Origin of the sequence: Mesorhizobium atlanticum, from assembly GCF_003289965.1 — a bacterium.
GTDB classification, from domain to species: Bacteria; Pseudomonadota; Alphaproteobacteria; order Rhizobiales; family Rhizobiaceae; genus Mesorhizobium; species Mesorhizobium atlanticum.
This window is the reverse complement of sequence record NZ_QMBQ01000004.1, coordinates 164,461-388,938: the sequence shown is the minus strand read 5'-3', so window position 1 is coordinate 388,938 and position 224,478 is coordinate 164,461. Positions and strand designations below refer to the sequence as shown.

Annotated in this window: 213 protein-coding genes, 2 tRNA genes, 1 other RNA gene and 1 pseudogene (2 of these 217 cut by a window edge); 114 read left to right on the top strand and 103 right to left on the bottom strand. The window is 64.7% G+C overall.

All coding sequences use genetic code 11. The annotated features are described in order from the left end of the window. Window positions 1-1,209, top strand: partial view of a dihydroxy-acid dehydratase gene (ilvD, locus tag DPM35_RS15540; protein ID WP_112128495.1) — the 3' portion only. 636 nt of this gene lie to the left of the window's left edge; 1,209 of the gene's 1,845 nt are visible here — the last part of the coding sequence; its start codon lies off the left edge, out of view; its stop codon occupies window positions 1,207-1,209. A gap of 122 nt (window positions 1,210-1,331) precedes the next feature. On the opposite strand, the gene DPM35_RS15535 is transcribed toward ilvD, so the two are convergent. Further along, window positions 1,332-3,086, bottom strand: coding sequence for an ABC transporter ATP-binding protein (locus DPM35_RS15535; protein ID WP_112128145.1), 1,755 nt, complete (start codon window positions 3,084-3,086; stop codon window positions 1,332-1,334). A gap of 176 nt (window positions 3,087-3,262) precedes the next feature. On the opposite strand from DPM35_RS15535, the gene DPM35_RS15530 reads away from it, so the two are divergent. After that, the gene (locus tag DPM35_RS15530; protein WP_112128144.1) at window positions 3,263-4,543 is read left to right on the top strand and encodes an amidohydrolase family protein; all 1,281 of its coding nucleotides are present in this window, start codon (window positions 3,263-3,265) and stop codon (window positions 4,541-4,543) included. A gap of 391 nt (window positions 4,544-4,934) precedes the next feature. Then, complete coding sequence (locus DPM35_RS15525) at window positions 4,935-5,855, top strand: DMT family transporter (protein WP_112128143.1); 921 nt, start codon at window positions 4,935-4,937, stop codon at window positions 5,853-5,855. Here the strand turns inward: DPM35_RS15525 and DPM35_RS15520 are convergent. Further along, entirely contained in the window at window positions 5,852-6,751 is a 900-nt protein-coding gene (locus DPM35_RS15520) for a phosphotransferase family protein (RefSeq protein ID WP_112128142.1), read from the bottom strand. The two genes, DPM35_RS15525 and DPM35_RS15520, sit on opposite strands and share 4 nt — an antisense overlap. 101 nt (window positions 6,752-6,852) lie before the next feature. Between DPM35_RS15520 and DPM35_RS15515 the strand changes: the two genes are divergently transcribed. Continuing rightward, the gene (locus DPM35_RS15515) at window positions 6,853-7,485 is read left to right on the top strand and encodes a class I SAM-dependent DNA methyltransferase (protein ID WP_112128141.1); all 633 of its coding nucleotides are present in this window, start codon (window positions 6,853-6,855) and stop codon (window positions 7,483-7,485) included. Window positions 7,486-7,498: 13 nt separating this feature from the next. Here the strand turns inward: DPM35_RS15515 and DPM35_RS15510 are convergent, their stop codons facing one another. Together DPM35_RS15510 and DPM35_RS15505 are read right to left on the bottom strand one after the other, a co-directional pair. Next, window positions 7,499-9,952, bottom strand: coding sequence for a GcvT family protein (locus tag DPM35_RS15510; protein WP_112128140.1), 2,454 nt, complete (start codon window positions 9,950-9,952; stop codon window positions 7,499-7,501). Continuing rightward, window positions 9,949-10,833: a phosphotransferase family protein gene (locus tag DPM35_RS15505; protein ID WP_112128139.1), complete on the bottom strand. Its 885-nt coding sequence runs from the start codon at window positions 10,831-10,833 to the stop codon at window positions 9,949-9,951. Before DPM35_RS15505 ends, DPM35_RS15510 begins: the two co-directional genes overlap by 4 nt. Window positions 10,834-11,222: 389 nt before the next feature. Between DPM35_RS15505 and DPM35_RS15500 the strand changes: the two genes are divergently transcribed. Further along, window positions 11,223-11,987: a DeoR/GlpR family DNA-binding transcription regulator gene (locus tag DPM35_RS15500; RefSeq protein WP_112128138.1), complete on the top strand. Its 765-nt coding sequence runs from the start codon at window positions 11,223-11,225 to the stop codon at window positions 11,985-11,987. A 97-nt stretch (window positions 11,988-12,084) separates the two neighbouring features. On the opposite strand, the gene DPM35_RS15495 is transcribed toward DPM35_RS15500, so the two are convergent. After that, complete coding sequence (locus DPM35_RS15495) at window positions 12,085-13,437, bottom strand: sensor histidine kinase (protein WP_112128137.1); 1,353 nt, start codon at window positions 13,435-13,437, stop codon at window positions 12,085-12,087. Further along, window positions 13,434-14,108, bottom strand: a complete 675-nt coding sequence (locus DPM35_RS15490) for a response regulator transcription factor (RefSeq protein WP_112128136.1) — start codon at window positions 14,106-14,108, stop codon at window positions 13,434-13,436. Before DPM35_RS15490 ends, DPM35_RS15495 begins: the two co-directional genes overlap by 4 nt. A gap of 215 nt (window positions 14,109-14,323) precedes the next feature. Between DPM35_RS15490 and DPM35_RS15485 the strand changes: the two genes are divergently transcribed. The 9 genes from DPM35_RS15485 to DPM35_RS15445 all read left to right on the top strand — a co-directional run bounded on the left by DPM35_RS15485 (window position 14,324) and on the right by DPM35_RS15445 (window position 23,391). Then, entirely contained in the window at window positions 14,324-14,923 is a 600-nt protein-coding gene (locus tag DPM35_RS15485) for a class I SAM-dependent methyltransferase (RefSeq protein WP_112128494.1), read from the top strand. Beyond that, window positions 14,920-15,537 (top strand): DedA family protein, encoded by a 618-nt coding sequence (locus tag DPM35_RS15480; protein WP_112128135.1) that lies wholly within the window; start codon window positions 14,920-14,922, stop codon window positions 15,535-15,537. Before DPM35_RS15485 ends, DPM35_RS15480 begins: the two co-directional genes overlap by 4 nt. A gap of 64 nt (window positions 15,538-15,601) precedes the next feature. Further along, a complete protein-coding gene (locus tag DPM35_RS15475; RefSeq protein ID WP_112128134.1) occupies window positions 15,602-16,507 on the top strand; it encodes a LysR family transcriptional regulator in 906 nt (301 codons plus the stop codon). 91 nt (window positions 16,508-16,598) lie between these two features. After that, window positions 16,599-17,444: a class I SAM-dependent methyltransferase gene (locus tag DPM35_RS15470; RefSeq protein ID WP_112128493.1), complete on the top strand. Its 846-nt coding sequence runs from the start codon at window positions 16,599-16,601 to the stop codon at window positions 17,442-17,444. Between the two features lie 213 nt (window positions 17,445-17,657). Beyond that, window positions 17,658-18,812: an ABC transporter substrate-binding protein gene (locus DPM35_RS15465; protein WP_112128492.1), complete on the top strand. Its 1,155-nt coding sequence runs from the start codon at window positions 17,658-17,660 to the stop codon at window positions 18,810-18,812. Window positions 18,813-18,984: 172 nt separating this feature from the next. Continuing rightward, a complete protein-coding gene (locus DPM35_RS15460) occupies window positions 18,985-19,983 on the top strand; it encodes an ABC transporter ATP-binding protein (RefSeq protein WP_112128133.1) in 999 nt (332 codons plus the stop codon). 61 nt (window positions 19,984-20,044) lie between these two features. After that, window positions 20,045-21,010 carry an ABC transporter permease gene (locus DPM35_RS15455; RefSeq protein ID WP_112128491.1) on the top strand — a complete coding sequence of 322 codons (966 nt, stop codon included), beginning with the start codon at window positions 20,045-20,047 and terminating at the stop codon, window positions 21,008-21,010. Next, window positions 21,000-21,815, top strand: a complete 816-nt coding sequence (locus DPM35_RS15450; RefSeq protein WP_040986084.1) for an ABC transporter permease — start codon at window positions 21,000-21,002, stop codon at window positions 21,813-21,815. Before DPM35_RS15455 ends, DPM35_RS15450 begins: the two co-directional genes overlap by 11 nt. Before the next feature lie 148 nt (window positions 21,816-21,963). Next, complete coding sequence (locus tag DPM35_RS15445) at window positions 21,964-23,391, top strand: gamma-aminobutyraldehyde dehydrogenase (RefSeq protein WP_112128132.1); 1,428 nt, start codon at window positions 21,964-21,966, stop codon at window positions 23,389-23,391. 93 nt (window positions 23,392-23,484) lie between these two features. On the opposite strand, the gene DPM35_RS15440 is transcribed toward DPM35_RS15445, so the two are convergent. The 11 genes from DPM35_RS15440 to DPM35_RS15390 form a co-directional block, all read right to left on the bottom strand. Then, a complete protein-coding gene (locus DPM35_RS15440) occupies window positions 23,485-24,894 on the bottom strand; it encodes an FAD-binding oxidoreductase (protein WP_112128131.1) in 1,410 nt (469 codons plus the stop codon). Window positions 24,895-25,220: 326 nt separating this feature from the next. Next, window positions 25,221-25,535 (bottom strand): hypothetical protein, encoded by a 315-nt coding sequence (locus DPM35_RS15435; protein ID WP_112128130.1) that lies wholly within the window; start codon window positions 25,533-25,535, stop codon window positions 25,221-25,223. Window positions 25,536-25,577: 42 nt separating this feature from the next. After that, entirely contained in the window at window positions 25,578-25,940 is a 363-nt protein-coding gene (locus DPM35_RS15430) for a nuclear transport factor 2 family protein (RefSeq protein WP_112128490.1), read from the bottom strand. Between the two features lie 79 nt (window positions 25,941-26,019). After that, the gene (locus tag DPM35_RS15425) at window positions 26,020-26,493 is read right to left on the bottom strand and encodes a carboxymuconolactone decarboxylase family protein (protein WP_112128489.1); all 474 of its coding nucleotides are present in this window, start codon (window positions 26,491-26,493) and stop codon (window positions 26,020-26,022) included. 98 nt (window positions 26,494-26,591) lie between these two features. Continuing rightward, window positions 26,592-28,145, bottom strand: coding sequence for an alpha/beta fold hydrolase (locus DPM35_RS15420; RefSeq protein WP_112128129.1), 1,554 nt, complete (start codon window positions 28,143-28,145; stop codon window positions 26,592-26,594). A gap of 113 nt (window positions 28,146-28,258) precedes the next feature. After that, entirely contained in the window at window positions 28,259-28,570 is a 312-nt protein-coding gene (locus DPM35_RS15415) for a formate dehydrogenase subunit delta (RefSeq protein ID WP_112128128.1), read from the bottom strand. Then, on the bottom strand, window positions 28,560-29,390 hold the full coding sequence (fdhD, locus tag DPM35_RS15410) for a formate dehydrogenase accessory sulfurtransferase FdhD (RefSeq protein WP_112128127.1): 831 nt from the start codon (window positions 29,388-29,390) through the stop codon (window positions 28,560-28,562). The genes DPM35_RS15415 and fdhD overlap by 11 nt, the downstream gene beginning before the upstream one ends. A gap of 2 nt (window positions 29,391-29,392) precedes the next feature. Then, window positions 29,393-32,305: a formate dehydrogenase subunit alpha gene (gene fdhF, locus DPM35_RS15405; protein ID WP_112128126.1), complete on the bottom strand. Its 2,913-nt coding sequence runs from the start codon at window positions 32,303-32,305 to the stop codon at window positions 29,393-29,395. A 10-nt stretch (window positions 32,306-32,315) separates the two neighbouring features. After that, window positions 32,316-33,872 carry a formate dehydrogenase beta subunit gene (locus DPM35_RS15400; protein ID WP_112128125.1) on the bottom strand — a complete coding sequence of 519 codons (1,557 nt, stop codon included), beginning with the start codon at window positions 33,870-33,872 and terminating at the stop codon, window positions 32,316-32,318. Beyond that, the gene (locus DPM35_RS15395; RefSeq protein WP_112128124.1) at window positions 33,869-34,348 is read right to left on the bottom strand and encodes a formate dehydrogenase subunit gamma; all 480 of its coding nucleotides are present in this window, start codon (window positions 34,346-34,348) and stop codon (window positions 33,869-33,871) included. The genes DPM35_RS15400 and DPM35_RS15395 overlap by 4 nt, the downstream gene beginning before the upstream one ends. Window positions 34,349-34,541: 193 nt before the next feature. Then, the gene (locus tag DPM35_RS15390) at window positions 34,542-35,441 is read right to left on the bottom strand and encodes a LysR family transcriptional regulator (protein WP_112128123.1); all 900 of its coding nucleotides are present in this window, start codon (window positions 35,439-35,441) and stop codon (window positions 34,542-34,544) included. Between the two features lie 159 nt (window positions 35,442-35,600). On the opposite strand from DPM35_RS15390, the gene DPM35_RS15385 reads away from it, so the two are divergent. Both DPM35_RS15385 and DPM35_RS15380 read left to right on the top strand, forming a co-directional pair. After that, window positions 35,601-36,242 carry a DUF47 domain-containing protein gene (locus DPM35_RS15385; RefSeq protein WP_112128488.1) on the top strand — a complete coding sequence of 214 codons (642 nt, stop codon included), beginning with the start codon at window positions 35,601-35,603 and terminating at the stop codon, window positions 36,240-36,242. A 3-nt stretch (window positions 36,243-36,245) separates the two neighbouring features. Continuing rightward, complete coding sequence (locus tag DPM35_RS15380) at window positions 36,246-37,250, top strand: inorganic phosphate transporter (protein WP_112128122.1); 1,005 nt, start codon at window positions 36,246-36,248, stop codon at window positions 37,248-37,250. Between the two features lie 13 nt (window positions 37,251-37,263). On the opposite strand, the gene DPM35_RS15375 is transcribed toward DPM35_RS15380, so the two are convergent. Next, on the bottom strand, window positions 37,264-37,641 hold the full coding sequence (locus DPM35_RS15375; protein WP_112128121.1) for a VOC family protein: 378 nt from the start codon (window positions 37,639-37,641) through the stop codon (window positions 37,264-37,266). Window positions 37,642-37,842: 201 nt separating this feature from the next. Here DPM35_RS15375 and DPM35_RS15370 point away from each other — a divergent pair, with 201 nt between their 5' ends. Beyond that, a complete protein-coding gene (locus DPM35_RS15370; RefSeq protein ID WP_112128120.1) occupies window positions 37,843-39,012 on the top strand; it encodes an Mrp/NBP35 family ATP-binding protein in 1,170 nt (389 codons plus the stop codon). Between the two features lie 16 nt (window positions 39,013-39,028). On the opposite strand, the gene DPM35_RS15365 is transcribed toward DPM35_RS15370, so the two are convergent. Continuing rightward, the gene (locus tag DPM35_RS15365; RefSeq protein ID WP_112128119.1) at window positions 39,029-39,478 is read right to left on the bottom strand and encodes an SRPBCC family protein; all 450 of its coding nucleotides are present in this window, start codon (window positions 39,476-39,478) and stop codon (window positions 39,029-39,031) included. A gap of 150 nt (window positions 39,479-39,628) precedes the next feature. Between DPM35_RS15365 and DPM35_RS15360 the strand changes: the two genes are divergently transcribed. Continuing rightward, complete coding sequence (locus DPM35_RS15360; protein WP_112128118.1) at window positions 39,629-41,434, top strand: IlvD/Edd family dehydratase; 1,806 nt, start codon at window positions 39,629-39,631, stop codon at window positions 41,432-41,434. Window positions 41,435-41,563: 129 nt separating this feature from the next. Next, entirely contained in the window at window positions 41,564-41,962 is a 399-nt protein-coding gene (locus tag DPM35_RS15355; protein WP_112128117.1) for a hypothetical protein, read from the top strand. 150 nt (window positions 41,963-42,112) lie between these two features. On the opposite strand, the gene DPM35_RS15350 is transcribed toward DPM35_RS15355, so the two are convergent. Beyond that, window positions 42,113-43,702: a trimethylamine methyltransferase family protein gene (locus DPM35_RS15350; RefSeq protein WP_112128116.1), complete on the bottom strand. Its 1,590-nt coding sequence runs from the start codon at window positions 43,700-43,702 to the stop codon at window positions 42,113-42,115. 224 nt (window positions 43,703-43,926) lie between these two features. After that, window positions 43,927-45,420: a MocR-like pyridoxine biosynthesis transcription factor PdxR gene (gene pdxR, locus DPM35_RS15345; RefSeq protein WP_112128115.1), complete on the bottom strand. Its 1,494-nt coding sequence runs from the start codon at window positions 45,418-45,420 to the stop codon at window positions 43,927-43,929. Between the two features lie 319 nt (window positions 45,421-45,739). On the opposite strand from pdxR, the gene pgi reads away from it, so the two are divergent. Beyond that, window positions 45,740-47,383, top strand: a complete 1,644-nt coding sequence (gene pgi / locus DPM35_RS15340) for a glucose-6-phosphate isomerase (protein WP_112128114.1) — start codon at window positions 45,740-45,742, stop codon at window positions 47,381-47,383. Window positions 47,384-47,388: 5 nt separating this feature from the next. Continuing rightward, window positions 47,389-48,114, top strand: coding sequence for an HAD family hydrolase (locus tag DPM35_RS15335; protein ID WP_112128113.1), 726 nt, complete (start codon window positions 47,389-47,391; stop codon window positions 48,112-48,114). Here DPM35_RS15335 and DPM35_RS15330 read toward each other — a convergent pair. Both DPM35_RS15330 and DPM35_RS15325 read right to left on the bottom strand, forming a co-directional pair. Then, window positions 48,111-48,743: a class I SAM-dependent methyltransferase gene (locus tag DPM35_RS15330; protein ID WP_112128487.1), complete on the bottom strand. Its 633-nt coding sequence runs from the start codon at window positions 48,741-48,743 to the stop codon at window positions 48,111-48,113. The genes DPM35_RS15335 and DPM35_RS15330 overlap by 4 nt on opposite strands. Window positions 48,744-48,814: 71 nt before the next feature. Beyond that, on the bottom strand, window positions 48,815-50,776 hold the full coding sequence (locus DPM35_RS15325) for a long-chain fatty acid--CoA ligase (RefSeq protein WP_112128112.1): 1,962 nt from the start codon (window positions 50,774-50,776) through the stop codon (window positions 48,815-48,817). 460 nt (window positions 50,777-51,236) lie between these two features. On the opposite strand from DPM35_RS15325, the gene DPM35_RS15320 reads away from it, so the two are divergent. The 5 genes from DPM35_RS15320 to DPM35_RS15300 are packed head-to-tail and all read left to right on the top strand — an operon-like array spanning window position 51,237 to window position 56,478. Further along, window positions 51,237-52,835 carry an ABC transporter substrate-binding protein gene (locus tag DPM35_RS15320; RefSeq protein ID WP_112128111.1) on the top strand — a complete coding sequence of 533 codons (1,599 nt, stop codon included), beginning with the start codon at window positions 51,237-51,239 and terminating at the stop codon, window positions 52,833-52,835. 51 nt (window positions 52,836-52,886) lie between these two features. Further along, a complete protein-coding gene (locus DPM35_RS15315; RefSeq protein WP_112128110.1) occupies window positions 52,887-53,894 on the top strand; it encodes an ABC transporter permease subunit in 1,008 nt (335 codons plus the stop codon). Beyond that, window positions 53,895-54,803, top strand: coding sequence for an ABC transporter permease subunit (locus tag DPM35_RS15310; RefSeq protein ID WP_112128109.1), 909 nt, complete (start codon window positions 53,895-53,897; stop codon window positions 54,801-54,803). Continuing rightward, on the top strand, window positions 54,803-55,654 hold the full coding sequence (locus tag DPM35_RS15305) for an ABC transporter ATP-binding protein (protein WP_112128108.1): 852 nt from the start codon (window positions 54,803-54,805) through the stop codon (window positions 55,652-55,654). The genes DPM35_RS15310 and DPM35_RS15305 overlap by 1 nt, the downstream gene beginning before the upstream one ends. Then, a complete protein-coding gene (locus tag DPM35_RS15300; protein WP_112128107.1) occupies window positions 55,651-56,478 on the top strand; it encodes a dipeptide ABC transporter ATP-binding protein in 828 nt (275 codons plus the stop codon). The genes DPM35_RS15305 and DPM35_RS15300 overlap by 4 nt, the downstream gene beginning before the upstream one ends. Window positions 56,479-56,571: 93 nt before the next feature. Here the strand turns inward: DPM35_RS15300 and DPM35_RS15295 are convergent, their stop codons facing one another. From DPM35_RS15295 to DPM35_RS15275, 5 genes are all read right to left on the bottom strand, one after another. Continuing rightward, window positions 56,572-57,846, bottom strand: a complete 1,275-nt coding sequence (locus DPM35_RS15295) for a cysteine desulfurase-like protein (RefSeq protein WP_112128106.1) — start codon at window positions 57,844-57,846, stop codon at window positions 56,572-56,574. Window positions 57,847-57,895: 49 nt separating this feature from the next. Further along, window positions 57,896-58,570 carry an amino acid ABC transporter permease gene (locus DPM35_RS15290; protein WP_095817790.1) on the bottom strand — a complete coding sequence of 225 codons (675 nt, stop codon included), beginning with the start codon at window positions 58,568-58,570 and terminating at the stop codon, window positions 57,896-57,898. A 159-nt stretch (window positions 58,571-58,729) separates the two neighbouring features. Beyond that, window positions 58,730-59,527, bottom strand: coding sequence for an ABC transporter substrate-binding protein (locus DPM35_RS15285; RefSeq protein ID WP_112128105.1), 798 nt, complete (start codon window positions 59,525-59,527; stop codon window positions 58,730-58,732). 89 nt (window positions 59,528-59,616) lie between these two features. Beyond that, window positions 59,617-60,807: a pyridoxal phosphate-dependent aminotransferase gene (locus tag DPM35_RS15280; protein ID WP_245431566.1), complete on the bottom strand. Its 1,191-nt coding sequence runs from the start codon at window positions 60,805-60,807 to the stop codon at window positions 59,617-59,619. Window positions 60,808-60,993: 186 nt separating this feature from the next. Further along, a complete protein-coding gene (locus DPM35_RS15275; RefSeq protein WP_112128103.1) occupies window positions 60,994-61,755 on the bottom strand; it encodes an HpcH/HpaI aldolase family protein in 762 nt (253 codons plus the stop codon). A 122-nt stretch (window positions 61,756-61,877) separates the two neighbouring features. On the opposite strand from DPM35_RS15275, the gene DPM35_RS15270 reads away from it, so the two are divergent. Beyond that, window positions 61,878-62,969: an LLM class flavin-dependent oxidoreductase gene (locus DPM35_RS15270; RefSeq protein ID WP_112128102.1), complete on the top strand. Its 1,092-nt coding sequence runs from the start codon at window positions 61,878-61,880 to the stop codon at window positions 62,967-62,969. A 231-nt stretch (window positions 62,970-63,200) separates the two neighbouring features. On the opposite strand, the gene DPM35_RS15265 is transcribed toward DPM35_RS15270, so the two are convergent. The 13 genes from DPM35_RS15265 to DPM35_RS15205 all read right to left on the bottom strand — a co-directional run bounded on the left by DPM35_RS15265 (window position 63,201) and on the right by DPM35_RS15205 (window position 77,000). Next, window positions 63,201-63,596, bottom strand: coding sequence for a RidA family protein (locus tag DPM35_RS15265; RefSeq protein WP_112128101.1), 396 nt, complete (start codon window positions 63,594-63,596; stop codon window positions 63,201-63,203). Between the two features lie 71 nt (window positions 63,597-63,667). Then, entirely contained in the window at window positions 63,668-64,816 is a 1,149-nt protein-coding gene (locus DPM35_RS15260) for an acyl-CoA dehydrogenase family protein (protein ID WP_112128486.1), read from the bottom strand. 40 nt (window positions 64,817-64,856) lie between these two features. Further along, complete coding sequence (locus tag DPM35_RS15255) at window positions 64,857-65,669, bottom strand: enoyl-CoA hydratase family protein (protein ID WP_112128100.1); 813 nt, start codon at window positions 65,667-65,669, stop codon at window positions 64,857-64,859. Then, window positions 65,666-66,130, bottom strand: coding sequence for a MarR family winged helix-turn-helix transcriptional regulator (locus tag DPM35_RS15250; RefSeq protein ID WP_112128099.1), 465 nt, complete (start codon window positions 66,128-66,130; stop codon window positions 65,666-65,668). The genes DPM35_RS15255 and DPM35_RS15250 overlap by 4 nt, the downstream gene beginning before the upstream one ends. Then, window positions 66,124-66,897: an SDR family NAD(P)-dependent oxidoreductase gene (locus tag DPM35_RS15245; protein WP_112128098.1), complete on the bottom strand. Its 774-nt coding sequence runs from the start codon at window positions 66,895-66,897 to the stop codon at window positions 66,124-66,126. The genes DPM35_RS15250 and DPM35_RS15245 overlap by 7 nt, the downstream gene beginning before the upstream one ends. Next, window positions 66,894-69,188: a bifunctional salicylyl-CoA 5-hydroxylase/oxidoreductase gene (locus tag DPM35_RS15240; protein ID WP_112128097.1), complete on the bottom strand. Its 2,295-nt coding sequence runs from the start codon at window positions 69,186-69,188 to the stop codon at window positions 66,894-66,896. Before DPM35_RS15240 ends, DPM35_RS15245 begins: the two co-directional genes overlap by 4 nt. Window positions 69,189-69,324: 136 nt before the next feature. Next, window positions 69,325-69,924 (bottom strand): VOC family protein, encoded by a 600-nt coding sequence (locus tag DPM35_RS15235; protein WP_112128096.1) that lies wholly within the window; start codon window positions 69,922-69,924, stop codon window positions 69,325-69,327. Window positions 69,925-70,004: 80 nt separating this feature from the next. Further along, on the bottom strand, window positions 70,005-70,829 hold the full coding sequence (locus DPM35_RS15230; RefSeq protein WP_112128095.1) for an ATP-binding cassette domain-containing protein: 825 nt from the start codon (window positions 70,827-70,829) through the stop codon (window positions 70,005-70,007). After that, window positions 70,822-71,700: an ABC transporter ATP-binding protein gene (locus tag DPM35_RS15225; protein ID WP_181592035.1), complete on the bottom strand. Its 879-nt coding sequence runs from the start codon at window positions 71,698-71,700 to the stop codon at window positions 70,822-70,824. Before DPM35_RS15225 ends, DPM35_RS15230 begins: the two co-directional genes overlap by 8 nt. A gap of 8 nt (window positions 71,701-71,708) precedes the next feature. Then, on the bottom strand, window positions 71,709-72,557 hold the full coding sequence (locus DPM35_RS15220; RefSeq protein WP_112128093.1) for an ABC transporter permease: 849 nt from the start codon (window positions 72,555-72,557) through the stop codon (window positions 71,709-71,711). Further along, complete coding sequence (locus tag DPM35_RS15215; RefSeq protein WP_112128092.1) at window positions 72,550-73,557, bottom strand: ABC transporter permease; 1,008 nt, start codon at window positions 73,555-73,557, stop codon at window positions 72,550-72,552. Before DPM35_RS15215 ends, DPM35_RS15220 begins: the two co-directional genes overlap by 8 nt. A 183-nt stretch (window positions 73,558-73,740) precedes the next feature. Beyond that, the gene (locus DPM35_RS15210; RefSeq protein ID WP_112128091.1) at window positions 73,741-75,267 is read right to left on the bottom strand and encodes an ABC transporter substrate-binding protein; all 1,527 of its coding nucleotides are present in this window, start codon (window positions 75,265-75,267) and stop codon (window positions 73,741-73,743) included. A 158-nt stretch (window positions 75,268-75,425) separates the two neighbouring features. After that, complete coding sequence (locus DPM35_RS15205; protein ID WP_112128090.1) at window positions 75,426-77,000, bottom strand: phytoene desaturase family protein; 1,575 nt, start codon at window positions 76,998-77,000, stop codon at window positions 75,426-75,428. Window positions 77,001-77,119: 119 nt separating this feature from the next. Here DPM35_RS15205 and DPM35_RS15200 point away from each other — a divergent pair, with 119 nt between their 5' ends. Genes DPM35_RS15200 through DPM35_RS15180 form a run of 5 tightly spaced genes read left to right on the top strand, consistent with a single transcriptional unit; the run spans window position 77,120 to window position 83,755 of the window. Beyond that, window positions 77,120-77,911, top strand: coding sequence for a cyclase family protein (locus DPM35_RS15200; RefSeq protein ID WP_112128089.1), 792 nt, complete (start codon window positions 77,120-77,122; stop codon window positions 77,909-77,911). Window positions 77,912-77,926: 15 nt separating this feature from the next. Further along, complete coding sequence (locus DPM35_RS15195; RefSeq protein WP_112128088.1) at window positions 77,927-79,498, top strand: phytoene desaturase family protein; 1,572 nt, start codon at window positions 77,927-77,929, stop codon at window positions 79,496-79,498. Next, on the top strand, window positions 79,498-79,980 hold the full coding sequence (locus DPM35_RS15190) for a MarR family winged helix-turn-helix transcriptional regulator (protein ID WP_112128087.1): 483 nt from the start codon (window positions 79,498-79,500) through the stop codon (window positions 79,978-79,980). The genes DPM35_RS15195 and DPM35_RS15190 overlap by 1 nt, the downstream gene beginning before the upstream one ends. Window positions 79,981-80,025: 45 nt before the next feature. Further along, window positions 80,026-82,179 carry a thiamine pyrophosphate-dependent enzyme gene (locus tag DPM35_RS15185; RefSeq protein ID WP_112128485.1) on the top strand — a complete coding sequence of 718 codons (2,154 nt, stop codon included), beginning with the start codon at window positions 80,026-80,028 and terminating at the stop codon, window positions 82,177-82,179. Continuing rightward, window positions 82,172-83,755, top strand: coding sequence for an indolepyruvate oxidoreductase subunit beta family protein (locus DPM35_RS15180; RefSeq protein WP_112128086.1), 1,584 nt, complete (start codon window positions 82,172-82,174; stop codon window positions 83,753-83,755). The genes DPM35_RS15185 and DPM35_RS15180 overlap by 8 nt, the downstream gene beginning before the upstream one ends. 12 nt (window positions 83,756-83,767) lie before the next feature. On the opposite strand, the gene DPM35_RS15175 is transcribed toward DPM35_RS15180, so the two are convergent. Further along, the gene (locus DPM35_RS15175; protein WP_112128085.1) at window positions 83,768-84,214 is read right to left on the bottom strand and encodes a pyridoxamine 5'-phosphate oxidase family protein; all 447 of its coding nucleotides are present in this window, start codon (window positions 84,212-84,214) and stop codon (window positions 83,768-83,770) included. 254 nt (window positions 84,215-84,468) lie between these two features. Here DPM35_RS15175 and DPM35_RS15165 point away from each other — a divergent pair, with 254 nt between their 5' ends. After that, window positions 84,469-84,738, top strand: coding sequence for a GCG_CRPN prefix-to-repeats domain-containing protein (locus DPM35_RS15165; RefSeq protein ID WP_112128083.1), 270 nt, complete (start codon window positions 84,469-84,471; stop codon window positions 84,736-84,738). A 224-nt stretch (window positions 84,739-84,962) separates the two neighbouring features. Here the strand turns inward: DPM35_RS15165 and DPM35_RS15160 are convergent, their stop codons facing one another. From DPM35_RS15160 to DPM35_RS15125, 8 genes are all read right to left on the bottom strand, one after another. Then, window positions 84,963-86,201, bottom strand: a complete 1,239-nt coding sequence (locus DPM35_RS15160) for a DUF1501 domain-containing protein (RefSeq protein ID WP_112128082.1) — start codon at window positions 86,199-86,201, stop codon at window positions 84,963-84,965. A gap of 80 nt (window positions 86,202-86,281) precedes the next feature. Next, window positions 86,282-87,751, bottom strand: coding sequence for a DUF1800 domain-containing protein (locus DPM35_RS15155; protein ID WP_112128081.1), 1,470 nt, complete (start codon window positions 87,749-87,751; stop codon window positions 86,282-86,284). A gap of 94 nt (window positions 87,752-87,845) precedes the next feature. Beyond that, window positions 87,846-88,124 carry a GCG_CRPN prefix-to-repeats domain-containing protein gene (locus DPM35_RS15150; protein ID WP_112128080.1) on the bottom strand — a complete coding sequence of 93 codons (279 nt, stop codon included), beginning with the start codon at window positions 88,122-88,124 and terminating at the stop codon, window positions 87,846-87,848. Window positions 88,125-88,233: 109 nt separating this feature from the next. After that, entirely contained in the window at window positions 88,234-88,677 is a 444-nt protein-coding gene (locus DPM35_RS15145; RefSeq protein ID WP_112128079.1) for a periplasmic heavy metal sensor, read from the bottom strand. After that, window positions 88,674-89,117 carry a hypothetical protein gene (locus DPM35_RS15140; protein WP_112128078.1) on the bottom strand — a complete coding sequence of 148 codons (444 nt, stop codon included), beginning with the start codon at window positions 89,115-89,117 and terminating at the stop codon, window positions 88,674-88,676. Before DPM35_RS15140 ends, DPM35_RS15145 begins: the two co-directional genes overlap by 4 nt. A 74-nt stretch (window positions 89,118-89,191) precedes the next feature. Next, a complete protein-coding gene (locus DPM35_RS15135) occupies window positions 89,192-89,731 on the bottom strand; it encodes an RNA polymerase sigma factor (protein WP_112128077.1) in 540 nt (179 codons plus the stop codon). A 45-nt stretch (window positions 89,732-89,776) separates the two neighbouring features. Then, on the bottom strand, window positions 89,777-90,208 hold the full coding sequence (locus tag DPM35_RS15130; RefSeq protein ID WP_112128076.1) for an EF-hand domain-containing protein: 432 nt from the start codon (window positions 90,206-90,208) through the stop codon (window positions 89,777-89,779). Between the two features lie 133 nt (window positions 90,209-90,341). Continuing rightward, complete coding sequence (locus DPM35_RS15125) at window positions 90,342-90,530, bottom strand: YodC family protein (protein ID WP_112128075.1); 189 nt, start codon at window positions 90,528-90,530, stop codon at window positions 90,342-90,344. 968 nt (window positions 90,531-91,498) lie between these two features. On the opposite strand from DPM35_RS15125, the gene DPM35_RS15115 reads away from it, so the two are divergent. Continuing rightward, window positions 91,499-91,574: transfer RNA gene (locus DPM35_RS15115), tRNA-Ile, on the top strand. 315 nt (window positions 91,575-91,889) lie between these two features. On the opposite strand, the gene DPM35_RS15110 is transcribed toward DPM35_RS15115, so the two are convergent. The 7 genes from DPM35_RS15110 to DPM35_RS15080 all read right to left on the bottom strand — a co-directional run bounded on the left by DPM35_RS15110 (window position 91,890) and on the right by DPM35_RS15080 (window position 98,791). Then, entirely contained in the window at window positions 91,890-93,179 is a 1,290-nt protein-coding gene (locus DPM35_RS15110) for an NAD(P)/FAD-dependent oxidoreductase (protein WP_112128073.1), read from the bottom strand. Further along, window positions 93,172-93,921: an ABC transporter ATP-binding protein gene (locus DPM35_RS15105; RefSeq protein ID WP_112128072.1), complete on the bottom strand. Its 750-nt coding sequence runs from the start codon at window positions 93,919-93,921 to the stop codon at window positions 93,172-93,174. Before DPM35_RS15105 ends, DPM35_RS15110 begins: the two co-directional genes overlap by 8 nt. Then, window positions 93,845-94,675 (bottom strand): ABC transporter ATP-binding protein, encoded by an 831-nt coding sequence (locus tag DPM35_RS15100; protein ID WP_112128071.1) that lies wholly within the window; start codon window positions 94,673-94,675, stop codon window positions 93,845-93,847. The genes DPM35_RS15105 and DPM35_RS15100 overlap by 77 nt, the downstream gene beginning before the upstream one ends. Next, window positions 94,672-95,667, bottom strand: coding sequence for a branched-chain amino acid ABC transporter permease (locus DPM35_RS15095; protein ID WP_112128070.1), 996 nt, complete (start codon window positions 95,665-95,667; stop codon window positions 94,672-94,674). The genes DPM35_RS15100 and DPM35_RS15095 overlap by 4 nt, the downstream gene beginning before the upstream one ends. Continuing rightward, complete coding sequence (locus DPM35_RS15090; RefSeq protein ID WP_245431546.1) at window positions 95,667-96,617, bottom strand: branched-chain amino acid ABC transporter permease; 951 nt, start codon at window positions 96,615-96,617, stop codon at window positions 95,667-95,669. Before DPM35_RS15090 ends, DPM35_RS15095 begins: the two co-directional genes overlap by 1 nt. A gap of 150 nt (window positions 96,618-96,767) precedes the next feature. Then, window positions 96,768-97,880: a branched-chain amino acid ABC transporter substrate-binding protein gene (locus DPM35_RS15085; RefSeq protein ID WP_112128069.1), complete on the bottom strand. Its 1,113-nt coding sequence runs from the start codon at window positions 97,878-97,880 to the stop codon at window positions 96,768-96,770. Window positions 97,881-98,020: 140 nt separating this feature from the next. Further along, on the bottom strand, window positions 98,021-98,791 hold the full coding sequence (locus tag DPM35_RS15080) for a GntR family transcriptional regulator (RefSeq protein WP_181592034.1): 771 nt from the start codon (window positions 98,789-98,791) through the stop codon (window positions 98,021-98,023). 110 nt (window positions 98,792-98,901) lie between these two features. Between DPM35_RS15080 and DPM35_RS15075 the strand changes: the two genes are divergently transcribed. After that, window positions 98,902-99,660, top strand: coding sequence for a pyrroline-5-carboxylate reductase family protein (locus DPM35_RS15075; RefSeq protein WP_112128067.1), 759 nt, complete (start codon window positions 98,902-98,904; stop codon window positions 99,658-99,660). A gap of 26 nt (window positions 99,661-99,686) precedes the next feature. Here the strand turns inward: DPM35_RS15075 and DPM35_RS15070 are convergent, their stop codons facing one another. From DPM35_RS15070 to DPM35_RS15040, 7 genes are all read right to left on the bottom strand, one after another. Then, a complete protein-coding gene (locus DPM35_RS15070; protein WP_181592033.1) occupies window positions 99,687-100,436 on the bottom strand; it encodes an SDR family oxidoreductase in 750 nt (249 codons plus the stop codon). Between the two features lie 86 nt (window positions 100,437-100,522). Continuing rightward, window positions 100,523-101,503, bottom strand: coding sequence for a 3-hydroxyacyl-CoA dehydrogenase NAD-binding domain-containing protein (locus DPM35_RS15065; protein WP_112128065.1), 981 nt, complete (start codon window positions 101,501-101,503; stop codon window positions 100,523-100,525). After that, window positions 101,449-102,312: a hypothetical protein gene (locus tag DPM35_RS15060; protein ID WP_112128064.1), complete on the bottom strand. Its 864-nt coding sequence runs from the start codon at window positions 102,310-102,312 to the stop codon at window positions 101,449-101,451. Before DPM35_RS15060 ends, DPM35_RS15065 begins: the two co-directional genes overlap by 55 nt. 1 nt (window position 102,313) lies before the next feature. Continuing rightward, window positions 102,314-102,637 (bottom strand): NIPSNAP family protein, encoded by a 324-nt coding sequence (locus DPM35_RS15055; RefSeq protein ID WP_112128063.1) that lies wholly within the window; start codon window positions 102,635-102,637, stop codon window positions 102,314-102,316. Between the two features lie 71 nt (window positions 102,638-102,708). Beyond that, window positions 102,709-103,992 carry an acetoin dehydrogenase dihydrolipoyllysine-residue acetyltransferase subunit gene (locus DPM35_RS15050; RefSeq protein ID WP_146767958.1) on the bottom strand — a complete coding sequence of 428 codons (1,284 nt, stop codon included), beginning with the start codon at window positions 103,990-103,992 and terminating at the stop codon, window positions 102,709-102,711. A gap of 11 nt (window positions 103,993-104,003) precedes the next feature. Continuing rightward, a complete protein-coding gene (locus tag DPM35_RS15045) occupies window positions 104,004-104,978 on the bottom strand; it encodes an alpha-ketoacid dehydrogenase subunit beta (RefSeq protein ID WP_112128061.1) in 975 nt (324 codons plus the stop codon). Window position 104,979: 1 nt separating this feature from the next. Beyond that, complete coding sequence (locus DPM35_RS15040; protein ID WP_146767957.1) at window positions 104,980-105,951, bottom strand: thiamine pyrophosphate-dependent dehydrogenase E1 component subunit alpha; 972 nt, start codon at window positions 105,949-105,951, stop codon at window positions 104,980-104,982. Window positions 105,952-106,055: 104 nt separating this feature from the next. Here DPM35_RS15040 and DPM35_RS15035 point away from each other — a divergent pair, with 104 nt between their 5' ends. Next, complete coding sequence (locus tag DPM35_RS15035; protein ID WP_112128059.1) at window positions 106,056-106,802, top strand: SDR family oxidoreductase; 747 nt, start codon at window positions 106,056-106,058, stop codon at window positions 106,800-106,802. A 28-nt stretch (window positions 106,803-106,830) separates the two neighbouring features. Here DPM35_RS15035 and DPM35_RS15030 read toward each other — a convergent pair whose 3' ends face one another. The 4 genes from DPM35_RS15030 to DPM35_RS15015 are packed head-to-tail and all read right to left on the bottom strand — an operon-like array spanning window position 106,831 to window position 110,692. Continuing rightward, window positions 106,831-108,570, bottom strand: coding sequence for a cobalamin-dependent protein (locus DPM35_RS15030; RefSeq protein WP_112128058.1), 1,740 nt, complete (start codon window positions 108,568-108,570; stop codon window positions 106,831-106,833). Further along, the gene (locus DPM35_RS15025) at window positions 108,567-109,373 is read right to left on the bottom strand and encodes an alpha/beta fold hydrolase (protein ID WP_112128057.1); all 807 of its coding nucleotides are present in this window, start codon (window positions 109,371-109,373) and stop codon (window positions 108,567-108,569) included. Before DPM35_RS15025 ends, DPM35_RS15030 begins: the two co-directional genes overlap by 4 nt. Next, window positions 109,373-110,146: an aspartate dehydrogenase gene (locus tag DPM35_RS15020; RefSeq protein ID WP_112128056.1), complete on the bottom strand. Its 774-nt coding sequence runs from the start codon at window positions 110,144-110,146 to the stop codon at window positions 109,373-109,375. Before DPM35_RS15020 ends, DPM35_RS15025 begins: the two co-directional genes overlap by 1 nt. Window positions 110,147-110,155: 9 nt before the next feature. Further along, window positions 110,156-110,692 (bottom strand): cupin domain-containing protein, encoded by a 537-nt coding sequence (locus DPM35_RS15015; RefSeq protein ID WP_112128055.1) that lies wholly within the window; start codon window positions 110,690-110,692, stop codon window positions 110,156-110,158. A gap of 151 nt (window positions 110,693-110,843) precedes the next feature. On the opposite strand from DPM35_RS15015, the gene DPM35_RS15010 reads away from it, so the two are divergent. Then, the gene (locus DPM35_RS15010) at window positions 110,844-112,448 is read left to right on the top strand and encodes an FAD-dependent oxidoreductase (protein WP_112128054.1); all 1,605 of its coding nucleotides are present in this window, start codon (window positions 110,844-110,846) and stop codon (window positions 112,446-112,448) included. Window positions 112,449-112,614: 166 nt separating this feature from the next. Here the strand turns inward: DPM35_RS15010 and DPM35_RS33315 are convergent, their stop codons facing one another. Continuing rightward, window positions 112,615-112,761 carry a hypothetical protein gene (locus DPM35_RS33315; protein ID WP_181592031.1) on the bottom strand — a complete coding sequence of 49 codons (147 nt, stop codon included), beginning with the start codon at window positions 112,759-112,761 and terminating at the stop codon, window positions 112,615-112,617. Between the two features lie 149 nt (window positions 112,762-112,910). Between DPM35_RS33315 and DPM35_RS15005 the strand changes: the two genes are divergently transcribed. From DPM35_RS15005 to DPM35_RS14965, 9 genes are all read left to right on the top strand, one after another. Next, window positions 112,911-113,360 carry a MarR family winged helix-turn-helix transcriptional regulator gene (locus DPM35_RS15005; RefSeq protein ID WP_181592030.1) on the top strand — a complete coding sequence of 150 codons (450 nt, stop codon included), beginning with the start codon at window positions 112,911-112,913 and terminating at the stop codon, window positions 113,358-113,360. Beyond that, window positions 113,357-114,061, top strand: a complete 705-nt coding sequence (locus DPM35_RS15000; protein WP_112128052.1) for an SDR family NAD(P)-dependent oxidoreductase — start codon at window positions 113,357-113,359, stop codon at window positions 114,059-114,061. Before DPM35_RS15005 ends, DPM35_RS15000 begins: the two co-directional genes overlap by 4 nt. Further along, a complete protein-coding gene (locus tag DPM35_RS14995; RefSeq protein ID WP_112128051.1) occupies window positions 114,061-115,398 on the top strand; it encodes an NAD(P)/FAD-dependent oxidoreductase in 1,338 nt (445 codons plus the stop codon). Before DPM35_RS15000 ends, DPM35_RS14995 begins: the two co-directional genes overlap by 1 nt. A 64-nt stretch (window positions 115,399-115,462) precedes the next feature. Further along, window positions 115,463-117,109, top strand: coding sequence for a peptide ABC transporter substrate-binding protein (locus DPM35_RS14990; RefSeq protein ID WP_112128050.1), 1,647 nt, complete (start codon window positions 115,463-115,465; stop codon window positions 117,107-117,109). A 90-nt stretch (window positions 117,110-117,199) separates the two neighbouring features. Then, complete coding sequence (locus DPM35_RS14985) at window positions 117,200-118,150, top strand: ABC transporter permease (protein ID WP_112128049.1); 951 nt, start codon at window positions 117,200-117,202, stop codon at window positions 118,148-118,150. 12 nt (window positions 118,151-118,162) lie between these two features. Continuing rightward, entirely contained in the window at window positions 118,163-119,044 is an 882-nt protein-coding gene (locus tag DPM35_RS14980; protein ID WP_112128048.1) for an ABC transporter permease, read from the top strand. A 4-nt stretch (window positions 119,045-119,048) separates the two neighbouring features. Further along, window positions 119,049-120,371: an NAD(P)/FAD-dependent oxidoreductase gene (locus tag DPM35_RS14975; RefSeq protein WP_112128047.1), complete on the top strand. Its 1,323-nt coding sequence runs from the start codon at window positions 119,049-119,051 to the stop codon at window positions 120,369-120,371. A 17-nt stretch (window positions 120,372-120,388) separates the two neighbouring features. Continuing rightward, window positions 120,389-120,739 carry a cupin domain-containing protein gene (locus DPM35_RS14970; RefSeq protein WP_112128046.1) on the top strand — a complete coding sequence of 117 codons (351 nt, stop codon included), beginning with the start codon at window positions 120,389-120,391 and terminating at the stop codon, window positions 120,737-120,739. Window positions 120,740-120,782: 43 nt separating this feature from the next. After that, on the top strand, window positions 120,783-122,429 hold the full coding sequence (locus tag DPM35_RS14965) for an ABC transporter ATP-binding protein (protein WP_198419717.1): 1,647 nt from the start codon (window positions 120,783-120,785) through the stop codon (window positions 122,427-122,429). A 230-nt stretch (window positions 122,430-122,659) separates the two neighbouring features. Here the strand turns inward: DPM35_RS14965 and hpaH are convergent, their stop codons facing one another. Genes hpaH through DPM35_RS14940 form a run of 5 tightly spaced genes read right to left on the bottom strand, consistent with a single transcriptional unit; the run spans window position 122,660 to window position 127,270 of the window. Further along, window positions 122,660-123,463 carry a 2-oxo-hept-4-ene-1,7-dioate hydratase gene (gene hpaH, locus DPM35_RS14960; protein ID WP_181592029.1) on the bottom strand — a complete coding sequence of 268 codons (804 nt, stop codon included), beginning with the start codon at window positions 123,461-123,463 and terminating at the stop codon, window positions 122,660-122,662. Continuing rightward, window positions 123,460-124,335 carry a fumarylacetoacetate hydrolase family protein gene (locus DPM35_RS14955; protein ID WP_112128044.1) on the bottom strand — a complete coding sequence of 292 codons (876 nt, stop codon included), beginning with the start codon at window positions 124,333-124,335 and terminating at the stop codon, window positions 123,460-123,462. Before DPM35_RS14955 ends, hpaH begins: the two co-directional genes overlap by 4 nt. A 17-nt stretch (window positions 124,336-124,352) precedes the next feature. Beyond that, window positions 124,353-125,333, bottom strand: a complete 981-nt coding sequence (gene hpaD, locus DPM35_RS14950) for a 3,4-dihydroxyphenylacetate 2,3-dioxygenase (protein ID WP_112128043.1) — start codon at window positions 125,331-125,333, stop codon at window positions 124,353-124,355. Between the two features lie 12 nt (window positions 125,334-125,345). Continuing rightward, window positions 125,346-126,863, bottom strand: coding sequence for a 5-carboxymethyl-2-hydroxymuconate semialdehyde dehydrogenase (gene hpaE / locus DPM35_RS14945; RefSeq protein WP_112128042.1), 1,518 nt, complete (start codon window positions 126,861-126,863; stop codon window positions 125,346-125,348). A gap of 23 nt (window positions 126,864-126,886) precedes the next feature. Continuing rightward, on the bottom strand, window positions 126,887-127,270 hold the full coding sequence (locus tag DPM35_RS14940) for a 5-carboxymethyl-2-hydroxymuconate Delta-isomerase (protein WP_112128482.1): 384 nt from the start codon (window positions 127,268-127,270) through the stop codon (window positions 126,887-126,889). Window positions 127,271-127,503: 233 nt separating this feature from the next. On the opposite strand from DPM35_RS14940, the gene hpaR reads away from it, so the two are divergent. Further along, window positions 127,504-127,908 (top strand): homoprotocatechuate degradation operon regulator HpaR, encoded by a 405-nt coding sequence (hpaR, locus tag DPM35_RS14935; protein WP_112128041.1) that lies wholly within the window; start codon window positions 127,504-127,506, stop codon window positions 127,906-127,908. Between the two features lie 4 nt (window positions 127,909-127,912). On the opposite strand, the gene DPM35_RS14930 is transcribed toward hpaR, so the two are convergent. Both DPM35_RS14930 and DPM35_RS14925 read right to left on the bottom strand, forming a co-directional pair. Further along, a complete protein-coding gene (locus DPM35_RS14930) occupies window positions 127,913-128,422 on the bottom strand; it encodes a flavin reductase (protein ID WP_112128040.1) in 510 nt (169 codons plus the stop codon). A 24-nt stretch (window positions 128,423-128,446) separates the two neighbouring features. After that, window positions 128,447-129,991, bottom strand: a complete 1,545-nt coding sequence (locus DPM35_RS14925) for a 4-hydroxyphenylacetate 3-hydroxylase N-terminal domain-containing protein (RefSeq protein ID WP_112128481.1) — start codon at window positions 129,989-129,991, stop codon at window positions 128,447-128,449. A gap of 94 nt (window positions 129,992-130,085) precedes the next feature. Here DPM35_RS14925 and DPM35_RS14920 point away from each other — a divergent pair, with 94 nt between their 5' ends. After that, window positions 130,086-130,958, top strand: coding sequence for a helix-turn-helix domain-containing protein (locus tag DPM35_RS14920; protein ID WP_112128039.1), 873 nt, complete (start codon window positions 130,086-130,088; stop codon window positions 130,956-130,958). Between the two features lie 41 nt (window positions 130,959-130,999). On the opposite strand, the gene DPM35_RS14915 is transcribed toward DPM35_RS14920, so the two are convergent. From DPM35_RS14915 to DPM35_RS14900, 4 genes are read right to left on the bottom strand one after another with little or no spacing between them, the layout of a single operon-like run. Then, window positions 131,000-132,355 carry an aminotransferase class III-fold pyridoxal phosphate-dependent enzyme gene (locus tag DPM35_RS14915; RefSeq protein WP_112128038.1) on the bottom strand — a complete coding sequence of 452 codons (1,356 nt, stop codon included), beginning with the start codon at window positions 132,353-132,355 and terminating at the stop codon, window positions 131,000-131,002. Between the two features lie 21 nt (window positions 132,356-132,376). Beyond that, complete coding sequence (locus tag DPM35_RS14910) at window positions 132,377-133,042, bottom strand: HAD family hydrolase (RefSeq protein WP_112128037.1); 666 nt, start codon at window positions 133,040-133,042, stop codon at window positions 132,377-132,379. Next, window positions 133,039-134,298 carry a Tm-1-like ATP-binding domain-containing protein gene (locus DPM35_RS14905; protein WP_112128036.1) on the bottom strand — a complete coding sequence of 420 codons (1,260 nt, stop codon included), beginning with the start codon at window positions 134,296-134,298 and terminating at the stop codon, window positions 133,039-133,041. Before DPM35_RS14905 ends, DPM35_RS14910 begins: the two co-directional genes overlap by 4 nt. 27 nt (window positions 134,299-134,325) lie before the next feature. Further along, window positions 134,326-135,099: an IclR family transcriptional regulator gene (locus DPM35_RS14900; RefSeq protein WP_112128035.1), complete on the bottom strand. Its 774-nt coding sequence runs from the start codon at window positions 135,097-135,099 to the stop codon at window positions 134,326-134,328. 166 nt (window positions 135,100-135,265) lie between these two features. Between DPM35_RS14900 and DPM35_RS14895 the strand changes: the two genes are divergently transcribed. Genes DPM35_RS14895 through DPM35_RS14885 form a run of 3 tightly spaced genes read left to right on the top strand, consistent with a single transcriptional unit; the run spans window position 135,266 to window position 139,464 of the window. Next, a complete protein-coding gene (locus DPM35_RS14895; RefSeq protein ID WP_181592028.1) occupies window positions 135,266-136,723 on the top strand; it encodes an APC family permease in 1,458 nt (485 codons plus the stop codon). Window positions 136,724-136,777: 54 nt separating this feature from the next. Then, a complete protein-coding gene (locus tag DPM35_RS14890; protein WP_112128033.1) occupies window positions 136,778-137,971 on the top strand; it encodes a cytochrome P450 in 1,194 nt (397 codons plus the stop codon). Window positions 137,972-137,973: 2 nt separating this feature from the next. Beyond that, window positions 137,974-139,464 carry an aldehyde dehydrogenase gene (locus tag DPM35_RS14885; RefSeq protein WP_112128032.1) on the top strand — a complete coding sequence of 497 codons (1,491 nt, stop codon included), beginning with the start codon at window positions 137,974-137,976 and terminating at the stop codon, window positions 139,462-139,464. Between the two features lie 4 nt (window positions 139,465-139,468). Here DPM35_RS14885 and DPM35_RS14880 read toward each other — a convergent pair whose 3' ends face one another. Together DPM35_RS14880 and DPM35_RS14875 are read right to left on the bottom strand one after the other, a co-directional pair. Further along, a complete protein-coding gene (locus DPM35_RS14880) occupies window positions 139,469-141,058 on the bottom strand; it encodes a GMC family oxidoreductase (protein ID WP_112128031.1) in 1,590 nt (529 codons plus the stop codon). Between the two features lie 4 nt (window positions 141,059-141,062). Then, window positions 141,063-142,565, bottom strand: coding sequence for an aldehyde dehydrogenase family protein (locus tag DPM35_RS14875; RefSeq protein ID WP_112128030.1), 1,503 nt, complete (start codon window positions 142,563-142,565; stop codon window positions 141,063-141,065). 206 nt (window positions 142,566-142,771) lie between these two features. Between DPM35_RS14875 and DPM35_RS14870 the strand changes: the two genes are divergently transcribed. The 10 genes from DPM35_RS14870 (at window position 142,772) to DPM35_RS14825 (ending at window position 151,216) form a co-directional block, all read left to right on the top strand. Continuing rightward, the gene (locus tag DPM35_RS14870) at window positions 142,772-143,668 is read left to right on the top strand and encodes a hypothetical protein (RefSeq protein WP_146767956.1); all 897 of its coding nucleotides are present in this window, start codon (window positions 142,772-142,774) and stop codon (window positions 143,666-143,668) included. Window positions 143,669-143,706: 38 nt separating this feature from the next. Then, window positions 143,707-144,294, top strand: coding sequence for a YceI family protein (locus DPM35_RS14865; protein WP_112128028.1), 588 nt, complete (start codon window positions 143,707-143,709; stop codon window positions 144,292-144,294). A gap of 182 nt (window positions 144,295-144,476) precedes the next feature. Then, window positions 144,477-145,265: an SDR family NAD(P)-dependent oxidoreductase gene (locus tag DPM35_RS14860; protein ID WP_112128027.1), complete on the top strand. Its 789-nt coding sequence runs from the start codon at window positions 144,477-144,479 to the stop codon at window positions 145,263-145,265. Window positions 145,266-145,278: 13 nt separating this feature from the next. Next, the gene (locus DPM35_RS14855; RefSeq protein WP_112128480.1) at window positions 145,279-146,073 is read left to right on the top strand and encodes a MoaF C-terminal domain-containing protein; all 795 of its coding nucleotides are present in this window, start codon (window positions 145,279-145,281) and stop codon (window positions 146,071-146,073) included. Window positions 146,074-146,090: 17 nt separating this feature from the next. Beyond that, complete coding sequence (locus tag DPM35_RS14850) at window positions 146,091-146,483, top strand: nuclear transport factor 2 family protein (protein WP_112128479.1); 393 nt, start codon at window positions 146,091-146,093, stop codon at window positions 146,481-146,483. Window positions 146,484-146,552: 69 nt separating this feature from the next. Then, window positions 146,553-147,761 carry an amino acid ABC transporter substrate-binding protein gene (locus DPM35_RS14845; RefSeq protein ID WP_181592027.1) on the top strand — a complete coding sequence of 403 codons (1,209 nt, stop codon included), beginning with the start codon at window positions 146,553-146,555 and terminating at the stop codon, window positions 147,759-147,761. A 146-nt stretch (window positions 147,762-147,907) separates the two neighbouring features. Continuing rightward, complete coding sequence (locus DPM35_RS14840; RefSeq protein WP_112128478.1) at window positions 147,908-148,645, top strand: ABC transporter ATP-binding protein; 738 nt, start codon at window positions 147,908-147,910, stop codon at window positions 148,643-148,645. Further along, window positions 148,638-149,348 carry an ABC transporter ATP-binding protein gene (locus tag DPM35_RS14835; protein WP_112128477.1) on the top strand — a complete coding sequence of 237 codons (711 nt, stop codon included), beginning with the start codon at window positions 148,638-148,640 and terminating at the stop codon, window positions 149,346-149,348. Before DPM35_RS14840 ends, DPM35_RS14835 begins: the two co-directional genes overlap by 8 nt. A gap of 3 nt (window positions 149,349-149,351) precedes the next feature. Beyond that, window positions 149,352-150,245, top strand: a complete 894-nt coding sequence (locus DPM35_RS14830; RefSeq protein WP_112128025.1) for a branched-chain amino acid ABC transporter permease — start codon at window positions 149,352-149,354, stop codon at window positions 150,243-150,245. Between the two features lie 5 nt (window positions 150,246-150,250). Beyond that, on the top strand, window positions 150,251-151,216 hold the full coding sequence (locus DPM35_RS14825; protein ID WP_112128024.1) for a branched-chain amino acid ABC transporter permease: 966 nt from the start codon (window positions 150,251-150,253) through the stop codon (window positions 151,214-151,216). A gap of 102 nt (window positions 151,217-151,318) precedes the next feature. On the opposite strand, the gene DPM35_RS14820 is transcribed toward DPM35_RS14825, so the two are convergent. After that, entirely contained in the window at window positions 151,319-152,209 is an 891-nt protein-coding gene (locus DPM35_RS14820) for a helix-turn-helix domain-containing protein (protein ID WP_425373375.1), read from the bottom strand. 284 nt (window positions 152,210-152,493) lie between these two features. Between DPM35_RS14820 and gloA2 the strand changes: the two genes are divergently transcribed. Then, entirely contained in the window at window positions 152,494-152,970 is a 477-nt protein-coding gene (gloA2, locus tag DPM35_RS14815; protein WP_342633671.1) for an SMU1112c/YaeR family gloxylase I-like metalloprotein, read from the top strand. A 63-nt stretch (window positions 152,971-153,033) separates the two neighbouring features. Here the strand turns inward: gloA2 and DPM35_RS14810 are convergent, their stop codons facing one another. After that, window positions 153,034-153,780, bottom strand: coding sequence for an IclR family transcriptional regulator (locus DPM35_RS14810; protein WP_112128021.1), 747 nt, complete (start codon window positions 153,778-153,780; stop codon window positions 153,034-153,036). Between the two features lie 158 nt (window positions 153,781-153,938). Between DPM35_RS14810 and DPM35_RS14805 the strand changes: the two genes are divergently transcribed. The 9 genes from DPM35_RS14805 to DPM35_RS14765 all read left to right on the top strand — a co-directional run bounded on the left by DPM35_RS14805 (window position 153,939) and on the right by DPM35_RS14765 (window position 164,332). Then, the gene (locus tag DPM35_RS14805; RefSeq protein WP_245431544.1) at window positions 153,939-155,333 is read left to right on the top strand and encodes a transaminase; all 1,395 of its coding nucleotides are present in this window, start codon (window positions 153,939-153,941) and stop codon (window positions 155,331-155,333) included. A gap of 3 nt (window positions 155,334-155,336) precedes the next feature. After that, window positions 155,337-156,134: an SDR family oxidoreductase gene (locus DPM35_RS14800; protein ID WP_112128020.1), complete on the top strand. Its 798-nt coding sequence runs from the start codon at window positions 155,337-155,339 to the stop codon at window positions 156,132-156,134. Then, on the top strand, window positions 156,131-156,904 hold the full coding sequence (locus tag DPM35_RS14795; RefSeq protein ID WP_112128019.1) for an SDR family NAD(P)-dependent oxidoreductase: 774 nt from the start codon (window positions 156,131-156,133) through the stop codon (window positions 156,902-156,904). Before DPM35_RS14800 ends, DPM35_RS14795 begins: the two co-directional genes overlap by 4 nt. 63 nt (window positions 156,905-156,967) lie before the next feature. After that, a complete protein-coding gene (locus DPM35_RS14790; protein ID WP_112128018.1) occupies window positions 156,968-158,632 on the top strand; it encodes an amidohydrolase in 1,665 nt (554 codons plus the stop codon). Further along, on the top strand, window positions 158,619-159,707 hold the full coding sequence (locus DPM35_RS14785) for a CobW family GTP-binding protein (RefSeq protein WP_112128017.1): 1,089 nt from the start codon (window positions 158,619-158,621) through the stop codon (window positions 159,705-159,707). The genes DPM35_RS14790 and DPM35_RS14785 overlap by 14 nt, the downstream gene beginning before the upstream one ends. 36 nt (window positions 159,708-159,743) lie before the next feature. Further along, complete coding sequence (locus DPM35_RS14780; protein ID WP_245431543.1) at window positions 159,744-160,928, top strand: ABC transporter substrate-binding protein; 1,185 nt, start codon at window positions 159,744-159,746, stop codon at window positions 160,926-160,928. 119 nt (window positions 160,929-161,047) lie between these two features. Beyond that, window positions 161,048-161,917: a branched-chain amino acid ABC transporter permease gene (locus DPM35_RS14775; RefSeq protein WP_112128475.1), complete on the top strand. Its 870-nt coding sequence runs from the start codon at window positions 161,048-161,050 to the stop codon at window positions 161,915-161,917. Next, complete coding sequence (locus tag DPM35_RS14770; RefSeq protein ID WP_112128015.1) at window positions 161,904-163,622, top strand: branched-chain amino acid ABC transporter ATP-binding protein/permease; 1,719 nt, start codon at window positions 161,904-161,906, stop codon at window positions 163,620-163,622. Before DPM35_RS14775 ends, DPM35_RS14770 begins: the two co-directional genes overlap by 14 nt. After that, entirely contained in the window at window positions 163,619-164,332 is a 714-nt protein-coding gene (locus tag DPM35_RS14765; RefSeq protein ID WP_112128014.1) for an ABC transporter ATP-binding protein, read from the top strand. The genes DPM35_RS14770 and DPM35_RS14765 overlap by 4 nt, the downstream gene beginning before the upstream one ends. Before the next feature lie 705 nt (window positions 164,333-165,037). Here the strand turns inward: DPM35_RS14765 and DPM35_RS14755 are convergent. Then, window positions 165,038-165,113, bottom strand: a tRNA-Thr gene (locus DPM35_RS14755). Between the two features lie 333 nt (window positions 165,114-165,446). Here DPM35_RS14755 and DPM35_RS14750 point away from each other — a divergent pair. Beyond that, window positions 165,447-166,643, top strand: coding sequence for a hypothetical protein (locus DPM35_RS14750; protein WP_112128012.1), 1,197 nt, complete (start codon window positions 165,447-165,449; stop codon window positions 166,641-166,643). A gap of 164 nt (window positions 166,644-166,807) precedes the next feature. Here DPM35_RS14750 and DPM35_RS14745 read toward each other — a convergent pair whose 3' ends face one another. Further along, window positions 166,808-168,406, bottom strand: coding sequence for a cisplatin damage response ATP-dependent DNA ligase (locus tag DPM35_RS14745; RefSeq protein WP_112128011.1), 1,599 nt, complete (start codon window positions 168,404-168,406; stop codon window positions 166,808-166,810). 67 nt (window positions 168,407-168,473) lie between these two features. Continuing rightward, window positions 168,474-169,484 carry a ligase-associated DNA damage response exonuclease gene (locus tag DPM35_RS14740; protein WP_112128010.1) on the bottom strand — a complete coding sequence of 337 codons (1,011 nt, stop codon included), beginning with the start codon at window positions 169,482-169,484 and terminating at the stop codon, window positions 168,474-168,476. A gap of 107 nt (window positions 169,485-169,591) precedes the next feature. Here DPM35_RS14740 and DPM35_RS14735 point away from each other — a divergent pair, with 107 nt between their 5' ends. The 3 genes from DPM35_RS14735 to DPM35_RS14725 all read left to right on the top strand — a co-directional run bounded on the left by DPM35_RS14735 (window position 169,592) and on the right by DPM35_RS14725 (window position 171,608). Next, window positions 169,592-170,536: a class I SAM-dependent DNA methyltransferase gene (locus DPM35_RS14735; protein WP_112128009.1), complete on the top strand. Its 945-nt coding sequence runs from the start codon at window positions 169,592-169,594 to the stop codon at window positions 170,534-170,536. 75 nt (window positions 170,537-170,611) lie between these two features. Beyond that, window positions 170,612-171,001: a hypothetical protein gene (locus DPM35_RS14730; RefSeq protein WP_112128008.1), complete on the top strand. Its 390-nt coding sequence runs from the start codon at window positions 170,612-170,614 to the stop codon at window positions 170,999-171,001. A gap of 76 nt (window positions 171,002-171,077) precedes the next feature. Further along, window positions 171,078-171,608, top strand: coding sequence for a P-loop NTPase family protein (locus tag DPM35_RS14725; RefSeq protein ID WP_112128007.1), 531 nt, complete (start codon window positions 171,078-171,080; stop codon window positions 171,606-171,608). Here DPM35_RS14725 and DPM35_RS14720 read toward each other — a convergent pair. The 7 genes from DPM35_RS14720 to DPM35_RS14690 all read right to left on the bottom strand — a co-directional run bounded on the left by DPM35_RS14720 (window position 171,605) and on the right by DPM35_RS14690 (window position 181,056). Further along, window positions 171,605-172,546, bottom strand: a complete 942-nt coding sequence (locus tag DPM35_RS14720; protein WP_112128006.1) for a 2-hydroxyacid dehydrogenase — start codon at window positions 172,544-172,546, stop codon at window positions 171,605-171,607. The two genes, DPM35_RS14725 and DPM35_RS14720, sit on opposite strands and share 4 nt — an antisense overlap. Before the next feature lie 38 nt (window positions 172,547-172,584). After that, window positions 172,585-174,213, bottom strand: coding sequence for an ABC transporter ATP-binding protein (locus DPM35_RS14715; RefSeq protein WP_112128005.1), 1,629 nt, complete (start codon window positions 174,211-174,213; stop codon window positions 172,585-172,587). Further along, complete coding sequence (locus tag DPM35_RS14710; protein WP_112128004.1) at window positions 174,210-175,349, bottom strand: ABC transporter permease; 1,140 nt, start codon at window positions 175,347-175,349, stop codon at window positions 174,210-174,212. Before DPM35_RS14710 ends, DPM35_RS14715 begins: the two co-directional genes overlap by 4 nt. Beyond that, window positions 175,349-176,443 carry a microcin C ABC transporter permease YejB gene (locus DPM35_RS14705; protein ID WP_112128003.1) on the bottom strand — a complete coding sequence of 365 codons (1,095 nt, stop codon included), beginning with the start codon at window positions 176,441-176,443 and terminating at the stop codon, window positions 175,349-175,351. Before DPM35_RS14705 ends, DPM35_RS14710 begins: the two co-directional genes overlap by 1 nt. A 30-nt stretch (window positions 176,444-176,473) precedes the next feature. Next, a complete protein-coding gene (locus DPM35_RS14700; RefSeq protein ID WP_112128002.1) occupies window positions 176,474-178,351 on the bottom strand; it encodes an extracellular solute-binding protein in 1,878 nt (625 codons plus the stop codon). After that, entirely contained in the window at window positions 178,351-180,231 is a 1,881-nt protein-coding gene (locus DPM35_RS14695) for an extracellular solute-binding protein (protein ID WP_112128001.1), read from the bottom strand. The genes DPM35_RS14700 and DPM35_RS14695 overlap by 1 nt, the downstream gene beginning before the upstream one ends. Window positions 180,232-180,387: 156 nt before the next feature. After that, complete coding sequence (locus tag DPM35_RS14690) at window positions 180,388-181,056, bottom strand: c-type cytochrome (protein ID WP_112128000.1); 669 nt, start codon at window positions 181,054-181,056, stop codon at window positions 180,388-180,390. Between the two features lie 193 nt (window positions 181,057-181,249). Here DPM35_RS14690 and DPM35_RS14685 point away from each other — a divergent pair, with 193 nt between their 5' ends. Both DPM35_RS14685 and DPM35_RS14680 read left to right on the top strand, forming a co-directional pair. Further along, window positions 181,250-181,978: a 3-deoxy-manno-octulosonate cytidylyltransferase gene (locus tag DPM35_RS14685; RefSeq protein ID WP_112127999.1), complete on the top strand. Its 729-nt coding sequence runs from the start codon at window positions 181,250-181,252 to the stop codon at window positions 181,976-181,978. A 9-nt stretch (window positions 181,979-181,987) separates the two neighbouring features. Then, on the top strand, window positions 181,988-182,851 hold the full coding sequence (locus tag DPM35_RS14680; protein ID WP_112127998.1) for a prephenate dehydratase: 864 nt from the start codon (window positions 181,988-181,990) through the stop codon (window positions 182,849-182,851). A gap of 130 nt (window positions 182,852-182,981) precedes the next feature. On the opposite strand, the gene DPM35_RS14675 is transcribed toward DPM35_RS14680, so the two are convergent. The 3 genes from DPM35_RS14675 to DPM35_RS14665 are packed head-to-tail and all read right to left on the bottom strand — an operon-like array spanning window position 182,982 to window position 184,691. Continuing rightward, window positions 182,982-183,284, bottom strand: coding sequence for a Dabb family protein (locus tag DPM35_RS14675; RefSeq protein WP_112127997.1), 303 nt, complete (start codon window positions 183,282-183,284; stop codon window positions 182,982-182,984). A gap of 10 nt (window positions 183,285-183,294) precedes the next feature. After that, window positions 183,295-184,236, bottom strand: coding sequence for an NAD(+) diphosphatase (nudC, locus tag DPM35_RS14670; protein WP_112127996.1), 942 nt, complete (start codon window positions 184,234-184,236; stop codon window positions 183,295-183,297). A 35-nt stretch (window positions 184,237-184,271) separates the two neighbouring features. Next, the gene (locus DPM35_RS14665; RefSeq protein WP_112127995.1) at window positions 184,272-184,691 is read right to left on the bottom strand and encodes an HIT domain-containing protein; all 420 of its coding nucleotides are present in this window, start codon (window positions 184,689-184,691) and stop codon (window positions 184,272-184,274) included. 182 nt (window positions 184,692-184,873) lie between these two features. Between DPM35_RS14665 and ffs the strand changes: the two genes are divergently transcribed. From ffs to DPM35_RS14610, 11 genes are all read left to right on the top strand, one after another. Further along, window positions 184,874-184,970: signal recognition particle sRNA small type (gene ffs / locus DPM35_RS14660), an RNA gene on the top strand. 106 nt (window positions 184,971-185,076) lie between these two features. Beyond that, window positions 185,077-186,894, top strand: coding sequence for a DNA polymerase III subunit gamma/tau (locus DPM35_RS14655; RefSeq protein ID WP_112127994.1), 1,818 nt, complete (start codon window positions 185,077-185,079; stop codon window positions 186,892-186,894). Window positions 186,895-186,916: 22 nt separating this feature from the next. Continuing rightward, window positions 186,917-187,240: a YbaB/EbfC family nucleoid-associated protein gene (locus tag DPM35_RS14650; RefSeq protein ID WP_112127993.1), complete on the top strand. Its 324-nt coding sequence runs from the start codon at window positions 186,917-186,919 to the stop codon at window positions 187,238-187,240. A gap of 218 nt (window positions 187,241-187,458) precedes the next feature. Then, complete coding sequence (locus DPM35_RS14645) at window positions 187,459-188,442, top strand: cell wall hydrolase (RefSeq protein ID WP_112128474.1); 984 nt, start codon at window positions 187,459-187,461, stop codon at window positions 188,440-188,442. A gap of 99 nt (window positions 188,443-188,541) precedes the next feature. Continuing rightward, complete coding sequence (gene recR, locus DPM35_RS14640) at window positions 188,542-189,147, top strand: recombination mediator RecR (protein WP_112127992.1); 606 nt, start codon at window positions 188,542-188,544, stop codon at window positions 189,145-189,147. A 226-nt stretch (window positions 189,148-189,373) separates the two neighbouring features. Further along, a complete protein-coding gene (locus tag DPM35_RS14635; protein WP_425373368.1) occupies window positions 189,374-190,582 on the top strand; it encodes a lytic murein transglycosylase in 1,209 nt (402 codons plus the stop codon). Window positions 190,583-190,849: 267 nt separating this feature from the next. Next, on the top strand, window positions 190,850-192,481 hold the full coding sequence (locus DPM35_RS14630) for an ABC transporter substrate-binding protein (protein WP_112127990.1): 1,632 nt from the start codon (window positions 190,850-190,852) through the stop codon (window positions 192,479-192,481). A gap of 18 nt (window positions 192,482-192,499) precedes the next feature. Next, window positions 192,500-193,567, top strand: a complete 1,068-nt coding sequence (locus DPM35_RS14625) for an ABC transporter permease (protein ID WP_112127989.1) — start codon at window positions 192,500-192,502, stop codon at window positions 193,565-193,567. Then, window positions 193,564-194,484 carry a nickel transporter permease gene (nikC, locus tag DPM35_RS14620; RefSeq protein WP_112127988.1) on the top strand — a complete coding sequence of 307 codons (921 nt, stop codon included), beginning with the start codon at window positions 193,564-193,566 and terminating at the stop codon, window positions 194,482-194,484. Before DPM35_RS14625 ends, nikC begins: the two co-directional genes overlap by 4 nt. Then, entirely contained in the window at window positions 194,481-195,320 is an 840-nt protein-coding gene (locus tag DPM35_RS14615) for an ABC transporter ATP-binding protein (protein WP_112127987.1), read from the top strand. Before nikC ends, DPM35_RS14615 begins: the two co-directional genes overlap by 4 nt. Then, window positions 195,317-196,063, top strand: coding sequence for an ABC transporter ATP-binding protein (locus DPM35_RS14610; protein ID WP_112128473.1), 747 nt, complete (start codon window positions 195,317-195,319; stop codon window positions 196,061-196,063). Before DPM35_RS14615 ends, DPM35_RS14610 begins: the two co-directional genes overlap by 4 nt. A gap of 6 nt (window positions 196,064-196,069) precedes the next feature. Here DPM35_RS14610 and DPM35_RS14605 read toward each other — a convergent pair whose 3' ends face one another. Genes DPM35_RS14605 through DPM35_RS14595 form a run of 3 tightly spaced genes read right to left on the bottom strand, consistent with a single transcriptional unit; the run spans window position 196,070 to window position 201,302 of the window. After that, a complete protein-coding gene (locus DPM35_RS14605; RefSeq protein WP_112127986.1) occupies window positions 196,070-199,168 on the bottom strand; it encodes an efflux RND transporter permease subunit in 3,099 nt (1,032 codons plus the stop codon). Next, window positions 199,168-200,241 (bottom strand): efflux RND transporter periplasmic adaptor subunit, encoded by a 1,074-nt coding sequence (locus DPM35_RS14600; protein ID WP_112127985.1) that lies wholly within the window; start codon window positions 200,239-200,241, stop codon window positions 199,168-199,170. Before DPM35_RS14600 ends, DPM35_RS14605 begins: the two co-directional genes overlap by 1 nt. Next, window positions 200,238-201,302, bottom strand: a complete 1,065-nt coding sequence (locus DPM35_RS14595; RefSeq protein ID WP_425373366.1) for an efflux RND transporter periplasmic adaptor subunit — start codon at window positions 201,300-201,302, stop codon at window positions 200,238-200,240. Before DPM35_RS14595 ends, DPM35_RS14600 begins: the two co-directional genes overlap by 4 nt. Here DPM35_RS14595 and DPM35_RS32845 point away from each other — a divergent pair. Both DPM35_RS32845 and DPM35_RS14590 read left to right on the top strand, forming a co-directional pair. Further along, entirely contained in the window at window positions 201,211-201,426 is a 216-nt protein-coding gene (locus DPM35_RS32845) for a hypothetical protein (protein ID WP_245431541.1), read from the top strand. The genes DPM35_RS14595 and DPM35_RS32845 overlap by 92 nt on opposite strands. 209 nt (window positions 201,427-201,635) lie before the next feature. Next, window positions 201,636-202,913 (top strand): 4-aminobutyrate--2-oxoglutarate transaminase, encoded by a 1,278-nt coding sequence (locus DPM35_RS14590; protein WP_112127983.1) that lies wholly within the window; start codon window positions 201,636-201,638, stop codon window positions 202,911-202,913. 48 nt (window positions 202,914-202,961) lie between these two features. Here the strand turns inward: DPM35_RS14590 and DPM35_RS14585 are convergent. The 3 genes and pseudogenes from DPM35_RS14585 to DPM35_RS14575 form a co-directional block, all read right to left on the bottom strand. Beyond that, a pseudogene (locus tag DPM35_RS14585) lies at window positions 202,962-203,289 on the bottom strand (type II toxin-antitoxin system RelE/ParE family toxin). Window positions 203,290-203,293: 4 nt separating this feature from the next. Continuing rightward, window positions 203,294-203,524 carry a type II toxin-antitoxin system ParD family antitoxin gene (locus DPM35_RS14580; protein WP_112127982.1) on the bottom strand — a complete coding sequence of 77 codons (231 nt, stop codon included), beginning with the start codon at window positions 203,522-203,524 and terminating at the stop codon, window positions 203,294-203,296. Between the two features lie 37 nt (window positions 203,525-203,561). Then, window positions 203,562-204,815 carry an NAD(P)/FAD-dependent oxidoreductase gene (locus DPM35_RS14575; protein ID WP_112127981.1) on the bottom strand — a complete coding sequence of 418 codons (1,254 nt, stop codon included), beginning with the start codon at window positions 204,813-204,815 and terminating at the stop codon, window positions 203,562-203,564. 426 nt (window positions 204,816-205,241) lie between these two features. On the opposite strand from DPM35_RS14575, the gene DPM35_RS14570 reads away from it, so the two are divergent. The 24 genes from DPM35_RS14570 to nusA form a co-directional block, all read left to right on the top strand. Then, window positions 205,242-206,531, top strand: coding sequence for an imelysin family protein (locus DPM35_RS14570; protein WP_112128472.1), 1,290 nt, complete (start codon window positions 205,242-205,244; stop codon window positions 206,529-206,531). A 62-nt stretch (window positions 206,532-206,593) separates the two neighbouring features. Next, entirely contained in the window at window positions 206,594-206,905 is a 312-nt protein-coding gene (locus DPM35_RS14565) for a (2Fe-2S)-binding protein (RefSeq protein WP_112127980.1), read from the top strand. Then, complete coding sequence (gene bfr, locus DPM35_RS14560) at window positions 206,871-207,356, top strand: bacterioferritin (RefSeq protein ID WP_112127979.1); 486 nt, start codon at window positions 206,871-206,873, stop codon at window positions 207,354-207,356. Before DPM35_RS14565 ends, bfr begins: the two co-directional genes overlap by 35 nt. Before the next feature lie 12 nt (window positions 207,357-207,368). Beyond that, window positions 207,369-208,970, top strand: coding sequence for a di-heme oxidoreductase family protein (locus DPM35_RS14555; RefSeq protein WP_112127978.1), 1,602 nt, complete (start codon window positions 207,369-207,371; stop codon window positions 208,968-208,970). Beyond that, window positions 208,970-210,064, top strand: coding sequence for an imelysin family protein (locus DPM35_RS14550; RefSeq protein WP_181592025.1), 1,095 nt, complete (start codon window positions 208,970-208,972; stop codon window positions 210,062-210,064). The genes DPM35_RS14555 and DPM35_RS14550 overlap by 1 nt, the downstream gene beginning before the upstream one ends. Before the next feature lie 4 nt (window positions 210,065-210,068). Then, entirely contained in the window at window positions 210,069-211,175 is a 1,107-nt protein-coding gene (locus tag DPM35_RS14545) for a DUF1513 domain-containing protein (RefSeq protein WP_112127977.1), read from the top strand. Window positions 211,176-211,402: 227 nt separating this feature from the next. After that, window positions 211,403-212,092: a tRNA (adenosine(37)-N6)-threonylcarbamoyltransferase complex dimerization subunit type 1 TsaB gene (tsaB, locus tag DPM35_RS14540; protein WP_112127976.1), complete on the top strand. Its 690-nt coding sequence runs from the start codon at window positions 211,403-211,405 to the stop codon at window positions 212,090-212,092. Beyond that, the gene (locus DPM35_RS14535) at window positions 212,092-212,586 is read left to right on the top strand and encodes a GNAT family N-acetyltransferase (protein ID WP_112127975.1); all 495 of its coding nucleotides are present in this window, start codon (window positions 212,092-212,094) and stop codon (window positions 212,584-212,586) included. The genes tsaB and DPM35_RS14535 overlap by 1 nt, the downstream gene beginning before the upstream one ends. Before the next feature lie 27 nt (window positions 212,587-212,613). Beyond that, window positions 212,614-213,414 (top strand): lyso-ornithine lipid O-acyltransferase, encoded by an 801-nt coding sequence (gene olsA, locus DPM35_RS14530; RefSeq protein ID WP_112127974.1) that lies wholly within the window; start codon window positions 212,614-212,616, stop codon window positions 213,412-213,414. Window positions 213,415-213,487: 73 nt separating this feature from the next. After that, a complete protein-coding gene (gene miaB, locus DPM35_RS14525) occupies window positions 213,488-214,897 on the top strand; it encodes a tRNA (N6-isopentenyl adenosine(37)-C2)-methylthiotransferase MiaB (RefSeq protein WP_112127973.1) in 1,410 nt (469 codons plus the stop codon). 87 nt (window positions 214,898-214,984) lie between these two features. Next, window positions 214,985-215,977 (top strand): PhoH family protein, encoded by a 993-nt coding sequence (locus DPM35_RS14520; protein ID WP_245431563.1) that lies wholly within the window; start codon window positions 214,985-214,987, stop codon window positions 215,975-215,977. Window positions 215,978-215,988: 11 nt separating this feature from the next. After that, window positions 215,989-216,486, top strand: a complete 498-nt coding sequence (ybeY, locus tag DPM35_RS14515; RefSeq protein ID WP_112127972.1) for an rRNA maturation RNase YbeY — start codon at window positions 215,989-215,991, stop codon at window positions 216,484-216,486. A 27-nt stretch (window positions 216,487-216,513) separates the two neighbouring features. Then, on the top strand, window positions 216,514-217,590 hold the full coding sequence (locus DPM35_RS14510) for a hemolysin family protein (protein ID WP_112128470.1): 1,077 nt from the start codon (window positions 216,514-216,516) through the stop codon (window positions 217,588-217,590). 12 nt (window positions 217,591-217,602) lie between these two features. Then, complete coding sequence (locus DPM35_RS14505) at window positions 217,603-218,073, top strand: VOC family protein (RefSeq protein WP_112127971.1); 471 nt, start codon at window positions 217,603-217,605, stop codon at window positions 218,071-218,073. Between the two features lie 183 nt (window positions 218,074-218,256). Beyond that, on the top strand, window positions 218,257-219,843 hold the full coding sequence (gene lnt / locus DPM35_RS14500) for an apolipoprotein N-acyltransferase (protein ID WP_112127970.1): 1,587 nt from the start codon (window positions 218,257-218,259) through the stop codon (window positions 219,841-219,843). Between the two features lie 140 nt (window positions 219,844-219,983). Further along, on the top strand, window positions 219,984-220,406 hold the full coding sequence (locus DPM35_RS14495; protein ID WP_040985949.1) for a helix-turn-helix domain-containing protein: 423 nt from the start codon (window positions 219,984-219,986) through the stop codon (window positions 220,404-220,406). 166 nt (window positions 220,407-220,572) lie between these two features. Continuing rightward, window positions 220,573-221,838 carry a methionine adenosyltransferase gene (gene metK, locus DPM35_RS14490; protein WP_112127969.1) on the top strand — a complete coding sequence of 422 codons (1,266 nt, stop codon included), beginning with the start codon at window positions 220,573-220,575 and terminating at the stop codon, window positions 221,836-221,838. Continuing rightward, a complete protein-coding gene (gene trmB, locus DPM35_RS14485; protein WP_112127968.1) occupies window positions 221,835-222,545 on the top strand; it encodes a tRNA (guanine(46)-N(7))-methyltransferase TrmB in 711 nt (236 codons plus the stop codon). The genes metK and trmB overlap by 4 nt, the downstream gene beginning before the upstream one ends. A 91-nt stretch (window positions 222,546-222,636) precedes the next feature. Then, complete coding sequence (locus DPM35_RS33310) at window positions 222,637-222,732, top strand: type II toxin -antitoxin system TacA 1-like antitoxin (RefSeq protein ID WP_425373363.1); 96 nt, start codon at window positions 222,637-222,639, stop codon at window positions 222,730-222,732. Continuing rightward, window positions 222,732-222,878, top strand: coding sequence for a type II toxin-antitoxin system TacA family antitoxin (locus tag DPM35_RS33305; RefSeq protein WP_425373361.1), 147 nt, complete (start codon window positions 222,732-222,734; stop codon window positions 222,876-222,878). Before DPM35_RS33310 ends, DPM35_RS33305 begins: the two co-directional genes overlap by 1 nt. Before the next feature lie 133 nt (window positions 222,879-223,011). Beyond that, window positions 223,012-223,257 (top strand): CopG family ribbon-helix-helix protein, encoded by a 246-nt coding sequence (locus DPM35_RS14475; RefSeq protein ID WP_112127967.1) that lies wholly within the window; start codon window positions 223,012-223,014, stop codon window positions 223,255-223,257. After that, entirely contained in the window at window positions 223,254-223,541 is a 288-nt protein-coding gene (locus DPM35_RS14470) for a type II toxin-antitoxin system RelE/ParE family toxin (protein ID WP_112127966.1), read from the top strand. Before DPM35_RS14475 ends, DPM35_RS14470 begins: the two co-directional genes overlap by 4 nt. A gap of 155 nt (window positions 223,542-223,696) precedes the next feature. Further along, a complete protein-coding gene (gene rimP / locus DPM35_RS14465) occupies window positions 223,697-224,323 on the top strand; it encodes a ribosome maturation factor RimP (RefSeq protein WP_112127965.1) in 627 nt (208 codons plus the stop codon). A 46-nt stretch (window positions 224,324-224,369) separates the two neighbouring features. Beyond that, window positions 224,370-224,478, top strand: the start of a protein-coding gene (gene nusA, locus DPM35_RS14460) for a transcription termination factor NusA (RefSeq protein ID WP_112127964.1). 1,487 nt of this gene lie beyond the right edge of the window; only the first 109 of its 1,596 coding nucleotides appear in the window; it begins with the start codon at window positions 224,370-224,372; its stop codon lies beyond the right edge, outside the window.

Here is a 224,478-nt window from a genome sequence, read left to right as displayed (position 1 = left end):
CTCTCGCTGCCGGGCAACGGCTCGACCTTGGCCACCCATGCCGACCGCAAGCGCCTGTTCGTCGAGGCCGGGCATCTCGCCGTCGATCTCGCCCAGCGCTATTACGAGCAGGACGACGAAACAGCGCTGCCGCGCAGCATCGCCTCCAAGGGCGCCTTCGAGAACGCCATGGCGCTCGACATCGCCATGGGCGGCTCGACCAACACGGTACTGCACATCCTCGCCGCCGCGCATGAGGGCGAGGTCGACTTCACCATGGAAGACATCGACCGGCTGTCGCGCAAGGTGCCGGTGCTCTGCAAGGTGGCGCCGGCCAAGTCCGACGTCCACATGGAGGACGTCCATCGCGCCGGCGGCATCATGGCCATCCTCGGCCAACTCGACCAGGCCGGCCTGATCAACCGCGACCTGCCGACCGTGCACACGGCAACGCTTGGCGAAGCGCTCGACCATTGGGACATCGCCCGCAGCTCGGCCGAGAATGTCCGCGACTTCTTCCGCGCCGCGCCTGGCGGCGTGCCGACGCAGGTCGCCTTCAGCCAGGACCGCCGCTGGGACGAGCTCGACCTCGACCGCGAAAAGGGCGTGATCCGCTCGGCCAAGACGCCGTTCTCTAAGGATGGCGGCCTTGCCGTGCTCAAGGGCAATCTGGCGCTCGACGGCTGTATCGTGAAGACCGCCGGCGTCGACGAGTCGATCCTGAAATTCACCGGCCCGGCCCGCGTCTTCGAAAGCCAGGACGCTTCCGTCAAGGCCATCCTCGGCAACGAGATCAAGGCCGGCGACATCGTCGTCATCCGCTATGAAGGGCCGCGCGGCGGCCCTGGCATGCAGGAGATGCTCTACCCGACCAGCTACCTGAAGTCGAAGGGCCTCGGCAAAGCCTGCGCGTTGATCACCGACGGCCGCTTCTCGGGCGGCACGTCCGGCCTGTCGATCGGCCATGTCTCGCCGGAAGCCGCCGAGGGCGGCGCGATCGGCCTGGTCCAGGAAGGCGACACGATCGAGATCGACATCCCCAACCGCACCATCCGGCTTGCCATCAGCGACGCCGAGCTCGACGCGCGCCGCGCGGCGATGAACGCCAAGGGCCCGGATGCCTGGAAGCCGGCCGAGAAGCGCAAGCGGAAAGTGACGACGGCGCTGCGCGCCTACGCCGCCTTCGCCACCAGCGCCGACAAGGGCGCTGTGCGGAAAGTGCCGGAGTAGGGCAAGCTGCGACTCCTACCTCCCCCTTGTGGGGAGGTCGGACCGAAGGCCCGGGTGGGGGCGGCGCCGCCCCCTCCCCGCTGCTTTGCAGCGACCCTCCCCACAAGGGGGAGGGTAAAGGCCTACGGCATCAGCTGATATTCATAAAGCTTCTGGTAGAGCCCGCCCTGCTTGAGCAGGGTCTTGTGCGGGCCGCTCTCCTGCACCTTGCCGTTTTCCAAAACCACGATCGTGTCGGCCTGGTGCACGGTGGACAGCCGGTGCGCGATGACGATCGTCGTGCGTCCGACCGTCAGTTGCTGCAGCGCGTCGCGGAACAGCGCTTCCGATTCGGCGTCGAGCGCGCTGGTCGCTTCGTCGAGCAGCAGGATCTCGGCATTGCGCAGCATGGCGCGCGCGATCGAGATGCGCTGGCGCTGGCCGCCGGACAAAAGCGAGCCGTTCTCGCCGACCTCCGTCTCATAGCCCTTGGCCATGGCGCAGATGAAGTCATGCGCATTGGCGGCCTTGGCGGCGGCGATCACCTCTTCATCGGTCGCGTCCTCGCGGCCAAGGCGGATATTGTGCATGATCGTGCCGGCAAACAGGAACGTGTCCTGGCTGACATAGGCGATCTTCTTCCTGAGCGAATCGAGCGTCGCGAACGAGATGTCCTGGCCGTCGAACATCACGCTGCCGGTCTGCGGGTCGTACATGCGCATGATCAGGTTGAGGATCGTCGACTTGCCGCTGCCGGACGGCCCGACCAGCGCCGTCATCTTGCCGGCCTCGAGCGTCAGGTTGAAGTCCTCGAACACCGGCGGGCTTTCCGGATAGGCGAAGCTGACATTGTCGAAGCGGATTTCGCCCGGCCCCGCCCGCAGCGGCCTCGCGCCAGGTTTTTCCGCGAGCGTCAGCGGCCGGTCGGCGAGCTGGAACATCATGCGCACGCCGACGATGCCGGTCTCGAGCGAGATGCGAACGCGGGCCAGGCGCTTAGCCGGCTCATAGGCGAGCAGCAGCGATGCGATGAAGGCCATGATATTGCCCGGCATCTGCCCGCCCTGCAACACCAGGAACCCGCTGATAAAGACCGCGCCGGCGATTGCCAGGCCGGCAATGGTTTCCATCACCGGGCTGGTGGCCGCCTCCAGCGTGGCGATGTTATTGGCGCGGTTCTCAACGTCGGAGACGGCCTGGTACATGCGTTTGCGCATCGCGCCTTCAAGGTTGAAGGATTTGACGACGCGTACGCCGATCGCCGTTTCCTGCATGACGTGGACGATCTGACCAAGCGAGCGGAACTCCATGGCGGCGATGTTGCGGACGCGCTTCAGGATGCGGTTGACGCCGTAGATCGCCACCGGCCCGACGACGAAGCAGATCAGCGACAGCGCCGGCTGTTGCCAGATCATGACCCCGACCAGCACGATCAACGTCACCAGGTCGCGCACATAGGAGGTGACGACGAGGTCGAGCACGCTGCGCGCGGCCTGCGCGTTGTTGGTCATGCGGGCGATCAGCTCGGATGACGAGGTCGAATGATAGAACTCGATGCCTTGCTCAAGGATGCGATCGTAGATCTTGCGCTGCCGGTCGGCGATGATGGCGTTGCCGACCCGGCTCATGAAATAGGCCTGGACGAAGCTGGCGAAGCCCTTGAGCAGGAAGATCGCCGCGACCCCGGCCGCGATCAGGTTGACGCGGTCGAGCCTCTTGTAGATGACGAATTCGTTGGTGATCTCACGCAGGATCCAGGCGCTGGCGCCAGTCATGGCGGCCACCACCAGCATCGACACGATGGCGGCCGCATAGCCGAATTTGTGCTCTTGAAAGGATTCCCTCACGAGCCTCGCGACGAGGCGCTGGTTCTCCGTCGAGCGGAAGAAGCGAAACAACGGCCGATCCTGTGTCTGACTTGCAAAGAATTTCGGATTCGCCACGAGGGCGCGAGGCGGCTTATAGAGCGAGTTGCGGCGCGATGGAACCTTTCGGCTGCCGGGGAGAGAAAAGGCGGCGTGAGGCTGTCTTTTCGGCCACGATGATCGCCAGGTCTTGAGAGGGGTGACGACAGATGGATTTCGACCTCATCGTGCGCGGCGGCACGCTGCCGGACGGCAGGATTGCCGATATCGGCATTGCCGGCGAAACCATCCGCGCGATCGAGCAGAAATTGCCGGGCTCTGCGCCGACCGAGATCGACGCGCGCGGCAATCTGGTCTCGCCGCCCTTCGTCGATCCACATTTCCATATGGATGCGACGCTCTCCTACGGCATTCCGCGCATCAACGCGTCCGGCACGCTGCTCGAGGGCATCGCGCTCTGGGGCGAGCTGAAGCCACTTCTGACGCATGAGGCCGTACGCGAGCGCGCGCTCGCCTATTGCGACTGGGCCGTGTCGATGGGCCTGCTGGCCATCCGCAGCCATGTCGATGTCTGCGACGACCGGCTGCTCGCGGTGGAAGCCTTGCTCGACGTCAAGAAAAGCGTCGCACCCTATATCGACCTGCAGCTGGTGGCCTTTCCGCAAGACGGCCTCTATCGCTCGCCGACGGCGCTCAAGAACACCATCCGCGCGCTCGATATGGGCGTCGACATCGTCGGCGGCATTCCACATTTCGAGCGCACCATGGCCGACGGCACCCGATCGGTGACGGAGCTTTGCGAGATCGCCGCCAAGCGCGGCCTGATGGTCGACATGCACTGCGACGAGACCGATGATCCGCTGTCGCGCCATATCGAGCAGCTCGCTTATGAAACGCAGCGCCTCGGCCTGCAGGGCAGGGTGGCCGGCTCCCATCTCACCTCCATGCATTCGATGGACAATTACTACGTCTCGAAGTTGCTGCCGCTGATCGCCGAGGCCGGTGTTTCGGCCATCCCCAACCCGCTGATCAACATCATGCTGCAGGGGCGCCATGACACTTTCCCGAAGCGGCGCGGCCTGACCCGAGTGAAGGAGATGCTGGCGCTCGGCATCCGCGTCGGCTGGGGCCAGGATTGCGTGCTCGACCCCTGGTATTCGCTGGGCACCGCCGACATGCTCGACGTCGCCTTCATGGGGCTGCATGTCGCGCAGATGTCGAGCCCGGCCGACATGGCGCGCTGCTTCGACATGGTCACCAATGTCAACGCCGCCATCATGGGGCTCGACCACCTTGGCCTTGCGGTCGGCAAGCGGGCGAGCCTCGTCGTGCTCGACGCCGGCAATGCGATCGAGGCCGTTCGTTTGCGCCCCGAACGTCTCTGCGTCATCGCCAGGGGCAAGGTCGTCGCCGAGCGGACCAGGCAGGAGACGCGGCTGTCGATCGCCGGCCGCCCGGCGCGGGTGAACAGGCGGCACCAGACGGCGTAGGTCACGTACCCCGGCGGATAGCGCGCGCATCCGCCAATCCAAAGTCAGCGATTTGCCTCGCCTAGGGCAAAGCATCATTAATTGTTCGCGATTGGCCGGAACGCTTCTAACTTCGTCATTCTATGGCGAAGCAAGGAGCGAAGCGACGCGCGCAGACCATAGAATCCATTCCGTTACTTATGAGCGTTGCTGCGGTGCAGAACTATCTCTGTTCTGCACCGCCTTCGTTCTTCGCGCGAGGTCTCGGCATGGATCCTCGGGTCTGCGCGTCCGCTTCGCTCCCGCGCCGCCCGTGGATGACGAAGCTTGGGCGGTTCGGCGAACCTCGATTCCTGGCGTTGGTCTTACGGATTTCCCTCGTCAAACCGGCTGCTTGCGGCTACGGAGCGGCATGGCTTCGCTCGCCCGCAATTTCACGATCAAAAACATGCTTCTGGCCGGCGTCCTTTTGATGTTGGCGGGGGACTTCATGTTCGCGCTGAACGATGCGATGGGCAAATGGCTGGTCGCCTCCTTCTCGGTCGGGCAGGTGGTGCTGATCCGCTCGATCGGCGCCTTCCTCGTGCTGGGGCCCATGATCGCCAACCAGGGCGCGGGCAAGTTGTTGCAGATGGAAAGGCCGGTGCTGCAGTTCCTGCGCGTCGTGGCGACGACGCTCGACACCGGGTTTTTCTACGCCGCCGTCGTCCATCTGCCGCTCGCCGACGTGATGAGCTTCTACATGGCCGGGCCTATCTATGTCGCTGCGCTTTCGCACCTCTTGCTCGGCGAAAAGGTCGGCTGGCGCCGCTGGCTGGCGATCCTGGTCGGCTTCTGCGGCGTGCTGATCATCCTGAAGCCGTCCTCGGCGGCTTTCTCGCTGTCGTCGACCTATGCGCTGGTCGGCAGCGTGGCCTTCGGCTTCGCCATCATCCTCGGCCGGCGTTTGCGTGGAACGAGCGACACGACGCTCGTTACCTGGCAGACCATCGGCACGCTGCTTGTCGGCGGCGCGCTCGCCATCGGCGCCTGGCGCACGCCCTCGGCGCTCGATTTCGGCGCCATGCTCCTGCTCGGCGTCGTCTCCTGCGCGGCCCATCTGATGATCACAAGGGCGCTGAAGCTGGCACCAGCCTCGACGCTGGCGCCGCTGCATTACAGCCTGCTTCTGTGGGCCATCGTCTTTGGCCTGGTTTTCTTCGGCGACGTGCCGAGCCCGCGCATCATGTTCGGCTCGGCGATCGTCGTGCTTGCCGGCATCTTCATCTTCCATCGCCAGAAGGTGGTGGAAACGGCGGTGCCGCCGGAGAATGTCCCGAAGGGCGTGAGCTAACCCGCGCGAATGGCGGTCAGGTGCTTGGAGAATTCCGCCGTCTCCATCAGCGCCTTGCAGCGGGCGAAGCGACCGTCCGCATAGGCGCGGAAATCGTCGGCCGGATTGTCGTTGGCAAGCTGGATCAGGCCCCACAGCGTCCACAAAAGGTCGCACATCGCCTTGTAGATGACGACGCGGCCGCGCTCCGCCGGCCGCGCCTCGCCGCCGAAATAAGCGCGCATCAATTCCTCGTCCTGGCCCGCATCGAACTTGCCCTCGACCGAGAGGTCGCCAAGGTCCCACAGCGGATCGTTCATGCCGGAATACTCCCAGTCGACGATCCACATCCGCTCGCCCGTATCGAGGAAGTTCTCGCAGAGCGGATCGCAATGGCAGGCGCTAAGCGGGATGGCGTGCGCGGCAAGTGCTGCGCGCACCGCGCCTGCCTCGCGCACCACGTCGTGATAGGCCGCGGGCAGCGCCACGTCCTTGGTCGACAGGACCTTGAGATAGTCGTCGATCATCGCAAACAGTTCGAAGCGGAAGGGAAACACGGCGCCGGAAGAGTGGAGTTTTCGGAAGGCCTGGCCAGCCCGCGTCGGGCTGCCCGGCCGCGCCTTGAATTTCTCCGGCGACATTGTCTCGGCGCCAGCGATGAAGCGCGTCGCCATCAGGCCGGTCGCCGGATCGGCATGGAGCACCTCCGGGCTGACGCCGGCCTTGGCCGCCTCGCGCGCCGCCACCGCCTCGTTGGCACGGTTGATATATTCCTCCGTGCCCTTGCCGGGAATGCGCAGGCACACTTCGCCGGCTCTGTAGACCATGTTGGTGAGTCCGCCGAGCCGCTCCAGCGGTCCATCATAGCCCGCCAGCGCCGGAACGGCCGCCAGCGCCGCGCGCAGCTCGTCGGTCACGTCGTGTCCCCTTCACGCCATTTGTCGCGGTTCTGACGGTTCCACAATTTTAGCGGCTTGGCTATCATCCGTTGAACGAGAGTCGGGCGGCGGGAGCAGCAATGACGGACGGCAAGCAGAACAGCGCGCTGGGCGCCGCTTACGCGGCGAAGCGGCCGGAGGAAGTCGCCGCGATCTATGACCGCTGGTCCGAGACTTACGACGCCGACATGTCGGCCGCGGGCTATCGCCATCCGACGATCTGCCTGGCGCTGCTTGCCCGGCACCTGCCGCGCGGCGACGAACCCTTGCTCGACGCCGGCGCCGGCACCGGCCTGATCGGCGAATGGCTGGCCATCACCGGTTATCCGAGGGTCGAGGCGCTCGACATCTCGCAAGGCATGCTGGACAAGGCAGGCGCCAAGGGCGTCTACACGGCGCTGCATCGCCTGGCGATGGGCGACACGCTGCCCTTCGCCGACGGCGCCTATGCCGGCATCATTTCGGCCGGCGTCTTCACCTCGGGCCACGTCGGCGTCGAGGGCCTGGACGAGCTCATCCGCATCTGCCGTCCCGGCGGCGTCATCGTGCTGACGGTGAAGAACACGCTGTGGCAGGCCGGTTTCGCGGAGCGGATCGCCGGGCTGGAAGCGCGCGGCGCGATAAGCCGCCTCGAAGAGACGCGGCCCTACGCCTCGATGCCCGGCGAAAGCGATACCGTTCCGAGCCGGGGCCTGGTGCTGCGCGTCAACTGACCCGGCCCGGCGGTCAAGCCTTTATCTTCGCGCCGGCCGGGTCGTACATCGCCTCGAGATGGATCTTTGCCGGCGCGCGTTCCATTGCCACCACCAACTCGTAATCGCCGGAGGCGAGGAGCTCGTCGCTGACGCCATCGGCATTGCGCACATAGCCGTAGCCGATGTTCTTCTCCACCGTGTAGCCATAGCCGCCGCTGGTCAGGTAGCCCACCGGCTCGCCATTGCGCAGGATCGTCTCGCGCCCGACCAGCACGATCTCCGGGTCATCCACCGTGAAGCCGGCAAAGCGTTTCGTCGGCGCCTTGCCGGCCGCCTTCTCCAGCGCCTTGCGTCCGACGAAGTCGGTCTTCTTGCGGAGCTTCACCGCCCAGCCGAGCCCCGCTTCCAACGGCGTGTCGTTCGGCGTGATGTCGGAACCCCAGGCGCGATAGCCTTTTTCGAGCCGCAGCGATTCCAGCGCCCGGTAGCCGACCGGGCGAATGCCGTGTGCCTTGCCCGCCGCCATAAGCGCATCGAACACCTCGCCTGTGGCGGCGATCGGCACATGCAGCTCCCAGCCGAGCTCGCCGACATAGGTGATGCGCAGCGCCTTCACGCCATGGCCGGCAATTGCGATCTCGCGCGCATGGCCAAAGGGGAAGTTGGCGTTCGAGACATCGGCATTGGTCACCGCCTGCAGCACGTCGCGTGCGCGCGGTCCCATCAGCGACAGCGTGCCGTACTCCTCCGTGACGTCGGTCAGCCTGGCGTCGAGACCGGAGCCGATATGGTCGCTTATCCAGGACAGGTCATGCGTGCGGAAGCCGGTACCGGTGACGATGTAGAACCGGTCCTCGCCGAGCCGCGACACGGTGAGGTCGGCCTCGATGCCGCCGCGCGTGTTGAGAAGCTGCGTGTAGGTCAGCCGTCCGACCGGCTTGTTGACGTCGTTGGCGCAGATCCAGTCGAGCGCCTTCAACGCGTCCGCGCCGGTCAGCTCGTATTTGGCGAAGGAGGACTGGTCGAAGATACCGACCTTCTCGCGCACATGACGGTGCTCGTCTCCGACCGGGCCGAACCAGTTCTGGCGGCCCATCGAATAGACGTCCTCGGCGGCTGCGCCATCCGGTGCGAACCAGTTCGGCCGCTCCCAGCCGAGCTTGGAGCCGAGCACCGCGCGATGCGCCTTCAGCCGCTCATAGAGCGGCGAGACGATGCGCGGCCGTCCGGTCAGATATTCCTCATGCGGGAAGCCGATGGTGTAATGCTTGCCATAGGCTTCCAGCGTGCGGTCGCGGACCCAGTCGCGGTCGCGATGCAGGCTTGAAAAACGCCTGATGTCGACCACCCAGAGGTCGAGCGGCGCCTCGCCGTCGACCACCCACTGCGCCAGCACCCAGCCGGCGCCGCCGCCCGACGCGATGCCGAAGGCATTGAAGCCGGCGCCGACGAACATGTTCGAGCATTCCGGCGCCACGCCGAGGATGAAGTTGCCGTCCGGCGTGAAACTCTCCGGCCCGTTGATCATCTGCTTGACGCCGACATGAGCGAGGGCCGGCACGCGCGCGATCGCCTGGCTCATATGCTGTTCGAAATGATCGTAGTCGTCGTCGAACAGCCGGAACTCCCAGTCGTTGGGCACGTCGCCGTCGGGAAGCCCGGTTGCCCAGGCCTGCGGGTTGGGCTCATAGCCGCCCATCACGAGCCCGCCGACCTCCTCCTTGAAATAGGTGCGGCGGTCGGGGTCGCGGATCGTCGGTGCGTCGTTAGCCAGCCCTTCGATCCTCTCGGTGATGATATACTGGTGCTTGACCGGCTGTAGCGGCACGTTGATGCCTGCCATCGCGCCGACCTGGCGTGCCCATTGCCCGGCGCAGTTCACCACCTTGTCGCAGGCGATGTCGCCTTTTTCGGTCTTCACCGCAGTGATGCGGCCTTCCTTCATTTCAAAGCCGGTGACGCGCACGTCCTCGAACAGTCTCGCGCCATGCAAGCGCGCGCCCTTGGCGAGCGACTGGGCGATGTCGGAGGGGCTTGCCTGCCCATCGGTCGGCAGCCAGGAGGCGCCGACCAGATCGCCGGTTTCCATCAACGGCCACATGCGCTTAACCTCGGTCGGCGATAAGAGCTGCATGTCCATGCCGAAGCTCTTGGCCGTCGTCGCCAGCCGCTTGAACTCGGTCCAGCGGTCGGCGTTCGTCGCCAGCCGCAGGCACCCCGTCATCTTCCAGCCGGTGGCCAAACCCGTCTCGGCCTCGAGCCCCTTGTAGAGCTCGACCGAATATTTGAGCACGCGCGTGATCGAGGCCGACGAGCGCAACTGCCCGACCAGCCCTGCGGCATGCCAGGTCGAGCCCGAGGTCAGCCTGCCCTGCTCCAGCAGCACCACGTCGGCCTTGTGGTCGCGCGCCAGATGATAGGCGGTGGAACAGCCGATGATGCCGCCGCCGATGACGACGATCCCGGCATGACTGGGCAAGGTCATGACTTTGGTCCGTATTTCGTCCGGTAGTTATCGAGCGCCGCATCAAGCCGCACGAGGTTCTCCTCGGTATAGGCGACGTAGTCGATGCCGGGCGCGTCGAGGTAGAGTTCGGAGACCATGCTCCACATCGCCTCGCGCAGCAGCGAGGCGCATTGCATGGCGGCGTGCGAACGGCGGATCTCGCTGTCCGGCTCCTTCATGAAATAGGCGGTCAGGAAGGCGAAGGATTCGTCATCGTTCAAGCCGGCGTTGGAGGCGGCGCCGGCAAGATCGAACATCGCCGTGTTGAAGCCGGCATATTCGAAATCGATCAGCCACAGCCGTTTGCCGTCGTCGAGGATATTGGCCGGCAAAAGATCGTTGTGGCCGAAGACGATCGGCAGCAGTTTTTGCGCCCGCTCGAGCTCGTCGGCCAGCGAAAGGTAGCGCGGCAACTGATCCTTCTTGCGGCTGCCGCCTTCGTCCAGCGTGCGTGCATAGTCGCGGATGACGTGGAACACCCAGAACATGAAGCCGGCGCCGGAGACATGGTTCGGCATCTCGCGATGGAAGGCGCGCAGCAGCGCCGCCACGCGACCGAGATTGGCGCGCACGTCCTCGCCGAGAAAGGTCTTCGCCCCCAGAAACGCCGTCACCAGAATGCCGGGCTCGGAATAGTGGACGGCCGGCGCGAATCCAGCCGCGTGCGCCGCCCGCGCCGTCATCACCTCGCGCTCGCGAAAGACATGATGGAACGGGAAGTCCTGGCCGAAGCGAACGACATGCCGCCCGGCCGCATCCGTGACGACAAAATTGGAGTTGCTGAGGCCGCCCGGCAGCGGCTCGATCTCGATGCTGCCGTTCCAGCACGGCAAGGCGCGGATTCGGTTTTCGGCGCTCACGGCTTCGCTCCGGCCTCAACCGGTCCCATGGAAAACGACGATGGGACAAAATAAGAAAGCCTCGTCGGTGCGAGACGCCAGGATCGGTATCCCGCACCGCACCGACGAGCCCCTTGGCCAGGTTTAGGATCCCGGCATCCGCCCCCGCGGATTCGATAAAAGCTCGAGTCTGGTTCACTCCAGACGATCTGTTCACCAGGTTGCGGCTCTGCCATCACCCTCCCTTAGCAGTTCCGAGCCCTTGTGACTTGCAACCACTCTCATGCCGTGGTGGCAGAGCTGTCAATCAAAAGCTGTGACCTTTTTTGGGTGTTTTGCCCGAAAATATAAGCAACTCCTTTCAAAGCGTTGTCAAAGCCTTAAATTCGGTCAAAATCCCGGACATCCACATGATCCATTCGAAACGGCATGGCGAAATCCTGCGGCTCCTCGGCGAGGAGGGCACGATCACCATAGCCAGCCTTGCCGAACGTCTCGGCGTCTCGCAGGAAACGGTGCGGCGCGACGTCAAGCCGCTCGCCGATGACGGATCGGTGCTGAAGATGCACGGCGCGGTCGGCCTTGCCTCGATGGTGGGCGAGGCGCCGTTCGAGCGCCGCATGCGCGAGAATGCCGAAGCCAAGCGCCTGATCGCCAGGATGGTCGCGGCCACGATCCGCGATGGCGAGGCGATCATGCTCGACACCGGCACGACCACATCGTTCCTCGCGCGAGAGCTGCTTGGCCATCGCCGGCTGACGGTGGTCACCAATTCCTCCGACATTGCCCGCACGCTGGCGACGGTGAACGGCAATAAGGTCTATATGGCCGGCGGCGAGCTGCGCAGCGATTCAGGCGCTGCCTTCGGCATTTCCGCGATCGAGTTCGTCAGCCGCTTTTCGGTCGATCATGCGGTGATCTCGATCGGCGCGGTCGACGCCGACGCCGGCCTGACCGACTACGAGCTGGAGGAAGCGGAGTTCGCCCGCATGGTGCTGTCGCGCGGCCAGCGCTCGCTGGTCGTCACCGACCACACCAAGTTCGGCCGCCAGGGGCTGGTCAGGGTTTGCGGCTTCGACGGCTTTTCCGAGCTCGCCACCGACCAGCCGCCGCCGCCCGACATAGCCGCCGCGCTGAGCCGGGCCGGCGCGCGCCTGACCATTGCGACGGCCTGACTCCACCCGGGAAACAGTAAGAGCTACCCGAACAGCGGCCACTTGTGCGCCGCGACGCCGGCCATGGCGCTGGACTGCCGCAGCGACCGACCCGGTGTCAGGCCGGAAAAATCATCCGGAAACAGGCACCGCCGGACTCGCCGTCGAGCACCTCGACCTTGCCGCCATGCAGCTGCATCAGGTCGCGGACAAGGTTGAGGCCGAGGCCGGCGCCGTGATCCTGGGGGTGCAAGCGGTAGAAGGGCTCGAAGATGCGCTCGCGCTCGGACGGCGGCACGCCGCCGCCTTCGTCCAGCACTTCGATCACCGCGGGCGGGCTCACGCTGATGGTGATCCGGCCGGCCTTGCCGCCATGGTCGATCGCGTTCTGGACGAGGTTGGTCACGGCGCGCTCGATCGCCGTGCGGTCGCCGCGCACGATGAGCTTTTCCCGAGCCGGCTCGAACGACATTTCGTAGCCGGCGGCGAAGGCCATCGGCGCCAGGTCGATCACGACGTTGCGCGCGATGGCGACCAGGTCGACCGGCCCGAAATGCTCGGCCTGGCGATCGAGTCGCTGCAGGTCGAGCAACTGGTCGGCAAGCGTCGACAGCCGCGCGGCGTCCTGCAGGAGGCGCGCACGCTCCGGCGTTGCCGGCAGCGCGGCGAGCCGCGTGTTGAGGATGGCGACCGGCGTTCTGAGCTCATGCGCGGCATCGGTCAGGAAGCGCTTGTGCCGCGCGTAACCGGCATCGAGGCGCGACAAGGCCGCGTTGACCGCGTCGACCAGCGGCGTGACTTCCTTCGGCACGCCGTCCAGGGGCAACTGCACGCCGCGTTTGTCGATCTCGATCTGGCCGGCCGCCTTGGCCGCACGCCCGAGACCGGAGAGCGCGCCGCGCACCACCCAGGGAGTCGCAAACAGCGTGGCGAGCGCCATCAGCCCGGCCAGCGGCATTATCCCCCATAGAAAAAGATTTGGCGCCTGTCCAAGCACCCGAAGCAAAGCAAGTTTCCCCTTCGTGCCGCTCATGATCTGGACATTGCCGGCCGCCGTGTCGGTCCAGCGGATCTTGCCGCCCGGCGGCGCGGCCTCGCCGATGGCAAGGTCGATGCGGGCATCGCTGATGTTGTCCAGCAGCCCGACGAAGGGCTGGTAGGCAGCCGGCACCGTCCCTTCCTGAAGCCGGTGCCCTTGCTTGTCGCGGATGATGAACCAGAGATCCGGGACATCCGACCGCAGCTTGGCCAGATCGGAATTTTCCTTGAGCACGAGCGCGCCGTTGGCGTCGCGCGTCACTGCATCCGCCAGCACATCCATCGTGCCGTCCTCATAGTCGTGCGGAATGATCCCGGTGGCGAGCATTGCGCCGATGATGCCGGCGATGATCAGCGTCAGCATCACGCATTGCAGGATGGCGATGCGCAGCACCAGGCTCCATTTCAGCGAACGCGGCCACACGAGGCTCATGTGGTCTCGCGCAGCAGGTAGCCGACACCCCGTATGCCGTTGATGACGACCCCGCTGTCGGCTTCCGTCAGCTTGCGGCGCAGCCGCGAGACATGGGTGTCGAGCGCGTTGGACTGGATCTCGTCGTCCAGCCCGAACACGGCCTCCATCAGGGCTTCGCGCTGCACCATGCGCCCCGTTCGCCGCATCAGCGCTTCCAGCACCAGCAATTCGCGGCGCGGCAGGGCGAGCGGCGCGCCGCGGATCGAGGCCTCGCGGTGGCCGACGTCGAGCGAAAGGTGGCCGGCGCGGATGGTCTGCGTCTCGATCGCCGCCGGGCGTCTCAGCAATGCTCTCAGCCGCGCCAGCAGTTCCTCGAAGGCGAAAGGCTTGGCCAGATAGTCATCGGCGCCCATGTCGAGCCCGTCGACCTTGTCGGCGGTGTCGCCCCGGGCCGTCAGCATCAGCACCGGCGTCGTGTTCCTGGCGGCGCGAAGCTTCGGCACCAGCGTCAGCCCGTCGCCGTCTGGCAACTGCCGGTCGAGCAGGATCGCGTCATAGCCGTCGACGGCGACGAAGCCTTCCGCTTCCAGCAGCGAGCCGGCATGGTCGACCACCATGTCGTGCCGCCTCAGCGCCGCCCGCAGCGCCGAAACCATTTCCGGCTCGTCCTCGACCAGCAGGATACGCATTGAAGACCCCTCACGGTCGCGACTTGTTACAACCTTTTGCCGGCCGGCTACCGCGCGAGGATTGCGTGAACATGGCGCCAGTTCTCGCTGCCGGCGGGGCTTACGCTTTCTTAGCAGGCCCGGCGTTTCGCAATGTCCATGCAATCCAGTCGCTGCAAACAGCGCCTCGTCGAATGCCGGGTGAGCGAATCGCCCGCGCGAGCAACGAGGTCAATATGCCTGCAAATGACGCTTTGTCTTTCCTTATGGCGTGGGTCGCCGCGCCGCTCCGGGTTGCTTCGGTCACACCATCCAGCGCCAGCCTGGCGGCGCTGATGACGCGCGACATCGGCCCGGACACGGGCCCTGTGCTTGAGCTTGGTCCCGGTACCGGACCGTTCACGCGGGCGCTGCTGGCACGCGGCGTCAAGGAAGAGGATTTGACGCTGATCGAGTCGGGCGCCGATTTTGCCGCCTTGCTCAACCAGCGCTTTCCGAAGGCCCGCACGTTCGAGATGGATGCCGCAAGCCTTCGCCATCTGCAGCTTTTCGAGGGTCCGGTCGTTGGCGCCGCGGTCAGCGGTCTGCCCTTCCTGTCGATAGCGCCGCGCAAGGCCCACGCCATTCTCGAAGGCGTCTTCGCCAATCTTCGGCCGGGCGGCGCGTTGTATCAGTTCACCTACGGCAGGCGCTGCCCGATCGACCAATCGGTGCTCGACAGGCTGGATCTGCAAGCCACGCGGGTCGGTCGCACGTTTCGCAATCTTCCGCCTGCCACGGTCTTTCGTATCGTCAGAATCAAAACCACCGAGAGCTACGACTGGCGCTTCGCATGACCGATCCATTGTCCGCGATCACGGGTCTCGGCCTGCTTGGTGTCGCCTGTCTCGCCTTCGCTGAAAAGATCCTGCCCGCGCCGCCGTCGCATGTGCTGCTGCTGTTCCTGGGTATGATCTGGGCTCCGGACATTGCGGCTCTCGGTGTCTTGCTGGCGGCGGCGACTCTTGGATCCATGGCGGGCTGCCTGATCTGGTATGCGATGGGCCGCCGGTTGGGGCCAGAGCGCGCCAATGCATTGGTCGGACGTTTCGGCAGGTACATATTTCTGCGCCAGGCCACCTACGACGGCTTCGCCCGGGCCTATCGCCGCAATCACGTCATGGCGTCGCTCGTCGCTCAGTTCGTGCCCACCGTGCGCAACTATCTGCCCATTCTGGCGGGAGCGCTGCGCCTGCCGGCCTTGCCATTCGCTCTTGCCACGCTGCTTGGCGCAACCCTGTGGAACAGCGGGTTCCTGATCGCGGGCTATTCGATGCGCGACAGCGGCCACGACCTCCTTGCCGTCGCCTTTCGAATCATCACCGTCGTGGTTCTCCTGGAAATGACGGCTTGGCTTGCACTGCGCTATCGGCGCCTGTGGTGGCCACGCTTGGGTTCGGCGCGCGGCTAGGCCCAGACAAAGCGGGCAAGGCTGCCCGCTTTCTTTCCCGCGCGCGCCGGTGTTTAGTCCGGCCATGGCCTTCACCATCCGCCAATTGCAGTTCTTCGTCGCCGTTGCCGAGCAGGGCACGGTCTCGGGCGCCGCGCAGAACCTGTCGATTTCGCAATCCTCGGTCACCGAGGCGATCAAGGAACTGGAGAGCGATCTCGGCGTCGAGCTCTTCGAGCGCCATCCGCGCGGGTTGAACATCACCCACAAGGGCCACCAGTTCCTGCGTCACGCGACCAAGATCCTGGCCGATGTCTCGGATGCGCGCCGTTCTTTCTCCAGCGGGCAGGCCGCCGTGGGCGGCCGCCTGCAGCTCGGCGTCACCTCACTGGTCGCCGGCTATGTTCTGTCGGATCTGCTCGCCCGCTACCGCCGCGCCTATCCCGGCGTCGAGGTCTCCGCCATCGAGGACAATGGCGACTATCTCGAGCATCTTCTGGTCGGCGGCAAGCTCGACATTGCCGTCATGGTCACGTCCAACCTGCGCGACCGCACCGCGCTGCAGTCGGAAATCCTGGAAGTCTCGGCCTATAGGCTGTGGATTCCGCTCAGCCACAGGCTCGCCAGCGCCGACATCATCTCGATCGGCGATATCGCGTCCGAGCCGCTGATCATGCTCACCGTCGACGAGATCGAGGAGAACACCGGCAAGCTGCTGTCGGCGATCGGCGCGAGACCCCATGTCGCCTTCCGCACGCGTTCGGTGGAAGCGGTGCGCAGCCTTGTCGCCACCGGCGCCGGCGTGGCGCTGCTGCCCGACCTCGTCTACCGGCCCTGGTCGCTGGAAGGCGACCGCATCGAATCGCGCGATATTTCCGGCTCGCTGCCGGTCGTCCAGGTCGGCACCGTCTGGCGCCGCGGCTCCGGCCTGCCCCAGGCCGCGCGCGACTTCATCGGCCTTGCGCAGTCGCAGCGCATGGTGCGCCGCTGAAGCAATTCCAGGATAAAGTGTGAAACTGTCGGCTTGAGCTCGTAGAGTGCCGGCAGCGATCGATGAGGGCAAACTGAAAGCGAGGTCCGCCATGCCGCAATCCGCGCAGCCGAACACACAGCAAGCCGCTCTCTGGAACGACGCCAGCGGAAAGGCCTGGGTCGAGATGCAGCCCATCCTTGACGGCATGCTGGCGCCGTTCGCCAGCCTGGTGGTGGATGCCGGCTATCCCGGAAAAGGAGGCAACGTCCTGGACATCGGCTGCGGCGCCGGCGCCACGACCCTGGCGATGGCGCGCCGCGTCGGCAATGACGGCCGATGTGTCGGCCTCGACATCTCGCGGCCGCTTGTCGCCCTGGCCAGGGAGCGTGCGCGATCGGAGGAGGTGGCGAACGCAAATTTTGAGACCGGGGATGCCCAGTCATATGCGTTCGAATCCGGGCGCTTCGATGCCGTTGTCTCGCGATTTGGCGTCATGTTCTTCGACGATCCCGTGGCGGCGTTCACCAACATCAGGCAAGCCGCAAGGCGCGGTGGCAAGCTCGCCTTTGTCGCCTGGCGCGGTCCGCGCGAGAATGATTTCATGACGACCGCCGCGCGAGCGGCCGCGCCGTTCCTGCCGCAAGCACCCGTGCCGGATCCCGAAGCGCCGGGACAGTTTGCCTTTGCCGACGGCGCCAGGGTGAAGCGGATCCTTGAAGCGAGCGGCTGGACGTCGATCAAAGTCGAACAGGCGGACGTCCCGTGTCAGATCGCCGAACGCCATCTGATGACATATGCCACCCGGCTAGGGCCGGTCGGCGCTGCGTTGCGGGAGGTTGACCAGGCAACGGCCGCGAAAATCACCGCGGCCTTGCCTGCTGCATTCGCGCCCTTCGTGGCGGACGGCGAGGCTCGTTTCATTGCCGCCTGTTGGCTGGTCACGGCGTTGGCCTGAAGACGTTTGGTATCGGAAAAACCGATATCGGCTTTCTGATAAATGAATTTGCGAAACCGGATTTTTCACAGCACCTTTCGCTCAGGGAACAAAGCCGCGCCCTGAGAGCGCTGCCGTCGGAGCATGAAGCTCCGACCCTTTGTAGTTTGCGCATGATCCTTTCCGAAAGCCGAACTGGTTTTCGGGGGCATGCGCCAAAATGGGAGATCGATGATGAATGCATTCCTGAAGTCGTGCACGGCGCTGACTGTCGCGCTGACTTTTTCCGGTCAGGCCATGGCCCAGGTCAAGGAACTCGGCAAGGGCGAGGGCGAAGTCAACATCGTTGCCTGGCCGGGTTACATCGAGCGCGGCGAGACCGACAAGAACTATGACTGGGTTACGGCTTTCGAGAAGGAAAGCGGCTGCAAGGTCAACGTCAAGACCGCCAACACCTCGGACGAGATGGTCTCGCTGATGAACGAGGGCGGCTTCGATCTGGTCACTGCTTCGGGCGATGCCTCGCTGCGCCTCGTCGCCGGCAAGCGCGTTCAGCCGATCAACACCGATCTCATCCCGAGCTGGAAGTCGGTTGACGACCGCCTGAAGGACGCTCCCTGGTTCACCGTCGACAAGGTGCATTACGGCGTTCCCTACCAGTGGGGCCCGAATATCCTGATGTACAATACCGACGTCTTCAAGGAAGCGCCCAAGAGCTGGAACGTCGTCTTCGAGGAAATGAAGCTGCCCGACGGCAAGTCGAACAAGGGCCGTGTTCAGGCCTATGACGGTCCGATCCACATCGCGGATGCCGCCAACTATTTGATGTTCCACAAGCCGGAGCTTGGCATCAAGGACCCATACGAGCTCAACGAAGATCAGTACAAGGCGGCGCTCGATCTGTTGCGCACGCAGCGCACGCTGGTCGGCCGCTACTGGCACGATGCCGCGATCCAGGTCGACGACTTCCAGAACGAGGGCGTGGTCGCTTCCGGCTCCTGGCCCTATCAGGTCAACACGCTGGTCGCCGCCAAGAAGCCGGTCGCCTCGACCGTGCCGGAAGAAGGCGTCACCGGCTGGGCCGACACCACAATGATGGAAGCCGACGCCGCCCATCCGAACTGCGCCTATATGTGGCTTGAGCATTCGCTCTCGCCGAAGGTCCAGGGCGACGTTTCGGCCTGGTTCGGCTCGCTGCCGGTCGTGCCCGCCGCCTGCAAGGGCAATGAGCTGCTTGGCGACGAAGGCTGCAAGACCAACGGCTACGACAATTTCGACAAGATCAAGTTCTGGAAGACGCCGGTGTCGAAATGCGCCAGCCAGAACGACCAGTGCGTGCCCTATTACCGCTGGGTGTCGGATTATATCGGCGTCATCGGCGGGCGGTAACGCTCTTTACCCTCCCCCTTTGTGGGGAGGGTCGACGCGTAGCGTCGGGGTGGGGCTGTCTGATCGGTTCGCGCCAGTCACCCCCACCCACGGCTTCGCCGCGACCTCCCCCATCGAGGGGGAGGTAGGGCGTCGCGCATCCTCTCTAAACCGGCAACGAAACGAACAGTCCATGACCTCCGCCGTTTCCTTCAAAAAAGTCTCGCGCCACTTCGGCAGCGTGCGCGCCGTCGACGCGGTCGATCTGGAGATCGCACCGGGTGAGTTCTTCGCCATGCTCGGGCCATCCGGTTCCGGCAAGACGACGTGCCTGAGGCTGATCGCCGGCTTTGAGCAGCCGACGGCGGGTTCGATTTCCATCTTCGGCGAGCGCGCCGAAGGCGTTCCGCCCTATCGCCGCAACGTCAACACCGTCTTCCAGGACTACGCCCTGTTCCCGCATCTCAACGTGCTGGACAATGTCGCTTACGGCCTGATGGTCAAGGGCGTCGGCAAGGCCGAGCGGCTGAAGGCGGCGGAGGAGGCGCTGTCGCTGGTGCGTCTGCCGGGCTACGGCGCGCGCCGCCCCGGCCAGCTCTCCGGCGGCCAGCGCCAGCGCGTCGCGCTCGCCCGCGCGCTGGTCAACCAGCCCAAGGTGTTGCTGCTCGACGAACCGCTCGGCGCGCTCGACCTCAAGCTGCGCGAGAACATGCAGGAGGAATTGAAGTCGCTGCAGAAGGTGCTCGGCATCACCTTCGTCTTCGTCACCCACGACCAGGGCGAGGCGCTTTCCATGGCCGATCGCGTCGCCGTCTTCAACGACGGCAGGATCATGCAGGTCGGCACGCCAGAAGATATCTACCAGCGGCCGAACACGCGCTTCGTCGCCGATTTCGTCGGCTCGTCCAATGTGCTGCCGCCGGATTTCGTCCAGCGCTATTCCGGCCAGCATCGCTGGGGCAGTCTGCGCCCGGAGTCCATCCGCGTCTCCAGCGCGACCAGTGGCGATGGCGTCGCCGCGCGCCTGGTCGGCACCAATTATCTCGGCGCCACCACGAGGCTGGCGCTCGATGCCGATGGGCTGAGACTGCATGCGGTGGTGCCGGCGGGAACATCGCTGCCGCCCGAGGGTGAGGCGGTGATGCTGACCTTCAACCGCGACAGCCTGCATCTGATGGACGAGACGGCATGACGAAGGTTTGCGCGAAGGATCGCGGCGTTTCAGGTAGTCCCCGCGAATGCGCGGTGGCGCCATGACCATCGCCGCTGTTCAATCCAACCCCGCGCCCGCCATCCTGCCCGGCAGCGGCGGCCTGCGCGGCGCGCTCTCCGACCTCTTCTGGCGCCGGCCGAAATTCCTGCTCACGCTGATGCTCGCCCCGCCGCTTCTGTGGCTGGGCATCGTCTATATCGGCTCGCTCTTTGCCCTGCTGGCACAGAGCTTCTTCTCCATCGACGAGTTCTCCGGCCTCATCAACCGCGAGTTCACGCTGAAGACCTATGGCGACCTGTTCCAGGCCGCCAATCTCGACATCATTCTGCGCACGGTGACGATGGCGGCGCTGGTCACGCTTGCCTCCGCGGTCATCGCTTTCCCCATCGCCTACTACGCGGCGCGCTATGCGCGCGGCCGCTGGAAGGCACTGTTCTATCTCGGCGTCATGCTGCCGCTGTGGTCGAGCTACCTGGTCAAGATCTATGCCTGGAAGCTGATCCTCGCCAAGGAAGGCATCCTCACCTGGCTGCTGGCCAAGCTGAACCTGCTCTGGCTGCTCGATGCCTGGCTGTCGCTGCCGGTCGTCGGCGGCAACTCGCTGTCGGTTTCCTTCACGGGCACCTTCATCGTCTTCGTCTATGTCTGGCTGCCCTTCATGATCCTACCGGTGCAGGCCGCGCTCGAGCGCGTGCCCGGCAATCTGGTCGAGGCCTCGTCCGATCTCGGCGCCTCGCCCGGGCAGACCTTCCGCAATGTGCTCTTCCCGTTGGCGCTGCCCGGCATCGTCGCCGGCTCGATCTTCACCTTCTCGCTGACCTTGGGCGACTACATCATCCCGCAGATCATCGGCACCTCGCGCCTCTTCATCGGCCAGGCGGTCTATTCGCAGCAGGGCACGGCCGGCAACATTCCGCTCGCGGCAGCCTTCACCGTGGTGCCCATCGTCATCATGGGCTTCTACCTCTGGGGCGCCAAGCGCATGGGGGCTTTCGATGCGCTCTGATCGTGGTCAACGTGCTCCGCTCGGCCTGAAGATCGCCGCCGCCTGCGGCCTGCTCTTCCTGCACCTGCCGATCCTGCTGATCTTTGTCTATGCCTTCACCACCGAAGAGAAGAGCTTCGTCTGGCCGCCGCCAGGGCTCACCACGCAATGGTTCGCCGTCACCTGGAACCGGCCCGACGTATGGGATGCGCTGTCGCTGTCGGTCCGCGTCGCCGCCATCTCGACGGCGATTGCCCTGGTGCTTGGCACGCTCTGCGCCGCCGCCGTCTCGCAAACGCGCTTCTTCGGCCGCGAAGCCATTTCGTTGCTGGTCATCCTGCCGATCGCGCTGCCCGGCATCATCACCGGCATCGCGCTGCGCTCCGCCTTCGCGCTCGCCGACATTCCGTTCTCGTTCTGGACGATCGTGCTCGGCCACGCCACCTTTTGCGTGGTCGTCGTCTACAACAACGCCGTCGCCCGCTTCCGCCGCACCTCGGGATCGATGATCGAGGCGTCGATGGATCTCGGCGCCGACGGTTTCCAGACCTTCCGGCATGTCGTGCTGCCCAACATCGCAACCGCATTGCTGGCCGGCGGCATGCTTGCCTTCGCGCTGTCCTTCGACGAAGTCATCGTCACCACCTTCACCGCCGGCCAGCAGCAGACGGTGCCGATCTGGATGCTTGAGGAGCTGATCCGCCCGCGCCAGCGCCCAGTCACCAATGTCGTGGCCATGGTGGTCGTGCTGGTGACGCTGCTGCCGATCCTCTTTGCCTATTACCTGACCCGCGACGGCGACCAGATCGCGGGGAGTGGAAAGTAGTGAATAGTGAGTGGTGAATAGTGAATGGTGAATGGCGAATGGTGAATGGTGGATAGAGGAATGGATCGAGGCCGGTCGCTGCCGACTACTGACTACTGACTACTGACTATTCACTATTCACCATTCACTCTCTTCAAGGAGAACCCCAATGGACACCCAGATGCTGATCGGCTCGAAATTCGAGAAGGGCACCGAGACCGAGGAGCCGATCCTCAATCCAAAGACCGGGGCAACCATCCTCAACCTGCCGGAGGCGAGTCCGGCGCAGATCGAAGCGGCAGTTGCTGCGGCCGAACAAGCCTTCGTCAGCTGGTCGCGCACCACGCCGGCGCAGCGCTCCGGCTACCTGCTCAAGATCGCCGATCGCATCGAGGCCGAGGCCAAGGAATTCGCGGCGCTCGAGGCGCTGAATTGCGGCAAGCCGATCAATGCCGTGCTCAATGACGAGATCCCGGCGATTGTCGACTGCTACCGCTTCTTTGCCGGCGCGGTGCGCTCGATGCCCGGCCAGGTGGCGGGCGAATATATTGCTGGCCACACCTCGATGGTACGCCGCGACCCTATCGGCATCGTCGCCTCGATCGCGCCCTGGAACTATCCGATGATGATGATGGCCTGGAAGCTGGCGCCGGCAATCGGGGGCGGCAACACGGTCGTCTTCAAACCCTCGGAACAGACGCCGCTGACATCGCTGAAGCTGGCGAAGATCCTCGCCGAGATCCTGCCCGAGGGCGTCGTCAACGTCGTGCTCGGCCGCGGCGACAGCGTCGGCAACACGCTGATCAACCATCCGAAGGTCAAGATGATCTCGATCACCGGCGACGTCGCCACCGGCAAGAAGGTGCTGCAGGCGGCCGCCAAGTCGGTCAAGCGCACGCATTTGGAGCTCGGCGGCAAGGCGCCCGTCATCGTCTTCGACGACGCCGATCTCGGCGCTGTGGTCAACGGCCTGCGCGCCTTCGGCTATTACAATGCCGGCCAGGACTGCACCGCCGCCTGCCGCATCTATGCCGGCAAGAAGATCTACGACAGGCTCGTCGCCGACCTCTCTTCCGCCGTCTCGACGATCAAATACAACCAGCCGGACGACACCGAGAACGAGATCGGCCCGCTGATCTCGCGCCGCCAGCGCGACCGCGTGTCGAGCTTCGTCGAGCGCGCCTCCGAGCTGAAGCACATCGAGATCACCACCGGCGGCAAGCCGGGCGAGGGCTCCGGTTTCTACTACCAGCCGACGGTCGTCGCCGGCGCGCTGCAGGAAGACGAGATCGTGCGCCGCGAGGTGTTCGGCCCGGTCGTCTCCATCACCCGCTTCTCGGATGTCGACGAGGCGGTGAACTGGGCGAACGACAGCGACTACGGCCTTGCCTCGTCGGTGTGGACCAAGGACGTCGCGCGCGCCATGGCGACCGCCGCCCGCCTGCAATATGGCTGCACCTGGATCAACACGCACTTCATGCTGACCAACGAGATGCCGCATGGCGGCCTGAAACAGTCCGGCTACGGCAAGGACATGTCGCTCTACGCGCTGGAGGACTACACGGCCGTCCGCCATGTGATGGTGGCGCACGGATAGCCCCTTGTGGGAGAGGTCGGATTGCCCGATTTGCCTTCGCAAAATCGGTTGGCAATCCGACCTCGATCCTTGTCTCGCCGGGGCGGCGTAGAACTAAGCCGCCGTCCTTCCCTGCATCTCCGATGCGGCGGGCTTGATGTTCTGGTTGACCCTAAAGATGTTGAACGGGTCATAGATGCGCTTCACCTGGCTAAGCCGCTCGTAGTTCGCGCCGTAGCTCGCCTGCACGCGCGCTTCTCCTTCGTCCTCCATCATGAAATTCACGTAGCCGCCTTCGCCGTTATGGGGATGGATGCTCGCCCAGTAGTTCTTGGCCCATTTGGTGAGGTCGGCGGCCTTGGCCGGATCGGGATCGATGGCGGCGATGACCATCGACCAGGTCGCGTCGCGCGCATTCCATGCCGTCTCGTTCTTGCCGACGCGGCGAACGGCGCCGTCGATCGGGTAAAGATGCATGAGCGACAATTCGCTCGGCGCTTCGGCGGCCTGCGCGATATGGGTGGCGATGGCTTCGTCGGGAAGCGATTTGACGAAATCGCCCTTCCAATACCATTGCAGGCCTTTCGGAAGCAGCGGGTCGAACATTGCCTGCAAGGCCGGGAACGGCATCACGCCCATCCAGTTGAAGATCGGCGGCGGCAGATTGTCGAGCAGCGGCGCCATGGCCTTGCGCCCGTCCTCCTCGCTGCCGTTGTAGCAGGAGATGATGGCGCAGGCGCGCTTGCCCCAATATTCGCGCGGGAAGGGATCGGTCGAGGGAACGGTTTTCAGGCCGACAAAGGCGCCGAGATCCTCAGGTGCCTCCGGCAGATAGTCGCGATAGGTCCGCATCACCGCCGGGGCGTCCTTGGCCTCCCAGAACACCGGGCCGCCGAAGATCATGTTCACGGGGTGGGCCTGGAACAGGAAGCTGGTCACGACGCCGAAATTACCGCCGCCACCACGGAGCGCCCAGAACAAATCGGGGTTCTCGGCTTTGCTGGCGGTCACCACGCTGCCGTCGGCCAGCACCAGATCGGCCTCGACCAGATTGTCGATGGTGAGACCGTATCTGCGCGTGAGATAGCCCGTCCCGCCGCCGAGGGTCAGGCCGGCAACGCCGGTGGTCGAGACGATGCCGGCCGGAACGGCGAGCCCGAAGGGATGGGTGGCATGGTCCACGTCGCCCGACGTGCAACCGGGCCCGACCCTGACGGTGCGTGTTTTCGGATCGACATGGACACCCTTCATCATCGACAGGTCGATGACGAGGCCGTTGTCGCAAATCCCCAATCCGGCGCCGTTGTGGCCTCCGCCGCGCACCGCGATCAGCAGGTCGTTGTCGCGGGCGTATTTCACGGCGGTGATCACGTCGGCGATATCCGCGCAGCGTGCAATCAGCAGCGGGCGCTTTTCGATCATGCCGTTATAGACCTTGCGGGCCTCGTCATAGCCGGCATCGTCGCGCAGGATCACCTCCCCGCGCAGGCTTTCACGCAGTTTTGCATGGGCTTCGTCGGTCATCGGTTTGCTCCCTTGATTGCGCCAGCGCCACAGGGCGTCGACGCGACGCATGTGTTGCTTCGTTTGTTCGCCTCATCGGGCGGATGCGTTGGATGGTGCAGGAAGCGCACAATGCACCAACCTGGCCCCCGCCGCTTCGCCCGAAAGGACCAGCGGGGCATGGCCCGGGAGAGCCATGGCACGGCTGCCAAAGCGGCTGCCATGTCATGGCCGAGGGCCGGTTCCTGATTTGGTCGATCCAAGGCCGAGAAGTGGCAGCCTGCATCGCAGCCACTTCTGCCATCATGCTCGCCGTCGCCTCACGGCCTCGGCTATTCGACGATCAACTATTCCACGATGCGGAAGATCTGCCACTGGCTGGTGCCAGACACCACATAGGGTTCCAGCTCCTTGCCCCACTTGGCGTGCGCTTCGATCTTGGCGATCTTGGCGAAGAACGCTTCCAACTGGGCCATGCTTTCGACCTCGTGGTGGGATTCGATCGTCGCTTCGCGGGCGCCGATCGAGCCGGTCATGAGGCGGAAATTCAAGTCGGCCAGGCCAACCTGCGAGCCGATCTCGCGCTCCCATTTCCGCATCAGCTCAAGTGCGGTCTGCTTGTGACCGAACCTGGCGTCGATCTGCCATCTGGCGCTGAACATCTCGGTGCTCCCTCACGATTGTGTTGATTTGTCCGCGGTCGGCTATTCGTCCCAGGCCTGCACGACGGTCTGCCGCGCGATCAGGCCGTTCTTCAGCTCCAGCATCGCCGCGCAGACCACCTTTGTGCCGTCCGGATAGGCGCAGGCCTGCAGGAAGGCGAGGTTGTCGCCCTCGGCGATGGTGGTGTCGACCTTGTGGGTCATCGCCCGGCTGCAGATATCGTCCCAGAAGGTGCTGATCGCCGCGCGGCCGCGAATCTCGCGTGGCTTGCTCGGCGGGTTGTTGCGGTCGACGACCCGCACCAGCGCATCGTCGGTGTAGAAGCTCGACAGGAGCTTGCCGTCACGACCCTCGATCGCCTTCTTGATCGCCGCGCCGTCCACTGTCTTTGTCTTGGTCAACATCTTTGTCTCCATGGCCCGTTCGATCGGGCGTTCCGTTGCTCGGGACGCAGCCCGACGCGATCGCCGGGCCGCGGGTCTTTCACTGCGACTTCGCCTTGACGGCGGCGAACAGGTCGTCGGTCTGCTTCTTGAATGTGGCGAGGTCGACCTGGCTGCCGTTGAGCATCGTCGACCAGTGGCGCACGATCGCCGCCATCGCGATGGCCTCCTTGATCTCCTCGTCGCTCGCGCCGTTCGCCTTGGCCGCCAGCGTGTGGAAATAGATGCAGTACTGGCAGGGGATCTGCGAGGCGACCGCGAGGCCCATCAACTCCTTGGTCTTGCCGTTGAGGGCGGTGTTCGGATTGAGCTGGACGCCCTTGATCTCGGCCCAGGCGCCGGCCACCGCGACGTCCGGCAGCGTCTTGAACATGTCGGGGACGGTGCCGAGCGTGGCCTGGATGTCCTTGTAGGCGGCGGTTGCCGAAGCGTCTTCGGCCCGCGCCGGGGTGATGGCCAGCAAAGCGCCTGCGGCAAATGCCAGCAATCCGATCTTGCGATTGAGTTTCAGCATTTCATCCTCCATTCGCAGTGCCTTCCTGGCTGCCTGCATGGGGAGAATTGATACCTCCTACGGCCTTCCCACCGCTTCGCCCGAAAGCGCCATGGCTCTCATGGCCCGTCCGGGCCAGCATGTCTGGCCGAGAATGCCGCCGCCGCCGCCCGCGACGGCAGGTCGAGCTTGAGCAAGATGTTGGCGACGTGCCGCTTGACCGTGTGCTCGCTGAGGTCGAGCTCGGCGGCGATCGCGGCATTGCTCTTGCCGTCGGCGATCAGGCTCACCACCTCGCTCTCGCGAGCCGTCAGCGTTGTCGGTTCGGCCGGCTTGGCTTTGGGGCGGCAAGCCGGCTCCAGATGCTGTTCGGCCGTCACCTGCACCAGCGCCAGCGGCTCGTCCAATTCGTCGAGGCCGATGCGGCCGGCATCGGTGAAATGCAGCCCCGAACCCGCTGCCAGGTCGGCGACCAGTCTTGAGCAGAGGATGTGGCCGCGCTCGGCATGGGCGGCAAGCTGCATGGCCACACGCGCTGTCAGCCCCGTCGGCGGTCCGCGTACCTCGATCTCGCCGACATGCACCCCTTGCGCGCTTGCCACACCGATTTCCTGGGCCGCCTCGCGCAGCAGAGCCGCGCAACGCACGGCACGCGCCGGGCCATCGAAGCGCGAGATCATCAGCTCGCCATGCGTGCCGGCGACGCGGCCGCCATGGCGGCCGACCAGCATGCGCCAGTTCTCCTGGAAGCGTAGGCTGCGCTCGCTCCACAAGCGATCGCCAAGCCGCGCGGTGTCATAGATGCGTGTCACCAGAAGTGCTGCTAGCACCCGTTCCACATCGGCCACCGCTGGCTCTCCGGTCAGGAATTCCTCGATCAGGTCGGCCACGCGATCGACGTCGCCGGTCCAGATCGGATGGTCGCGCCCCGAAATCTCGACCAGGCGGGCGCCGGGGATCTTCCTGGCCAGGAAGCGGCTGGCGTCAGGGTCGACTCGGGCGTCGTTGCGGCGATGGATCAGGTATGTCGGCACGCTGATCGTCCCGAGCATGTCGCGCACGTCTATGCCGGCATTCATGCGGGCAAGCGCCGCCGCGGCCGTCGGGCTGGCCGACAGCCGCTCGAACCGGGCCCACCACTGGGCGAAGTGGGTATCGTCGACCCGGCCCGGCGCGAAATTGGGCAAGGTCGCGCCGGTGCCCCAGGACGTCTCCGCCGTCTCGATGAAGGCTTCCAGCCGTTCCGGCGGCATTACCCATTTGTGGAAATGCGCATAGCCGCCGTAGAGCACCAGCGCCCGCGTCCGCTCCGGATAGGCGGCGGCGAACAGCATCGCCATCGGCGCGCCTTCCGAGGCACCGAGGATCGCGGCGCGGCCGCTGCCGGTGGCGTCCATCACGGCGCGCACGTCGTCCATGCGCGTCTCGAGGCTGGGCAAATGGTGGGTGTCGACGCGGTCGGAAAGCCCGGTGCCGCGCTTGTCGAACAGGATCAGGCGCGAGAAGGCGGAGAGCCGTTTCAAGAGGCGGCTGTAGCCTTCGTCTTCCCAATGCAGGTCGAGATTGGAGATGAAACCCGGTACGAAGACGAGGTCGAAAGAGCCCTGGCCGATCACCTGATAGGCGATCCGCACATCCCCGCTACGGGCGTATCTGGTCTCGATCGGCCTCACGCAAACTACCCCGCCGGCCAGACGATTTCCTGTCGCCAACCATAGCAGAGCCGCGCCGATAGCGGCAGCTTAAACTTTAGCGGAAAGGAATATAAGGCCGTCCGGTGGCTACATTATTCCTGCGAAGCGGCGATATCGGCTGGAAAGGCCGCGACCCCAAGCTTCCTGTCGGCCTCCGCGGGGGAGATCGGCCGCTTGATCTTGGCCGAGGCCGCGATCACGAGGTCGTCGAAATTCTCCGCGCCGCCATCCAGCATCTCGAACAACTGCCGCCGCATCCGCGGTTCCCAGAACTTGTTGATGTGCTCGGCAACGCCGGCAATGCCTTCCTCGCGCGGCTTCGAATGAAAGAAAGTGGCGATCTGGTTGGCCATGCGCACCAGCTTTTCCCTGGTGCCGGCGATGTGGTCTTCGTCATGCGACATGCTTGGCAACTCCGGAGGCCACCCGGTGCGGGTGGGTGAAAATATCGAAATCGTCGCCGCGCACCAGCGCGACCAGCGTCATGCCGGCGGCATCGGCCGTGCGGATGGCAAGCGCCGTCGGCGCCGAAACCGCCATGATGATCGCGGCGCCGATGGCGGCCGTCTTCTGCACCATCTCGACCGATACGCGCGAGGTCACCACGACGGCGCCGCTCGCGCCATCGATCCCGGCCTTGGCCAGCGCGCCGGCGAGCTTGTCCAGTGCATTGTGGCGGCCGACATCCTCGCGCGCCATAACGATGCCCTTGCCGGGCACGTAGAAGCCCGCGGCATGCACCGCGCCGGTCTCGGCGTGCAACGGCTGCTGCTTCGACAGCAGGCGGACGGCGCTTGTGACGTCCTTGGCCTGAAGCGTAAGCCGCGACGCACCAACCGCGTCGACCGAGCGCATCGCTTCCTCGATGGATTCGATGCCGCACAAGCCGCAGCCGACAGGCCCGGCCAGCCGGCGCCGCCGTGCCTGGAAACGCGTGTTGGCCTGGTCCTTCAGCCGGATCTGGATATCGATGCCGGCGCCGAGATCCTCGACCTCGATCGCCTCGATCTCTTTCGGGTCGGCAATGATGCCTTCGGTCAGCGAGAAGCCGAGCGCGAAATCCTCGAAGTCGGCGGGGCTTGCCATCATCACCGCATGCGTGGTGCCGGCAAAGGAGAACGCCACAGGCGTCTCCTCCGGCACCATGCGGTTCGCGGCCGCGGTGCCGCCGGCGCGATGCGCCAGCCGCGAGATTTGGGTCGTGGCTTTGCGCCGCGCGGTCAAGACTACTCCGCTGCCGCAAGCGGAGCGATACGACGGCTCTGCCTGGCCTGTTCGTTGTAGTCCTTCTGCCAATCGGTCGGGCCGTTGGAGGGCGCCACCTGCACGGCGGTGACCTTGTATTCCGGACAGTTGGTCGCCCAGTCCGAGAAGTCGGTGGTGATCACATTGGCCTGCGTGTCCGGATGGTGGAAGGTCGTGTAGACGACGCCCGGCGAGACGCGGTCGGTGATCAGCGCGCGCAACGTGGTTTCGCCGGAGCGGCTCGCCAGCCGCACCCAGTCGCCTTCGCGCACGCCGCGCACCTCGGCGTCGTGCGGATGGATCTCCAGCCGGTCCTCGGCATGCCACGCGACGTTGTCGGTGCGCCTGGTCTGCGCGCCGACATTGTACTGCGACAGGATACGGCCGGTGGTGAGCAGCAGCGGATAGCGCGGGCCGGTGCGCTCGTCCGTCGCCACATATTCGGTGCGGATGAACTTGCCCTTGCCGCGCACGAAGCCGTCGACATGCATGATCGGCGTGCCGAGCGGCGCCTTCTCGTTGCAGGGCCACTGCACCGAGCCGACGCGGTCGAGCAGCTCGAACGAGACGCCGGCGAAGCTGGGCGTCGTCTTGGCGATCTCGTCCATGATTTCGGACGGATGCGTGTAGTTCCAGTCGAGCCCGATGGCGCGGGCAAGCTCCTGCGTCGCCTCCCAGTCGGCGTAGCGCGCCTTCGGCTCCAGCACCTTGCGCACCATGTTGATGCGGCGCTCGGCATTGGTGAAGGTGCCGTCCTTCTCGAGGAAGGTCGAACCCGGCAGGAAGACATGCGCGTAGTTGGCCGTCTCGTTGAGGAAGAGGTCGTGCACGACCACGCATTCCATCGCGGCAAGGCCGCCGGCGACATGCTTGGTGTCGGGGTCGGACTGCAGGATGTCCTCGCCCTGGATGTAGATGCCCTTGAACGAGCCGTCGACGGCGGCGTCCAGCATGTTGGGGATGCGCAGGCCCGGCTCGTCGTCCAGCTTAACGCCCCACAGGCTCTCATAGATGTCGCGCACGGCTTCGCCCGAGATGTGGCGGTAGCCTGGCAGCTCATGCGGGAAGGAACCCATGTCGCAGGAGCCCTGCACGTTGTTCTGGCCGCGCAGCGGGTTCACGCCGACACCCGGACGGCCGATATTGCCGGTCGCCATGGCAAGGTTCGCGATCGCCATCACGGTGGTCGAACCCTGGCTGTGTTCGGTGACGCCGAGGCCGTAATAGATCGCGCCGTTGCCGCCCTTGGCATAGAGACGCGCGGCACCCCGGATGGCTTCCGGATCGACGCCGGAGAGCTTGCCGACCGTCTCCGGGCTGTTTTCCGGCAGCGCAACGAAGGACGCCCAGTCCTGAAATTCGGCCCAGTCGCAGCGCTCGCGGATGAAGGCTTCGTTGAACAGGCCCTCGGTGACGATGACATGCGCCAGCGCCGTCAGCACCGCCACATTGGTGCCGGGCTTCAGCGGCAGGTGATAGTCGGCCTCGACATGCGCCGACTTGACCATCTCGGTGCGGCGCGGATCGAGCACGATCAGCTTGGCGCCCTGGCGCAGCCGCTTCTTCAGCCGCGAGGCGAAGACCGGATGGGCGGAAGCCGGATTGGCGCCGATGATGACGGCGACATCGGTGTATTCGACGGAATCGAAATCCTGGGTGCCGGCCGAGGTGCCGTAGGTCTGGCCGAGGCCGTAGCCGGTCGGCGAATGGCAGACGCGCGCGCAGGTGTCGACATTGTTGTTGCGGAAGCCCTGGCGCACCAGCTTCTGGACGAGATAGGTCTCCTCGTTGGTGCAGCGCGAGGAGGTGATGCCGCCGATGGCGGTGCGTCCATACTGATACTGGATGCGGCGGAATTCCTTCGCCGTATGGGCGATCGCCTCTTCCCAGCTCACCTCGCGCCACGGATCGGAGATCTTCTCGCGGATCATCGGCGACAGGATGCGGTCCTTGTGCGTGGCATAGCCATAGGCGAAACGGCCCTTGACGCAGGAATGGCCGTGGTTCGCCTTGCCGTCCTTGTAGGGCATCATGCGGATGACCTCGTCACCCTTGACCTCTGCCTTGAACGAGCAGCCGACGCCGCAATAGGCGCAGGTGGTGACGGCCGAGCGCTCCGGCATGCCCTTTTCGAGCACGGTCTTTTCGCGCAGCGCGTCGGTTGGGCAGGCCTGCACGCAGGCGCCGCAGGAGACGCATTCGGAAGCGATGAAGTCCTCATGCATGCCGGCGACCATGCGCGATTCGAAGCCGCGGCCCTCGATGGTCAGCGCGAAGGTGCCCTGCACCTCTTCGCAGGCACGCACGCAGCGCGAGCAGACGATGCACTGCGCCGGGTCGTAGGTGAAATAGGGGTTGGATTCGTCACGGGCGATATAGTCGACCGCGAGCGAGCCATGGCCGGGCGCGACGCCGCCATCGTCCTTGACGTGGTTGCGCCCTTCGGTGCCGTAACGGTTCTCGACCAGACCGACCGACTTCGCCACCGCGTCGAATTCGCTGGCGCCGGTTCCGGCCTTCTCGTTCCAGCCCGTCGGATGGTCGGAGACATAGAGCTCCATGACGCCGCGGCGGATCGCGTCGAGCCGCTCCGACTGCGTGCGCACCACCATGCCTTCGCCGACCGGCGTCGTGCAGGAGGCCGGCGTGCCGCCGCGCCCTTCGATCTCGACCAGGCAGACGCGGCAGGAGCCGAAGGAGTCCAGCATGTCGGTAGCGCAGAGTTTTGGGATCTCGACCCCGCCCTCCATCGCCGCGCGCATGATCGAAGTGCCTTCAGGCACCGTGATGCTCTGCCCGTCGACAGTGAGCGTGACCTGCTTCGTCGCCTTCGACTCCGGTGTTCCGTAGTCGATCTCTTCGATGAGTGTCGGGAAGTCGGCCTTGATGTTCATCTGCCAGCTCCTATTCAGCCGCCACGCGCGCCGGCGCGGGCTTGAAATCCTCGGGGAAATGCGTGATCGAGCTCATCACCGGGTAGGGCGTGAAGCCGCCCAGCGCACAGAGCGATCCGAACTTCATCGTGTTGCAGAGGTCGGTGACCAGAGCGAGGTTCTTCTCCGCCTCGATGCCGGCGGCAACCTTGTCCAGAACCTCCACGCCGCGCGTCGAACCGATGCGGCAGGGCGTGCACTTGCCGCAGCTTTCGATGGCGCAGAACTCCATGGCGAAGCGCGCCTGCTTCAACATGTCGGCCGTGTCGTCGAAGACAGTGATGCCGGCATGGCCGATCAGTCCGTCGCGCTTGGCGAATTCCTCATAGTCGAAGGGGGTGTCGAACAGCGAGCGCGGGAAATACGCGCCGAGCGGTCCGCCCACCTGCACCGCCTTTACCGGCCGGCCCGAGGCCGTGCCGCCGCCGATGTCGTCGACGATCTCGCCGAGCGTCAGGCCGAAGGCCGTCTCGAACAGGCCGCCATGCTTGACGTTGCCGGCGATCTGGATCGGGATCGTGCCGCGCGAGCGGCCCATGCCGAAATCCTTGTAGTAGGCCGCGCCCTTGTCCATGATGATCGGCACCGAGGCCAGGCTGATCACGTTGTTGATCACCGTCGGCTTGCCGAACAGGCCCTGGATGGCCGGCAGCGGCGGCTTGGCGCGCACCACGCCGCGCTTGCCTTCGAGGCTGTTCAGGAGCGAGGTTTCCTCGCCGCAGACATAGGCGCCGGCGCCGACGCGGATTTCCATGTCGAAGGCGTTGGGCGAGCTCAGCACGTTGAGGCCCAGCACGCCGGCCTTGCGGGCGATCGCGACGGCCTTGTTCATCGTCGCCACCGCATGCGGATATTCCGAGCGGACATAGACGAAACCCTTGGTCGCGCCTGTGGCGATGCCGGCGATCGCCATGCCTTCGATCAGCACGAAGGGATCGCCCTCCATGATCATGCGATCGGCGAAAGTGGCGCTGTCGCCTTCGTCGGCATTGCAGACGATGTATTTCTGCGCGCCCGCCGTATCCAGCACCGTCTTCCACTTGATGCCGGTCGGAAAGCCGGCGCCGCCGCGGCCCCGCAGGCCGGACTCGGTAACCTGCTTGACGACATCGGCCGGTGCCATGGCGACCGCGTTCTGCAGGCCGCGCAGGCCGCCCAGCGACTTGTAGGCATCGAGCGACAGCGGATCGTTGATGCCGCAGCGCGCGAAGGTCAGCCGCGTCTGTTTGGCGAAGAAGGGGATCTTGTCAGGCGCGCCCAGCCAGCGCTTGTGGTGACCGCCGGTGAGGAAGCCGCTGTCAAACAGGCTCTTGACGTCGGATGGCTTGATCGGCCCGTAAGCGACGCGGCCCTTGTCGGTCGCCACTTCGACCATCGGCTCCAGGAAATAGGCGCCGCGCGAGCCGTTGCGCACGATCTTGGCCTCGACGCCGCGCTCCTTGAGCTCTTTCTCGATCGCCCTGGCGACCTTCTCGGCGCCGAGCGCCAGCGCGCCGGAATCCGCGGGGATATAGATGCGCGGGATCATGAATGCACCTCCGCGACGATCTCTTCGATCTTCTCGTCATCGAGCCGGCCGATGACCTCGCCGTCGAGCATCGCCGAGGGCGAGCAGGCGCAAAGCCCGAGGCAGTAGACCGGCTCCAGTGTAACCGATCCGTCGCGCGTGGTCTCGTGGAAATCGATGCCGAGCAGTTGCTTGACTTTGGCCGCGACGGCGTCCGAGCCCATCGACTGGCAGGCTTCCGCCTGGCAGAGCTTCAGCACGTGCCGTCTGGCCGGCTTGGCGCGGAAATCGTGATAGAAGCTGACCACGCCGTGCACCTCGGCGCGCGACAGGTTCAGCCCGTCGGCGATCACCGGCAGCGCATCCTTCGGAACGTATCCGAACTCTTCCTGTATGCTGTGCAGGATCGGCAGCAGCGGGCCTTCGAGGCCTTTCATCTCGTCAATGATCGCCGCGGTGCGCGACGCGATCTCGGTACTTGCGGCCTGCATGGTCACGCAGCGCCCTCCCTGGTCGTGGCGGCCAATGTATGTCACCCCAAAATATAGAGCGGTTTCGGGGCAACGACATGCATAGGGCGCAATATCGCTAAGTCCTTACGAAAACAGAGGAAACCTCTGAAATCAATAAAGCGCTCCCGTCGATCGATAGAAATTTTCTATCGAAAAGCGGCGGCTGGCATTCTCTAACCTAGCGATGACGACGGAAATCGTCTGCCAGCGCCATCGCCTCGTCCAGCAGCGCCTGCACCAGCGGCGTGTGCGGCTCGCGCGGCGCCGCCACCAGGCCGACCGTGTGGCTGGCGTCCGGCTCGACGATCGGAATGGCCCGGATCGGCTCCGAAAAGCCGAACGTTTCCGCGAGGTTGAGCGGCATGATCGACGACCATTTGCCTGTACGGATATGCGAGAACAGGACGATCATCGAATTGGATTCCAGCGTCGGCCGCACCTGCACGCCGGCCTCCGCCAGATGCTGGTCGATGATGCGCCGGTTCTGCATGTCCGGCGTCAAGAGGCAGAGCGGCAGCTGGCTGATCTCGGCCCACGTCACTTTGTCGCGATCGGAATAGGGGTTCCCGACCGCCGTGATCAACTGGTAGCGCTCGTCATAGAGCGGCACGCTGATGACGCGACCGAGCGGCTCGTTGTCGAGATAGGTGATGCCGGCATCGACGTCGAAATTGCCGAGCAGCGTCAGCACCTCGATCGAGGTGCGCGACAGGATCGAGAAGGTGACGCCAGGATGCTTTTCGCGGAACGGCGTCGTCAGCCGCGCCACCATCGCAAGGGCGGTCGGGACGGCGGCGATGCGAATGCGGCCGGAGAGGCCGCGGCGCGCCGCCCGCATCTCCTCGCGCATCGTCCTTGTGTCGCCGACGATGCGGCGCGCCCAGCCCAGCACCTGCGTTCCTTCCGGCGTCAGCCCCTGGAACCGCGAGCCGCGCAGCACCAGCATGACGCCGAGCTGCTCCTCGAGCTGCTTGATACCGGCCGACAGCGTCGGCTGGGTGACGCCGCACACCTCCGCCGCCCGGCCGAAATGCTCTTCCTTGGCCAAAGCGATGAAGAATTCCAGTTTGTCGATCATGCCATCCGATCCACCACCGTTTAGCCCAAGGTCAGGGAAATCGCCTTGCCGCGCAAGACGCGCGCGCAATCGGGCCTCGTCCACATTTTTGAGCCGGCTATCTGTTTTCCCGCGCCGCGCATGGCGCTATGTGGGATAAGCGAAGGCAAGGAGGACGAGATGCTGGGCTGGTTTCGCAAGCTGTTGCCGCGCGAGGATCGCTTCTTCGATCTGTTCGAGCGGCATTCGCGCACCGTGGTTGGCGGCGCCGAAGCCCTTCAGCAGCTTCTCGGCGGCAATGACATCGACCGCTGGTGCCAGAAGATCGTCGATCTCGAAAACGAGGCTGACGGCATCACCGCCGAGGTCCTGCTTGCCGTCAGGCGGTCCTTCATCACCCCTTTCGATCGCGGCGACATCAAGGATTTGATCCAGTCGATGGATGACGCCATCGACATGATGCACAAGACCGTCAAGACGGTGAAGCTGTTCGAGGTGAGGGAGTTCGATCCGCTGATGCGGGAAATGGGCGGCGTCATCGTCCAGGCTGCCCGGCTGGTCGCCGAGGCGATTCCGCTGCTGAGCAAGGTGGGCGCCAACGCAGCGCGCCTCAACGCCATTGCCGAGGAGGTCATGCGCGTCGAAGGCCGCGCCGACGACTTGCACGAGCAGGGCCTCAAGGATCTGTTCAGGCATCACGGTCGCAGCGACCCGATGGCTTACCTGATCGGCTCGGAGATCTACGGCCAGTTGGAAAAGGTGGTCGACCGCTTCGAGGACGTCGCCAACGAGATCAGCGGCATCGTGATCGAGAACGTTTAGGCGATGGACGCCACGATCGCTTTTCCGCTGCTGATCGGCCTCGTTGCCGTGGCCCTGTTCTTCGATTTCCTCAACGGCCTGCACGACGCCGCCAATTCGATCGCGACCATCGTCTCCACCCGTGTGCTCAGGCCGCATTATGCGGTGTTCTGGGCGGCTTTCTTCAATTTCATCGCATTCCTGTTCTTCGGCCTGCATGTCGCCGAGACGGTGGGGAAAGGCATTGTCGACGCCAGCATCGTCACGCCGGCGGTGATCTTCTCGGCACTTGTCGGCGCCATTGTCTGGAACATCGTCACCTGGGTCGCCGGCATTCCGTCGAGCAGCTCGCACGCGCTGATCGGCGGGCTGGTCGGCGCCGGCGTCGCCAAGGCCGGAACCGGCGCCATTGTCTGGTCGGGACTCGGCAAGACGGTCGCGGCCATCGTGCTCTCGCCGGCGACCGGATTTGTGCTCGCGCTGGTCCTGGTTCTCATCGTCTCCTGGCTGTTCGTGCGCCAGACGCCGTTCGCCGTCGACAACACGTTTCGCGTGCTGCAGTTCTTTTCCGCCTCGCTCTATTCGCTGGGACATGGCGGCAACGACGCGCAGAAGACCATGGGCATAATCGCCGTGCTGCTCTATTCGCAAGGCATGCTCGGCCAGAGCTTCTACGTGCCGCTATGGGTGGTCCTCACCTGCCAGTCGGCGCTGGCTCTGGGCACGCTGCTGGGCGGCTGGCGCATCGTCCACACGATGGGATCGAAGATCACGCGGCTGAACCCGATGCAGGGTTTTTGCGCCGAGACCGGCGGGGCCATCACGCTTTTCGCCGCCACCTGGCTCGGTGTCCCGGTCTCGACCACCCACACCATCACCGGCGCCATTATCGGTGTGGGCGCCGCCCGCCGCGTCTCCGCCGTGCGCTGGGGCATCGCCGGCAACATCGTCGTCGCCTGGGTGATCACCCTGCCGGCGACGGCGGCGATTTCAGCGCTCACCTACCTTGCCACCAGGCTGGCCGCTTAGCTTCGCGGCGAGGCTATTTGTCGACCAGATTCAGGATGTTGCCGTCGGGATCCTTGAACCAGGCGACCTTCATGCCTTGGCCGACATGAATGTCGCCTTCGAGCGTCAAGCCGGGCATGTCATAATGCTCGAAAGTGACGCCCTTCGACTTCAGCGACTTGACGATCGGCTCGATCCGGTCGCCGACTGCCCAGGTTACGGCCGTGGCCTTGTTGGTGCCGGCGAACTGCGAATGATAGACATTGATGAGCGTGTCGCCGCTCTTGTAGACGATCAGCTCGCCGCCCATCTCGTCCACCTGGCTGAGACCTAGTGTTCCTTCGTAGAACGCTTTGGCCCTGCCCAGGTCCTTCACGGCAAGATTGGCTGTCGCATTGCTGTTTTCGAGCATGACGGTCTCCTTTACAGTCTGTCGTGATGGCAAGGGAGATAGCGCGGACGGCTCGTTTGGCCATGACGAGGTTCGAACGCCGACTGGCAAATCCGACGTCATCCGTCGCTTTCCGGGGCACACTGGGCGAGCCATTGCGCCACGGCTTGGTTCCGCCGGCAAACTGCACTATCTGGAACGCCAAAGCCCCGAGGAGAGATCATGACCGTTACCAAGGAATCCGTCGTCGAACGCCTCAAGACGGTGAACGGGCCGGATTTCACCGGCAACATCGTCGACCTGGGCATGGTCTCGGAGATATTCATCGCCGATTCCAAAGTGTTCTTCTCGATCACCGTTCCCGCCGCCCGTGCCCAGGAGCTGGAACCACTGCGCGCCGCGGCCGAGCGCGCGGTGAAGGCAATCCCGGGCGTCGCCAGCGCCGTCGTTGCGCTCACGGCTGAGAAGAAGGGCGGTGGCATGGAAGCGCCGGTCCCGCCGCGCCCGGCGGCGCCGCGGCCCGCCGCTGCGCCACCGCAGCGTCCCGCGCCGCAGGCGCCAGCATCGCACAGCCACGGCAAGCGCGGCGTGCCCGGCATCGACACCATCATCGCCGTCGCCTCCGGCAAGGGCGGCGTCGGCAAGTCGACCACCGCGGTCAACCTGGCGCTTGGCCTTGCGGCCAACGGCCTGAAGGTCGGCGTGCTCGACGCCGACATCTACGGGCCGTCGATGCCCAGGCTGCTCAACATCCATGGCCGGCCGCAGACCGTCGACGGCAAGATCCTCAAGCCGATGCAGAATTATGGACTGAAGGTCATGTCCATGGGCTTCCTCGTCGATGAAGAAACGCCGATGATCTGGCGCGGCCCGATGGTGATGTCGGCGCTGACGCAGATGCTGCGTGAGGTCGAATGGGGTCCGCTCGACGTGCTGGTGGTCGATATGCCGCCCGGCACCGGCGACGCCCAGCTCACCATGGCGCAGCAGGTGCCCCTGGCCGGCGCCGTCATCGTCTCGACGCCGCAGGACCTGGCGCTGATCGATGCGCGCAAGGGCCTCAACATGTTCAAGAAGGTCGACGTGCCGCTGCTCGGCATTGTCGAGAACATGAGCTACTTCCTCGCGCCAGACACCGGCAAGCGCTATGACATTTTCGGCCATGGCGGCGCGCGGCGCGAGGCCGAGCGCCTCGGCGTCACCTTCCTCGGCGAGGTGCCGCTGGAGATGGGAATTCGTGAAAGCTCGGACGCCGGCGCGCCGGTCGTCGCCTCCAAGCCGGAGGGCGCCGAGGCGAAGATCTATCGCGACATCGCGTCAAAGGTCTGGGATCGGGTCCAGGAAGAGCGCGGCGCGGCCGAAGCCGCCGTGCCGAGCATCGTGTTCGAATAGTCCTGTTCGGTCGGCGCTAGGCGCCGACCTTCTCGCCGAACGTCGAGAAGAACTGCCCCGCGAGCTTCTTCGATGTCGACTGGATCAGCCGGCTGCCGAGTTGCGCGATCTTGCCGCCGACCTCGGCCTTGGCGGCGTATTTGAGCACCGTCGCATCCGGCCCGTCCTCGGTCAGCGTCACGTCGGCGCCGCCCTTGGCGAAACCGGCTATGCCGCCCTTGCCTTCGCCCTGGATGGTGTAGGAATGCGGCGGCTTGAGGTTTTTCAGCGTCACTTCGCCATTGAAGGTCGCCTTGATCGGCCCGATCTTCAGCACCACAGTCGCCGCCATCTCGGTGTCCGAGCTCTTTTCCAGGCTCTGGCAACCGGGAATCGCCTCTTTCAGGATTTCCGGGTCGTTGAGGGCCTCCCACACTTTTTCGACGGGTGCGGCGATACGCTCCTCGCCTTCGATCACCAAAGCCATCAAGACCTCCCGGATTGCTGTTGTCGATTGGTCGTAGCGCGCGGCCCGTAACAAGTCTATCGCACCAAAGTCCGGGTCCCGGCAGCGCCTGCCTCTTGCTTGCGCTCGCGCGTTGTCCTATCGATTTGTCATACAAATACGGAGACCACCATGGCAGGCGCCCCAACCAGGAAGAAGAAATTTCGCTCGCAGGAGTGGTTCGACAACCCCGACAATCCAGGCATGACGGCGCTCTATCTCGAGCGTTATCTGAACTATGGCCTGACCCGCGCCGAGCTGATGTCGGGCAAGCCGCTGATCGGCATCGCGCAGACCGGTTCCGACCTTTCGCCCTGCAACCGCCACCACCTCGAGCTTGCCAAGCGCGTGCGTGAAGGCATCGTCTCGATGGGCGGCATTCCCTTCGAGTTCCCGTGCCATCCGATCCAGGAGACCGGCAAGCGCCCCACCGCCGCGCTCGACCGCAACCTCGCCTATCTCAGTCTCGTCGAGGTGCTCTACGGCTATCCGCTCGACGGCGTCGTGCTCACCATCGGCTGCGACAAGACCACGCCGGCGCTGCTGATGGCGGCGGCCACCGTCAACATTCCGGCCATCGCGCTGTCGGTCGGCCCGATGCTGAATGGCTGGCACAAGGGCAAGCGCACCGGCTCCGGCACCATTGTCTGGGAATCCCGGCAACGGCTCTCGGCGGGCGAGATCAACTACGACGAGTTCATGGACATTGTCGCTTCCTCGGCGCCGTCGACCGGCTATTGCAACACCATGGGCACCGCCACCACCATGAACTCGCTGGCCGAGGCGCTCGGCATGCAACTGCCTGGCTCGGCCGCCATCCCCGCCCCTTATCGCGAGCGCGGCCAGATCGCCTACGAGACCGGCAAGCGCATCGTCGACATGGTGCATGAGGACCTGAAGCCGTCCGACATCATGACGCGCCAGGCCTTCGAGAACGCCATCGTCGTCAATTCGGCCATTGGGGGCTCCACCAATGCGCCGATCCACTTGAACGCGATTGCCCGCCATCTCGGCGTGCCGCTCGACAATGACGACTGGCAGAAGATCGGCCTTAACATCCCGCTTCTCGTCAACCTGCAGCCGACGGGCGAGTATCTCGGCGAGGACTATCACCACGCCGGCGGCGTGCCGGCGGTCGTCGCGGAATTGATGAAGGGCGGCCTGCTGCCGCATCCCGGTGCGATCACCGCCAACGGCAAGTCGATGGGCGACAATTGCCGTGATGCCGTCAACGAGAACCACGACGTCATCCGCAGTGCCGACCAGCCGCTCAAGGCCAATGCCGGCTTTATCAACCTCAAGGGCAATTTGTTCGATTCCGCCATCATGAAGACCAGCGGCATCTCGCCGGAATTCCGTCAGCGTTACCTCTCCAACCCGGACGACCCCGAGGCCTTCGAAGGCAATGCCATGGTCTTCGACGGGCCGGAGGATTACCACGCCCGCATCGACGATCCGGCGCAGGGCATCGACGAGCACACGATCCTGTTCATGCGCGGCGCCGGTCCGGTCGGCTATCCAGGCGGCGCCGAGGTGGTCAACATGCAGCCGCCGGCCTACCTCATCAAGAAGGGCATCCATTCGCTGGCCTGCATCGGCGACGGTCGCCAGTCCGGCACGTCCGGCTCGCCGTCGATCCTCAACGCCTCGCCGGAAGCCGCGATCGGCGGCGGCCTCGCGCTGCTCAAGACCGGCGACCGCGTCCGCATCGACCTGAAGAAGGGCACGGCCAACATTCTCGTCAGCGACGAGGAGATCGCCAAGCGGCGCGCAGCACTTCAGGGCAATGGCGGCTATCACTATCCCAAGCACCAGACGCCGTGGCAGGAGATCCAGCGCGGCATGGTCGACCAGTTCTCGGCCGGCATGGTGCTGAAGCCGGCGGTGAAGTACCAGGACGTCGCGCATACCAGCGGCGTGCCGCGCGACAATCATTGATCGCGTAGCCGGCTAATCAAAAGGGCGACCTGCCGACAGCAGGTCGCCCTTTTCTGTTGCCCTTGTTTCGGCTCGACGGAACCCACAGATAAGTTGAACCTCGGCAGCCTCGCGAAGGGGAGATCATCTGTGGCGAAACGGCGCTCTTCCCTTGGCTTTCTCGGCATGTTCGGCCGCTCGGGCGATTTGCGCCAACTCGACGACGCCTTGCGCAAGGCCGACCTGCATCCTGCCCTGGTTCCCGAAGGCGTGAAACTCACCCTCGTCAATCTGATGAACGACCGCTGGCCGGACGAGCCGCCGGCTGATGCGTATCAATCGGCAGCGCAGCTTTGCAGTTATTGCGTCGCCGGGCCGGATGTGTTCGAGCAGGCCAATGGCCGTGAGCCGACCTTGGCGGTCGAGCGCCGCATCGAGGCGGCGCTGGAGGCCGGCGACAGTTTCGATGCGCAGATCGTGCTGATGACGCTGCACGCCAAGCTGATCAACGCTGAAGTGGTTGAGCGCTATGAGTTAAGGGTCGATTGACTGGCGGGTAGGAGGCGTTGAGATTCAGGTCAGGCCGAGTCGAAAATGGTGGGTTCCGAGAACCGGAGCGGAGCGTACTTAAGTACGTGAGCACCGGAAGCGCAGGAAACCGCCATTTGCAGGCCGGCCTCACCTGAATCTCAACGCCTCCTACCCGCCCATGCCGCTGCGCGGCAGCTTAATCATCTCGCCGAAGCGGGCGCGCAATTTGTCGTCGAGCAGGCGAGAGACATGGCGTGGGAACCGCTCGGCAAGCACGCGCTTCTTCTCCGCGATTGCCCGCGACAGGATGTCGGGCCGTCCCTTTTCGTTCCATTCCTTGGGCGAGAAACGGTCGCCGACGGCGGGATAGAAATACTCGGTCTGCATCAGCTTCAATGTTTGATCGTTGCCGAGATAGTGGCCGGGGCCCTTGAGGCAGACCTCGGCAATGGTGTCGATCGACAGTGCGTCGTCGGTCACCTCGATGCCGCGCACGCAGCGCAGGCAATGTCCAAGCATGTCGTTGTCGATGATCAGGCTTTCGAGGCAGAAGCCGAGCAGCGAGGCATGCATGCCGGCCGATTCATAGACAAGGTTGAGGCCGGACAGCCCCGCCATGACATTGGTGATGCCCTTCTCGTAACCGGCCTGGATGTCGGGCAGCTTGGAGTCCGACATGCCGGCCGCCGAGCCGCCGGGCAGGTCGTAATATTGCGCCATCTGCGCGCAGGCCGCGGTCAGCACCGCCTGCTCGGCCGAGCCGCCGGACATGGCGCCGGTCCTGAGGTCGGAGACGAATGGCCAGGTGCCGAAGATCGCCGGATGACCAGGCTTGATCGCGTTGACATAGACCAGGCCCATCAGCACTTCCGCCACCGCCTGGACCACGGCGCCGGCAATCGCGGCGGGTGCCGTGGCGCCGGCCTGGCCGGCCGACAGAAGCAGGATCGGAATACCGCCTTCCACGCAGGCTTCGAGCACGCCGCAGGCGTCCTCGGCGAACTTCATCGGCGGCACCACGAAGCAGTTCGAGTTCGACACGAAAGGTCGCGCCCGGAAATTCTCTTCGCCGCCGGCGATCGCATAGAGCATCTCCAGCGCCGGCTTGACGTTCTCGCGCACGGTGAACGAGGTGCCGACATGCTTGGATGTCCCCATCACGCAGGCATAGAGCGTGTTGAAATCCATATCGAGCGGGTCGGGAATGTCGCGCGGCACCATGGTGCGCTGGAAGAAATGGATGTTGTCCAGCCCGTCGACGAGACGGGCGGCGTCGTAGAGATCCTGCAGCAGCGATTCGCGATATTCGCGCTTCTCGACATCGACCAGATGCACCGCCGCGCCCGCCGTGCCGAAATGCACGCGTTTGCCTTGGATATGCATGTCGTGCTTCGGATCCTGGCCGTAGAGGGTGAAGTTGCGTGCGGCCTTTTTGATCGTGTCGAGCACCAGAGCGCGCGGCAGCCGGATGCGGCCGTCATCGCCATAGGTGCCGCCGACCCGGGTCAGCGCCTCGATGCAGGACGGGATGGCATTGGCGAAGCCGACCGTTTCCAGCAGTGTCAGCACGGCTTCGTGGATGCGCTCCTGGTCGTTCTGGCTCAATGGCCCGTAGCTGCCGCCTTCAAGCCCCGGCCGCACCGGGCGGATGTCGTCGGCCAAAGGCGCCGCCCGCATCGCGCGGCGCGCTTCGCGCCCGCCGGAACGCCGCGAACGCTGGTCCGACGACGCTTCCTGCTTCTCGAGAGCCACTGACATGGAAGCACTCCACTTTTATCTTTTATCCGCGAGGTGGGACACGGGTGGTTGGTCCACCATCGGCCTGCCTCGTCCCCTTATGGCTCCGACTATGCCGCCGGTATTGGTACAGCCTATGGGCCAGCCATTTCCTCCGAATATGCCAGGCTCCTAAAGCAACGGCTGTGCGCCTAAACAAAAAGAGCCGGCGTGGTGCCGGCTCTTTTTCAGGGCGTTTGTGGCAATCAGGCAGCCGCGGGCCTGCGGCCGGCGGCGGTGGCGAGTTCGCGGATGCCCGGCTCGATATGCTGCAGCGAGATCGAGGAGATGCCCAAGCGCATGAAACGAGAGGGCTTTTCGCTGCGATCGAAGAACCGGTCGCCGGGTTCGATGATAACGCTGCGCGAAGCGGCGGCTTCGGCCAGGCCGCGTGAATCGGTACCGCGCGGCCCTTCCAGCCAGAGCGATGTGCCGCCCGCCGAGTCGGTCGAGCGCCATTCTGGCAGGAAAGCGGAAATCGCATGGACCAGCCGCTTGCGCCGCTCGTCGAAGGCGGCGGAAAGCCTGCGCACCAGCGCTTCGTGATGGCCGAGCGACAGGAACAGCGCGACGGCGCGCTGGTTGTTCGCCGGCGGGTGCCGCAGCATGAAGCGGCGCAGCGCGCGAAGCTCAGCGATCAGCCCCGCCGAGGCGACGATGTAGCCAAGCCTCAGCCCCGGAGCCAGCGTCTTCGACATCGAGCCGACATAGATCACGCGGCCAGAGCGGTCGAGGCTCTTCAGCGCCTGCTGCGGCGCCTCGTCGAGCAACTGGCTGTCATAGCCGTCCTCGATGATGATCTGGTTGTTGCGGTTGGCGCGCGCCAGAAGATCCTGCCGTCGCTCCGCCGACAGCGGCACCATGGTCGGGCAATGGTGGCTGGGCGTGACGAAGACGAAGCCCGAATCGCTGGGGATCGACGAGGTCACGATGCCCTGCTGGTCGACCGGAACCGGCTGGATGTCGGCGCCGGCCAGCCGGAAGATAGAGCGGGCATCGGGATAGCCCGGATCCTCCATCGCCACCTTCGAGCCCTTGGTCATCAGCAGCGAGGCGAGCATATAGAGCGCGTTCTGCGCGCCCAGCGTCACGATGATCTCGTCCGGATTGGCGAAGATGCCGCGGCGCGGCAGGAGCCTGGCCTGGATCTGCTCGATCAGCAGCGGGTCGTCTCGGTCCACCATGTCGGACGCCCAATTGCGGATCTCGAGCACGGCCAGCGCCATGCGGTTGCACTCGCGCCATTCGGCGGTCGGGAACAGCGCCGGGTCGAACTGGCCGTAGACGAACGGGTAGGAGGACTTGATCCAGTTGTCGTGCTTGGCCGGCGGCGGCATGTCGCTGGCGGCGATCTGTCGGCGCGCTTTCCAGTCGATCTCGTTCTGCTGGTCCGGCGCCTTCTGGTGCGGCTTGGCGGGGGTGGCCAGCACGTCTGGGTTGACGAAATGGCCGCGCCGCTCGCGCGCCACCAGGAAGCCCTGGTCGACCAGCTGCTGGAAGGCGAGCACCACCGTGCCGCGGGCAACGCCCAGTTTTTCCGCGAGAATTCGGCACGACGGCAGCGGCATCGAAGCGGCGATTTGTCGGTCGAGAATGGCCGCGACGATCGCCTGGCGGATCTGCGCCTGGAGGGTTTGGCCGGATTCAGCCGAAATCCGGAAGAGGCCGGACCATATGGCCGTGTCATTGCGCTGTGGCATGGGGAATCTTCCTCGGATGGCCAGCTGTTTTCACTTGGCTGGACCAGTGGAGTGTATGGGTGGCATAAGGGGTTGCGCCAATCAATTTTTCTGATCGCTGGGATTTATGCCAGTGATCTATCAGCCGCGTAGGCGGTCCATCTGTCGGTCGATAAAACAATGCTGCAATGCAGCATAAAAGCGTGATGCGCTGCGGCAATGCCACGCTTGAATGAAATGGAAATCGGCTCAATAGAATGAAGCGAAAATGACGCGACGACACGCGCCGGAAACATCCGGCCTGTTAAGATAAGTCTAAAAACCCGCCAGGAGCCCGCCAGTGGACCAGTCATCTTTCGACAAGCAACTTGCCGCCCTGCGTGATCAGCGCGCCGCGGCCAAGGGTACGATGCGCGAGGCCTTCGCCGCCGATCCCAAGCGCTTCGAGACGTTCTCCGCCACCGACGGCGATCTTCTGCTCGACTGGTCGAAATGCGCGGTCGATGCAAACACCATGACGATGCTGGAGAAGCTTGCCGACGCCGCCGATCTCGCGGGACGCCGCGCCGCGATGTTCGAAGGCAAGAAGATCAACATCACCGAGAACCGCGCCGTTCTGCACACCGCGCTGCGCAACCTGACGGGAAAAAGCGTGATCGTCGATGGCCAGGACACCAAGGCCGATGTGATTGCCGTGCTCGACGCCATGGGCGCCTTCGCCGACGCCATCCGCTCCGGCAAGGCCGTTGGCGCCACCGGCAAGAAGATCACCGACATCGTCAACATCGGCATCGGCGGTTCGGACCTCGGCCCGGCGATGGTGACGCTGGCGCTGGCGCCCTACCATGACGGGCCGCGCGCGCATTACGTCTCCAATGTCGACGGCGCCCATATCCATGACACGCTGAAGGGCCTGTCCGCCGAAACGACCTTGTTCATCGTCGCCTCCAAGACGTTCACCACCGTCGAGACGATGACGAATGCTGAGACGGCGCGCCAATGGGTGGAGAAGGCGCTGGGCAAGGAAGCGATCGGCAAGCATTTCGCAGCCGTCTCGACCGCGCTCGATCTTGTGGCGAAGTTCGGCATCGAACAGGACCGCGTCTTCGGCTTCTGGGACTGGGTCGGCGGCCGCTACTCGGTCTGGAGCGCCATCGGCCTGCCGGTGATGATCGCCGTCGGCCCGCGCAACTTCCGCGCCTTCCTCGACGGCGCGCATGAGATGGACGAGCATTTCCGTTCGGCCCCCATGCAGAAGAACCTGCCGGTGCTGTTGGGCCTGATCGGCTGGTGGCACCGGGTCGTCTGCAAATATCCGGCCCGCGCCGTCATCCCCTACGACCAGCGCCTGTCGCGCCTGCCGGCCTATCTGCAGCAGCTCGACATGGAATCGAACGGCAAGAGCGTCACGCTGGACGGCACCGCGGTCGCCACGCCGACCGGCCCGCTGGTCTGGGGCGAACCCGGCACCAACGGCCAGCACGCCTTCTTCCAGCTCCTGCACCAGGGCACCGACTTCATCCCGGTCGAATTCCTCGCCGCCGCGGTCGGTCACGAGCCCGAACTGAAGCACCAGCACGATCTTCTGCTCGCCAACTGCCTGGCACAGTCGGAAGCCTTCATGAAGGGCCGCACGCTGGAAGAAGCACGCGCGCAGATGCTGGCCAAGGGCATGAAACCGGCCGATGTCGACAGGATCGCGCCGCATCGCGTCTTTTCGGGCAACCGCCCCTCGCTCACCATCCTCTACCGCAAGCTCGATCCGCGCACGTTGGGCCGGGTTATCGCGCTCTATGAGCATCGCGTCTTCGTCGAGGGCACGCTCTTCAACATCAATTCCTTCGATCAATGGGGCGTCGAACTCGGCAAGGAACTGGCGACGGGCCTGCTGCCTGTCGTTGAGGGCAAGGAGACTGCCGCAAAACGCGACGCCTCGACTGCCGGACTGGTGGCTTATATCCACCAATTGCGCGGCAAGGAGTGAAAGGATTGGCGGATATCAAGGGAATATTGTTCGACAAGGACGGCACGCTTGTCGACTTCAATGCAACCTGGCTCGGTGTCGCGGACTTCATGGCGATGGATGCCGCCGAAGGCGATCGCTGGAAGGCCGATCGGCTGCTTGCCGCAGCCGGTTTCGACTTCGTCAGCAAGCGCTTCAAGCCCGATTCGATCTTTGCCTCGGGCTCGAACATGGACGTCGTCGAACTGTGGTTTCCGCGCCTGTCCGACGAGGACCAGATGCATGCCGTTTCCCGCTTCAACGAGATCACCTCGGTGCAGGGCTCCTCGATGGCGGTAGCGCTTCCCGGCGTTATCGATTCGCTGCGGGCACTGCACAAGCGATCCTACCGCATGGGCGTCGCCACCAATGATTCCACCAGCGGCGCCGAGAAGACGCTCGCCACGCTCGGTGTCGCGCAGCTCTTCGACGCAGCCTTCGGTTATGATGCCGTGGCCAACCCGAAGCCGGCGCCGGACACCGTCGTTGCCTTCTGCGATCTGACCGGGCTGAAACCGGGCGAGATCGCCATGGTCGGCGACAACCGCCACGACCTCGAAATGGCGCGCGCCGGCGGCTGCGGCCTGGCGGTGGGGGTGTTGTCCGGAACAGGCACGCGCGACTCGCTGGCGCCGATGGCGGATATCATCCTGGATTCGGTCGCCGACCTGCCGGATTTTCTTGCCGCGCGGGTGAACGTGCCGGCGGGCTAACCGGGTTCGGCCACAAGCGCGAACACCGCGCTTGGCTTCGGCTCGCCGCCGCCGTTTCCGCCGACATCCGGCACCTGGTATTCGCCGAGCAGGCAAAGCCGCGACCTCGGCAGCCAGGCGCGGCCGGGATCGCCGACCAGCACATAGATGCCGGCGGCCAGGCAGCGGTCGAGGAACGGCATCATCCGCTGTCCCACATTCTGCGCGTAAAAGACATCGCCCGCGAGCACCAGGTCGACCGCCGGCGGCGCACCGCCGGTGACATCCCCCTCGCATATCTGGATGGCGACGCCATTGGCTTGCGCGTTGAGGCCCAGCGCCACGATCCCGTTGCGGTCGACCTCGGCCGCGATCACCGCACGCGCTCCGGCTTTCGCCGCCGCTATGCCGACCAGCCCCGAGCCGGCGCCGAGATCGAGCACGCGTTTGCCGGCCACGATCGACGGGCGGTCCAGCACATAGCGGGCAAGCACGGCGCCGCCGGCCCAGGCATAGGCCCAGTAGGGCGGCTGTGGCTCCGCCTCGCCTTCGTCACCATCGTCCGGTTCGAGCAGCCGCCGCAGGCCGCTGCCGGGATGCGCCAGATAGAGCCGGATTTCCGGCAGCCCGGGTACCGGCGCCAGCCGCATGTTCGCCTTGATGAACTCCGCCGGATCGAGCGCTTTCGCCGGCTCTCGCCTCAGGCTGGCCTTGCTATCGGTCAAGCCTGGTCCCGCAGCGCGCGACGCAGGATCTTGCCGACCGGCGTCTTCGGCAGTTCGGTGCGGAACTCGATGTATCTCGGCCGCTTGTAGCCGGTCAGGTTCTCTCGGCAATAAGCCATCAGCGCCTCGACGGTGAGCGCCGGATCCTTCCTGACCACGAACAATTTAGGCACTTCGCCGGAATGCTCGTCCGGCACGCCGACCGCTGCCGCTTCCAGCACGCCGGGGTGATGCGCCACCACTTCTTCCAGTTCGTTGGGATAGACGTTGAAGCCGGAGACCAGGATCATGTCCTTCTTGCGGTCGACGATTTTGGTGTAGCCTCGTTCGTCCATGAAGCCCATGTCGCCGGATTTGAAGAAGCCGTCCTTGGTCATCACCTTGGCGGTCTCGTCGGGCCGGTTCCAGTAGCCGGCCATCACTTGCGGGCCGCGGATGCAGATCTCGCCCACCTCGCCGAGCGGCACGTTGTTGCCGTCGTCGTCGCGGATGGCGATCTCGGTCGAAGGCAGCGGCAGGCCGATCGTGCCGGTGAAGTCGCTGGAGCTGAACTTGTTGGCGGTCGCCACCGGCGATGTTTCGGAAAGCCCGTAGCCTTCGCTGACCGGGCAGCCGGTCAGCGCCTTCCAGCGTTCGGCGACGCCCTTCTGCACCGCCATGCCGCCGCCCAGCGTCAGGATCAGCGGCTTGAAGTCCAGCTTGCGGAACTCCTCATTGTTGAGCAGCGCGTTGAACAGCGTGTTGAGGCCGGGGAAGATGTGCATCGGGTATTTCGCCAGTTCCTTGACGAAGCCCGGAATGTCGCGCGGGTTGGGGATCAGCACGTTCTGCGCGCCCTGCTGCATGCCCATCAGCGCGTTCACCGTCAGCGCGAAGATATGATAGAGTGGCAGCGCGCAGATGAAGTTGAGATGCGCCGGCTTGGGCTTGACCGTATAGGCGTCCTCCACCCACAGCGAATTCTGCGCGACGTTCGAAAGGACGTTGCGATGCAGCAGCACAGCGCCCTTCGAGACGCCGGTGGTGCCGCCGGTATATTGCAGGAAGGCGATGTCGTCGCCGGATACCGTGGGTGGCTTGAACGCGATGGTCGCGCCGGTCTTGAGCACGGCGTTGAACTTGACATGGCCGGGCAGCGACCATGCCGGCACCATCTTCTTCACCCGCCGCACGACGAGGTTGACGATGGCCCCCTTGAGGCCGCCCAGCATGTCGCCCATCGACGCGACGATGACATGCTTCACAGGCGTCCTGGCGATGACCGCCTGCAGCGTGCCGGCGAAGTTCTCGAGGATGACGATCGCCTGCGCGCCTGAATCCTTCAACTGATGTTCCAACTCGCGCGGCGTGTAGAGCGGGTTGATATTCACCACCGTGTAGCCGGCGCGAAGCACCGCCATCATCGCCACCGGATATTGCAGCACGTTCGGCATCATCAGCGCCACGCGCGCGCCCTTCTCCAGGCCTCTTGCCTGCAGGTAGGCGCCAAACGCGGCCGACAGCCGCTCGAGCTCGGCGTAGGTGATCGACTTGCCCATGCACACGAAGGCCGGCCGCCCGGCGAATTGCTTGCAGGCGCCGACCAGGAACTCGCCGATGGACTTGTAGGGCAGGGCGCCGATCTCGGCCGGCATGTTCTTGGGATAGCTTTTCAGCCACGGCTTTTCCGGCAGGCCGGCCGTGAGTTCGGTGATCGCCTTCGGCAAGCCCTTCGAGGCAGGCTTGGCGGCGGCCGGCTTCGCGGCTGCTGCTTTTGCGGTTGCCGGCTTGTCAACTTTCGCGGCTGCGGCCTTGGTCTTTGCGGCTGCGGGTTTGGCGGCGGCGGGCTTTGCGGCTGCCTTGGCGGCCGTCTTCGGCTTCGATGCGGCGGCAGCCTTGGCACCCTTGGGCGTATTGCTTTCCGCGGCGGCCTTATCTCTTTTTTTCGCCGGGGCTGTCGTCTTGGCTGCTTTTGCCACCTGTGTCTCCCTGTCGCGTTCGATCTGGGCGCCCGCTTCCGCAAGAAGCGTCCTCCACGCCGGTCCGGATTTTTCGGGAAATCCCGCCCATCATCTATGTATTGCCTCTATCCGCGACCGTGCAAGCCTTGCCCCAGCGGCAATGCGAGGAAAGATTTGCCGTCGAAATCCAGCCCTCGACAGCCTCCGGCGTCATGCCCGGAGGGCAGGCGGACCTCCTGCAGCGCCGCCTCACGTGCTCGTTTCCCGGGACAGCCAATCAATAAAAAAATCCCGTCGTTAATAATGTCGTGAGGAGAAAATATTACTCATTATTTCTAATGTGGGAGCATAATCTAGATTCTTTTCCTGCTTCCCATGGGGTACGCACACGAGGTGTTCCAAAGGCGAAGAAACGGTGCTTATATGCGCCCTTCGCGAGCCTGATAGAGGGGCTTGAGAGAACATCAGGGAGTGCTCAATGAAAAAGACAATGGCTTTTGCAGCCGCGTTGCTGGCTGCAAGCGTCCTCAGCGGCATGGCCAGTGCCAAGACGCTCGTTTATTGCTCGGAAGCGTCGCCGGCCAATTTCGATCCGGGTACGACGACCGGCGGCAACGACTTCGACGCGTCCTCGCGCACCGTCTATTCGCGACTGGTCGAATTCAAGCACGGCGGCACCGAGATCGAACCTGGTCTCGCCGACAAGTGGGAGATTTCCGACGACGGTCTGGTCTACACTTTCCATCTGCATCCGGGCGTGAAGTTCCAGACCACCGACTATTTCAAGCCGACGCGCGACCTCAATGCCGATGACGTCGTCTTCTCCTTCGATCGCCAGTTCAACAAGCAGAATCCCTGGAACGGCGACAAGTATCTGCCGAACCTCACCTGGGACTACTACACCGGCATGGACATGCCGAAATATGTCGCCAAGTGGGAGAAGGTCGACGACCTCACGGTCAAGCTGACGCTGACCGAGCCGAACGCGCCGATGCTGGCCAATCTCGGCATGGACTTCGCCTCGATCGTTTCGAAGGAATATGCCGACCAACTCGAGAAGGCCGGCAAGATGGCCGACTTCTCGACCAAGCCGATCGGCACCGGTCCGTTCCAGTTCGTCGACTACCAGCTGGATTCGGTCATCCGCTACGCGGCCAACCCCGACTACTTCAAGGGCAAGGAAAAGATCGACGATCTCGTCTTCGCCATCACGCCTGACGCGACCGCCCGCATCCAGAAGGTGCTGGCCGGCGAATGCGACGTTGCGCCATATCCGAACCCGGCCGACCTCGGCACGATCAAGGCCAACAAGGACGTTACCCTGCTGGACCAGGCCGGTCTGAACATCGGCTATATGAGCTACAACACGACGATCCCGCCGCTCGACAAGCCGGAAGTGCGCCATGCGCTCAACCAGGCGATCGACCGCGAAGCTCTGATCAAGTCGCTGTTCCAGGACGCCGGCGCGACGCCCGCCGAAAACCTCATCCCGCCGACCATGTGGTCTTGGAACAAGGACGTAAAGGCCGACGCCTACAATCCGGATGCGGCCAAGAAGGTGCTTGAGGCTGCCGGGCTGAAGGAAATCCAGCTTTGGGCTTCCGACCGCGTCCGCCCATATAACCCGAACTTCCAGCGCGCCGCGGAGCTGATCCAGGCCGACTGGGCCAAGGTTGGCGTCAAGGCTGAGATCGTCAACTACGAGTGGACCAAATATCGCTCGGAAGGCAAGAAGAAGGACCGTCCCGGCGCCTTCCAGATCGGCTGGACCGGCGACAATGGCGATCCGGACAATTTCTTCGCCACCCTCTTCGCCTGCTCCGCCATCGGCGTCTCGAACTACTCCAGCTGGTGCGACAAGGACTTCGAGGACCTGATCCAGAAGGCCAAGAAGACCAGTGACCAGGCCGAGCGCACCAAGCTCTATGAGCAGGCGCAGGTGATCTTCGCCAAGGAAGCTCCGGCTTTCCTGCTGGCGCACAGCCAGGTTTACGCGGTCGTTCGCAACAATGTGAGCGGCTTCAAGATGGACCCGCTCGGCATTCATCGCTTCGACGGCGTTGACAAGGCCGAGTAATATTGCGAACGGGGCGGCGCTAATTCCAGCGCCGCCCCGCTCCATTTGACGATGCTCCGATATCTTCTCAACAAAATCGCCCTCCTGATCCCGACCCTGGTCGGCATCACAATCTGCGCCTTCGCCTTTGTCCGGCTGCTGCCCGGCGATCCAATTCTTGCCATGGCCGGCGAGCATGGCGTCGCCCCGGCCCGCTACGAAGAGCTCAAGGAACAGTTCGGCTTCAACCTGCCGATATGGGAGCAATATGCGCGCTATGTCGGCGAGGTCGCCACCGGCGATTTCGGCGTCTCCATCTCGTCCAAGCGTCCGGTTCTCGAGGAGTTCAAGACGCTCTTCCCGGCGACGCTGGAGCTGTCGTTCTTCGCCATGGTCTTCGCCATGGTCATCGGCATTCCCGCCGGCATCTTCGCGGCCGTCAAGCGCGGCTCGTGGTTCGATCAGTCGCTGATGGGCACGGCGCTGGTCGGCTATTCCATGCCGATCTTCTGGTGGGGCCTGCTGCTCATCATCTTCTTCTCCGGCTATCTCGGCTGGACACCGGTCTCGGGCCGCATCGGCCTGCAGTTCTTCTTCAAGCCGATCACCGGTTTCATGACCATCGACAGTCTGCTCTACGGCAAATGGGACGCCTTCCGTTCGGCGCTCAGCCATCTCGTCCTGCCGGCGATCGTGCTCGGCACCATCCCATTGGCGGTGATCGCGCGCCAGACGCGCTCGGCCATGCTCGAAGTGCTTGGCGAGGACTATGTCCGCACCGCCCGCGCCAAGGGCCTGTCGGCGGCCCGCGTCATCGGCGTGCATGCGCTGCGCAACGCGCTGATCCCGGTCGTCACCACCATCGGCCTGCAGGTCGGCACGCTGCTTGCGGGCGCCATCCTCACCGAGACCATCTTCGCCTGGCCGGGCATCGGCAAATGGATGGTCGATTCCATCTTCAAGCGCGACTATGTCGTCGTGCAGTCGGGTCTGCTGTTGATCGCGCTCATCGTCATGGCGGTGAACCTCATCGTCGATGTGCTTTACGCCGTCATCAACCCACGCATCAGGGCGGCATAAATGAGCCAGACCGAAATCGCCCCGATGGCCGCCGGCAGCCCGGATCGCCTCACCGGCCTCAAGACCTTCTGGCACTATTTCTCGGTGAACCGCGGCGCGGTCATCGGCCTGTTCGTCTTCATCCTCTTGGTGCTGGCCGCGCTGTTTGCGCCGCTGCTCGCGCCCTATGCGCCCGACATCCAGGACAAGACCGCGTTCCTGCGGCCCCCTGCATGGCAGCAGGGCGGCTCGACGCAATATCTGCTCGGCACCGATCCGGTCGGCCGCGACATCCTCTCGCGCCTGCTCTATGGCGCGCGCTTCTCGCTGCTCATCGGCGCGGTCGTCGTCACGCTGGCGCTCACCGGCGGCATCACGCTCGGGCTGCTCGCGGGCTATTTCCGCGGCTGGGTAGACGTCGCGATCATGCGCGTCATGGACCTGATCCTGGCCTTCCCGTCGCTGCTGCTGGCACTGGTTCTGGTCACCATCCTCGGCCCTGGCCTGTTCAACGCCATGCTGGCGATCGCGCTGGTGCTGCAGCCGCATTTCGCCCGCCTGGTGCGCGCCGCCGTCATGGCCGAGAAAAGCCGCGAATATGTCGTTGCGGCGAAGGTCGCCGGCGCCGGCCATCTCAGGCTGATGCTCGCCACCATCCTGCCCAACTGCCTGGCGCCGCTCATCGTACAGGGCACGCTGTCCTTCTCGAACGCCATCCTCGAAGCGGCCGCGCTCGGCTTCCTCGGTCTCGGCGCCCAGCCGCCGACGCCGGAATGGGGCACCATGCTCGCCTCGGCGCGCGAGTTCATCCTGCGCGCCTGGTGGGTGGTCACCTTCCCGGGTCTCGCCATCCTCATCACCGTGCTTGCCATCAACCTGATCGGCGACGGCCTGCGCGACGCGCTCGATCCCAAGCTCAGGAGGTCGTGATGGCGCTGCTCGATATCCAGAACCTCGTCGTCGAATTCCAGACCGCGTCCGGCCCGTTCCGCGCCGTCGACGGTGTCTCGCTCCATGTCGACGAGCGCGAGGTGCTCGCCATCGTCGGCGAATCCGGTTCCGGCAAATCGGTATCGATGCTGGCCGTGATGGGACTCCTGCCTTGGACGGCCACCGTCACCGCCGACCGCATGACCTTCAATGGCCGCGACCTGTTGAAGATCAGTCCGGCCGATCGCCGCAAGATCATCGGCAAGGACATCGCCATGATCTTCCAGGAGCCGATCGCCAGCCTCAATCCCTGCTTCACCGTCGGCTTCCAGATCGAGGAAGTGCTGCGCTTCCACATGGGCATGGACAAGGCCCAGCGCCGGGCGCGCGCCATCGAGCTTTTCAAGCAGGTCGGCATTCCCGATCCCGCCGACCGGCTGAATTCCTTCCCGCACCAGATGTCGGGCGGCCAGTGCCAGCGCGTCATGATCGCGATGGCGATCGCCTGCAATCCGAAGCTCCTGATCGCCGACGAGCCGACCACCGCGCTCGACGTCACCATCCAGAAGCAGATCCTCGATCTGCTGGTCTCGCTGCAGGCCAAATACGGCATGGGCCTGATCATGATCACCCACAATATGGGCGTGGTGGCGGAGACCGCCGACCGCGTCATCGTCCAGTACAAGGGCCGCAAGATGGAAGAGGCCGACGTGCTGTCGCTGTTTGAATCGCCGAAGAGCAACTACACGCGCGCGCTGCTTTCGGCGCTGCCGGGAAACGCCGTCGGCGACCGGCTGCCGACCGTCACGGACATGCTGTTCGAGGCCGCGCCCTCGGGAGCCGGCGCATGACCAAGGTCGTCGAAGGCAAGAACATCAAGCGCGACTATCATGTCGGCGGCGGCTTGTTCCGCGGCGCGCGCACCGTGCATGCGGTGAAGGGTGTTTCGTTCAGCGTCGAGAAGGGCAAGACGCTGGCGATCGTCGGCGAGTCCGGCTGCGGCAAGTCCACGCTCGCCCGCATCATCACGCTGATCGATCCGGCCACGTCCGGCGAGCTCTTCATCGACGGCAACAAGGTCGATATCGCCAGGGACGGGCTCACCAAGGAAATGCGCCGCAAGGTGCAGATCGTCTTCCAGAACCCTTATGGCTCGCTCAACCCGCGCCAGAAGATCGGCGACGTGCTCGGCGAGCCGTTGCTCATCAACACCGACAAGCCGGCCGAGGAACGGCGCGACCTGGCGATGAAGATGCTGAAGAAGGTCGGTCTGGGACCGGAGCACTACAACCGCTATCCGCACATGTTCTCGGGCGGCCAGCGCCAGCGCATCGCCATTGCGCGCGCGCTGATGCTCAACCCGAGCCTCTTGGTGCTGGACGAGCCGGTCTCGGCGCTTGACCTGTCCGTGCAGGCGCAGGTGCTCAATTTGCTGGCCGACCTGCAGGACGAGTTCCAACTCACCTATGTCTTCATCAGCCACGACCTCTCGGTGGTGCGCTACATCGCCGACGACGTGATGGTCATGTATTTCGGCGAAGCCGTCGAATACGGCCCGCGTGACGAGGTCTTCTCCAACCCCAAGCACGCCTACACCAAGACGCTGTTCGCCGCGACGCCGCGCGCCGACATTGCCTCGATCAAGGCGAGGCTTGCGAAGAAGAAGGCGGCCTGACCGGGAGCGTCGTGCGCCCTACCTCCCCCTTGTGGTGGGGAGGTCGGACCGAAGGTCCGGGTGGGGGTAAGCGCCGGACTTACCGCAACTTCACTACGACAGCTTCGCGATGATCGCGCGCAGCGCCTCGCCGAATTTGTGCACTTCTTCCACCGTGTTGTAATGTACCAGCGAGGCGCGGATCGCGCCGCTGTCCATCGACAGGTTCAGCCGCTTCATCAGCCGCGGCGCATACATGTGGCCGTCGCGGATGCCGATCTGCATCGCCGCCATCTCCTCGACGATCCGTTGCGGCGACAGCTTGCCGATGTTGAAGCAGAAGGTCGGCACGCGCTCGGTGATGCGCGCCTCGTCGGCGACGCCGTAGATCGTGGCATTGCAATCCTTGAGCACCTTCATCATCGCGCGCGCCAGCATCAGCTCATAGTCGCGGATGGCGTTCATGCCGGCGACGATGTTGTCGCGGCGCGAGCGGTTGTTTTCGGGCAGGAAATTGCGGCCGACGGATTCCAGGTAGCGCACCGCCGCGTCCATGCCCGACACGTTCTCGTAGATAAAGGTGCCAGCCTCGACCTTGTAGGGCGGCTCGTCCGGAATGAAATCCTCGCGGAAGGTCGGCAGCCGCTTCAGCGTGTCGAAGCGGCCCCAGAGGAAGCCCATATGCGGCGAGAAATTCTTGTAGCCGGAACAGACCAGATAGTCGCAATCCCAGGCCTGCACGTCCATCAGCCCGTGCGGTCCGTAATGCACGCAGTCGAGGAACACTTCCGCGCCTGCCGCATGGGCGATCTTCGCCACCGAAGCGACATCGACGATCGAGCCGATCGAATGCGCCGTCACCGTGCAGGCGACGAGGCGGGTGCGCTCCGACACCAGCGGCTTGAGGTCGTCGACATGCAGATTGCCGTCCTCGCGCATGCGCCACCATTTGAACCTGGCACCGGCCGGCTCCAGCGCCAGCCAGGTGGCAATGTTGGCGTCGTGATCCATGTCGGTGACGATGATCTCGTCGCGTTCTGAAAGCATCTGGCCGATGCCGAGGCTGACCAGGCGGATGAACGAGGTGGCGTTCATGCCGAAGCAGATTTCCGACGGGCTGTAGGCGTTGATCAGGAGCGCGACGCTCTCGCGCGCCGTCGCAACCGACTGGTCGACGGTGACGCTCCGGCCATAGCGGCCGCCGCGCTGCACATTGTGCGCCACCAGATGGTTGGTCACCGCGTCGAGCACGCTTTGCGGGATCTGCGCGCCGGCGGCATTGTCCATGAAGATGAAGTCGCCGGCACGTTGGAGCGCCGGGAACATGGTCCGGATCTTTTCGACCGGGAACGCGGCGGCGTTTGTGTTGTCGGTGTGGTGCTTGTTCACGGGGTACGCTCCTGCGACGGGCTTGGACGGGGATGGATATCGATGGCGGTCAGCGCGCTTTCTCGTCCTTGAAGCGGCGCTCGAGCAGGCTGACGAGGCGGACCATCGGCCAGAGGAAGATGAGGTAGACCAGCGCGGCACCGATCAGCGGCGAGGGGTTGGCGTAGAGCGATTGTGCGTTGGTCGCTTCCTTCAGAAGTTCCGGCAGCGCCACCGTCGAGGCGAGCGAGGTATCCTTGAACATCGAGACGCAGTTGCTGGTCATCGGCGGAATGACGACGCGGATCGCCTGCGGCAGCACCACCTTGCGCAAGGTGAGCATGAAGGGGAGGCCGAGCGCCTGCGCCGCCTCGAACTGGCCTTTGGGAATGCTTTCGATGCCGGAGCGGAACACTTCGGCCGAATAGGCCGACATGATGATGGCGAACGCGGTCACGGCCGATGCCCAGGACGACAGGCGGATGCCGAGGAATGGCAGCGCGTAATAGATCAGGATCAGCACCACCAGCACGGGGAGGGCGCGGAAGATGTCGGTATAACCGATGGCCAGCCAGCGCAGCGGCTTTGGTGCGTAAAGCCGCACCAGGCTGATCGCCAGCCCCACCGCGATGCCGATGACGATGCTCATGATTCCGAGCAGCAGCGTGTTGAGGAAGCCGCGCAGCAGCGCCGGCAAACTCGACGCAATGACCTCGGGATTGAAGAAAGTGTCGATCAGCGACATGGAAGCATTCCCGGACCGTGTTGCGTCATGCGATGCCCTGACAGGACCCGGACTATCGAAATCGGATTAGCTGAAGCATGGCGGTCCGGGGACGTCACGCGTCAAACAAGACGTGCCGGCCTCTGGAGCCGGCACGTCGCTCGTTTTGCCGGTTGCCGCTCAGGCCTTGGGCAGCGGCATCTCCTTGACCGTCGAGGAGTCGGCCGGCGCGTCGGTGCCGAACCACTTCTTGTGGATCGCGGCCAGCGTCCCGTCCTTCTTCATCGCCGTCAGCGCGTCGTTGAGCTTGCCGAGCAGCGGATGGTCCTTGCTCATCATCAAGCCGTACTGCTCGCCGGTTTTGATGCGTTCCTTGACGACGAGGTCCTTCATCTTCTGGAACGAGTACTGCATGCCGGGGATGTCGCTGACCGCGGCATCGACCCGACCGGCGCTGAGATCAAGCAACAGGTTCTGCTGCGTGTCGTAACCCTTTACGTCGCTGAAGCCGTCGGCTGCCTGATGGTTCTTGACCCAGGTCTCGCCGGTCGAGCCGGAGAGCACGCCGACGACCTTGCCCTTGAGATCGGCTTCCTTGCTGATCGCGCTGTCGGTCTTGGTGGCGATGCCCATGTCGGAATCATAGTAGGGCTGGGTGAAGGAAAGCGTCTTCAACCGCTCCGGTGTGATGGTGATCGAGGAGATCGCGACATCGATGCGGTTGGAACTGACAGCCGCGAACAGCGCCTGGAAACCAAGATCGGCGATATCGGTGGTCATGCCGATGCGCTTGGCCGCTTCGTTGACGATGTCGACTTCGAAACCCTCGAAAGTGCCGCTCTCGTTCTTGTATTCGAAAGGCGGATTGGTCGGGTAGGCGCCGACATTGAGCACATCGGCGGCATAGGCCGTTGCGGGGCCGGCGGCGATGCCGATGGCGGCGGCCATGAGAAGCAGGTTGCGACGCGTAAAGCTCATCTGGTTTTCCCTCTGGGTCTTCCCTCTGTTGTCGATCGGGCAGGGCTCGCCCCGCACGGTTTGTTGCCGTCCCGCCTCCCAGCGGAGCGTCAATTCATGGCGGCGACCATGCGCTCGAGCGCGGTCGCTATCTGGTCGCGGTCCCGGCAAACACACATGCGCAGGAATGCTGCCGCCGAATTTCCAAACAGGTGACCGGGCGCCAGTCCGACGCGCGCCGTCTCCAGGATTTTCGCGCAGGCCTGCCTTGCATCGCTTTCGCCTTCCAGAGCGAAGAACGCATACATGCCGCCGCGCGGCTTGGTCGGCAGAATGACGCCCGGGATCTGCGCCAGCCGGTCATAGGCGAGGTCGAGGCCGGTCCTGATCCGTTGCCTGATTTCTTCGACCAGCGGCTCGCCCTGGCGGATCGCCGCGACGGCGCCGGCCTGGATCGGCGCCGCGGTGCCGCTGTTGATATATTGCGTCATGGCGCCGAGCTGGTCGGCAACGCCCGACGGATGCGTCAGCCAGCCTATGCGCCAACCGGTCATCGCCCAGGCCTTCGAAAAGCTGTTGACCGACAGCACCCGGTCGCCGTCCTCGGCGATCTGCAGGATCGAGGGCGCGACGTCGCCGTCGAAATAGAGCCGGCCATAGACCTCGTCGGAAATGATCCAGACGCCGGTGCGCCGGCTGAAATCGAGCAGCGCCTGCATCTCCTCGCGCGAGGCGGTCCAGCCGGTCGGGTTGGACGGCGTCGACAGGAAGATGGCGCGGGTGCGCGCGTCGCAGGTGGCGAACAGCCGATCGAGATCGAGCCGCCAGTCGTCTTTGAAGTCGAGGGAGACCGGCCGCGGCTCGCCGCCGATCAGGTGGATGGCGTTATGGATGTTGGGCCATTGCGGCGCGACATAGACGACATTGGTGCCGGTATCGACCAGCAGCTCCAAGGCAAGATACAGCGCCTGCATGCCGCCCGGCGCTACCGTGGTGCGTGCGATCGGGATCGGGCGACCATGGATGCGCGTCTGGTATTCCGACAGTGCTTCATTCAACGGGCCGTGCCCGCGCATGTTGGGGACGTAGAAGGTCAGGCCTTCGTCGAAGGCCGCCTTTGCCGCATCACGGATGAAGGCCGGCGTCACCACGTCGCCTTCGCCGTACCAGAGCGCAATGACATCGCCGAGTTCCCGCGCGCGGACCGCGAGGTTGGCGATGTTTTCCGTGTGCAGGTCACGTATCTGGGCGCGCACGCCGTCGAAGGCGTAGCGCGCGCTGGACGATGTCTGGGGCAACACAAACGACAAGGACTGAAACCCCTCCCACCCGGAGCACGACGGTGGACTGACCGGAAAGTCCCTCTGCCACCGCAGCCGCTATCAAGGATGCTATCCAAAGCGCCGCGTATTTCAAGGTAAAAGTTTTAAGCTTAAAAAGTTTGGCGCCCCTGTTGCCCCACCGATACGCCTCGGATCGCGCCCGTTTTACGCCAGCTCATCGCGCGTGGCGGCAAAATTGGCCGCCGCGCCGGCGCCAAGAAACATCGTGTCGCTGGCCAGCACGAAGAAACTCGCACCAATGGCTGCCCATCGGCCGACATTCTGCGGGCTGGCGCAGAATATGCCGGCGGTCCTGCCATGTGCTAGCGTTGCGCCGATGATGCTCTTGATCGCCGCATTGAGCTTGTCCGTGCCGGCCGGCCCGACTGCGTCGATCGATACCGATAGATCGCCTGGGCCGACGAAGATCACGTCGACGCTGTCGACGGCCGCGATTGCTTCGATGTTGGCGAGACCTTCCGCCGTCTCGACCTGGACCGCGACGACGACCCGCTCATTGGCAGCGGCCAGATATTCGGGAATGCGATAGCCATAGCCGGCGGCGCGTCCGGGACCGACGCCGCGCTCGCCGAACGGCGGATAGCGCGAGGCCTTGACGGCCATCGCGGCCTGCTCCGAGGTCGAGACACGCGGCACGAGCACGCCCTGCGCGCCGCTGTCCAGCGCCGCCTGGATGGCTTCAGGCGCATGGCCGGGAACGCGCACCATGGCCGGCACGCGATGCACGTCGGCCGCCCGCACCATGGCTTCGATCGTCTCGCGCGAGATCTGCGCGTGCTCCCAGTCGATGCAGAGGAAATCGAGCCCGGAGGATGCCATCACCTCGACGGCGACCGGATGCGGAATGGCGGCAAAGGACCCGACGAGGTTGGTCTTGCCGATGCATTTCTGGCGGAACTCGCTCATGCCGATCCCCTTTTCATGTTGCCCAATCCATATCCGCAAACAACGACGAGGCGAAGCTATTTCAGGCTTGAAATATTTTCACGCCGGCCTAGCGTGTGGCGTCCCGCCCAAGAGTTTCCAAGATGATCAAAGCGCATCCCCTGCATGGCCCGAACAGACTGAAGCTTGGCGTGTTCTCGACCAACGCCGATGGCGGGCTTGCCATCACCGATGTGCCGGAGCGCTGGACGGCAAGCTGGCAGGACAATCTGACGGCGGCGCAGATCGCCGATCGCGCCGGGCTGGAGTTCATGCTGCCGATCGCGCGCTGGCGTGGCTTTGGCGGCCGCAACAAGGTGCGCGAATTCTCCTTCGAGACCTTCACCTGGGCCGCCGCCCTTGCCACGGCCACGGAGCAGATCGGCCTGTTCATGACGGTGCATGTGCCGCTCGTGCATCCGCTCTACGCCGCCAAGGCGTTGGCGACGGTCGACCATATCAGCCGGGGCCGCGCGGGGCTCAACATCGTCTGCGGCTGGAACCCAAAAGAGTTCGGCATGTTCGGCACACCGCTGGTCGAGAAGGGTTATGACCAGGCGGCGGAATGGATCGAGATCCTGGAGCGGCTTTACGCGTCGAGCGAGCCGCTCGACTACGAGGGCGCCTATTATCGCCTGAAGGAGGCGGTGAGCCGGCCGGCCAGTCTGCAGCTGCCGCGCCCGGTGACGATGAACGCCGCCTTTGGCGGCCCGGGCCGGGATTTCGCGGTCGCCAGATGCGATTATCTGTTCACGACCTTCTCGGAGATGAGCGACGCCGGCAAGCATGTCGCCGACATCGGCGAACGCGCCGACAAAGTCGGCCGCAACGTCGGCGTCTATACAGTTGCGCATGTCGTCTGCCGCCCGACTATGGAAGAGGCGCAAGCCTATTATACGCGCTATGCCGTCACGATGGCTGACCACGAAGCGGTCGATGCCCATATGGCCGGCAAGAAGGAATTTTCGCAGTCGCACGACCCGCATGCCTATGACCGCTACCGCCAGCGCTTCGCCGGCGGCGCCGGTACCTATCCGCTGATCGGTACCCCAGAAACGATCGCCACCGACATGGCCGAAATAGCCGGGCATGGCTACCAGGGCATCGCTTTGTCCTTCGTCAACTACACGCAGGAACTGCCCTATTTCTGCGACCACGTGCTGCCGATTTTGAGAAAGGCAGGACTGCGAGGATAAGATCCGATTGGAGCCGGTTGGCCGGGCTCACCAATTTCGTCATCCCAGGGCGAAGCAGGAGCGAAGCTCCGTCGCGAAGACCCTGGGATCCATTCCGTTGCCTCGGACGGGCTCAGCGGAGCAGAGTTCTGCACCGCCGCGGCGCTTTGAAGTCACGGAATGGATCCTCGGGTCTGCGGCTGCGTCGCTATCGCTCCTTGCTGCGCCCGTGGATGACGAAGTGATGGGCGTTCATTCCGGAATGACGGCAGTGGCTTGAATCTCGACTTTGGCGCGGTCCTCCACCAGCGCCACCACCTGCATCGCCGCCATCGCCGGGAAATGCCGGCCGATCACGTCGCGATAGGCCTCGCCTATGCCTTTGAGGTTGCCGACATATTCGGCCTTGTCGGTGAAATACCAGGTCATCGAGGTGATGTGCCGCGGCTCGCCGCCGGCTTCGGCCAGCACGGCAACAACATTGGCGAGCGTCTGGCGCACCTGGCCGACGAAGTCGTCGGTCTCGAATTTGCACTCCGCGTTCCAGCCGACCTGACCGCCGATAAACACAAGCCTGCCGCGCGCGGCCACGCCATTGGCATAGCCGATCGGCTTGGCCCAGCCTTCAGGCTGGAGGATGGTGTGCATGTTTAGCCTCCCCAAAAACAGACAACGCCTGCAATGACGGCGTTTGAAAACTCACAGGACCCACTGGCAGCTCAAGCCGCTCCCATCACCTGCCGGGCAATGACCACCTTCTGCACGTCGGATGCACCCTCATAGATGCGCAACGCTCGGATCTCGCGATAGAGGCTCTCGACGATATGGCCCTTGCGCACGCCGTCGCCGCCATGCAACTGCACGGCCTTGTCGATCACTTCCTGCGCCTTGTCGGTGGCAAACAGCTTCGCCATCGCCGCTTCGCGGGTGACGCGGGCGGCCCCCATGTCCTTGGTCCAGGCGGCGCGGTAGATAAGCAGCGCGGCGGCGTCGACATCGAGCGCCATGTCGGCGATGTGGCCCTGCACCATCTGCAGTTCCGCCATCGGCGCGCCGAACAATTTGCGCTCGGCGGCTCTGCTGACGCTCTCGTCCAGCGCACGTCGCGCGAAACCAAGTGCCGCCGCGCCAACAGTCGATCGGAAGACGTCGAGCACCGACATTGCGATGCGGAACCCATCGCCGGGCTTGCCGATCCGGGCGGAAGCCGAGACGCGGACATTGTCGAAGGAGAGCCGCGCCAGCGGGTGAGGGGCAATGACCTCGAGCCGTTCGGCGATGCCGAGACCCTTCGCGTCGCCAGGCACGATGAAAGCGGAAATCCCCTTGGCGCCCGGCGCCTCGCCGGTGCGGGCGAACACGACATAGAGGTCGGCGATGCCGCCATTGGAGATCCAGGTCTTTTCGCCCGACAGGATGTAGTCATCGCCGTGGCGCGTGGCCGTCATTTCCATATTCGCGACGTCAGAGCCGGAGCGCGGCTCCGACAGCGCAAAGGCGGAAATCGCCTCGCCCGCCCGCGTCTTCGCAAGCCAGCGCTGCTGGTCCGGCGTCCCGAACAGCGAGATCGCGCCGGTGCCCAGCCCCTGCATGGCGAAGGCGAAATCGGCGAGGCCGTCGTGGCGGGCGAGTGTTTCGCGCGTGATGCACAGCGTGCGGACGTCGAGCGGCGCGGGATTGGCGGGGTCGAGCGCGGTCGGCTTCAGCCAGCCGTCACGGCCGAGCTTCGTCACCAGTTCGCGGCAGGCGGCATCGACGTCGTGGTGATCGACGGGGAGGTTCTTTGCGCACCAGGCATCGAGGCGTTCGGCGAGTTGGTGGTGGCGGTCCTCGAAGAAGGGCCAGGAGAGAAAGGAGCGGTCAGGCATTTGCGCCTCCACAGTGCTTCGAGGTTTGCGCGCCCATCCCTCAATTCCCCTCGAACACCGGCTTTTCCTTGGCGACGAACGCCTTGTAAGCCCGCTCGAAATCGCCGGTCTGCATGCAGATTGCCTGCGCTTGCGCTTCCGCTTCGATAGCCTGGTCAAGGCCCATCGACCATTCCTGGTTCAGCTGCGTCTTGGTGATGCCATGCGCGAAGGTCGGGCCGGAGACGATGCGCGCCGCCATGTCGAGCGCATCGGCCTCGAGCGCCGCCGCATCGACCAGCCGGTTGTAGAACCCCCAGCGCTCGCCTTCGGCAGCGCTCATGGTTCGGCCGGTATAGAGCAGCTCGGCGGCGCGGCCTTGGCCGATGATGCGCGGCAGGATCGCACAGGCGCCCATGTCGCAGCCGGCGAGGCCGACGCGGGTGAACAGGAACGCGGTTTTCGCTTCCGGTGTCGCGATACGGATGTCGGAGGCCATTGCGATGATGGCGCCGGCGCCGACGGCCACGCCGTCGACGGCGGAAATAATCGGCTTGCCGCAGTTCAGCATCGCCTTGACGAAGTCGCCGGTCATGCGGGTGAAGGCCAAAAGCTGCTTCATGTCCATCTTGACCAGTGGTCCGATGATGTCGTGGACATCGCCGCCAGAGCAGAAATTGCCGCCATTGGGCAGGCACACGACGGCGTCGACATCGTCGGCATAGACGAGGTCGCGGAACGTGTCGCGCAGCTCGGCATAGCTGTCGAAGGTCAGCGGATTCTTGCGCTCGGGGCGGTCGAGCCGAATCTTCGCGATCCGGCCTTCGACCTGCCAGAGAAAATGCTTCGGCTTGAGTCTGGCCATGGCACTCATTCGCGTCCCTCCCAATTGCTGCGGAACGATTTCAGCATGCCGGCGAGCTGCCGCGCTTCGTCGTCGCTGACACCGCCGAGCAGCTCGCTGACCCAGCCCTCATGCACGGCCGCTATCGTCGCGAAAGATCTGGTGCCTTCCTCGGTCAGCCGCACCATCGAGGTGCGGCGGTCGCCGTTGCGGCGCGCCCGTGTCACCAGCCCTTCCGAAACCAGGCGGTCGACGATGCCGGTGACGTTGCCGTTCGACACCAGAAGGAAGCGCGACAGGTCGCTCATCAGCATCCCTTCCGGCACACGATAGAGCGCCGCCATCACGTCGAAGCGCGGCAGCGTGGTGTCGAATTCCTTCTTCAGCCGCTCGCGCAGTTCGGCCTCGATGGTGCGCGAGGCGCGCAGCAGTCTGATCCAGAGCCTCAGCCGGTCCTTGCCCGGCCCGGTGGATGTCGGTCCCGCTACCATGTCTCGCCTCCGGAGATGGAGATTGCCTGTCCGGTGATCGATCGCGCCGCATCGCTGCACAGCCACAGCACCGCGTCTGCGGCCTCGTCCGGTTGAATAAAACGCCCTTGCGGGTTCGTCGCCGACAGGCTCTGCCGTGCTTCTTCCACGGAGCGGCCGGTCTTCTCGACGATGCGTCGGACAGATTCCTCCAGCATGTCGGTCTCGACGAAGCCCGGGCAGACCGCATTGACGGTAACGCCTGACTTGGCGGTTTCGGCGGCCAAGGCGCGCATTAACCCGACGACGCCATGCTTGGCAGCGACGTAAGGCGCAACATAGGCGTAGCCTTTCAGCCCAGCGGTCGAGGCGACGAAGACGATACGGCCCGCCTTCCGCGCGAGCATGCCCGCCAGCGCCGGCTTCACCGTCAGGAAGGCGCCGGTGAGGTTGACTTCGAGCGTGCGCTGCCAGTCGGCCAGCGCGGTCTTATGCGCCGGTGCGCTGCCGGCCATGCCGGCGTTGGCGACGACGATGTCGAACGGTCCGCGCGCCGCCTCGGCTTGCTGATAAAGGGCCGCCATCGACGCCTCGTCGGTAACGTCGGCGGCGATGCCGAAGATGCGGTCGCCTTTGCCCGCCACCTTGGCAAGTTCAGCCGCGCGCCGCCCGCAGATGGTGACATTCACGCCAGCTTCCGCCAGCGCCAGCGCGATGGCCTTGCCGACGCCGGAGCCGCCGCCGGTGACCAGCGCATGCTTGCCGGCAACTGCCTTTTCGGCGCTCATACTTTGAGCCCCGCGGCGGCTTCGCGCTCGGCCAGCCGGTAGATCTGGTCGCGTCCCGGCAGATAGGGATCCGGCCATTTGACGCCGCGGTCGCCGAGCGTGACCGCCGCATGCAGCGTCCAGTAGGGGTCGGCAAGATGCGGCCTGGCCAGCGCCACAAGATCGGCGCGGCCGGCCATCAGGATCGAGTTGGCATGATCCGGCTCGTAGATGTTGCCGACCGCCATCGTCGCCATGCCGACCTCGTTGCGGATGCGGTCGGAGAACGGCGTCTGGAACATGCGGCCGTAGACCGGTTTGGCGGCGATCGAGGTCTGTCCGGCCGAGACGTCGCAGAGGTCGACGCCGGCCTCGCGCAGCAGTTTGGCGATCTCGACCGCGTCTGCCGGCGTCACGCCTTCGATGCCGACCCAGTCATTGGCCGAGATGCGCATCGAGATCGGCCTTTCCGCCGGCCACACCGCGCGCACCGCGTGGAAGATCTCCAGCGGATAGCGCATGCGGTTTTCCAGCGAGCCGCCATACTCGTCGGTGCGCCGATTGGTCAGCGGCGTGATGAAGGCCGACAGCAGATAGCCATGCGCGGCATGGATCTCCAGCATGTCGAAGCCGCAGCGCTTTGCCATCTCGGCCGAGGCGACGAACTGATCGCGGACCATGTCCATGTCGGCGCGGTCCATCGCCTTTGGCACCTGGTTGTTCGGCGACCATGGCACGGCCGAGGGCGCCATCACCGGCCAGTTGCCGGAGGGGAGCGGTACGTCCGTTCCTTCCCAGCCGACGCGGGTCGAGCCCTTGGCGCCGGAATGGCCGATCTGGGCGCAGATTTTTGCTTCCGTCTCGGCATGGACGAAATCGACCAGCCGCTTCCAGGCGACTTCGTGTTCGGGTTTGTAGAAGCCAGGGCATCCGGGCGTGATGCGCCCTTCCGGGCTGACGCAGGTCATCTCGATATAGAGCAGCCCCGCGCCGCCCTTGGCGCGCTCGGCATAGTGGGAAAAATGCCAGTCGGTCGGGCAGCCGTCGACCGCCTTGTACTGCGCCATCGGCGAAACGACGATGCGGTTGGTGAGCGCCATGTCGCGCAACCTGAACGGCGCGAACATCGGCGCCCGGCGCAACATGTTGCCGCCAGCGCCGGCCTTGCGCTGGAACCACTCCTCGGCGCCCGCCAGCCATTCGGCGTCGCGCAGACGAAGGTTCTCATGGCTGATGCGCTGCGAGCGGGTGAGCAGTGAATAGTTGAACTGAACTGGATCAAGTCCGAGATATCGTTCGACTTCCTCGAACCATTCAAGCGAATTTCGCGCCGCCGATTGCAGCTTCAGCACCTCGGTGCGGCGCGCATCCTCGTATTTGCGGAAGGCCGCTTCGAGGTCGGGCTCGGATTCGACATAGTCGGCGAGGGCGACGGCGCTCTCGAGCGCCAGCTTGGTGCCGGAGCCGATCGAGAAATGTGCCGATGCCGCCGCATCGCCCATCAGCGCCAGGTTCTTGTAAGACCAGCGCTCGCACAGCACGCGCGGGAAATTGATCCAGGCCGAACCTCTGATGTGGTTGGCGTTGGTCATCAGCGCATGGCCGCCGAGATGCTTTGCAAAAATGCGCTCGCAGACCGCGATCGATTCCTGCTGCGTCATCTGGCCGAAGCCGAAGGCATTCCAGGTCTGCTCGCTGCATTCGACGATGAAGGTCGCGGTTTCGCTGTCGAACTGGTAGGCATGCGCCCACACCCAGCCATGCTCCGTCTTCTCGAAGATGAAGGTGAAGGCGTCGTCGAATTTCTGCGTCGTGCCGAGCCAAACGAACTTGCATTTGCGGGTGTCGATGTCGGGCTTGAACACATCGGCGAAAGTGGCGCGGGATTTCGAGTTCAGCCCATCCGCCGCAACCACCAGGTCATGCGTTTCCATGAAGGGCCGGGGATCGGAGATCTCGGTCTCGAACTGCAGCTTGATGCCGAGCTCGCGCGCCCTGCGCTGCAACAGGATCAACAGCCGCTTGCGGCCGATGCCGCAGAAGCCATGGCCGGAAGACACGGTGCGCACGCCGTCATGGATGACCGCGATGTCGTCCCAATAGGCAAAATGCTTCTTGATCCAGACCGCGCTGACCGGGTCGTTCCTGGTCAGGTTCTCCAGCGTTTCTGCCGAAAGCACAACGCCCCAGCCGAACGTGTCGTCCGGGCGGTTGCGCTCATAGACCGTCACCTCATGCGCGGCATCGCGCAGCTTCAGCGAGATGGCAAAATAGAGTCCGGCCGGTCCGCCGCCGAGAACCGCAACCTTCATGTCTTGCGATCTCCTCTTCGCTTTCGGAACCGCCTGATGGGACCAGCGGTACCGACTGTCAGTATTGCGCCCGGGGCCAATTATTTCAAGCTTAAAGTTTTATAATTGAACGATGGTTTGGCGCGGGCGGTTGAGGTCATTTGGTCGGATCCTTCGGGCTCCACAACACGGTCTCCGCACCCTTTTCATAGGCCATCCCCTGCGGGTAGCTGATCGCTTCGAGCTGCAGACCCCAGGGCGCCTGGAAATAGAGGATGGTCTGGCCGGCCGCGGGTCCTTCCTTGACCGGCAGCGGTCCCAGCCTGGTCTTCACGCCCTTGCCGTCGAGATAGGCTTTCGCGGCGGCGACGTCGTCGACATAAAGCGCGATGTGGAAGCCGCCGATATCGCTGTTCTTCGGCGTCAGATCCTTCTGGTCGGGCGCGGTGTATTTGAACAGCTCGATGTTCGAGCCATAGCCGCAGCGGACCATGGTGATCTCCTGGATCACCGCCTTTGGATCGACGCCGAGCAGGTCCTGCATGAAAGTGCCCTTGTCGTCGGCGAACGGGCCGAACGACATCGCCTTCTTGCAGCCGACGACGTTCGTGAAGAAATCGACGGCCTGCTTCATGTCGGGCACGGTGATGCCGGTATGGTCGTGCCCGCGCATGCCGGGGATCGAATCCGCCGATGCCGCTCCCATTGTACCGAACAAGGAGGCCGCGAGGACCGCCGCCTGGATTGCGTATTTCATGTCACCCTCCGTTGGCGGGCTGACTTGTCCTTGCGCACATCCGAGGCCCGCTGGTCGGCGTGCGGATATCGAAGCTCAATTCATGCCGGCGCCTTGGGCCGCAGCCAGTCCGGATCGATCTCCGGCAATGGAATGGCGGCGAGCAGGTCGCGCGTGTAGGTCTCCTGTGGATTGTCGAACAGCGCGTCCGTTGCGCTGGCTTCAATGATCCTTCCCTCGCGCATGACGATGACCTGCTGGCAGAGCCGCCGGATCACCGACAGATCGTGGCTGATGAAGGCGACCGTCAGCCCCATCTCGGCGGCGAGCTTCTCCAGCAAGGTCAGGATCTGCGCCTGTGTCGAAACGTCGAGGCCGGAGACGATCTCGTCGGCCAGCACGAATTTCGGCGACAGCGCGAGCGCCCGCGCTATGCCGACGCGCTGGCGCTGCCCGCCCGACAGCTCGTGGCGGTAGCGGCTGGCGAAACTCTGCGGCAGGCCGACACGCTGCAACGCTTCCGCGACGCGTTCCTTCAGACGGTCGCCAAGGCCGTTCTGCCTCAAGGGTACTGCGATGATGTTGAAGATCGTGTGGCGCGGATTGAGCGACGACATCGGATCCTGGAAGATCATCTGCAGGTCGCGGCGCAGCGGCCTGAGCTCGGCTTCCGAAAGATGGGCGATATCGCGCCCTTCGAAGCCGATCGCGCCTGCGCTCGGCTCGAGCAGCCGAACCAGGGCACGGCCGAGCGTCGACTTGCCCGAGCCGGATTCGCCGACGATGCCGGTGACTGAGCCCTTGGGCAGGTCGAAGTCGAGCCCTTTCAGGATTTCGGCCAGCGGCGCGCGGCCGATCAGCGGCTTGCGCGTCATGTCGGGCAGCGCCACTTTCAGGCCCCGCACGGAAAACAGCGGCTCAGCCATGGCTGGGCCTCCAATCCTTGTCTGCGGCTGCGATCTCGGCAGTGAGCCCGGCAAGCACGCTCTCGTCCACCGGCTTCAGCGATGCGTATGGATCGGTGTAGCGCGGCGTCGCCGCGATCAGTGCTTGCGTGTAAGCGTGCTGCGGAGCGGCGAAGAGCCGAGCGGTCTCGGCCTCCTCCACCACCTTGCCGGCATAGAGCACCGACACTTTCTGGCTGATCTTGGCGACGACGCCGAGATCGTGGGTGACGAACAGGATCGCGGTGCCATGATCGCGCTGCAGCTGCGCGATCAGCCGCAGGATCTGCTTCTGCACAGTGACGTCGAGCGCCGTCGTCGGCTCGTCGGCGACGATCAGCCTCGGTTCCGCCGCGAAGGCCGCTGCGATCAGCACGCGCTGCCGCATGCCGCCGCTGAGCTCGTGCGGATAGCTTTTCAGTACCCGTTCGGGGTCGCGGATATGCACCTCGTCGAGCAATTGCCGGATACGCTGGTCGGCTCTCGCGCCGCTCCAGCCAAGGATGCGCACCAGCCGGTCGGTCATCTGCGGGCCGATGCGGCGCGACGGGTTGAGCGCGGTGAGCGGATCCTGCGGGATCAGCGCCGTGCGCGCGCCGATCAGGGTCCGCCGCGCCTTGGCGTCGAGCCGACCCAGGTCCTCGCCTTCGATCAGCATCTCGCCTTCGACGATGCGCACGCTTTTCGGCAGCACGCCGAGCACCGCCTTGCCGATCATCGTCTTGCCGGCGCCGCTCTCGCCGACCAGAGCGCGCACCTCGCCCGGCTGCACGCTGAGCGACACGGAGCGCAGCACGCGCTGGCCGTTGGGCAGCACGGCGCTAAGTGAGCGGATGTCGAGACATGGTTCCATATTAGCGCTCATCGCAGCACCGGATCGAAGCGCGCCTTCAGCGCTTCGCCGAACTGGCTGAAGGAGAGCACCGTGAGGATCAGCGTGATCAGCGGGAACACCAGCACCCACCAGGCCTGGTGGATCGACAGCCTTCCCTCGGCGATGATGCTGCCCCAGGTCGGATCGTCGGTCGAGATCGACAGATTGACGAAGGAGAGTATCGCCTCGACGATGACGGCGATGCCCATTTCGAGCGACAGCAGCGCCACCACAGACGGCAGCACATTGGGCAGCACCTCGCGCAGCATGATGCCGATGCGGCCATAGCCGGCGATGCGCGCGCTTTCGACATAGTCCATGCGCGCCTGGCTCATCGCCTCGGCGCGGATCACCCGGCAGAAGCGGGTCCAGTCGATGATCGCAATCGCAAGGATGACGGAGCTCAAGCCGGTGCCCAGCACGGCGACCAGCAGGATCGCGAACAGCACCGGCGGGAACGCCATCCACACGTCGACGATGCGCGAGATGATGCGGTCGGCCCAGCCGCCGAAATAGCCGGCGATCAGCCCCAGCGCCGAGCCGAGAACACAGGCGGACGTCGCCGCCGCGAAAGCAACGATGAAGGCGATGCGGCCGCCGAAGATCAGGCGTGACAGCAGGTCCCGGCCGAGGCTGTCGGTGCCCAGCCAATAGCCTGGCTCGGCGCCGTCCAGCCAGAAGGGCGGCAGGCGCTCCAGCATCAGGTCCTGCGCCAGCGGGTCCTGCGGCGCGATCAGCGGCGCGAAGATGGCTGCCAGCAACGCCAGCACAAGCCAACCGCCAGCCAGCCACAGCCTGGGACTCAAACCGCGTCGGGCGATACGGGCCTCATCCATGGCGCAGCCTCGGATTGAGCAGCGCATACATCATGTCGACGGTAAGGTTGATCAGCACGAAAAGCAGCGCGAAGACCAGCACGATGCCCTGGATCAGCGGCAGGTCGCGGTTGATGACGGCGTCGATTGCCATGTTGCCGAGGCCTTCATAGGAAAACAGCCGCTCGACGATGACGGTGCCGCCGATGAGGAAGGTGAATTGCACGCCGACCAGCGTCAGCGTCGGCAGCGCCGCATTCTTCAGCGCCTCGCGCAGGATGACCTGCGTCTCGGAAAAACCTTTGACACGCGCCAGCACGACATAGTCGAGGTCGAGCACTTCCTTCAGCGACTGTTTGAGCAACTGCGCGATGATCGCCGCCAGCGGCAGCGCCAAGGCCACGGCCGGCATCAGCATGTGTTTCAGAAGATCCCAGGTCAGGTCGAAGCGCAGCCTGAGCACGCTCTCGACAAGATAGAACTGGGTGACGAAAGGCAGGTCGAGCTCGGGCGACACCCGGCCGGAAATGTCGAAGACAGGCACCAGAACGCCGAACAAAAGGATCAGCACCAGGCCCCAGAGGAAATCGGGGATGGAGAGCGTCGCGCCGCTGACGACGTCGATGCCCGCCTCAATCGGCGTGCCGCGCGAGCGCGCGCCGAGGATCGCGGCAGTGGTGCCGAGCGCGATCGCCATCAGCAGCGCCACGGTCGCCAGTTCCAGCGTCGCCGGCAGCCGGTCGAAGACCAGGCCAAGCACGTCCTGGCGCAGCGAGATGGAGGTCCCGAAATCGCCATGCAGCACGCCGCCGAGCCAGATGAAGAACTGCTGCACGATGCTCTTGTCGAGCCCATAGAGCGCGCGCAGCCGGGCGATGTCGTCATCGCTGGCGCCGGGCGGCAGCATCATGGCGATCGGGTCGCCTGGGGCGACGCGGATGACGACGAAGACGACGATGGCGACGCCGAAAAGCGTCACCAGCATCGTCAACAGACGAACGAGGAATCTCTGCAGCAGCATGCGTGCGTAATCACTCTAAACGGACTCCCCTCATCCGGCCGCTTCGCGGCCACCTTCTCCCCGGTGGGGAGAAGAGGCTGGCTCAGCCGTAGGCGACCTCTTCTCCCCCCGGGGAGAAGGTGGCCCGAAGGGGCCGGATGAGAGGGCCTGCCGGGCGAAGACCGGCAGGAGCAAGGCCGATAATCAGGCCGGGGTCATCAGCGCCGGCAGCAGCGCGCCGGATACGTGCTGCACGACATTGACCTTCTTCGAATGCACGATCGGTTGCGCATACTGCATCAGCGGCAGCACATAGGCCTGCTCGGCGATGTACTTGTCGACGGCCTTCCAGCCGGCGATGCGCTTGGCCTCGTCCTTCTCACCCCAAAGCGGGTTGATCATGTCGACAAGGTCCTTGCTGTCCCACACCGAATGCGGGCTCGGGCCGTACATGGCGAAGCCGGTCGAGGTGGTCGGGTCGCCGATGGAGTTGCCCCAATTGTAGAAGGCGGCTGGCGCCAGCTTGTCGGCGGCGCGCAGCTCGTAATGCTTGGCGATCTCATAGACCTCGATCTTGGCCTCGATGCCGACCTTGCGCCACATGCCGACGATCGCCTGGATCATCTCATAGTCCTTGGGCTTGAAGCCCTTGGTGGTCTGGATGGTGAACTTGACCGGCTTCTTGGTCGAATAGCCGGAAGCGGCAAGCAATTCCTTGGCTTTCTCCGGGTTATGCTCGACCTTGATCGACGGGTCGAAGGCCGTGTATTCCGGCGTCTCCAGCGTTGCGATCGGCTGGCCGTAGCCGCGCAGCAGCCGCTTGACCAAGAGCTCCTTGTCCACCGCCATCACGGCCGCCTGCCGGACATTCTTGTCCAGCATCGCCTCGATGTCGTTGAAGAAGATCATGCCGATGTCGGAGACGTTCTTGATCGAGCCGGCGAGCCCGCTCTTCTTGATGAGGCGGTCATATTCCTCGTAGGGGATTTCAAGCGTCACCTGCGAGGAGCCGGACTCGATCTCGGCGACACGGCTCGCCGCGTCGGTGACGAACTTGATCGTCACATTCTCGAAGGCGGGCTTCGTGCCCCAATAATGCGGATTGGCCTTGAGCCGCAGGAAGGCGTTGCGCTCGAACTTATCGACCATATAGGGACCGGTACCGATCGGCGCCTTCTCGAAGCCGTCCGCGCCGACCTTCTCGTAATAGGCCTTCGGCAGGATGTAGCCGGTCAGGAACGACATCCATTTGAAGTAGACCGGGTCGAACTGCACGACGTCGCCGGTGATCTTGTTGCCGTCGATCTTGAAATTGTTGACGTTCTTCCAGACGAACTGGATCGGGTTGCCGGTCTTCTCGTCGCCGGCCCGCTGCAGCGACCACACCACGTCTTCCGGTGTGAAGGGCGAGCCGTCATGCCATTTGACGCCCTCGCGCACCGTCATCGTCACCTTGGTGCGGTCGTCGTTCCAGCCCCATTCGGTGAGCAGTCCAGGCGTGAAGGAAAGATCCGGCTTCTGGCCGATGATCTGATCGAACACCGACTGATAGAGGCCCTGGATGGTCGGGTTCACTGCCGAGGGGCCGGTGGTCGGATCCCAGGACGGCAGGTTGACATTGTAGGCGATGGTGAGCTCGCCAGCCGCCTTGGCCGCCCTCGGCAGGCCGAGCGTCGCGGCACCCAGCGCCGCGGCGCCATATCCAAGCAAGTCACGTCTGTTGATGGTCATGGTCGTTCCCCTTGTTGGTTGTCTTTAGTTTGCGCGGCGTCATCGATCCGTCTGTTCAGGCACCCGGGCAACCGCGCGCTTCCCGTCCTGGAATTCTAGCTCTTTGGTGGAGCATGATCTTTCTCCGAAAGCCGGTTCCCACTTTTCGGGATCATGCTCTAGTTCCCTCCCAGTTGTTGGGCGAGCATGTAGCCGGAGCCCGCGCCCGTGCCGGCGCCCGGCCATGTCGCCGCGCCGGTGAGGTAGAGGTTCGAGACCGGCGTGTTCCAGCGTGCGAAGGACCGCGCCGGGCGGAAGAGGAAATTCTGCGACAGATGGTGGCTGCCGCAGATCTGGTCGCCGCCGACGAGGTTCGGGTTTTCGCGCTCGAGATCGAGCGGCGAGAACGTCGCGCGGCCAAGGATCTTGCTGCGCAGCCCGGGCGCATAGCTCTCGATGATATCGAGCACGCGCTCGGCATAGGCGTCCTTGACCGCATCCCAGTGGGCAGGCGCGATCTTGCCGGCTGCGTCTCCGGCAATCTCCGCCGGCAGCATGCGCACCTGAACCCACAGCACATGCTTGCCTTGCGGCGCTCGTGAGGGATCGACCGCCGTCGGCTGGCCGACGACCAGCACCGGCTGGTCGGGCAGCAGGCCGGCATTCGCCTGCTGGTAGGTGCGCGACATGGCGTCGAGCGAGGGCGCCAGATGCACATAGGCGAACCGGCGAAGCTCCGCGCCGGCGCTCCAGTCCGGCAGGTCGTCCATCGCCAGATGGATCATCATCGTACCCGGCGCGTGACGGAATTTCTTCATCGCCGCGTCGAAGCCGGCGTCGCCGGAGCCATTGGGCAGCAGCTTGCCCGGCAGCGCTTTCGGCGCGACGCCGGCAATGACGGCCTTGTTCGCGTTATGGGTTTCGCCGGATGCCAGCCGCACGCCGGTTGCCTTACCGCCGGCCACCATAATCTCGGCGACATCCGCGCCGGTCGTGATCTGCCCGCCGGCCGCCTTCAGCATGCCGGCGAGCGCGCCGACGATCGTATCGGCGCCGCCCTTGCCCAACACCATGCCGAAACTCTGGTTGGCCATCGATTCCAGGTAGGGGAATACGGCACCGCCGGCGATGTCGGGCGCGAAGTCGAGATGCATGCCCCAGGCGGCGAGCGTCGTGCGGACATGCGGCGTCTCGAAATTTTCCTCAAGCCATGCACGCGGCGATGACAGCAGCAATCGGGCCGTATCGAGCGCGCCGGCGAAGCCCTTCTTGCGCCAGAGATTCCAGCCCGTGCCGGCCAACGCCCTTGCGCTCATCGGTGAACCCAGCAAGCGGAACAGATGTTCGGCCTCACCCGGGAAGGCGGCGACCAGTTTTCGCCATGTGGCCGCGTCCGCCGCGGAGAAGGCGGCCAGCCGCGATGCGGTCTTTTCAAGGTCGTTGCTGACGCCGAACCATTTCCCATCCGGGAAGGCGCTGGCGAAACAATCGGCCACGGGCGCGAACTCCAACCCGTGGCTTTTCAATTCATTTGCATATTTCCGGTGGAAGGCGGAGCCCGCAAAGAGGCTCAAATTCATCGCGCCGAAATCGTGGCGGAAGCCGGGAAGCGTGTATTCGGCAGTCCGCACCGCACCGCCGATCGCTTGGCTGCGCTCGAAAACCGCTATTTTCCAGCCTTTGAGCGCCAAATGCGCGGCGCATGCCAGACTGTTGTGGCCCGCCCCGACAAAGATGGCGTCGAACTCGCTCACGCCCCGCCCCAAAATGCTTTATGCTTAAAGATAATTGCAGATGCATATGTTTTCGTCTAGTAGGTATATTAAGGGCCGCAACGAGCCTTGATCATCAGAGACAAGAGGGAACAAAGACCATGGACACGCAGAAACTCCTCGGCGAGGTCGCCGGCCAACTGCTCTCGGGCGACATCAAGGTGGTCGACCTGACGGCGCCGCTCGGACCGAACACGCCGCTGATCAAGCTGCCGCCGGAACTCGCCGTCGACACGCCGAAGGTCGAGATCCATGAGATTTCCAAATACGACAAGAACGGTCCGTGGTGGGCCTGGAACTGGCTGAAGCTCGGCGAGCATTCGGGCACGCATTTCGACGCGCCGCAGCACTGGATCACCGGCAAGGACTATCCGGACGGCGCCACCGACACCATTCCGGCGCAGAATTTCATCGGCCCGGTCAACGTCATCGATTGCTCGAAAGAGGCCGCCGCCGATCACGATTTCCTGCTCACCGTCGACCACATTAAGGCCTGGGAGGCCAAGCACGGCGCCATCAACCCCGGCGAGTGGGTGGTGATGCGCACCGACTGGTACAAGCGCAACGGCTCGGAAGCCGAGTTCCTCAACGCCAACGAGACCGGCCCGCACACGCCCGGCCCGACGGCCGAGGCCATCCAATTCCTGATCAGCAAGGACATCAAGGGCTGGGGCTCGGAGACGATCGGCACCGATGCCGGCAAGGCCGGCGGCATGGAGCCGCCGTTCCCGGCGCACACGCTGATGCACAAGGCCAATCGCTACGGCCTCGCCAGCCTCTGCAATCTCGACCAGCTGCCGCCGAAGGGCGCGATCCTGATCGCCGCCCCGCTCAAGATCGAGCGCGGCACCGGCAGCCCGATCCGCGCGCTGGCGCTGGTGCCGCGGGGTTAAGCCAAGGCCACGACGATGAGCGACGTCGATCACATCATCGTCGGCAGCGGCATCAACGCCCTGGTCTGCGCGGCGATGCTTGGCGCCAAGGGCGCCAAGGTGCTCGTGCTCGAGCGCAACGACCGGATCGGCGGCTGCATGCGCACCGAGGAGGCGACAGTGCCGGGCTTCGTCCACGATGTGATGGCGACGACCTTCGTGCTGTTCATCACCTCGCCGGCCTTTGCCGCGCTCGGCAAGGACCTTGCGCGGCACGGGCTGGATTTCTGCCACACCGCCACACCGACCGGCGTGCTTCGGCCCGACGGCAGCCATGCCGTGCTCACCACCGACCGCGCCGCCAACATCGCGGCGCTGAACCGGATCGTCTCCGGCGACGGCGACCGTCACGGCACCGATGTCGGCGACATCGAGCGCAATGCCGGCTTGCTGTTCGGCCTGCTCGGCGGCGCGCTCTGGTCCTACCCGACAACCAAGCTGCTGGCCGGCGAGGCTTGGCGGCGCGGTCCGCGGAACCTCGCCGCCTTCATGGGCGAGGCGCTGGTGCCGGCGCGCGGCTGGCTGGAAACGACTTACAATTCCGATACCGTCCGCGCGCTTTGGGCGCCCTGGGTGCTGCATGCCGGACTTGGGCCGGAGGACGCCTTCTCCGGCCAGATCGCCAAGGTCATCGCCTTCGCGCTGGAGGCCGCAGGCGCGCCGATCGTCAAGGGCGGCGCGAAAAACCTGCTCGCCGCCTTCGAGGCGCTGATCAAGGAACGCGGCGGCGAGATTCGCGTCAATGCCGATGTCGCCTCCATCGTCCAGGCCGGTGGCCGCGCCTCCGGCGTGCGGCTCGCGTCCGGCGAAACGGTGACGGCCACGAAGAGCGTCATCTGCTCGGTCACGCCGACACAGCTTTACGGCCGCCTGCTCGGCAGGGACGCGCCGGAGGCGGCAACCAAGGCCACGCAGGCCTATCGCTATGGCAAGGGCAATTTCCAGGTCCACTATGCGCTGAACAAGCCGCCCGCCTGGCGCGGCGGGGGCCTCGACAAGGTGGCGCTGCTGCATCTGACGCCGGGTTTGGACGGCGTTTCGAAAGCCTGCAACGAGGCGGTGCGCGGCCTGCTGCCGGAAGTGCCGACCATCTGCGTCGGCCAGCCGCACGCGCTCGATCCCTCGCGCTGCCCGGAAGGCAAGGCGATCTTGTGGTTGCAGCTTCCGGAAGCGCCGCGCCACATCAAGGGCGATGCCGCCGGCAAGCTGAATGCCCCGGCTGATGGGCGCTGGACCGAAGCGTTGCGCGAAGCCTATGCCGACCGCGTCGAGGCGATCCTCGCCAGCCACATCGACGGTTTCCGCGACACGGTCATCGCGCGCCGCGCCTATTCGCCGGCCGACCTCGAGGCGATGAACATCAATCTGGTCGGCGGCGATCCCTATGGCGGCTCGTCCACCATCGACCAGTCCTTCCTGTGGCGGCCGTTCAAGGCAAGCCGCAACCACGAGACCGGCATCAGGGGCCTCTACCATATCGGTGCCTCGACCCATCCCGGCGCCGGTCTCGGCGGCGGCTCCGGCTTCCTTTTGGCGGGGAGGCTCTGATGGATCAGAAACCTCTCGAAAAGCGTCAGCGCATCTCGACCCTCGGCCAGATCGGCCTGCAGCAATTCGCCCCCTATCTGATGAACCGCATCATGGGCCGATACAACGCCACTTTGCGTGACGACTTCCGTAAGCAGGGTCTTACCATTCCCCAGGTGCGGACGCTCGCCGTGCTCTCGGTCACCGACGGCGTCACCGTCAACGACCTCTCGGTCTATACGGTGATCGAGCAGTCGACCTTGAGCCGCACGCTCGACACGCTGGAAGGCCAGGGCCTTGTGCGGCGCGAGCAGGGCGTCACCGACAGCCGCATCCGCCATGTGTTCCTGACCGATGAAGGCCGCGCGCTGTTCACCCGCGCCTGGCCGGCCATGCATGACGCGTTCGAAGCGATGTTCGACGGTGTCGACGATGCCGAATATGCCGCGCTGATCGCGATCCTGCAGAAGATGCTGAAGAATATCCGCAAGCACGACATCTGAGTTGACGTACGCGCCGCCTGGTTGCGGCAACGGAAGGAGGCAGAGATGGCCGAACGGTCTTTTGCCAAGGAAGTGGAAAAGCTGAGGTTAGGGGCCGGCGAGGAATTCGCCGGCGAGGGCATCCTCGCCATCACCAAGGCGCTCTTGCAATGCGGCGTCGGCTATGTCGGCGGCTATCAGGGCGCGCCGATCAGCCATCTGATGGATGTGCTGGCCGACGCGCAGGATATCCTGGGCGAGCTCGGCGTGCATTTCGAGGCAAGCGCCTCGGAGGCGACCGCCACCGCCATGCTTGCCGCTTCGGTGCATTACCCCATCCGCGGCGCCGCCACGTTCAAGTCGACGGTCGGCACCAATGTCGCGTCCGACGCGCTCGCCAATCTGGCGTCCGGCGGCGTCACCGGCGGCGCGCTGATCATCGTCGGCGAGGACTATGGCGAGGGCTCCTCCATCATGCAGGAGCGCAGCCATGCCTTCGCCATGAAGAGCCAGGTGTGGCTGCTCGATCCGCGCCCGAACCTGCCCTCGATCGTCAAGGCGGTCGAGGACGGCTTCGAGCTGTCCGAGGCGTCGAACACACCCGTGATGCTGCAGGTGCGCATCCGTTGCTGCCACGTGCATGGCCACTTCATCGCCAAGGACAACAAGCGCCCGCCAATGTCGGTCGCCGACGCGCTGGCGGCGCCGCGCCGCGACACCGGCCGCATCGTGCTGCCGCCCGCCTCCTTCCTGCATGAGAAGGAGAAGGTCGCCAAGCGTTGGCCGGCGGCGGTCGATTTCATCAAGAGCCGCAAGATCAACGAAATGTTCGGGCCGGACCACGGCTCGGTCGGCATCGTCATGCAGGGCGGCATGTACAACTCCGTCATCCGCGCGCTGCAGCGGCTTGGCCTTGCCGACACCTATGGCGATACTGACGTCCCGCTCTACGTGCTGAACGCCGTCTATCCGCTGGTGGACGACGAGTTCCTGTCCTTCTGCGAAGGCAAGCAGGCGGTGCTGGTCGTCGAGGAGGGGCAGCCCAACTACATCGAGCAGGCTTTCGCGGCCATGCTGCACAAGGCCGGGCGCGGAACCAGGCTGGTCGGCAAGGAGCATCTGCCGATGGCCGGCGAATATACCGGGCAGGTGATGCTCGACGGCATCGGCTCCTTCCTGCGCGCCAATGCCCCGCATCTCTTGCCGGGCGAGGTGCGCGCGCCGAACAAATTGGGCGAGGGCGTCGATACCGCCGATCTCATCAACGTCGTGCCTGGACGTCCGCCGGGCTTCTGCGTCGGCTGCCCGGAGCGGCCGATCTTCGCCGCGACCAAGCTTGTCGAGCAGGAGCTCGGCAAGCACCACATCGCCTCCGATATCGGCTGCCATCTCTTCTCGATCATGCCGCCCTTCGAGCTCGGCGCCACCACCATGGGCTACGGGTTGGGCCCGGCCTCGGCCTCGGCCTTCAACTCGCCGGACGCCAAACGCCGCTCGATCTCTTTCGTCGGCGACGGCGGTTTCTGGCACAACGGCCTCACCTCCTCGATCGGCAACGCCGTCTTCAACAAGAATGACGGCGTCATCGTCATCGTCGACAACTTTTACTCCGCAGCCACCGGCGGCCAGGACATCCTGTCCTCGCGCGCCAACAACCGCACCAAGTCGACCAAACATCCGATCGACGAGGCGGTGAAGGGCATGGGCGTCAAATGGCTGCGCCACATCGACCGCACCTATGATGTCGGCAAGATGCGCGCCGCTCTGCGCGATGCGCTGACCACCGAGGAGAAGGGGCCGAAGGTCATCGTCGCCTCGTCCGAATGCATGCTCAACCGCCAGCGCCGCGAGAAGCCGCTGGTCGACAAGGCGATCAAGGGCGGCGAACGCGTGGTGAAGCCGAAATTCGGCGTCGACGAGGATATCTGCACCGGCGATCATGCCTGCATGCGCCTCTCCGGTTGCCCATCGCTGTCGGTGAAGTCGCTCGACGATCCGCTGCGCGACGATCCGGTCGCATCGATCGACCAGAACTGCGTCGGCTGCGGCAATTGCGGCGAGGTGGCGGACGCCGCCGTGCTCTGCCCGTCCTTCTACCGCGCCGATGTCGTCCACAATCCCGGCCGCTGGGACCGTTTCCTCGAAGGCGCGCGCCGCGCCGTGATCGGCCTGTTGCAGCGCCGCCGCGAGAGCCGCCGTTTGACGTTCGCCCATGCTTGACCCCAGCGCAGCGCTGCGCCCGAAGACGGGCGCCTCAAACGACGAGCGCGTGATAAAGCTCGCCGTGCTCGCCGTTGGCGGCCAGGGCGGCGGCGTGCTCGCCGACTGGATCACCGACGTCGCCGAGCGCAGCGGCTACATCGCCCAGTCGACATCCGTGGCGGGCGTCGCCCAGCGTACCGGCGCCACGATCTACTATATCGAGATGGCCCGCGACACCGGACGGCTGCCGGTCTTCGCGCTGTCGCCCTCGCAGGGTGATGTCGATATCCTGATCGCCGCCGAGCTGATGGAGGCGGGCCGCGCCATCATCCGTGGCTTCGTCACGCCTGAGCGCACGACCCTGATCACCTCTTCGCACCGCATCGCCGCCGTCTCGGAAAAGATCGAGCCGGGCGATGGTCGCGCCTCGTCGGAAAAGGTGCACGCGACGGCTGAGGCCGCGGCCAAGCGCCTCATCACCTTCGACATGGAAAAGATCGCCGCCGACAACGGCACCATGATTTCGGCCAGCCTGCTCGGTGCCTTGGCCGGGTCCGACGCGCTGCCGTTCCCGCGCGAAAACTACGAGCAGGCGATCGGCGCCGGCGGCCGCGGCGTCAAGGCAAGCCTCGCCGCCTTCGGCGCTGCCTGTGATCGCGCGCGCGGCATCGCGGCCGCGCCGTCGGGCGAGAAGGCGTCGGCGCCTGCCGCTTCCGAGGTCCAGGCGACGCCAAAGGTCAGCGGCCCGGAAACCCTGCTGAAGGGCTGGCAGGTTCTTGCGGCTCGCGTCACCGCACTGCCGGAGCCGGTGCGCGACATGGCCGAACGCGGCCTGAAGAAGGTCGTCGATTTTCAGGACATCGCCTATGGCGGCGAATATCTCGACCGGCTGGACAAGGCGCTCGCGCTGGATACGCCGGAACGTGACTATGCGCTGTCGATCGCCGCGGCCAAGCATCTCGCCAACGCCATGTGCTACGACGACATGATCCGCGTCGCCGATTTGAAGACGCGCTCGACCCGCGACAAGCGCGTGCGCAGGGAGGTAGGCGTCAAGGAAGGCTCGGTGTTGCAGGTCACCGAATATTTCCACCCGCGCATCGAGGAGTTCTGCGGCACGCTGCCGGCGGGGCTCGGCAGCTACATCGAGAACCGCCCAAAACTGGCCGCCTTCCTCGACCGCCGCATCAATCGCGGCCGCCACATCCGCACCGACAGCTTTACCGGCTTCGCCATGCTCTGGTTCATCGGCGGCCTGCGCCGCTGGCGCCGCCGCCTGCTGCGCCACAAGGTCGAAGCCGAGCATCTGGAGCGCTGGTACGAACTGGCGCTCAGCCATGCCCGCCAGGACTACGCTTTGGCCACCGAGATCCTGAACTGCCGCCGCCTGATCAAGGGCTACAGCGACACCCATGCCCGCGCCCAGTCGAAATTCGACCGCGTGCTCTCGGCGCTGCCGATGCTCAAAGGCCGCGACGACGCCGCCGACTGGATCCGCCGCTTGCGCGAGGCCGCGCTGAAGGACGAAAAGGGCGACATGCTGGACGGCGGGCTGAAGACGGTGGCGACGCTTGGCGACAGCCCGGTTCAATAACCGTCGAGCAGCTTATTCAGTCGCCTCCCGTCCCGAAATCTGCTCGACAAAAATCCGGAAAAAGATATGCGGCATGCTGCTCGAGGCGAGAGGCGTGACGGGCTTGAGCGCGCCGGGCTCCCACCAGTCGGTGTGTTTGCTCAACACCGACCATGCATGATCGCACTGAACTTTGTGCCCGATCCGGTCCGGCAGTTCCTCATAGCGGCCGTCGACGACCACGCTTTTCCACCCCCGCCCCTGCGTGTGTTCCGCCACTTGTACGCACACCAAGGGATTGGCCCGCATCCAGTCGACCTTCTTGCCGACCAGGGAGAAGGCGTAGAGGTGACTGTCGGCATAGGCGTAGTTGAAGGGCACGACATACGGTTGTCCGTCCTTAACGCATGCCAAGTGTCCGGTGCGGTTTGCCGCCAGCAATTTCGTGCATTCCAAAGTGGAGAGCGTGCGGATCATCATCGCTATGAACTCCCGTCTTCAACCGGCCTTCAGCCTTGAGAATCTCCGTCGATCGGTTGTTCCGACGCTAGCCCACGGCACATCCCCGCTCATTGATATGGATCAATTTGTCAGGAGCGAAGAAGGCCTGCCCTGCGTACCGCCGGCCGGTCTGCCCCAGATTGAAGCTAACGAAAATGTGATCCGTCCCGCTCCAACGGATTTCGGCGATGTCCTCCGTTTCACGGCGGTAGGATGAATTACGGAGACAACGCATGTTCCCAAAACACTTGCTGCCCATTGCCTTGACCGCCGGCACTTTGATGCTGTCAGCCGTCGGCTCTGAGGCCATGCCGCTTGTCAAGCCGGGCGCTGCACCGCTGCCGGTCGAGAGTGTCGGCTGGCGCTGCGGTCCCGGCTGGCACATGAACCGCTGGGGCAGATGCGTGCCGAACGGCCGCGTGATCATCCGCCCGATGCATGTGCGCCATTGGCACCCCGGCTTCTGTCATCACGGCCGCTGGCACCCCGGTTTTTGGAGCTGATGATAGCTCCCCGATCGCCGTCGACGCCCGCGCCGGCAACGTCGCGGGCGGTTTGGCTAAGGTCCCCACGCACAGGTTCGAAACCTCCGCGCCAGCGTTCGTGATTGGCCGAGGCCCCTCAGCCTCGTGATCCTCGGGTCTTCGCGTCCGCTTCGCTCCCGCTCCGCCCGTGGATTACGAACTGACGGGCGCCGAAGGTCATCGCTGACCGGCAAACTCAGGGCTCACCCCACCAAATCCCGCATCGGCCTCACCGCAGCCGACTCCGGAAACACCTTGTCGCCAAGCACCGCCGCCGACAGCCCGAACTGGTCGGCAAGCAGCCCCTTCAGCACCGCGCGCACGTCGCTGGTCGGCCCGAGGTCGCGGCCTTCATGGAGCTGCGCCGGCTTCAGTCCCGGCCAGTCGGCGATGACGCGGCCGCCCTTGATCGCGCCGCCGGCGAGCAGCACCACCGTGCCGGTGCCGTGGTCGGTGCCGACAGTGCCGTTGATGCGCGCTGTGCGCCCGAACTCGGTGATCGCGACGATTGCCGTGTCCTGCCAACGCTCGCCGAGCCCCTTCTCGAATTCCTCGAAAGCGCCGTCGAGGCCGCCGAGAAGATTGGCGAGCCGGCCGGTGGCGCCGCCTTCGTTGACATGCGTGTCCCAGCCGTCGAAGGCGAGAGCCGCGATGCGCGGCCCGTCATCGGCCGCCATCAGCCTTGCAGCACCTTGCGCCGACTGCCGCATGCCGGCGGCATTGTCGAGACCGCCCTTGGGCTTCATCGTCTTGCCGTCGAACTGGTCGCCCATCGCCATGCGGTCGGCGTCCAGGCCTTTCTGCAGTGCTGCCGCCAGCACCGGATCACGATGATTGTAGAGGTCGAGCACCCGTTCGGCCAAGGCATCGCCGGGGGTCGGCAGGGCCTGCGGCGCCCAGCCGAGCACAGGGGCGGCGCCGCGGATCACCAGCGGCGTCGAAGGTCCGACCGCCAGCCCGCCGAGCTTCGCCACGCGCTCGCCCGCCGGCATAGTGGCCAAAGCCCGGTTGAGCCAGCCGGTGGTGGCATTGCCGGGGCCTGGCAACCCGCTTTCCAGCACGTCCTGGCCGTCGAAATGCGAGCGGTCGCGGTAGCCGGTCGCCGCCGCATGCACCACCGCCGCCTGACCCGCTCTGAACAGCCGCGCAAAAACCGGCATTGCCGGATTGACGGCAAAGAAACCGTCGAGCGGCAATGCCGGGTTGGCGCCTGAGAGTGAAAGCGCGATGTCGCCATGCAGGCCGGCATAGTCCGGATCGCCGATCGGCCCGACCGTCGACAGCCCGTCCAGCGCGCCGCGCAGCACGATGACGATCAGGCGCGGGTCGCGCTTGTCGGCCGCGCGCGCGAAGCGCGGCAGATAGGCCCAGGCGAACAGCGCGCCGCCGGTCATCAGCATCGCGCGGCGGGACAGGCTTGGGGTTTCGCAAAGAAGGCTCATGGCCGCATCTCCACTAACTCTTTGTTTTTACGCAATTCCGAACCAAAACCGCCGCACACTTTTCCTGGAATTGCTCCAGGTCACCGCCGTTGGAATTCCGGCGCCATCAGCAACAGGGCCAGGCCCTGCTGTTTGGATTCGGCGCGCGAAATCGCCTGCCTTGTCTCGGCAGAGACGGACGTGCCGATCAGTGACTCAAGCATCTCGTCGGGATCGCCGATGTCGTCCGCCAGCTTGGCGGCCTGCCAGGCGATGTCCAGCCGCGTCTTGAGACCTTCGGCGGAGGTCCATGCGTCCGTCAGGTCGGAAAAGCCGTTCGGCCCCGGCGGCTGCCACAGCGGCTCGCCGAGCACGCTCAGCCAGCGAAGCGACCGTTGCGGTTCGTTGCCGGCGGTGGCGCCGACCGCCCGTCGCAGCGCCACGACATAGTCCAAGGGCGAGCGCAGCTTCGTGAGCGGCGTCGACCAGGCTTCTGGCATGTCGATCAGCGTCAAGGCGATCGAGCGCAGGTCGCCGTCGGTCTTGGTGAAGACCGAGGCCAGGCGGGCGACAGCCGCTGGGGGCGGATCATCCGCGATGAAATGGCGCGCAAGCTTGGTGGCGATGTGCCGCGCGGTGGTCGGGTGGCGGGCAATGTCATTGAGCGCTGCCTCCGCCTGGCCCATGCCGCCGTCGGGATAGGTCTTGCCGAGCAGCACCGCCTGGCCCGGCTGGTGCGCGTTGGCGTTGAAGACGAAGCTTCCCGGCTCTCCCAGCCGCCCCTCGCGTCCGGCCATGGTCCAGCCGGTCAGCATGGCGGCGAAACTGGTGACGTCGGCCTGGGCATAGCCGCTGCCGACGCCCAGCGTGTGCAATTCCAGGATCTCGCGGGCAAGGTTCTCGTTGAGGCCGCGTCCGCGCCTTTTGCCGGCGCGCGACTCCGGGCCGATGGACTGCTGGTTGTCGAGATAGAACAGCATGGCCGGATGATGCTCGACCGCCAAAAGCATATCGGCGAAGCGGCCGAGCACGAAGGGGCGGATCGCCTCGCGCTCGAAGGCACCGGCAGAGGCCCGCACGACCGGCGCCTTGGCGGCGGAAACGCAGAAATGGTTCGACCAGAAGCCGACCACCCTCTCGACGAAACCGGGCGTCGCGGCGAGCGCCTTCTCGAACCGGGCCTGCGCCTCGTGCCGATAGATATCGGCCTCGACACGCGGCACAGCGGGCTTGGCCTTTGCCACGGCCGGGCCGGCCGGATCATCGGCCGCCATCGGCTGCATGGCGGCCGCCGCCTTCTCATCCCGCGCCTCCTTGCGCTCCATGGCCGCCGTCATGCTGGCCTGGATCGCCGCCGTGCTGTCCAGCAACCCGGCATCCTTCGGGTCGTCGGGGGAAATCAGCGCGATGTCCCGCTGCTTGAGCTCGGCCTTGAGGTAGCCGCGCGGATCGGCGGCGATCTTGCCGAGCTCGTCGCCCGGTCGTGCACCGAGGCCGAAGCGGTGAAGCGCGACCAGCGCCGGATCGGGCGGCGTTGCATTTGATGCGGGTAAGGCCAATCCAGCCTCCATCTCGCCGGCCGGCGCTCGCCGCGTCGACCGGAATGTCCTCGTCGTCGGATGGCTTCACGACGCCGGCCGCAGCACCGGCGTCATGAGCGGGCCGTCACCAGCGGCGCCAGTGGTGATGATGCCAGACCGGGCCGATATAGACGCGCGGTCCGCCCCAGTAGTAATAGCCGGGATAGACGACGCGGCGATTGGGGACGCAGCGGCCCCAATAGTTGGGATGCCAACCCGGACCGCAGCCCCAGGCGACATGCTCGATCATTGCCGGCGCGGCGGGCGCAACCGGCGCGATCGGCATGGCCGAGGCAGCACTTGCCGCGACCGTCCCGCCGACGGCGAGCGCGGCCGCAGCCGAATATTTCGTCAGACTGTTCATGGGTTACTCCCGAAGTTCCGAGGTTGAAGAGAAACCTGCCGGCATCGACTGACGGCAGGCCTGTCCCTCTTTCCCTTGAACGGAGCGCGTTCGCTTTTTCCGTCGCCGCCTATGGCGATTTTTTTGCAGGCGGCGGCTGCCTGCCGGCGCGCCGCAACAGGGCGTCCGCCAGCAACTGGCGGTCCTCCGCCGATCCCGATGCGGCGAACTCGACGATGCGCTGCTCCAGCCGGGCGCGCACGGTGACGTCCGCATTGCGCGCCCGCTCGAGCGCCGCCGCAAGGGCGGCGGTGTCGAGCGTCGGCTGCTGCAGAAGGTTCGCCGCCTCCCGCCTCGCGGCCTGGCCGTCGAGGATCACGTCCCGCGATTCCCTGCGCACCTCGCGCAGTGCCTGCCGGAACGCCTTGCGGTCGGCGGCCGGCAGCCTGCCGCCGGCCGATTCCAGGGAATAGCCCAGGTTGGACTTGCCGATCAGCCAGCCGGTCCCGCCGGCGAGCGCGCCAATCAGAAAGACGTTGAGCACCAGGGATGCCGCGACGAGACGGGGGCTCATAGATCCTCCTCGGTCTGCTCTGGACCCGCATCGCCGAACGACGTCGCGTTGGCGTCCATGACGTAATGGTCGGATTGGATGTCCGGATTGACCACGGTCACCAGCGCCAGCCCGGCTACGGCGCCGGCGAGCCCGACACCGGCGAGCCCGAAGCCCAGCCACCAGAACCGCCGGCGGCGCTCCTGCCTGACTTCAGTCGCGGCCCGTGCGACCACTGCGCGGTGGAGCGCCGCACTGGGGACCTCGACCCGATGCCGGTCGAGCATGGCGTCGAGCCTGCCGGCGCGCTGCAGGATGGCTCGGCCTTGCTCGGTCTCGGCAAACAGCACGGCGGCGGCCTGCTCGGCCGGCGGCCAGCGGTGCAAGGCGCCGCCATAGGCATCCGCCAACGCGGCAAAGCGCCCGGCGTCCATCGGCCCGCCTGTGGTTTTCTCAGCCATCTTTTTCCCCCTTCCACCATTTTGACGTGGCCCCCCACGCAGCAGTCCTCAGAATTCGCCGTCGCTTCAAGGTCTCAATCATCGCCATCTCCTGCGAGCATGGCCTGCAACGCGCGACGACCCCGAGCGAGCAGGCTTTCCAACGCATCGACGCTGACCTGCATGGCGCCCGCGGCCTCGATGTTGGACAGCTCCTGATAATAGACCAGCACGATCGCCTCCCGCTGGCGCGGTGCGATGCGCTGTAGCGCCTGGTTGACCCTGCGCTCTTCGTCGCCCGGTATGGCATCGGGAAGCGGCGCCTCATCGGCCACCTCCGGCAGTTCGTCCGTCGTCCATTCGCGCCGGCGCCGCAGCCGGTCGTAGCAGAGGTTGAGCGCGACGCGGTGGATCCAGGTGTCGAAGCGCGCGTGCCCCCGGCGCCAGCCCGAGGCGTGGCGCCAGATGCGCACGAAAGTCTCCTGGGCGACGTCCTCGGCCTCCGCCGCGTCGCCTAGCATCCGCGCGGCCAGAGCCAGGATGCGCGGCAGCTTGCGCGCCACCATCGCCTGCACGGCGGCGGGGTCGCCGGCGCCGATGCGGCGTACCAGTTCCTCGTCCGGATCGGCGCCCATCAACGGGAGCGCTCGCATGTGTCATTGCGCGCCATAACCTCGTGGTCATTGCTCCTCATTGGGAGCGGTTTTGTGGCCTGGCCGCTCGTCGGCGCTGAGCACCCCATCGCTATTTTTGTCCAGCTTGGCGAAGCGCTTGGCCAGGAAGGCGTCTAGCTCGCCCTTGTCGACGAAGCCGTCATTGTTGGTGTCGATGCGGGCGAAGGATTTGGCCGGATCGCCCTTGGCTTTGCGCGCGGTCTGGAACGCGGTCCATTCGGCGAGGCTGACCTTGCCGTCATTGTCGGTGTCGGCCCGCATGAACGCCATTTCCCGGCGCGCCTCGAACTTTTCCAGCGTCAGGCCGGACTTGGCGGCGGCGGGAGCCGAAGGGGCCGGCGCCGCCGGGGCCGGTGCAGGGGCAGGTGTCGTCGTCTGGGCGACCGCGGCCGCGGTCTGCAAACCAAAGGCTACGACGAATAGGATAGGGCGGATCATGCTCTCGTCTCCGGTTGGACGCGGGCCATTGGCGGCCGCGCTTCAGCCGTTAAACGCCAGGCAGAGCAAAATCCGTCGGTGGCTTATCGGCACATCTCCGGCCAAGCCGGAAAGGAGCTGCTTTCGGGAAACCCTATTTCGGTTGGTCGACCGCCACCAGCTGGTCCGGCTTGAAGCCTGCATGCTGCGGCGTCCAGACGTCGCCCTCGCGGTTGAACCAGTGGCACAGATACATGCCGGAAGCGGCCCCGTCGCTGACGGTCATTTCCGGGCCTCCGGATTTCAGCCTGACGACGTCTCCGGTCTTGAAACTATTGGGCATTTCGACCTCCCATGCTGACAGGCCGAGTTTCCCACCAACAGCGATTCCCGACAATGGCCGAGATGCGCCGATGACGTGGTGCAGGGTCGGGAAGGTGTCGAAAAACTGATCCCGTTGGCGCGCCGGGGCAGCGCTCCATGCGCTTGGCCCGATCGTGTCGGGGCTTCGCAGGCGAAGCGAGCGGCCTGTTCGCTCCGTGCGTTCAATCGGTGTCGCGCTGTGGAGCCGGCGGCTGCGTCGATTGGCTGTCTTGCCTGGCCGGGCGGACGGTCATGGACCTTTCATCGGGCCACAATGCTTGTGCCTTCATAACCGCTGCCAGGAGATTGTCTGCTTCAACGCTTCCGATCTCGGTTAGAAGCGGGCTGTTGCCGCCTGCTTCGAAATCGACGTGATAGACAGTCCAACTCCTCATTGCATTTCCGGCAATTTGGGTCTCGGCGCGGGCACGCGGATGAAAGCCCGGCTCGCTTTTGTGGTTAGGATTTTGAGGTCCGCGAGCCGGGCATGCGCCAACCGATGGGCGGGGGGCTTGGGGGTATCAGCCGGCGCGATGGCGAGACTGTCTGATTTGCCCGCTGGTCCACAATCGACCGAGGTCCATCCTGTCGGACGCATTGGTCCGAAAGGACCAAAGATATAGCCCCTTATTCCGTTGGGGCAGATTGCCTGTGCCGGTGATCTGTCAGGGCGGGGCTTAGCAAAAATCTGCGAGCGCCATCGGATACCTGTCCCAGGCCGCGGGCATCGGGCGCGGATCGAGTCGGGTCAAAAAGGCGACAAAGACGCCGCTCTGGAGAGTCGGCAACCCGTGCTGGATCACGTTTCTCTTGGATGGAGGCGAACCCTTCGTCCGCGGGCAAGCGCAAACCGCTCCACCTCAGGGATACGGCCTGACCTGGCGATAGAACCAGCGCATTCGGAGAGGCTTGTGCGGACGAGCGAAAAACACTAAGCCAGCCCGCGTGGGGCCTGTAGCTCAATGGTTAGAGCCGGCGGCTCATAACCGCTTGGTTGGGGGTTCGAGTCCCTCCGGGCCCACCATTATCGTTATTTATCAATTCTTTAGCGCCTATTTATTCTGTCGGTTAGCCAAGTCCAAGGTGGCGAACCTCCGAGCATTGCTTTGAGTTTGTTGATTTATTGTGGGCCATCGAGGCCCATCAGACGTAGTAGAAGGATCCTAGCGAGCAAGAGGACCGCTACGATGGCGGGAGATGGAGTAGAGCTTTGGTAGAAAGCGTCGATTAGGGCTGCAAAAGCAACGCAGGATTCGAGTCGAAGGTCGCCCACCGTCGCTCCTCGGACGGAAACTCCTACCGCGCATCGAATAGTGAATAGAACTCGCTAATCTGCGTCTTACGGGCGCCGATCCTGAAAACGGTTCCAGGCATGCATGCGGTTGGCGACCTGCACCGCGATCGGATGGCAGCGAACCGGTTTCATAGCCGTCACCGGCAACGACATCTGCCCGTCGGTGCGGCGGCCCGCCGCCCAGCGGCCGATCTCCTGGCCGAGCGACATGGATAGCGCCACGCCGCGGCCGGAATAGACGCCGCCAAAGACGAGGCCGGGCGCCAGTCGGTAAAGCCGCGGCTTGCGGTCGGGCACCACAGCGAAGGTTCCGTGCCAGTATTCCACCATTTGCGGTTCGCCACCGAAGGCCCGGAACGCCTTGCCCAGCATGTGCGAGACTTTCGCGCGGCCGCGGTCGGCTTCGTTGCGCCAGAAGGTATGCGTGCCGCCGCTGACCAGCCGGTTGTCGCGGTCATAGTGGAAATAGCGGAGGTCGTTGCGCATATCGGATACGGCCGGATTGCCGACAAGGATCCTGGCGCGCAATTCGTCGGGCAGGGGATTGGTCGCAGCCTGGAACACTTTGAAGGGTACGAGCGTCTTCTTGAGTCCCGGCCAGATGTCTCCGGTCAGCGCGTTGGTCGCCAACACCACCTCCGGCGCCGTGACGCTTCCCGTTGCCGTGAAGACGCGCCAGCCGCCTTCTAGCCGCTCGATCCGCGACGCGCGTGAGTTCTCGTAGACGGTCACGCCTTCGCGCTCTAGCGCGGCCGCAAGACCGACGGTCATGGCGAACGGATTGATATGGCCCGAATTATGAGCCATCCAGCCGCCGAGATAGGGGCTGCCGATGCGCGTGCTCACCTCCGCGCGGTCGAGCCAGGAGACGTTCGCGCCGAAGGCTTTCCATTCGTCGTGGAACTGGCGGGCGCGGGCGAGAGTCGCCTCGGTGTGGGCTGGCTGGATCCAGCCTTCCTGCACCTGATGGGCATCGATGTTGAAGCGTTGCATCAGGCCGAAGGCAACGCCGGCCGCGTCCGCCACCATGCGATTGTAGCGGGCGCCGACGGTCTTGCCGTAGGCCGCCTCGAATTCCGACGGCGCAGCCTTCGAGTGATGCGAGATGACGAGGCCGTTGTTGCGGCCCGACGCAGCCGATCCGATCTCATTGCCTTCCAGCAGCATGACGTCGACGCCGCTGTCGCGCGCGCCCAGTGCTGCGGCCATACCGGTGAAGCCGCCGCCGACGACCAGCACATCCGTCTTCAGATCACCTTGGAGCGCCGGCGCCGTTTCGCGCGAGCGCGCGGTCTTGCGCCACAGATGCGGCGTCTTCCAATCGACCTCAAACATGAAGGACCGCCTCGCTGGCACCGCCGAGATAATGCTCGCTCAATGCCGAGTGCTCGGCCATCTCCTGGGCCGGGCCGTGCAGCTTCACCTTGCCGGTGTTCAATAGATAGGCGTAGTCGCCGCATTCGAGCGCGAGTTGGACGTTCTGCTCGACAAGCAGGATCGAGATGCCATTGCGCGACAGGTCGAGGATGATGCGGAAGATCTGGTGCACGATTTTCGGGGCAAGCCCGAGGGACGGTTCGTCGAGCATCAACAGCTTCGGTTCTGCCATCAGCGCGCGGCCGATCGCAAGCATCTGTTGCTGTCCGCCCGACATCCGGCTCGCCACGCTGTTGCGGCGCTCCTTGAGCACCGGGAAAAGATCGAACGCCTCGGCGCGAAGCGCCTCAAAACTCTTGCCGGCGCGGCCGATATGGGCAGCGACAAGGTTCTCCTCCACCGTCAGGCGCTGGAAGATCTGGCGGCCCTCCGGACAATGGGTGATGCCGAGGCGCACGACCTGTTCCGGACGCATGCCGGTGATGTCGCGCCCCTCGAAGGTGATCGTGCCTGCGCTCGCCCGCGCGACGCCGGATATGGAATTGAGCAGCGTCGTCTTGCCCGCGCCGTTCGGGCCAAGCACAACGACAATCTCATTTGGATCGACCTCTATGTCGATGTCTTCAAGAACGCCGACGCGCCCGTATCCCGAGCTGAGCCCGGCGATCCTGAGCAGCGGCCCGGATGTCGTCGATGTCATTGGCGGTTCCCAGATAGGCGAGTTGGACGTCGGGGCTCGCCTGCACCTCGGCGGGCGTGCCTTGGAACAGCAGCTTGCCGTGATGCATGACGATGATGTTGTCGCAGAGCGACATGACCAGATCCATGTCGTGCTCGACAATGATGGTGATCCGGTCGGGCAGGCGCTGGGCGGCAAGCCTCGCGGTCAGTTCCGCCGTCTCGTGATGATTGAGGCCGGCGGCCGGCTCGTCGAGCAGCAGCACGCGCGGATTCGGGACCAACGCTCGGGCGATCTCCAGCATGCGCTGCCGGCCATAGGGCAGGCTGCCGGCATCGGAATCGGCGTAGCCTTGCAAATCGAAGAAGCGCAGGATCTCCATGCATTTCTCGCGCCGTCTTTCGCGCCTGGCTGAGGCATAGGGCGGCCACATCACTTCCTTCCATGTGCCGGCGACATCGACCGGGTAGAAGCACACTTCCAGGTTCTCGAGCACCGTCATCTGGTCGAAGAGCCGGATATTCTGGTAGGTGCGGGCCACGCCGGAATTGGCGATCTGATACTTCTTGAGTGTGTCGAGGCGCTTTCCGTCCAGCGTGATCGATCCCGAGGAGACGCTGTAGGAGCCGGCGGTCATATTGATGAGCGTCGACTTGCCGGCGCCGTTCGGTCCGATCACGCCATGGATGAGCCCGGGAGCGAAGGAGGCCGTCACGTCGTCGATGGCGACGACCTGGCCGTATTGCTTTCGCAGTCTGTCGAAGGCCAGGGTCATTTGCCGAAAAGCCTCCTGATGAGCTTGTCCGGCCCGAAGCTGCGCGGCACGATTCCCGCCGGGCGCACGATGATCAGGAAGATCATCAGGAGCCCGAGGAAGAGGATGCGCCATTCGGCGAACTCGCGCAGCACTTCGGGCAAGAGCATCAGGATCGCCGCGCCCGCGACGATGCCGAGAATGTTGCCGATGCCGCCGATCACGATCATCAGCACGATCAGCACCGATTCCTGGAGCGTGAAGCTCTCCGGGCTGACGAAGCGCTGGGAGGCGGCGAAAATAGCGCCGGCGATCGAGCCGATCGTCGCTGAGGTGGCGAAGGCCGCAAGCTTGGCGTTTGTCGTGTTGATGCCGATGCCGCGAGCGGCGTCCTGGTCTTCGCGGATGGCCGCCCAGGCCTTGCCGAGGATGGAGCGCTCCAGCCGCCAGACCAGCATGCCGACCACCAGCACGGTGACGAGCAACAGCCAGAAGAAATCGATCGGTCGGGCGACCTGGATGCCTAGGATCGAGGCCTTGTCGAGGCGTGGTATGCCCTTCGGTCCACCGGTGAGCCAGTCCATATTGTTGATGATGATGCGGATGATCTCGCCGAAGCCGAGCGTGACGATGGCAAGGTAGTCGCCGCGCAGCCTCAGCACCGGTATGCCGAGCAGTATGCCGGTGGCGGCGCCGAGGCAGGCGGCGACCAGGAGGATGAGCAGGAACGGCCAATGCAGGTCGAGCTGCGGGCTCGCAAGCAGCGCGTAGCTGTATGCGCCGACCGCGTAGAAGGCGACGAAGCCGAGATCGAGCAGTCCCGCATAGCCGATCACGATGTTCAGCCCGATGCCGAGCAGGATGTAGATCAGCAAGCTGTTGATGACGCGGACATAGTAGTTGGGCAGGAAGGGCGTCGCCACGATCAGCGTGATGGCGATGGCGAGGAAGAGGAACGAAACGGTCCGTCCCGAGCGCGGCCTGGCGGCGGTGAGGGTCTCGGCGACGGACATCAGAACTCCCTCTTGTACACGATGCTCTCCTCGGACACGGCCTCGCCCAGAATGCCGGCGGGGCGGACCAGGAGCACGAGTATGAGGATCGCGAAGGAGAGCACATCGCGGTATTCGGTGCCGAGCACGCCGTGGGTGACGACGGGCAGCAGCGCCGTTCCTCCGACCTCGACGAAGGCCAGGATGAAGGCGCCGAGCATGGCGCCGGGAATGGAGCCGATGCCGCCGAGGATTGCCGCGGTGAAGGCCTTCAGGCCGATGACGGCGCCCATGGTCGGCGACATGATGCCGTAATAGCTGGCATAGAGGATGCCGCCCGCCGCGCCGAGCAGCGGCCCGACGAAGAATACCATCGAGATCGCGCCATTGACGTTGATGCCCAGAAGCTGGGCCGTGGGCCGGCTTTCCGAGACGGCGCGCACGATGATGCCGATGCGGCTGCGGTTGACCAGGAAATGCAGGCCGAACATCAGCGCGAAGGCGGCGACCAGGATGCCGATCTGCACCGAGCTGACCGTGCCGCCCAGCACCTCGTAGCGAACGGAAGGAAAGAAACTCGGAAAGGCGACCGGCTGCGGTCCGGCGAGGATCTGGATGCCGGTGACCAGCGAAAGCGACACGCCGAGCGAGGAGAGCATCGGCGCGAGACGCGTGGAGTTTCGCAACGGTTTGTAGGCCACCCTTTCGATGCCGACGCCGATGATTCCGACCACGAAGATCGCAACGACAAAGGCCCCGGTGAGCGCGATCGCGCCCGCGGCGCCGACATCGCCGATAAGCATGCTGAGCAACAGGAAGGCGACGTAGGCGCCAAGCATGAACATCTCGCCATGGGCGAAATTGATCATGCGCAGCACGCCGTAGACCATGGTGTAGCCGAGCGCGATCAGCGCGTAGATGGCGCCGATCGTCAGGGCATTGACTGTCTGTTGAATGAGGTTTCCCAGCATGGGCTGGCGTCCCTGTGCAATGGGTTCCGCCCGGCAGGCTCAGCCGGAGAGGGGAACGATCAACCTGGCCGCAGCGCTCTGTGTCGGGCACGGCCGCAAACAAGCGAAGGAGCCGCCCGCCAAGGGGCAAACGGCTCCGGCGCGCAATCGTTATTTCTGGCCGACGAGCTGGAAGTCCGAGCCTTCGACCTTGTAGAGGTAGGATGGGGCGACTTTGAGTTCGCCGGTCTCGTCGAATTCCAGCTCGCCTACCGCGGTCTTGACCTTCACCGCGTGCAGGGCGGCGTTGATGTCCTCGCGCTTCAGCCCCTTGGTCGTCTTGAGCACCTGCTCGAGGATCTGGCCCTGGACATAGCCGTAGATCGAATAAGGGCCGGCATCCTCGCCATATTTGGCCTTGTAGAGCTTGGCGAAGTCGGCGATCGCCGGAGAGGCATCCATCGGCGGCACCTGGATTGCGACCAGCGTGCCCTGGACGTTGGCCTCGCCGGCCTGTTTGATGAGGTCCGGCGTGTAGCCGCCATCGGGGACGATCAGCGTGGCGCCGATGCCTTGCTCATGCATCTGCTTGGCGAACAGCGCGAGCTGCGGCATGACGGCGCCGAGATAGATCACGTCCGGTTTCTTGGGCTTGATCTGCGCCAGCACGGCGGTGAAGTCGACGTCGGTCGGCGCGACCGCGATGGTATCGAGAACCTTGCCGCCGCCGGCCTCGAAATTCTTGGCGAAGATTTCCGAAATGCCTTGCCCGAAGACCTGCTTGTCGTTGACGACGAGCGCGGTCTTGGCGCCGAGCTTGCCGAGCGCGTATTCGGCCGGCAGCAGCGCACCCGCCAGGTCGTTGGCGACGGGGCGCACCATGAACTTATAGCCCTGCTTCGTCAGCGAAGGATTGGAGCCGAAGGTCATCGTCGGCAGCGAGCAATCCTCATAGATCGGCAGGGTCGACTGGGCGACGCCGGAATTGAAGTTGACGAGGCCGAGGACCACCTTGTCGTTGTCGCAGAATTTCTGCGCCACCAGCGTTCCTTCGCGCGGGTCCGCCTTGTCGTCTTCCTGCTCGTAGGCGATCGTCACGCCGTTGACCCCGCCGTCGGCGTTCAGCTTGTCGACATAGAGTTTGAAGCCGTTGTGCCACGTGGTGCCGAAATAGGCCTGCGGACCGGAGAGCGGCGCAGAAAGACCGATCGTGGCCTGCTCGGCCATAGCCGGCGCCGCGAACAACGATGCTCCCAATAGGAGCGTGGCAGTGAATTTCCTCATGATGGTTCCCCTTGGCTACTGGTCACGACGGGAGCGGCCGTTCTGGTCTTCTTCTCCTTGATCGTCATCGAAGCAGACAAAGAGATCGCCGTCAAGAAAGTGTCTACACTATTGCGTTCAATTTTGTGCTCAGATACGGATTATGTGTCGCGGGCCCTTCGGCGGCGCTTCAAATCCGCGCCGTTTCCCGGCGCGAAAACCCTGAGCAGCGCGTCTTTGAGCGCCTGCTGCGTGGCGGAGACGGTCATTTCGATATGCTCGCGCAACAGTTTCATGCCGTTCTCGGCGTCCCGTTTGACGGCGGCGGCGACAATCGCCGAGTGGGAGGTGACCTGCGTCTTGTCGTGCGAGGGGTGCTCGATCTGGATGCGGCGGATGAAGCGGATCCGGGCATTGATGGAGGCAAGCTGGCCGACGAGCTCCGGATTTCCGGAGAGCTCGGCAATGAGCAGGTGGAAGCCTTCATCCTCTGCAAGGATGATGTCGGGCGCCTGGTCGCGATAGCCGTCGACGATCGCCTCCCAATACTGCCGCAGGCGGTCGATCTCGCTGTCCTCCGCGCGTTCGCACATCAGCTTGAAAGCGGCGCATTCGATGATCGAGCGCAGCTCATAGAGATCGAGCAGTCCCTCGGTGCTGAGGTTCCTGACGAAGAAGCCGCGATTGGGCGTGAGCGAGACGAAGCCTTCGGAGGCGAGCCGGTTCAGCGCCTCGCGTATCGGCGTGCGCGAAACGCCCAGGCCGCGCGAAAGCTGCACCTCGTTGATCCGCTCGCCCGGCTTGAGCGTGAACTCGACGAGAAGCTTGCGGATGGTGTTGTAGGCTCGTTCGCTGCTGTCGGCGGTGCGACGCGTATCGGTCTCGCCGGCGAGGAGCGGATCGTTGTCGGTACTCTCGGCGCGTTCGGTCATGAGGGCTCCCATCTGATTTGCGTGCAGCTCGTGTCGACACTTTGCGATGCGCCTTTCTTTCCCAAACCGGCGCGAATGGCAAGTGAGAGGTTCGAACCCGGGGGGCGGCAATGATCCTGGGGGTTCTTGGCGTCGGCCATCTGGCGGCCTCGATGCTGGCCGGGTTTCAGCGCTCCGGGCTTGGCCCCGAGAGCATCCTTTTGTCGCCCCGAGGCAAGGCGGCGGCGCTTTGTGCCCGGCACGGCTTCCGGCTCGCGGCGGGCAACCGCGATCTCGTCGAGCGAGCCGACATCGTAATTCTCGCGGTGCGGCCCGCGCAGGCGCCGCAGGTCGTCCAGGACCTGCCGTGGCGCGAGGGGCAGCTTTTGATTTCGGTTTGCGCCGGCGTGCCGCTGTCGCGGCTTGGCGTCGCGCCCGCACGGGTGGTGCGCGCGATGCCGTTCACCGCCGCCGAAATCGGCGCCAGCCCAACGGCCTATTTCCCGGACGTCGAAGAGGCCCGCGCGGTTCTCGGCCGGCTCGGCCCGTCGATCGCCTTGGCCAGCGAAAGGGATTTCGAAGTGGCGACGGTCAGCGCAGCCGTCTACGGTTGGGCGCAGGACCTGATCCGCGGGACCGCCGAATGGTCGAATGCCCAAGGCCTCGATCCGACCATTGCCCGCCGGCTGACGGCCATGACATTCGTGGCGGCCGGCAAGCTGATCGCTGAAAAGCTCGATCCGATGGACCAACTGCTAGAGGAGCTGGTGACACCGGGAGGCATTACCGAGCGCGGCCTGCAGGTTCTGTCGGCGCGCGGCGTGCCTGCCGCATGGAACGAGGCTTGCGCGGCGGTGCTCGACAAGTTGACAAGGCAGGCGCCGGGCTGATCGCGCGAGGCTCTCGGCCACAGCCCTCACCGTTGCGGGGCGGGTGGATAGACCTGGCCGCCGGCGGCCTGTTCGCTGGGTGCGACGATGAGCTCCGCCAGATCGACGTGATCCGGCAGGCGCAATGCCGAAACGAGCACGGCGGCAATGTCGGCCGGGTGTAGCGGCCGCTGTTGCGAATAGATGCGCTTGCGCAAGCCTTCGCGGTCGCCGTCGAAAGCCTGGAGGTAGAAATCCGTCTCCACGCGCCCGGGAGCGATCTCGGTCAGCCGCACGCCGTTGCCGGCCAGGTCGAAGCGCAGGATGCGGCCTGCCTGCGACAGCCCGGCCTTGGCCGCGCCATAGGCAGTGGTGCCGGGAAAGACGGCGCTGCCCGCCGTGCTGGTCAGGTTGAAGATATGGCCGCGCTTGCGCGCGATCATGCCGGGCAACAGAAGGCGGATGAGCTGCAGCGGCGCGGTAAGGTTCAGCGCCACCACCTCGGCCGTTTCCTCGGCGCTCTGTTCGTGCAAGGGGCGCACCGTGGCCAGGCCGCCCGCATTGTTGACCAGCACGTCGATTTCCGCCGCACCGAGCGCGGCGGCGATCGCTTCCACGTCACGCACGTCGGCGGCCAGCGGCCTGACCAGCGGTCCGAGCCGCTGCCGCAGGTCAAGCAACGCGTCGTTGTTGCGCGCCAGCGCATGGACGGTCAGCCCTTCCGCCACGAGGCTTTCGACGATCGCGGCACCTATGCCTTTCGAGGCGCCGGTGACGAGGGCGTTGCGATACTCCATGGCCGTTCTCCCGGGTGCGGTGATCAGAGCATGATGCCGAAAAGTGTGAAGCGGCTTTCGGGCGACATATGCTCTATCTCTTTGATTTAGAGCGCGCCGTGCTCGGCGACTGTCTTGAGAATGCCGACGAGCCCGGTTTCCCGCGCCGCCTTCAACTCCTCCTGGCCGCGGCCGTCCACCGCCGCATTCGTCGAGGCCGTGATCGAGCGGACCGTATCGCTGTCGAGCCTGGCATCCAGGAGCGTGTCCCAGATCGCCTGATAGGTGGGGCCGTATTTGCGCAGGAAATCGTCGATGCCGTCCGCGTTGAGCATGTTGGAAATGAAAGAACCCTGCAGAGTCCATTTCGGCCCTGGCCCGTACATGAAGGCCCTGTCGACATCCTCGACCGAGGCGACGCCGTCGCGCACCAGCGCGATCGCCTCGCGCCACATCGCGCCCATCAGGCGTAAGGCGATGTGGCCGGTCACTTCCCGGTTGAGCGTCACCGGCTTCTTGCCGATGGCCTCGTAGATGGCGCGCGCTCGCGCGATCGCCTTTGGATCCGTCGCCTTGCCGCCGACGATCTCGACCAGCGGCATCAGGTGCGCGGGGTTGAACGGATGGCCAAGCACGATGCGTTGGGGCAAGCGGCACTCGGCCTGCATGTCGGAGACGAGAAGCGCCGAGGAGGAGGAGGCGATGATGACCGCGTCGCCGACATGGTCCTCGATCTCAGCGAGCAGCCAGCGCTTGAGCGGCAGATCCTCCGGACCGTTTTCCTGCACGAAGTCGACGCCGTCGAGCGTCTCGGTCAGCGTCTGGAAAAGCTGGACCGCACCCGGCGCCGGCGAGGGGCCTCTCAACGCGTCGAGATCGGCCATCAGCGCCGGCAGAACGTCGTGGAGGGTTGCCTCGCGCCGCTCTGTCGGATCGTAGACGCGCACGTCATGTCCGGCGTGCGCGAAGCAGGCCGTCCAGCGCTGTCCGATCACGCCGAAGCCGACAACGCCGATCCTCAGCTTTTCCATGGTCAGGCCCTCGTTCCGTCGAGCGCGGCGCGGAAGGCTTCGTTGAGATCGTTCCATGGGATGAGCAGATCGAGCCAGGCGCCGATCCGTCCGGCGACCAGGATCGCCTCGTCGATCAGGGCATCGAACGGGTATGCGTCGCCCATCGCCGCCTTGAGCCGGAAAAGCAGCGCCGGCGTTTCCTCCATATGGCAGAAATCGCGAAGGCGCGTCGCCGCCTTGTCGAGCGCCAGCGCCGCGGCGTGGCGCCGCATGGCTTCGTCCGTTCCGCGCTCGGCGCGGATCCACCAAAGGAATTCGTGCAGCACCCGGGCTTCCGATTCCGCGGTGAAGACGGGTCCCGCCGGATGCATGATGGCGCGCGAGGATGTCGCCCGGCCGATGTCGGCCGGACAAGCCGCCCACAGCGCCTTGCGTGCCGCGACGATATCCTGCGGCAGCGGCGATGGCGCCGGCGGTGCGGGGGCATCGCCGTCCACCCTGGAGAGCGTGCCTTCGAGGATGCGGCGGCCCTGGTCGAGCTTGAGCATGGCGGCGAGCTCGGCGATGCCCTTCACCGGCGCGTCGAGATGGCCGAGCACGGTGACCTCGGCATTCTCGGCCTGCAGCGGCGCGAAGGTGATTTCGAGGAACTGCCGCACCGGCCAGTAGATGAAGGCGCCGGCGCTGGCGGCAAGCACATGCGTTGCGCCTTCCAGATCCTCCACGAAGGGCGCGTGCCAATAGATGTGGCTGCCGGCGATCTTGGGCGTGTGCAGTTGCAGGCGCATGGGCAGCGCCGAAAGCAGCGCCCTGCGGGTGCGCTCGGCATCGCCTGTGAGCCGTATCGGCCAGCTTTGCCCTTCGGCCGAGAAATTCAGGTCCATCTTATTTCCCAGGATTGAAGAAGGAGACGGGCTTCAGGATCTGGTTGCGCATGTCGAGCAGGTAATCTGTCTCGATGACCTTGCGGCGATAGGCCTGCCATTCCGGGTCGGCTTCCATGCGATCGCGCCGCCCCTCCCTGTCGGCAAGGCTGTCGAATTTCCACAGATGAACGGTGCGCGAGAGATCGCCGATATGGGTCTGGAAGAAGCCGAAGGGCTCGCCCAGATAGTGCCGCTGCATGGGCAGGCCGACATCCTCGTAGAGCTTGAGGAAATGCGGCAGCTTGTTGGGGCGGGCGGTGTAGGTGCGATGGTCGAAGATCATCTCGGTAGCTCCTTCTGGTCTGGTCCGGCGTTGCTTGAGCCGTCGAAATCGTGACTGGTCTGTCGATCGGGCTAGCCGCAGCTCCGAACCGTCTCCGAGATGAGCCTGGCAGTCAGCGCCGGCGCTTCGATCTGCGGCACATGACCGATCCCGTCGAGGAGATGGACCGCGGCAAAGCCCGGCGCGCGGGCCGCGTGGGTGGCCGGTATAATGCGGTCGAGCCGGCCCCACACAAGCCGCGTCGGCACGCCAAGCCCGGCAAGCGCCGTCGTCAGGTCGAAGCCTTGCGTTTCGTCGGGAAACAGGGTCTCGGCCATTGCGGCCAGCGCGTCGCGATTTCCTGTCTTGTCGATCTGCCTGAGCGCTGCTTGCGCATAGCCGGCGGGCAGGGCTGCCGGGTTGCCCACCATGACTGCCAGCCACCGTTCCAGTGCCTGGACGCTGGTCGCGCGGGCAAGCCCGGCGATGAAGCCCGCATTGATCTCGGGACCGAGTCCGCCCGGGGCGAAAAGGGTGACTGAGCGCACCGTGAGGCGGCCTAGCCGGGCCAGCGCAAGGGCCGCCGCGCCACCCAGCGAATGGCCGGCGAGATGGGCGTCCCGTACGCCGATGGCTTCCAGGCGATCGGAGAGGTTGAAGGCGATCTCCTCGATATCTTTCGCGGGCCGCGCGGCTTCTGCGCCGTGGCCGGGCAGGTCGAGGCTGATCGTCTCAATTCCCGGTTCGAGCAACGGCACGACCTGCCGCCAGACGGAGCTGTCGGCTCCGAAGCCATGGAGCAGCAGCACCGGTGCCGTTTGCCGCGGCGGCGCGGCAGCGGGCGATGCTGCCAGCGCGGCCAGGGCCACCCGGATCCCGCCAGGTTCGTCCGGACGCGCGGCGAGAACGGCGTCGATATCGCGCTTCTTGATGCGCCCCCTGGGGCCGCTTCCGGTAATGGTCGAAAGATCAAGACCCGCCGCGGCGGCAAGCCGGCGGGCGAGCGGGCTGGCGATGGCGCGTGTGCCGCTCTGGCTGGCGGTGGAAGAGGCGTTGCCGGCCGCGAGCGCAGGATTGGCTGCCGGCAATGTCGCGGCCGGTGTGCCGGTCGAAATCGTCTGGCCCGCGGGCCTCTCGTCCGCGATGGTGCCGAGCACGGCGCCCACCGGCGCTTCCTGCCCTTCGGTGAAGAAGATTTCCGCCAGCCAGCCATCGCGGTCGGCTTCGATCTCGGTTGCCGCCTTGGCCGTCTCGACGGTGACGACAAGATCGCCGGCCTTGACCGGATCGCCCGGTTTGGCCGCCCAGGCGACCACCAACACGGCTTCCATATATTCGCCGCCGGCGCTGTCGATGCTGATCGGATGGGTGGCCATCGCCGTCTCCGTCACTTCAGCGTCTTCAGCGCGGCGACGCGGATTTTCTCGGCGCTCGGCAGCATCGCCGTCTCAAGAGGCTCGGAATAGGGGATCGGCATGTCCGGCAGCGTGACGCGCGCGACCGGCGCGTCCAGCTCGTCGAAAGCGTGATCCATGATCGTGGCCGACAGCTCGGCGGCATAGCCGCAGAAGCGCCAGCCTTCATTGACCACCACCGCATGATGCGTCTTCGTGATCGAAGCGACGATGGCATCGACGTCGAGGGGGCGCAGCGATCGGAGGTCGACGATCTCGGCCGAAACGCCGTCCGTGGCTAGAAGATCGGCGGCCTTCGACGCCTCGACCACCATCTTGGACGTGGCGAAGATCGAGATGTCGCTGCCTTCGCGCACAATCGCCGCCCTGCCGAGCGGCACCGTCACGTCGCCGTCGGGCACCTCGCCGCGGATATTGTAGAGCAGCTTGTGCTCGAGGAAGACGACCGGCTGATCGTCGCGGATGGCAGCCTTCAGCATGCCCTTGGCGTCGGCCGGCGTCGAAGGCGCGACGACCTTGATGCCGGGAATATGGGCGACCATGGAATCGAGCGCCTTGGAGTGCTGCGCGCCGGCGCCGGCGCCGCCGCCGCCCTGGGTGCGCAGCACGAAGGGCATCTTCACCTGGCCGTTCCAGATGTAGTTGTAGATCGAGGCCTGGTTGACCAGCGCATCGAGCGTCAGCGGCATGAAATCCGCATACATGATTTCAAGCACCGGCCGGGTGCCAGTCATGGCGGCGGTCACTGCCATGGCGGTCAGCGCCTGTTCGGAGATCGGCGTGTCGCGCACCCGCCTTTCGCCGAACTCCTCCATCAGGCCCTTCGTGACCTTGAAGACGCCGCCATAGCGCGCGATATCCTCGCCGAAGAGGAAGACGGAAGGGTCGGCCTGCATCTCCTCGCGCAGCGCGGCATTGAGCGCTTCGGCATATCGCATCATCGCCATGTCAGTGCGCCTCGCTATAGGGATTGCAGGCTTCGTCGATCATGAATTCCGGCATCGGGTCGGAAAGCGCGGCTTCGAACGCCTCGTCCGTCTCGGCTCTGGCGGCGGCCTCGATCGCGGCAAGCCGCGCCTCGTCGACCTTTTCCGACAGCGCCTTGCGTGAGACCAGCAAGGGGTCGCGCGCCTTCCAGGCGGCGATGTCCTCCGGTTTCTGGTAGCCGCCCATGTCGGAGGTGGAGAAGCCTTCGACGCGGTAGGTCTTGCATTCGACCATGCCGGGCCCCTCGCCGCGCCTCGCCCGCTCCACCATGGCCGACACGGCGCGGTAGACGGCGACCGCGTCGTTGCCGTCGACGATCTCGGCCGGCATGGCATAGCCGGCTGCCCGGATCGACAGATCCGCGACCGGCGACTGGACGTCGGAAGGAACCGTCAGCCCGAACTGGTTGTGCTCGAGCACGAAGACGACCGGCAGCTTCCAGAGCCCTGCCATGTTCATCGCTTCGTGGCAGATGCCGGTCTGGGCGGCACCGTCGCCGAAGATGCACATGGCGACATTGCCCGTGCCGAGGATCTGCATGGACAGCGCCATGCCGGTGGCGGCGGGAATGCCGGCGCCGACGATGGCATTGCCGCCGATCACGCCCTTCTCGGCGTCAGCGACCAGCATGTGCCCGGCGCGCCCGCCGCAGGCGCCGGTGGCCCTGCCGAATATCTCGGCCACCACAGGACGCATGGCCATGCCCTTGCCGATGTAGACGGCATGGCCGCGATGCGTCGTGGCCACCTTGTCGTCGGTCTCCAGCGCCGCCGTAGCGCCGACGCCGACAGCCTCCTGGCCGTCGCACCGGTGGATCGGACCGCGTGTGCGCCCTTCCTTGTGAAGCGCTCCGAGCCGCTCTTCCAGATGCCGCACCAGCAGCATCCGGCGATAGATTTCCAGCTGTTGTTCGACGGAAGGAGAGTTCTTCACGGCTATCCCCGATTTCGTGCCGAAATTAAATACAAAAGTGTCGACACTTTGCAAGCACTTCTGCAAGATGGGGTGAAAACAAGTTTGAGAAAAGGGGATTTGCCATGCGGCTTAAGGACAAGGCGGCCATCGTCACAGGGGCCGGCGCCGGCATCGGCGCCGCCGTCGCCGCGCTGTTCGCGAAGGAGGGCGCCCGCGTTCTGGCCGTTGACCGCGACGGTGCGCGGGCCAGCGAAGTGGCGGACAAGACCGGCGGCCTCGTGATGGAAGCGGACGTCTCCGACGAGGCCGCGGTCGCGGCAATGGTGCGCCACGCTCAAGAGGCTTTCGGGCGGATAGACGTGCTGGTCAACAATGCCGGCTACGGCATTCGCGGTTCGGTCGTCGACACCGCGGCAGGGGATTGGGATGCGCTGATGGCGGTGAACCTCAAGGGCGTCTTCCTTTGCTCCAAGCATGCCATTCCCATCATGGCCGCCGGTGGCGGCGGGGTGATCGTGAACACCGCCTCGAACGTCGCCCATGTCGGACTTGCCGACCGGGCCGCCTATGTGGCCTCGAAAGGCGGCGTCGCGGCGCTGACGCGTGCCATGGCGCTCGACCATGCGGGCCAGAACATCCGCGTCAACGCGGTGGCGCCGGGCGTCACCTGGTCGAGCTATTTCGACAGAATGCTGGAGACCCATCCCGACCCGCAGGGATTTGTCGCAGTCCTCAACGCACGCTCGCCGATGAACCGCGTCGCGCAGCCGATCGAGATCGCCAATGCGATACTGTGGCTCGCCGGCGGCGAGTCCTCCTTCGCGACCGGCTCGATCCTGACGGTCGATGGCGGCATGACCGCCTGGTGAGCAAAGGCCCGGCGCGTCCTTCGCGGCATCAGGCAGCGGGCGGGATGGAGCGAAGGGCGGCGAGCATCTCGTCGAGGTCGGCGCAAGGCAGGCAGCCGAGATCGGCGATATCCTTGGTCACGTCGACCGGCAGGCCCGAGTTGGAGTCCTTGGGCACCTCGTTCAGCCGCCCGCCGATCAGGACCGGCAGGGCAAGTCCGCGTGCCGTCATCGCCGCTTTCAGCGCCTGTGCATAGCGCAGCGCCACGCCATTATAGGTGCTGACCGCTATGGCGTCCGCGCCGGTTTCGGCGGCGCGGTCGACGAGCGCTTCCGGGTCGACGGCCACACCGGCGTCTGCGATGGCGACGCCCAGGCCCTCGAGCGCCTGTTCGACGAGATATTTGCCATGTTCGTGCACATCGGTGGTGCCGATGCAGACGGTGAGCTTCCTTGCGGCCTCCATCTGCCTTTGGGCCGCGACCCAGCTTGCCGCCTTGTCGTTGAGCTCGCGCGCCCATTCGGCATGGATCAGCGGCGTGCGCCCGCGCTGGCCGACGGCGCCCGGACCGAAAAGCGCTTCCAGGCGCTTCGGCCCGATGCGGCGGATGGCCAGCATCAGCGCGGCGGGATCATCCATGGCGACTCCCCGCTCGGCGAGGCCGGCGAGAGCGGCATCGGCAAAGCGCCGCCCGCCTTCGACCAGCACGTGCGCCATCGCCTCCACCTTTGTCCAGTCGAGGACCGGGTCATAGAAGGGCGCGTGCAGCGTCAGCCGGTGGGCGAAGGTCTGCGCGTCGATGATCTCGTCGACATCGGGAATGCGCTGGTTCTCCGTCACCGGCACGGGATTGATCGCGTGGCCGGACGGCCATCGGCCCAGGGCGAGTATGTCGGCCAGGAGATAGCTCGCCAGGCTCGCGTAATTGCCGGCCGGCGCCGACTGATAAGAAACGGTGTTACCGAAGATCATGGTACCCGGCGTGTCGGTGACCCGGACCAGGGCGGCGTGAAAGGCGGTGCGCGACAGCGGATCGCTGAAATGGTGGCCGTAGCAATGGCCAAGTCGCGCGCCGATCAGCGTCTCGACGATGTGCTTTTCCACCAGCACCATGCCGAGCGCGCAGGCCATGTCGATAAAAAGCCCGGCGAAGCCGTCGTCGAGGTTGGAATGGACAAGGATCTCCGCGTCCTGCGCGGCGATCAGCCCGAGCGCGGTGACGGTCGCTTCGGTGGTCGCCACGTCATCGTTCCAGTAAGGCAGCCGGAAGGTGAAATACTGTCCGAGATTGCCGATGGCCGTCGCTCCGGCTGCAATCGCCGCGCGGGTGTTTTCGACGGCGCCCGGCAGGCCGAGCATGAAGTCGCCGAAATGGGCGGCGGCGGGCGCGGCATTGGTGATGCGGGCGAAATCTTCCGGGCCGGTCAGCACAATGCCGGTGCCGCGCGCGGCCTTGGCGCGCATGGCTTGCGGATAGCCCATCGACCAGTCCAGCGTGATGCCGAAACGATCGACCGTCACGCCTGCCTTGCGGCATTGCTCATGCACCTCGCCGATCGCCGCGATGGTGCGATCGACGCTTCGGAAGCCGATATGTGCGTGTTGCATGACCCGCCTTCCGGCCGCCGCCTTGCGCTTCCACGCCGCTTCCGACGGCACACCGGCCTCGGTGAGAAATCGGCAGCCGCCGAGCCGCCAGTCGCACGCCATCGCGCGCCCCTCGGCAAGCAGGTCCGCTCCCGGCTTGAGGCGCGGGTCGATGAGTGCGGGGGTGACGTCGGCGGTCATGATATCTGCTGTTCGGTTTCGGCAATGAAGCGGCGGATGAGGGCGGCGAACCCCACGGGATCGGCGAGGGGATGGAAATGCGTGCCTTCGAGGGATGAGTATCTCGCCGCCGGTATCGCGGCGGCGATGGCTTGCGATAGAGCAGGCGGCGTCACGACATCGCCGATGGCGGCGATCACCTGGACCGGGGCCGCGATACGCGGCAGATCGGCGAGGCGGTCGTGGTCGAGCAACATGCGCACGCGCGCGGCCGCAACGGCAAGCGGAGCGAGCATCCGGGAAGCGGCGGCGACCGCGGCTTCGAGCTGCTCTTCATGCGCGTCGAGATAGGAAGGCTCGTGGCAAAGCACATGGCCAAGGCGCTGATAGGTTCCGGCCATGTCGGCCTCGAGCAGCTCGGCGCGCGCGCTGAAGAGCGCGCGGAAGCGCGCATCGGCCCGTGCCCATGAACTGCTGATCGTATAGCTCAGGCCGAGGTCGGCGTGATCGAGCGCAAGCACTTGCGCGATGGCGCCGCCGGTGGAATGCCCGATGATATGCGCCGGTCCGCCCGTGCTCGCCAGCAGGCTGGCTATGTCGCTAGCAATCAGCGGAATGGAGTAAGGGCCCTCCGGGCGGTCGCTGCGGCCCGCGCCGCGATGGTCGGTGACGATCAGGCGATGGTCGGCCTCGAGCAGGCGCGCGACGCCTGCCCAGAAACTCCCGTCGCCGCCGAGCCCCGGGATGAGGACCAGGCGGGGACCGTTCGCGCCAAACGTTTCGTAGTGGATGCGGCATCCGTCAGCGGCGGTGAAGAACGCCATCAACGGCCTCCCATGTCGAGCAGGTCGCTTAGCGCCGCAACCAGGCTGAGCGCCGTCAGCGCCGACGTCTTCGGATTGCTCGGCGAAGGTGTGTTGGCGAGGCGGAAGGAGGCGGTGCCGGCCGCGCTCTCGGCCTCTATTTCATGCGTGTTGCCGGCTGCCTTCGGATCGGCGATCGCGCGCACGGTGACCTTGTCGGCGCCCACCGCCAGTGCCACGGCGAAGGCGCCGTTCAGGTTTTTCGGATAGGTCCTCGCCGCTTCCTGGGGCGTGCCCTCGAATAGAGTTACTGCTTCTTGCCCGGCGGACAGGCCGAGCGCGGCAAGCTCCGCCTTCCAGGCGGCTGGCGGCTTGCGCGAGGTGTAGCGCACCCGCGCGTCGGGAAGGGCTGCTATGGCGCGGAGATAGTCGAGGCCGCCCAGGGCGCCGGCGGGCAGGACGAAGCGCGTGCCGCCAATGCGGCCGGCGGCGGTGAGGCGTGTATGAAGCGCCGTGTCGGCGAGAGCGCCGACCGAGGCAATGACGGTCGGGATACCGGCTTCGAGCAGTGCCGGCACATAAGCGGCTACGGCCTCCTGGCCCGCCGCTTCGACCACCGCTTCGGGGCGCGCCTGGATCAATAGATCGAGCCGGGTGACCGCCCTGACATTCGGCGGCAATACGGGGCTGGCGCCTTCGCGCAGGAGCACCACCCAATCGGCCGCGTGCGCTGGAAAAGCCGCCACGATGTCACGCGCGATCGCGCCGTAGCCGATGAGACCAAGCGTCGTCATCGGGCTGCTTCAGGGGTTTCGGCTCAGGGGATCGAACTTGTCCACGATGTCGGCGCCGAAGACCGTCTTGCGCTCGATCTCCAGCACGTTTTCCGGGCGCGGGAAGTTGGACGGCACACGTTCGCCCGGCTTGCGCGGCTTGCCAATGAGGCGGAAGAAGTCCTCGAGCCCATTGGGCACGATTAGCCAGATCCAGCGAAGTCGCGTCTCGCCGTCATTGATGAACATGTGCCTGACATTCTTCGGCAGGAACACCACGCTGTCGGGCCGTATCGGATACTCCTTGCCGTCGACGACGGCGCGGCCATGGCCTTCGATCACGTAGATCGCTTCCTCGTTGCGGTCATGCGTGTGTTCACGCACGTAACCGCCGGGCGCGACCGACTGCGTGCCAAGCGCAAACGGGTGTTCCATGCCGACGATATGGGGAGCCAGCGCCACGTCGATATGGCCGTTCGCCGGCACCGGCTGCCAATAGCTTTCACGCGTTTCGGACCCGGAAATATGAATGCCGGAAGGAGCAGGTGAAAGGTGGGTGTCGTCCATGGCTCTGCCTGTCGAAAGGGCTGCAAATGATCATGCGGGAGAATGCCGCTCACCAAACGGAGCGTATAACGCAAAAAGTGTCGACACAATAGTAGACAGATTCAATTTCCCGTCCCTATAGTGACGCCGCGATGACAGCAGAGGGACCGCAATGGGCGAATTCGACGTTCTGGTTATCGGTTCGGGGTCGGCGGCTTGCTCCGCGGCGCTAAGGGCCGCAAAGGGCGGTCTCAAGGTGCTGGTGATCGAAAAGAGCGAGTGGCTGGGCGGCACCTCGGCCATGTCGGGCGCCGGGGTCTGGATACCCGCCAATCATGTGGCGGCGGGCGCCGGGATTGCCGACAGCCGCGAAGATGCGCTGACCTATCTGCGCGCCGCGGCGCCGCAGGGCTGGGCGCGCAAGGAGGATGCGCTCTGGAGCGCCTTCGTCCGGGCCGCTCCCGATATGTTGCGGTTCCTGTCCGGCAACACGCCTCTCGACTTCCGCCTGGTCAATGAGCCGGATCCCTTCGCCGAGGCGCCAGGCGGCAAGCTTTTCGGCCGGATGGTCTCGCCGAGGCCGCTCAGCCGCCGCATCTTGGGCAAGCTTGCGCCGCGCCTGCGCCGCTCCACTCTGCCGCACAGCTTCAGCTATCAGGAAATCGTCGATCTCGACCTCTATCATCACCCCATCCGCGCCGGCCTCAGGCTGTGGCCGAGGCTGCTTTGGCGGCGGTTGACGAATTCGGGCGGGCAGGGCACGGCCCTCATGACCGGGCTCATCAGGGGCTGCCTGGACGCGGGCGTCGCCTTTCAGCTGGAAACGCGCGCCGTGAGCCTGCTTCAGGATTCGGACTCGCGCGTCATCGGCGCCGAGGTCGAGTGCAAGGGCCAGCGGTCGGAGCTTCTGGCGCGGCGCGGCGTCATCATCGCGACGGGGGGCTTCGAGTGGGATGCCGAGATGCGGGCTCGCCATTTTCCCGGTCCGCTGGATCGTATCGGTAGCCCTCCCACCAATGAAGGCGACGGCCAGAAGCTCGCCGCTTCCGTAGGCGCGGAGCTGGACCGCATGGACCAGGCGAATGTCTATCCCTGCCTGCCTACGCGCTATCGGGGCAAGCCGCATGGCCTGCCCATGACCTTTCAGGCCGAGCCGCATTCGATCGTGGTGAACCGCGATGCGAAGCGCTTCGTCAGCGAGAATGATTTCAACATCGGCGAGGCGATCGATGCGCGCGTGCCGGACGGCGCGCCGGTGAACCTGCCGTGTTATCTCATCGGCGACCATCGTTTCCTGAAAACGTCGCTGCCGTTCCGCTGGTATGCCTCCTACGAACGTCATTGGGTCAAGAAGGCCGATACGATCGGTGGCCTCGCCGCAAAGCTCGGACTGCCGGCGGCGGCGCTCGAAGACACGATCGCCCGCTGGAACGGCTTTTGCGCCAGGGGACGCGACGAGGATTTCCGCCGCGGCGAGAGCGGCTGGGAGGACTACAAGGCGCACGGTCCCGAGAACCGCCTGAAGCCGATCGACAAGCCGCCCTATATCGGCATGACGATCAACCGTTCGATCCTTGGCACCAAGGGCGGCGCCCGCACCAACGAGCGGGCGCAGGTGCTGAGGCCAGACGGCTCGATCATTCCCGGGCTCTACGCGGCGGGGCTGGCCATGGCCAACCCTATCGGCACGCGCGCCGTGGGAGCCGGCACGACGCTCGGCCCGAACATGACCTGGGGCTTCATCGCCGCCGAAACGATCCTTCACCAGAACCGGTGAGCTCTCGGGGCCGAATGCGTGTCATCACCTGAGCTGTCAGCGCAAGCTAATGGCAGTGGTGAAGCTGCGCGTCCTCAGGGCCGCCCAGTGCACAGGTGGTTTTCGCCAGCGACAGGCTTGCGGATAACGGATCCACTACACTCCTCTAACGGTCGGCGTCGAGCCGTTACTCAAGGGCATCGAGTTCGGCGGATTGATCGCCGACAAGGCCTTCGACAGTGATCGTATCGTCGCCGATCTCAACGAACGCGGCGCAAAGGTCATCATCTCCCAGCATCGACAAGGAGCCTTCCATTTCATCGATTTCGCACACCTCTCGTTCCGGTCCTAAAAATCAGTCTCAAAAAATTAGTTGAATTATTCACCTAATTTCGATAGCGTGACCGTCGAACTTTCCACTAAGCCAAAGAAGCGCGGTGCTGATCGGTGCGTACAAGGAAGAGTCAGGAACTGGCGGCGCAAGTGGACCTGGGCGTGCTCGACGGTCTCTTGAGCTTCTATGTCCGAGTGTTTGAGATCGCCGTCAGCCGGCATCTCGACGACAGGCTCGCACCCCTCGGCTTCACCGGTCGGAAGGGCACCATCTCCTCGCTTCTGCTGATCGCCCGGCATGGAGGGATCAGGGCCACGACGATCGCGACCCTGCTCGGCATAGACAAGTCGATCACCGTCAAGACGGTCGATGAGCTACAGCATAAGAAGTTGGTCTCTCGCCGGAGCGCGGTGGACGACAAGCGCGCCCAAGAGCTTTTCGTGACTCAAAAAGGGGCTGATCTGGCCGACAAGCTCGAGAAGCTGATCGTCGCGCATTCCGACGAGTTCTTCGCGAATCTGATGACGCGGGAAGAGCACGACATCGTGGTGGACATATTCCGCAGAGCTTTCAACCGGCTGCGCGAGGTGGAGCAATGAGCAAGGGTGTGGCGATGGTCTCGGGCGCGAGCAGGGGCATCGGGGCCGCGATAGCCGAACGCCTTGTCTCGGAGGGCTGGAAGGTCTCCCTCGGCGTGCGCGGGGGCAAGATGCCGGAGTGGGCGGCGACATTGCCGTCGGAAAAGATCATGGCCTGTCCCTACGACGCGGCTGCCGGTGACCAGGAAGCGCGCTGGTTCGAAGAAACCCGTGCGCGTTTCGGCCCGGTCGGCTGCATCGTCGCCAATGCCGGCATCATTGTCACCAAGTCGGTGATCGAGGCCGAGGATGCCGAGGTTGTGGCGATGATGGAGGTAAATGCCTTCGCGCCCCGGCGGCTGGTGCGTGCAGCCTGGGAAGACTTGCGCGCCAGCGGCCGCGGTCGTGTCATCATCATCGCCTCGCTTTCCGGCAAGCGCGTCAAGTCCGCGCTTTCGGGCAGCTACTCGATGTCGAAATTCGCCGCCGTGGCGTTGGCGCACGGTATCCGCCATGCGGGCTTCGACCTCGGTGTCCGCGCCACAGCGGTCTGCCCCGGCTTCGTCGCCACTGACATGGGTCTGTCGCTCTCCGACCGGCCGGCCGAAAACATGACGAACCCCGCCGACGTTGCGCGGATCGTGTCGATGCTCATCGATCTGCCCAATGAGGCGAGCGTCGCGGAATTCGCCGTCAACTGCCAGGCCGAAGAGAGTTTCTGATGCCAGGCCCCTTCGTCGTTCCCGTGCATGGCGACGCCGAACTGCCAGCGGAAGTCGACGTTGTCGTCATCGGCGGCGGCATCATCGGTGTTTCGACCACGCTGGAACTTGCCGAAGCTGGTCAGCGCGTCGCGCTGTGCGAAAAGGGCGGCATCGGGCACGAACAGTCCAGCCGTAACTGGGGCTGGGTGCGGGTGGCCCGGCGTGACCCGAGGGAAATCCCGCTGGTGCTTGAGGCGCGGCGCATCTGGCGGGGCCTGAATGCCCGAACCGGGCGCGACACCGGTTATGAGCAGGCCGGCATCATCTTCAACGCGGATAAAGAGAGCGAACGCGCTTACTACGAGAAGTGGCTGACCCATCTGGATGGACATGAGGTGGATTGCCGGATGCTCACCGGCGCGGAATTCGCCTCGATGTTCCCGCACTCGCGCCTTCGCCCGGCTGCCGCGCTCCATTGCGCCGATGACGGTCGAGCAGAACCGCAAAAGGCCGCTCCCGCCATTGCCGAACGCGCCCGCGAATGCGGCGCGCATATCCTCATCGAATGCGCTGCTCGGGGCATCGAAACGTCCGGGGGCGAGACCTCGGCCGTGGTAACGGAGCGCGGCAGGATCCGCTGCCGCGCCGTGGTGCTGGCTGGCGGCGCCTGGTCCGAAATGTTCACCCGCAGCCTCGATGCCGATATCCATCTGCCGCAGCTCAAGGTGAAGAACTCGGTGCTGCGCACCGAACCCCATGACGGCGGTCCCGAACAGGCGATTTGGGCCGGCGACTTCGCCATTCGCAAGCGCCAGGACGGCGGCTACACCATCGCCTCGGGGCTTGGCAATATCGTGGACATCGTCCCGGCCTCCTTCCGCTATGCACGCGACTTCGTGCCGGCGCTGCGCGCGGAATGGCGTTCGTTGATGCTGCGAGCGGGCTGGCGCTTCCTCGACGAGGCGCGCATGCCCCGGCGCTGGGACCTCGATGAGCCAAGCCCTTTCGAATATTGCCGCGTCCTCGATCCGAAGCCTAGCCGCAAGCTGGCCGACATGGCGATGGCCTCGGCACGCAAGGCCTTTCCATCGCTCGCCTCCGCAAAGGTCGCACAGCGCTGGGCCGGCTACATCGACGCTACGCCCGACGCCATACCTGTAATTTCCGGCGTGGCGAAGATTCCGGGCTTTTACATCGCAACCGGCTTTTCCGGCCATGGCTTCGGTATTGGGCCCGCGGCTGGCAGGCTTGCCGCCGACCTCGTGCTCAACCGCAAGCCGGTTGTCGACCCGAAGGATTTCCGACTTGAGCGTTTCGTGGACGGTTCGAAAATCGAACTGCTCAGCGGGTACTGAACCAACAAGAAGCCGAAACGGCCGATCAAAGCAAACCGACCAACCACATCAATGGGAGATTGATATGACTGATAAGGACTTTCAGTTCACCCGCCGCCAGAGCCTTAAGTTCTTTGGCGCCGCTGGCCTTACCGCAATGGCCTCCTCGTTCCTGGGCGTTGGCGCCGCACAGGCCAAGGCCGCGCCGAAAGGGCAGATCATCGTCGGCTTCTCGCAGGAGCCGACGGTCTTCAATCCCCACCTCCTTCACATCGAGGTCGACGAGGGCGTCTATTTCGCCATTTTCGATCCGCTGATCGATGTCGACCCCAAAGGTAACTTCTATCCGCTGCTGGCCAAGGAAGTGCCGACAGTGGAGAACGGCGGAATCTCCGCCGACGGCCTGACCTACAAGCTGAAGCTGCGCGACGACGTCAAATGGCACGACGGCAAGCCCTTTACCGCCGAGGACGTGAAGTTCACCCTCGAACTGCTGGTCAAACCCGAATTCAAAAGCTGGCGACGCACCGGGCACGACCTCGTGCGCGATCTCACCGTGGTCTCGCCGACCGAGATCACCTGGCGCATGGAGCATGCCTTCGCCCCTTACAACGCAATCCTCGCTTCGACCTTCATCGTGCCCAAACACGCTTTCGAGGGCACGGACCCGAACAACGCGCCCTTCAATAACGCGCCGATCGGCACGGGCGCCTACAAGTGGAAGGAGCGGGTTCCCGGTGACCATATCGAGCTTGCGGCAAATACCGACTATTTCGGTGACGGCCCCTATCTCGAACGGGTCGTCATCAAATACATTCCCGACGTGACGGTTCTCTACACGCAGCTCAAGACTGGCGACATCGACGTGCTGGCGCTGCAATGGATCACGCCCGACAATTTTCAGGAGGCCAAGACCCTACCTGATCGGGTTGTGGAGGTGTTTGGCGGACCTTTTGTCGAGACGCTGAGCCTCAATCTCATGAAGCCGGTGTTTCAGGATCGCGCCGTGCGCGAGGCGCTCTATTACGCTGTCGACAAGAAGACGATCATCGATACGCTCTACTACGGCGTGCCGAGGCCGACCGAAACCTACATGCCGCACGAATCCTACTATTACAACGACAAGCTTCCGGTGCAGGAATACAATCTCGACAAGGCGCGCGAGATTCTGGACAAGGCGGGTTGGGCGGCCGGCTCGGACGGGATCCGCGCCAAGGACGGCGTGCGGCTCTCCTTTACCTGCTCAACCACATCGGGCAACCATCTGCGCGAGCAGGCGCAACAGTTCCTTCAGCAGTCCTTCCGCGAAATCGGCGTGGATATGCAGATAGGCAATCTCCCGCCGGCCGTCATGTGGGGCGACCACTGGATGCTGTCCCAGTTCGACATGGCCGTGGCCGGAATTGGCTTTTTGACCGGACCCGATCCAGACACGTCGGACTACTTCCTTTCGACGAGCGTTGCTGCGAAGGGCGGAAATGGCCAGAATACCTTCGTCTATCAGAACCCGGAACTCGACGCGCTCCTGAAGAAGGGCGGCGCGGTGGTGAGCCCCGAGGAACGGCGGCCGATCTATCTGAACATTCAGGAGATCGTGCGGCGGGACCTGCCCTTCCTGCCGATCTTCCAGTACGCCAATATTCGCGGCTACAAGACGGGTATCCACGGCGTCGAGGCGAACATCAACAACCGTATCGACACCTGGAACGTGCGCAGCTGGCGCTGGTCGTAATCGCTGATCCTGACATGCGCTCCGGGACGGATCATTCCGTCCCGGACCAAATGACCCCGTTGCACGGGGCACAAGCAAGGATCTCGTAAAATGGCGCGCTTTCTGATCGGCAGGCTTTGGCAAAGCATCGTGCTTCTGCTGCTCGTCTCGCTCATTGGCTTCATGGTGCTCAACCTCGCCCCAGGCGGTCCTCTGTCGCAGTTTGCGCTGACACCGGGCATGACCAAGGAGGCGCTGGACCGGATAGCCGAGCAGATGGGTCTCAATCGCCCGTTGCCCGTGCAGTATCTCGATTGGCTGTGGAAGCTGGTGCGAGGCGACTGGGGCAAGAGTTTTCGCGACAACCGGCCGGTTCTGGACGTGATCGGCAGCCATCTCTTTGCCACCTTGCTGCTGATGGGCGCCTCGACGCTGCTGTCGATGCTCGTCGGCGCCTGGATCGGCATCCGCAGCGCGGTCCGCAGGGGCTCGCTGTTCGACTATTCGATGACGGTCCTGTGCTTCGTGGCGCTTTCGGTCCCCACTTTCTGGATCGGCCTTGTCGCGATCTTCCTGTTCTCGCTGCGGCTCGGCTGGCTGCCGGCGGGCAACATGTACACGGTCGGTGACGGCTCGGTCCGGGATATCCTCATACATCTCGTCATGCCGACCTGCGTTCTGGCGCTGGTCAATGTGGCGACCTGGGCGCGCTACATGAGGACGGCGACGCTGGAAGTCATCAATCAGGACTTCGTGCGGACCGCCCATGCCAAGGGCCTGGCGCCTCGCCGCATCCTGATGAAGCACATCGTCGGCAACGCGCTTCTGCCGATGATCACGCTCGCCGGCATGCAACTCCCGACGCTGCTCGGTGGCGCACTGGTGACGGAGACAGTCTTCACCTGGCCCGGCATGGGGCGACTGTTCCTCGATAGCCTCGGCTACAACGACTATCCGGTCGTGATGGGGCTGCTGATGTTTTCGGCTATCCTCGTTCTGGCCGGCAATCTCATCGCTGATCTGCTGGTCGCCTTCGTCGACCCCCGCATTCGCCTTGAATAGGAGGTCCCGCGGATGACCGCCACTCCCACTCCAATCACCCGGCGCCGAAGGTTTCTCGACAATCGCGCCGTTCGCCGGTTCATGAACAATCCGTTGGCCCTCATCGGCCTTTTCATGGTGGTCGGGCTCACGGCGGCCTGTTTCCTTGGACCTCTCCTTCTGCCCTTCGACGAACTTTATATCGACCTTCGCGCCCGTTTCGCGCCACCTTTGACCGGCGCTCATATTTTCGGCACCGACCCGCTCGGCCGCGACATCGCCGCCCGGCTGTTCCATGCGGGACAGGTTTCGATGGCGGTGGGCTTTCTCGCCATGGCGATCTCGACCGTGATCGGCACGGTGATCGGCCTTGTCGCCGGCTTTCGCGGCGGCTGGACGGGCACGATCCTGATGCGTCTGGTCGACGCTTTCCTGTCCTTCCCCTCGGTCTTCCTGCTTCTGACGCTGGCAGCCTTCATCAAGCCGAGTCCGGCGATGATCACGCTCATCATCGCCGTCACGAGCTGGATGGAGGTCGCGCGCATCGTGGATACGGAGGTGAAGTCGGTGCGCGAGCGCGAATTCATCGCGGCGGCGCGAATGCTGGGTTTGTCGAACAGCTGGATCATGTTCCGGGAGATCCTGCCCAACGTGCTTGGCCCGATCGTCGTGGCCGCGACGCTGACCGTCGCGCGATCGATCCTCATGGAAGCCTATATTTCCTTCCTCGGCTACGGCATCCAGCCGCCGCTGCCGAGCTGGGGCAACATGCTCAACAGCGCCCAGCAATATCTCGCAGCGGCACCCTGGCTCGCAATCGTACCCGGCGTGGCGATCACGGTGGCCGTGACGGGATTCAACTTCATTGGCGACGGGCTGCGTGACGCCCTCGACGTTCGTTCACACAACGGGTGACAGGATGACCAAATTTTCCCCCTTCGATCAGTCCTACTGGTTCGCCTCCGCGCCGCCGCCGCCCGAAACCGAGCGGCTCACCGGCGAGAAGGCCGTGGATGTCTGTGTGGTCGGTGCCGGCTATACCGGGCTCACCACGGCGATCGAACTCAGGCGAAAGGGCGTTTCTGTCGCCGTTCTCGAGCGCGAGGAGGCTGGCTATGGCGGTTCGGGTCGCAATGCCGGTCATTGCAGCCCGACCTTTTCCTATTATTCCCTTGAGAAGATCCGTTCGCTTCTGGGTCAGCCTTGGGCGGAGCGCCTGATCCGCCGGCAGACTCGCGCGGCCGACCGCGCCGCCGAATACATCGAGCACTATGGCATCGAATGTGAATGGATTCAGAACGGTCTCGTGATTGGTGCGATGCGTCCCGGCCACCTGCCGCCCCTCGAACACAAGACCGAAAGCTACAATGCCGTCGGCGCACGTACCCGCATGCTCGACCGCGATGAGGCGACCCGCATCACCGGGAGCCCACGCCTTCTTGGCGGCTGGCTCCACGAGGAGGGCGCCCACATCCATCCGCTCAAATATGCGCGCGGCCTTGCCGCGGCGGCGATCCGTGAAGGTGCTTCCCTCTACACCCATTCGCCGGCCAAGCGGTGTGAGAGGATCGGAAACAAGTGGAAGGTGGTCGGCGAGGCCGGCCATGTGATCGCCGACAAGGTCATCTTCGCCACCGGGGCCTATACCGTGGACGGCTGGCCCGACCTCGACAAGAGCTATCGCATCTTTCCAGTCTACGTCTGCGCCACCAATCCGCTTTCCGATCGCGCGCGCGAAACCGTCCTGCCGCGCAACACGACGATGATCGACGGTCGCGGCGATTTCTACTGCTACAAGTGGACTGCCGACAATCGCATCGTCGCCTCGATGTTCCTTATGGGGCCGCGTGGCCGCGACCTCGCATATTCCAAGAAAGTGATGACCGACCGGCTGAAGTGGCTGCATCCACAGCTTACCGAGAACGTGCGGTGGGACTATTTCTGGTTCGGCGAACTGGACATGCAGTACCGCACGGTTCCCCGGCTGTACGATCTCGCGCCGGGTGTGGTGGGCCTGACAGGTCTTTCCGGCAGAGGCGTGCCGACCGGCACCATGCTGGGCGGTATCCTTTCAGACTGGGCGATGGGCAAGCCCGAACAGGACCTCGACCTCCGGGTCGAACGGTTGCATCGCGCTCCGTGGTGGATGGACTACGGTCCGAGCTACAAGCTGCGCGAGATGCGCGCGGTAGACAATTTCATGAGCAAGAGAGGCGGCGTGGAACTGCCGCCGCATTACTGACGAGAGGGAGACCAGCCATGACAACGATCTATTCGAACGTGAAGGACGATGCCGGCCGCATCAAGGCCGCCGTTGCCGAGAACGGGGCGCAGTCCTACCGGCGCATGGTGTGGGAAGATCAGGGCAACAGCGACACCGCAGTCAAGGCCGCCGTGTGGATTGCCGAGCCCGGCGTCTACCCCTATCCGGCCCGTGCGCTGGAAGAAACGTTCGTGGTGATGGAGGGCGAGGCCGACTGCCGCATCGGCGAGGGCGAGAAACGGCGCATCGGCCCCGGCACCATCGTTGTCGTGCCCAAGGGCGCGACCGCGTGGCTCGAGGTGCTCACGTCCTTCCGCAAGTTCGCGATGGTCGTGCCCAAGCCTTGAGCCGGTCCCCTAGCCGGCCCGCATAACGAACGGGACAGACGCCATGACAGACCTTCACAGCGGTATGGCTGAAACGATCCTCGCAGTGCGCTCTCTCGAGGTAAGTCTGCCTCGAAACATGGAACGCAGCCATGCGGTGAGGGGTGTATCGCTCGACCTCAGGCAAGGCGAAACCCTCTGCATCGTGGGTGAAAGTGGTTCCGGCAAGTCCGTGACCGCGAGCACGATCATGGGCCTGCTTCCTCCCGCCATGAAGGCGACCAGCGGCCAGATCCTCTACAAGGGTCGCAACCTGCTGGACCTCTCGGAAGCGGAGCGCCGCCAGATGCGCGGCAAGGCGATCTCGATGATCTTCCAGGACCCGCTCTCGGCTCTCAATCCCTTGATGACCATCGAGCAGCAGATCGACGAGGTGCTCGTTGCCCATGGTATTGCCGACCGGGCCAAGCGACGGCAGCGCGTGCTTGAATTGCTCACCGAAGTCGGGCTGCCCGACCCGCCGCTGATCCGCAAGCAATATCCCTTCCGCCTCTCCGGCGGCCAGCGTCAGCGCGTGATGATCGCCATCGCGCTTGCACTCAATCCCGACGTGCTGATTGCCGATGAACCGACGACGGCGCTCGATGTGACCATCCAGGCGCAAATCCTGAAGCTGATCCGGCAGCTTCAGGCGAGCAAAAACACGAGCGTCATGTTCATCACGCATGATTTCGGAGTGGTCGCAGACATTGCCGACCGGGTGGTGGTCATGGAGAAGGGGCAGGTCGTGGAGCAAGGCAGCGCCGATCAGGTTCTGCGCAATCCCCAACATCCTTATACGCGTCGGCTCATCGCGGCGGTCCCCCGCCTGCGTGAAATGGAAAGCGGGGCAGCGAAAGCGGCCGAAACGGTTCTGGAAGTGCGCGGCTTGAGCAAGACCTATCGCAGCCACGCGGGTCTCTTCGGCAAGATGCGCGTGGTCCCGGCCGTCGACGACATTTCCTTCACGCTGCGCCGTGGCGAAACACTCGGCGTAGTGGGCGAGAGCGGGTCCGGAAAATCCTCGATGGGCAAGGTCCTGATGAAACTCATCGAAGCAGACGCCGGAGAAATCCTGCTCGGCGGCCGTAACATCAGGTCGATGAGTGAGACGGAATTCCGTCCGCTAAGGTCCCGTATCCAAATGATCTTCCAGGATCCGTTCGCCTCGCTCAACCCGCGCCTGACGATTGGCACATCGCTGGTGGTCGGCCCGGTCGCCCACGGGCTCAGTCGGGAGGACGCCCACCGCCGCGCGCTGGGCCTGTTGGAGCGCGTCGGGTTGGGTGCCGCCGCCTACGACCGTTATCCGCACGAATTTTCCGGCGGCCAGCGGCAGCGCGTGGGCATCGCCCGGGCCCTGATGTTCGATCCTGAGATCATTGTCGCCGACGAGGCAGTCTCGGCGCTGGATGTCTCCATTCAGGCGCAGATCCTTCAGCTCTTGGCCGAGGTGCAGGCCGAAAAGCACCTTGCAATGATCTTCATTACGCACGACCTGCGCGTCGCCAGCCAGATATGTGACCAGGTGATCGTAATGAGTCGTGGCAGGGTCGTCGAGGCCGGTACGCCGATGCAGATTTTCCACAACCCGCAGCAAGCCTATTCTCTACAACTGGTCCAAGCCATTCCTGGCGCCCGCTGGGCTTATACCAAGAGCCAGAATGTTTGACCGACATGCGGAGAGGGTAGATGTCGCCCCTGCCCGGCAACACCACGGTTGGGCCACTTCAGCAATCGTGGATCAGGTCGTGTGCTGTACTCGGGTGGAGGATGCCGGTCTTCTTTCAAAGCCGCAGATGTGAGACTGGTCGCCGGGCCGGTCAATCCGGGGACGAGAACAGTGAGGACTGATGGTGCGGACGCTTTACGTTATCGGAAATGGGTAGGTTGGTAGCCTGATCAGGCGAAGTTTATACGGATGGTTCCGTGCGGCCCGAAATCCGAAACGATCTCGTCGCCGCGCCGGCATTCGACCGGCCGGATGAACGAGCCCGACAGCACCACCTGTCCGGCCTCGATCCGCATGCCGTATTGATGCAGCCGGTTGGCGAGCCAGACGATGCCCTTGGCCGGATGATCGAGCACGCCGGCGCCCAGGCCTGTTTCCTCGACCTCGCCGTTGCGCGACACGATGGCGCCGATCCAGCGCAGGTCCGCCTCGCGCGGTCCGGCCGAACGGCCGCTGACGACGATGCCGGCATTGGCCGCATTGTCCGAGATCGTGTCGAAGAAAGTGCGGATCTTGCCTGTCTCCTTGTTCATCCGCTCGATACGGGTGTCGAGGATTTCAAGCGCAGGCGTGACGTGATCGGTGGCGTCAAGCACATCGTCGATCGATATATCGGGGCCGGCCAAGGGCGCCTTCATGATGAAGGCGATCTCGGCCTCGATGCGCGGCTGGATGAAACGCCCGGCCGGAACCGTGCCGCCATCCGCGAAGAACATGTCGTCGAACAGGATGCCGGAATCCGGAATGTCGATGCTGAGCGCCGACTGCATCGCCTTCGAGGTCAGGCCGATCTTCCAGCCCTTGATGGTCAGGCCCGATGCGACCTTCCGCTTCACCAGCGCCGCCTGCACCCGGTAGGCGTCGTCCATTGTCGCCTGAGGAAAATCGAGGCTCAGCAGCCGGATCTGCCGGCGCTCGCGCTCGGCCTCGAACAGCCTGCGAGCAGCGTCCTCGACTTCGGCGTCCGTCATCATCGCCCGGTTCCCTCGTCGACGACACCGTTGCGCAGAAGCCCGATGCCGTCGGCCTCGACCTCGATCACGTCGCCCGGCTTCAGCCAGACCGGCGGGTCGAAGCGGGCGCCGGCGCCGGTCGGCGTTCCGGTAACGATGACGTCGCCCGGCACCAGCGTGGTGAAGGTCGAGACGTAGTTGATGATCTTGCGGAAGGAAAAGATCATGCGCCCGGTGCGGTCCTGCTGGCGAACCTCGCCATTGACACGCGTCGTCAGCGCGATATTGGCGATCTGAGCCTCGTCGGTGAAGGGCACCAGCCATGGTCCGATCGAACCCGTGCGGTCGAAATTCTTGCCCTGGGTGACGTTGAACTTGGCGTGGCGCACCCAGTCGCGGATCGTGCCCTCGTTGCACAGTGAAAGTGCTGCGATATGGCCGAGCGCATCGGCTTCCGCGATGCGGCGGCCGGCCTTGCCGATGACGATGACCACCTCGCCCTCATAGTCGAGCTGCGGCGATTCAGGCGGCCGCACCAGGGGGGTGCCGTGTCCGACGAAGGAGCGCGGAAAGCGGATGAACAGCGACGGGTTGGAGGGCGCCGCCTGCCCGTCCTTATACTCCTCGTTGCGGTCCGGGTAGTTGACACCGACGCAGATGATTTTTTCCGGCGAGGGGATCGGGATTTCGTAGGCGATGTCCTCGGCCGCGAAGTCGGCGGCGAAGGCGTCCGCTTCCTCGGCCAGGCGGCGGAGAGCGCCGGCTTCGACCACTTCGCGCAGCGTTGGCCATTGAGCATGGTGCGCTGAAAGGTCGATCACTCCCTTGTCGGTGACCGCGCCGTAGCGCGTCTTGCCGCCGACGGTGAAGGTGGCGAGGCGTCCCGCGCTCATGCCGGTGCTCCTTGGTCTTAGGGCGCCACGATCGGCGAGGCCGCCAGATCGGACTTGCGCGGCTCGACACCCGCAAACACGCTGCCTTCCTCGAACCAGCTTCGCGGTGCCGGCGCACCCCACAGCGTCTGGCGCTGCGGGTCTTTCAGGTCCCATTTGATTGGCTCGAGATCGGGATCAACCGTCTGGTAGTCCGAGCAATAGATCTCGATGCGATGGTTGTCGGGATCGCGGATGTAGAGGAAGAAGGCGTTGGAGATGCCGTGCCGTCCAGGCCCTCGCTCGATATTGCCGACATAGCCGGTGGTCGCCATCAGGTCGAGCAGGTCGATGATGTTGAGCGGCGTCGGCACCCAGAAGGCGACATGGTGCAGCCGCGGTCCAAGGCCGTTGGTGAAGGCGATGTCGTGGACGCCGCCCTTGCGGTGCGTCCATGCAGCCCAGAGCCTCCCGGTCTCGGCGTCCTCGGTGTATTCGGTCACGCGGAAGCCGAGCTCGTTGTAGAAGGCAACCGATTCATCGACATTGGGCGAGAAGCAGTTGAAGTGGTCGATGCGCAGCGGCTTCACGCCCTTGTAGAGTGCGTATTTCTGATGGATCGGCGGCAGCCGCTCCATCTTCGAATAGAATTCGAGCGGTATGCCGTGCGGGTCGCGGGTGCGGAAGGTGCGCGACTGGTAAGGCCGTTCGACCCACTCCACCGGCAGGCCTTTGCCCTTGAAGAAATGTTCGGCCTTGTCGAGGTCTTCATCGGAGAAGACCTTGAAGCCGAGCTCGCGCGCTTCCGGCGTCGCCGCCTTGCGCAGCACGATGCAATGATGGCCGCGTTCCTCCATGGCGCGCAGATAGATCGCGCCGCTGGTCTCGTCGGTCACCTGCAGGCCGAGCGTGTCGACATAGAAGGCGCGGGATTTTGCAAGATCGGTGACGGCAAGCTCGACATGGGAGAGCCGCACGATGTTGAAGGCAGGATAGAGGTTGGGTTGGGGCAGGGCCATTTGTATCTCCGGTCAGCCGCCGAGCTTCTGGATCGAATGCGGCGCCGTGGCGAACGCGATATTCTTGGTTTCCATGTAGAAGTCGAACGACCAGTCGCCGCCGTCGCGGCCGATGCCCGAACTCTTCACCCCGCCGAACGGTGTCGGCAAATGCCGGACATTTTCTGAATTCACCCAGATCATGCCGGCGTCGAGCGCGTCGGTGAAGCGCAGCGCGCGGGTGACGTCCGAGGTCCACAGATAGCCGGTGAGGCCATACTGCGTGTCGTTGGCCAAAGCCAGCGCCTCGGCCTCGTCCTTGAACGGGATCGCCGTCAACACCGGCCCAAAAATTTCCTCCTGGGCGATGCGCATCTTGTTGGTGGCGCCGACGAACAGCGTCGGGCTGACATAGCAGCCGCCGCCAGGCCCCGCGAACTTGCCGCCGCCGGCGGCGACCACCGCGCCCTCCGATTTGCCGATCTCGATATAGGACAGCACTTTTTCTTCGTGCACGGGATGGATCAGCGGTCCGACCACGGTGTCCGGATCGAGCGGATGACCGATCTTGATGCGCCTGGCCTTCTCCGCCACCAGATCGGTGAACCTGTCGTGGACGGATGCCTCGACCAAAAGGCGCGACGATGACGTGCAGCGCTCGCCGTTCAGCGAATAGATCATGAAGACGGCCGCGTCCGCGGCGCGCTCGAGGTCGGCGTCGGCGAAGACGATGACCGGGTTCTTGCCGCCGAGCTCGAAATGCACGCGCTTCAGCGTCTCGGCGCCCTGTTTCATGATCATCGAGCCGGTGCGGCTCTCGCCGACGAAGCCGATCGCCTTGATGTCGGGATGCTCGGTCAGCGCCCGGCCGGCATCCTCGCCGAAGCCGTTGACCAGGTTCCATACACCCTTGGGCAGGCCCGCCTCCTCGGCGATCTCGACCAGAAGCCGGGCGGTCAGCGGCGACAGCTCCGCCGGCTTGTGCACCACCGTGCAGCCCGCCGCCAAGGCCGGCGCGATCTTCCAGGTCGACAGCATGAAGGGCGTGTTCCACGGCGTTATCACGCCGACCGGACCGATCGGCGCGCGCGTCGTCATGTTGAGCTGGCCCGGCGCCCTGAGCGAGCGGCCGTCACGCGCTTCCGGCGCGCGATCGGCATAGAAGCGGAAGTTCTCGGCGCCGCGCAGCGCGGCCTTCGCCATGAATTTCAACGACTGGCCGGTGTCCATGCATTCGACGAAGGCGATCTCCTCGGCGCGCGCCACGATGGCGTCGGCGATTTTGCGCATGAGCTTCTTGCGCGCATCGCCGGAGATCGCCGCCCAGTCCTTGAAGGCGGCCTTTGCTGCCTTTGCCGCGCGTTCGATGTCGGCGGCCTTGCCGCGCGCCACGGTGGCAATCGGCTTGAGGTCGATCGGCGAAATCGTTTCATAGGTCGAGCCGTCCGCGGCAGGCACCGCTTCGCCGCCGATCTGGTTGAGCACGCCGTCCTTCCGGAAGCGTTCCAGATAGGCCTCGGCCTTCCTCAGATTGTCGTCCAGTGCCGCCATGATTTCTTTCCCGTTCTAGATCACTAGCCACGCAGGCGCGGATGGATGGCGTTCTTCTTCCAGCTCAGCTCGGCGTCGATCTCGCGGATCTCCAGCGACAGCGCGAAATGCGGTGTGGCGAACAGAGACAAAAGATGATCGGTGACAGCCGCGAAGATCGCCTCGCCGGCGCTTTTCTTTTCCGCCGCGCTGCGGCCCTTGCCGATGCGGAAATTCATGTCGATGAAGCCGTTCTCCGGCAGAAGGTCGGCGATCGCATAGGCTTCGGCACGGAAGGCGCGCACCCTGACCGCTCCCGGTTCGAACAGCCCGGTTTCAAGGATTGTGCGCGAGACCAGCGCGCAAAGCTCGCCCATGTCGACCTTCGCGTCGAGATTCGCCGAATATTCGATCGCCATGTGGGGCAAGGTTTCCTCCGCCGGCAGCACCGCTTGTAGTTAACATGTGAATTACATCTTGACGGCCGAATGTCAAGCGTCGTTCTGTGTATGGCCGCAGCCATCCGCGGTGGGATTGCCGCTCTCGACAAAATCGCGGATATAGCTCCGACCCGAGCCTCAATATTTGTTGCGAGTCGCACCGGACTGGATTTTTCGGAGATCTTAATTTGCTACCGCCCAGCACTCGTCGCTCCTTGCCGATGGCTCTGCTTCGCGCCCGCGAAGTGATCATGGCGCATTTCCGCCCGATGCTTGCCCGCCACGACATCACCGAGCAGCAGTGGCGCGTGCTGCGCGTTCTCGCTGAAACCGGTCCCCTGGAAGCGACCGAGCTCGCCAACCGCGCTTCGATCCTGCCGCCGAGCCTCACCCGCATCATCAAAGCGCTGGAGGAGAGGGAATTCATATCCCGCAACAAGGTCAAGGATGACGGCCGCCGCGCGCTGCTTGCCATCAGCCCGACAGGCGTGGCGCTGATCGAGGAACTGGCGCCCGAGCGTACCGCTATCTACGAGGCGATCGAGAAGCGCTATGGCGCCGCGGAACACGAGCGCCTGCTCGACATGCTGGAGAGCCTGATCCAGTCGGAGTCGGCGGAAAGCTGAGCGCTCACCCGCCAAAACTCCCCAGCGCGCTCGGCTGCATGTAGTTGCGGCCGACATAGAGCAGCGCCGCCTCGTCGCTACCGTGGCGGATGTCGACGACGCGGCCGAACATCACATTGTGCGTGCCGACCTTGTTCACCGCGCCGATCTCGCAATCGAAGGAAACGATCGCATCGAGCAGCGCCGGCATGCCGGACGGCATGGTCTGCCAGCGCGCTGCCTGATAGCGCTCGGCCATGTCGCGGATCGCGCCGGCGAATTTTGCCGCCAGATGCATGTGCGACTGGGTCAGCACGTTGACGCAAAATCGCTGGTTGGCGAGGAACATGCTAGTCTGCGCCGAGCGTTCGTTCATGCAGACCAGCAGCGTCGGCGGGTCGTCGGAGACGCTGCACATGGCGGTCGCGGTGAAGCCGCCGCGCCCGGCCGGCCCGTCGGTGGTGACGATGTTGACCGGTGCGCATACCCTGGCCATCGCCTCTCGGAATTCCAGCCTCGCGACTTGTGACGTCATGGCCGTTTCCATGTCCGGCCTCCGTCAGTTGGGCTGGGCGGCGAGCGGGGGCAGCCAGGTGTCGCCGGTCCAGCCCTTCTCGTCATAGTCGGCCATGCATTGGTCGACGAGTTCCTCCATCTGCTTCAGCCGGCCGCCGCGCTCGGCGCCCTTCAAGACCTGCAGCCGCACCTCTTCCGGCGCGCCGGCATAGTTGAGCTCGTAGAGCGCGTGACGGCCGCCGAATTCGGTGCCGGTCGCGTCCCACAACAGCTTCATGATCTTGATGCGCTCGACATGGCCCATGTCGTTCGAGCCGCGCACATATTGCGCGAGATAGCGGTCGATCTCCGGATTGTCGAAATCGCGCGCGGAGGAGGGGAGGTAGATCAAACCGGAAGCGACAACCCGGCGCACCGTATCGATGACGCGCGGATAGGCCTCCGACATGAAGGTGCGGTAGGCAAGCGCGGCTTCAAGGTTGGGCAGCACCGCGCCGTTCGCCCACGGGATCGGGTTGTGCGCCATCGCGTTGGAAAAGCTCCAGAACATGTGGCGCAGCGCAATCACCTCGCCGAGCGCCGCCTGGTTGCCGCGGAAGGCATCGCCGCCGGTGGCGCGCAGCGCCTTGGCGAGCAGGCCGGCGAGGAAGTCGAGTTTCACCGCAAAGCGCGTGCAGCCCTGGAAGCAATAGCCATGCATGAAGCCCGATGCCGGATGGAAGGACAGGATCTTCTGCGCATCGCGCAGCACAAGCACGTCCTCCCAGGGGATGAAGACGTTGTCGAGCACCAGGATCGCGTCGTTCTCGTCGAAGCGCGACGACAGCGGATAGTCGAAGGGATGGCCGACGCTGTTGGCCGTCTGCTCATAGGAGACGCGGCAGAACATCTTTATGCCCGGCGCGTTCATCGGCACGATGAACATCACCGACAGCGACGGATCCTCCGTCACCGTCGCCGAACTCTGCGCCAGGAAATTGTAGTGGGTGAGCGCCGACGACGTCGCCACCACCTTGGCGCCCGACACCCAGATGCCGGCATCGTTCTCCTTGGTGATGTGAACGAACACGTCCTTCACCTGCTCGGCGGGCTTGTGGCGGTCGATCGGCGGATTGACGATCGCGTGGTTCATGAACAGGACCGCTTCCTGGGCGCGTTTGTGCCAGGCGCGCGCATTGTCCTTGAACGGCCCGTACCATTCGGCATTGGCGCCGAGCGTGTTCATCAGCGCCGCCTTGTAGTCGGCGGTGCGGCCCATCCAGCCATAGGTCATGCGCGCCCAATGCGCGATCGCACCCTGCTGCGCGGCGAGGTCAGCGGGGGAATGGGCGACACGGAAGTATTTGTGGGTGTAGCCGCCCGAACCGGTGTCGGTGGGCGAGGTGAGCACCGGCTGTTGATTGGGATCGTGCAGCGCGTCGTAAAGGCGCGCCAGTGACCGCACCGAATTGCGCATAGCCGGATGGCTGGTGACATCTGCCACCCGTTCGCCATTGATATAGACCTCGCGCCCGTCGCGCAGGCTGGCCAGATATTCGGCGCCCGTAAACGGCCGCGATTTGTCGGCCCGGAAATCTTCCGATCGCATCATGATCCTCCCTTGATCTCTTGAGAGTAGCCGCGGACAGCGCAATGGTTTATGGACGAAAGCGCAAAACCGCTTGGACTTTTTCGGGCGTCTCATGAGCCAGACCGCTATCCCGGAATTCTTCGTCTACGGCGAGCCGGCGCGGGCGCTCGACGTCGGCTTCCTGCATGTCGAGACCGTCCAGGCTCGGGCATCCGTGCATCGCGGCCAAGTTCTGGCGCACAAACACCCGCAAATGGCGCAGATCACCTTCTGGACGAGCGGGCAGGGCCTCTACCGGATCGAGGACAGGACCTGGAGTTTTTCGGCACCTACGGTCAGCTTCATGCCAAGCGGCGTGGTGCATGGGTTCGACATCGAGCCGGACACCGACGCGACCGTCGTTTCGATCGCCGACGAGGCTCTCGCGGCGATCGCCGAGCATTCGGCGCTGGCGCTCGACCAGCCGGTCTTTGTCACCGGTCAGGGAGAGGCGGCACTCTGGCAAAGGCTCAGCGAGACAATCGGCATGATCCAGGCCGAATATGCCGAGGCGCAAGCCGGCGCGGAAAAGATCCTGCCACCGCTGATCGCGGTCGCATTGTCGCACATCGCTCGGCTCGATGCGCAATCGCATGCGGTCACCGTGCCCGCGGCGGTCGCCCTGGGCGGCCGACTCAGGCGGCTGATCGACCGCCATTTTCGCGACGACTGGCCGGTCGAGCGCTATGTCGAGGAGCTCGGCACCACCAGGCATCTGCTCGACAAGGCGGCGCATCAGGTGCTGGGCTCAGGCGTCCGCCAGGCGATCGGCGAAAGGCGCGTGGTCGAAGCCAAGCGCCTGCTGCTCTTCACCATCCGCACGGTCGAGGACATCGCCTACGAGACCGGCTTCAACGATCCGGCCTATTTCTCACGCTTCTTCCGCCAGGCGGTTGGGGTGTCGCCGGCGGCGTGGCGCAAAGAGCGAATAGTGAGTAGCGAATAGCGAGTAGCAAAGAACCGCCCCTATTCGCTACTCGCTATTCCCTAGGCCGCGGCAGCGGCCAGCCCGGCATCCAATCCCTCTGCGATCTTCGCCACATCGGCGGCCGTGATGATCAACGGCGGCGACAAGATGATGTTGTTGCCGGAGACGCGCAGCATGACGCCGGCCTCGTAGGCGCCGTCCGCGACGGCGGCCATCGTCTTCTTGTCGACGGGCTTCTTGGCGGCGCGGTCCGAGACCAGCTCGAGCGCGGCCATCAGGCCCTGGTAGCGGACATCGCCGACCAATTGGTGCTTCTCTTTCAGCGCCTCCAGCGCCTTGCCGAGCTCGACGCCGCGCGCGGCGGCATTCTCGTTGACGGCCAGCCGCTTGGTTTCGGCGAGCGCCGCAAGGCCGGCCGCGCAGCCGACCGGATGGCCCGAATAGGTATAGCCATGGCCGATCGCGCCGAAGCTGGTCTTGTCGGCTTCGAAGATTTCGGCGACCTTGGCGCCGATCATCGTGGCGCCCAGCGGGAAATAGCCCGATGTGATCGCCTTGGCGATGGTCATGAAATCCGGCTTCGTGCCTGAGAGCCGCGAGCCCGACGAGGCGCCGGTGCGGCCGAAGCCGGTCACCACTTCATCGGCGATCAACAATATGTCGTGGCGGTCGCAGATCGCCCGCACCATCGGCATGAAGCTCTCATGCGGGACGATGACGCCGCCGGCGCCGAGCACCGGTTCCATGATGAAAGCCGCGATGGTGTCGGCACCCTGGAAGGCGATCTCTTCCTCGATCGCCCGCGCGCAGAGTTTCGAGAGCTTTGCCGGATCGGTTTCGTCGAACGGGTTGCGATAGGTCATCGGCGCCGGCGTGTGGAAGACGCCTGGCAGCAGCGGCTCGTAGTTGCGGCGGAAGTTGGCGTTGCCGTTGACCGAAGCGCCGCCGAAATGCGTGCCGTGATAGCCCTTCTTCAGCGCCAGGAATTTGGTGCGGTCGCCCTGGCCGCGGATCTTCCAGTATTGCCGGGCGAGCCTGAGCGCCGTCTCGACCGAGTCCGAACCGCCCGAGGTGAAAAAGGCGCGCACCATGCCTTCCGGCGCGAACCATTCGGTGAGCTCATAGGCAAGCTCGATCGACGGTCCGGTCGAGGTGCCGCGAAAACCGGAATAATAGGGCAGGGCGTCGAGCTGCGCCGCCATCGCCTTCTTGATCGGATCGCAGCTGTAGCCGAGGTTGACGTTCCACAAGCCCCCGACGGCATCGAGCACGGTGCGGTCCTCGGCATCGGTGACCGAGACGCCTTCGCCCTTCATGATGATCTTCGGCGGGCTCGCCCGCATTTCGGCCGGATGCGCCATCGGATGCCAGATCGGCTTGGCGTTGTTTTCGGTGAGGAAGTTGATGTCACGCATCGGGGACTCCGGTTGTTCGGATTAGGAGAGCGTCAGGCCGAAATGGCCAAGCGCCTCGGCATAGCTTTGCGCCGGTCGGGCGACGTCGAAATGAACGGTGGGCATGCCGGCGGCAACCGCGCCATCGACATTGCGCTTCTGGTCGTCGACGAAGACGCAGGCATTGAGTGGCAGCTGCAGCGCCTCGCCGACGATCGCATAGGCGCGGGTATCGGGCTTGAGGATTTTCGTATAGGTCGCGTCGACGATCGTCTCGAACAGCGCAAGCAGCGGCAGGCGCTCGCGGAATGACTTGCCGTAGAACAGGTCGAGTTCGTTGGAGAGAATGGCGAGCTTTATGCCGGCCGTGTGCGCGATGCGGATCGCGCGCTCCGCCTCCGGTCGCACCACCGCCTGCGGATCGGCGCCACGCGCCCGCTGCACGAAGGTCGACATGTCCTGCCAGTCCTCGCCGACCAGCCGGCCGACCTCGCGTGTGCGTGTCTTCCAATAGTCACGCTCGCTGATCTCGTCGGCCTGCATCGAGCGCCAGAGCGCATCGGAGGCCGGGTCGAACGGCCCGCGCCAATCGAGCGTGCCGGGCTCGAGGCCAAGCGCCTGCTCGGTCAGCGCATGCGTCTCGAACAGCGTGCGGGTGACGACGCCGCCGAAATCGAGCACCAGCGCCTGCGGCCTCAGCCCGCTCATGCCGGCCGCCTATCGGTGACGCCGGGCGGAACGATGCCTTCGGCAACCCAGCGATCGAAGATCTCCAGCGCCTTGGCGCTGAAGGCGGCGTCGTTGATGTGGCCGGCGATTTCATGCAGCTCGGCATTCTCGGGCACCCGCAACCGCATTTCTTTGACAAAGGCCGCAAGTGCCTCGGGTTCGTGGAGCGGCTCGCCTTCCTGGTCCCATTGCTGGATGCCGCCGGCCGGCAGGATGAAGGCCGTCGGGCCGGTCGCCGTGGTGAGTTTCTCGCCGATGGCGCGCGCGATCTCCCGGCGTGTCGCGCCGTCGGAGGTCACCGAGGCGAGCAGCCGGTTGTGCGCATGGTAAGGTCGCTCGGCGAAGCGCGACGGCACAGCCTGCCAGGTCGGGAAATCGACCATGTCGATGGCGCCGGGCGCGACGATCTGCGGGATGCCTTGACGTCCGGCATTCTCCAGCCGGTCGGTACCCGAATTCACCACCGAGCCGGTGAGCTGGTTGGCGAGCTCCTGCAGGCTGAAGTCGAGCACGGCGACAAAACCCTTCTGCGCCGCGATCGCTTCCAGCGCCCGTCCGCCCATGCCGGTGGTGTGGAAGACGATGACCTCATAGCCGCGCTTTTCCAATTCCGGCTTGAGCGTCACCATGTATTGCAGGCAGCTTTTGCCCAGCGAGCTCATGCCGACCTTCGGCCGCGAGACGTCGGGTTTGACGACAGCCCGCGCGGCGCCGACCACGGCGCCGCTGGCCTGCGACAGCACCGCCTTGCAGGCGCTGTTGAGCCCATAGAGGCCGCCTGCCCACAGGATCATCATCAGGTCGGTGGCGATGCGCTCCGGTGGCACGAGATGCGAATAGGCGATCGTCGAGACGACGAATTTCGGCACGCCGAGCGGCAGCGCCAGCGCCACGTCGAGCGCAAGGTCGGTACCCATCGATCCGCCCAGCGCGATGAAACCCTCGATCTCGCCCTGGTCATAGAGCGAGCGCGCGAGCCGCGAGGCGCCAAGCGCCATCAAGGTCATTGCCGTGTTCTCGTCGCCGCTTGCGATGATTGCCTCGATGGTGGTGTCTGCCGCGCGCGCCACCGCATGCTTGTCATGCTCGGGCTTGTAAGGCGGATCGCCAAGCACACTGACATCCATCATCACGGCGACGCCGCCGACGGCCTCGATGCGCTCGCGCATGAACAGAAGCTCGTCGGCCTTGGTGTCGCCGGTGCCGATAACCAGGATTCGGCGTTTCTCCTCCACGTCAATCTCCTTGCAGTCTCTCGTTGGTTACGATGCCCGCTTCCGGCCGGGCTGATTATGACGCCCGAACAGCCGCCCGCCGATCTCGCGCGCCGCCGCGGCGACGCTCGCGCCATGGCGCTCGATGTCGCCCTTGTGGATGCGCACCCGAGGCGCGGCGATGGCGATCGTGCCGATGGCAAAACCATCGGCGCCGAGGATTGCGGAGGCCACGCTCAGCACGCCTTCCTCATAGCCTTGCGAGCCGGTCGAATGGCCGCGTGCGCGGGCCGCGGCGACATGCTCGACGAGTGTCTCCACCTTGTCGATCGTATGGGGCGTGAATGCCGGCAGCGGCCCGTCGAAAATGCCCTCGCGGACGCGCTCTTCGGCGAAGGCGAGGAATGCGATGCCGGAGGCCGTCGCATGCATCGGCAGCACATCGCCGAGCTGCACGCTGACACGGTTGGCCTTGGCCGATTCGACGACTTGAACGGTGATCAGGCCCCGCTTCGAATATTCCGAGAGATGCACGGTCTCGCCGGTTTCCGCCGCCAGCGCCTCGACCACCGGTGCCGCCATGCGCAGGAACGGAAACTGCGCCTCGCGCATCAGCGCCAGCCGCGCGATGCCGGCGCCCAGCCGGTAGAGACGCGTGGTCTCGTCCTGCTCCACAAGCTCATGCGCCATCAGGGAGACAAGCAGCCGGCGCGTCGTCGCCTTATCGAAGCCGGCAGTCTTGGCAAGGTCGGCAAGCGCCGTCTCGGGCGCGCCGCTGCCCAGCAGATCAAGCAGCGAAATGGCTTTGGCCACCGTGCTCATCTCTTGTCCGATCCTCCATCAGATACTTAACGTGCGAATTAACTTGACAGCAAGTCGATTCCTTTGCAAGTCTAATATCGAAATGCCGTTGCAAATAATGAAATGCACATCGGCCCTCTCAGAAGGCCCTCGGCATCTCAGGGACACTTGGTTTCCGCAGCGCGGAATGGAGGGAAAAATGACCACACTTGAAGCCGGTGAACTGAACCGGCTGAGGAAGAACAGCCTTGGCGTCGGCGCCATCACCTTCATGGTGATCTCCGCAGCCGCGCCGCTCACGGCTGTCGCCGGCGGCACGCCGCTCGGCATGCTGATGGGCAACGGCGCCGGCTTTGCCGGCACCTATCTGATCGTGACGCTGTTGCTGCTCCTGTTCGCGGTCGGCTATGTCGCAATGTCGCGCCACATCGGCAATGCGGGCGCCTTCTACGCCTATGCCGCGCGCGGCCTCGGCGGCTTGGCCGGCGGCGCCGTCGCGCTGATCGCGATCCTCTCCTACAACGCCATGCAGATCGGCGTCATGGGCCTGCTGGGCGCTGCGACCTCCGGTCTGTTCGCCGGCTGGGGCGTCAATCTGCCCTGGTGGGTGTGGAGCTTCATCGCCATCGCCATCGTCGCCGTGCTCGGCTACCGCCAGGTCGACCTGTCGGCCAAGATCCTGACGGTGCTGGTGCTCGCCGAATATGTCGTCGTGTTGATCCTCGACCTCACTATCCTCAAGACCGGCGGCGACAGCGGCCTGTCGGCCGCGCCCTTTAGCTGGAGCCAGATCACCAGTGGCGCGCCGGCCATCGCCATCCTGTTCTGTTTCGCCGCCTTCATCGGCTTCGAGGCGACGACGATCTATGCCGAGGAGGCGCGCGACCCGAAGGTCACCATTCCGCGCGCCACCTATTTCTCCGTCATCCTGATCGGCCTGTTCTACATGATCACTGCCTGGCTGATGGCGGTAGGCGCCGGCGTCGACAAGCTGTTGCCGTCGCTGCAGGCTCTCCAGGACCCGACCACCTTCCTGTTCGGTCTCTCCGACCGCTACGCCGGAACGCTGCTTACCCACGCCATGAGCATCCTCTTCGTCTCCAGCCTTTTCGCCGGCGTGCTGGCCTTCCACAACGCGGTCGCCCGCTACATCTACGTCGCCGGTCGCGAAAAGCTCCTGCCGCAGTCGATCGGCGTGACGCATTCGGCGCATCAGAGCCCGCATGTCGCTTCGGTGATTCAGACCGTGCTCGCGGCCGTCGTCGTCGGCCTGTTCGCGGTGCTCGGCCTCGACCCGGTGCTGGCGCTGTTCTCGTGGCTCACCAACGTCGCCACGCTCGGCGTCATCGTCATGATGGCGGTCGCTTCGCTCGCCGTCGTGATGTACTTCCGCGCCAATCCGTCCAATCAGGAAAACGGGCTGAAGACCACGATCCTGCCGGCGCTGACCTTCGTCGCCTTCGCCATCATCATCTACCTGATCGTCATCAATTTCGGCAGCCTGTCGGGCGCGGCTGGTTTCCTTGGCGTGTTCCTGCCGGCGCTGGTGCTGATCGCGGCCGTCGTCGGACTGTGGTTGGCCGGCGCATTGCGGGCGCGGGATCCGGCCGCCTTCGAAAGGCTCGGTCAGCCGCTGAAGGATTGACGGACAAAAGGGGCGGCGCTCGCGCCGCCTTCTTCACGCGACAGGAGCAGCGGTATGAGCTTTGCCGATGATATTACAGTCGAGGCATTGGAGGCCGACCCCTATCCGATCTACGCCGAACTCAGGCGCAGCGCCCCGGTCGCCTTCGTGCCCGCGGTCAATCTCTGGTTCGTCACCCGCTGGAAGGACGTCGAGCTGGTGGCGAAGTCGCCGGATATTTTCTCGGCAATCGTCAGAGCGGGCGTCTCGCCCGTCGAGCGCTCCTTCGGCAAGCCCACCATCCTCACCACCGACGGCGGGATCCATAAGGACCTGCGCCAGGGCGTCGATCCGAAATACCGGCCGCGCACCGTCGCCTCCTATGCCGGCGATCTCGTGCGCTCGATCGCCGAACCCTATCTCGACGAGATCGCCAGACGCGGCTCCGCCGAGCTGATGGCCGACTATTTCGAGCCGGTGTCGACGCTGAGCCTGGCGCGTTCGCTCGGCCTCACCGATATCGACATGCCGATCTTGCGCCGCTGGTTCTATGGTCTCGCCCAAGGCGCCATCAACTTCGAAAATGATCCGAAACGCCAGGAGATCGCCGACGCGATCGGCGCGGAGGTCAGCGAAGCGGTGATGCCTACTTTGGAGAAGCTCGTCCGCGAGCCCGACGGCTCCGCGCTTTCGCATATGCTGCATGACGGCATGCCGGAGGGCAAAACCCGCGCGATCGACTTCCTGATGCCGACCATCAAGGTCATCCTGCTTGGCGGCATGCAGGAGCCGGGACACGGCGCCGGTTCGATCCTCGTCGGCCTGCTCACCAATCCCGAACAGCTGCGCCAGGTGCTCGACGATCCGGAAACCTTCGTGCCCAGGGCCGTGGACGAGGGCCTGCGCTGGGTGGCGCCGATCGGCACCCAGACGCGCGAAACCACCCGCGCCGTGGAGATCGGCGGCGCGACCATCCCCGCCGGCGCGCCGGTCGCCGCCCTGGTCTCCTCGGCCAGTCGCGACGAAAGCCGCTTCAGCGACCCGGACCGCTTCGACATCCACCGCGACGAAGGCAATCACGCCGCCTTCGGCTTCGGCCATCACTTCTGTTCGGGCCGCTTCTTCGCGCGCGAGCAGATGTGCCTCGCGGTAAGATTGCTGCTGGAGCGGTTTCCGGACCTGCGGCTGGTGCGCGGCAGGGATCCGGTCTTCCGCGGCTGGGAATTCCGCGCGCCGGCGGCACTTCACGTAGAATTTGGAGCAAACTGAGAATGATCGACCAAGACACCATCGACACGCTGCGCAAGGCGGAGGTCGGCGCGCGGCGTCTGTTCATCGATGGAACCGCGGTGGATGCGCAGAGTGGCGGCAGTCTGCAGGTGATCTCTCCGATCGACGGCCGTCCCTTTGCCAGCATCGCCGACGGCGGCGTCGCCGATGTCGATCGCGCGGTGGCCTCGGCGCGCAAGGCGTTCGCGAAAGGCTCCTGGTCGCGCGCGGCGCCGGCCTTGCGCAAGAAGGTGCTGACGAAATTCGCCGAGCTGGTTGAAAAGCACGCGCTGGAACTGGCCGTGCTCGGCGTACGCGACAATGGCACCGAGATCGGCATGGCATACAAGGCCGAGCCGCTGTCGGCCGCCGGCACCATCCGCTACTATGCCGAGGCGATCGACAAGGTCTATGGCGAGATCGCGCCGACGGCCGACAATGTGTTGGGCCTCATCCATAAGGAACCGCTCGGCGTCGTCGGCGTCATCGTGCCTTGGAACTTCCCGCTGATGATCGGCGCCTGGAAGATCGCGCCGGCCTTGGCCGCCGGCAACGCCATCGTCGTCAAGCCGCCGGAGATCGCCTCGCTGACCTTGCTGCGGCTGGCCGAGCTCGCCGCCGAAGCCGGGTTGCCGGAAGGCGTCTTCAACGTCGTCACCGGGCGTGGCTCTGTCGCCGGCGAGGCGCTCGGCCTCCATATGGATGTCGATGCCATCGCCTTCACCGGCTCCGGTCCGGTCGGCCGGCGCCTGCTCGAATATTCCGCGCGCTCCAATCTGAAGCGCGTCTTCCTCGAGCTTGGCGGCAAGTCGCCCAACATCGTCTTTGCCGATGCGCCGGATTTGCAGCAGGCGGCGGTAGTGTCGGCCAATGGCATCTTCCGCAATTCCGGGCAGGTTTGCGTTGCCGGCTCGCGCCTGCTGGTCCAGGCCTCGGTCTACGACCGCTTCATGGACGAGCTGTTCAAGGCGACCACGAAGCTGAAGGTCGGCGACCCGCTCGATCTGTCGAGCGATGTCGGCGCGGTGTCGAGCGCCGAGCAATTGACCAAGAATCTCGGATTTGTCGCCAAGGCTTCGGAGGAGGGCGCCCGCCTCGTCACCGGCGGCCAACGCATCCTCACCGAGACTGGCGGAAGCTACATGGCGCCGACGATCTTCGAGAACGTGACCGAGACAATGCAGCTTGCCCGCGAGGAGGTGTTCGGGCCGGTGCTCGGGGTCATGCGCTTCGACACTGAGGAGGAAGCGGTGCGGCTTGCCAACGCCACCGTTTATGGCCTCGCCTCCGCCGTATGGACCTCGAACCTGTCGACCGCGCATCGCATGGTGCGCGCCATCAATGCCGGCGTCGTCCATGTCAACACTTATGGCGGCGCCGACATCACCGTGCCGCTCGGCGGCTTCAAGCAGTCCGGCTTCGGCCGCGACAAGTCACTCCACGCCATCGAGAAATACACCGATCTCAAGACGGCGTGGATCAGTCTCGGCTAACCCCTCAAGAGGTGCCCAGGATGAATTCGGCGCAACGGTCGCCGATCATGATCGCCGGCGCGTTGGTGTTGCCGCTGGTGAGGCGCGGCATGATTGAGGCGTCGGCGATACGCAGGCGTGGCACGCCGCGCACGCGAAGCCGCGGATCGACCACTGCCTGTTCGTCCGTTCCCATCCGGCAGGTGCCGCAGGGATGGTAGACCGTCTTGGCGTGACGGATGATGTGGTCGGTTATCGCCTCGTCGCCGAGCTTGTCCGCCTTGCCCGGTGCAAGCTCCTCGGAGACCGCTTCGCGCAGCGCCGGCTGGCGCACGATGGCGCGGGCAACCTTCATCCCTGCCAGCAACAGCGCAAGATCGTCGGCATGGGACAGGAAGCCGGTGGTGAAGCGGATCGGGTCGCTTGGCTTTCGCGAGCGCAGCCGCACCGAGCCGCGCGACTTCGGCCGCAGCACGCACGGGTTCAGTTCCATGCCGTGGCGTTCGACCGAGCCGTGCTCGGCGTTTTCGATCATCACCGGCAACACGTGGAACTGGACGTCGGGCCGGCCATCGCCATCGGTGTCGAAGAAGCCCCCGCTCTCGACCACGTTGGAGGCGAGCAGGCCGCGCCGGAACAGCAGATATTCGATGCCGTGCCGCAGCGCCTTGAAGCCGCGATCCTCGCCCAGCAGCGAGACCGGCTTGCGGGTCAGCGCGTAAAGCGGGGCGGCGACATGGTCCTGCAGGTCGCGGCCGACCGCCGGCATGTCGCGGATGACGGGGATGCCCATCTCCGCCAGATGCGCGGCAGGACCGAGGCCGGACAGCATCATCAGCTTCGGCGTGGCGAGCGCGCCGGCCGCGAGGATCACTTCCGCCTTCGCCGAGGCGCTGTGGCTCTGGCCGTCCGACGTCTGGTAGGACAGTCCGGTCGCGGCGCCATTCTCCAGCGTCAGCGCCGTCACCAGCGCATCGGTGACGACCGTGAGATTGGCACTGCCGGCGAGCGGCCTCAAGAACACCTTGGCTGCCGACTGCCTTTCGCCGTTTGCCGTCGTGGTCTGGTAAAAACCGACGCCTTCCTGCCGCTCGCCGTTGAAGTCGTCATTGAAGCGGTAGCCGGCCTGCTGCGCGGCGCGCACATAGGCGAGCGACAGCGGATGCCGGTAGCGCGGGTCGGAAACCGGCAGCGGTCCCTCGCTGCCGTGCCGTTCGCCGGCAAGCCGCTCGTTGCGTTCCAGGCGCTTGTAGACCGGCAGCACATCGTCCCAGCCCCAGCCCGGGCAGCCGAGATCGCGCCAGCCGTCATAGTCTTCCGGCTGACCCCTTATGTAGAGCATGGCGTTGATCGAGGAGCCACCGCCCAGCGTGCGCCCCTGCGGGATCGGCAGTGAGCGGCCGCCGACGCTGGGCTCCGGTTCCGACTGGTAGATCCAGCTGCGCGCCGTGCCGATCACCTTGGCGAAGGTGGCGGGCATGTCGATGAAGCGGGTGTTGTCGGCGGGTCCAGCCTCGACGACGAGCACGCGCTTGCCGGCCTGGACCAGCCGGCTCGCCACCGTGCAGCCCGCCGAGCCCGCGCCGGCGACGATGTAATCGTAGGTGTCCGTCATCGGATCAGGCGTAGCGCATGATGGCGGTCTTGGTTTCGAGATAGCCCTCGATCGCCGCGCGGCCATGCTCGCGGCCGATGCCGGATTGCTTGAAGCCGCCGAAGGGTGCCGCCGGGTCCAGCGTGTTGTGCGAGTTCACCCACACCGTGCCGGCCTTGAGCCCGTGGATCGCCATCATCGCCTTGCCCATGTCGCGGGTCCATATCGAGGCCGAAAGGCCGTAGCGCGTGTCGTTTGCGATGCGGATCGCCTCGTCGAGATCGGCGACCGGCATCGCCGCCACCACAGGCCCGAATACCTCCTCGCGCACGATCTCCATCTCCGGTTTCACATGGTGCAGGATGGTCGGCGCCACATAGTGACCGCTCGTTGGCACGGGGCGCGCGCCGCTCACGCGTTCGACACCCGCCGCCAGGCTGCGCTCGACGAAACCCTGCACGCTGTTGCGATGCTTGGCCGAGACCAGCGGATTGATCTGCGCCTCCGCGTCGCGGCCGGCGCCCATCGTCATGCCGTCGGCGATTTCGGCCAGCCGCGCCAGCGTGCGGTCGTAGATCGGCTTCTCGATCAGGAGCCGCGCCGCCGAGGTGCAGACCTGGCCCTGGTTGAAGAACATGCCGAGCCCGGCGAGCAGCGGCTCGATCCCGTCCTCCATGTCGGAAAGCAGGATCATCGGCGATTTGGAGCCGAGCTCCAGCGTGAAACGCGCCACCCGGTCGACCGCGGCGTGGCCGATCCGTTTTCCCACTTCGGTCGAGCCGGTGAAGGTCAGCTTGTCGATACCGGGATGGCGGATCAGCGCCTCGCCGGTCACAGTGCCGCTGCCGGTGACGATGTTGACGACGCCTGGCGGGAAGCCGGCAGCCTCGATCAGTTCGGCAAGCCTGAGCAGGCAGAGCGGGGTTTCCTGCGGCGGCTTGAGCACGATCGTGCAGCCGCAGGCGAGCGCCGGCGCGATCTTCCACATGCCGATCAGCAGCGGGAAATTCCACGGCACGATGGCACCGATGACGCCGACGGGCTCCATCACCGTCATCGCGTGATGCCTGGCGCCGGGTGGCACAGGTATAGAAACTTGGAAGGTCGAGCCTTCGATCTTGGTCGCCCAGCCGGCATAGTAGCGCAGCCAGTCGACGGCGCCGCCGGCGCTCAGCATGCGCGCGACGCTCAGCGACTTGCCGTTCTCGATGCTTTCGATCTCGGCCAGAAGGTCGGCATCGGCTTCGATCGCGTCGGCGAGCTTCAGCATCAGGTTCTGGCGGTCGACCGGCCGCATCGACGCCCATGGCCCTTCGAGCGCCGCGCGCGCCGCCCGCACCGCCTGGTCGACGAGTTCCGGGCCGCTCTCGGGCACATAAGCGACGATCTCGCCCGAGGCGGAATCGTCGACAGCCAGCCCGTCTCCGGCGAGCCCGTCGACGAAACGTCCGTTGATGAAGGGCCGATGCGGTCGCGAAAGGAACGCGGCGGCAGCCGCGCTGATCGGCGGCACGGTTCTCTCGTTCACGCCATCCTCCTCGAAATTGATGAATATTTTTCGAGAGGGTTATGGAGTGCGCCAACGCCCTTCAAGCCGGCGTGGCCGCGAGTGCGCTTTCAGTCAAAACAAAGTTCCCGCTCGGACAAGACGGCTCGCCCGAGGCCAATCAAGATTGAACAACGAGATCGGCCATACCTGGATGGTCTCAAACAGTCTTTTGGAGGCGGTGGCGGTTGAGCGCACTACTCGGCAATCCGATGGTCACCACGGCCGCGCTGCCGCTGCTGCTCGGCATCGCGCTTGCGCTCGCTGCGCGCTTTGTTTTGCCGGCGGCATCGCCGGTGCTGACACTGCTCTGGGCGGCGCTGCTCCTGTTCTTCTACTGGGACACGCTCGGGCCCCCGGGCATGCCGCCGGCCGCCGCCAGCCAGAAGCTGATCTATCTCGCCTTCGCCGGCATCGTCATCGGCCTGCTGCCGGAGCGGGTGTTGGGACGCGCAACGAGTCTTCTCGCCGTCATCGTTTTCGCGGCGGCCTTCCTGTGGCTCGGTTGGCGGCGGCTGGCCGGGGGCTCCCTCGATCTGCAACTGATCGCGGCGCTAGCCGTCGGCCTGCTGACGCTGATCGGGGCCGCGATGGTGGTCGCGCAGGAGGCTTCGCCATCGCCGTCGGCGGAAGAGCCGTTCCTCGCACCGGCGGCGGTTCTTGCGCTGTCGCTCGCCGGCGCCATCGTCTCGGTGCTCGGCGCCTCGATCGTCACCGGACAACTGCTAGGTTCGCTTGCCGCGTTGGTCGGCGGCTGGTGCCTCGTGCAGTATGTCGTGATGCTGCGCGGCGGCGCGGCCGCCGCATGGAGCAGGGGCGTCGAGTTCCTGCTGCTCTACGCCGCCGCGACGGTGCTGGTCCAGGTGGCGCTGCTCGCGCCCAAGGCCAATCCCGCCGCGCTCATCCTGTCGTCCCTGCCACTGCACGTCGTCGCGCTCGTGTGCGGCCCGTTGCAAAACCTGCTTCCCGGCGCACGGCCCCTGCGGCCGCTGGTCGCCGGCATCCTGATCGCCGTTCCGGCGATTCTGGCCATCGTGACGGCGATCGTCTGGGCGCCGCATGGGGCCGCCCTCGGCTTTTCCTGAGCCGGGTCCAACAAACAACCAACAACAGGGAGAAACATGTGAGGACGAGAAAACTGATCGCAGCGCTCGCTTTCGCCGGCGCATCCATACTGGTCGCGGCGGCTCATGCCGACAATTACGAGATCGACGGCCAGCACGCCTGGGTCACATTCACCATCAAGCATGGCATCTACGGCATCGCCCATGGCCAGTTCGACGGTGTCAAAGGCGCCATCGTCATGGATAAGGCGGATGTCAGCAAAAGCAGCGTCAAGGCCGAGCTCGACGTCGCCTCGATTCACACCGCTTTCGACCAACGCGACAGCGACCTGAAAGGCCCTGACTTCTTCAACGCCGCCGAGTTCCCGACGATCAGCTTCGAGAGCACCAAGGTCGAGAAGGTCGACGACAAGACCGGCAAGGTCACCGGCAATCTCACCATCAGCGGCGTCAGCAAGGAGGTTACGCTCGACGTCAAGCTGCTCAATGAAGCCCAGGCGCCGTGGGACGCGACGCTGACCAAAGCCGCTTTCAGCGCCACCGGCAAGGTCAGCACCGCCGATTTCCCGATGGCCAAGGCCGCCGACGGGTTTGGCCTTGGGCCCGAGGTCGAGATCGCCATCGACCTCGAGGCGGTCAAGAAGTAGGTCGCCGTAAGCCAAACGCATGATGCCGCGCGGCAAAGGTCGCGCGGCGCATAAGAGGAGCGCGGAAGTGCGCGCTCAGTCAAAACAAAGTTCCCGCTCGGACAAGACGGAAGGCATCTCCCGTCGCACACTCCAAACCAACGATCAGCAGCATTTGGGCGCGTGCCCATAAGGACCGCGGTATGAGATTTTCCGGCAAGACGGCCTTCATCACCGGTGGCGGCACCGGCATCGGCGCCGCTGTCGCCCGGCGCATGGCAGCAGAGGGCGCCAAAGTCGTGCTGATGGGGCGGCGGCGTGAGCCGCTCGAGGCCGTGACCAGGGATATTGGCGGGCTGGTCGTGCAGGGCGATGCCGCCGACGCCAAGGCGGTGCGCGCCGCGCTTGCCGAGGTTCACGACAAGATCGGCCCGGTCGATATCCTCGTCGCCAATGCCGGCGGCCACGGCGTCGGCCCGACGGTGACGATGAGCGACGAGACCTGGGCGCTGGCGACGCGCACCAATCTCGACACCGCTTTCGTCTGCGCCCGCGAATGCCTGCCCGATCTGATCGCGCAGAAGGGCAACATCGTCGTCCTCGCCTCGATCGCCGGCCTGTTCGCCGGACCGGCGGCGGCGGGCTACGTCACCATGAAGCATGCCTGCGTCGGCTTCGGCAAATCGCTGGCGCGAGATTACGGCCGCCAGGGCGTGCGCACCAACATCATCTGCCCCGGCTGGGTGGCGACGGCCATGGCCGACGAGCAGATGCAGGTGATTGTCGACAAGCACGGGCTGGGCTCTATCGAGGAAGCCTACAGGCTTGTCACCAAGGACGTACCGCTCGGCCGGCCGGCAACACCTGAGGAAGTTTCCAACGTCGTCTGCTTCGTCGCTTCAAGCGAGGCGGCGATGATGAATGGTTCGATCCTGACCGTCGATGGCGGCGCCACCGTGGTCGACCTGCCGACGCTCGCTTTTGTCGATTGATTTGGAGATGGCGATGAACGATCAGAACAGACCCGCCGACTGGAAGCATTTTGACGACTTCGCCGCCGGCATCGCCACCAACCGGCTGCCGGCGACAGATGCATTGCGCGGCCAGACCTTCAAGATCACGCTGAAGACCGGTCGCACCATCGATCTCGCCTTCACCGCGGCCGACACCGTGGCCTGGAGCGAAGACAGCGAGGCCGGCGCCGACTGGTACGAGGCTTTGGAAGTCGCGCCCGGCGTCTTCTTCATCAACATGACCTTCGCCGCCAGGCCGGCCGAGGACGAAGCCTTCATCGTCGACACCAGAACGCGGCGCGTTCTGTCGGTGCGCGAGCGGGTGCGCGAAGCCGGCGAGGCGCCGGGTGAGCCACGCGTGGCGCAGGTTTACTCCGCCGGCGTGCTGGGCGACCCGACCGTGCCGCCGACCGGCCGCGAGCCGGCGCCGACGCGCGACCTGATAGGCCTTACCGCGCACTACACCTACAGCCCCAACCACGTCTACGAGCACATCTATTTGAGCTCGCAGCGCTACGCCTGGCAGAACCTCGTCGGCGTCCAGCGCGGCCATGGCGACGTCGATCTCGCCACCACCTGGAAGTTCGCCGAGAACTTTTACGTCTTCGGCTTCCGCGAGTTCATCATCCCGGTCGCGTCGCTGTTCTTCTACAACTGGGACACCATGCGCTCGACCGGCAAATTCCTTGGCGTGACCAGCCAGGGCAAGGTCGAGAACAAGCCCGCCGGCGCCTTCATCGAGAAGAAATCCAGGGCCGTCTACGACCCGGGCCAGGAGCCCGTGTGAGCGTTGGGATCAGCATCATGAGCAACAAAAACTACGACGCCATCAAGGCCCACTATGCCGGCTCCGACGCCAAGGACCTGGCGGCGATGATGGCGCCGATCACCAAGAGCACCGCCTGGACCGAGATGGCCGGCTTTCCCTATGCCGGCACTTATGTCGGCCCCGACGCCGTCATATCGGGCGTCTTCAGGCGCATCGGCGAAGACTGGGACGGCTACACCTTCGCGCTGGAAAAACTGGTCGACGGCGGCAGCACGATCGTCGGCATCGGCACCTATTCGGGCACCTACAGGAAGACCGGCAAGCCGATGACGGCGCGTGTCGTCCATGTCTGGCAAATGCGCGACGGCAAGGCCGTGAGTTTCGAGCAGTTCACCGACACCAGGCTGGTTGCGGCCGCGATGGGCTGAGGCATCGGCACGAATGAATGCGGGCCTCGCCTTGGGAGGGTCGGCTCGATGAAACCTGGGAGGATGGAAATGGAAATCAGTCTGAAGGGAATGCTGGCCGGCCTGTTGCTGTCCTCGGCACTTGGGCTCGGCGGCACGCTCGTCGCCAACGCCGCCGGCGACGAGATCGTCATCGGCGCGCCGATCTCGCTTACCGGGCCGCTGGCCGGCGACGGCAAGGAGCAGAAATGGGCCTATGAGCAGGCCGTTGCCGACATCAACAAGGCCGGCGGCATCATGGTGAAAGCGGCCGGCAAGAAGCTGCCGGTAAGGCTGGTCGTCGCCGACGACGAGAGCTCAGAAGGCAAGGTCGCCTCGGCGCTCGAAAACCTGATCAAGGTGCAGAAGGTCGACGCGCTGCTCTCGACGCATTCCGGGCCGATGAACATCGCCGGCGCCATCGTCGCGGAAAAATACAAGAAGTTCTACATGATCACGACGGCTTTTCCCTTCGAGTGGCAGCCGCTGAAGCTCAAATACTCGGCGCTGTTCTTCTTCCATCCGGGACCCGGCGCCGAGGTGCCCTTCCAGATCTGGGACAAGCTGCCGGCGAATGAGAAGCCGAAGCATCCGGCGCTGGTCTCGGAAGACTCGCCCGACGGCAAGGGCTTCGGCGGCGCCTTCGAGGCGGCGGCCAAGAAATACGGCTACAGCTTCGCCGTCGACGATCCCTGGGCGATCGGAGCCACCGACTATTCGGCGCTGATCACCAAGCTCAAGGCTTCCGATGTCGACGCCATGCTGGTCTTCGGCTCGCCGGCCGACACTGTCACGCTTTTGCGGCAGATGAAGGAGCTCGGCTTCTCCGTGCCTTACCTGCATGGCTGGAAGGGCACCTGGACCGGCGAGTTCCACGAGGCGCTTGGACCGGACTCCGACTACATCCTGACCGATGGCTTCTGGTCGGCGAGCTACCCTTACAAGGGCGCGAAAGAACTCGGTGATCGCTACGAGGCCGAGTTCAAGAAGGACTCCGTCACCGTCGGCGCCTTCTATGCCAACGCGCAGGTACTGGCGCAGGCCATCGAGAAGGCAGGCAGCACCGATGCGGCGGCGATCCATGACGCGATTTTCGGCCAGGAGTTCAAGGACACAGTGGTCGGCGACCTCAAGTTCGACGAGACCGGCTTCGCCCTGATCCCGAGCGTTGCCACGCAGTGGTGGCAGGGCAAGCATCAGCTCATCTATCCGGACGGCAACTGGACCTACAAGCCGGCTCCGGCCTGGGACAAGCGCTGAATGAACAGATGCGGTGGAAGCGGCGGGCGCCTGATTGCGAAGCCAGGCGCCCGTTCGCTTCCCGCCCACCCATTCGGATCGCTTGGCAACAGGGCGGTTTGAGTGCCGAATCCTTGGCGCTTCCGCTGGAAGGAAACGAAAACACGATGCAGGCGGACGAAACCTTGCTGCGCCTCGAGGCGGTCAAGAAGCGCTTCGGTGGGCTTGTCGTCCTCAACAACATCGATATCGCCGTCGGCGCCAACGAGCTGATCGGTCTGATCGGGCCGAACGGCGCCGGCAAGTCGACGCTGTTCAACGTCATCACCGCCATCTACGCGCCGACTGAAGGGCGTGTGTCCTTCCGCGGCAAGGACATCACCGGCATCGCGCCGCACCGCATCTCGAGGCTCGGCATCGCCCGCACCTTCCAGCTGGTGCGCACCTTCCTCACCATGACCGCCTTCGAGAATGTCATGGTCGGCGCCGTCTACGGGGCAGGAGGCCGCGTCAAGCACGCAACCGAGGCGGCTACGGCCGCGCTGGAGCTAGTCGGCCTCAGCGCCAGGCGCGACATGCGCACCGCGCATATGACGCTGTCGGACCGCCGCATGCTGGAGATTGCGCGCGCCATCGCCTCCGATCCGGCGCTGCTGCTCCTCGACGAGCCGATGGCCGGCCTCAACCCGACCGAGATCCAGCGCATGGTCGACGTCATCCGCCGTGTGCGTGCCGACCGGGGCATCTCGATGCTGTGGGTCGAGCACAAGGTCGACGCCATCATGAAGGTATGCAGCAGAGTCGTCGTGCTCGACCACGGCGAGAAGATCGCAGACGGCACGCCGCGCGACGTCACGCAAAACCGCAAAGTCATCGAGGCCTATCTTGGCGAACCGGCTGCTTGAAATAAGCGATCTCGAAGTCGCCTATGGCGACGTCGGCGCGCTGTGGGGCGTGTCGCTCCATGTCGATCCCGGCACGATCGTCGCGCTGGTCGGCGCCAACGGCGCCGGCAAGACGACGCTGCTCCGCACCGTTTCCGGCCTGCTGAAGCCCAAGGCCGGCGACATCCGGCTGTCGGGCCAGTCGATCACAGGCAAGGCGCCGCAGGAGATCGCCCGCCTGGGCATCGCCCATGTGCCGGAAGGGCGCGGTCTGTTCCGCCAGATGACGGTGCTGGAAAATCTCGAGCTCGGCGCGTTCCAGCCCAAGGCCCGGCCGCGCACCAAGGAGCTGCTGGAGAAGGCCTACACGCTCTTCCCGCGCCTGAAGGAACGCGCGCACCAGAAGGCCGGTTCGCTCTCCGGCGGCGAGCAGCAGATGCTGGCGATCGCGCGGGCCACCATGTCGGAGCCGTCGCTGCTCATCCTCGACGAGCCGTCGCTGGGCCTCAGCCCACTCGTGGTGCAGCAGATGTTTGCGCTGATCCAGACCTTGCATGGCCAGGGCGTCACCATCCTTCTGGTCGAGCAGAACATCCATCAGGCTCTGAAGGTCGCCGACTACGCCTTCGTGTTGAAGACCGGCTCGCTCGCCATGCAAGGCACCGGCGCCGACCTCATCGCCGATCCCGAAATCCAGAAGGCCTATATGGGCGTGTTGGAGTAGAAAATGGTCAATCTCCCGCCACCCGAGATCCTGCTCCAGCTGTCGCTCAACGGCGCGCTCGGCGGCGCCATGTATGGCGTCGCCGCCGTGGGCCTGAGCCTCATCTTCGGCACCATGCGGCTGATCTTCCTTGCCCAGGGCGCGATGATCATCCTGGCCGCATATTTCGTGCGCGCGCTCTTCTACGGCCTCGGCATCGACCCGTTCCTGTCGCTGTTGATCGTCGTGCCGGTCGGGCTCGGCGTTGGCTGGCTGATCTATCAGGGCCTGTTCCGCAAGGCTGCCGCCGAGGAGGACCGCAACGTCTCGCTGCTCATCGCCGTCGGCCTGATGTTCCTGGTCCAGAACCTGATGACGGTGATCTGGGGCGGCAACACCGCCGGCGTGGTGACCAGCTATACGGCAAGCGGCATCGAGCTCTTCGGCGTGCGCACCTCCTTCACCCGCTCGATGGGTTTTTTGATCGCGCTCGCCGGAACCGGCCTGGTGATGCTGTTCCTGCGCAAGACGATTGTCGGCAAGGCGGTGCGCGCCGCCTCCGAAGACATGGACGCCGCGACTTTGATGGGCATCAGCCCGCACCGCGTCAACGCGATCGCCTTTGCCATCGGCATTTCGCTGGCTGGCGCGGCTGGCGTCGCGGTCGCAACCACCTTTCCGTTCAACCCCTTCGCCGGTTTCATCTTCAGCCTGAAGGCGCTGGTGGCGCTGGCGCTAGGTGGCATCGGCAACGTGACCGGCGCTCTGGCCGGCGGCATCCTGCTCGGCCTGATCGAGGCTTATGTCCAGTTCTTCATTTCTGGCGGCTGGACGAACGCCATCGCCTACGGCGTGTTCCTGGCGGTGCTGATGTTCAAACCGGAAGGCCTGTTCAGCCGTCCCTACAAGAAGGCTTGAGAACGATGAGCCGAGCCTCGCGATGGATCGCAATCGTCGTCGTGGCAGTGCTGGCGCTGCTGCCGTTCCTGCCCGGCGCCGTCGACGCCTACTATTTCTCCTTCCTGTTCTTCGTCTCCCTCTACGCCGTCATGGCGCAGAGTTGGAACCTCGTCGCCGGCTATGGCGGCCAGATCAGCCTCGGCAGCCATGCCTTCTTCGGCCTCGGCGCCTACACCACCGCGATCCTGTGGAGCGGCAACCATCTCTGGGGCTCGCTCTATGACAGCCATCCGAACATCTACTATTTCGACCCGGTGACAATGCTGCTGGGGGGCTTCGTCGCGGCACTCGCGGCGGTCCTTATCGGCTTGCCGCTGCTGTCGAAACTCCATGGCGATTATTTCGCGCTCGGCACGCTCGGCTTCGGCGAGATCGTCAAGGTGATCTTCGTCAATGGCGGCGACTTCACCGGCGGCGCCTTCGGCATCGTCGCCCCGGCGAGCAGCTTCGACACGCTGCGCCCGCATTACTGGGTCGGCCTCGGCCTGATGGTCGCCACCGCCTTGGCCATCCACGCGCTGATGCGCTCGCGCTACGGCCTTGCCCTGATCGCCGTGCGCGACGACGAGATGGCGGCGTCCGCCAACGGCATCGACACGCTCAAGGTCAAGGTCGCCGCCTTCGCCGGCAGCGCCTTCATCGCCGGCGTCGCCGGCAGCCTCTACACCTTCTACATCTTCCATGTCGGACCGGACTCGGTGTTCGACCTCGACTGGATGCTCTTGCCGCTGATGATGACGGTGGTCGGCGGCACCGGCACGCTGCTCGGCCCGATCCTCGGCGCGCTGGTGATGTACGCCGTGTTCGATCTCGCCCGCATCGTCGTGCCCGACTACCATCCGGTGATCTCGGGGCTGACGATCATCCTGGCGATGCTGTTCCTGCCGAAGGGGCTGATGCGCGTGGGGAAAAGGCTGAAGACCGCCTAGGTACCCCCAGTGAGGCCTGGGGTCCAACGCAGACCCCATTCCTGTCCCACTCTTGCAACGCGTATTAGGGCGCCTCCTGTAAAACGCGATGCGTTCCGCCCCCTAATGCACCACCAGCCTCACCCGCTCCCTCAGCTCCCGTGGCGACACGTCATACTTGCTCTTGAACGCACGCGAGAAATGCGCGCTCGAATTGAAGCCGCAGGCAAAGGCGATTTCGGAGATCGATACCGAGGCGCGGGCAGGGGAGAGAAGTTCCTCCTTGCTGCGCTCCAGCCGCCTGTCCCAGACGAAGCGTTCCAGCGTCATGCCTTCGCCCTCGAAGGCGCGGTGCAGGTAGCGCCGGGAGCAGCCCATGTGGTGAGCGATGTCCTCGGCCGAGAGGCTGCTGCGGGCCAGATTGGCGTCGATATAGGCGACAATCCTTTCACGGAGTGCTTCCAGCGGCGAGCGGCGGAATTCCGGCGCCATGGGCTTTGCCTGGATCAGGCCGTTGACGAGCTGGATCAGGCTTTCGCCGACGCGGCGGCAACTGGCCTCGTCGAGCTTGTGCGCTTCTCCGATAGCCATCTGCATCAGCCCGGACACGATATGGGTCAGGCTGTCGCCCTCGCCGGGCAGCGGCACCGGCGCCGAAAGACGGGCCAGCGTCTCGTCGCCGAATGTCGAGCGCGGCACCTGCAGGATCAGTTGGTCGACGTCGGACAGGTTCTGCAGCGAATAAGCCCGCACCGGATCGTAGATGATCGCCGCGCGCGGGCCGAGGTCGACGGCGACCTGCTGCTGCTCGAAGCGGCTGCGGCCCTTGAGTTGCATCAGGATCTTGATCGCGTCAGGATCGAAGCTGCGCCAGAAGGCGCGGTCGTTGACGACCAGATGCGATTTCGCCCTGATCTCGGAGAGCCGGCAGGAGCCCAGATTGACCGACACCAGCTTCGGCAGCGACGGCGCCTCGCCGCGCGCGAAGCGCTGCGTGATCGGGCCGAACAGCATCCGCGAGGCGGACAGGAAAGCCTCGCCGTCGGCGACGCTCACATGGTGGCCGGGCATAGTCTCCTCCATCAGTTTCGTCCCGTCTTTTCGTGGCCCTTTTTCGTGGCCCTCTTTTCGCGGGATTGAGACGCAACGGCAGCGCCGATGCAACCAATAAGTTAACATGCTAAGCATCTTCGTCGCAACGGCAGAAATTCATTCACGCCCGTTGACGAAGGAAGCGCTCAGCGCAGCCGAGAAGGTCCTAGCAAGGCCGGGACTCGGCACGTTTCTCTGGCCGCTCGATGCCGGTGTCGGTACCTGGTTGCGTCAAAGGCGTGCTCGATGCGAGTCTGCTGCGTCGCCCTTATCGAAGCTCACGTGAGGCCCGTTTGATGCTCCTGGCTGTCCATCATGTTGCAATCATCTGCAGTGACTATGAGGCGTCGAAGCAGTTCTACATCAACAAGCTCGGTTTCGCCGTTCTCGCCGAAAACTGGCGCCCGGAGAGGCAGTCCTGGAAATGCGATTTGCGTCATGGCCCCATCCAGATCGAGTTATTCAGTTTCCCGGATCCGCCAAGCCGGCCCAGCAGGCCCGAGGCCTGCGGGCTAAGACATATTGCATTCGTGGTCGCCTCGGCCGAGGCAACTGCCGAGCTGCTTCGCTCGCAAGGCGTTGAGGTGGAGCCCATCAGAACAGATCCCTACACGGGACGATTGTTCACTTTCATAGCCGATCCCGATGGACTTCCGATCGAACTCTACCAGGACGGTGTTTGACGGCGAGGAACGAGAACGTCTGGCGCCGGCAGCACCGAACGATCCCAGCCGGCGGAGACGAACTTATGCCTCGCCGGTCAGCCGCGCCGAGATCAGCCGCGCCGCCCTGGTCGCCGCCTCGCCCTGGCTGGCCGCCAGCTGGTCGTCGACACGCGAGACGGGGGAGGCGATCGACAGCGTGCCGACCGGCTGGCCGTCGGCACCGAGGATCGCGGCACCTATGCTGTGCACGCCTTCCTCATAGCCCTGCGAACTGCGCGAATAGCCGCTTGCGGCCGCGAACGCGATGGCTTTGGCCAGCGTGTCCCGCTCTGTCATCGTATGCGCGGTGAAGGCCTGCAAAGGCTTCTCCAGATAGGCGCTGGCCACCTCCAGGCGCGAGGCGGCAAGGAAGGCGATGCCCGAGGCCGTGCCATGCAGCGGCAGCACCTGGCCGACATCGACATTGACGCGGTTAGCCTTCGCCGAAAGCTCGACATGGACGGTGAGCAATGCGCCGGCGCTGAACTCCGACAGATGTACGGTCTCGCCGGTTTCTTGCGACAGCTCGCGGACGACTGGCGCGGCCAGCCGCACGAAGGGGAAATGCGCGTCGCGGATGCGCGCCAGCCGGGACAGGCCGGCGCCCAGCCGGTAGCGGCGGCTGCGCGGTTCCTGCTCGATCAGCCGGTGCGCGGCAAGCGCCATCAGAAGCCGCCTGGCCGTGGCCTTGTCGAGACCAGCGCGCCGGGCGAGATCGGAGAGGCCGATCTCCGGTTCGTGCAGCGTGAACAGCTCCAGCAGCGACACCGCCTTGCCCACCGTGCTCATCACTCATTCTCCGAGATACTTCGCATGTGAATTAACTTGACAGGAGCCCTTCCTGCCGTCAGTGTGTCTATAACATACAAAACACTGGTTCAAATAGTGAACCGACTTGGGAACAATTAGCGCTCCGGAATTCGGCGCGCCAGGGAGAGTTCAGCGCTGTGACGGCCGCCAGCAAGACCGCTTTGCAACCAGCAACGATCGAAAAACTGCTCGACCGCGAGCAGGCGCGGTTCCTCGCCACGCATCCGCGCTCGGCGGCGGCATGGGAGGAAGGCAAAAAGCACTTCCTTTATGGCGGGCCGTCGCACTGGATGCGCCGCTGGGCCGGCGGCTTCCCGGTCTATGCCGCTTCGGCGCGCGGCGCGCATATCCACGATATCGACGGCCACGACTATGTCGACTTCGCGCTGGGCGACACCGGCGGCATGTGCGGCCACGCGCCCGAGGCGGTGACGCGCGCCGCTCTTCACCAATTGCAGAACGGCACCACCATGATGCTGCCCACCGAGGACAGCCTCTGGGTCGGCGCCGAGCTCACGCGCCGCTTCGGCTTGCCCTACTGGACGCTGACCACCTCGGCCACCGACGCCAATCGCGGCGCCATCCGCATCGCGCGCATGATCACCGGCCGGCCCAAGGTACTGGTCTTCTCCGGCTGCTATCACGGCGGCGTCGAAGAGGCGCATGTCGAGATCCGCGACGGCAGGATCGGCATGCGCAACATGATCCACCCGAACGGTGTCGACCATTCCGCCGTATCCCGGGTGGTTGAATTCAATGACATCGCGGCGCTCGAGGAAGCGCTATCGCATGGCGACGTCGCCTGCGTGCTGACTGAACCGCTGATGACCAATTTCGGCATGATCCCGGTCGCCGACGGTTTCCATACGGCGCTGCGTGAGATCACCCGCCGCACCGGCACGGTTCTGATCATCGATGAGACGCACACCATCTCCAGCGGTCCGGGCGGCTACACCGCGCTGCACGGGCTGGAGCCGGACATGCTGGTCGCCGGCAAGGCGATCGCCGGCGGCATTCCGGCCGGAATCTTCGGCGTCTCGCGGGAAATCGCCGAGCGGCTTTGGAAGATCGTGCCGATGGTCAATCCGCGCGTGCGCCAGTCGGCGCATCTCGGCATCGGCGGCACGCTGGCCGGCAACGCGCTCACAATCGCCACCATGCGCGCCGTTCTGGAAGAGGTGCTGACGCCCGCTAATTTCGAGCGGATGATCGCCAACGCAACGCGCCTTGCCGAAGCAGCGTGGGACGTCATCCGCGCCAACGGTTTGCCCTGGCATGTTACGCAGGTCGGCGCCCGCGCCGAGATCATGTTCATGCCGAAGCCGCCGCGCAACGGCGCCGACGTCATTGCCGGCCGGCGCGGCGATCTGGAGACGCTGCTGCATGCCTTCTACATGAACGAAGGCATATTGGTGACGCCCTTCCACACCATGTTCCTGATGTGCCCGGCGACGTCGCCTGTCGATGTCGATCGCCATACGGAGGTCTTTGGCCGTTTCGTCGATCTCGTTCGCTGCGCGGGCGTCGTCTGAGCCATGGCGAACCCGTTCGACCTCACGGGCAGGGTGGCGCTGGTGACCGGCGGCGGGCGCGGCATCGGTGCCGCCATCGTCACGCGCTTTGCCGAGGCCGGCGCTTCGGTCGTCGTCGCCAATCGAACGCTCGATGTCGCCGAGGCGCTTGCCGCGGAGCTCTCCGCGCACGGCCTCTCCGCCCGTGCCGTTGCGCTTGCCGGCCTGGATCGCACGGCGCTGCACGCCTTGGTCGGCGATGTTGCGCGCAAATCCGGCCGGCTCGACATCGTCGTCCACAATGCGGGCGGCTGTCCCTGGGCCGCGGTCGAGGAACTCGACGAGGACAAGCTGGAAGAGGCGCTTGCGGTGAACCTCAAAGCTTGCTTCTGGCTGGCGCAGGCGGCCCTCCCGGCGATGCGCGCCAATGGCTATGGCCGCATCCTCGTCACCTCGTCCGTCTCGGCGCGGGTCGCCATGGCCGGCGGCGCGCACTATTCGGCGGCGAAGGCCGGCGTCAACGCCTTCATCCGGGGTGCGGCCTTCGAGTTCGCGCGCCACGGCGTCACCGTCAACGGCGTCGAGCCCGGCTTCATCGCCAAGCCGGGCAGGGGCACGATGAGCAAGCCGGAGGTGGCGGACAGGCTCGGGCAGTTCATCCCCATGGGCAGGCTCGGCGAGGCAGACGACATCGCCTATGCCATGCTCTACCTCGCCTCGGAACAGGCGAAATACACCACTGGCCAGACCATCGTCGTCGATGGTGGCTCGACCCTGCCCGAGACCGGCTACGCCGTCGAACGGCATTGGGGGCTCGCATGAGCCGCCGCCTCGAAGGCCGTACGGCCCTGGTCACGGGTGCCGCCACCGGCATGGGTCGCGCCACCGCCGAATTGTTCGGCCGCCACGGCGCCAAGGTTATCGCCTTCGGGCATGGCGGGGACGTGCTGGATGAAGCGGCCAGGGCCAGCGGCGGCATCGCCGTGCGCGGCGACATCACCGATGCCGGCGACATCGCCCGCGCCATCGAAGCCAGCGGCGGCCGCCTCGACATCGTCGTCAACGCTGCCGGCGTCATGATCCTCGACGAGCCGGAGACGCTGAGCGACGAGACCTGGGCCAAGAGCTTTGCCGTCAACGTCACCGGCTCGATGATGGTCTGCCGCGCGGCGCTGCCGCTGCTCAAGGCGCGCGGCGGCGCGATCGTCAATATCGCCTCGGTCGGCGCCTTCAATGCCAGCGGCCAGAACGCCGCCTATTCGGCGAGCAAGGCAGCACTCGTCTCCTACACCCGCTCGCTCGCCTTCGCGCATGGCGTCGACGGCATCCGCGCCAATGCGGTGGCGCCCGGCTGGGTACGCACGCCGATGAGCGTCTATGAGATGAAGGTGGCGGCGAGCGCCAACGGCTCGACGCCCGAAGAAGAATTCACGGCGCTGACCAATCGCATCGCGCTGCGCCGCGTCGCCGAGCCGCAAGAGATCGCCTCCTGCTGCCTGTTCCTCGCGTCCGACGAAGCGTCCTTCGTCACCGGCGCGGTGCTGGTGGCGGATGGCGGCGGCCGCGCGCCGACACAGAACAGGGCGGTATGACTTGAAGTTAGTCCGTTCGGCCGGCGCGAGGGCGCTGGTCGAAGGAGATGAGGAGGAGAGAGAATGCCCGACAGAAGTGCCGACCTGGTCTTCACCAATGGCCGCATCTACACGCTCGACCGCAAGCGGCCCTGGGCATCGGCTGTCGCCGTCAAGGGCGGCCGCATCGTCGCGGTCGGCGAAGGCGTTGATGTCGCCGCGCTGACGGGCGCTGCTACCCGCGTCGTCGACCTCAAGGGCGCGATGATGATGCCGGGCATCGTCGACGTGCATGCGCATCTGATGATGGGCGGCCAGGCCGAACTTTTCGAACTGCGCTTTCCGCCGACCGCAAGCTTCGAGACGCTGATCGCGCGCGTCGGCGAGGCGGCGGCCAAGACGCCGGGAGGCTCCTGGATCATCGGCGGCCAATGGGGCAGCGATCTCTTGCCGAAGCTCAATCAGCTGGAAGCGCTGGCGGCGCTCGACCGCGTCAGCCAGGGCCGGCCGGTGATGCTGCGCGACGACACCTATCACAACCGCTGGGTCAATTCGCAGGCGCTCGCGCTCGCCGGCCTGTCGGCTTCTTCGCCCGACCCGGAGAAGGGCTCCATCGGCCGCGACCCGGCGACCGGCGCGCTGACCGGCATGATGATCGAATCCGCCGCCGGCATCGTCGAGCGCACCATCGCGCAATCCGGCCATTACACGCAGGAGATGGACCGTGCCGCGATGGCGCGCTCGATCGCGACGCTCAATTCCTACGGCGTCACCGCCTTCCTCGACGCCGCCGCCATGCAGCCGATCCTCGCGGCGCTGAAAGGCCTCGACGACCGGGGCGAACTCACGGCATGGTCGGTCTCGGCCATGCCCGCCGTCGAGCCGTCCTTCATGTTCGGCATTGCCGGCGACGAGCTGATCGCGCTGCGCGAGCAATATCGCGGCGTCCACGCCAAGCCGGATTTCGTGAAAATCTTCCTCGACGGCGTGCCCGGCGCCCGTACTGCCGCCTTCCACGAACCCTACACCAAGGACCCGGTGCTCGGCTGCTGCTTCCGCGGCTCGACCATCGTCACCGTGCCGGAGCTGATCCGCTGGGTCGGCAAATGCGAGAAGCTCGGCCTCGGCGTGAAGATCCATTGCGCCGGCGATGCCGCGGTCAGCCAGGCGCTCGACGCCATCGATGTCGTGCGCTCCTTCAACGGCCCGACGAAGCTGAAGCACCACATCGCGCATGCGAGCTATATCGCACCGGACGATATCGCCCGCTTCGCCGAACTCGGCGTCGTCGCCGACCTTTCGCCTTTCCTTTGGTATCCGACGAGCTTCCTCGAAGGCCACAAGCAGACGATGGGTGAGGCGCGCGCGCTGCGCTTCTGGCCGAACAAGGACCTGCTTGCGGCCGGCGCGCTGCTGGCCGGCGGCTCCGACTGGCCGGTGATGCCGAATCCCGATCCGTGGGACGGCATCGAAGGCCTGGTGACGCGCCGCAACCCGAGCGGCGAGTTTCCGGGCGCGTCGCTTTGGCCGGAGCAGGCGATCGATGTCGCCACGGCGCTCGAGATCTTCACCATCAATTCGGCTCGCGCCATCGGCCTTGCCGACACCGTCGGCTCGATCGAGATCGGCAAATCGGCCGACCTCATCGTGCTCGACCGCAACGTGCTGGAAACGCCGGCCGAGGACCTCGCCGACACAAAAGTGCTGACGACATATTTCGAGGGGAGGGCGGTCTATGAGCGCGCCTGATCGCGCAAGCGATGCGAGGATCCCGGTGACGGTGCTCACCGGCTTCCTGGGCAGCGGCAAGACGACGGTGCTCAACCGCCTGCTGCGCAATCGATCGCTGGCAGGCGCCGCCGTCATCGTCAACGAGTTCGGCGCCGTCGGGCTCGATCATCTGCTGATCGAGGCCAGCGAAGAACAGTTCACGCTCCTCGACAATGGCTGTGTCTGCTGCACGGTGCGCGGCGATCTGGTCATGACGCTGAAGGAGCTCGATCGTAAGAGCCAGGCCGGCGAAACGCCGCCGCTTTCTCGGGTGATCATCGAAACGACCGGCCTCGCCGATCCGGCGCCGATCCTGCACACGCTGATGGCCGAAGCCGAGCTCATGGCTCGCTTTCGCATCGGCGGTGTCGTCACCACTGTCGATGCGGTGAATGGCGCGGCCACACTTCATCGTCACCCGGAAGCCGCCAAGCAGGTCGCCGTCGCCGACCGGCTGCTGGTCACCAAGACCGATCTGGTTTCCGACAATGCGTTCCGCGATCTTCGGCATCGGCTTGAGCATCTGGCGCCAGCCGTCGAGCAAACCGTTGCCCGTAATGGCGAAGTCGAACTCGATCTGCTGGCGAGCCTGCCGGCTGATGCTGCGGCGGACGTTGCCCGCATCGCCATGCGGGTCGAAGCGGCTGGTCACCACGACCATGACTGCGGACCGGATTGCCACCATGGTCACGATCATCATCGCGACGCCCATCACGGCATCCGGTCTTTCAGCTTCATCATCGACAAGCCGGTCGAGTGGGGCGCCTTCGCCCGCTGGCTCGATTACGTCGCGGCGCTGAAGGGCGAGGACCTGCTGCGCTTCAAGGGCATCGTGCGCACAACGGACGATCCCGAGCGGCCGCTGGTGCTCCATGGCGTCCAGCACGTCTTCCATCCGCCGGCGCGGCTCGAGAGCTGGCCCTCGGCGGATCGCCGCAGCCGGCTGGTGTTCATCGTCCGCAACATTGAGCGCGAGGCCATTGCCCGCACGCTGGTGAAGTTCGCGGCGATCGACGCCGCCAGCATCGCCACGCCGGCGCTGGCCGCCGCCTGAAACCGGACAACGCATGACAAAAATGGGAGAATGAACATGCATTGGAAATCGAGAATTATCGCCGCGGTATTGGCGGGCATCGGCCTTGCCGCCATGGCCGGCGCGGCGTCCGCCGCCGGCCCGACCTGCAAGGATGGCGCGATCAAGGTCGGAGCCGTGTCGACCGTCACCGGTCCGGCCGATTTCTCGGAAGTGCCCAAGGCGACGCAAGCCGCTTTCGACGCCGTCAATGCTGCCGGCGGCATCAATGGCTGCAAGATCGACTACACCATCGCCGACGACAAGGCCGATCCGGCGGTCGCGGCACAAGCCGCGCGCGACCTGATCGACAACAAGGAGGCGGTGGCGCTGGTCGGCTCGGCGAGCCTCCTCGATTGCGCGGTCAACTCCGCCACCTACAGCCGTAAGAAGATCCTTTCGGTGCAGGGTCTCGGCGTCGACGCCGCCTGCTTCTCCTCGCCCAATGTCGCGCCCGTCAATGTCGGCCCGTACACGCTGTCGACGGCCATGGCCTACTACGCCACCAGTGAGCTGAAGACGAAGAAGCTCTGCGCCTTCTTCATCATCATCGGCGGCACGCAGGAGGCCTACAAGAAGGCGATCGAGAACTGGGAGAAGATCAGCGGCCAGAAGATCCATCTGCTCGACCTGACGCTGCCCTTCCAGGGCGATCTCACGCCCTATGTCATCAAGGCACGTGACGCGGGCTGCGACGCGGTGCTGACCAATCAGGTCGAGCCGCAGGTCGTGCAGTTGATCAAGACGGTCGATGCGCAGAAGATCACCGGCATCAACTGGCTTTTCCTGGCGCCCGGCTACACCGAGCAGGTCGCCAAGGCACTGGCCGACACCAAGCAACCGATCTATGTCGGCACCGAATGGGAGCCCTATACCGAGAAGAACTCGGCCGCCAACGCGCAATGGATTGCCGACATGCAGAAGGCAAACCGGCCGTTGACCGCCTTCTCGCAGGGCGGCTATCTCGCCGCGGAGCTGTTCCTCAAGGTGGTCGCCTCGATCGACGGCGAGGTCACGCGTGAAAGCGTCGCCAAGGCGCTGCATGACATGGAGCCACTGACCAACCCGCTCGCCGGCTCGCCTTACGTCTTCGGCAAGGCCAAGACGCATTCGCCGATGCAGGCCACCAAGGTGATGAAGCTCGAGGCCGGCGCCTGGAAGGTCGAGACGCCGGACTGGGTCGTGCTGCCGCAGGCCAAGTGAGACCCTCCCGGGTGTCGGCGCCGCCGCTCGTGGTCAGCCTCGGGCGGGACAATGAGGGGCGGCGCCGACCTCGACAGATATTCGGGCCGATGCCGGCCAGCTTTCCAGATTGGGAAAAGATGAACCCATTGCTTACATCCGCCGTGGCGGGACTGACGGCCGGGGGCACCTATGCCCTGCTCGGCGTCTGCGCCGTCTTCACCTACCGGCTCGTCGCCGTGGTGAACTTCACCGGAGCCGCGATCGGCACCGCCGGCACTTTCGTGCTGATCGCGCTGTTCGAGGTCGGCTTCCCGATCTGGCCCTCGGTGCTGGCGGGAATAGCGGCCGGCACGGCGACCGGCGTCGCAATCGGCTATATCATGACCAGATGGTTCGGCGAGGCGAGCGCTTCGACCAAGGCGGCGGTGACGGTGGCGTTGCTCGTCGGCCTGATCGCCGTCGGGCTGCGCCTCACCGGCGGCCAGCATCCGCACAACATGCCGGAGCTGTTCCCGGGGTCGGCCTTCCGGCTGGCTGGCGTCGAGGTGACCATCGCCTCAGTGCTCACCATCGGCCTGGCGGTGCTGTTCACCATCCTCTCCGACCTCTTTCTCAACCGCACCAAGGTCGGTCTCAATCTGCGCGCGTTGGCGGACCGGCCGATGGCGGCCGAATTGCTCGGCGTGCGCGTGCAGCTCCTGTCGCTGCTGGTCTGGGGCATGACCGGGGCCTTCACCACTTTCGCATTGATGATCATCGCGCCGCAGCGCTCACCGAACTTCATGACGCTCAGCCTGCTTGTCGTGCCGGCGTTGGCGGCGGCGCTCATCGGCGTCTTCCGCAGCTTCTGGCGGACGCTGGCCGGCGGCATCGCGCTCGGCATCGTCGAAGGACTGGCAAGCTCCATCGACAGCGTCAGCCAGTATCGCAGCGCCATCCCGTTCCTGGTGGTGCTTGCCGTTCTCCTCTGGTCGCAGCGGGAGGCCCGCTGGGATGAAGCGCGCTAGTCTCCGGGCCTCTTTGATCCTTATCGTCGTCGCGCTCGTCGCCGGTGGCGTCGCCTATGCCGGCCTGCTGCCGTCCTATTGGGTGTTTCTCGCAACCTCGGTGCTGATCACCGGCGTCGCGCTGCAGAGCCTCGGCCTCGTCGCCGGCCGCACCGGCATGATCGCGCTCTGCCAGATGTCCTTCGCCGGCGTCGGCGCCTGGACGGTCGGCTATCTCAACCTCGCCGAGGCGCCGGGCGGTCTGGCGACGTGGATCCTGATCGGCGGTTTCGCGGCCGTGCCGTTCGGCGTCGCAATCGGCCTGCCGGCGCTGCGGCTGCGCGGCATCAATCTCGCCATCGTCACGCTCTCCTTCGCCACCGCGTTCGACACTATCCTCGCCACCATGACGTATCCCGGCCAGACCGACTTCCTGCAGGTGCCGCGGCCGGAACTGTTCGACAGCGACGAGGGCTATTTCGTCTTCGTGCTGCTGTTCTATGTGGCGATCGCTGTTTCGCTCGAATTCATCAGCCGCTCGCGGCTCGGCGCGTCCTGGCTGGCCGTGCGCCACTCGGAACGCGCCGCAGCCGCTCACGGCGTCAGCATCGCCACCGCCAAGCTCTCGGCCTTCGCGCTGAGCGCCTTCGTCGCCGGCATTTCCGGCGGCCTGCTCGCCGGCTATCTCGGCACGCTGGTCGCCGAGAATTTCAGCATGATGCAGTCGCTCTCGCTCTATGCCGTTTCGGTGATGACCGGCGCGCATTTCGCCGAGGGCGCGATCATCGGCGGCCTGCTCGTCGTGATGTTCCCGGAAATCCTGCGCCGCCTCGACTGGCCGCAGGACATCGGCAACGTGCTGTTCGCCATCGGCGCCACGCAGGCGCTGTCGACCGGCGAGACGATGAGCGAGACCTTCCGGCGCCAGTTCCGCAAGCTGTTGCCGGCCCGCGCGCCAAAGGCCGCCGCCGCGTCTGCCTCGCAATTGCCGGCACCAATCGAGCGCGCCGCCGGACCTGCGCTTAGCATCGAGGGGCTCACTGTTCGCTACGGCAGCGTCGTCGCGCTGAACAACGTCAGCCTGAGCGTCGCCTCCGGGACGGTGGCCGGGCTGATCGGCCCGAACGGCGCCGGCAAGTCGACCTTCATCGATGCGGTCGCCGGCTTCCTGTCGTCCTATCAAGGCAGCGTGCGGCTGGGCGGCAAGCCGCTAGAGGGCGTGCCGGCACATCTGCGCGCCCGCGAAGGCGTGCGCCGCAGCTGGCAGACCAACCGCATCGCGCCGGAACTCACCGTCGGGGGTTATCTGGCCTTGGCCGCCAAGGGCCTGTCGGCGAGCGAGACCAAAGCGGTGCTCGACTGGCTGGACTGTCCGCATCCCGACACGCTTGTGGCTTCGGTCGATGCCGGCACCAGGCGGCTGCTCGACGTCGCCGGCGTTGTCGCGGCCCGCCCGGCCGTCGTGCTCCTCGACGAGCCCGCCGCCGGCCAGTCGCACGAGGAGACGCTGCGGCTCGGCCAGCGGATCGCCGAGATCCCAAAGCTGTTCGGCTCGGCGGTGCTTTTGGTCGAGCATGACATGGACCTGGTGCGTGCGGTCTGTTCGGAGGTCACCGTGCTCGACTTCGGCCAGGTCATCGCATCCGGCCCGCCGGCCAAGGTGCTCAGCGAGCGGGCGGTGAAGAAAGCCTATCTCGGCATCGAGGAAGAGAGCGTGGCGGCATGAGCAGGCTCGTCGTTTCCAACCTGTCGATCAACCGCGCCGAATTGCCGGTCGTCACCTCGGTCGATCTCGTCGCGGAGAGCGGCGCGATCAGCGTGGTGCTCGGCGCCAATGGCGCCGGCAAGACGACGCTGCTCGAAGGCCTTTCGGGCGTCATCCCGGTCGCCGGCGGCACCATCGCCATCGACGGCCGCGAATTGCAGAAGGCACGGCCCGGCGCCCGCTCGCGCGAAGGCCTCGCCCATGTCGAGCAGGGCCGCACCGTCTTCCGCCAGCTGACGACCGAAGAGAATCTCCGCGTCAGCCTGCATCCCAGCGCCGACATCGCGGAAGCCTATGCGTTGTTCCCCGAGCTGGTGCAGCGTCGCGCGGTGAAGGCGAGCCTGCTGTCCGGTGGCGAGCAGCAGATGCTGGTCATCGCCCGGGCGCTTCTCACCCGCCCGAAAGTCTTGCTGATCGACGAGATGTCCGCCGGTCTCGCCCCGGTCATCGTCACGCGGTTGATGACGGCGGTGCGCAAGCTCGCTGATGACGGCTTGGCCGTCGTGCTGGTCGAGCAATTCGCGGCGCTTGCGCTCTCGATCGGCAACCGCGCCTATGTCATGCGCCGCGGCCGCGTCGTCTATGACGGCGACTGCGCGAAGCTCAGGCAATCGCCGGACGAGCTGCATCGGCTTTATCTCGGCGAAGCCGAAAGCGCTGTACCTGCCTGACCGCGGTGCACTCTGGACGGGCGCTTTCGCATCGCGCGCAACGACAACAGCTTCCAAGGGGGCGGACGCTCAGCCAGCGCAGCCTGCCGCTGGGATCGGCGATCGGCTGGCAGTTCAATTTCGAGACGGAACTGCAGCTCGGATATTTCTTTGGTTCTCCGCCATCGCCAACCGGCAATGTCACGCCGATCACGCCGGATGGATCCGGCTATGACTTCGTCCTGGAGGCGAGCGCGTCCTGGGAGCCGCGCGCGGCGCGCAGGGTCAGGAACTTCGTTCCAGCCGTCCAGGAGAAGTGCCAACTCACCGTAACGTGCAAGGAACTTGAGACGGCCGCTGGAGAGGCCGTCTTGACCGTGACGACCCACGAGCCATCCGAACAGATCGAGTCCTGACTCTGCCCACTCGCCGAGCGGCACGAAAACGGGTACGGGTCCGTCATCGACCATTTCTCGTGCGATTTGGATAGGTGTCGTCGTCTTGCCAGGCCGGCGGGGAAAGCAAACAATCCGCTGGGTGGCGGCAATGACAGCCTCGAAACGGGACTGTTCGAGGGGAGACCAACCCCTTCATTGTCCTCGACAGCGAGTTCAAGTTTCACGGGGTGTCTGAGCCAACGCGGCGTAGCCTCAAAGGCCTTGATCTGCGTCAACGATCCTGCGCGTACTTTGTATGTTCTATAAACATTTGATTTTTTGAGATTTTTGGTGCCGCTTGCGTGACTCGAACACGCGACCCCATCATTACGAATGATGTGCTCTACCAACTGAGCTAAAGCGGCCCGGGAAGCGTCAGGCTTCCAGAATGGGCTGCGTGATAGACTCAACCGCTCGCTAATTCAAGATGGGTAGCGGCGAATTCCGGCCTCGTTGCCGGCAATTCCCATCTAGGGTTACCGCGCAACAGGTGCGGCCGTGGCGCGCGGTGGCGTCCAAACTGGCTGCTTCACGGCCGCATGGCCTGGAGTGTTCGTGACGAAAAATGTTGATTCTTCAGCAAAAAACCCCGAAATGGCATTGGATACGCCGGCAAGGCAGCCGCTCGCCCGTTGATCGATTGGCCGCCTGCGGCTAACGATCAGGGAACTGTGAGCGAACGCGCAGAGGGAGCTCGCTTGGACCCCATCGAGAAAGCTATCCGCAATGCCTTCGAGAAAGGCAATGCCGAGGACCGGGCGTTCCGAGAGAAGGTCTATCGATCGGCCTTTGCCGCGCTGGACCGCGTCCTGCAGGCCAATCCGAACATCACTGTCGAGGCCGCCATCGGCCGCCGCAAGGCGGTGCAGGCCAAGATCACCGAGATCGAATCCGAATTCCTGCCGGCCGTGCCCGATGTGACGCTGCCGCCGGAAAACGTCGTGCCGGCCGGCAATGGCGCGCCGGCGCCCCGTGTCGAGGCCCCGGCCGTTTCGGCCGCGCCTTCGGTCGATGCGCCGCTGCCGCCGTCGCAATCAGCACACTCACCCTCGATCACCGTCGACGGGCCGGTGCAGCCGGATGCCTCGGATCAGCCGCGTTCGCGCGTGCTGCCGCGCGTGCCCGACATCATGCCGGACGAGACCGCGCTCCCCAACGCGCCGTCGCTCGATGATTCGCCGGGCGCTCCCGTCGGCAACGGCGCCCAGGTCGCGCCCGATCGCGACGAGCGGCGGATCAGGGGCCGGCGCCTGCCCCTGACCGCGATCTTCGTCGTCGCCACACTGCTCGCCGCAGCAGGCATCGGTCTCTACTTCGCCAAGCAGACCGGTGTCTTCAAGACGGCGGCCGAGCTCAACACCGGCCCGCCCGAACCGACGCCGACCCTTGACAGCGAGGACTCCTCGCAGCCGGCCGAGCCCGGCTCGCCGCAGAAGCCGGGTGAGGCGGACCAGTCGAAGAACTGGATCAACGTCTTCTCGCCCGCCGACCCGACCCATGTCAGCGCGCCCTCCGACGCCGCCGCCGACGTGATGAAGGACGACACCGGCCAGTTCCTGCGCATTCGCTCCGGCGCGTCCGGTTCGGCCATTGCCTTCGATGTCGGCCAGGGCGTGCTGGAGAAGCTTGTCGGCAAGCATGCCATGTTCGACGTCGTCGCGCGCTCGGAAGAGGGCAAGGAGACGCAGATATCGGTCGACTGCAATTTCGGCGATCTCGGCGATTGCGGCCGCAAGCGCTACGCCGTCGGCCACGAGCGCAATGAATATCTGTTCGACGTGCAGTTCCCGGACAAGCATCCGGGCGCCGCCGGCACCATCGCCATCAACTCCGACATCGACCAGAAGGGCAAGTCGGTCGATATCTACGAGATACGCGTTTCGATCGCGGAGTGATTGTGTAGCTATCGACGCTGGCGCAGCACCCCACCCGCGCCTTCGGCGCGACCTCCCCATCAAGGGGAGGTAGAAGGTGGCGCCACCCCTACCTCCCCTCGATGGAGAGGTCGGCGCGAAGCGCCGGGCGGGGTGACAGCGCCGACGTCGAATTTTGCCGGCTGTCAGTCCAACAGCGCCTGCAACGTCTCGATGCGGTCGGCTTCCGCCGCCGGCTTGTCCCAGCGCAGCCGCGAGATGCGGGGAAAGCGCATCGCGACACCCGATTTATGCCGGGTCGAGCGGTTAAGGCCTTCGAACGCCACTTCCAGCACCAGCCCGTTGCGGCGGTCGGCGCGCACCGATCGCACCGGCCCGAAACGTTCGATCGTGTTGTCGCGTACATATTTGTCGATCTCTCTCAGCTCCTCGTCGGTGAAGCCGAAATAGGCCTTGCCGACCGGCACCAGCTCTTCCGAGCCCTCGGGGCCGGACCACACACCGAACGTGTAGTCGGAATAGAAGCTGGAGCGCTTGCCGTGGCCGCGTTGCGCATACATCAGCACCGCGTCGATGGTGTGCGGGTCGCGCTTCCACTTGAACCACGGGCCCTTCGGCCGGCCGGCAAGGTAGGGCGAATCCCAGCGCTTCAGCATCACCCCTTCGATGATGGGATGCGGCGGCGCCTGGCGTAGCCGCTCCAGCGTCTCCCAGTCGGAGAACGCGACAAAGGGCGAGAGATCGAAGCGGCTGGGATCGAGCGTCCCGACGAAGGCTTCGAGGCGCTTGCGGCGCTCCGCGAAAGGCAGCGCGCGCAGATCCTCGCCGTCGATCTGCAGCGCGTCGTAGCAGCGCATGAAGGCCGGATAGCGCTGCTGGATCTTTGGCGAGACGCTCTTTCGGTTGAGCCGCTGCTGCAGGTCGGAGAAGGTCCCGGTCGCCTCGCGAGGGTCGCCGACCAAAAGCTCGCCGTCCAGCGCCGCCTCGAAATTCATGGCCGCCGCAAGGTCCGGGAAGGCGCCGGACACGTCGTCGCCAGTGCGCGAATAGAGCCGGCGCACGCCGCCCTCGCACACCGCCTGCACGCGGATGCCGTCCCACTTCCACTCCGCCGCATAGTCGGCTGGATCGAGCTTTGCGAGATCGCCGTCGTCGACGGCGTTGGAAAGCATCACCGGCCGGAACAGCGCAAGTGCCGCGCTCCTAGGTTTTTCCGCCCGGCCTTCCAGCCAGGCGAACAACTCGGTGTAAGGCGGCGTCAGTCCGTGCCAGAGTTCCTCGATCTCGGCGACATCGACCTTGCCAAGATCGGCCAGAGCCTGTTTGGCGAGCCGCGCCGACACACCGATGCGCAGCCCCCCGGTCACAAGCTTGATGATGGCGAAGCGCGCCGAGATGCTGGCGTCGTCGAGCAGCCGCGCCAGCACCTTGGGCCCGTCGGAGCGGCTTGCCGCCTGCAGTCTGCCGACCACCTCGGCAAGCGTCGGCACATGGTTGGGGATGTGGCCTTGCGGTTGCGGCCAGACCAGCGACACGGTCTCGGCGAGGTCGCCGACATAGTCGTAGGAGTAGCCGAACAGCACCGGATCCATGCGCTCGACCACCAGCGCGCGCAGCATCGCCGGCTTCACCGCCGCGATGTTGAGATCGCCCGTGATCGCCGCCAGCGCCAGCCCGCGGTCGGGATCCTCGACGCTGCGGAAATAGTCCCTGAGCAGCGTCAGCTTGCCGTTGCGCGACGGCGTCAGCACCAGACGGTCCAGGAGCTCGGCGAAACGGTTCATTTGCGCCACGCCAATTGCGAAGGCTGGCCGTAGAGCGCGGCGACGGCGATTGGCGAACTATGCGTCATCAATCGCCCTCGTCCTCATACCCGACGAGGTGCAGTGGCCTTGCCGCGATGCCCTCCAGTTCGCACCAGCGCACCAGCGCTTCCTCGCGGCCATGCGTGACCCAGATTTCCGCAGCACCCGTTTCCTTGATCGTGATGATCAGCTCGTCCCAGTCGGCGTGGTCGGAAATGATCAGCGGCAGCTCGACGCCGCCCTGCTTTGCCCGCTGGCGTATGCGCATCCAGCCCGAGGCGAAGCAGGAGATCGGGTCGGGAAACCGCCGCGCCCAGCGATCGGCGAAAGCCGACGGCGGGCCGACGACGATCGCGCCGGCGAAATCAGCCTTGCTGCCGCTTTCCACCGTCGCCGGCTCGAGCACGCCGAGATCGATCCCCTGGCTCTGATAATATTCGCTGAGCTTCGCCAGCGCGCCGTGGATATAGATCGGCCTGTCGTAGCCTGCGTCGCGCAGCAGTCGCATCACACGCTGCGCCTTGCCGAGCGCGTAGGCGCCGATCAGGTGCGAACGTTCGGGAAACTGCGCCGCCGATTTCAGCACCCGCGCGATCTCTTCATGGTCCGGCGGATGCCGGAACACCGGCAGGCCGAAGGTCGCTTCGGTGATGAAGACATCGCAGCGGATGGGCTCGAACGGCAGGCAGGTGGCGTCCTTCTGGCGCTTGTAGTCGCCGGAGGCGACGATCCGCATGCCCCGGTGCTCGACGCAGATCTGCGCCGAGCCCAGCACATGCCCGGCCGGGTGGAAGGTGACGGCGACGCCGTTTATGTCGAGTGTTTCGCCAGGCGCTGCCGCTTGCGTGGTGCCGGCGAAATTCTCGCCATAGCGCAGTCCCATGATGTCGAGCGTCTCTTGCGTCGCAAGCACCGAGCTATGGCCGGAGCGCGCATGGTCGGAATGGCCGTGCGTGATCAGCGCCCGCTCGACGGGTCGCACCGGATCGATGAAGAAATCGCCGGGCGGGCAATAGAGGCCTTCCGGCCGGGGTTTGAGCAGGTCGCTGGCGCGCATCGCTCCAAGATAGTGGCTAAATTCAGCGCGGGAAGCCCGTTGCAAGAGACTGCTGACTCATCTTAAAGCCGGCCGCCGGCGGCCCGCGCCGGCAGGATATTTGCGCCATGAAACCGCTACAGGCCTCGTCCGGTGATTTGAACGCCGACCGTCGCGCCGATGTCGCCGAGATGCTGCTCGCCTCGGGCGAGCCGGCGCAGGCGGCGGAACTTCTGCTTGGCGCGCTGGAGCTGGCGCCGCGATGGGCCGCCGGCTGGTTTCGTCTCGGCGAGATGCAGGAGGCGGCTGGCCTGCTCGACCAGGCCGCGCAGGCCTGGGGGATGGCGTTGAAGCTGGACCCTGCGGACCGCCTTGGCGCCGCGCTCAAGCTTCAACTGATCGGCAAGGCGCCCGCGGCCGCGGCGCCGCCCAGCGCCTTTGTCGAGACCTTGTTCGATCACTACGCCGACAGTTTCGAGGAGTCGCTTGTCGGGAAGCTGGACTATCGGCTGCCGGACTTCCTCAGCCAGGCCATCCGCAAGGCAAGGCCCGGCCGGTTCCGGCTGGCCATCGACCTCGGCTGCGGCACCGGCCTGATGGGCGAAAGGCTGCGCCCGTTCGTCGACCGGCTGGAGGGCTACGACATCTCGGCCGGCATGCTGAGGAAAGCGAAAGCCAAAGGCATCTATGACCTGCTGGCCAAGGCCGACCTTCAGCGTTTTTCCCACACCGGCGCGCGGGCCGACCTTGTGGTCGCAGCCGACGTGTTCATCTATCTGGGTGCGCTCGAACGCATCGTCGGCGCGGTGGCGGGCACGCTTGCCGAGGACGGCCTGTTCGCCTTTTCGCTCGAGACGCTTGCCGGCGGCGATGATTTCGCCCTGCTTCCGTCACGGCGTTATGCCCATTCCGAGGCGTATGCGCGGCGCGTGCTTTGCGCCAACGGGTTTGCTGTCCTGTCTCTCGAAAGCGTGGTTATCCGGCACGACCGGCGTGATCCTGTCGAGGGCCTGGCCATCGTGGCCGGCTTTCCCGCCGCGTCTGCCGGGTTGAGCACTCAGGCACCCGCATGAGCCCGACCTTGCTGCGAAAAAGCCTGAATGGCATGGTCGGGATGGCGCGGGGTCAGACATCACGAGGAGAAGTCCATGCGCTGGACCATGGTTGTGTTGGCGTCTTGCCTGATGATTGCCGGCCTGACGGTCGCCGGCTGCGTCGGCGGCACGTCGATGGCCGAGCGCCAGGACGAGGATGTCCAATCCTCGCTGCAATATGACGATGTGCCGTGCGATCAATTGCTGGCTCAGCGCAACCAACTGGCGCAGCAGAACAATCTGCCGATCACGGCCAAGCCAAGCTTCTCCAATCCGGCGATGGGCTTCGGCCCGTTCACGCCGGATATGCGCTCCAAGGCGCAGCGCGCCAGCAACAAGGCGAGCGGCGAGATCGACGCCATGAACCGCTCGATCGAGCGCCGCGACTGCGGCAAGCCGAAGAAGAAGGAGACGTTCGGGCTGCCCGGCTCCAAGCCGTCCTGAGCGTTCGATATTCGGTATTCGGCATAACGCTCTGCTGGATCGACGGGCGTTTTGATCGCGCTTGAAAGAGCAACCGATGAACCTCTCAGACCTCGGCGACCGCATCTGCATCCTGGGACCGTCCAACAGCGGCAAGTCCACCCTTGCCAGCGCGATCGCGCGCAAGCGCGGCCTGGAAGCCGTTCACCTCGATCAGCTCTTTCATCTGCCCAACACGGATTGGCAGCAGCGTCCAAGCGATGAATTCATTGCCCTGCACGATACCGCCATCGCCGGTGAGCGCTGGGTGATGGACGGCAACTACTCGGTTTGCATGCCGCAGCGCTTTCACCGGGCGACAGGCCTGATCCTGCTGGATGTCTCCATGCCTGCCAGTCTGCTGCGTTACTTTCGCCGATCCCTATTCGAGACCGGCAGGCTCGGCGCCTTGGAAGGCGGGCGCGACAGCATCAAATGGGACATGATCCACCATATTGCCGTCGTGCAGCCAAGAAATCGCAAGCGCTATAGCGCCATGTTTGACGAGCTCGATCTGCCGAAGCTGCAGCTATCCTCGGTGAGTGCGATCAAGCAGTGCTTCCGAGACTGGGGTTTGACCCTGAGTTAATACCCCGCTTCGCGGTCGACCAGGTTTTCGAGCTTTTCGCCGCGCTCGAACGCATCCATCTGCCGCAGCATGGCTGGCACCAGATGAGCCGGATCCGACGTCGCCGCTGCATGCGGTGTGATAAAGACTTTCGGATGGCTCCACAGCGGGCTTGTCTTGGGCAGCGGCTCGACCTCGAACACGTCGAGGCTCGCCTCCTTCAACGTGCCGTCGTCCAGCGCGCGCAATATGTCGGCGTCCTTCTGCAGACGTCCGCGCCCGGCATTGATCAGCACCGCGCCGCCAAGGCCGTTGCGCCGGCGCAGCTCCTTGAGCAGCCCGTAGTTGACGATGCCCTGGGTTTGCGGCGTGAGCGGCAAGAGCACGACCAGGATATCCGTGGCATTGAGGAACGGGATCAGCCCTGACTCGCCCGAATAGGTCGAAACACCCTTCATAGGCCGGTCTGTGCGCGACCAGCCGTTCACGGCAAAGCCGAGCGACAAAAGCACCGACGCCGCCGCGCGGCCGAGATGGCCGAGGCCCATGATACCGACGGAAATGTCGCCGGCCGGGCGCTGTAGCGGCTCGTGCCAGATCTTCTTCGGCTGCTGTGCCCGGTAGAGCATGCCGTGCCGATGGTGATCGAGCACCCGCCAGACGACATATTCGGTCATGTATTGGGTGAGGTTGTCGGCGACGACCCTGACGATCGGCACGTCGGGCAGGCCAGGATCAGCGAAGATATGGTCGACTCCCGCGCCGACCGAGAAGATGGCCCGCAGGTTGGGTAGCCCGGAGAGCAGGTTCGGCTTATGCTTCCATACCACCGCGTAGGTGATCGAGGGATCGTTGGCGCCGGACGGCTCCAGCACCACCTCGCGCTCGGCCGCCAGCAACTGATGCCAGCGCTGGGGATGAAAGGCCGTGACGGCAAGCAGGATTTTGCCTTTTTCCATTTGCGGATTCAGTCCTTGTTACGTCAATCCAGCCAAGCCTATTCGCTGACCACGCCGGTTGGCGCCGTCTCGATCTTGAAGGCGGCAGCCATCAGCGCCCGCGTATAGTCCGTTTGCGGGCTGCTGAAAATCTGTTCGGACGGTCCGGCTTCCATGATCTGGCCATTGCGCATGACGATGACGTCATTGGCAAGCGCGCGCACGACCTTGAGGTCGTGGCTGATGAAGAGGTAGGCGAGATTGTGCTTGGCCTGCAGGTTGCGCAAAAGGTCGACCACCTGCGCCTGCACGCTCATGTCGAGCGCCGAAGTCGGTTCGTCGAGCATGACGAAGCGCGGATTGAGCACCATGGCGCGAGCGATCGCCACGCGCTGGCGCTGGCCGCCGGAGAATTCGTGCGGATAGCGATGGCGCGTTTCGGGATCGAGGCCGACCTCCTTCAGCACGGCGACCACCTTGTCGTCGCGCTGGTCGGGCGAGAGCTTCGGCTCGTGGATCTTCAGCCCTTCCTCGATGATTTCGGAAACCGACAGGCGCGGGCTGAGCGACCCGAACGGGTCTTGGAAAACGATCTGCAATTCGCGCCTGAGCGGCCGCATGGCGCTGAAGGAAAGCTGGTTGATGTCGCGCCCGTTGAAATTGATCGTGCCGGTCGAGGAGATCATGCGGGCCAGCGCCAGGCCAAGCGTGGTCTTGCCGGATCCGGACTCGCCGACGACGCCGAGCGTCTGGCCGGCCCGCACTGTGACGTCGATGCCGTCCACGGCCTTCACATGGTCGACGGTCTTGCGGAAGAAGCCCTTTTTGATCGGGAACCAGACCTTGATGTCCTTGCCCCTCATGACGGCCTTGGCACCTGGGTCTGCCGCGGGCGGCTTGCCCTTCGGCTCGGCGGCCAGCAGATGCTTCGTATAAGGATGTTGCGGGTTGGCGAAGATGTCCTTGGTCGGCCCCGTCTCGACGATCTTGCCTTTGGTCATCACGCAGACACGGTCGGCGATCTTTCTGACGATGCCGAGGTCGTGCGTGATGAACAGCATCGACATGCCCTTGCGGCTTTTCAACTCCGCGAGCAGTTGCAGGATCTGGGCCTGCACGGTGACGTCGAGCGCCGTCGTCGGCTCGTCGGCGATCAAAAGCTCCGGCTCGTTGGCGAGCGCCATGGCGATCATGACGCGCTGGCGCTGGCCACCGGAGAGCTGGTGCGGATAGGCGTCGAGACGTTTCTCCGGCTCGCGGATGCCGACCTCGTTGAGCAGCTCCAGCGTGCGCGCGCGGGCCGGCGCGTCGCGCATGCCTTGATGCAGCTGGAGCACCTCGACGATCTGCTGCTCGATCGTATGCAGCGGATTGAGCGAGGTCATCGGCTCCTGGAAGATCATGGTGATCTTGTTGCCGCGCACCCCGCGCAACGCCTTCTCGTTCATGGCGAGCAGGTCGGCGCCACTGAACAGGATCTTGCCCGACGGATGGCTGGCGGCGGGATAGGGCAAAAGCTTCAGCACTGACAGCGCCGATACCGATTTGCCCGAGCCGGATTCGCCGACCAGGGCAACAGTCTCGCCCTTGTCGATGTCGAACGAGATATGGTCGACGGCGATCGATTGCTTGCCGCCCTGCGCGAAGGCGACGCTCAGATCTTGAACGGACAGCAGGGCTTCGCTCATTTGAACGTCTTGCGCGGATCGAAGGCGTCGCGCGTCGCCTCGCCGATGAAGACCAGCAGGGACAGCATCAGCGAGATGACGATGAAGCCGGAAATGCCGAGCCAGGGCGCGTTGAGGTTGCGTTGCGCCTGTTTCAGCAATTCGCCGAGCGAGGGCGAGCCTGGCGGCAGGCCGAAGCCGAGATAATCGAGCGAGGTCAGCGTCGAGATCGAGCCTGAGAGCAGAAAGGGCAGGAAGGTCAGCGTCGCCACCATGGCGTTCGGCAACAGGTGCCGGAACATGATGGTGAGGTTTGGCACGCCGAGCGCGCGGGCCGCGTTGACATATTCGAAGTTGCGGGCGCGCAGGAATTCGGCCCGCACCACGCCGACCAGGGCAACCCACGAGAACAGCAGCATCAGGCCGAGCAGGATGAAGAAGCCGGGCGGCAGGATGGCCGAGACGATGAGCAGCAGGTAGAGCACCGGGATCGCCGACCAGATTTCGATGAAACGCTGGAAGAGAAGGTCGGTCCAGCCGCCGAAATAGCCTTGCACCGCGCCGGCCGCGACGCCGATCAGCGACGAGCCGAGCGTCAGGATCAGGCCGAACAGAACCGAGATGCGGAAGCCGTAAAGCACGCGCGCCAGCACGTCGCGGGCCTGGTCGTCAGTGCCCAGCCAGTTCCAGTTGCCGACCACGCAATTGGCGTCGGCCTCGCCTTGCGGATACTGGCTGCAGCGCGTCTTCTTGTCGTAAAGCCAGGATGGCTTCGCCGGCGCCGGTTCCGGAATGGCGTTGTTGACCGTCTGATAGGAGTAACGGACCGGCGGCCAGATCATCCAGCCATTGGAATTGATCTCGTCCTGGATCACCGGATCGCGATAGTCGGTGACGGCATAGAAACCGCCGAACTTCTCCTCCGGATAGGCCACCAGAACCGGAAACAGGATCTCGCCCTTGTAAGAAGCGATGATCGGCTTGTCGTTGGCGATCAGCTCGGAAAACAGCGACAGCACGAACAGGAACAGGAAGATCCAGAGCGACCAGTAGCCCCGCCGGTTGGCCTTGAAGTTCTGCAACCGCCTCTGGTTGAGCGGCGACAGAAACGGCCTGCGAGGCCTGGCCGGCGCGCTTTCGATCGCAGCCTCGGCCATCAGATGTCTCTCCGCTCGAAGTCGATGCGCGGATCGACCCAGGTGTAGATCAGGTCGGACAAAAGGCCGACGAACAGGCCGAGCAGCGAGAATATGTAGAGCGTGGCGAACACCACCGGATAATCGCGGTCGATCACCGACTTGAAGCCGAGCAGGCCAAGGCCGTCGAGCGAGAAGATGTTCTCGATCAGCAGCGAGCCGGTGAAGAAGGCCGAGATGAAGGCGCCGGGAAAGCCGGCAATCACGATCAGCATGGCGTTTCGGAAGACGTGGCCATAGAGCACCTTGCGCTCCGACAGGCCCTTGGCGCGCGCCGTCACGACATATTGCTTGCGGATCTCCTCCAGGAAGGAGTTCTTGGTCAGCAGCGTCGTCGTGGCGAAAGCCGACAGCACCAGCGCCGTCAGCGGCAGCGTCATGTGCCAGAAATAGTCGGCGATCTTGGCGGGCCAGGAGAGTTGATCCCAATTGTCGGACACGATGCCACGCAGCGGGAACCAGTCCCAGAACGAGCCGCCGGCGAACAGCACCATCAAGAGGATGCCGAACAGGAAGCCGGGAATGGCATAGCCGACGATGACGACGCCGCTGGTCCACACGTCGAAGGTCGAGCCGTCCTTCACCGCCTTGCGGATGCCAAGCGGGATCGAGATCAGATAGGATAAAAGCGTGATCCACAGGCCGATGGAGATCGAGACCGGCATCTTCTCCAGGATCAGGTTCAGCACCGAGATGTCGCGGAAATAGCTGTCGCCGAAATCGAAGCGGATATAGTTCCACAACATCATGCCGAAGCGCTCGAGCGGCGGCTTGTCGAAGCCGAACTGCTTTTCCAGCTTCTTGATGAATTCGGGATCGAGCCCCTGCGCGCCGCGGTATTTCGAGCCGACATCGCCGGCGACGTCGAAATTGGTGGCGCCGGCATCGCCACCACCGCCGCCGAGGCGGTCGGCGCCGCCCTGGTTGGTGAGCTTGGCGATCACCTGCTCAACCGGGCCGCCTGGCGCGAACTGGATGACCGCGAAGGAGATCGCCATGATGCCGAACAGCGTCGGGATCATGAGAAGAATGCGGCGCAGGATATAGGCGCCCATCAGGCGTCCGCCTCCGCGCAAAGGTTCATGTCAGGCTTTGCCAATCTTTGCCGCCTTGCCCTTGTCGACCCACCACAGCGCCTCGACCGGAAAGCCGAAATCGGGCTTCTGTTCGGGGAAGCCGAACATGTCCCAATAGGCGCTTCGGTGATTCGCCAGATACCAACTTGGAATCCAATCGCGCCGCGCGCGCAAGGCCCGGTCCAGCGCGCGCATGGCGGTGGTCAGGCTTTCACGGTCCTTGGCGGCGCCGACGGCATCGATCAACGCATCGACGGCCGGGCTTGCAATGCCGGACAGGTTGCGCGAGCCCGACACGGCGGCGCTGCGCGAGTGGAAGAAGATTTCCAGGTCGTCGCGGGTCGGCGTGGCGCTGAAATTGAAGGCAGCCGACAGCAGGTCGAAATCGAATGTCGATTGCCTGAGCTGGTACTGCGCCGAATCCACCAGGCGGATCGAGGCATCGATGCCGATGGCCTTCATGTTGGCGACCCAGGGCGAATAGACCTGCACGAAGGTCTCGTCGTCGACCAGGAATTCGGCGGTCAGCCGCCCGCCCTTTTCATTGAGCACGAAATCGCCAGAGCGCTTCCAGCCGGCCTCGGCGAGCAGCTTCAAAGCTGCGCTCAGTTGCTTGCGATCCCGCCCGGACCCGTCCGATGGCGGTTGCATCACCGCCTCGCCGAAGGTCTCCGGCGGCAACTGGTCGCGCAGCGGCTCAAGCAGCGCCAGCTCCTGCGGCGTTGGCATACCCGAGGCCCGGAAGTCGGATTTTTCGAAGCAGGATTGCGAGCGCTCATAGGAACCGTAGAAGAAGTTGCGCCGCGTCCATTCGAAATCGAAGCAGAGCGCGATCGCCTGCCGCACGCGCGGGTCCTTGAATTGCTCGCGCCGTTGGTTGACCGCCGTGGCCTGCATGGAAGGCGTGATTTCGGCCGGGAACTCATGCTTGATCACCTTGCCGGCGGTGAAGGCCGGAAAGTCGTAGGCCGTCGCCCAGACGCGCGAGGTGAACTCCTCGCGGTAGAGGATCTCGCCCTTCTTGAAGGCCTCGAAGCCGGCCGTGCGATCCTGGTAGAATTCGATGCGGATGCGTCCGAAATTGTTCAGGCCGCGGTTGACCGGCAGGTCATTGCCCCAATAGTCGGCCACGCGCTCATATTCGATCCAGGCGCCCGCTGACCAGCGCCCGACCTTGTAGGCGCTAGAGCCGAGCGGCGGGTTGAGCTGCGAGGAATCGAACGGGTTGGCGGTGAAGAAGGCCTTCGAAAGGATAGGGAATCCGACCACGTTGAGGATGGTTCGGGCAGACTGCTTGCCGTCGAATGTGAGTTCGACTGTGTGCGTGTCCTTCGCCACGGCATCTTCCAGATGCGTCAGCGAAAGCGCGTAATCCGGATGCCCTTTGTCCTTGAGCAGCTTGAAGGTGAATGCGGCATCTTCCGCGGTGAGCGGCGTGCCGTCATGGAAGCGTGCCTGCGGGCGCAGCGAGAAGGTGAATACGTTGCGGTCGTTTGAGATCGTGACACCGTCGGCGATCAACCCATAGACCGCGTCCGGCTCGTCGAGCGCCCGCACCATCAGGGAATCGAAGCACATTTCCATGCGCTGCGGGGAATCGCCCTTGGGGACGAACGAATTCAGCGTGTTGAAGGTCTGCGGGCTCTGGTTTTGGCCCCAGTTGGGCGGCGAGAAATTGAAGGTGCCGCCTTGCGGCGCATCGACTTTGACATAGTCGAAATGCGTGAAATCCGATTTGTATTTCAGGTCGCCGAAGGCCGACAGGCCGTGCAATTTGACGCCGGTCGGGGTGTCGGCAAAGGCCCGGCCGGGCAGCAGCGCTGCGGCAGTGGCCGCGGCGCCTAGCGCAAGGAAGTCGCGGCGAGGAAGCAAAGTCCGCCGCTCCATCAATTGAGGCCCTTGTATTTGGCGGCCAGCGCCTTTTCCTTTTCGGGGTCAATCCACCAGGAATCGATATCGGCGCCGCGGTAAGTGGGCTGCTTCTCCGGCATGCCGAACTTGTTCCAATAGGCAAGCCACACCACCGCGCGATAGAATTGCGGAACCACATAGTAGTTCCACAACAGCACCCGATCGAGCGCATGGGTGGCCGCGACGAGGTCGTCGCGATCGGTGGCGAAGATGATGTGGTCGACCAATGCGTCGACCACCGGGTCCTTGATGCCGGCATAGTTGCGCGATCCGGGTGAGTCGGCGGCCTTCGAGCTCCAGAAATCGCGTTGTTCGTTGCCCGGCGATTCCGACTGCTGCAACACGTGGGTGATGACGTCGTAGTCGAAATTGTTGACGCGGTTGACGTATTGGCTGGGGTCGATGATCCGCAAAGTCGCATCGACGCCGATCTTGCGCAGATTGGCGATGTAGTTGCCCGAGAGGACCTGGTCCGTGTCGGACGTGCCGAGGATCTCGAATTTGAACGGCGCGCCGGTCTTGGCGTTCACCATCTTGCCGGCCTTGATCACCCAGCCCGCCTGGGCGAAGAGGGCCACCGCCTGCTTCAGATATTTCCGCTCCGCCTGCGGTGAGTCATAGACCGGCAGCTTGAATTCCTGGGTGAACAGTTCAGGCGGTAGCTTGTCCCGATACTTCTCCAGGATTTCGAGCTCCTTGCCTTGCGGCAGCCCGCTCGATGCCAATTCGGTGCCCTGGAAATAACTGTGCGTGCGCGTGTTGGAATTGAAGAACAGCGTGCGGTTCATCGTCTCGAAATCGTAAGGATAGGTCAGCGCTTCGCGTACCAGTCGATCCTGGAACAGCGGCCGGCGCTGGTTGAGCATGAAGGCCTGCATCGGCTCCGGCGAGGTGGTCTTGAATTCCTTCTTGATCACGTCGCCGGCGCTGATGGCGGGAAAATTATAGGCCGTGGCCCAACGTCTCGAGCTGTTCTCCGGCTTGATGTCGTCCAGCCCGCCCTTGGTGAAGGCCTGCCAGGAGGCGTTGTCGTCGAGTATGTAGGTGAAGCGCTGGGTGTCGAAATTCTCCCGGCCGATCTTCACCGGCAGCTTGGCGCCCCAATAGTCCGGCACGCGCTGCCAGACGATTTCCGAGCCCGGCTTGAAGCTGGCTATCTTGTAGGCCGCCGAGCCCAGCGGCGGCTCGAGCGTCGGCCTGGTGATGTCGCGCTTCTTGCCGCTGGCGTCCGTGTCTTCCCACCAGTGCTTCGGCAAAACGACGAGATCGCCGAGGATCTTGGGCAGCTCGCGGTTGCCCTTCTGGTTGAAATGGAACTCGACCTCCCGATCGGAGATCGCCACCGCATCGGTGACGTTCTCGAAATAACGGTTGTATTGAGGGCTGTTGGCCTTGAGCACCTGGAAGGACCAGATCACGTCGTCGACTGTGATCGGCTGGCCGTCATGCCATTTCGCGCGCGGATCGAGCCGGTAGGTCGCGGACGAATAGTCGGAAGGGTATTTGTAGGCATCGGCAACCAGCGGGTGGCTGACGCTGCCCTCGTCGGTCGCCTGATCCATCAGCGTATCGTAGAGCAGCCCGCCGCCGAACCCGACCAGCCCCGCGGCCGGCGATCCTTGCACAATATAGGGGTTGAAGCTGTCGAACGTGCCGGTGACCACGGAATTGTAGGTGCCGCCCTTAGGCGCATCCGGATTGACGTAGTCGTAATGCTGGAAATTCTCGCCGTATTTTGAAGGTCCGATCAGCGACGATGTCGTGCGCCACTCATCGGCGAAACCGGTCTGCAGGCCGGCGGCGAAAGCGAGCGCGAATGCCGATGCGAAAAGCGTGCGGAAGCGGCCAACCTTCATGCGTTCTCCTCGTCGCGACTTTGCTCACCCGCAATCTAGATCATTTGACGCCGGTGGAAACCGCAAGGGCCGGCTTTGTGGCGGTCCATGCAGGTTTCCTAACAGAAAAGCCGGGACGAACCCGGCTTTTCTGAGGATGCTTCGATTACAAATTGTTTATTGAGCGGGGGCCGCGGGCTTGGCCGGCGCCGCGCCTTCGGCGGGCTTTGCAGGCGCCGCACCTTCCGCAGGCTTCGCGGCTTCGGCCGGCTTCGCCGAGGCGTCGGCGGCGGCGCCCGGCTGCGGCAGCGGCTTCGGATTGTCCGACAGCGTGCGCAGATAGGCGATCACATTGGCCCGATCTTCTTCCTTCGGCAGGCCGGCGAAGCCCATCGCAGTGCCCTTCACGAACTTCTTCGGCGCGGTGATGAAGTGGTTGAGGTTCTCGTAAGTCCAGTGCTCCTGGCCGCCCTTGGAGAAGTCCTTCATGCCGGACGAATAGGCAAAGCCCTCGTGCGCGGCGACGGGGCGGTCGACGATGTCCCAGAGATCCGGACCGACCTTGTTCGGGCCGCCCTTTTCGCCGGAATGGCAGGCCTGGCACTTTTTGAAGATGGCGGCGCCCGCATCGGCGCTGGCGCCGGCGAGCAGGTCGGCAATCGGCTTTTCGGCCGCGGCCGGCGCGGCAGCGCCGCCTTCGGTCGGCTCCTGCGCCTCGATGGCGAAGCCGGGCTTTTCGGGGGCGGGCGAGGCGAACAGCCCGTCAGAGACGAGGCCTATCGAAAAGATGATGAAGCAGGTTCCCAGAAATCCGCCGAGCAGCTTGTTGACTTCGTTGGAATCCATACGCCCCTTGCTCCCTTTTCCGGCGGACCGTCCCGTCCACTCCGTCCGTCGGTATCGCGAACTGCCCTGAAAGGCCAGTCAAATCGGGCGGAAACTAGGTCTTTTGCTCTGGCGTTGCAACACCTATAAGGGCGCTTCCAGTGAGACCTTTTGCCACTTTTCCATCCCTGTTTTTCGACCGCTCCAAAATCCGATGTCAACCTTGATCCTGATCCCCGCCCGCATGGCCTCGACGCGCCTGCCGGGCAAGCCGCTGGCCGACATTGCAGGCGCGCCGATGATCGTCCACGTCGCCCGCCGCGCCGCCGAGGCCGGACTTGGCCGCGTGGTGGTGGCGACCGACACGCAAGCGGTCGCTGAGGCCGTACGATCCCACGGCTTCGAGGCGGTCATGACCCGTATGGATCACGAATCGGGCTCGGACCGCATCTTCGAGGCGCTGACCGCTCTCGATCCCGAAAAGCAGGTGGAAACGATCGTCAATGTCCAGGGCGACCTGCCCACCATCGATCCCGAGATCATCGGCGCGTCGCTGCGTCCGTTCGAGGACGGTTCGGTCGACATCGCCACGCTGGGCGTCGAGATCGTGCGCGATGAGGAAAAGACCAACCCGAATGTGGTCAAGATCGTCGGCTCGCCGCTGTCGGCGACCCGGCTGAAAGCGCTCTATTTCACCCGCACCACCGCGCCTTGGGGCGAGGGGCCGCGCTACCATCACATCGGCCTCTACGCTTACCGCCGTGCCGCGCTCGAACGCTTCGTCGCGCTCAAGCCCTCGCCGCTGGAGCGTCGCGAGCGGCTGGAGCAATTGCGCGCGCTGGAAGCCGGCATGCGCATCGACGCCGAGATCGTCAAATCGCTGCCGCTTGGCGTCGACACGCCTGACGATCTTGAGCGCGCAAGACAGATCCTTTCAAACTGAGACGTCTCGATGACCGCCAAGACCAACAGAATCTCCTTCCAGGGCGAACCCGGCGCCAATTCCGACACGGCCTGCCGCAACATGTTCCCCACGATGGACCCCTTGCCCTGCCCGACCTTCGAGGACGCTTTCAACGCGGTCGAGACCGGCAAGGCCGAGCTCGCCATGATCCCGATCGAGAACACGATCGCCGGGCGCGTCGCCGACATCCATCACCTGTTGCCGGAATCGAGGCTGCACATCGTCGGCGAGTATTTCCTGCCGATCCATTTCCAGCTGATGGTGCTGCCGGGGGTGAAGCGCGAAGAGATCAAGACCGTGCACAGCCACATCCACGCGTTGGGCCAGTGCCGCAAATATATCCGCAAGAACGGCTGGAAGCCGGTGGTCGCCGGGGACACGGCGGGTTCGGCCAAGATGGTGTCGGAGGTCAAGGATCGCACCATGGCCTCGTTGGCGCCGGCTCTGGCCGCCGAGCTCTACGGCCTCGACATCATCGAGAAGAATGTCGAGGACACCGATTCCAACGTCACCCGCTTCGTCGTGCTTACCAAGAACAAGCAATGGGTGGAGCGGCCGACGCCGGACGCCAAGATGATGACGACCTTCATCTTCCGCGTCCGCAACGTCCCGGCCGCGCTTTATAAGGCGATGGGCGGCTTCGCCACCAACGGCATCAACATGACCAAGCTCGAGAGCTACCAGCTCGGCGCCTTCACCGCGACGCTGTTCTACGCCGACATCGAAGGCCATCCGGACGATGCGCTGGTCAAGCTGGCGCTGGACGAGCTGCGCTTCTTCTCGCGCGAGATGCGCATCCTCGGCGTCTATCCGGCGAGCGCCTCGCGCGAGCAGTGGAAAGTGGCGGACTAGCGCCAGCGCAATTCAGGTCAGGCCGAGTCGAAAATGGAGTGTTCCGAGAACCGGAGCGGAGCGTACTTGAAGTACATGAGCACCGGAAGCGCAGGAAGCCGCCATTTGCAGGCCGGCCTCACCTGAATTTTCAGCCGAACCCCAGCGGCACGTAATCGATCTCCATGAACTTCTCCACCTCCGGCACCCAGCGGTCGCGCACGAAGGCGACGTGGTCGGGATGCTCGTTGTAGCGCGTGTAGGCCGCCTGGTCGGCGAACTCCATCGAGAAGCCGAACTGGTAGTCGTTCTTCGGGCTCACCTGCCGCAGCTGCTCGAAATGCGTGACGCCCTTGATCCCGGTCAGGATCTTCTTCGCATCGTGGAGGAAGCGCTTCGTCTCCAGCGAATGCGGCTCGTGCTTCAGCGTGAACACGACGGTATGACGGATCATGTCTCGGCTCCTATTCGCTGTCGACCCAGGCGCGGATGAGGTGATGGGCGATCGCCCCTTTCGGCGGTGTGATCAGGCCGCCGGCATGCGTCCTTTCCAGCATCGTGCGCACCTCGTCGCGGAAGAACCAGCGGCAGTCCTCCAGCTCGTTGAGATCGGCCTGGATATCCTCATTCAGCGGCTCGCCGAAACAGCCGATCATCAGCGAATAGGGGAACGGCCAGGGCTGGCTGGCGTGGTAGACGACGCGGCCGAGCCGGATGCCTGCCTCTTCCAGCGTCTCGCGCCGCACCGCCGCCTCGATCGTCTCGCCGGGCTCGATGAAGCCGGCAAGCGCTGAATACATGCCCGGCGCGAAATGCCTTCCGCGCCCAAGCAGGCATTTCTCGCGCGTTGCCGTCAGCATGATCGCCACCGGGTCGGTGCGCGGGAAGTGGTCGGTGCCGCAGGCCGGGCAGTGGCGCCGGTAGCCGCCGGCGCGCATTTCCGAACGGTTGCCGCATTTCGAGCAGAAGGCGTGGCTGGCGTGCCAGGCGAGCAGCGCCGCTCCTTGCGCCAGCGCGCCGGCGGCCGCCTCGTCGATCAGCCCCTGCATATAGACGGAACGATAGTCGATCGCCTTGACCGTCTCTGGGAGATCTTCCGGCTCGATGCCCGCTGGCACGGCCAGGACCGGGCCAGCGTCGGAGAAGCCGAGCAGCACGCCACGGTCGAGCGAGACGTCGAAGGCCTCGCTCTCGGCCACGTCGAACCAGGGGTCGAATTTGCCGTCATCGAGTTTGAGATAAAGCCGGCCGGCATGCATCAGCATCAGCCGCGTGGTCCGGTCGGCGAGCGCCTTTTCGACCGCGTCGTCGGCGCGATTCTCGGATTGCCGGTCGATCCGGTTGCCGGCGAAACCGACAAACTGGCTCGGCTCGCGCAAGGGCGCGTCAAACAGGCGGAAGCTCATGGGGACTCGGAATGCGCTGGTGGACACTGGTCAGCTTATAGCGCCGCCTTGATCGTTTCGGCAAACCGCCTGATATCGGAGCGCTGGTAGGGTTCGCGTATGCCGTGGCCCCAGACCGGTCCCGGCCAGCCGGGATCGCCCTCGGAGCGGGCGACGACATGGACATGCAGCTGGCGCACGATATTGCCCAGAGCGCCGGTGTTGATCTTGGTGCAGCCGGTCACCCGCTTCAGCGCCTGCGCCACCATATTGGTCTCGAAGGTCAGCATCGCCTGGTCGAGCGGCGTCATCTCGTGCAACTCCTCGATGCCCGGACGCTGCGGCACCAGCACCAGCCACGGCCAGCGGCGATCGTTCATCAATCTGAGTTCGCAAAGGCCAAGCCACATAAGCTGCTCGCTGTCCGCCTCCAGACGGGCGTCCAGCGTGAAACCGGCCTTGAGGCCAGGCAGCATGGGCGTTTCCTTTGTTCTTTTGTATCATTCTTCAAACCAGGGAACGCTAAAGCGGCGGCAAGGTGGCTGCAAGCGATTCGTTGACCGCTATTGGCGATTTGAAGGACTTCCAGGCCTCCATATGGCCGCAGGTTCCGGCTCTCCCCTTGCATTTCGCCGCTGAATTGCCGATATGGAGCGCGGGAGGTTGGTGGTGGACGATCCACTCGCCAACCGGGTCAGGTCCGGAAGGAAGCAGCCCTAACGAGCCCGGAACGGGTCATTGTTCCAGCCTCCCGCCTCTTCGCCTTTCTCCCGCGACATTGACGGCGCCAAGCCGTGCGGGCGAGATTATGCGCAGGAATCGGCCGCCTTCCGTCGCGGTCCTGGGAGCTTTTGACGGCGAATGAGCGAAGCCGGAAATTCAGGGCCAGAAAGCCTGGAAACAGGAAAGGCCGGCGCCTATCGCGTCCTGGCGCGCAAATATCGTCCTTCGAATTTCTCCGAGCTGATCGGCCAGGAGCCGATGGTCCGCACGCTGACCAATGCCTTTGCCACCGGCCGCATTGCCCAGGCCTGGATGCTGACCGGTGTGCGCGGCGTCGGCAAGACGACGACCGCGCGCATCCTCGCGCGCGCTCTCAATTACAAAACGGCGACCGTCGACCAACCCTCCGTCGACCTTTCGATCCCCGGCGAGCACTGCCAGGCGATCATGGAGGGCCGCCATGTCGACGTCATCGAGATGGACGCCGCCTCGCATACAGGCATCGACGACATCCGCGACATCATCGACCGCGTGCGCTACGCGCCGGTCTCGGCCCGCTACAAGGTCTATATCATCGACGAAGTGCATATGCTCTCCACCCAGGCTTTCAACGGCCTGTTGAAGACGCTTGAAGAGCCGCCGCCGCACGTCAAATTCATTTTCGCCACCACCGAAATCCGCAAAGTGCCGATCACCGTGCTGTCGCGCTGCCAGCGCTTCGATTTGAGGCGCATCGATGCCGGTGCGCTGGTCGGGCATCTGTCCTCGATCGCGGCCAAGGAAGGCATTTCGGTCGATGACGAGGCGCTGGCGATGATCGCGCGGGCCGCCGAGGGCTCGGCGCGTGATTCGCTGTCTATCCTCGACCAGGCGATCGCCCATGGCAGCGGCGCCGTCAGCGCCGACGCGGTGCGCGCCATGCTCGGCCTCGCCGACCGCGCCCGCATCATCGACCTGTTCGAGCATGTCATGAAGGGCGATGTGGCGGCGGCGCTTGCCGAGTTCCGCGCGCAATATGATACCGGCGCCGATCCGGCCGCCGTGCTCACCGACCTTGCCGAGTTCAACCACCTCGTCACCCGCCTGCGCTTCGTGCCGGCGGCCGCCGACGATGCCTCGCTCTCCGAGGACGAGCGCCGGCGCGGCGCCGAGTTCGCCGGCACGCTCTCGGTGCGCGTGCTGTCGCGGACCTGGCAGATGCTGCTCAAGGGCATTCCCGAGGTACAGTCCTCCAATCGGCCGGTCAGCGCCGCTGAGATGGTGCTGATCAGGCTTGCGCATGCCGCCGATCTGCCGACGCTGGACGAGGCGCTGAGATCGCTGGAAGGCGCTAGCCCGCTGCCGAATGGCGCGCCCCGCGCCAATGGCGCACCAGCAAACCCGGGCAATGGCGGCGGCGCTAGCGCCGTCGCGCAGGTCCGGATGCCCAGTTCAAATGGCGGCGCCCAGACCATGCGTCTGGTCGAGGCGCAGCCCGCGCCCGTTGCCTTTGTCCCGGCGCCGGAGCCGGTTACTGAAACCCCTGTCGTTCCGGTCAAATCGCTGGCCGACATCGTCGCGCTAGCCGACGCCAACCGCGACATCGCCTTCAAGGTGCAACTGAAGCGTTACGTGCGGCCGGTGCGCATCGAGCCCGGCCGTCTCGACGTCGCGTTGACCGACGACGCGCCGAAGATGCTGCTCAACGACCTGACCTCCAGGCTGCGCGCCTGGACCGGCCGCAACTGGCTGGTGTCGCTGTCGAAGGAGGAGGGCGGCCAGACACTGGCCGAGATGGAGACGACGAAGCGCGAGAACGCCTTCTCCGACGCCAAGGCGGATCCGACTGTCGCGGCCATCCTCGCCCGTTTCCCCGGCGCCAAGATCATCGACGTGCGCATTCCGGATGTGCCGGATGTGGAAGAGGCCGAGGCGGAAGTGCCGGTGGAGCCTGCGGCCGACGACGACGAAATCTGAAACAATCTTAGAGGACCACCCGATGAAAGATCTTCTCGGCCTGATGGGCAAGGCAAAGGAAATGCAGGCCAAGTTCCAGGCCATGCAGGACGAGATCGCCACGCTTGAAGCCACCGGCCAGGCCGGCGGCGGCCTGGTCAGCATCACGCTCACCGGCAAGTTCGAGATGAAGGCGCTGAAAATCGATCCGTCGCTGATCAAGGCCGACGAAGCCGAGATCCTCGAGGATCTCATCCTGGCCGCTCACAATGACGCCAAAAGTAAGGTCGAGCAGGTCATGCAGGAGAAGACCAAGGCGTTGACCGCGGGCCTGCCGATTCCGCCCGGAATGAAATTGCCGTTCTGAGGCGGCGTCCGCCAGTTAATTGATTATGAACGGAAATCGAGCCCGGACTGCGATATTAACCATTTTGCCGGCGTTGCTCACGAGCTCATTTCGCGGCTTTCATAAAGTTTTACCCAAGTCCAGAAGTTGCTAACCCTCTAGCCATCTTTTTGCCTGAAAGAGTCTCATTCTTGCCACATCTCGGGGCGGGCTGGCATCTTGGACATGAGGCTTTTTTGGTGATCGCGACGCGATGGAAGACGCCGCTGCTGCTTATCGGCATCGTCACTTCCCCCTTGCTCCTGGCCGGCTGCAGCCAGACCACTTCCTCGCATGGCATGTCGGTGTCGGGTCTGACCGACGCGCTCACGCCGAGTTTCCTCACCACCCGTACAAGCCACTCGCTGAAGGACAAGGAATGCCTGCAAAGGGCGATGTTCTTCGAGTCCAACCGGTCGAGCCGGGACGGCATGATCGCCGTCGGCACGGTCGTGATGAACCGTCTGCGCTCGGGCCAACATGGCAGCACCATCTGCCAGGTCGTCGGAGAGCCGGGCCAGTTCGCGCCGGGCGTGCTGACGCGGCCGATGAATTCCAGGGCGCTGCCCGATGTCGAGGAAGCCGCCGATGCGGTGCTGAGAGGCGAGCGCAAGGCCAAGCTCAAGAACACGATGTATTTCCACACCGCCGGCCTGCGTTTCCCCTACAAGAACATGCATTACACGATGGTGGCCGGCGGCAACGCCTTCTATGAGAAGCGCGGCCGCAACTGGCAGCCGCTGCCGGATGAGCCGATGGTCGCCATGGCCTCCGACAAGCAGCAGAAGATCGATCCTACCGCTCCGGTGCTGATGGCTTCCGCCGAACCGGTGGTCAAGACGATCGTACGGCCGGATCCGGCCAAGCAGGTCGCGACCGATGCGGCCGAACCGACGCTTCCAGCCAGGGTGGTCGTTCCGGCCGGGCAGACCTATGTGACGGCCGCCGCGGCGCCGTCGCAGAAATCCGGGCGCCTCGCGCAGAAGCAGGTCGTTGTGGCGATGCAGGAACCGATGGCCGAACCGGACGCCTCGCGTTTCGGCGGCACGCTCAAGGGCCGCTACGTCACCTCGGTGCCCAACGCGCCGCAGGAAGCGTCGATGGGCTTCCAGTCGACGCCTGAGAACACCGACGCCATCGGCGCGATGATCGCCAGCGAGGAACGGCCGCTCGAAACCAACTGAACCCGATTGCATCCAACACAGGGCCCGTCATGGCAGCATGGCGGGCCCTGTGTCGTTGCGGCTGTTCCAAACCGCTCGGAAAAATCCTAGATCAAGGCGATGTCGAAGAGAATCGCCGGTCCGGAAATCGAACGCCTGATCCAGCTCCTGGCAAAGGTGCCGGGGCTTGGGCCGCGTTCGGCCAGGCGCGCCGCGCTTCATCTCATCAAGAAGAAGGAACAGCTGCTCGAGCCCTTGGCCGCCGCCATGGGCGAGGCGGTCGAAAAGGTGCGCATCTGCTCGACCTGCGGCAATGTCGATACGTCCGACCCTTGCATGATCTGCACCGACCCGCGCCGTGACGCCGGCACGCTGATCATCGTCGAGGATGTCTCCGACCTCTGGGCACTGGAGCGCGCGGCGGCCATGAACACGCGCTACCATGTGCTTGGCGGCACGCTGTCGCCGCTCGACGGCATCGGTCCGGACCAGCTCAACATCCGCTCGCTGGTCGACCGCGTCGCCGGCGGCGAGGTGAAGGAAGTCATCCTCGCGGTCAACGCCACCGTAGAGGGGCAGACGACCGCGCATTACCTGACCGATCAATTGTCGGGCTTCGAGGTCAAGGTGACGCGGCTCGCGCATGGCGTGCCGGTCGGCGGCGAGCTCGATTACCTCGACGAAGGCACGCTGGCAGCGGCGCTCAGGTCGAGGACTGCGTTTTGAGGGGATTGGGGGCAACCTGGAAATGACGGCATTCCTTCGCGCCCCCCTCTGTCCTGCCGGACATCTTCCCCACGAGGGGGGAGATTGGCAGCTTCGCTCCTGGCGCTCTTCCTGCAACGTTGGCGTTTGGCGAAAGCCGACGCGACATCTGATCTCCCCCCAAGTGGGGGAGACAGAGGGGGGTGCGACGGAACGCGGCTTTCACAAGCTTGCTCTCGCATTTCTGTTGTTCGCACTGATCGGGCTTTTCACCATCCCCTCCCGCGCCGCTCCCATCGACGACCAGTTCCGGTCATGGCTTCAAACCGATCTCTGGCCCGAAGCCAAATCCAAAGGCATCTCGAAAAAGACCTTCGACGAGGCCTTCCTCGGCGTGAAGCCGAACCTCAAGCTGCCCGATCTCGTCATGCCTGGCGAAAAGCCCACGACGCCGCAGAAGCAGCACCAGGCCGAGTTCGGCCCGCCAGCCAACTATTTCGCCGAAAAGATCATCCGCGCCGTCACCACGGGCGGGCGGGCGCAGGAGAGCGTCAATTCAAGAGTGCTCGGGCTGATCGAGAAGCGCTACGGCGTGCCGGGCGAGATCGTGCTGGCGATCTGGGGTCGCGAGACCGGCTTCGGCGCGGCCAAGATGCCCTACGACGCCTTCGAGGTGCTTGGGACGGATGCCTTCATGTCGACCAAGAAGGATTTTTTCCGCACCGAGGTGCTGGCGGCGCTTGAGATTGTCGAGCGCGGCCTGGCACCGGTCAACGCGATGAAATCATCCTGGGCCGGCGCGCTCGGCCAGCCGCAATTCATGCCGACCTCTTTCTTGAAGCATGCCGTCGACTTCGACGGCGACGGCCGGCCCGACATCTGGAATTCGACGCCGGACGTGCTCGCTTCGATCGCCAACTACCTTGTCCACTACGGCTGGGGGAGAGGGCGCGGCTGGGGCGTCGAGGTGACCGTGCCGGCAAACGTTTCCTGTGCGCTCGAAGGACCCGACCAGGGCAAGAAGATTTCCGAATGGGCCGCGATGGGCATCAGGCGCGTCGACAACAAGGCGTTTCAGGCAAGCGAGATGAAGGCCGAAAGCTCCCTGCTCATGCCGGCAGGGCGCAGCGGCCCAGCTTTTCTCGTCACGCCGAATTTCTATGTGATCAAGCAATACAACAATAGCGACCTATACGGCCTGTTCATCGGCCATGCCGCCGACCGTATCGCGAAGGGCGACGCCAGCTTTGCCGGCAGTTGGGGGCCGGTCGGCGATCTGCACCGCTCCGACATCGCCGCGCTGCAGCGGGCGCTGGAAGCCAAGGGCTACGACGTCGGCAGCTCCGACGGCCTGCCCGGCTTCAAGACCCGCCGCTCGATCGGCGTCTGGCAGGCCAAGAGCGGCAAACCCGCCACCTGTTTCCCCGATGCAGGCTTGGTCGCGCAACTGAAATAACGGCTGCTTCATGGCCACGGACCTTGGCAAATTTTTCCGGATCGGCTGCTCCATTTAGCTGGCGTATGGGTCGACGGATCGCCGCCTGTTAGGTCCGATATGCCGTCTCGCAAAATGCATGTTGCGGAGCGGGGCACCGTCGAATAGGGAGTTGACCAACTGGACAAAAACCACGACGGTACGTGGTCCAAGCCGCTGCCGGCTTCGAGAAGAACAATCAAGCCCTGAGCCGGGAACTCAGGTCAACAAGAACAGGGAACGATCATCATGATGCTGGAAAAGTTTGCCGTCCGTAGCTTGCTTGCGGGTGTGGCGATGGCCGCGCTGCTCGCAACGCCTGCCTTCGCCGTCACGCCCGCCGATACGCTGGTCGAAGGCTTCGCCATCGACGACATCATCACGATGGATCCGGGCGAGGCGTTCGAGCTGTCGACGGCCGAGGTCACCGGCAACACCTATGATCTCCTGGTTCGCCTCGACCTCAGCGACACCTCCAAGGTCAAGCCCGACCTTGCCGAGAGCTGGACCGTTTCCGACGACGGCCTGACCTACACCTTCAAGCTCAAGCCCGGCATGAAGTTCGCGTCCGGCAATCCGATCACGGCGGCCGACGTAGCCTATTCCTTCGAGCGCGCCATCAAGCTCGACAAGAGCCCGGCCTTCATCATCAACCAATTCGGCATTAGTGGCGACAACGTCACCGAAAAGGCCAAGGCAGTGGACGACACGACCTTCCAGTTCGTCGTCGACAAGGCTTACGCGCCGAGCTTCGTGCTCAACTGCCTGTCCGCCACCGTGGCCTCCGTCGTCGACTCGAAGCTGGTCAAGGAGCATGTCGCCGCCGTCACGCCGAGCGCCGACTACAAATGGGACAACGACTTCGGCAATGCCTGGCTGAAGACCGCCTATGCCGGTTCGGGCCAGTACAAGTTGCGCGAATGGCGCGCCAACGAAGCCGTCGTTCTGGAACGCAACGACAATTATAATGGCGAGAAGGCCAAGCTCGCCCGCGTCATCTATCGCAACATGAAGGAAAGCTCGGCCCAGCGCCTGGCGCTGGAGGCGGGCGACATCGACGTGGCCCGCAATCTCGAGCCGAATGACCTCGATGCCATCGCCAAGAATGCCGACCTCACCACCACGAGCGCGCCGAAGGGCACGGTCTACTACATCAGCCTCAACCAGAAGAACCCGAATCTCGCCAAGCCCGAGGTGCGCCAGGCCTTCAAATATCTGGTCGACTATGACGCGCTGAGCTCCACCATCCTCAAGGGCATCGGCGAGATCCATCAGTCCTTCCTGCCCAAGGGCGACCTCGGCGCGATCGACGACAACCCCTTCAAGCTTGACGTCGCCAAGGCCAAGGAATTGCTCGCCAAGGCCGGCCTGGCGGATGGTTTCAAGGTGACCATGGACGTTCGCACCGGCCAGCCGACCACCGGCATGGCGGAATCGATCCAGCAGACGCTCGGCCAGGCCGGCATCCAGCTGGAGATCATTCCGGGTGATGGTAAGCAGACGCTTACCAAATACCGCGCCCGCAACCACGACATCTATATCGGCAACTGGGGCCAGGACTATTTCGATCCGAACTCCAACGCCCAGACCTTCGCCTCAAACCCCGATAATTCCGACAACGCCAAGATCAAGACGCTGGCCTGGCGCAACGCGTGGGATATTCCGGACCTGACCAAGGAGACCGAGGCAGCGCTCCTGGAGAAGGATTCGGCCAAGCGCGCCGACATGTACAAGGATCTGCAGCAGAAGATCCTCGACACCAGTCCCTTCGTCATCATCCATCAGCAGCTGGAAGTGGCGGGCCTGCGCAAGAACCTCAAGGGCTTCAAGCTCGGCCCCAGCTTCGACACCAACTTCGTCGGTCCGGTCTCGAAGGAATAGCGTCCTCGGACGCCCCGCGTGAGCGTAGCTGAAAACCAGGCGGCGGCGGGGCGCGGCAGCGCCCGTGCCGTCGCTATCCTATCCTCGCTCGGCCGCTTCCTGGTCGTTGCGGTGACGACCTATCTCGGTCTGCTCGCGGTGACCTTCTTCATCGGCCGCGTCATCCCGATCGATCCGGTACTGGCCGTCCTCGGCGACCGCGCGCCGACCGCCGTCGTCGAGCGCACGCGCCGCGAGATGGGGCTCGACCTGCCCTGGATCGAGCAGTTCTACCTCTATGTCAAAGCAGCGCTGAGGGGTGACTTCGGCACCTCGGTGCTGACCACCAACCCGGTGATGTCCGATATCCGCCGCGTCTTTCCGGCGACCATCGAGCTGGCGACGCTGGGCACGATCATCGGCGCCGTCATCGGCGTGCCGCTCGGCGTGCTGGCCGCCGTCAAGCGCGGCAGCCTGATCGACCAGATCGCCCGCGTCGTCGGCCTCATCGGCTATTCCGTGCCGATCTTCTGGCTGGGGCTCCTCGGCCTGGTGCTGTTCTACGCCAAGCTGCAATGGATCGCTTTCCCGGCGCGGCTCGACGTCGTCTACGAATACACATTCACGCCGATCACGGGCTTCTATCTGCTGGATGCCGCCATCCAGGGGCAGTGGGACGTCTTCCACGACGCCTGGCGTCATATCGTCCTGCCGGCAGCGCTGCTCGGCTATCTGTCGCTCGCCTATATCAGCCGCATGACCCGCTCCTTCATGCTGAACGAGCTGGCGCAGGAATATATCGTCGCGGCGCGCGCCAAGGGCCTGTCGGAAAGGCGCATCATCTGGGGTCACGCGCTGCGCAACGCCGCCGTGCCCATGGTGACGGTGATCGCGCTTTCCTATGCCAACCTGCTCGAAGGCTCGGTGCTGACCGAGACTGTCTTCTCCTGGCCGGGCATCGGGCTCTACATCACCAATTCGCTGCAGAATGCCGACATGAACGCCGTGCTCGGCGGCACCATCGCCATCGGCTCGGTCTTCATCGCCATCAACCTTCTCTCCGATCTGCTCTACCGGCTGCTAGATCCAAGGACGAAGGCCGGATGAGCGCCGAAACAATCCAGTCCAGGCGCGAATGGCTGCTCAGCGACCGGCCGGCCTCACGCCTGCAGGCGAGGCTTGGCCGCGCCTATGTCGCCTGGCGCCGCTTCTCGGCGAACCGGCTGGCGCTGGTCGGCATGCTCATCATCATCGCGCTGGTGGCGGTCGCCGCGCTTGCCGACGTGCTGGCGCCCTATTCCGCGACCGTGGGTGACCTGAAGAACGCCCGCCTGCTGGCACCGAGCGCCGCGCACTGGTTCGGCACCGACGACCTGGGCCGCGACATCTATTCGCGCATCGTCTATGGCGCGCGCTGGACGCTTTATGTGGTCATCCTCGTCGCCATCATCGCCGCGCCCATCGGCCTTTTGGTCGGTACCGTCGCCGGTTATGCGGGCGGCTGGACCGACACGATCCTGATGCGCATCACCGACATCTTCCTCGCTTTTCCCAAGCTGGTGCTGGCGCTGGCTTTCGTCGCCGCGCTCGGTCCCGGCATCGAAAACGCCGTGCTGGCGATCGCCATCACCTCCTGGCCGCCTTACGCGCGCATCGCCCGCGCCGAAACGCTGACGGTGCGCAACTCCGATTACATCAAGGCGGTGCAATTGATGGGCGCCTCGCCCTTCCGCATCGTGCTGCGCCACATCATGCCGCTCTGCATCTCCTCGCTGATCATCCGCGTCACGCTGGACATGGCCGGCATCATCCTCACCGCCGCCGGCCTCGGCTTCCTCGGCCTCGGCGCGCAGCCGCCGCTGCCCGAATGGGGCGCGATGATCGCCTCCGGCCGCCGCTTCATTCTCGACCAATGGTGGGTTGCCGCGGCCCCAGGTGCTGCCATCCTCATCGTCAGCCTCGGCTTCAACCTGCTCGGCGACGGTTTGCGCGACGCGCTCGACCCCCGGAGCGGCGACCAATGAGCGGCGACACTCTCCTCGAAGTCGACGACCTGCGCGTCACCTTCCCGACCCGCACCGGCCTCGTGCAGGCCGTTCGCGGCGTATCCTTCTCGCTTGGCCGCGAGCGGCTGGGCATCGTCGGCGAGAGCGGCTCCGGCAAATCGCAGACCGGCCGCGCCATCATGGGGCTGACCCCGCCGCAGGCCGAGGTGTCGGCGAGGAAGCTCGCCTTCGACGGCATCGATCTTTTGTCCATATCGCCGCGTGAACGTCGGGCGCTACGGGGAAACCGCATCGCCATGATCCTGCAGGATCCGAAATATTCGCTGGATCCGGTGATGACCATCGGCCGCCAGATCGTCGAGACGCTGCGCACGCATGAGAAGGTCTCCAAGGCCGAGGCGCGCGAGCGCGCTCTGGCCATGCTGCAGGCGGTGCAGATCCGCGACCCCGCCCGTGTCTTCGACCTTTACCCACACGAGGTCTCGGGCGGCATGGGTCAGCGCGCCATGATCGCCATGATGCTGATCACCGGACCGGAGCTGATGATCGCCGACGAGCCGACCTCGGCGCTCGACGTCACCGTGCAGCTCGATGTGCTCAAGATCCTCGACAAGCTCGTCGCCGAGCGCGGTATGGGCCTGATCTTCATCTCGCACGATCTGCGCCTGGTCTCGTCCTTCTGCGACCGGGTCGTTGTCATGTATGCCGGCAAGGTGGTCGAGCAGATCGAGGCGTCCGAATTGCGGGACGCTCAACATCCCTACACGCGCGGCCTGCTCAATTGCATGCCGCGGATCGGCTTCGAGCGCCATCCGCTGCCGGTGCTCGACCGCAAGCCGGAGTGGGCGGCATGACGGCTGCGATCGCCATCCAAGGGCTGGAAGTGGTCTTCGACCGTTTTCGCGCGTTGAAGGGTGTCAGCCTCGAGGTGAGGGAAGGCGAATCCTACGGCCTCGTCGGCGAAAGCGGTTCCGGCAAGTCGACGCTGCTGAGGGCCATCGCCGGCCTTGCGCCTGTCGCTTCTGGCACCATCACAGTCAACGGTAAGACCCTCGGCAAGACGCGCGACAAGCCATTCTACCGCGACGTGCAGATGGTCTTCCAGGATCCCTACGGCTCGCTGCATCCGCGCCAGACGGTCGACCGCCTGCTGCAGGAGCCGCTCGCGATCCATGGCATTGCCGACGGCGAGAAGCGTATCGAACGCGCGCTGGACGAGGTCGGCCTCGGCAAGGGCTTTCGCTTCCGCTATGCGCACCAGCTCTCCGGCGGCCAACGCCAGCGTGTCGCCATCGCCCGTGCGCTGATCCTCGAACCCTCGATCCTTCTGCTCGACGAGCCGACCTCGGCGCTCGACGCCTCGGTGCAGGCCGAAGTGCTGAACCTTCTGGAAGAGGTCCGTCGCCGCCGCAAGCTCACCTTCCTGATGGTCAGCCACGACCTCGCCATCATCACCCATATGTGCGAGCGGCTGATGGTGATGCAGAACGGCGAGGCGGTGGAAACGCTGACCGCGAGCCAGCTTATCGGGCATCGGGTCAGCGAGGATTATACGCGCAATCTGCTCAGGGCGAGCGAGGGGTTCGTGAGGGCGTAGTTCCTCTCAGGCCGCATCGCCTTCCGTCGCCGTTTCTGCCTGCACGCCATCACCCGCGTCCCGCTTCGGCTCCTTGATCCTGAACCAAGTCACATAGAGCGCCGGCAGGAACAGCAGCGTGATCGCCGTGCCGGCGATGATGCCGCCCATCATGGCATAGGCCATCGGCCCCCAGAACACTTCGCGCGCGATCGGGATCAGCGCCAGGCTGGCGGCGGCCGCCGTCAGTGCGATCGGCCGCATGCGGTGCTCGGTCGCTTCGATCACGGCCGCCCAGCGGTCCTTGCCTTCCTTGACGAGGTCCTCGATCTGCACGATCAGGATGACCGAGTTGCGGATCAGGATGCCGATCAGCGCCAGCACGCCGAGTATGGCGACGAAGCCGAGCGGCGCGCCGCTGGGAACGAGCGCGGCCACCACGCCGATCAGCCCGAGCGGCGCCACCGCCACCACCAGGAACAGGCGCTGGAAGCTCTGCAGTTGGATCATCAGAATGGTCGCCATGACGAACAGCATCAGCGGCACCACCGCCGCGATCGGTCCCTGGCTCTTGGCGCTTTCCTCGACCGAGCCCGCGGTCTCGACCGAATAGCCGGGCGGCAGCTTGGCGATGAAAGCGTCGACCGACGGCTTCAGCTCGTTGACGACCGTCGCCGGCAGGACGTCGCCGACCAGGCCCGCGCGCACGGTGATGGTCGGCGTGCGGTTGCGGCGCCAGACCGTCGGCTGCTCGAGGTCGTAGCGGAAATTGGCAATTGCCGCCAAGGGGATCGACTCGCCGGTGCCGGTTGGTAATTGCAAGTTCTGCAGCGTCGAGATCGAGCTGCGGTCCGCCTCGCGCGAGCGCGCCACGACATCGATCAGATAGGTGGCGTCGCGCACCTGCGTGATGGTCGCGCCGCCGACCGTGCTGTTCAACGCGCTGGCGATGTCGGAGGAGGTGATGCCGAGCTGGCGCGCCTTGTCCTGCAGCACGTCGACCCTCAGCACGCGCTGCGGCTCGTTCCAGTCGAAAGTGGGAGCTGCCAGCTTCGGATTGGCCGAGATCAGGCCGGCGAATTGCTGCGCGAGTTCCCGCACCGTCTGGATGTCGGGGCCGCCGACGCGGTATTGCACCGGGCGCCCGACCGGGGGCCCGAGCTCCAGGGGCTTGACGAAAGCGTCGGTGCCGACGAATTCCTCGCGCAGCAGCTTCTCCAGCGCCGGCTTCACCCGGTTGCGTGCCTCGATGCTCTTGGTGACGATCACCGTCTGGCCGAAATAGGGATTGGCCGGCTGCACGTCATAGGCAAGCAGGAAGCGCACCGCGCCCTGGCCGATATAGGAACTGAAATGATCGATATCGGGATTGCCGACCAGCGCCCGCTGTTCGAAGCGCTCCATCTGGTCGCGTGTCTCGGTGATCGAGGAGTTCTGCGGCAGGTTCCAGTCGACGATCAGCTCCGGCCGGTCGGATGGCGGGAAGAACTGCTGCTGGACGAGGCCGAAGCCGGCGACCGAGCCAGCGAACAGAAGCACCGTCACGATGATCGTCAGCCAATGGCGGCGAACGGATAAGACAAGCACGCGCCGGAACAGCGAGGTGAGGCGTCCGGGCTGGTCGTGATGCTTCTCCTTCATCGTCGCCGGCAGGATGGTGACGCCGAGCAGCGGCGCGAACAGCACCGCCACGATCCATGACACAAGCAGCGACACCGCGATGACGACGAAGAGCGTGAAAGTGTATTCGCCGGCGGCGCTCGAATTGAGGCCGATCGGAATGAAGCCCGCGACCGTCACCAGCGTGCCGGTCAGCATCGGGAAGGCGGTCGACGTATAGACATAGGTCGCCGCCTTGCGCAGATTGTCGCCGACCTCCAGCCGCGCCACCATCATCTCGACCGCGATCATCGCATCGTCGACCAATAGCCCGAGAGCGATGATCAAGGCGCCAAGCGAAATGCGCTGCAGCGATATGCCGAGATATTCCATGACGGTGAAGGTGATCGCGAGCACAAGAGGTATCGACAGCGCCACGACGAAGCCGGCGCGCATGCCGAGGCTGACGAAGGAGACGGCGAGCACGATCGCAACGGCCTCGAACAGCGCCCGCGTGAAGCCCGAGACCGCTTCCTCGACGATCACGGGCTGGTCGGCGACCAGATGCACGCCGACGCCGACCGGCAGATCGGCCAGCACCTTCTGCATCTCTTCATGCAGCGCCTCGCCGAATTTCAGCAGATTGGCATTGGGCTTCATGCCGATGGCAAGGCCGATAGCATCCTGGCCGTTGAAGCGGAACAGGGCTGTTGGCGGGTCGACATAGCCGCGCCTGATCGTCGCCACGTCGCTCAGCCGGAAGAAGCGGTCGTTGACGCGCAGATTGATGGCGCGAAGGCTCTCCTCGGAGGTGAATTGGCCGCCGACGCGCACGCTGATGCGCTCCGGCCCGGACTCGATGACGCCGGAGGGCGTGATCGCGTTCTGCGCCTGCAGGCTGGCCACGATTTGCTGCTGGTTGAGGCCGAGCGCCGCGATCTGCCGGCTCGAGAATTCGAGGTAGATCGCTTCGTCCTGGGCGCCGACCAGATCGACCTTGCCGGCGTTCGGCACGGTCAGGATCTTGGTGCGGACATCCTCCACGTAATCGCGCAACTGGCGCGGCGTCAGCCCGTCGGCGGTGAAGGCGTAGATGTTGCCGTAGACGTCGCCAAAGCGGTCGTTGAAGAACGGTCCCTGCACGCCTTGCGGAAGCTGCGCCTTGATGTCGTTGACCATGTTGCGCACCTGAAGCCAGTTCGGCACGACGTCGCGCGCCTTCGTGGTGTCCTTCAGGTTGACGAAGATGACGGTCTGGCCGGCCGTGGTGACGGATTTGGTGTAGTCGAGGCTATCGAGCTCTTCGAGCTTCTTCTCGATGCGGTCGGTCACCTGCTGCACCGTTTCCTTGACCGAGGCGCCAGGCCAGTTGGCCTGGATGATCATGGTCTTGATGGTGAAGGCGGGGTCTTCCTCCCGGCCGAGATTGAGATAGGAGAAGATGCCGGCCACCACGAAGACCAGCATGAAGTACCAGACCATGGAGCGGTGGCTGAGCGCCCAGTCGGAGAGGTTGAAGCCCTTCATCAGACGCCGCCCTCCGGCACTTTGACCTTCTGGCCTTCGCTCAGGCTATGGACGCCCGCGGTGACGACGCGCATGCCGGCTTCAAGTCCCTCTGCCACCGTGAAGGAGCCGCCGCTCTTGGAGGCGATCTTGATCTCGCGCGTGCCGACGCTGGAGGATTGCGGATCGACGATCCACACTTTGTCGGAGCCGTCCTTTTCGAGCAGCGCCGACATCGGCAATTCGATCGTCGGCGCGACCTTGGTGACGCGCGTCGCGGTGATCGTCGAGCCCAGCCGGAACGCCGTCGATGGATTGACCAGCGTCAGCTTCACGCGCCGCGTGCGGGTAGCGCCTTCGGACTGCGGCGCGATCTCGCGCAGCTTGGCCTGTGTCTTGATCGTCGGCAGCGATTGCAGGACGATCTCGAAAGGCATGCCGACCGTAAGGTCGCCGGTCAGCTGGTCGGGGATGTCGACCACCGCTTCGCGCGGGTCGGTGCGCGCCACGGTGACGACGGTCTGTCCCGGTGAAACGGTCTGCCCGACCTCGGCGCCGACCGCTGTGACGACGCCGTCGAAATCGGAGAACAGCCGGGCATAGCCAAGCTGTTCCTGCGACTTGGACAAAGCGGCATTAGCGCGCTCGACCCCGGCTTCCGCCGCTTGCCGCGCCTGTTTCGCGGCGTCGAATGTGGCTTGCGAGGTGTTGGCCGAGGCCAGCAACTGGCGCTGGCGATCCTCGCTGGCGGCGGCGTTGATGAATTGCGCCTGCGCGTTCGACAGGTCCGCTTTCGATGCCTGGACCGCAAGCTCCAGCGCTGTCGGATCGAGCGCCGCGATCGTGGTGCCCTTGGTGACGAGGTCGCCGACCTTGACGTCGCGCGAGACGACGCGGCCGAGCAGGCGGAAGGCGAGATCGGCGCTGTATTGCGGCTGCACCGTGCCGGCGAAGCCGAAAGTCTCGACGGTCTTCGGCTCGATCACCATCGACAGCACCGGCCGGATGACCTCCGGCGGCTTCTCTTCCGAACGCGAACAGGCGGCAAGCGCTGCAAGGACGAGCAGGGGAGCGATGTGCCGCAACCGGTTCATTGGCTGGCTCCAGCGATCTCGACCATCTGTCCGGGGCTGAGCAACTGTCCGCCGGCAGTGACGACGCTCTGGCCTTCCTGCAATCCCTTGTCGACGGCGACCACGCCGGAATCGAAGGCGAGCACCTCGACCGGCGCCGTGCTCACAGCCTTGCTCGACGGATCGACGATCCAGACGGCGGGCTTGCCGGCGGTCGAGGTCAGCGCCTGCCAGGGCAACAGGATGGCCTTGACCGGCTTGGCGCTGACCGTGCCGATCACGGCCGCACCCAGCGGCATGCCTGCGGGCGTGTCGGGGATGCCGACCTTGACCCGAATCGATCCAGACTGGATATCGACCGCCGGCGAAATCTCGCGCACCTTGCCGGTCGCGCGCACCTGCGGGTCCGACAGAAGCGTGATCGTCACCGCCGGAGAAGGAGGTGTCTGGACAACCAGCGTCTCGTGTACGTTGAAGACTGCGTCGCGGTCGCCGTCCTCGGCGATGGTGAACACGGTCTGCGCCGCCTGCACCACCTGCCCGGCCTCGACCTGGCGCGCCGTGATGACGCCGGCGGCCCCAGCCTTGAGCTCGGTATAGGACAGGTTTTCCTTGGCATTGGCCAAGGCACTCTGCGCGGCCTCGACGCTGCCTTGCGCCACTTTCAGGGCCTGGTCCGCGCTGTCGAAGTCCCGCCTCGTCGTAAATCCTTGCGAAAGCAGTGTCTTTTGCCGCTGGTACGTGGCCGCGGCCTGGGTGAGCTGCGCCTGTGCCGCGTCGAGGTCGGCCTGCGCTGAGCGCAAGTCCGATTGCTGTTCCTGCGGATCGATGCGGGCAAGCACCGCGCCCTGGTCGACATGCTGGCCGACGTCGACCAGACGCTCGGCGACCCGGCCGCCGACGCGGAACGACAGATTGTTGAGCGTGCGGGCGGCGATGACCCCGGTCAGCGAGGTCCGCGGCGCATAGTCGGCGAGCGCGACCGTCTGCGTGGTCACCACCACCGGCAATTTCTTTTCCGCCGCCTGCTGCTTCTGGCAGCCGGATGTCGAAATCGCCGCGCCGGCGCAGGCCAGCAGCAACAAGGTTTTTGAACGACAAAGAAGGCGGAGCGGCGAAGACGGCAAGGCGGACGATGTCGCTTTCCTGCTCATGGTTCCCCTCAGCCCGTGGGAGCCGCTCCTGACGGCGGCACGTCGCGGATGAAATGAGATTAATCGATCGGCGGGAAAAGGAAACTATCTCCGCGGCGTGTATCACCGGGCTGGTTAAGGGAGTTCGTCCCTCACCCTCAAGGCAGGCCCAATGAACTGGGCCAACGTGCCAACTTGAGGAAAACGTGAAATAAGGTCAGAAGGATTTCGATCAACGGAACGGGTTTGATCCCGAACAGGGATGCCCGATTGAGGGACGACATGAAGAATTCAGCCATTTCCGAACGCAAGAACCAGTCGATTTCGCGCGGCGTCGGCATGACGACGCAGATCTACGCCGATCGCGCCGAGAATTCGGAAATCTGGGATGTCGAGGGCCGCCGCTATATCGACTTCTCCTCCGGCATCGCCGTGGTCAACACCGGCCATCGCCATCCGAAAGTCATCGAGGCGGTCAAGGCGCAGCTAGATCGCTTCACCCACACCTGCCACCAGGTCGTGCCTTATGAAAGCTATGTGCGTTTGGCCGAGCGTCTGAACGGCATGCTGCCCGGCAAGTTCGACAAGAAGACGATCTTCGTCACCACCGGCGCCGAGGCGGTCGAGAACGCGATAAAAATCGCCCGCAACGCCACCGGCCGCCAGGCGGTCATCGCCTTTTCCGGCGGCTTCCATGGCCGCACCTTCATGGGCATGGCGCTGACCGGCAAGGTCGTGCCCTACAAGGTCGGCTTCGGCGCCATGCCAGCCGATGTCTTTCACGCGCCGTTCCCGGTCGCGCTGCATGGCGTTTCGGTCGCGGATTCGCTCGCCGCGCTCGACAAGCTGTTCAAGGCCGATGTCGATCCGAACCGCGTTGCCGCAATCATTGTCGAGCCGGTCCAGGGCGAGGGCGGCTTCTACGAAGCGCCGCGCGATTTCATGACCGCGTTGCGCAAGATCTGCGACCAGCACGGCATCCTGCTCGTCGCGGACGAGGTGCAGACCGGCTTTGCCCGCACCGGCAAGATGTTCGCCATGGACCATCACGACGTGGCGCCCGACCTCACCACTATGGCCAAGAGCCTTGCCGGCGGCTTCCCGCTGTCGGCCGTCACCGGCCGCGCCGAAATCATGGACGCGCCCGGCCCGGGCGGCCTCGGCGGCACCTATGGCGGCAGCCCGATCGGCGTCGCCGCGGCGCACGCCGTGCTCGACGTCATCGAGGAGGAAAAGCTTTGCGATCGCGCCAACGCGCTGGGCGCCAGGCTGAAGCAGCGGCTGGAGTCGATCCGCGACGACGTGCCGGAGATCGTCGACATCCGCGGCCCGGGCTTCATGAACGCGGTCGAGTTCAACGACGTGAAGAAAGGCCTGCCGTCGGCCGAATTCGCCAACGCGGTCAGGCTGAAGGCGCTGGACAAGGGCCTCATCCTGCTCACCTGCGGCGTCTACGGCAACGTCATCCGCTTCCTGTCGCCGATCACCATCCAGGACGGCGTGATGACCGAGGCGCTGGATATTCTGGAGGGCTCGATCCGCGACGCGCGGGCAGCCTGAGGATGGTGCGGCGCTCGCCTGACGGTCTGCGCTGGCGAGCGCGAGCCGTCAGGAACCCGGATTTTGTAACCAGGCTGGGATATCCATCTTGGCGTGAAGCACGCGCCACACATCGATGTGGTCGGCCTGTTCAATATAGAAGATCAAATATGGATGGCGCTTGAGCTGCAGGCTGCGTAGGCCGGGCAATCCAACTTCAAAGCTATACCTCAGGGAGCCCGACGCCGGGTGACTGGCTATTAGCTTGTAGGCCTTCTGAAGGTCCTCAAACACAACCCAATGCCACGTGCGAACCAGCTTCACGTGCATAATAATCGACGGCATCCTCGATATCGCGCGAGGCAAGGCTTCGAGGAATAACTGGCTTCGAAGCCACCTGCTTACTGGCCCAACGCTCGTTTCCTCAGTGCCGCGAAATAGTCGTCGTCGGCAGGAGCGCCCGGCGCGGATGATGCGCCTTCGAGAAGCAGACCGCGCAAAAGCTGACGATCCTGATCGTGACGAATCAATTCACGTACATACTCGCTGCTCGTGCCATAGCCGCGCTCCGTCACCTGCTGATCGACAAAATGCTTTAAGCTGTCAGGCAGTGAGATATTCATCGTGCTCATTCAGCCAATGTATGGCCTATGGCAAAAATTGGCAACCTTACGCCCTAGCCTTGACTGGCTCGCTTTCGCTGAAGGCCGCAAGCGCCGCCTTCAGCGCATCCGGCCCACCCGTGACCGTCTGTGGCGACGGTGAGAAGCCGGCGCCGAGCATCTTGCGTCCCAGCATGTGGTCGGCCGGCCGATTGACGGATTCGATGCCAAGCAGCCGATCGCCGGCATAGTGGTAGATCGAGAATTTATTCTCGGCGGGATCGCCGAGCACGACATGGTGATCGCCGCCTTGCGTCAGCCCGACCATCTGCAGCTTCATGTCGCCGATATCCGACCAGAACCACGGCACGGCGGAGAAGGGCTCCACGTGCCCGAGGATGGTGCGCGCGGCAAGCCGCGCCTGGTCGGTGGCGTTCTGCACCGATTCCAGCCGCACGTCGCCGCCCGTGAACCAGTGCCGGTAGGAGGCCGCGTCGCCGATGGCGAGGATTTGGGGAACAGAGCTCTGCATATGCTGGTCGACGCGGATGCCGTTGCCGACAGCGATGCCGGCGGCTTCCGCCAGCTCGACATTGGGCACCACGCCGATGCCGATGATCACCATCTGCGCCGGCAGGCGCTCGCCGCCTGATGTGATCGCGGCCGAAACACGGCCGTTATTGCCCTCCAGGCGGGCGACGGTGGTGCCGGTCAGGAGACGCACGCCGATCGCCTCCAGGCGCTGGCGCACATGCGCGGCGATGACCGGCGCCACGGCGCGGCCGAGCAGCCGGTCGATCGCCTCGACGACGGTGACGTTGCGGCCGGCGGCTCTGAGCGTCGCCGCGATCTCCAGCCCGATGAAGCCGCCGCCGAGAATGACCACGTCCTCGCTTTGCGCGCTGAGCTCGCGGATCAGGCGCGCATCGGCCAGCGAGCGCAGCGAAACCACGCCGGCCAGGCCGGCGCCATCGAGCTTGAGCAGGCGCGGCCGCGAGCCGGTCGCAAGCACCAGCCGATCGAAGCCAAGCGTTCCGCCGCCTGCAACATCCAACTGGCCAGCGCGGGCATCGATGCTGTCGATGCGCACACCGGGGCGGTAGTCGATGGTGTTGCCGGTATAGAACGCTTCGCCGCGCAAGGGCTGCGGCTTGGCCTCGGGATCCTTGATGAAGGTCTTGGACAGCGGCGGCTTGTGATAAGGCAGTTCCTGCTCGTCGCCGATCAGGACGACGGGCCCTTCATAGCCCTCTTCGCGCAGGCTGGCTGCGGCCTGCACGCCGGCATGGCCCGCACCGACAATCACAACCCCGTTCGTCATAGCAATCCTTTTTGCCTTGAAATCTAAGCCCTTGCGCCAGGTGGCGATTGTCTGCGACCGCCGCAAGAGCCGACGTCGGGGTCGCACCCAGGATGGCTGTCTGTCAATCGAGCCACCCGCGAACTTTCCTATCTCGGCTAGCCTTAAAGTTGACATTTGCAGTTTAGAATAATTCTAAACTATTGTTTCAATTGAATTTTTTCTGCGGCGCCAGTTGACTTCCGGGCTCTCCATCGCTTTATGGAGAGCTGCGCGCAAAGCGCATCCCCTTTGATGTCTGGGCCTTGAACCCTTTCGATTGGAGGCAAGTGAGTGTCTTTTTATCGCGAACCGCGCATCGGCGCGGCCACCATTTTTCCCGGCATTCACATGCCCCGGCGCGGGTGGGCGCCTTTTATTGAATTTCCAAAGAGCTGGAGAAGCATGATGACGGCACGTAATGGCGGCAGGATGGCTGCGATCTGCGCCACGGCTGCACTGACGGCGGCGGTGTTCGTGTTGCCGGCGAAAGCCGAGACCGACGCCAAAGCGGTGATCAAGACCTATGCCGACATTGCTTTGGCCAAATACGAGGATTCGCTGACCACCGCGCAGGCGCTGGACAAGGCGGTCGATGCGCTCATCGCCAGCCCCTCGGCCGACACGCTGAACGCTGCGCGCGAAGCCTGGAAGGCGGCGCGCATCCCTTACCAGCAGACCGAGGTCTACCGCTTCGGCAACAAGATCGTCGACGACTGGGAAGGCCGCCTGAATTCCTGGCCGCTGGATGAAGGCCTGATCGACTATGTCGCCAAGAGCTATGGCACGGAGTCGGACGAAAACGCGCTCTACACAGCCAACGTCATCGCCAACAAGGAAATCGAGATCAACGGCAAGAAGGTCGACGCGTCGAAGCTGACGCCGGAATTCCTGTCCGGCACCCTGCAGGAGGCCGGCGGCGTCGAGGCCAATGTCGCGACCGGCTATCACGCCATCGAATTCCTGCTCTGGGGACAGGACCTGCACGGCACCGGTCCGGGCGCGGGCGAGCGGCCCTACACGGACTACGACCTCAAGAACTGCACCGGCGGCAATTGCGACCGGCGCGCCGAATATCTGAAGTCGGCGAGCGACCTCCTGGTGTCCGACCTGCAGGAGATGGTCGGCAACTGGAAGGAAGACGGCGCGGCGCGCAAGAACCTCACCGAGGGTGACGCGAATACCGGCATCTCCACCATCTTCACGGGTATGGGCTCGCTCTCCTATGGCGAACTGGCGGGCGAGCGCATGAAGCTTGGCCTCTTGCTGCACGATCCGGAGGAGGAGCAAGACTGCTTCTCGGACAACACCTATAACTCGCATCTCTATGACGCGGTCGGCATCCGCGACGCCTACCATGCCAGCTACAAGCGGCTCGACGGCTCCGTGGTTTCGGGTCCGTCGGTGTCCGACATGGTGAAGGCGGCCGATCCGGCGATCGACAAGGAGCTGTCGGACAAGCTCGACACCACCGTCGCCAAGATGGAGGCGATCAAGGCGCGCGCGCTGGCCGGCGAGGCCTACGACCAGCAGATCGCCGAGGGCAACGCGCAAGGCAACGCGACCGTGCAGGCGGCGACCGACGCGCTGATCGACCAGACCAAGTCGATCGAGCGCGCTGTCGGCTCGCTGAAGCTGAATCAGATCGCCTTCGAAGGTTCGGACAGCCTCGACGCCCCAGACAAGGTATTCAAGTAAGGTTTAGACATACCCACCAGCCAAACGGCGCCGGGCCGGCGCCGTCAGCCAGAGCAAGTGAAATGCTGATCTGCCATTGCAACATCATCACCGAGAAGGAGATCGAGCAGACGATCGTCGGCCTGCTGAATGAGGATCCGTGGCAGCTGATCGTGCCCGCGAAAGTCTACCACGCGATGCGCAAGCGCGGCCGCTGTTGCGGCTGTTTTCCAAATGTGGTGGAAACGATCATTCGGGTCACCGAGAACTACCACACCCGCTCAGAGGTGGGCGGCGTGGACATCGTTTCACACCTGGATCGCGTGCGAGGCTTGCGCGGCCAATACGGGAGCAGAACCCATGAAAGGCGAACCGCAGATCATCGAGCGGCTTAATGAAGCTCTGTTTCTGGAGCTTGGAGCCGTCAACCAGTACTGGGTCCATTATCGCCTGCTCGAGGATTGGGGCTACACCAAGCTGGCAAAGAAGGAGCGGGCGGAATCGATCGAGGAAATGCATCACGCCGACCGGCTGATCGCGCGCATCATCTTCCTCGAAGGCCACCCGAACCTGCAGTCCGTCGCGCCGCTGCGCATCGGCCAGAACGTCAAGGAAGTGCTCGAATCCGATCTGGCCGGCGAATATGACGCGCGCAGCGCCTACAAGCGCTCGCGCGAGATCTGCCACGATGCCGGCGATTTCGTTTCGATGAAGCTGTTCGAGGATCTCTTGACCGACGAGGAAGGCCATATCGACTTTCTGGAAACGCAGCTCGATCTGCTTGCCTCGATCGGCGAGGAGAAGTACGGCCAGCTCAATGCCGACTCGGCCAACGAGGCGGAGTAAGGACATGCGGGAATGCGGCGCCCCGTAGATCTTTCGCGCCGCGCGCGGCGGACCGCAATCGACGGCCTGCCGCTTCAGAAGACCCCGCGAGACCGTATTGGTCGCGGGTCGTCGCTTTTGCTGGTGATCGCGCTTTCCGCGCCCGCGCTGGCCGGTGAGCCGGCCGCGCTGCCGACGGGCCGCACCGACCTGACGCCGAAGGACCAGGCGCGGGTTCTGGCCGTCACCAGGCCAACGACCGACTTCACCAGGCCCGAGCCGTTCGAGCTGATGCAGGGCGGCGCCGGCACCTCGCGCAAGGACGTCAACCGCGACGCCTTCTCGCAATCCTCCGCCAACATGACCTTCGAGGAGGAGGGCAATTTCAAGCTGGGCAATGCGCTGTTCCGCAAGAACTGGGTGTCGTCGCCATCTTCGACCCAGGCTTCGGACGGCCTTGGTCCGCTGTTCAACGAGCGCGCTTGCCAGAACTGCCACGTGAAGGATGGTCGCGGCCGTCCGCCGGAGGGTGATGCCGGATCGACGTCGATGTTTCTCAGGCTCGCGCGCGACGCGAGCAGCGCCGAGGAAAAGGCCGCGCTTGCCGACTACAAGGTGCTGAACTTTCCCGATCCGGTCTATGGCACGCAATTGCAGGATCTGGCGGTTCCGAGCCTCAAGGGCGAAGGCCGTGTGCGCGTCGAGTACTCCCAGGAGAAAGCAACACTCGGCGACGGCACCGTCGTTTCGCTGCGCAAGCCGAGTTATACGATCGAAGATCTCGGCTACGGTCCGCTCGATCCGCGCACCACGCTGTCGCCGCGCCTGACGCCTCCGATGATCGGGCTCGGCCTGATCGAGCAGATCGCACCGGCCGATATCCTAGCCCATGCCGATCCGGACGACCGCGATGGCGACGGCATTTCGGGCCGGCCGAACATCGTGCGCGACGAGCTGAGCGGCGAAGTCACCTTGGGCCGCTTCGGCTGGAAGGCGCAGGCCGCCTCGATCCGCCAGCAGGCGGCCGATGCCTTTGCCGGCGACATCGGCATCTCGACGCCGGAGATGCCGGAGCCTTGGGGCGATTGCACCGAGGCGCAGAAGACTTGCCTTGCTCGGCCGAACGGCGTGCAGCAGCGATTGGGCACTGCCGAGGCACCGCCGCCGGTGATGGACCTCGTCACCTTCTATTCGCGGAATCTGGCCGTGCCAGCGCGGCGCGACATCGCCAAGCCGGACGTCCTTGCCGGCAAGAAGCAGTTCTACGAGATGGGCTGCATTGCCTGCCACACGCCGAAATTCGTCACTATGCGCGGCACGCCCAACAAGGCGCAGGCCTTCCAACTGATCTGGCCCTATTCCGATTTCCTGCTGCACGACATGGGCGAGGGCCTCGCGGACGGACAACGGGTCGGGGAGGCCACGGGGAGCGAATGGCGCACCCCGCCGCTCTGGGGTATCGGGCTCGCCGCGACGGTCAACGGCAATGCTTTTTATCTGCATGACGGCCGCGCCCGCACGCTTGCCGAGGCGATCCTGTGGCACGGCGGCGAGGGGCAGAAGGCCCGCGACCGCTTCGCTGGCGCCACCGCGGCCGATCGTGACGCGCTGATCAAATTCCTGGAGTCCCTCTGATGTCAAAACGCGTCGCTCTGATGCCGAAAAGCCTGGCCCTTGTTCTTCCGCTTCTTCTGGCCGCCGTGCCGCCCGCATCGGCCGCCGTCAAAGCCTCGGATGTCATCGGCCGTGCGATCGATGGTTTCGTTCGCCCGGCCTATGCCAGCCTTGACGAGCATGCGGTGGGGCTGACCAAAGCGATGCACCAGCTTTGCGAAGCGCCGTCCGAAATGAATCTCGAAGCGGCGCGCTCCGCGTTTTCCGGCACCGTGGAGGCCTGGTCTGTGGCCGAGATCATCGCCTTCGGGCCGATCAAGGAAAACAACCGGCTGGAGCGGATGCTCTATTGGCCGGACCGCAAGAGCATCGGCCTGAGACAAGTGCAGGCCACGCTCGCATCGAAGGATCCGTCAGCTATCGATCCGGCGCAACTGGCGCAAAAGAGCGTCGCCATGCAGGGCCTCGGCGCGCTCGAATACGTGCTCTATGGCGACGGCGCCGAAACGCTTGCAGGGAAAGACGAGCCTTATCGTTGCGCCTATGGCGCGGCGGTCGCCGGCAATGTCGAAACCATGGCCGGCGAGGTGCGCGACGCCTGGCAAAAGCCTGACGGCTTCGCTTCGTTCTGGGCCAATCCCGGCCCGAAGAACCCACTCTACCGCGATGGCAACGAAGCGGTGACGGAACTGGTCGGCGTCTTCATCAACGAGCTGGACATGATCCGCGACGTGCGGCTCAAGGGCTTCCTTGGCGCCAAGCCGGACGCCGACAAGCCGAGGCAGGCGATCTACTGGCGCTCGCGGAACACGACGGCCTCGCTGGCCGGAAACCTGTCCGGCATCGATGAGCTGTTCCAGGCCTCGAAGCTCGGCGATGCGCTGCCCGCCGATGCGCGATGGATGGCCGAGTCCATCCACATCCAGCTCACCAACGGCGTGACAACCGCGAAATCGATCGCCGGCCCGATCGACAAGGCCCTCGCCGACCCCGCGCTGCGCGACAAGCTCGAGCACTTCGCGCTGATCACTTCCAGCCTGTCGACCTTGATCGGCACCAGGATGACCGCCGAGTTCGGCCTGACCGCGGGCTTCTCGTCGCTGGACGGAGATTGATGCCGTGAGAACCGCCCTCATCGACCGTCGCGATTTCCTGCGGGCTGCGGGCTTGAGTTTCGCGGCCGCCATGGCGCCGCGCGCCTGGGCCGAAACGTTGGCGGCGGACGCCGTCTTTGCCACGGCTTTCGTCAAGCGCGACGGCAGCTTTGGTGCCGCCGTGCTCTCCGAGGCGGGAAAAATCCTGCACACGGTCTCCCTGCCGGATCGCGGCCATGACGTCACTTTCGATCCGGTGTCGAAGCGCTCCGTGGTCTTTGCCCGCCAGCCGGGCACCTTCGCCGTCGTCTTCGACCATGCCGGCCGCGACAAGCCGCTGACCATCGCCAGCATCGCCGGCCGGCATTTCTTCGGCCATGGCGTGTTCTCGCTTGACGGCGCCTTGCTCTATGCGACGGAGAACGACTTTGACAACGCGGCAGGTGTCGTCGGCGTCTACGATGCGAAGGCAAAGTTCAGCCGCGTCGGCGAGTTCCCGACCTACGGCATGGGGCCGCATGAACTGCTCCTGCTCGGCGATGGCCGAACGCTGGCTATCGCCAATGGCGGCATCGAAACCCATCCCGACTATGGTCGCGCTGAGCTCAACATCGCGACGATGAAGCCGTCCTACACGCTGGTCGACCGCGTGACCGGCGACCTGATTGAAAAGCATGAATTGCCGCCGGCGCAGCATCAGCTTTCAATCCGCCACATGGATCGCGACCAGGCGGGCACCGTCTGGTTCGGCTGCCAATATCGCGGGCCGGCGACCGACCGCCCGGCGCTGGTCGGCCGCGCCGCGCGCGGCAAGGAGCTCGCGCTTCTCGAGATGCCGCAGGACGTGCTCTCCGGTTTCCGTAACTATATCGGCTCGGTCGCCGCCAATGCCGCCACCGGCACGGTCGCCGTCACCTCGCCGGAGGGCAATTCGCTGGCCGTCCTCGACGCCGTCAGCGGACGCGTGGTCGCGACCAGATCGCTGGCCGAGGTCTGCGGCCTCGCGCCCGACGGCGCCGGCTTCATGGCGACGACTGGCGCCGGCCAGATCGTCGTCGGCGCCGGCGCCGCCCGTTCCGAGCCGGATTATGTCTGGGACAACCACATGCTGCGCATTGTCGCGACGGCGTGATCGCCGCGCCTAGAGCAATTCCAGGAAAAGTGTGAGCGGTTTTCCGTCCGGAATTGCGTCAAAACAAAGCGATAGAGCGGCTCGCCGTTTCCGTGAAACGGTGAAACGCTCTAGAAGCAAAGCCGCTTAACATTTCTGTGCCCTGGCCCTTGCGGCGGCGGCCTATGCCGGGCAGAGGGAATTGTGTTTCGATCCAGTTCTTTAACCGGTCGTATGAAGCCGCCTGTATGAAGCTGCTCGCCATCGATTGTGCCGCCAATCTCTGCGCCGCCTGCGTTTATGACGCGGGCGCGGGGAAAGAACTTGGCCGAGAGGTGCGCGATCTCGGCAAGGGCCATGCCGAGCATTTGATGGCCGTCATCGAGAAGGCCTTGCAAGGCGGAGGCCGCGGCTATCACGAGCTCGACGCCGTTGCCGTCTCGATCGGACCCGGCTCCTTCACCGGCCTGCGCGTCGGCGTTTCGACGGCGCGTGGTCTGGCCCTGGCGCTGAAAGTCCCGGCGATCGGCGTGACGACACTGGAAGCCCTGGCGGCAGAGGGTGCGCATGCCTTTCCTGGGCGCGCCGTGCTGGCCGCGCTCGACGCCGGCCGCGAGGAAATCCACGCGGCGCTCTATGATAGAGCGTTAGTCAAAACTTACGGACCATCCGTCGTCACGCTTGCCGAGGCAGTGACAATGGCCGTCAACGCCGACGCTGTCCTTGTTGGAACCGCCGCGCCGCAGATTGCCCAAGCGGCAGGTCGTGCCTTCGACACCGGTCCGGTCGCCGCCACCGCCGATATTGCCACCTATGCGAGGCTGGCCTCGGCGAAGCAGCCGGGCGAAAAGCCGAAGCCGCTCTATTTGCGCGGCGCCGACGCCAAGCCGCAGGCGGGTTTCATTCTGCCAAGACAGGGCAAGGGAAACGATTCCTGATGCGCATTCCGTTCTTTCAGCCGCGCCGCAGGGATTATGCGCTGGAACCGCTGACGGTCGCCGACAGCGCCGCTGTCTCGGTGCTGCATCGCGAGGATTTCGTGCGGCCCTGGACTGACGGCGAGTTTGCGGCACTCCTCGAACAGGACACGGTCTTCGGCTATGCAGCGCGTGAGACGGGTCAGGGCTCCAAGCCGCCGGTCGGCTTCGTGCTGGCGCGGCTCGCGGCCGGCGAGGGCGAAATCCTGACATTGGCCGTCGCCCGCAGCCATCGCCGCCAGGGCCTTGGCTGGCAGTTGATGGACGCTGTGCTGCGCGAGCTTCATGCGCAACGCGCCGAAGCGCTCTTCCTCGAGGTCGACGAGACCAATGCGCCGGCGATCGGGCTTTACCGAAGGCTCGGCTTCATCCAGGTCGGTCATCGCCCGAACTATTACCGCTCGACCGAGCACGGCCCGACCGGCGCGCTTGTCATGCGCCGCGATCTTCGCTAGCCAATCCGCGCGATAGGGCGGGAGCGAATGATCAAGAAATTACGGATTTTCCTGGCGCTCTTCTATGTCGTCGTCTGTTCACTGGTGCTGGTGCCGCTGCAGATCCTGTCGATGAAGACAGGGCTGTGGCCCGAGACCTTCATCCTGAAGATCTGGCACCGCATCATCCTGAGGGCGCTGGGCATGCGGGTGCATGTGAGGGGCGTGCTGGCCAAGGAGCGTCCGCTGCTTGTGGCGGCCAACCACATTTCCTGGACCGACATCATGGTGCTCGGCTCCTTCGTCGATGTGAAGTTCATTGCCAGGGCCGACATGGAAGGCTGGCCGCTGATCGGCATGCTGTCCAAGCTGCAGCGCACCGTCTTCATCGAGCGCGAGCGCAAGCGCACTTCCGGCGACCAGGCGAGCGAGATCGCCAAAAGGATGGCAAAGGGCGACGCCATGGTGCTGTTCGCCGAAGGCTCGACCGGCGACGGCAACCTGGTGCTGCCGTTCAAGAGCACGCTGTTCGGCGCGGCCTCGATGGCGATTTCGGAAGGCGCCGCGGACCAGGTCTTCATCCAGCCCGTGGCGATCGCCTATACGCGCCTGCATGGCATGCCGATGGGCCGCCGCCATCGACCGATGACCGCCTGGATCGGCGATCAGGACCTGATGCCGCATCTGAAAGCCCTGCTTGCCGAAGGCGCGATCGATGCCGAGGTGCATTTCGGCCAGCCGGTGCCGTTCTCCAAGGGCTCGAACCGCAAGGAAACGGCAAGGCTGATGGAAGCCAAGGTGCGCGAGATGATGCAGGCCATCCTCGCCGACCCGGCCAAAAGCCGGTGAGTCCGGGACTGCGCGGCGCGCTTCGGGCAGAATCGTCTGTTTTTTGTCACGGAAAGGCGGTAGAAGCCGCCCAATGGAACTGAACACGATTGAAAGCCACGGCATCGGCGCTGCCGCCGAGCACTCGGCCAGCACGGGCCGCGCTGCGAAAAAGGTCTTCGTCAAGACCTATGGCTGCCAGATGAACGTCTACGATTCCCAGCGCATGACCGATGCGCTGGCCGCCGACGGCTATGTCGCCACCGACGCCGTCGAGGACGCCGATCTGGTGCTGCTCAACACCTGCCATATCCGCGAGAAGGCGGCGGAAAAGGTCTATTCCGAGCTCGGCCGCATCCGCGACATGAAGGCCGAGCGCGCTGAGGCCGGCCGCGAATTGCTGATCGGCGTCGCCGGCTGCGTGGCGCAGGCCGAGGGCGCCGAGATCATCCGCCGCGCTCCGGCGGTGGACCTGGTCATCGGCCCCCAGACCTATCACCGGCTGCCCGACGTGCTGGCAAGGGTGCGTGGCGGCGAGAAGATCGTCGAGACCGAATATGCCATCGAGGACAAGTTCGAGCATCTGCCGCAGCCGAAGCGCGCCGAGCTTGCCCGGCGCGGCGTCACCGCTTTCCTGACGGTGCAGGAAGGCTGCGACAAGTTCTGCACCTTCTGCGTGGTGCCCTACACGCGCGGCTCCGAGGTCTCGCGCCCGGTGGCGCAGATCGTCGCCGAGGCCGAGCGGCTGGCCGAGGCCGGCGTGCGCGAGGTGACCCTGCTCGGCCAGAACGTCAATGCCTGGCATGGCGTGGGCGAAAACGGCGAGGAATGGGGTCTCGGCCGCCTGCTGTTCCGGCTTGCGGAAATCCCCGGCCTGGCGCGGCTGCGCTACACCACCAGCCATCCGCGCGACATGGACGACGAATTGATCGCCGCGCATCGTGACCTGTCCGCCTTGATGCCCTATCTGCATTTGCCGGTGCAGTCGGGATCCGACCGGATTTTGAAGGCAATGAACCGCAGGCACACGGCACGCGACTATCTGGCGCTTATCGAGCGTATCCGCGGCGCCCGTCCCGACATCGCCATGTCCGGCGACTTCATCGTCGGCTTCCCCGGCGAGACGGAAGAGGATTTCGAAGCGACGCTGAGACTGGTGCGCGAGGTGAACTACGCCTCGGCCTTCACCTTCAAATATTCCCCACGTCCTGGCACGCCGGGCGCCGAGATGGACGGCCATCTTTCCGAAACCGTGAAGGACGAACGGCTGCAGCGCCTGCAGGCGCTGATCAACGACCAGCAGCGGAATTTCATAGCCAGCGTGGTCGGCCGAACCGTCAGCACGCTGATCGAGAAGCCAGGTCGCCGCCCCGGCCAGGTTGTCGGGCGCTCGCCATGGCTGAACCCGGTGATTGTTGACGACAAGGCCGGGGGAATCGGTGACATTATTGACGTGCGAATCACGAAGACAGGCCCCAACAGCCTGTTCGCCGAGTTGGCCTAGCCACAAGCCTCGGCAGATGAGGAGAGACGGTTGAGCGCTGCCGAACTGAAGAATCCGCCCCAGAACCAGGCGTCCGGGGCTTCCGACATGGCGCACATCGTACTGACCTTCGACAACAACAAGCTTGCCAGCGCCCTTTATGGTCAGTTCGACGAGAACCTGGCGCGGCTCGAGCAGAAGCTCGGCGTGGATATCCGCTCGCGCGGCAACCAGCTTGCGATCAAGGGCTCGGCTTCGGCCGCCGAACAGGCGCGCCGCGCGCTGGATACGCTCTATGGCATCCTGCAGAAGGGCGTCGACATCGGCCAGTCGGATGTCGACGGCGCCGTACGCATGGCGATCGCCGCCGACGACCAGCTGACGCTGCCCACCATGGAGCGCAAGGGCAAGGTTTCGGCCGCCCAGATATCGACGCGCAAGAAGACGATCTACGCGCGTTCGCTGACGCAGGACGCCTATATGCGGGCGCTGGAGCGCTCGGAGATGGTCTTCGGCATCGGCCCGGCAGGCACCGGCAAGACCTATCTGGCGGTCGCGCATGCGGCGATGCTGCTTGAGCGCGGCATGGTCGAGCGCATCGTGCTGTCGCGCCCGGCCGTCGAGGCCGGCGAGCGGTTAGGCTTCCTGCCCGGCGACATGAAGGAGAAAGTGGATCCTTATCTGCGGCCGCTTTACGATGCGCTCTACGACATGATGCCGGCCGACAAGGTCGAGCGGGCGATCGCGGCCGAAGTCATCGAGATCGCGCCCCTGGCCTTCATGCGTGGCCGCACGCTGGCGCATGCGGCGGTGATCCTCGACGAGGCGCAGAACACCACGCAGATGCAGATGAAGATGTTCTTGACCCGTCTCGGCGAGAACTCGCGCATGATCGTCACCGGCGACCCGACCCAGATCGACCTGCCGCCCAACACCAAGTCGGGGCTGGTCGAGGCGCTGCGCATCCTTGACGGCGTACCCGGCATCGTCACCGTCCGCTTCAATGAGGGCGACGTGGTGCGCCACCCGCTGGTCGCCGAGATCGTCAAGGCCTATGACCGCGACGGCAAGCTGGCGCGAGGCCTCGGCGCTGAAAGCTGATCAAAGGCCGCATGGCTGAAGACACCAAATCCTCTGCCGGAACCTCGGTCGATATCGATATCTTCCTCGAGGCCGGCGCCTGGCCCGCGGAAGCCGAGCTGGCGCGGCTCGTCGATCGCGCCGTTGCAGCAGCCTTTGCCCAGACGGGCACGAGCGGCACCTCCGAGCTCAGCGTCGTCTTTTCCGACGATGCCCATATCCACAAGCTCAACGCCGAATGGCGCGGCAAGGACAAACCCACCAACGTCTTGTCTTTTCCGGCTTTTCCGTTTCCGAAAGGCGGCAAGCTGCCGCCGATGCTGGGCGACATCGTGCTGGCCTCCGAGACGGTGGCGCGCGAGGCCGCACTGGAAGACAAGCCGCTTGAGAACCATATCACGCATCTCGTTATCCATGGCCTGTTGCATCTCTTGGGCCATGATCACGAGACCGACGCCGAGGCCGAGGAGATGGAAGCGATCGAGCGCGCCGCGCTTGCGAGGCTTGCCATTCCCGATCCCTACGCGTAACAAAAAAGCTCAATAGACCCGATGGCGATGAACGACACACCAGAAACTGCCGCCCGCCCGGACGCCGGCAGTGCTGCCAAGCCTTCCGAAAAAACGGAAGAGGGCTCAAGTCCGAGTATTCCCACCGGCAGCGCGGCCGCGGAGCCGGCGCATGCCGGTCCTTCGCTCTTCGACCGTGTGCTGGGCCTGTTCCGGCACCGCAACGGCACCAGCCTGCGCGAGGAGATTGCCGGCGCGCTTGCCGAAACCGCGACCGATGCCGGCGCCTTCTCGCCCGGCGAACGCGCCATGCTCAACAACATCCTGCGCCTGCGCGAAGTGCGGGTCGAGGATGTCATGGTGCCGCGCGCCGATATCGAGGCGGTCGAGATCAACACCACGCTTGGCGACCTGCTCGGCCTTTTCGAGCAATCCGGCCATTCGCGCATGCCGGTCTATTCCGAGACGTTGGACGATCCGCGTGGCATGGTCCACATCCGCGACGTGCTCGCGCACATCACCAAGGTCGCCCGCGTCAAGAAGGGCCGCACCAGGGCGAAGGCGCCGGTGACGACGGCGCTCGACCTCGCGCAGGTCGATCTCGCACGCACCATCGGCGATCTCAATCTGATCCGCCAGGTGCTGTTCGTGCCGCCCTCGATGCTGGCCTCCGACCTCATGGGCCGCATGCAGACGACGCGCACGCAGATGGCGCTGGTCATAGACGAATATGGCGGCACCGACGGCCTCGCCTCGCTGGAAGACATCGTCGAGATGGTGGTCGGCGACATCGAGGACGAGCATGACGACGACGAGCCGATGATCACGCAGACCGGCGACGGCGTCTTCGTCGTCGACGGCAAGGCCGAGATCGACGAGGTCGCCAAGATGATCGGCGAGGATTTCGCCGCCGGCGAGCATGGCGAATATGTCGACACCATTGGCGGCATGATCTTCAACACGCTCGGCCGGGTCCCGGCCAGGGGTGAAGTCGTGCAGGCCATTCCCGGCTTCGAGTTCCATGTGCTCGACGCCGATCCGCGCCGCGTCAAACGCGTGCGCATCGTGCAGAGCCAGAAGGGCGAGCGTCAGCGTCGCCGCGCCGCCCGCACCGAACAGGCCTGATCGCCTCCCGGCATGCCGACCGACGATCCGTTCAAGCATGCGGTCCTGGGCTCAGGCGTTTTCTACCGCGATCCGCGCGCGGCATTGTCCTTTCTGCAAGCGGCCTTCGGTTTCGAGCCGAGCATGCTGGTGAGCGATGCCGACGGCCGGCTTGTGCATGCCGAAATGCGCTTCGGCGACGGCTATATCATCGTCGATTCCGAATGGGATGAGCGTGTCGCCAGTCCCGCCTCCGTCGGCGGCAGGAACACGCAAGCCGTCTATGTGCGTCTGCAGCAAGATATCGACGCTCATTGCGAGAAAGCGCGCGCGGCGGGCGCAGAGATCGTCGAGCAACCCGCCGACCATTTCTACGGCGAGCGCCAGTACCGCGCCCGTGACCCCGAAGGCCATGTCTGGACATTCACCCGCACCGTGCGCGTCGTCCCCAAGGACGAGGCTGAGCGACTAAGCGGCCTGCGCATCGAGGGCTGGCACCGCTGAGCATTTTGCAGCCAAGCGGAATCGCTTGGCGTTGCAAAAAAGCGGCTAAACACGGAGCTGTGGCGGGATACTTGTTCCCGCGATAGCGCGACCGTGTATCAGGCCGCGCTTATCTGGGTTTGGAACGCCGGGCCCAGCCTGTTAAACCTCTAGCTCCCTGATTCGCGCGACTTGGGAAGCTGAATGCAGCGCTTTGCCGGCCGGATAATTCTGCTGTGGGGGTGGCGGCGGGCGCTGGTGGCCTTTGCCGCCGGAGCGCTGGCGGTGCTTGCCCAGGCGCCTTACGATTTCTTCGCGGTCTGCTTCGTCTCGTTCCCGGTTCTGGTCTGGCTGCTCGACGGCGCCACTGGCGAGGCTTCCGATGGCTGGTTCAGACGCCTGAGGCCGGCTTTCGCCACCGGCTGGTGGTTCGGTTTCGGCTATTTCCTGGCCGGTCTCTGGTGGATCGGCCAGGCGCTTCTGGTCGAGGCCGACAGCTTCGCCTGGGCCTTGCCCTTCGCCGTCATCGGTATCCCCTTCGCGCTCGCCTTCTTCTATGGCTTTGCCGCCGTGGCGGCACGGCTGTTCTGGAGCAGCGATATCGGCCGCATCGCCGCCCTTGCCTTTGGCTTCGGCCTTGCCGAATGGTTGCGCGACTTTCTCTTCACCGGTTTTCCCTGGAACGCCGTCGGCTACGCGGCGATGCCCGTGCCGCTCCTGATGCAGAGCGTGTCGGTGACCGGCATGATCGGCATGAACGCGCTCGCGGTCTTCCTGTTCTCGCTGCCCGCGCTGGTCGCGGCGCGCCGGCATCTGAGGCTCGGCCTTGCCGTGTTCCTCATCCTCGTCGCCGGCCATGTCGGCTTCGGCTATGTCAGGCTAGCGGCCCCGGTCAAGCCGGCCCGCTCGATCGACGTTCGCATCGTCCAGCCGTCGGTCGATCTCAGCGAAAAGTGGGACGCCTCGGTGCGTGACCGCATCTTCGCGACTTTGCTGGGGATATCGGGGAAAGCGCCGGAAGAAGGTCATGCCAAGCCTCAGCTTATTCTGTGGCCAGAAACGTCGGTGCCCTTCCTGTTCACGGAGCGTCCGGACGCGCTGACGGCGTTGGGCGACATGCTGGCCGACGGCCAGATGCTGATTGCCGGCGTCGTGCGCGAGGAGGGCGGATCGGCGAATGCCGACAGCCGCTACTACAATTCCGTGGTGGCGATCAACGACAAGGGCGAGATCGTCGATGCGGTCGACAAGGTGCATCTGGTTCCCTTCGGCGAGTATCTCCCTTTCGCCGATCTTTTCCAACGCTTCGGCATAGGCCAACTCGTTGCCGGGCCGATGAATTTCGCCGCCGGCAACGAGCGGCATCCGATCAGCCTGCCGGGTGGCCTGCGCGCCGCGCCATTCATCTGCTACGAGGTGATCTTCCCCGATATCGTCGCAGCCGACTCTGCGTCATCTGACGTAATCGTGAACGTCACCAACGACGCCTGGTTTGGCGACACACCAGGCCCTTATCAGCACTTCAGGCAGGCCCAGATTCGCGCGGTGGAGAATGGATTGCCGCTGTTGCGCGCGGCCAACAACGGCATCTCCGCAATTGTCGATTCGCGCGGGCGCATCATCGATGCGCTTGCCGTCAACGCGCGCGGCGCCATCGACGCGCATGTGCCGGTTTCTGGGCGCCCCCTCCTGTCTCCCGATCAGCGGCGTATTAACGGATTGCTGATCATGTTGCTGTTTGCGCTGGTGGCCCTCACACTGAATGTAAGGCAGCGGCTACGGGCGAATTGACAGTCGGCACATTAGAAACTCATACTGTAACGCCTAAAATTTTCTCGAAGTCGGTTGGAGGGTTCTGTTGGGGCAGGTGGCTCCGGCTTCATATGGGCGGAACAAAATAGAAAAAGCCGGAAAAATTCGGCGAGGAAAAAATGACAGAAGAGAACAAGAAGAAGCCGAATCCGATCGACATTCATGTCGGGAGTCGCATCCGGCTGCGCCGCAATATGCTTGGAATGAGCCAGGAAAAGCTGGGTGAAAATCTCGGCATCACCTTCCAGCAGATCCAGAAGTATGAAAAGGGAACGAACAGGGTTGGCGCCAGCCGTCTGCAGGCGATCGCCTCCATCCTGAGCGTTCCTGTCGCCTTCTTTTTCGAGGATGCCCCGGGCGAGGAGACCGGTGGCGGCAACCGGGGATTTGCCGAAGACTCCTCGATGGCCTTCGCCATCGAATTCTGTGGCAGTCCCGAAGGGCTTCAGCTCAACCGGGCTTTCGTCAAGATCGGCGACGTGAAGGTGCGCCGCCGGATCATCGATCTAGTGAAGGCGTTGTCCGCCGACGACGCCGATTGATTTTTACCTGTGCCGCCGGGGCGCCCTGCCGCCGGTGGCACAGCCGGCCTTGCCTACATTCATGCCAGAACCGTCGCGCCGCTTGACGAGCGGCGCCCGGCACCGCTAACACGTGGCGCGCCAAAAATCGGCAAACCTGCCGATTTTTTTTCAAGAGGGGACACCCGTGACGCGGCAGAATTATCTCTTCACCTCGGAATCCGTCTCCGAGGGTCATCCCGACAAAGTTTGTGACCGCATCTCCGACGAAATCGTCGATCTGGTCTATCGCGAAGCCAAGAAGACAGGCATGGACCCGTGGAAGGTTCGCGTCGCCTGCGAAACGCTGGCCACCACCAACCGCGTCGTCATCGCCGGCGAGGTCCGCGTCCCCGACACGCTTTTGAAGAAGGACAAGGCGGGCAACGTCCTCAAGGATGCGTCCGGCCACCCCGTGGTCAACCCGACCAAGTTCAAGTCGGTCGCCCGCAAGGCGATCCGCGAGATCGGCTACGAGCAGTCCGGCTTCCACTGGAAGACCGCCAAGATCGATGTGCTGCTGCACGGCCAGTCCCCCGATATCGGCCAAGGCGTCGACAATGCCGCCGACCGCCAGGGCGAGGAAGGTGCCGGCGACCAGGGCATCATGTTCGGCTACGCCTGCCGCGAGACGCCCGACCTGATGCCGGCGCCGATCTATTACAGCCACAAGATTCTCGAATTGCTTGCCGCCGCGCGCCATGAAGGCAATGGCGAGGCCGGCAAGCTTGGCCCGGATGCCAAGAGCCAGGTCACCGTGCGCTATGCCGACGGCAAGGCTGCGGAAGTCACGCAGATCGTGCTCTCCACCCAGCACCTCGATGCCAGCTGGGACTCCAAGAAGGTCCGCAAGGTCGTCGAGCCCTACATCCGCGAGGCGCTTGGCGAGCTCAAGATCGCCGAGGACTGCAACTGGTACATCAACCCGACCGGCAAGTTCGTCATCGGCGGGCCCGACGGCGATGCCGGCCTCACCGGCCGCAAGATCATCGTCGACACCTATGGCGGCGCGGCACCGCACGGCGGCGGCGCCTTCTCGGGCAAGGACACCACCAAGGTCGACCGTTCGGCGGCCTATGCGGCGCGCTACCTCGCCAAGAACGTGGTGGCAGCCAAGCTCGCCGACCGCTGCACCATCCAGCTCTCCTACGCCATCGGCGTCGCCCAGCCGCTGTCGGTCTATGTCGACCTGCACGGCACTGGCAAGGTTGACGAATCGAAGCTTGAAGAGGCGCTGCGCAAGGTGATGGACCTGTCACCGTCGGGCATCCGCCGTCACCTCGACCTCAACAAGCCGATCTACGCAAAAACTTCGTCCTACGGCCATTTCGGCCGCAAGGCCGGTCGCGACGGTTCCTTCTCCTGGGAGAAGACCGATCTCGCCAAGGCGCTCAAGGACGCCGTCGCCGCCTGACGCCAGCGAACGCAAAGGACAGGCCGAGCCGGGCGACCGAAGGATTCTTCGGCCGCCGGCACGGCAAGACCATACGCCCGCAGCAGGCGATCGCCCTCGAAAGCGGCTTGCGCGAATATCGGCTCGACCTGACGGCGGAAGTGCCGGCGGATCTAAGGACCTTGTTCAAAGCCGAGGTTTCGGCGCTTCAGCTGGAGATCGGCTTTGGCGGCGGCGAGCATCTCCTGCACCGCGCCAAGGAAGCGCCGGGGACCGGCTTCATCGGCGTCGAGCCCTTCGTCAACGGCATGGCCAAGATGATGACGGCGCTTGCCAAGGCCCCGCTTGGCAATCTGAGGGTCTATGACGACGACGCCACGCGCCTGCTCGACTGGCTGCCGTCAGCTTCGCTCGACGGCATCGACCTGCTTTATCCCGATCCGTGGCCGAAGAAGAAGCACTGGAAGCGCCGCTTCGTCGGTGCCGCCAATCTCGGCCGCTTCGCCCGCGTCCTGAAGCCGGGCGGCAGGTTCCGCTTCGCCTCCGACATCGACAGCTATGTCAACTGGACGCTGCTTGCCTGCCGCGCTCACGGCGCCTTCGAGTGGCAGGCTGGAGAGGCCGCGGATTGGCATCGACCCTATGAGGGTTGGCCCGGCACGCGTTACGAGGCCAAGGCGATACGCGAGGGACGGCGGCCGGCTTATCTGACCTTTATTCGGAGATAGGTGGCGGCCGTGCATTTAGCGCTACAAATCGCTGAATTGCCGGTACGAACGCAAGGAATACCCGATCTTGATACGGCTGCCGGAAGCGGACATGGCGATGGTCGATCGCGCCGCCAGTCTGCGAGGCCGGTCCCGCACGGATTTCGTGCGCGATGCCGCCGTGCGCGCGCGGCCGAGGATGTGCTGATGGACAACCGTCTTGTCCGCATGAGCCCGGAAGGGTTTGCGGAGTTCATGGACGTTCTGTCGGCCCCGGTCGCCCCCGTTCCCGATATGGTGGAATTGGCCAAGCGGCCCGCTCCCTGGGAAGCCGGCCACACCACAAAGCGCTGACCCGAGGCCTTATCGGCTCCCAAACCGCTTGCCGCAGTTCCACGACGTGTCCGGATTTTCCACTGGGAAGCATGCATTGACGAACCATCTTGGTTCCATCACATTCATAGTGAACCAGAGCGGAGACAGGATTATGAGTGCCTTCACCGTACGACTTCCCGATGAGACCGTGGCCAAGCTCGATCAACTGGCGGAGAAGGTTGATCGCTCTCGTTCCTATGTCGCGGCTCAGGCGATCGAAGACTATGTTGCCAGGGAAGAATGGCAACTCGCCGAGATCGAGGCCGGCCTCGAGGAAGCCGACCGAGGAGAATTTGCAAGTGAGAAGGATCTGGCCGGCGTCATAGCGAAATACGTCAAACCGGCCTCCGGGCGATGAAGCGGATCCGCTGGACAGAGCGCGCGCTGCGCCGTCTCGACCAGATTGGCGCTTTCATCGAAAAGGACAATCCAACAGCCGCGGCACGGGTCGTTGTCCGCATTGTTTCTGTCGTGGACAATCTTGCCGAACATCCGGCGATGGGCCGCGTCGGGCGGGCGAAAGGGACACGAGAGCTGGTCTTGGCCGATATCCCATACATAATTCCCTACCGTGTTGTCGGCGACGAGATCGAGATACTCACCGTGATGCATGCAGCCCAGCGATGGCCGCGACAATTATAGGCATCGCCGCAAGCCCTTGCCTGCAGACTTGAAACACCGGCGGCAATCGTCTATATCAGCCTCAAATTCTTGGTCGGTATGACGAAGAGTGGGTCCACCCGGTCCCGCTCTTTTTTATTACCTGCCGGCCGGAAGCCAAAAGCGACAGGGATCCGATGACTGCAGCGGCAAGCGAGGCCGACGACCGTATCATCCGCGAAAGCGGCATCGATGCGCGCATTGCGCTGATCGTGCAGCCGGTGCTCAAGGCCATCGGCTTCCGCCTCGTGCGGGTGCAACTGACCGGCCAGAACGGGCTGACGCTGCAGATCATGGCCGAGCGCGAAGACGGCACAATGACCGTCGAGGACTGTGAAGAGGTCAGTCGCGCGGTTTCGCCGGCCCTTGATGTCGAGGATCCGATCGAAAAGGCGTATCATCTCGAAGTGTCCTCGCCGGGTATCGACCGGCCGCTGGTGCGCAAGTCGGATTTCACCACCTGGACCGGCCATCTGGTCAAGCTGGAGACGTCCGTCCTCGTCGGCGATCGCAAGCGCTTCAAGGGCAAGATCGCCGAGGCCGACGCCGATGGCATCCTTATCGAACGCGACAAGGCAGCCTATGGCGAGGAACCGACGGTGCGCGTGCCTTATGACGCGATCGCCGAGGCGCGGCTGGTGCTGACCGACGATCTCATCCGCGATGCCCTGTCGAAGGACAATCGGGCGCGCAAGGAAGCCAGGAAACGCCGCGGCGAAGCAGAAGACGCCGCCGAGGAAAACGAAACCGAACAGGAAAGTTGATAGCGCCGCCGGGCTGCAAGTCCGAGGCGAAATCGGGAGAAAGACAATGGTTGTAAGCGCCAACAGGCTCGAACTGCTGCAGATCGCCGATGCGGTCGCGCGTGAAAAGTCGATCGACAAGTCGATCGTCATCGCCGCCATGGCCGATGCGATCC

Bases quoted from the DNA above. Each gene is read 5' to 3' on its own strand.
- DPM35_RS15175 (WP_112128085.1), bottom strand. From the start codon at position 84,214: ATGATGATCCGCACGCTCTCCACTTTGGAATGCACGAAATTGCTGGCG.
- DPM35_RS33305 (WP_425373361.1), top strand. From the start codon at position 222,732: ATGGACAACCGTCTTGTCCGCATGAGCCCGGAAGGGTTTGCGGAGTTC.
- DPM35_RS15285 (WP_112128105.1), bottom strand. From the start codon at position 59,527: ATGAGCTTTACGCGTCGCAACCTGCTTCTCATGGCCGCCGCCATCGGC.
- DPM35_RS15455 (WP_112128491.1), top strand. From the start codon at position 20,045: ATGACCATCGCCGCTGTTCAATCCAACCCCGCGCCCGCCATCCTGCCC.
- DPM35_RS15060 (WP_112128064.1), bottom strand. From the start codon at position 102,312: ATGGACCTGAATTTCTCGGCCGAAGGGCAAAGCTGGCCGATACGGCTC.
- DPM35_RS15125 (WP_112128075.1), bottom strand. From the start codon at position 90,530: ATGCCCAATAGTTTCAAGACCGGAGACGTCGTCAGGCTGAAATCCGGA.
- DPM35_RS14680 (WP_112127998.1), top strand. From the start codon at position 181,988: ATGACCGCCAAGACCAACAGAATCTCCTTCCAGGGCGAACCCGGCGCC.
- DPM35_RS14570 (WP_112128472.1), top strand. From the start codon at position 205,242: ATGACGGCACGTAATGGCGGCAGGATGGCTGCGATCTGCGCCACGGCT.
- DPM35_RS14780 (WP_245431543.1), top strand. From the start codon at position 159,744: ATGCATTGGAAATCGAGAATTATCGCCGCGGTATTGGCGGGCATCGGC.
- DPM35_RS33310 (WP_425373363.1), top strand. From the start codon at position 222,637: ATGGCGATGGTCGATCGCGCCGCCAGTCTGCGAGGCCGGTCCCGCACG.
- DPM35_RS14535 (WP_112127975.1), top strand. From the start codon at position 212,092: ATGCGCATTCCGTTCTTTCAGCCGCGCCGCAGGGATTATGCGCTGGAA.
- DPM35_RS15225 (WP_181592035.1), bottom strand. From the start codon at position 71,700: ATGGAACCATGTCTCGACATCCGCTCACTTAGCGCCGTGCTGCCCAAC.
- DPM35_RS15375 (WP_112128121.1), bottom strand. From the start codon at position 37,641: ATGCTCGAAAACAGCAATGCGACAGCCAATCTTGCCGTGAAGGACCTG.
- DPM35_RS15360 (WP_112128118.1), top strand. From the start codon at position 39,629: ATGGCAGGCGCCCCAACCAGGAAGAAGAAATTTCGCTCGCAGGAGTGG.
- DPM35_RS14830 (WP_112128025.1), top strand. From the start codon at position 149,352: ATGGTCAATCTCCCGCCACCCGAGATCCTGCTCCAGCTGTCGCTCAAC.
- DPM35_RS15090 (WP_245431546.1), bottom strand. From the start codon at position 96,617: ATGCTGGGAAACCTCATTCAACAGACAGTCAATGCCCTGACGATCGGC.
- DPM35_RS15010 (WP_112128054.1), top strand. From the start codon at position 110,844: ATGGGCGAATTCGACGTTCTGGTTATCGGTTCGGGGTCGGCGGCTTGC.
- DPM35_RS15200 (WP_112128089.1), top strand. From the start codon at position 77,120: ATGGACACGCAGAAACTCCTCGGCGAGGTCGCCGGCCAACTGCTCTCG.
- DPM35_RS15265 (WP_112128101.1), bottom strand. From the start codon at position 63,596: ATGCACACCATCCTCCAGCCTGAAGGCTGGGCCAAGCCGATCGGCTAT.
- DPM35_RS14975 (WP_112128047.1), top strand. From the start codon at position 119,049: ATGACCAAATTTTCCCCCTTCGATCAGTCCTACTGGTTCGCCTCCGCG.
- DPM35_RS15500 (WP_112128138.1), top strand. From the start codon at position 11,223: ATGATCCATTCGAAACGGCATGGCGAAATCCTGCGGCTCCTCGGCGAG.
- DPM35_RS15365 (WP_112128119.1), bottom strand. From the start codon at position 39,478: ATGGCTTTGGTGATCGAAGGCGAGGAGCGTATCGCCGCACCCGTCGAA.
- DPM35_RS14985 (WP_112128049.1), top strand. From the start codon at position 117,200: ATGGCGCGCTTTCTGATCGGCAGGCTTTGGCAAAGCATCGTGCTTCTG.
- DPM35_RS14590 (WP_112127983.1), top strand. From the start codon at position 201,636: ATGAAGAATTCAGCCATTTCCGAACGCAAGAACCAGTCGATTTCGCGC.
- DPM35_RS14775 (WP_112128475.1), top strand. From the start codon at position 161,048: ATGAACCCATTGCTTACATCCGCCGTGGCGGGACTGACGGCCGGGGGC.
- DPM35_RS15450 (WP_040986084.1), top strand. From the start codon at position 21,000: ATGCGCTCTGATCGTGGTCAACGTGCTCCGCTCGGCCTGAAGATCGCC.
- DPM35_RS14860 (WP_112128027.1), top strand. From the start codon at position 144,477: ATGAGATTTTCCGGCAAGACGGCCTTCATCACCGGTGGCGGCACCGGC.
- DPM35_RS15470 (WP_112128493.1), top strand. From the start codon at position 16,599: ATGCCGCAATCCGCGCAGCCGAACACACAGCAAGCCGCTCTCTGGAAC.
- DPM35_RS14850 (WP_112128479.1), top strand. From the start codon at position 146,091: ATGAGCAACAAAAACTACGACGCCATCAAGGCCCACTATGCCGGCTCC.
- DPM35_RS15140 (WP_112128078.1), bottom strand. From the start codon at position 89,117: ATGGCTGAGAAAACCACAGGCGGGCCGATGGACGCCGGGCGCTTTGCC.
- DPM35_RS15260 (WP_112128486.1), bottom strand. From the start codon at position 64,816: ATGCCTGACCGCTCCTTTCTCTCCTGGCCCTTCTTCGAGGACCGCCAC.
- DPM35_RS15490 (WP_112128136.1), bottom strand. From the start codon at position 14,108: ATGCGTATCCTGCTGGTCGAGGACGAGCCGGAAATGGTTTCGGCGCTG.
- DPM35_RS14955 (WP_112128044.1), bottom strand. From the start codon at position 124,335: ATGAGCGCGGGACGCCTCGCCACCTTCACCGTCGGCGGCAAGACGCGC.
- DPM35_RS14810 (WP_112128021.1), bottom strand. From the start codon at position 153,780: ATGAGCACGGTGGGCAAGGCGGTGTCGCTGCTGGAGCTGTTCACGCTG.
- DPM35_RS15460 (WP_112128133.1), top strand. From the start codon at position 18,985: ATGACCTCCGCCGTTTCCTTCAAAAAAGTCTCGCGCCACTTCGGCAGC.
- DPM35_RS15430 (WP_112128490.1), bottom strand. From the start codon at position 25,940: ATGTTGACCAAGACAAAGACAGTGGACGGCGCGGCGATCAAGAAGGCG.
- DPM35_RS15440 (WP_112128131.1), bottom strand. From the start codon at position 24,894: ATGACCGACGAAGCCCATGCAAAACTGCGTGAAAGCCTGCGCGGGGAG.
- miaB (WP_112127973.1), top strand. From the start codon at position 213,488: ATGGAACTGAACACGATTGAAAGCCACGGCATCGGCGCTGCCGCCGAG.
- nikC (WP_112127988.1), top strand. From the start codon at position 193,564: ATGAGCGCCGAAACAATCCAGTCCAGGCGCGAATGGCTGCTCAGCGAC.
- nudC (WP_112127996.1), bottom strand. From the start codon at position 184,236: ATGAGCTTCCGCCTGTTTGACGCGCCCTTGCGCGAGCCGAGCCAGTTT.
- hpaE (WP_112128042.1), bottom strand. From the start codon at position 126,863: ATGGCGGCACTGGACGACAATCTGAGGAAGGCCGAGGCCTATCTGGAA.
- DPM35_RS15110 (WP_112128073.1), bottom strand. From the start codon at position 93,179: ATGTTTGAGGTCGATTGGAAGACGCCGCATCTGTGGCGCAAGACCGCG.
- DPM35_RS15085 (WP_112128069.1), bottom strand. From the start codon at position 97,880: ATGAGGAAATTCACTGCCACGCTCCTATTGGGAGCATCGTTGTTCGCG.
- DPM35_RS14605 (WP_112127986.1), bottom strand. From the start codon at position 199,168: ATGAAGGGCTTCAACCTCTCCGACTGGGCGCTCAGCCACCGCTCCATG.
- DPM35_RS15235 (WP_112128096.1), bottom strand. From the start codon at position 69,924: ATGAAATACGCAATCCAGGCGGCGGTCCTCGCGGCCTCCTTGTTCGGT.
- DPM35_RS15185 (WP_112128485.1), top strand. From the start codon at position 80,026: ATGGCCGAACGGTCTTTTGCCAAGGAAGTGGAAAAGCTGAGGTTAGGG.
- DPM35_RS15525 (WP_112128143.1), top strand. From the start codon at position 4,935: ATGGCTTCGCTCGCCCGCAATTTCACGATCAAAAACATGCTTCTGGCC.
- hpaR (WP_112128041.1), top strand. From the start codon at position 127,504: ATGGCTCTGCTTCGCGCCCGCGAAGTGATCATGGCGCATTTCCGCCCG.
- DPM35_RS15250 (WP_112128099.1), bottom strand. From the start codon at position 66,130: ATGGTAGCGGGACCGACATCCACCGGGCCGGGCAAGGACCGGCTGAGG.
- DPM35_RS15305 (WP_112128108.1), top strand. From the start codon at position 54,803: ATGGCGCTGCTCGATATCCAGAACCTCGTCGTCGAATTCCAGACCGCG.
- DPM35_RS14845 (WP_181592027.1), top strand. From the start codon at position 146,553: ATGGAAATCAGTCTGAAGGGAATGCTGGCCGGCCTGTTGCTGTCCTCG.
- DPM35_RS15400 (WP_112128125.1), bottom strand. From the start codon at position 33,872: ATGATCCCGCGCATCTATATCCCCGCGGATTCCGGCGCGCTGGCGCTC.
- DPM35_RS15390 (WP_112128123.1), bottom strand. From the start codon at position 35,441: ATGATCGACAAACTGGAATTCTTCATCGCTTTGGCCAAGGAAGAGCAT.
- DPM35_RS14665 (WP_112127995.1), bottom strand. From the start codon at position 184,691: ATGCTGCCTGGCCTCAAGGCCGGTTTCACGCTGGACGCCCGTCTGGAG.
- DPM35_RS15370 (WP_112128120.1), top strand. From the start codon at position 37,843: ATGACCGTTACCAAGGAATCCGTCGTCGAACGCCTCAAGACGGTGAAC.
- DPM35_RS15055 (WP_112128063.1), bottom strand. From the start codon at position 102,637: ATGATCTTCGACCATCGCACCTACACCGCCCGCCCCAACAAGCTGCCG.
- DPM35_RS15160 (WP_112128082.1), bottom strand. From the start codon at position 86,201: ATGAGCCTTCTTTGCGAAACCCCAAGCCTGTCCCGCCGCGCGATGCTG.
- DPM35_RS14855 (WP_112128480.1), top strand. From the start codon at position 145,279: ATGAACGATCAGAACAGACCCGCCGACTGGAAGCATTTTGACGACTTC.
- DPM35_RS15050 (WP_146767958.1), bottom strand. From the start codon at position 103,992: ATGGCCACCCATCCGATCAGCATCGACAGCGCCGGCGGCGAATATATG.
- DPM35_RS14930 (WP_112128040.1), bottom strand. From the start codon at position 128,422: ATGACGTCACAAGTCGCGAGGCTGGAATTCCGAGAGGCGATGGCCAGG.
- DPM35_RS15380 (WP_112128122.1), top strand. From the start codon at position 36,246: ATGGACGCCACGATCGCTTTTCCGCTGCTGATCGGCCTCGTTGCCGTG.
- DPM35_RS14730 (WP_112128008.1), top strand. From the start codon at position 170,612: ATGCGCTGGACCATGGTTGTGTTGGCGTCTTGCCTGATGATTGCCGGC.
- DPM35_RS14650 (WP_112127993.1), top strand. From the start codon at position 186,917: ATGAAAGATCTTCTCGGCCTGATGGGCAAGGCAAAGGAAATGCAGGCC.
- DPM35_RS15215 (WP_112128092.1), bottom strand. From the start codon at position 73,557: ATGCTGCTGCAGAGATTCCTCGTTCGTCTGTTGACGATGCTGGTGACG.
- DPM35_RS15465 (WP_112128492.1), top strand. From the start codon at position 17,658: ATGAATGCATTCCTGAAGTCGTGCACGGCGCTGACTGTCGCGCTGACT.
- DPM35_RS15445 (WP_112128132.1), top strand. From the start codon at position 21,964: ATGGACACCCAGATGCTGATCGGCTCGAAATTCGAGAAGGGCACCGAG.
- DPM35_RS15080 (WP_181592034.1), bottom strand. From the start codon at position 98,791: ATGACCGAACGCGCCGAGAGTACCGACAACGATCCGCTCCTCGCCGGC.
- DPM35_RS15230 (WP_112128095.1), bottom strand. From the start codon at position 70,829: ATGGCTGAGCCGCTGTTTTCCGTGCGGGGCCTGAAAGTGGCGCTGCCC.
- DPM35_RS15300 (WP_112128107.1), top strand. From the start codon at position 55,651: ATGACCAAGGTCGTCGAAGGCAAGAACATCAAGCGCGACTATCATGTC.
- DPM35_RS15290 (WP_095817790.1), bottom strand. From the start codon at position 58,570: ATGTCGCTGATCGACACTTTCTTCAATCCCGAGGTCATTGCGTCGAGT.
- tsaB (WP_112127976.1), top strand. From the start codon at position 211,403: ATGAAGCTGCTCGCCATCGATTGTGCCGCCAATCTCTGCGCCGCCTGC.
- DPM35_RS15135 (WP_112128077.1), bottom strand. From the start codon at position 89,731: ATGGGCGCCGATCCGGACGAGGAACTGGTACGCCGCATCGGCGCCGGC.
- DPM35_RS14885 (WP_112128032.1), top strand. From the start codon at position 137,974: ATGATCGACCAAGACACCATCGACACGCTGCGCAAGGCGGAGGTCGGC.
- DPM35_RS14735 (WP_112128009.1), top strand. From the start codon at position 169,592: ATGAAACCGCTACAGGCCTCGTCCGGTGATTTGAACGCCGACCGTCGC.
- DPM35_RS15130 (WP_112128076.1), bottom strand. From the start codon at position 90,208: ATGATCCGCCCTATCCTATTCGTCGTAGCCTTTGGTTTGCAGACCGCG.
- DPM35_RS14925 (WP_112128481.1), bottom strand. From the start codon at position 129,991: ATGCGATCGGAAGATTTCCGGGCCGACAAATCGCGGCCGTTTACGGGC.
- DPM35_RS15255 (WP_112128100.1), bottom strand. From the start codon at position 65,669: ATGAGTGCCATGGCCAGACTCAAGCCGAAGCATTTTCTCTGGCAGGTC.
- DPM35_RS15020 (WP_112128056.1), bottom strand. From the start codon at position 110,146: ATGACGACGCTTGGTCTCATCGGCTACGGCGCGATCGCGCGTGACATC.
- DPM35_RS14710 (WP_112128004.1), bottom strand. From the start codon at position 175,349: ATGGCCGAGGCTGCGATCGAAAGCGCGCCGGCCAGGCCTCGCAGGCCG.
- DPM35_RS14520 (WP_245431563.1), top strand. From the start codon at position 214,985: ATGGCGCACATCGTACTGACCTTCGACAACAACAAGCTTGCCAGCGCC.
- DPM35_RS14820 (WP_425373375.1), bottom strand. From the start codon at position 152,209: ATGCTGTTCGGCCCGATCACGCAGCGCTTCGCGCGCGGCGAGGCGCCG.
- DPM35_RS14695 (WP_112128001.1), bottom strand. From the start codon at position 180,231: ATGAAGGTTGGCCGCTTCCGCACGCTTTTCGCATCGGCATTCGCGCTC.
- DPM35_RS15240 (WP_112128097.1), bottom strand. From the start codon at position 69,188: ATGAAGGTTGCGGTTCTCGGCGGCGGACCGGCCGGACTCTATTTTGCC.
- DPM35_RS15070 (WP_181592033.1), bottom strand. From the start codon at position 100,436: ATGGAGTATCGCAACGCCCTCGTCACCGGCGCCTCGAAAGGCATAGGT.
- DPM35_RS14550 (WP_181592025.1), top strand. From the start codon at position 208,970: ATGTCAAAACGCGTCGCTCTGATGCCGAAAAGCCTGGCCCTTGTTCTT.
- DPM35_RS15270 (WP_112128102.1), top strand. From the start codon at position 61,878: ATGATCAAAGCGCATCCCCTGCATGGCCCGAACAGACTGAAGCTTGGC.
- DPM35_RS14700 (WP_112128002.1), bottom strand. From the start codon at position 178,351: ATGGAGCGGCGGACTTTGCTTCCTCGCCGCGACTTCCTTGCGCTAGGC.
- ybeY (WP_112127972.1), top strand. From the start codon at position 215,989: ATGGCTGAAGACACCAAATCCTCTGCCGGAACCTCGGTCGATATCGAT.
- DPM35_RS15210 (WP_112128091.1), bottom strand. From the start codon at position 75,267: ATGACCATCAACAGACGTGACTTGCTTGGATATGGCGCCGCGGCGCTG.
- DPM35_RS14910 (WP_112128037.1), bottom strand. From the start codon at position 133,042: ATGAGCGGGCTGAGGCCGCAGGCGCTGGTGCTCGATTTCGGCGGCGTC.
- DPM35_RS15030 (WP_112128058.1), bottom strand. From the start codon at position 108,570: ATGACCGCCGACGTCACCCCCGCACTCATCGACCCGCGCCTCAAGCCG.
- DPM35_RS15025 (WP_112128057.1), bottom strand. From the start codon at position 109,373: ATGGCGTTCTTCACCGCCGCTGACGGATGCCGCATCCACTACGAAACG.
- DPM35_RS15510 (WP_112128140.1), bottom strand. From the start codon at position 9,952: ATGACCTTGCCCAGTCATGCCGGGATCGTCGTCATCGGCGGCGGCATC.
- DPM35_RS15350 (WP_112128116.1), bottom strand. From the start codon at position 43,702: ATGTCAGTGGCTCTCGAGAAGCAGGAAGCGTCGTCGGACCAGCGTTCG.
- DPM35_RS14890 (WP_112128033.1), top strand. From the start codon at position 136,778: ATGAGCTTTGCCGATGATATTACAGTCGAGGCATTGGAGGCCGACCCC.
- olsA (WP_112127974.1), top strand. From the start codon at position 212,614: ATGATCAAGAAATTACGGATTTTCCTGGCGCTCTTCTATGTCGTCGTC.
- DPM35_RS15435 (WP_112128130.1), bottom strand. From the start codon at position 25,535: ATGTTCAGCGCCAGATGGCAGATCGACGCCAGGTTCGGTCACAAGCAG.
- DPM35_RS14685 (WP_112127999.1), top strand. From the start codon at position 181,250: ATGTCAACCTTGATCCTGATCCCCGCCCGCATGGCCTCGACGCGCCTG.
- DPM35_RS14655 (WP_112127994.1), top strand. From the start codon at position 185,077: ATGAGCGAAGCCGGAAATTCAGGGCCAGAAAGCCTGGAAACAGGAAAG.
- DPM35_RS14800 (WP_112128020.1), top strand. From the start codon at position 155,337: ATGGCGAACCCGTTCGACCTCACGGGCAGGGTGGCGCTGGTGACCGGC.
- DPM35_RS14970 (WP_112128046.1), top strand. From the start codon at position 120,389: ATGACAACGATCTATTCGAACGTGAAGGACGATGCCGGCCGCATCAAG.
- DPM35_RS15065 (WP_112128065.1), bottom strand. From the start codon at position 101,503: ATGGAACGATCTCAACGAAGCCTTCCGCGCCGCGCTCGACGGAACGAG.
- DPM35_RS15480 (WP_112128135.1), top strand. From the start codon at position 14,920: ATGACCGATCCATTGTCCGCGATCACGGGTCTCGGCCTGCTTGGTGTC.
- gloA2 (WP_342633671.1), top strand. From the start codon at position 152,494: ATGCCGGTGTCGGTACCTGGTTGCGTCAAAGGCGTGCTCGATGCGAGT.
- bfr (WP_112127979.1), top strand. From the start codon at position 206,871: ATGAAAGGCGAACCGCAGATCATCGAGCGGCTTAATGAAGCTCTGTTT.
- DPM35_RS14630 (WP_112127990.1), top strand. From the start codon at position 190,850: ATGATGCTGGAAAAGTTTGCCGTCCGTAGCTTGCTTGCGGGTGTGGCG.
- DPM35_RS15495 (WP_112128137.1), bottom strand. From the start codon at position 13,437: ATGAGCCTCGTGTGGCCGCGTTCGCTGAAATGGAGCCTGGTGCTGCGC.
- DPM35_RS14840 (WP_112128478.1), top strand. From the start codon at position 147,908: ATGCAGGCGGACGAAACCTTGCTGCGCCTCGAGGCGGTCAAGAAGCGC.
- DPM35_RS14690 (WP_112128000.1), bottom strand. From the start codon at position 181,056: ATGGATTCCAACGAAGTCAACAAGCTGCTCGGCGGATTTCTGGGAACC.
- DPM35_RS15385 (WP_112128488.1), top strand. From the start codon at position 35,601: ATGCTGGGCTGGTTTCGCAAGCTGTTGCCGCGCGAGGATCGCTTCTTC.
- DPM35_RS15315 (WP_112128110.1), top strand. From the start codon at position 52,887: ATGCTCCGATATCTTCTCAACAAAATCGCCCTCCTGATCCCGACCCTG.
- DPM35_RS14880 (WP_112128031.1), bottom strand. From the start codon at position 141,058: ATGACGGACACCTACGATTACATCGTCGCCGGCGCGGGCTCGGCGGGC.
- hpaD (WP_112128043.1), bottom strand. From the start codon at position 125,333: ATGGCCCTGCCCCAACCCAACCTCTATCCTGCCTTCAACATCGTGCGG.
- DPM35_RS15000 (WP_112128052.1), top strand. From the start codon at position 113,357: ATGAGCAAGGGTGTGGCGATGGTCTCGGGCGCGAGCAGGGGCATCGGG.
- DPM35_RS14565 (WP_112127980.1), top strand. From the start codon at position 206,594: ATGCTGATCTGCCATTGCAACATCATCACCGAGAAGGAGATCGAGCAG.
- DPM35_RS15190 (WP_112128087.1), top strand. From the start codon at position 79,498: ATGGATCAGAAACCTCTCGAAAAGCGTCAGCGCATCTCGACCCTCGGC.
- DPM35_RS15530 (WP_112128144.1), top strand. From the start codon at position 3,263: ATGGATTTCGACCTCATCGTGCGCGGCGGCACGCTGCCGGACGGCAGG.
- DPM35_RS14615 (WP_112127987.1), top strand. From the start codon at position 194,481: ATGAGCGGCGACACTCTCCTCGAAGTCGACGACCTGCGCGTCACCTTC.
- DPM35_RS14995 (WP_112128051.1), top strand. From the start codon at position 114,061: ATGCCAGGCCCCTTCGTCGTTCCCGTGCATGGCGACGCCGAACTGCCA.
- DPM35_RS15165 (WP_112128083.1), top strand. From the start codon at position 84,469: ATGTTCCCAAAACACTTGCTGCCCATTGCCTTGACCGCCGGCACTTTG.
- DPM35_RS14900 (WP_112128035.1), bottom strand. From the start codon at position 135,099: ATGAGCACGGTGGCCAAAGCCATTTCGCTGCTTGATCTGCTGGGCAGC.
- DPM35_RS14600 (WP_112127985.1), bottom strand. From the start codon at position 200,241: ATGAACCGGTTGCGGCACATCGCTCCCCTGCTCGTCCTTGCAGCGCTT.
- fdhF (WP_112128126.1), bottom strand. From the start codon at position 32,305: ATGAACATCAAGGCCGACTTCCCGACACTCATCGAAGAGATCGACTAC.
- DPM35_RS14765 (WP_112128014.1), top strand. From the start codon at position 163,619: ATGAGCAGGCTCGTCGTTTCCAACCTGTCGATCAACCGCGCCGAATTG.
- rimP (WP_112127965.1), top strand. From the start codon at position 223,697: ATGACTGCAGCGGCAAGCGAGGCCGACGACCGTATCATCCGCGAAAGC.
- DPM35_RS14915 (WP_112128038.1), bottom strand. From the start codon at position 132,355: ATGCGTGACATCAACTTCCTCACCGAAAACAACGCCAAGCCGATCTGG.
- DPM35_RS15150 (WP_112128080.1), bottom strand. From the start codon at position 88,124: ATGAACAGTCTGACGAAATATTCGGCTGCGGCCGCGCTCGCCGTCGGC.
- DPM35_RS14470 (WP_112127966.1), top strand. From the start codon at position 223,254: ATGAAGCGGATCCGCTGGACAGAGCGCGCGCTGCGCCGTCTCGACCAG.
- DPM35_RS14510 (WP_112128470.1), top strand. From the start codon at position 216,514: ATGAACGACACACCAGAAACTGCCGCCCGCCCGGACGCCGGCAGTGCT.
- DPM35_RS15310 (WP_112128109.1), top strand. From the start codon at position 53,895: ATGAGCCAGACCGAAATCGCCCCGATGGCCGCCGGCAGCCCGGATCGC.
- DPM35_RS14715 (WP_112128005.1), bottom strand. From the start codon at position 174,213: ATGAGCGAAGCCCTGCTGTCCGTTCAAGATCTGAGCGTCGCCTTCGCG.
- DPM35_RS15045 (WP_112128061.1), bottom strand. From the start codon at position 104,978: ATGGCGATGATGCGATATGCCGAAGCGCTCAATGCCGCGCTGCGCGAG.
- lnt (WP_112127970.1), top strand. From the start codon at position 218,257: ATGCAGCGCTTTGCCGGCCGGATAATTCTGCTGTGGGGGTGGCGGCGG.
- DPM35_RS14725 (WP_112128007.1), top strand. From the start codon at position 171,078: ATGAACCTCTCAGACCTCGGCGACCGCATCTGCATCCTGGGACCGTCC.
- DPM35_RS14895 (WP_181592028.1), top strand. From the start codon at position 135,266: ATGGAGGGAAAAATGACCACACTTGAAGCCGGTGAACTGAACCGGCTG.
- DPM35_RS14770 (WP_112128015.1), top strand. From the start codon at position 161,904: ATGAAGCGCGCTAGTCTCCGGGCCTCTTTGATCCTTATCGTCGTCGCG.
- DPM35_RS14795 (WP_112128019.1), top strand. From the start codon at position 156,131: ATGAGCCGCCGCCTCGAAGGCCGTACGGCCCTGGTCACGGGTGCCGCC.
- DPM35_RS14705 (WP_112128003.1), bottom strand. From the start codon at position 176,443: ATGGGCGCCTATATCCTGCGCCGCATTCTTCTCATGATCCCGACGCTG.
- DPM35_RS14740 (WP_112128010.1), bottom strand. From the start codon at position 169,484: ATGCGCGCCAGCGACCTGCTCAAACCCCGGCCGGAAGGCCTCTATTGC.
- DPM35_RS15220 (WP_112128093.1), bottom strand. From the start codon at position 72,557: ATGGATGAGGCCCGTATCGCCCGACGCGGTTTGAGTCCCAGGCTGTGG.
- DPM35_RS14720 (WP_112128006.1), bottom strand. From the start codon at position 172,546: ATGGAAAAAGGCAAAATCCTGCTTGCCGTCACGGCCTTTCATCCCCAG.
- DPM35_RS15180 (WP_112128086.1), top strand. From the start codon at position 82,172: ATGCTTGACCCCAGCGCAGCGCTGCGCCCGAAGACGGGCGCCTCAAAC.
- DPM35_RS15330 (WP_112128487.1), bottom strand. From the start codon at position 48,743: ATGCGGCTGGCGCCGGTACCCGGGCTGCCGGAAATCCGGCTCTATCTG.
- DPM35_RS15485 (WP_112128494.1), top strand. From the start codon at position 14,324: ATGCCTGCAAATGACGCTTTGTCTTTCCTTATGGCGTGGGTCGCCGCG.
- DPM35_RS15145 (WP_112128079.1), bottom strand. From the start codon at position 88,677: ATGAGCCCCCGTCTCGTCGCGGCATCCCTGGTGCTCAACGTCTTTCTG.
- DPM35_RS14990 (WP_112128050.1), top strand. From the start codon at position 115,463: ATGACTGATAAGGACTTTCAGTTCACCCGCCGCCAGAGCCTTAAGTTC.
- pdxR (WP_112128115.1), bottom strand. From the start codon at position 45,420: ATGCCACAGCGCAATGACACGGCCATATGGTCCGGCCTCTTCCGGATT.
- DPM35_RS14505 (WP_112127971.1), top strand. From the start codon at position 217,603: ATGCCGACCGACGATCCGTTCAAGCATGCGGTCCTGGGCTCAGGCGTT.
- hpaH (WP_181592029.1), bottom strand. From the start codon at position 123,463: ATGATGACGGACGCCGAAGTCGAGGACGCTGCTCGCAGGCTGTTCGAG.
- DPM35_RS15275 (WP_112128103.1), bottom strand. From the start codon at position 61,755: ATGAGCGAGTTCCGCCAGAAATGCATCGGCAAGACCAACCTCGTCGGG.
- DPM35_RS15075 (WP_112128067.1), top strand. From the start codon at position 98,902: ATGATCCTGGGGGTTCTTGGCGTCGGCCATCTGGCGGCCTCGATGCTG.
- DPM35_RS15515 (WP_112128141.1), top strand. From the start codon at position 6,853: ATGACGGACGGCAAGCAGAACAGCGCGCTGGGCGCCGCTTACGCGGCG.
- DPM35_RS14675 (WP_112127997.1), bottom strand. From the start codon at position 183,284: ATGATCCGTCATACCGTCGTGTTCACGCTGAAGCACGAGCCGCATTCG.
- DPM35_RS14980 (WP_112128048.1), top strand. From the start codon at position 118,163: ATGACCGCCACTCCCACTCCAATCACCCGGCGCCGAAGGTTTCTCGAC.
- DPM35_RS14920 (WP_112128039.1), top strand. From the start codon at position 130,086: ATGAGCCAGACCGCTATCCCGGAATTCTTCGTCTACGGCGAGCCGGCG.
- DPM35_RS14825 (WP_112128024.1), top strand. From the start codon at position 150,251: ATGAGCCGAGCCTCGCGATGGATCGCAATCGTCGTCGTGGCAGTGCTG.
- DPM35_RS14475 (WP_112127967.1), top strand. From the start codon at position 223,012: ATGAGTGCCTTCACCGTACGACTTCCCGATGAGACCGTGGCCAAGCTC.
- DPM35_RS15105 (WP_112128072.1), bottom strand. From the start codon at position 93,921: ATGACATCGACGACATCCGGGCCGCTGCTCAGGATCGCCGGGCTCAGC.
- DPM35_RS15155 (WP_112128081.1), bottom strand. From the start codon at position 87,751: ATGGAGGCTGGATTGGCCTTACCCGCATCAAATGCAACGCCGCCCGAT.
- DPM35_RS15100 (WP_112128071.1), bottom strand. From the start codon at position 94,675: ATGACCCTGGCCTTCGACAGACTGCGAAAGCAATACGGCCAGGTCGTC.
- DPM35_RS15015 (WP_112128055.1), bottom strand. From the start codon at position 110,692: ATGGACGACACCCACCTTTCACCTGCTCCTTCCGGCATTCATATTTCC.
- DPM35_RS14495 (WP_040985949.1), top strand. From the start codon at position 219,984: ATGACAGAAGAGAACAAGAAGAAGCCGAATCCGATCGACATTCATGTC.
- DPM35_RS14790 (WP_112128018.1), top strand. From the start codon at position 156,968: ATGCCCGACAGAAGTGCCGACCTGGTCTTCACCAATGGCCGCATCTAC.
- DPM35_RS15415 (WP_112128128.1), bottom strand. From the start codon at position 28,570: ATGTCGCATGACGAAGACCACATCGCCGGCACCAGGGAAAAGCTGGTG.
- DPM35_RS14785 (WP_112128017.1), top strand. From the start codon at position 158,619: ATGAGCGCGCCTGATCGCGCAAGCGATGCGAGGATCCCGGTGACGGTG.
- DPM35_RS14610 (WP_112128473.1), top strand. From the start codon at position 195,317: ATGACGGCTGCGATCGCCATCCAAGGGCTGGAAGTGGTCTTCGACCGT.
- DPM35_RS15095 (WP_112128070.1), bottom strand. From the start codon at position 95,667: ATGTCCGTCGCCGAGACCCTCACCGCCGCCAGGCCGCGCTCGGGACGG.
- DPM35_RS15475 (WP_112128134.1), top strand. From the start codon at position 15,602: ATGGCCTTCACCATCCGCCAATTGCAGTTCTTCGTCGCCGTTGCCGAG.
- DPM35_RS15245 (WP_112128098.1), bottom strand. From the start codon at position 66,897: ATGAGCGCCGAAAAGGCAGTTGCCGGCAAGCATGCGCTGGTCACCGGC.
- DPM35_RS15035 (WP_112128059.1), top strand. From the start codon at position 106,056: ATGCGGCTTAAGGACAAGGCGGCCATCGTCACAGGGGCCGGCGCCGGC.
- DPM35_RS14580 (WP_112127982.1), bottom strand. From the start codon at position 203,524: ATGAGCACGATGAATATCTCACTGCCTGACAGCTTAAAGCATTTTGTC.
- DPM35_RS14555 (WP_112127978.1), top strand. From the start codon at position 207,369: ATGCGGCGCCCCGTAGATCTTTCGCGCCGCGCGCGGCGGACCGCAATC.
- recR (WP_112127992.1), top strand. From the start codon at position 188,542: ATGTCGAAGAGAATCGCCGGTCCGGAAATCGAACGCCTGATCCAGCTC.
- DPM35_RS14745 (WP_112128011.1), bottom strand. From the start codon at position 168,406: ATGAACCGTTTCGCCGAGCTCCTGGACCGTCTGGTGCTGACGCCGTCG.
- DPM35_RS15425 (WP_112128489.1), bottom strand. From the start codon at position 26,493: ATGCTGAAACTCAATCGCAAGATCGGATTGCTGGCATTTGCCGCAGGC.
- DPM35_RS15195 (WP_112128088.1), top strand. From the start codon at position 77,927: ATGAGCGACGTCGATCACATCATCGTCGGCAGCGGCATCAACGCCCTG.
- DPM35_RS15320 (WP_112128111.1), top strand. From the start codon at position 51,237: ATGAAAAAGACAATGGCTTTTGCAGCCGCGTTGCTGGCTGCAAGCGTC.
- DPM35_RS14575 (WP_112127981.1), bottom strand. From the start codon at position 204,815: ATGACGAACGGGGTTGTGATTGTCGGTGCGGGCCATGCCGGCGTGCAG.
- DPM35_RS14965 (WP_198419717.1), top strand. From the start codon at position 120,783: ATGACAGACCTTCACAGCGGTATGGCTGAAACGATCCTCGCAGTGCGC.